General features: G+C 61.3%; 174 protein-coding genes, 1 tRNA gene and 3 pseudogenes. 91 read left to right on the forward strand and 87 right to left on the reverse strand.

Annotated features, from left to right (window positions below; all coding sequences use genetic code 11):
• The first annotated feature begins 25 nt into the window (after positions 1–25).
• From mraZ to lpxC, 16 genes are all read left to right on the forward strand, one after another.
• Positions 26–481, forward strand: coding sequence for a division/cell wall cluster transcriptional repressor MraZ (gene mraZ / locus ACK59H_RS01265; RefSeq protein ID WP_011535546.1), 456 nt, complete (start codon positions 26–28; stop codon positions 479–481).
• Positions 478–1425, forward strand: coding sequence for a 16S rRNA (cytosine(1402)-N(4))-methyltransferase RsmH (gene rsmH / locus ACK59H_RS01270; protein ID WP_060479590.1), 948 nt, complete (start codon positions 478–480; stop codon positions 1423–1425). The genes mraZ and rsmH overlap by 4 nt, the downstream gene beginning before the upstream one ends.
• A complete protein-coding gene (gene ftsL / locus ACK59H_RS01275; protein ID WP_060479591.1) occupies positions 1422–1715 on the forward strand; it encodes a cell division protein FtsL in 294 nt (97 codons plus the stop codon). Before rsmH ends, ftsL begins: the two co-directional genes overlap by 4 nt.
• On the forward strand, positions 1715–3448 hold the full coding sequence (locus ACK59H_RS01280; RefSeq protein ID WP_409264220.1) for a peptidoglycan D,D-transpeptidase FtsI family protein: 1734 nt from the start codon (positions 1715–1717) through the stop codon (positions 3446–3448). Before ftsL ends, ACK59H_RS01280 begins: the two co-directional genes overlap by 1 nt.
• On the forward strand, positions 3445–4935 hold the full coding sequence (locus tag ACK59H_RS01285; protein ID WP_186477483.1) for a UDP-N-acetylmuramoyl-L-alanyl-D-glutamate--2,6-diaminopimelate ligase: 1491 nt from the start codon (positions 3445–3447) through the stop codon (positions 4933–4935). The genes ACK59H_RS01280 and ACK59H_RS01285 overlap by 4 nt, the downstream gene beginning before the upstream one ends.
• Positions 4928–6295: a UDP-N-acetylmuramoyl-tripeptide--D-alanyl-D-alanine ligase gene (gene murF / locus ACK59H_RS01290; protein ID WP_409264181.1), complete on the forward strand. Its 1368-nt coding sequence runs from the start codon at positions 4928–4930 to the stop codon at positions 6293–6295. Before ACK59H_RS01285 ends, murF begins: the two co-directional genes overlap by 8 nt.
• The gene (gene mraY / locus ACK59H_RS01295; protein ID WP_409264182.1) at positions 6295–7377 is read left to right on the forward strand and encodes a phospho-N-acetylmuramoyl-pentapeptide-transferase; all 1083 of its coding nucleotides are present in this window, start codon (positions 6295–6297) and stop codon (positions 7375–7377) included. The genes murF and mraY overlap by 1 nt, the downstream gene beginning before the upstream one ends.
• A gap of 6 nt (positions 7378–7383) precedes the next feature.
• A complete protein-coding gene (gene murD / locus ACK59H_RS01300) occupies positions 7384–8730 on the forward strand; it encodes a UDP-N-acetylmuramoyl-L-alanine--D-glutamate ligase (protein WP_409264184.1) in 1347 nt (448 codons plus the stop codon).
• On the forward strand, positions 8727–9941 hold the full coding sequence (ftsW, locus tag ACK59H_RS01305; protein WP_060479596.1) for a putative lipid II flippase FtsW: 1215 nt from the start codon (positions 8727–8729) through the stop codon (positions 9939–9941). Before murD ends, ftsW begins: the two co-directional genes overlap by 4 nt.
• Positions 9931–11010 (forward strand): undecaprenyldiphospho-muramoylpentapeptide beta-N-acetylglucosaminyltransferase, encoded by a 1080-nt coding sequence (gene murG / locus ACK59H_RS01310; RefSeq protein WP_207937089.1) that lies wholly within the window; start codon positions 9931–9933, stop codon positions 11008–11010. The genes ftsW and murG overlap by 11 nt, the downstream gene beginning before the upstream one ends.
• Positions 11003–12451: a UDP-N-acetylmuramate--L-alanine ligase gene (gene murC / locus ACK59H_RS01315; protein WP_060479598.1), complete on the forward strand. Its 1449-nt coding sequence runs from the start codon at positions 11003–11005 to the stop codon at positions 12449–12451. Before murG ends, murC begins: the two co-directional genes overlap by 8 nt.
• The gene (locus tag ACK59H_RS01320; RefSeq protein WP_060479599.1) at positions 12448–13404 is read left to right on the forward strand and encodes a D-alanine--D-alanine ligase; all 957 of its coding nucleotides are present in this window, start codon (positions 12448–12450) and stop codon (positions 13402–13404) included. The genes murC and ACK59H_RS01320 overlap by 4 nt, the downstream gene beginning before the upstream one ends.
• A gap of 5 nt (positions 13405–13409) precedes the next feature.
• On the forward strand, positions 13410–14279 hold the full coding sequence (locus tag ACK59H_RS01325) for a cell division protein FtsQ/DivIB (protein WP_060479600.1): 870 nt from the start codon (positions 13410–13412) through the stop codon (positions 14277–14279).
• Positions 14280–14293: 14 nt separating this feature from the next.
• The gene (gene ftsA / locus ACK59H_RS01330; protein ID WP_060479601.1) at positions 14294–15556 is read left to right on the forward strand and encodes a cell division protein FtsA; all 1263 of its coding nucleotides are present in this window, start codon (positions 14294–14296) and stop codon (positions 15554–15556) included.
• A gap of 55 nt (positions 15557–15611) precedes the next feature.
• Positions 15612–16808, forward strand: coding sequence for a cell division protein FtsZ (ftsZ, locus tag ACK59H_RS01335; RefSeq protein WP_060479602.1), 1197 nt, complete (start codon positions 15612–15614; stop codon positions 16806–16808).
• 114 nt (positions 16809–16922) lie between these two features.
• The gene (gene lpxC / locus ACK59H_RS01340; protein WP_027917990.1) at positions 16923–17834 is read left to right on the forward strand and encodes a UDP-3-O-acyl-N-acetylglucosamine deacetylase; all 912 of its coding nucleotides are present in this window, start codon (positions 16923–16925) and stop codon (positions 17832–17834) included.
• A 340-nt stretch (positions 17835–18174) separates the two neighbouring features.
• On the opposite strand, the gene ACK59H_RS01345 is transcribed toward lpxC, so the two are convergent.
• The gene (locus ACK59H_RS01345) at positions 18175–18630 is read right to left on the reverse strand and encodes a DUF721 domain-containing protein (protein WP_060478125.1); all 456 of its coding nucleotides are present in this window, start codon (positions 18628–18630) and stop codon (positions 18175–18177) included.
• A gap of 274 nt (positions 18631–18904) precedes the next feature.
• Between ACK59H_RS01345 and secA the strand changes: the two genes are divergently transcribed.
• The 3 genes from secA to ACK59H_RS01360 all read left to right on the forward strand — a co-directional run bounded on the left by secA (position 18905) and on the right by ACK59H_RS01360 (position 23961).
• Positions 18905–21640, forward strand: a complete 2736-nt coding sequence (secA, locus tag ACK59H_RS01350) for a preprotein translocase subunit SecA (protein ID WP_060478123.1) — start codon at positions 18905–18907, stop codon at positions 21638–21640.
• Positions 21641–21726: 86 nt separating this feature from the next.
• Positions 21727–22944: a bifunctional glutamate N-acetyltransferase/amino-acid acetyltransferase ArgJ gene (gene argJ / locus ACK59H_RS01355; RefSeq protein WP_060478122.1), complete on the forward strand. Its 1218-nt coding sequence runs from the start codon at positions 21727–21729 to the stop codon at positions 22942–22944.
• A 72-nt stretch (positions 22945–23016) separates the two neighbouring features.
• Positions 23017–23961 carry a Nudix family hydrolase gene (locus ACK59H_RS01360; protein ID WP_060478121.1) on the forward strand — a complete coding sequence of 315 codons (945 nt, stop codon included), beginning with the start codon at positions 23017–23019 and terminating at the stop codon, positions 23959–23961.
• 32 nt (positions 23962–23993) lie between these two features.
• Here the strand turns inward: ACK59H_RS01360 and ACK59H_RS01365 are convergent, their stop codons facing one another.
• From ACK59H_RS01365 to ACK59H_RS01375, 3 genes are read right to left on the reverse strand one after another with little or no spacing between them, the layout of a single operon-like run.
• Positions 23994–24560, reverse strand: a complete 567-nt coding sequence (locus ACK59H_RS01365; RefSeq protein WP_060478120.1) for a cob(I)yrinic acid a,c-diamide adenosyltransferase — start codon at positions 24558–24560, stop codon at positions 23994–23996.
• A gap of 1 nt (position 24561) precedes the next feature.
• Positions 24562–26592 carry an ATP-binding protein gene (locus ACK59H_RS01370; RefSeq protein ID WP_060478119.1) on the reverse strand — a complete coding sequence of 677 codons (2031 nt, stop codon included), beginning with the start codon at positions 26590–26592 and terminating at the stop codon, positions 24562–24564.
• A gap of 29 nt (positions 26593–26621) precedes the next feature.
• Positions 26622–27539 (reverse strand): putative 2-dehydropantoate 2-reductase, encoded by a 918-nt coding sequence (locus tag ACK59H_RS01375; RefSeq protein WP_409264185.1) that lies wholly within the window; start codon positions 27537–27539, stop codon positions 26622–26624.
• Between the two features lie 102 nt (positions 27540–27641).
• On the opposite strand from ACK59H_RS01375, the gene ACK59H_RS01380 reads away from it, so the two are divergent.
• The 3 genes from ACK59H_RS01380 to ACK59H_RS01390 all read left to right on the forward strand — a co-directional run bounded on the left by ACK59H_RS01380 (position 27642) and on the right by ACK59H_RS01390 (position 30453).
• Entirely contained in the window at positions 27642–28127 is a 486-nt protein-coding gene (locus tag ACK59H_RS01380; RefSeq protein WP_054884610.1) for a YajQ family cyclic di-GMP-binding protein, read from the forward strand.
• A gap of 112 nt (positions 28128–28239) precedes the next feature.
• A complete protein-coding gene (locus ACK59H_RS01385; RefSeq protein ID WP_060478117.1) occupies positions 28240–29082 on the forward strand; it encodes a mechanosensitive ion channel family protein in 843 nt (280 codons plus the stop codon).
• Between the two features lie 126 nt (positions 29083–29208).
• The gene (locus ACK59H_RS01390; protein ID WP_060478116.1) at positions 29209–30453 is read left to right on the forward strand and encodes an MFS transporter; all 1245 of its coding nucleotides are present in this window, start codon (positions 29209–29211) and stop codon (positions 30451–30453) included.
• A 132-nt stretch (positions 30454–30585) separates the two neighbouring features.
• On the opposite strand, the gene ACK59H_RS01395 is transcribed toward ACK59H_RS01390, so the two are convergent.
• Together ACK59H_RS01395 and ACK59H_RS01400 are read right to left on the reverse strand one after the other, a co-directional pair.
• The gene (locus tag ACK59H_RS01395) at positions 30586–32133 is read right to left on the reverse strand and encodes an AmpG family muropeptide MFS transporter (RefSeq protein ID WP_060478115.1); all 1548 of its coding nucleotides are present in this window, start codon (positions 32131–32133) and stop codon (positions 30586–30588) included.
• Between the two features lie 43 nt (positions 32134–32176).
• The gene (locus ACK59H_RS01400) at positions 32177–32530 is read right to left on the reverse strand and encodes an MGMT family protein (protein WP_060478114.1); all 354 of its coding nucleotides are present in this window, start codon (positions 32528–32530) and stop codon (positions 32177–32179) included.
• A gap of 152 nt (positions 32531–32682) precedes the next feature.
• Between ACK59H_RS01400 and ACK59H_RS01405 the strand changes: the two genes are divergently transcribed.
• The 5 genes from ACK59H_RS01405 (at position 32683) to groL (ending at position 37275) form a co-directional block, all read left to right on the forward strand.
• On the forward strand, positions 32683–33693 hold the full coding sequence (locus ACK59H_RS01405; RefSeq protein ID WP_060478113.1) for a DUF481 domain-containing protein: 1011 nt from the start codon (positions 32683–32685) through the stop codon (positions 33691–33693).
• Between the two features lie 85 nt (positions 33694–33778).
• Positions 33779–34510 (forward strand): HugZ family protein, encoded by a 732-nt coding sequence (locus tag ACK59H_RS01410; protein ID WP_060478112.1) that lies wholly within the window; start codon positions 33779–33781, stop codon positions 34508–34510.
• Positions 34511–34577: 67 nt separating this feature from the next.
• Entirely contained in the window at positions 34578–35039 is a 462-nt protein-coding gene (locus ACK59H_RS01415) for an FxsA family protein (protein WP_060478111.1), read from the forward strand.
• Positions 35040–35291: 252 nt separating this feature from the next.
• On the forward strand, positions 35292–35585 hold the full coding sequence (locus ACK59H_RS01420; protein WP_009684394.1) for a co-chaperone GroES: 294 nt from the start codon (positions 35292–35294) through the stop codon (positions 35583–35585).
• 49 nt (positions 35586–35634) lie between these two features.
• Positions 35635–37275, forward strand: a complete 1641-nt coding sequence (gene groL, locus ACK59H_RS01425; protein ID WP_060478110.1) for a chaperonin GroEL — start codon at positions 35635–35637, stop codon at positions 37273–37275.
• A 94-nt stretch (positions 37276–37369) separates the two neighbouring features.
• Here groL and ACK59H_RS01430 read toward each other — a convergent pair whose 3' ends face one another.
• Positions 37370–38098, reverse strand: coding sequence for a phosphatase PAP2 family protein (locus tag ACK59H_RS01430; RefSeq protein WP_060478109.1), 729 nt, complete (start codon positions 38096–38098; stop codon positions 37370–37372).
• A gap of 179 nt (positions 38099–38277) precedes the next feature.
• Between ACK59H_RS01430 and colR the strand changes: the two genes are divergently transcribed.
• The 5 genes from colR to ACK59H_RS01455 all read left to right on the forward strand — a co-directional run bounded on the left by colR (position 38278) and on the right by ACK59H_RS01455 (position 41966).
• Positions 38278–38961, forward strand: a complete 684-nt coding sequence (gene colR, locus ACK59H_RS01435) for a two-component system response regulator ColR (RefSeq protein WP_060478108.1) — start codon at positions 38278–38280, stop codon at positions 38959–38961.
• On the forward strand, positions 38951–40252 hold the full coding sequence (locus tag ACK59H_RS01440) for a HAMP domain-containing sensor histidine kinase (RefSeq protein ID WP_060478107.1): 1302 nt from the start codon (positions 38951–38953) through the stop codon (positions 40250–40252). Before colR ends, ACK59H_RS01440 begins: the two co-directional genes overlap by 11 nt.
• 107 nt (positions 40253–40359) lie before the next feature.
• Positions 40360–41040 (forward strand): class I SAM-dependent methyltransferase, encoded by a 681-nt coding sequence (locus ACK59H_RS01445; RefSeq protein WP_060478106.1) that lies wholly within the window; start codon positions 40360–40362, stop codon positions 41038–41040.
• A gap of 6 nt (positions 41041–41046) precedes the next feature.
• On the forward strand, positions 41047–41745 hold the full coding sequence (locus ACK59H_RS01450; protein ID WP_060478105.1) for a lipopolysaccharide kinase InaA family protein: 699 nt from the start codon (positions 41047–41049) through the stop codon (positions 41743–41745).
• A complete protein-coding gene (locus ACK59H_RS01455) occupies positions 41745–41966 on the forward strand; it encodes a hypothetical protein (protein WP_060478104.1) in 222 nt (73 codons plus the stop codon). The genes ACK59H_RS01450 and ACK59H_RS01455 overlap by 1 nt, the downstream gene beginning before the upstream one ends.
• A 95-nt stretch (positions 41967–42061) precedes the next feature.
• On the opposite strand, the gene ACK59H_RS01460 is transcribed toward ACK59H_RS01455, so the two are convergent.
• From ACK59H_RS01460 to ACK59H_RS01500, 9 genes are all read right to left on the reverse strand, one after another.
• Positions 42062–45106 (reverse strand): multidrug efflux RND transporter permease subunit, encoded by a 3045-nt coding sequence (locus ACK59H_RS01460; RefSeq protein ID WP_060478103.1) that lies wholly within the window; start codon positions 45104–45106, stop codon positions 42062–42064.
• Between the two features lie 13 nt (positions 45107–45119).
• The gene (locus tag ACK59H_RS01465) at positions 45120–46268 is read right to left on the reverse strand and encodes an efflux RND transporter periplasmic adaptor subunit (protein ID WP_060478102.1); all 1149 of its coding nucleotides are present in this window, start codon (positions 46266–46268) and stop codon (positions 45120–45122) included.
• A 220-nt stretch (positions 46269–46488) separates the two neighbouring features.
• Positions 46489–47586 (reverse strand): DUF1513 domain-containing protein, encoded by a 1098-nt coding sequence (locus ACK59H_RS01470; protein WP_060478101.1) that lies wholly within the window; start codon positions 47584–47586, stop codon positions 46489–46491.
• A 2-nt stretch (positions 47587–47588) separates the two neighbouring features.
• Positions 47589–48653 (reverse strand): imelysin family protein, encoded by a 1065-nt coding sequence (locus ACK59H_RS01475; protein WP_060478100.1) that lies wholly within the window; start codon positions 48651–48653, stop codon positions 47589–47591.
• 19 nt (positions 48654–48672) lie between these two features.
• Positions 48673–50100, reverse strand: a complete 1428-nt coding sequence (locus tag ACK59H_RS01480) for a di-heme oxidoredictase family protein (RefSeq protein ID WP_409264186.1) — start codon at positions 50098–50100, stop codon at positions 48673–48675.
• Positions 50101–50375: 275 nt separating this feature from the next.
• Complete coding sequence (locus ACK59H_RS01485) at positions 50376–51713, reverse strand: imelysin family protein (RefSeq protein ID WP_060478098.1); 1338 nt, start codon at positions 51711–51713, stop codon at positions 50376–50378.
• Positions 51714–51869: 156 nt separating this feature from the next.
• Positions 51870–53921 carry a putative bifunctional diguanylate cyclase/phosphodiesterase gene (locus ACK59H_RS01490; protein ID WP_409264187.1) on the reverse strand — a complete coding sequence of 684 codons (2052 nt, stop codon included), beginning with the start codon at positions 53919–53921 and terminating at the stop codon, positions 51870–51872.
• A gap of 236 nt (positions 53922–54157) precedes the next feature.
• On the reverse strand, positions 54158–54754 hold the full coding sequence (locus ACK59H_RS01495) for a superoxide dismutase (RefSeq protein WP_009686825.1): 597 nt from the start codon (positions 54752–54754) through the stop codon (positions 54158–54160).
• A 229-nt stretch (positions 54755–54983) separates the two neighbouring features.
• Positions 54984–55583, reverse strand: a complete 600-nt coding sequence (locus ACK59H_RS01500; RefSeq protein ID WP_060478097.1) for a LysE/ArgO family amino acid transporter — start codon at positions 55581–55583, stop codon at positions 54984–54986.
• A 104-nt stretch (positions 55584–55687) separates the two neighbouring features.
• Between ACK59H_RS01500 and ACK59H_RS01505 the strand changes: the two genes are divergently transcribed.
• The 3 genes from ACK59H_RS01505 to ACK59H_RS01515 all read left to right on the forward strand — a co-directional run bounded on the left by ACK59H_RS01505 (position 55688) and on the right by ACK59H_RS01515 (position 58528).
• Positions 55688–56578 carry a LysR family transcriptional regulator ArgP gene (locus tag ACK59H_RS01505; RefSeq protein WP_060478096.1) on the forward strand — a complete coding sequence of 297 codons (891 nt, stop codon included), beginning with the start codon at positions 55688–55690 and terminating at the stop codon, positions 56576–56578.
• 45 nt (positions 56579–56623) lie between these two features.
• The gene (locus ACK59H_RS01510; protein ID WP_409264188.1) at positions 56624–57619 is read left to right on the forward strand and encodes an NAD-dependent epimerase/dehydratase family protein; all 996 of its coding nucleotides are present in this window, start codon (positions 56624–56626) and stop codon (positions 57617–57619) included.
• An 87-nt stretch (positions 57620–57706) separates the two neighbouring features.
• Positions 57707–58528, forward strand: coding sequence for a hypothetical protein (locus tag ACK59H_RS01515; RefSeq protein ID WP_060478094.1), 822 nt, complete (start codon positions 57707–57709; stop codon positions 58526–58528).
• A 55-nt stretch (positions 58529–58583) separates the two neighbouring features.
• On the opposite strand, the gene ACK59H_RS01520 is transcribed toward ACK59H_RS01515, so the two are convergent.
• Together ACK59H_RS01520 and ACK59H_RS01525 are read right to left on the reverse strand one after the other, a co-directional pair.
• Positions 58584–59633 carry an alkene reductase gene (locus tag ACK59H_RS01520; protein ID WP_060478093.1) on the reverse strand — a complete coding sequence of 350 codons (1050 nt, stop codon included), beginning with the start codon at positions 59631–59633 and terminating at the stop codon, positions 58584–58586.
• 17 nt (positions 59634–59650) lie between these two features.
• A complete protein-coding gene (locus tag ACK59H_RS01525) occupies positions 59651–59953 on the reverse strand; it encodes a helix-turn-helix transcriptional regulator (RefSeq protein ID WP_060478092.1) in 303 nt (100 codons plus the stop codon).
• A 152-nt stretch (positions 59954–60105) separates the two neighbouring features.
• Between ACK59H_RS01525 and ACK59H_RS01530 the strand changes: the two genes are divergently transcribed.
• Positions 60106–60690, forward strand: a complete 585-nt coding sequence (locus tag ACK59H_RS01530) for an ACP phosphodiesterase (protein WP_060478091.1) — start codon at positions 60106–60108, stop codon at positions 60688–60690.
• 81 nt (positions 60691–60771) lie between these two features.
• Here the strand turns inward: ACK59H_RS01530 and ACK59H_RS01535 are convergent, their stop codons facing one another.
• Both ACK59H_RS01535 and olsB read right to left on the reverse strand, forming a co-directional pair.
• Positions 60772–61560, reverse strand: a complete 789-nt coding sequence (locus ACK59H_RS01535; protein ID WP_060478090.1) for a lysophospholipid acyltransferase family protein — start codon at positions 61558–61560, stop codon at positions 60772–60774.
• Positions 61560–62315: an L-ornithine N(alpha)-acyltransferase gene (gene olsB, locus ACK59H_RS01540; protein WP_060478089.1), complete on the reverse strand. Its 756-nt coding sequence runs from the start codon at positions 62313–62315 to the stop codon at positions 61560–61562. Before olsB ends, ACK59H_RS01535 begins: the two co-directional genes overlap by 1 nt.
• Positions 62316–62461: 146 nt before the next feature.
• On the opposite strand from olsB, the gene ACK59H_RS01545 reads away from it, so the two are divergent.
• The 5 genes and pseudogenes from ACK59H_RS01545 to ACK59H_RS01565 all read left to right on the forward strand — a co-directional run bounded on the left by ACK59H_RS01545 (position 62462) and on the right by ACK59H_RS01565 (position 66052).
• On the forward strand, positions 62462–63349 hold the full coding sequence (locus ACK59H_RS01545; protein WP_060478088.1) for a hypothetical protein: 888 nt from the start codon (positions 62462–62464) through the stop codon (positions 63347–63349).
• A 73-nt stretch (positions 63350–63422) separates the two neighbouring features.
• Positions 63423–63622, forward strand: a pseudogene (locus ACK59H_RS01550) (amidase); the annotation flags it as partial.
• Positions 63623–63681: 59 nt separating this feature from the next.
• Complete coding sequence (locus ACK59H_RS01555; RefSeq protein ID WP_060478086.1) at positions 63682–64263, forward strand: YceI family protein; 582 nt, start codon at positions 63682–63684, stop codon at positions 64261–64263.
• Between the two features lies 1 nt (position 64264).
• Positions 64265–65422 (forward strand): phosphatidylserine/phosphatidylglycerophosphate/cardiolipin synthase family protein, encoded by a 1158-nt coding sequence (locus ACK59H_RS01560; protein WP_060478085.1) that lies wholly within the window; start codon positions 64265–64267, stop codon positions 65420–65422.
• 48 nt (positions 65423–65470) lie between these two features.
• Positions 65471–66052 carry a DJ-1/PfpI family protein gene (locus ACK59H_RS01565; protein ID WP_186477519.1) on the forward strand — a complete coding sequence of 194 codons (582 nt, stop codon included), beginning with the start codon at positions 65471–65473 and terminating at the stop codon, positions 66050–66052.
• 18 nt (positions 66053–66070) lie between these two features.
• Here the strand turns inward: ACK59H_RS01565 and ACK59H_RS01570 are convergent, their stop codons facing one another.
• Positions 66071–66469, reverse strand: coding sequence for a nuclear transport factor 2 family protein (locus ACK59H_RS01570; RefSeq protein WP_060478083.1), 399 nt, complete (start codon positions 66467–66469; stop codon positions 66071–66073).
• A gap of 115 nt (positions 66470–66584) precedes the next feature.
• Here ACK59H_RS01570 and ACK59H_RS01575 point away from each other — a divergent pair, with 115 nt between their 5' ends.
• Together ACK59H_RS01575 and ACK59H_RS01580 are read left to right on the forward strand one after the other, a co-directional pair.
• The gene (locus tag ACK59H_RS01575) at positions 66585–67175 is read left to right on the forward strand and encodes a hypothetical protein (protein WP_060478082.1); all 591 of its coding nucleotides are present in this window, start codon (positions 66585–66587) and stop codon (positions 67173–67175) included.
• Positions 67172–68044, forward strand: coding sequence for a carbon-nitrogen hydrolase family protein (locus ACK59H_RS01580; protein ID WP_060478081.1), 873 nt, complete (start codon positions 67172–67174; stop codon positions 68042–68044). Before ACK59H_RS01575 ends, ACK59H_RS01580 begins: the two co-directional genes overlap by 4 nt.
• Positions 68045–68088: 44 nt before the next feature.
• On the opposite strand, the gene ACK59H_RS01585 is transcribed toward ACK59H_RS01580, so the two are convergent.
• Complete coding sequence (locus ACK59H_RS01585) at positions 68089–69612, reverse strand: fumarate hydratase (protein WP_060478080.1); 1524 nt, start codon at positions 69610–69612, stop codon at positions 68089–68091.
• Positions 69613–69862: 250 nt separating this feature from the next.
• Here ACK59H_RS01585 and ACK59H_RS01590 point away from each other — a divergent pair, with 250 nt between their 5' ends.
• Positions 69863–70783 (forward strand): iron-sulfur-binding ferredoxin reductase, encoded by a 921-nt coding sequence (locus ACK59H_RS01590; protein WP_060478079.1) that lies wholly within the window; start codon positions 69863–69865, stop codon positions 70781–70783.
• A gap of 109 nt (positions 70784–70892) precedes the next feature.
• Here ACK59H_RS01590 and pyk read toward each other — a convergent pair whose 3' ends face one another.
• The gene (gene pyk / locus ACK59H_RS01595; RefSeq protein ID WP_207936885.1) at positions 70893–72347 is read right to left on the reverse strand and encodes a pyruvate kinase; all 1455 of its coding nucleotides are present in this window, start codon (positions 72345–72347) and stop codon (positions 70893–70895) included.
• Between the two features lie 180 nt (positions 72348–72527).
• Here pyk and ACK59H_RS01600 point away from each other — a divergent pair, with 180 nt between their 5' ends.
• From ACK59H_RS01600 to sbcB, 3 genes are all read left to right on the forward strand, one after another.
• The gene (locus tag ACK59H_RS01600; RefSeq protein WP_060478077.1) at positions 72528–72914 is read left to right on the forward strand and encodes a hypothetical protein; all 387 of its coding nucleotides are present in this window, start codon (positions 72528–72530) and stop codon (positions 72912–72914) included.
• A gap of 123 nt (positions 72915–73037) precedes the next feature.
• A complete protein-coding gene (locus ACK59H_RS01605) occupies positions 73038–73397 on the forward strand; it encodes a PilZ domain-containing protein (RefSeq protein ID WP_060478076.1) in 360 nt (119 codons plus the stop codon).
• Between the two features lie 46 nt (positions 73398–73443).
• A complete protein-coding gene (gene sbcB / locus ACK59H_RS01610) occupies positions 73444–74880 on the forward strand; it encodes an exodeoxyribonuclease I (protein WP_060478075.1) in 1437 nt (478 codons plus the stop codon).
• A gap of 68 nt (positions 74881–74948) precedes the next feature.
• On the opposite strand, the gene mvaT is transcribed toward sbcB, so the two are convergent.
• Positions 74949–75326, reverse strand: coding sequence for a histone-like nucleoid-structuring protein MvaT (mvaT, locus tag ACK59H_RS01615; RefSeq protein ID WP_060478074.1), 378 nt, complete (start codon positions 75324–75326; stop codon positions 74949–74951).
• 295 nt (positions 75327–75621) lie between these two features.
• On the opposite strand from mvaT, the gene purU reads away from it, so the two are divergent.
• Complete coding sequence (purU, locus tag ACK59H_RS01620; RefSeq protein WP_060478073.1) at positions 75622–76473, forward strand: formyltetrahydrofolate deformylase; 852 nt, start codon at positions 75622–75624, stop codon at positions 76471–76473.
• A gap of 190 nt (positions 76474–76663) precedes the next feature.
• Here purU and ACK59H_RS01625 read toward each other — a convergent pair whose 3' ends face one another.
• The 5 genes and pseudogenes from ACK59H_RS01625 to ACK59H_RS01645 all read right to left on the reverse strand — a co-directional run.
• Positions 76664–77656 (reverse strand): lysylphosphatidylglycerol synthase transmembrane domain-containing protein, encoded by a 993-nt coding sequence (locus tag ACK59H_RS01625; protein ID WP_060478072.1) that lies wholly within the window; start codon positions 77654–77656, stop codon positions 76664–76666.
• Complete coding sequence (locus ACK59H_RS01630) at positions 77653–78417, reverse strand: DUF2334 domain-containing protein (protein WP_060478071.1); 765 nt, start codon at positions 78415–78417, stop codon at positions 77653–77655. Before ACK59H_RS01630 ends, ACK59H_RS01625 begins: the two co-directional genes overlap by 4 nt.
• Positions 78410–79531, reverse strand: a complete 1122-nt coding sequence (locus tag ACK59H_RS01635; RefSeq protein ID WP_060478070.1) for a glycosyltransferase family 1 protein — start codon at positions 79529–79531, stop codon at positions 78410–78412. The genes ACK59H_RS01630 and ACK59H_RS01635 overlap by 8 nt, the downstream gene beginning before the upstream one ends.
• A 245-nt stretch (positions 79532–79776) precedes the next feature.
• Positions 79777–80541, reverse strand: coding sequence for a methyl-accepting chemotaxis protein (locus ACK59H_RS01640; protein WP_409264222.1), 765 nt, complete (start codon positions 80539–80541; stop codon positions 79777–79779).
• Positions 80542–80634: 93 nt separating this feature from the next.
• Positions 80635–81837 (reverse strand): annotated as a pseudogene (locus ACK59H_RS01645) (cache domain-containing protein); the annotation flags it as partial.
• On the opposite strand from ACK59H_RS01645, the gene ACK59H_RS01650 reads away from it, so the two are divergent.
• On the forward strand, positions 81818–83293 hold the full coding sequence (locus tag ACK59H_RS01650) for a helicase HerA-like domain-containing protein (RefSeq protein WP_060478069.1): 1476 nt from the start codon (positions 81818–81820) through the stop codon (positions 83291–83293). The pseudogene ACK59H_RS01645 and the gene ACK59H_RS01650 overlap by 20 nt on opposite strands.
• Before the next feature lie 126 nt (positions 83294–83419).
• On the opposite strand, the gene ACK59H_RS01655 is transcribed toward ACK59H_RS01650, so the two are convergent.
• Entirely contained in the window at positions 83420–84892 is a 1473-nt protein-coding gene (locus tag ACK59H_RS01655; protein ID WP_060478068.1) for an inorganic phosphate transporter, read from the reverse strand.
• A 314-nt stretch (positions 84893–85206) separates the two neighbouring features.
• The gene (locus tag ACK59H_RS01660) at positions 85207–85407 is read right to left on the reverse strand and encodes a hypothetical protein (protein ID WP_060478067.1); all 201 of its coding nucleotides are present in this window, start codon (positions 85405–85407) and stop codon (positions 85207–85209) included.
• Positions 85408–85862: 455 nt separating this feature from the next.
• Between ACK59H_RS01660 and pcaR the strand changes: the two genes are divergently transcribed.
• From pcaR to pcaC, 7 genes are all read left to right on the forward strand, one after another.
• Positions 85863–86738 carry a pca regulon transcriptional regulator PcaR gene (gene pcaR / locus ACK59H_RS01665; protein ID WP_060478066.1) on the forward strand — a complete coding sequence of 292 codons (876 nt, stop codon included), beginning with the start codon at positions 85863–85865 and terminating at the stop codon, positions 86736–86738.
• A 290-nt stretch (positions 86739–87028) separates the two neighbouring features.
• The gene (locus ACK59H_RS01670) at positions 87029–88372 is read left to right on the forward strand and encodes an MFS transporter (RefSeq protein ID WP_060478065.1); all 1344 of its coding nucleotides are present in this window, start codon (positions 87029–87031) and stop codon (positions 88370–88372) included.
• A 152-nt stretch (positions 88373–88524) separates the two neighbouring features.
• Positions 88525–89730, forward strand: coding sequence for a 3-oxoadipyl-CoA thiolase (pcaF, locus tag ACK59H_RS01675; RefSeq protein WP_186477635.1), 1206 nt, complete (start codon positions 88525–88527; stop codon positions 89728–89730).
• A 213-nt stretch (positions 89731–89943) separates the two neighbouring features.
• Complete coding sequence (locus tag ACK59H_RS01680) at positions 89944–91233, forward strand: MFS family transporter (protein WP_060478063.1); 1290 nt, start codon at positions 89944–89946, stop codon at positions 91231–91233.
• A gap of 9 nt (positions 91234–91242) precedes the next feature.
• Positions 91243–92595: a 3-carboxy-cis,cis-muconate cycloisomerase gene (locus ACK59H_RS01685; protein ID WP_060478062.1), complete on the forward strand. Its 1353-nt coding sequence runs from the start codon at positions 91243–91245 to the stop codon at positions 92593–92595.
• An 11-nt stretch (positions 92596–92606) separates the two neighbouring features.
• Complete coding sequence (pcaD, locus tag ACK59H_RS01690) at positions 92607–93398, forward strand: 3-oxoadipate enol-lactonase (protein ID WP_060478061.1); 792 nt, start codon at positions 92607–92609, stop codon at positions 93396–93398.
• A gap of 10 nt (positions 93399–93408) precedes the next feature.
• A complete protein-coding gene (gene pcaC, locus ACK59H_RS01695; protein WP_060478060.1) occupies positions 93409–93801 on the forward strand; it encodes a 4-carboxymuconolactone decarboxylase in 393 nt (130 codons plus the stop codon).
• Here pcaC and ACK59H_RS01700 read toward each other — a convergent pair.
• The 5 genes from ACK59H_RS01700 to ttgA all read right to left on the reverse strand — a co-directional run bounded on the left by ACK59H_RS01700 (position 93798) and on the right by ttgA (position 101755).
• Complete coding sequence (locus ACK59H_RS01700; protein WP_409264191.1) at positions 93798–94310, reverse strand: DUF962 domain-containing protein; 513 nt, start codon at positions 94308–94310, stop codon at positions 93798–93800. The two genes, pcaC and ACK59H_RS01700, sit on opposite strands and share 4 nt — an antisense overlap.
• 190 nt (positions 94311–94500) lie before the next feature.
• Positions 94501–95757 (reverse strand): OprD family porin, encoded by a 1257-nt coding sequence (locus ACK59H_RS01705; RefSeq protein WP_060478058.1) that lies wholly within the window; start codon positions 95755–95757, stop codon positions 94501–94503.
• A gap of 236 nt (positions 95758–95993) precedes the next feature.
• Positions 95994–97448, reverse strand: a complete 1455-nt coding sequence (locus ACK59H_RS01710) for an AdeC/AdeK/OprM family multidrug efflux complex outer membrane factor (protein ID WP_060478057.1) — start codon at positions 97446–97448, stop codon at positions 95994–95996.
• Entirely contained in the window at positions 97445–100597 is a 3153-nt protein-coding gene (gene ttgB, locus ACK59H_RS01715) for a multidrug efflux RND transporter permease subunit TtgB (protein ID WP_060478056.1), read from the reverse strand. Before ttgB ends, ACK59H_RS01710 begins: the two co-directional genes overlap by 4 nt.
• A gap of 3 nt (positions 100598–100600) precedes the next feature.
• Positions 100601–101755 (reverse strand): toluene efflux RND transporter periplasmic adaptor subunit TtgA, encoded by a 1155-nt coding sequence (gene ttgA, locus ACK59H_RS01720; protein WP_060478055.1) that lies wholly within the window; start codon positions 101753–101755, stop codon positions 100601–100603.
• 253 nt (positions 101756–102008) lie between these two features.
• Here ttgA and ACK59H_RS01725 point away from each other — a divergent pair, with 253 nt between their 5' ends.
• The gene (locus ACK59H_RS01725; protein ID WP_060478054.1) at positions 102009–102641 is read left to right on the forward strand and encodes a TetR family transcriptional regulator; all 633 of its coding nucleotides are present in this window, start codon (positions 102009–102011) and stop codon (positions 102639–102641) included.
• 66 nt (positions 102642–102707) lie between these two features.
• Here the strand turns inward: ACK59H_RS01725 and ACK59H_RS01730 are convergent, their stop codons facing one another.
• Entirely contained in the window at positions 102708–104159 is a 1452-nt protein-coding gene (locus ACK59H_RS01730; protein WP_060478053.1) for an MDR family MFS transporter, read from the reverse strand.
• 353 nt (positions 104160–104512) lie between these two features.
• Here ACK59H_RS01730 and ACK59H_RS01735 point away from each other — a divergent pair, with 353 nt between their 5' ends.
• The gene (locus tag ACK59H_RS01735; RefSeq protein WP_060478052.1) at positions 104513–105382 is read left to right on the forward strand and encodes an oxaloacetate decarboxylase; all 870 of its coding nucleotides are present in this window, start codon (positions 104513–104515) and stop codon (positions 105380–105382) included.
• Positions 105383–105401: 19 nt separating this feature from the next.
• On the opposite strand, the gene ACK59H_RS01740 is transcribed toward ACK59H_RS01735, so the two are convergent.
• The gene (locus ACK59H_RS01740; protein WP_186477538.1) at positions 105402–105575 is read right to left on the reverse strand and encodes a hypothetical protein; all 174 of its coding nucleotides are present in this window, start codon (positions 105573–105575) and stop codon (positions 105402–105404) included.
• Between the two features lie 46 nt (positions 105576–105621).
• Positions 105622–106530 carry a LysR family transcriptional regulator gene (locus ACK59H_RS01745; protein WP_409264192.1) on the reverse strand — a complete coding sequence of 303 codons (909 nt, stop codon included), beginning with the start codon at positions 106528–106530 and terminating at the stop codon, positions 105622–105624.
• Between the two features lie 103 nt (positions 106531–106633).
• Here ACK59H_RS01745 and ACK59H_RS01750 point away from each other — a divergent pair, with 103 nt between their 5' ends.
• Positions 106634–107509 carry an MBL fold metallo-hydrolase gene (locus ACK59H_RS01750; RefSeq protein ID WP_060478050.1) on the forward strand — a complete coding sequence of 292 codons (876 nt, stop codon included), beginning with the start codon at positions 106634–106636 and terminating at the stop codon, positions 107507–107509.
• A gap of 79 nt (positions 107510–107588) precedes the next feature.
• Here ACK59H_RS01750 and ACK59H_RS01755 read toward each other — a convergent pair whose 3' ends face one another.
• Positions 107589–108464, reverse strand: a complete 876-nt coding sequence (locus tag ACK59H_RS01755) for a LysR substrate-binding domain-containing protein (protein WP_060478049.1) — start codon at positions 108462–108464, stop codon at positions 107589–107591.
• Between the two features lie 111 nt (positions 108465–108575).
• Here ACK59H_RS01755 and ACK59H_RS01760 point away from each other — a divergent pair, with 111 nt between their 5' ends.
• Positions 108576–110213, forward strand: coding sequence for a 5-guanidino-2-oxopentanoate decarboxylase (locus tag ACK59H_RS01760; RefSeq protein WP_060478048.1), 1638 nt, complete (start codon positions 108576–108578; stop codon positions 110211–110213).
• Positions 110214–110215: 2 nt separating this feature from the next.
• Here the strand turns inward: ACK59H_RS01760 and ACK59H_RS01765 are convergent, their stop codons facing one another.
• Positions 110216–111136, reverse strand: coding sequence for an AraC family transcriptional regulator (locus tag ACK59H_RS01765; RefSeq protein WP_060478047.1), 921 nt, complete (start codon positions 111134–111136; stop codon positions 110216–110218).
• A 201-nt stretch (positions 111137–111337) separates the two neighbouring features.
• Between ACK59H_RS01765 and ACK59H_RS01770 the strand changes: the two genes are divergently transcribed.
• Together ACK59H_RS01770 and ACK59H_RS01775 are read left to right on the forward strand one after the other, a co-directional pair.
• A complete protein-coding gene (locus ACK59H_RS01770; protein ID WP_060478046.1) occupies positions 111338–111631 on the forward strand; it encodes an antibiotic biosynthesis monooxygenase family protein in 294 nt (97 codons plus the stop codon).
• A 12-nt stretch (positions 111632–111643) separates the two neighbouring features.
• On the forward strand, positions 111644–111910 hold the full coding sequence (locus ACK59H_RS01775) for a hypothetical protein (RefSeq protein ID WP_060478045.1): 267 nt from the start codon (positions 111644–111646) through the stop codon (positions 111908–111910).
• On the opposite strand, the gene ACK59H_RS01780 is transcribed toward ACK59H_RS01775, so the two are convergent.
• Positions 111911–112516 carry a flavin reductase family protein gene (locus tag ACK59H_RS01780; RefSeq protein ID WP_060478044.1) on the reverse strand — a complete coding sequence of 202 codons (606 nt, stop codon included), beginning with the start codon at positions 112514–112516 and terminating at the stop codon, positions 111911–111913.
• Positions 112517–112618: 102 nt separating this feature from the next.
• Entirely contained in the window at positions 112619–112942 is a 324-nt protein-coding gene (locus tag ACK59H_RS01785) for a hypothetical protein (protein ID WP_409264193.1), read from the reverse strand.
• A gap of 353 nt (positions 112943–113295) precedes the next feature.
• Here ACK59H_RS01785 and ACK59H_RS01790 point away from each other — a divergent pair, with 353 nt between their 5' ends.
• Positions 113296–114048 carry a hypothetical protein gene (locus ACK59H_RS01790; protein ID WP_060479695.1) on the forward strand — a complete coding sequence of 251 codons (753 nt, stop codon included), beginning with the start codon at positions 113296–113298 and terminating at the stop codon, positions 114046–114048.
• Between the two features lie 149 nt (positions 114049–114197).
• Here the strand turns inward: ACK59H_RS01790 and ACK59H_RS01795 are convergent, their stop codons facing one another.
• The 4 genes from ACK59H_RS01795 to bglX all read right to left on the reverse strand — a co-directional run bounded on the left by ACK59H_RS01795 (position 114198) and on the right by bglX (position 121211).
• On the reverse strand, positions 114198–115517 hold the full coding sequence (locus ACK59H_RS01795) for an MFS transporter (protein ID WP_060479694.1): 1320 nt from the start codon (positions 115515–115517) through the stop codon (positions 114198–114200).
• A 220-nt stretch (positions 115518–115737) separates the two neighbouring features.
• Positions 115738–117066: a sigma-54 dependent transcriptional regulator gene (locus tag ACK59H_RS01800; protein ID WP_060479693.1), complete on the reverse strand. Its 1329-nt coding sequence runs from the start codon at positions 117064–117066 to the stop codon at positions 115738–115740.
• A complete protein-coding gene (locus tag ACK59H_RS01805; RefSeq protein WP_060479692.1) occupies positions 117060–118817 on the reverse strand; it encodes an ATP-binding protein in 1758 nt (585 codons plus the stop codon). The genes ACK59H_RS01800 and ACK59H_RS01805 overlap by 7 nt, the downstream gene beginning before the upstream one ends.
• Before the next feature lie 102 nt (positions 118818–118919).
• Complete coding sequence (bglX, locus tag ACK59H_RS01810; RefSeq protein ID WP_409264194.1) at positions 118920–121211, reverse strand: beta-glucosidase BglX; 2292 nt, start codon at positions 121209–121211, stop codon at positions 118920–118922.
• A 187-nt stretch (positions 121212–121398) separates the two neighbouring features.
• On the opposite strand from bglX, the gene ACK59H_RS01815 reads away from it, so the two are divergent.
• On the forward strand, positions 121399–122016 hold the full coding sequence (locus tag ACK59H_RS01815) for a TPM domain-containing protein (RefSeq protein ID WP_261744902.1): 618 nt from the start codon (positions 121399–121401) through the stop codon (positions 122014–122016).
• A 77-nt stretch (positions 122017–122093) separates the two neighbouring features.
• A complete protein-coding gene (locus ACK59H_RS01820) occupies positions 122094–123308 on the forward strand; it encodes an SAM-dependent methyltransferase (RefSeq protein ID WP_350492356.1) in 1215 nt (404 codons plus the stop codon).
• A gap of 37 nt (positions 123309–123345) precedes the next feature.
• Here ACK59H_RS01820 and ACK59H_RS01825 read toward each other — a convergent pair whose 3' ends face one another.
• The 6 genes from ACK59H_RS01825 to ACK59H_RS01850 form a co-directional block, all read right to left on the reverse strand.
• A complete protein-coding gene (locus tag ACK59H_RS01825) occupies positions 123346–124356 on the reverse strand; it encodes a DUF4917 family protein (RefSeq protein WP_409264195.1) in 1011 nt (336 codons plus the stop codon).
• 162 nt (positions 124357–124518) lie between these two features.
• A tRNA-Gly gene (locus ACK59H_RS01830) sits at positions 124519–124592 on the reverse strand.
• 109 nt (positions 124593–124701) lie between these two features.
• A complete protein-coding gene (locus ACK59H_RS01835; RefSeq protein ID WP_186477551.1) occupies positions 124702–125589 on the reverse strand; it encodes an alpha/beta fold hydrolase in 888 nt (295 codons plus the stop codon).
• A gap of 332 nt (positions 125590–125921) precedes the next feature.
• Positions 125922–126614 (reverse strand): pseudouridine synthase, encoded by a 693-nt coding sequence (locus tag ACK59H_RS01840; RefSeq protein WP_261744905.1) that lies wholly within the window; start codon positions 126612–126614, stop codon positions 125922–125924.
• A gap of 26 nt (positions 126615–126640) precedes the next feature.
• Complete coding sequence (locus ACK59H_RS01845; protein WP_409264196.1) at positions 126641–126871, reverse strand: cysteine-rich CWC family protein; 231 nt, start codon at positions 126869–126871, stop codon at positions 126641–126643.
• Positions 126864–128354 carry a diguanylate cyclase gene (locus tag ACK59H_RS01850; protein WP_409264197.1) on the reverse strand — a complete coding sequence of 497 codons (1491 nt, stop codon included), beginning with the start codon at positions 128352–128354 and terminating at the stop codon, positions 126864–126866. The genes ACK59H_RS01845 and ACK59H_RS01850 overlap by 8 nt, the downstream gene beginning before the upstream one ends.
• A gap of 211 nt (positions 128355–128565) precedes the next feature.
• Between ACK59H_RS01850 and ACK59H_RS01855 the strand changes: the two genes are divergently transcribed.
• The gene (locus ACK59H_RS01855) at positions 128566–129006 is read left to right on the forward strand and encodes a hypothetical protein (protein WP_261744908.1); all 441 of its coding nucleotides are present in this window, start codon (positions 128566–128568) and stop codon (positions 129004–129006) included.
• A gap of 5 nt (positions 129007–129011) precedes the next feature.
• On the opposite strand, the gene ACK59H_RS01860 is transcribed toward ACK59H_RS01855, so the two are convergent.
• Complete coding sequence (locus ACK59H_RS01860; protein ID WP_060479683.1) at positions 129012–130121, reverse strand: enoyl-CoA hydratase/isomerase family protein; 1110 nt, start codon at positions 130119–130121, stop codon at positions 129012–129014.
• 127 nt (positions 130122–130248) lie between these two features.
• Here ACK59H_RS01860 and ung point away from each other — a divergent pair, with 127 nt between their 5' ends.
• Positions 130249–130941 carry a uracil-DNA glycosylase gene (gene ung, locus ACK59H_RS01865; protein WP_060479682.1) on the forward strand — a complete coding sequence of 231 codons (693 nt, stop codon included), beginning with the start codon at positions 130249–130251 and terminating at the stop codon, positions 130939–130941.
• Between the two features lie 27 nt (positions 130942–130968).
• Here the strand turns inward: ung and ACK59H_RS01870 are convergent, their stop codons facing one another.
• From ACK59H_RS01870 to ACK59H_RS01890, 5 genes are all read right to left on the reverse strand, one after another.
• Complete coding sequence (locus ACK59H_RS01870) at positions 130969–132000, reverse strand: AbrB family transcriptional regulator (RefSeq protein WP_409264199.1); 1032 nt, start codon at positions 131998–132000, stop codon at positions 130969–130971.
• Positions 131993–133507, reverse strand: a complete 1515-nt coding sequence (locus ACK59H_RS01875; protein ID WP_186477557.1) for a tripartite tricarboxylate transporter permease — start codon at positions 133505–133507, stop codon at positions 131993–131995. The genes ACK59H_RS01870 and ACK59H_RS01875 overlap by 8 nt, the downstream gene beginning before the upstream one ends.
• 3 nt (positions 133508–133510) lie before the next feature.
• Positions 133511–133969: a tripartite tricarboxylate transporter TctB family protein gene (locus ACK59H_RS01880; protein WP_060479679.1), complete on the reverse strand. Its 459-nt coding sequence runs from the start codon at positions 133967–133969 to the stop codon at positions 133511–133513.
• Between the two features lie 144 nt (positions 133970–134113).
• A complete protein-coding gene (locus tag ACK59H_RS01885; RefSeq protein WP_060479678.1) occupies positions 134114–135094 on the reverse strand; it encodes a tripartite tricarboxylate transporter substrate binding protein in 981 nt (326 codons plus the stop codon).
• A 31-nt stretch (positions 135095–135125) separates the two neighbouring features.
• Positions 135126–136415 carry an OprD family porin gene (locus tag ACK59H_RS01890; protein WP_060479677.1) on the reverse strand — a complete coding sequence of 430 codons (1290 nt, stop codon included), beginning with the start codon at positions 136413–136415 and terminating at the stop codon, positions 135126–135128.
• A gap of 198 nt (positions 136416–136613) precedes the next feature.
• Between ACK59H_RS01890 and ACK59H_RS01895 the strand changes: the two genes are divergently transcribed.
• Complete coding sequence (locus ACK59H_RS01895; protein ID WP_060479676.1) at positions 136614–137288, forward strand: response regulator; 675 nt, start codon at positions 136614–136616, stop codon at positions 137286–137288.
• Positions 137278–138657 carry a sensor histidine kinase gene (locus tag ACK59H_RS01900; protein WP_409264200.1) on the forward strand — a complete coding sequence of 460 codons (1380 nt, stop codon included), beginning with the start codon at positions 137278–137280 and terminating at the stop codon, positions 138655–138657. The genes ACK59H_RS01895 and ACK59H_RS01900 overlap by 11 nt, the downstream gene beginning before the upstream one ends.
• Before the next feature lie 25 nt (positions 138658–138682).
• On the opposite strand, the gene ACK59H_RS01905 is transcribed toward ACK59H_RS01900, so the two are convergent.
• Positions 138683–139489 carry an HDOD domain-containing protein gene (locus tag ACK59H_RS01905; RefSeq protein ID WP_261744910.1) on the reverse strand — a complete coding sequence of 269 codons (807 nt, stop codon included), beginning with the start codon at positions 139487–139489 and terminating at the stop codon, positions 138683–138685.
• Positions 139490–139520: 31 nt separating this feature from the next.
• Positions 139521–140462, reverse strand: coding sequence for a YgfZ/GcvT domain-containing protein (locus ACK59H_RS01910; protein WP_409264201.1), 942 nt, complete (start codon positions 140460–140462; stop codon positions 139521–139523).
• A 133-nt stretch (positions 140463–140595) separates the two neighbouring features.
• On the opposite strand from ACK59H_RS01910, the gene ACK59H_RS01915 reads away from it, so the two are divergent.
• Both ACK59H_RS01915 and ACK59H_RS01920 read left to right on the forward strand, forming a co-directional pair.
• On the forward strand, positions 140596–140850 hold the full coding sequence (locus ACK59H_RS01915) for a succinate dehydrogenase assembly factor 2 (protein ID WP_008094993.1): 255 nt from the start codon (positions 140596–140598) through the stop codon (positions 140848–140850).
• A pseudogene (locus ACK59H_RS01920) lies at positions 140834–141294 on the forward strand (protein YgfX). Before ACK59H_RS01915 ends, ACK59H_RS01920 begins: the two are co-directional and overlap by 17 nt.
• On the opposite strand, the gene nadB reads toward ACK59H_RS01920, so the two are convergent.
• Entirely contained in the window at positions 141281–142885 is a 1605-nt protein-coding gene (gene nadB, locus ACK59H_RS01925; protein ID WP_397467492.1) for an L-aspartate oxidase, read from the reverse strand. The pseudogene ACK59H_RS01920 and the gene nadB overlap by 14 nt on opposite strands.
• 435 nt (positions 142886–143320) lie before the next feature.
• Between nadB and rpoE the strand changes: the two genes are divergently transcribed.
• The 10 genes from rpoE to pdxJ all read left to right on the forward strand — a co-directional run bounded on the left by rpoE (position 143321) and on the right by pdxJ (position 153316).
• A complete protein-coding gene (gene rpoE / locus ACK59H_RS01930; protein WP_003252049.1) occupies positions 143321–143902 on the forward strand; it encodes an RNA polymerase sigma factor RpoE in 582 nt (193 codons plus the stop codon).
• 31 nt (positions 143903–143933) lie between these two features.
• Complete coding sequence (locus ACK59H_RS01935; RefSeq protein ID WP_186477565.1) at positions 143934–144524, forward strand: sigma-E factor negative regulatory protein; 591 nt, start codon at positions 143934–143936, stop codon at positions 144522–144524.
• A 12-nt stretch (positions 144525–144536) separates the two neighbouring features.
• The gene (locus tag ACK59H_RS01940; RefSeq protein ID WP_409264202.1) at positions 144537–145511 is read left to right on the forward strand and encodes a MucB/RseB C-terminal domain-containing protein; all 975 of its coding nucleotides are present in this window, start codon (positions 144537–144539) and stop codon (positions 145509–145511) included.
• Between the two features lie 238 nt (positions 145512–145749).
• Positions 145750–147135 (forward strand): DegQ family serine endoprotease, encoded by a 1386-nt coding sequence (locus ACK59H_RS01945; protein WP_397467539.1) that lies wholly within the window; start codon positions 145750–145752, stop codon positions 147133–147135.
• 184 nt (positions 147136–147319) lie between these two features.
• Positions 147320–149119: a translation elongation factor 4 gene (lepA, locus tag ACK59H_RS01950; RefSeq protein WP_060477883.1), complete on the forward strand. Its 1800-nt coding sequence runs from the start codon at positions 147320–147322 to the stop codon at positions 149117–149119.
• A gap of 5 nt (positions 149120–149124) precedes the next feature.
• On the forward strand, positions 149125–149979 hold the full coding sequence (gene lepB, locus ACK59H_RS01955) for a signal peptidase I (protein WP_060477882.1): 855 nt from the start codon (positions 149125–149127) through the stop codon (positions 149977–149979).
• 161 nt (positions 149980–150140) lie between these two features.
• Complete coding sequence (gene rnc / locus ACK59H_RS01960) at positions 150141–150830, forward strand: ribonuclease III (RefSeq protein WP_060477881.1); 690 nt, start codon at positions 150141–150143, stop codon at positions 150828–150830.
• On the forward strand, positions 150823–151725 hold the full coding sequence (era, locus tag ACK59H_RS01965) for a GTPase Era (protein ID WP_409264203.1): 903 nt from the start codon (positions 150823–150825) through the stop codon (positions 151723–151725). The genes rnc and era overlap by 8 nt, the downstream gene beginning before the upstream one ends.
• 123 nt (positions 151726–151848) lie before the next feature.
• On the forward strand, positions 151849–152532 hold the full coding sequence (gene recO, locus ACK59H_RS01970) for a DNA repair protein RecO (protein ID WP_261744915.1): 684 nt from the start codon (positions 151849–151851) through the stop codon (positions 152530–152532).
• A gap of 61 nt (positions 152533–152593) precedes the next feature.
• Positions 152594–153316, forward strand: a complete 723-nt coding sequence (pdxJ, locus tag ACK59H_RS01975) for a pyridoxine 5'-phosphate synthase (RefSeq protein WP_189658018.1) — start codon at positions 152594–152596, stop codon at positions 153314–153316.
• Positions 153317–153358: 42 nt separating this feature from the next.
• Here pdxJ and cmoB read toward each other — a convergent pair whose 3' ends face one another.
• From cmoB to ACK59H_RS02010, 7 genes are all read right to left on the reverse strand, one after another.
• Positions 153359–154315 carry a tRNA 5-methoxyuridine(34)/uridine 5-oxyacetic acid(34) synthase CmoB gene (gene cmoB / locus ACK59H_RS01980; protein ID WP_060477877.1) on the reverse strand — a complete coding sequence of 319 codons (957 nt, stop codon included), beginning with the start codon at positions 154313–154315 and terminating at the stop codon, positions 153359–153361.
• Positions 154312–155055, reverse strand: coding sequence for a carboxy-S-adenosyl-L-methionine synthase CmoA (gene cmoA, locus ACK59H_RS01985; protein WP_186477569.1), 744 nt, complete (start codon positions 155053–155055; stop codon positions 154312–154314). Before cmoA ends, cmoB begins: the two co-directional genes overlap by 4 nt.
• An 89-nt stretch (positions 155056–155144) precedes the next feature.
• Entirely contained in the window at positions 155145–155537 is a 393-nt protein-coding gene (locus tag ACK59H_RS01990; RefSeq protein WP_060477875.1) for a protease inhibitor I42 family protein, read from the reverse strand.
• Between the two features lie 167 nt (positions 155538–155704).
• Positions 155705–158125 (reverse strand): endopeptidase La, encoded by a 2421-nt coding sequence (gene lon / locus ACK59H_RS01995; RefSeq protein ID WP_409264204.1) that lies wholly within the window; start codon positions 158123–158125, stop codon positions 155705–155707.
• Positions 158126–158277: 152 nt separating this feature from the next.
• A complete protein-coding gene (locus tag ACK59H_RS02000) occupies positions 158278–160689 on the reverse strand; it encodes a glucose/quinate/shikimate family membrane-bound PQQ-dependent dehydrogenase (protein WP_060477873.1) in 2412 nt (803 codons plus the stop codon).
• A gap of 42 nt (positions 160690–160731) precedes the next feature.
• Complete coding sequence (locus tag ACK59H_RS02005) at positions 160732–162078, reverse strand: carbohydrate porin (protein WP_060477872.1); 1347 nt, start codon at positions 162076–162078, stop codon at positions 160732–160734.
• 297 nt (positions 162079–162375) lie between these two features.
• Positions 162376–164415 (reverse strand): TonB-dependent receptor, encoded by a 2040-nt coding sequence (locus ACK59H_RS02010; RefSeq protein WP_060477871.1) that lies wholly within the window; start codon positions 164413–164415, stop codon positions 162376–162378.
• A 163-nt stretch (positions 164416–164578) separates the two neighbouring features.
• Here ACK59H_RS02010 and ACK59H_RS02015 point away from each other — a divergent pair, with 163 nt between their 5' ends.
• Positions 164579–164800 (forward strand): VF530 family DNA-binding protein, encoded by a 222-nt coding sequence (locus tag ACK59H_RS02015; RefSeq protein ID WP_060477870.1) that lies wholly within the window; start codon positions 164579–164581, stop codon positions 164798–164800.
• Position 164801: 1 nt separating this feature from the next.
• Complete coding sequence (locus ACK59H_RS02020; protein WP_409264206.1) at positions 164802–165437, forward strand: Pr6Pr family membrane protein; 636 nt, start codon at positions 164802–164804, stop codon at positions 165435–165437.
• Positions 165438–165613: 176 nt separating this feature from the next.
• On the opposite strand, the gene ACK59H_RS02025 is transcribed toward ACK59H_RS02020, so the two are convergent.
• The 3 genes from ACK59H_RS02025 to ACK59H_RS02035 all read right to left on the reverse strand — a co-directional run bounded on the left by ACK59H_RS02025 (position 165614) and on the right by ACK59H_RS02035 (position 170130).
• Positions 165614–166372 carry a siderophore-interacting protein gene (locus ACK59H_RS02025; RefSeq protein ID WP_397467497.1) on the reverse strand — a complete coding sequence of 253 codons (759 nt, stop codon included), beginning with the start codon at positions 166370–166372 and terminating at the stop codon, positions 165614–165616.
• Positions 166365–166907 carry a PadR family transcriptional regulator gene (locus ACK59H_RS02030; RefSeq protein ID WP_409264207.1) on the reverse strand — a complete coding sequence of 181 codons (543 nt, stop codon included), beginning with the start codon at positions 166905–166907 and terminating at the stop codon, positions 166365–166367. Before ACK59H_RS02030 ends, ACK59H_RS02025 begins: the two co-directional genes overlap by 8 nt.
• An 85-nt stretch (positions 166908–166992) precedes the next feature.
• A complete protein-coding gene (locus ACK59H_RS02035; RefSeq protein WP_409264208.1) occupies positions 166993–170130 on the reverse strand; it encodes a transglycosylase domain-containing protein in 3138 nt (1045 codons plus the stop codon).
• A 377-nt stretch (positions 170131–170507) separates the two neighbouring features.
• On the opposite strand from ACK59H_RS02035, the gene ACK59H_RS02040 reads away from it, so the two are divergent.
• A complete protein-coding gene (locus ACK59H_RS02040) occupies positions 170508–171926 on the forward strand; it encodes an amino acid permease (RefSeq protein ID WP_409264209.1) in 1419 nt (472 codons plus the stop codon).
• Positions 171927–171977: 51 nt separating this feature from the next.
• On the opposite strand, the gene ACK59H_RS02045 is transcribed toward ACK59H_RS02040, so the two are convergent.
• A complete protein-coding gene (locus ACK59H_RS02045) occupies positions 171978–173597 on the reverse strand; it encodes an FMN-binding glutamate synthase family protein (RefSeq protein ID WP_409264210.1) in 1620 nt (539 codons plus the stop codon).
• An 88-nt stretch (positions 173598–173685) separates the two neighbouring features.
• On the opposite strand from ACK59H_RS02045, the gene ACK59H_RS02050 reads away from it, so the two are divergent.
• Positions 173686–173991 (forward strand): DUF3077 domain-containing protein, encoded by a 306-nt coding sequence (locus tag ACK59H_RS02050; protein ID WP_409264211.1) that lies wholly within the window; start codon positions 173686–173688, stop codon positions 173989–173991.
• Between the two features lie 59 nt (positions 173992–174050).
• On the opposite strand, the gene ACK59H_RS02055 is transcribed toward ACK59H_RS02050, so the two are convergent.
• Complete coding sequence (locus ACK59H_RS02055; protein WP_409264212.1) at positions 174051–178346, reverse strand: DEAD/DEAH box helicase; 4296 nt, start codon at positions 178344–178346, stop codon at positions 174051–174053.
• 91 nt (positions 178347–178437) lie between these two features.
• Between ACK59H_RS02055 and ACK59H_RS02060 the strand changes: the two genes are divergently transcribed.
• Entirely contained in the window at positions 178438–178851 is a 414-nt protein-coding gene (locus ACK59H_RS02060; RefSeq protein WP_409264213.1) for an NUDIX hydrolase, read from the forward strand.
• Here ACK59H_RS02060 and metR read toward each other — a convergent pair.
• On the reverse strand, positions 178835–179752 hold the full coding sequence (gene metR, locus ACK59H_RS02065) for a transcriptional regulator MetR (protein ID WP_060477861.1): 918 nt from the start codon (positions 179750–179752) through the stop codon (positions 178835–178837). The genes ACK59H_RS02060 and metR overlap by 17 nt on opposite strands.
• A 197-nt stretch (positions 179753–179949) precedes the next feature.
• Between metR and ACK59H_RS02070 the strand changes: the two genes are divergently transcribed.
• Positions 179950–180945 carry an alpha/beta fold hydrolase gene (locus ACK59H_RS02070; protein WP_060477860.1) on the forward strand — a complete coding sequence of 332 codons (996 nt, stop codon included), beginning with the start codon at positions 179950–179952 and terminating at the stop codon, positions 180943–180945.
• A gap of 53 nt (positions 180946–180998) precedes the next feature.
• Here ACK59H_RS02070 and ACK59H_RS02075 read toward each other — a convergent pair whose 3' ends face one another.
• From ACK59H_RS02075 to ACK59H_RS02100, 6 genes are all read right to left on the reverse strand, one after another.
• A complete protein-coding gene (locus ACK59H_RS02075; RefSeq protein ID WP_409264215.1) occupies positions 180999–182327 on the reverse strand; it encodes a sigma-54-dependent transcriptional regulator in 1329 nt (442 codons plus the stop codon).
• Positions 182324–184228, reverse strand: a complete 1905-nt coding sequence (locus tag ACK59H_RS02080; protein ID WP_060477858.1) for an ATP-binding protein — start codon at positions 184226–184228, stop codon at positions 182324–182326. Before ACK59H_RS02080 ends, ACK59H_RS02075 begins: the two co-directional genes overlap by 4 nt.
• A gap of 69 nt (positions 184229–184297) precedes the next feature.
• On the reverse strand, positions 184298–185032 hold the full coding sequence (locus ACK59H_RS02085; protein WP_060477857.1) for an amino acid ABC transporter ATP-binding protein: 735 nt from the start codon (positions 185030–185032) through the stop codon (positions 184298–184300).
• Positions 185029–185700 (reverse strand): amino acid ABC transporter permease, encoded by a 672-nt coding sequence (locus ACK59H_RS02090; RefSeq protein WP_060477856.1) that lies wholly within the window; start codon positions 185698–185700, stop codon positions 185029–185031. Before ACK59H_RS02090 ends, ACK59H_RS02085 begins: the two co-directional genes overlap by 4 nt.
• Positions 185701–186447, reverse strand: a complete 747-nt coding sequence (locus ACK59H_RS02095; protein WP_409264216.1) for an amino acid ABC transporter permease — start codon at positions 186445–186447, stop codon at positions 185701–185703.
• Between the two features lie 142 nt (positions 186448–186589).
• A complete protein-coding gene (locus tag ACK59H_RS02100; protein WP_060477854.1) occupies positions 186590–187507 on the reverse strand; it encodes a glutamate/aspartate ABC transporter substrate-binding protein in 918 nt (305 codons plus the stop codon).
• A gap of 336 nt (positions 187508–187843) precedes the next feature.
• Here ACK59H_RS02100 and ACK59H_RS02105 point away from each other — a divergent pair, with 336 nt between their 5' ends.
• Positions 187844–191977, forward strand: coding sequence for an NEL-type E3 ubiquitin ligase domain-containing protein (locus ACK59H_RS02105; protein WP_409264217.1), 4134 nt, complete (start codon positions 187844–187846; stop codon positions 191975–191977).
• A gap of 34 nt (positions 191978–192011) precedes the next feature.
• Here ACK59H_RS02105 and glpD read toward each other — a convergent pair whose 3' ends face one another.
• The 4 genes from glpD to ACK59H_RS02125 all read right to left on the reverse strand — a co-directional run bounded on the left by glpD (position 192012) and on the right by ACK59H_RS02125 (position 197038).
• Positions 192012–193541, reverse strand: a complete 1530-nt coding sequence (glpD, locus tag ACK59H_RS02110) for a glycerol-3-phosphate dehydrogenase (protein ID WP_186477587.1) — start codon at positions 193539–193541, stop codon at positions 192012–192014.
• 249 nt (positions 193542–193790) lie between these two features.
• Positions 193791–194546 (reverse strand): DNA-binding transcriptional repressor GlpR, encoded by a 756-nt coding sequence (gene glpR / locus ACK59H_RS02115; protein WP_060477851.1) that lies wholly within the window; start codon positions 194544–194546, stop codon positions 193791–193793.
• Positions 194547–194645: 99 nt separating this feature from the next.
• Positions 194646–196145: a glycerol kinase GlpK gene (gene glpK, locus ACK59H_RS02120; protein WP_397467507.1), complete on the reverse strand. Its 1500-nt coding sequence runs from the start codon at positions 196143–196145 to the stop codon at positions 194646–194648.
• A 41-nt stretch (positions 196146–196186) separates the two neighbouring features.
• On the reverse strand, positions 196187–197038 hold the full coding sequence (locus ACK59H_RS02125; RefSeq protein WP_186477588.1) for an MIP/aquaporin family protein: 852 nt from the start codon (positions 197036–197038) through the stop codon (positions 196187–196189).
• A 301-nt stretch (positions 197039–197339) separates the two neighbouring features.
• Here ACK59H_RS02125 and ybaK point away from each other — a divergent pair, with 301 nt between their 5' ends.
• Complete coding sequence (gene ybaK, locus ACK59H_RS02130) at positions 197340–197810, forward strand: Cys-tRNA(Pro) deacylase (RefSeq protein ID WP_060477848.1); 471 nt, start codon at positions 197340–197342, stop codon at positions 197808–197810.
• A gap of 37 nt (positions 197811–197847) precedes the next feature.
• Here ybaK and ACK59H_RS02135 read toward each other — a convergent pair whose 3' ends face one another.
• Together ACK59H_RS02135 and argF are read right to left on the reverse strand one after the other, a co-directional pair.
• Entirely contained in the window at positions 197848–198957 is a 1110-nt protein-coding gene (locus tag ACK59H_RS02135) for an ABC transporter ATP-binding protein (RefSeq protein ID WP_060477847.1), read from the reverse strand.
• Complete coding sequence (gene argF / locus ACK59H_RS02140) at positions 198954–199874, reverse strand: ornithine carbamoyltransferase (protein ID WP_060477846.1); 921 nt, start codon at positions 199872–199874, stop codon at positions 198954–198956. Before argF ends, ACK59H_RS02135 begins: the two co-directional genes overlap by 4 nt.
• Positions 199875–200258: 384 nt before the next feature.
• Between argF and ACK59H_RS02145 the strand changes: the two genes are divergently transcribed.
• Both ACK59H_RS02145 and ACK59H_RS02150 read left to right on the forward strand, forming a co-directional pair.
• A complete protein-coding gene (locus ACK59H_RS02145) occupies positions 200259–202367 on the forward strand; it encodes a molybdopterin oxidoreductase family protein (protein ID WP_409264218.1) in 2109 nt (702 codons plus the stop codon).
• Between the two features lie 91 nt (positions 202368–202458).
• On the forward strand, positions 202459–202688 hold a 230-nt coding region (locus ACK59H_RS02150; protein WP_409264219.1), incomplete at its 3' end, for a glutaredoxin family protein.

Below are 202688 nucleotides of genomic sequence, written 5' to 3' on the forward strand. Positions count from 1 at the left end.
GATAACATTGTGGGGGATCGCTACCGTGTTTCGCGGAGCCAACGCCGTCAGTCTCGATGCCAAGGGCCGTCTCGCCATGCCGAGCCGGTATCGTGACGAGCTCGATTCGCGGTGCAATGGTCAGCTGATCGTAACCATCGACGCAGTCGACCCCTGCTTATGTGTTTATCCCCTCGATGAGTGGGAGCAGATAGAAGCCAAGTTGCGCGCCTTGCCATCGTTACGTGAGGAAAACCGCCGCCTGCAGCGCTTGCTGATCGGCAATGCGGTTGATCTGGAGCTCGATGGCAGTGGCCGCTTTCTGGTGCCGCCCCGCCTGCGTGAGTACGCCAAGCTGGACAAGAAGGCGATGCTGGTAGGGCAACTGAACAAATTCCAGCTGTGGGATGAGGATGCCTGGAACGCGGTTTCGGCAGCCGATCTTGCAGCTATCCAACAACCGGGCGCCATGCCCGACGATTTGCGTGACCTGATCCTGTGACCATAGATAGCGGCTTCAACCACATCACCGTCCTGCTCGATGAAGCTGTCGAGGCATTGGCCCTGCGCGCCGACGGTTGCTATCTCGACGGCACCTTCGGGCGCGGCGGTCATAGCCGCCTGATCCTCAGTAAGCTCGGGCCGCAAGGGCGGCTGCTGGGCTTCGACAAAGATCCTCAAGCGATTGCCACCGGGCAAGCGCTGGCGGCCGAAGACGGCCGCTTTGTCATTGTGCAGCGCAGTTTTGCAGAGCTGGGCGCGGAAGTGGCCGAGCGCGGCCTGGCGGGCAAAGTCAGCGGCATCCTGCTGGACCTGGGCGTTTCGTCGCCTCAGTTGGATGACCCCGAGCGCGGCTTCAGCTTCCTCAATGATGGCCCGTTGGACATGCGCATGAACCCTGACCAAGGCATCAGTGCTGCTGAGTTCATTGCCACTGCGTCTGCCGAAGAAATCGCCCGTGTGTTCAAAGAATACGGCGAAGAGCGCTTTGCCGGGCGCATGGCGCGCGCTGTGGTCGAGCGTCGCGAGAAGCAGCCTTTCACCCGCACCGCTGACCTGGCTGAAGTGCTGAAGGTCGCCAACCCTGCCTGGGAAAAGGGCAAGAACCCGGCAACCCGTGCCTTCCAAGGGCTGCGCATCCACGTCAACAACGAATTGGGTGATCTGGAAGCTGGCCTGGACGCTGCGCTCGATGCCTTGGAAGTGGGCGGCCGCCTGGCGGTCATCAGCTTCCATTCTCTGGAAGACCGCATCGTCAAACTGTTCATGCGCAAGCTGGTCAAGGGCGAAGCTGATAACCTGCCGCGCAACCTGCCCGTACAGCACAAGGTATTCGAGCCAAAGATCAAGCTGATCGGCAAGGCTCAATTTGCCAGCGAAGCCGAACTCAAGGCCAACCCACGGTCGCGTAGCGCCGTGATGCGAGTGGCGGAGAAACTTCGGTGAGCCGGCTCCATGACAAGCCTTTGCCAGGCGGAAGCTTCCTGATGCTTCTGTTGTTTGTCGGCGTTCTGGTTTCGGCGATTGCCGTGTCCTACAGCGCCCACTGGAATCGCCAGTTGCTCAACACTTTGTACGGCGAGTTGAACGAGCGGGACAAAGCCCAGGCCGAGTGGGGCCGGTTGATCCTCGAGCAAAGCACCTGGACCGCTTCCAGCCGTATCGAGAACCTGGCATCCGACCAGTTGAAGATGCGCGTGCCTGCCGCTGACGAAGTGCGGATGGTATCGCCATGATGAAGCTCGAAGGCGCTCTCTACCCTTGGCGCTTCCGGGTAGTGGTGGGTTTGCTGGCACTGATGGTTGGCGCGATCTGCTGGCGCATCATCGACTTGCAGGTAGTGGACCGTGACTTCCTCAAGGGGCAGGGCGATGCGCGCAGCCTGCGACACATCCCTATCCCTGCGCATCGTGGCCTGATCACCGACCGCAACGGCGAGCCGCTGGCTGTCAGTACCCCGGTGACAACCCTATGGGCCAACCCCAAGGAGATGCAGGCATCCAAGGACCGCTGGCCGCAGCTGGCCGCAGCGCTGGGGCAGAGCGCCAAGCAACTGGAGGAGCGCCTGACCCAGCAGGCCAACAAGGAATTCATCTACCTGGTCCGGGGCCTGACCCCTGAGCAGGGCCAGCACGTGCTCGACCTTAAAGTGCCGGGTGTCTACGGGCTGGAAGAGTTCCGCCGCTTCTATCCGGCCGGTGACGTGACCGCGCACATGGTCGGCTTCACCGACCTCGACGACCACGGCCGCGAAGGCGTGGAACTGGCCTATGACGAATGGCTGGCCGGCGTACCTGGCAAGCGGCAGGTGATCAAGGACCGTCGCGGCCGTTTGATCAAGGATATCCAGGTCACCAAGAACGCCAAGGCCGGTAAGACCCTGGCATTGTCGATCGACCTGCGCCTGCAGTATCTGGCCACCCGCGAACTGCGCAATGCCATCGCCGAACAGGACGCCAAGGCCGGCAGCCTGGTGATCATGGACGTCAAGACCGGCGAAGTGCTGGCCATGGTCAACCAGCCCACCTACAACCCCAACAACCGTCGTAGCATGTTCCCGGCAGCCATGCGCAATCGCGCGATCATCGACGTGTTCGAGCCGGGCTCCACGGTCAAACCGATCTCGATGAGTGCTGCGCTTGAAAGCGGCCGCTGGAAGCCGACCGATAAGGTCGAGGTCTATCCGGGCAGCTTGCAGATTGGCCGTTACACCATCAAGGACGTTTCCAGAAGCGAGGGCCCGATCCTCGACCTGACTGGCATTCTGATCAACTCCTCCAACGTCGGCATGAGCAAGATCGCATTCGATATCGGCGGTGAAGCCATTTATCGAGTGATGTCCCAGGTCGGTCTGGGCCAATACACCGGCCTCGGCTTCCCAGGCGAGCGTGTGGGTAACCTGCCCAACCACCGTGAGTGGCGCAAGGCCGAGACCGCGACTCTGTCCTATGGCTATGGTGTCTCGGTCACTGCCTTGCAGCTGGTGCACGCTTACGCGGCGCTGGCCAACGACGGCAAGATGGTGCCGCTGTCGATTCTCAAGGTGGACAAAACGCCAGAGGCGGTGCAAGCCATACCCAAGGACACCGCCAAAACCATTCAGGGCATGCTGCAGCAGGTGATCGAAGCGCCGCGCGGCGTGTTCCGCGCTCAAGTGCCGTTCTATCACGTGGCTGGCAAGTCTGGTACGGCCCGTAAAGCGACCGTTGGCTCCAAGGGTTATACCGAGAACGCCTACCGCTCGCTGTTCGCAGGCTTCGGCCCGATGAGCGACCCGCGTTATGCCATCGTCGTGGTCATCGACGAGCCTGGCAAGGGCGGCTACTTCGGCGGCCTGGTATCGGCTCCGGTGTTCAGCAAGGTCATGTCGGGCACCCTGCGCCTGATGAACGTGCCGCCAGATAACCTGCCGCCGCCAAGTGACCCACAGCAGGTCAGTGCAGTACCCGCCAAGGGAGGGCGTGGATGATGACGATGCCATTGAGCAAACTGTTCGCCCACGCCAGCCGTGACCCGCTCATCCGTGAGCTGACCCTGGACAGCCGTCAGGTGCGCCAGGGTGATCTGTTCCTGGCTGTGCCAGGGGCCAAGGTCGATGGCCGTGAGCACATTGCCGACGCGCTGTCGCGTGGGGCCGCGGCTGTCGCTTATGAGGAGCAGGGCGCCAACGTGCTGCCGCTCACCGATGTACCGTTGATTCCGGTCAAGGGCCTGATCGGCCAGCTATCGCAGATTGCCGGGCGCTTTTACGGCGAACCGAGCCGCCAGCTGAACCTGGTAGGCGTGACCGGCACCAACGGCAAGACCAGTGTCACGCAGCTGGTGGCTCAGGCGCTCGATGCCCTGGGCCAGCGCTGCGGCCTGATCGGTACGCTGGGAACCGGTTTTTATGGCGAGCTGCAAAGCGGCAGGCTGACCACGCCTGACCCGATCGCCGTACAGTCGACGCTGTACGACCTCAAGAAGGGCGGGGCCAAGGCCGTGGCCATGGAGGTTTCTTCCCATGCCCTGGAGCAAGGCCGGGTCGCTGCGTTGGAGTTCGACATCGCGGTCATGACCAACCTGTCCCGCGACCATCTGGACTATCACGGCAGCATGCAGGCTTACGAGGCCGCCAAAGCCAAGCTGTTCGCCTGGCCAAGCCTGCGTTGTCAGGTCGTGAATCTGGATGACGATTTCGGCCGCCGCCTGGCTGAAGACTTTGCCCGCCGCCCGAGTGTGGAGCATATCGAAACCCGGCTGCTCAGCTACAGCCTTGAGAATCCAGACGCTTCGCTGTTCTGCCGCCAGGCGCAGTTCGATGATGATGGCGTGCGCGCGGTCCTCGTCACTGCCCAGGGGGAACGGGTGCTGCGTAGCCAGTTACTGGGTCGCTTCAATCTCAGCAACATGCTTGCGGCGGTGGCCACGCTGATGGCGTTGGATTTCTCGCTGGACGAGATTCTCAAGGTCACGCCACAACTGCAGGGCCCTGTTGGTCGAATGCAGCGACTGGGAGGCGGCGACAAGCCGCTGGTGGTGGTCGATTACGCGCACACCCCCGACGCCCTGGAAAAGGTCCTCGAAGCCTTGCGGCCACATGCTCACGGCAAACTGCTGTGCCTGTTTGGCTGCGGTGGTGACCGTGACCGCGGCAAGCGCCCATTGATGGCCGAGGTGGCCGAGCGCCTGGCTGACCGCGTCGTGGTCACCGACGACAACCCGCGTACCGAAGACCCGCTGCGCATCTTCGACGACATTCGCCCCGGTTTCACCACCCCTACTAGCGTCGAGTTCGTTGCTGGTCGGGGCGATGCCATCGCTCACTTGATTGCCACTGCGGCGGCCGATGACGTGATCGTCCTGGCCGGCAAAGGGCATGAGGATTACCAGGAGATCCATGGCCAGCGCCACGAGTTCTCCGACCTGATCGAAGCCGACAAGGCACTGGCAGCCTGGGAGGCTCCGCATGCTTAAGCCTATGACCCTCAGCCAGTTGACCGGTGCTTTGAATGCACGCTTGATAGGCGCCGACGCGACCTTTACAGGTGTCAGCATCGACAGCCGCAGCGTTGCTCCTGGCGAGCTTTTCGTCGCCCTGACCGGGCCACGTTTCGATGGCCATGACTACCTGGCGGACGTAACGGCCAAAGGCGCCGTGGCGGCTTTGGTCGAGCGCGAAATCGCCGGTGTCGCGCTGCCTCAGCTGCTGGTCGCCGACTGCCGCGTTGCACTTGGCCAGCTTGCAGCGCTGAACCGCGCGGCATTCGACAAGCCCGTCGTTGCTATCACCGGCTCCAGCGGCAAGACCACGGTCAAGGAAATGCTCGCCAGCATTCTGCGCACTCGCGGGTTGGTGCACGCCACCCGGGGCAACCTTAACAACGACCTAGGCGCCCCTCTGACGCTGTTGGAAATCGCGCCTGAACACAGCGCTGCGGTGATCGAGCTGGGCGCTTCGCGCATCGGCGAAATCCGCTACACCGTGGGCCTGACCCAACCGCATGTGGTGATCATCAATAATGCTGGCACTGCCCACGTGGGCGAATTCGGTGGCCCTGAAAAGATCGTCGAAGCCAAAGGCGAGATTCTAGAAGGCCTGGGCGAGGGCGGCACCGCCATCCTCAATCTGGCCGACAAGGCGTTCGAAATCTGGCGCAAGCGTGCAGGCGATCACCGTATTTTCACCTTCGCACTGGATAACCCACAGGCCGACTTCCACGCCAGCGGCATCGGCTGCGACGCCCGTGGTTGCCCGTCTTTCACCCTGCATGGCCCAGAAGGCAGCGTGCCGGTGCAACTCAACCTGCTGGGCACTCACAACGTCAGCAATGCGCTGGCCGCCGCCGCCGCTGCCCACGCCGTTGGTCTGAGCCTGAGCGGCATCGCTGCAGGGCTCAATGCCGTGCAACCGGTCAAGGGCCGCACCGTGGTGCAGATCGCGCCCAACGGGGTGCGGGTCATCGATGACAGCTACAACGCAAATCCCACCTCGATGTGCGCGGCCATTGATATACTCGCCAGCTTTTCCGGGCGCACCGTTCTGGTGCTCGGGGATATCGGCGAATTGGGTCAGTGGGCGGAGGAAGGCCACCGGCAGGTGGGCGACTATGCGCGCGGTAAGGTGGATGCCGTTTATGCAACGGGCTCCAACATGGCTCATGCGGTCAAGGCGTTCGGCGCCGATGGCCGTCATTTCGCTACTCAAGCTGAACTGATCGATGCCGTTCGCGCAGAGACTGCCAGCGACACCACAATCTTGATCAAGGGCTCGCGCAGCGCTGCGATGGAAAACGTCGTGGCGGCATTGTGCGGTGCCAGCGGGGAGAAACATTAATGCTGCTGCTGTTGGCCGAGTATCTGCAACAGTTCCATAAGGGCTTCGCAGTCTTTCAGTACCTGTCCCTGCGCGGGATTCTTGGCGTGCTGACTGCGTTGTCGCTGGCGCTGTGGCTGGGGCCGTGGATGATTCGTACCCTGCAGATTCGTCAGATCGGGCAGGCCGTTCGTAACGACGGCCCGCAATCGCACCTGTCCAAATCCGGCACCCCGACCATGGGTGGCGCTTTGATTCTGTCTGCCATCGGCATCAGCACCCTGCTGTGGGCCGACCTGTCCAATCGCTACGTGTGGACCGTGCTGATCGTCACCCTGTTGTTCGGTGCCATTGGCTGGGTCGACGACTACCGTAAGGTGATCGAAAAGAACTCCCGTGGCTTGCCGAGCCGCTGGAAGTATTTCTGGCAATCGGTGTTCGGTCTTGGCGCGGCGCTGTTCCTGTACATGACTGCGCCTACCAGCGTAGAAACCACGCTGATCGTACCGTTTCTCAAAGACGTCACCATCCCATTGGGTGTCGGCTTCGTGGTACTGACCTATTTCGTCATCGTCGGCTCCAGCAACGCGGTCAACCTGACCGATGGCCTGGATGGCCTGGCGATCATGCCGACCGTGATGGTCGGTGGCGCCTTGGGCATCTTCTGCTACCTGTCGGGTAACGTGAAGTTCGCCGAATACCTGCTGATCCCTTACGTCCCAGGTTCGGGCGAGCTGATCGTGTTCTGCGGTGCGCTGATCGGTGCCGGCCTTGGCTTTTTGTGGTTCAACACCTACCCGGCCCAGGTGTTCATGGGCGACGTGGGCGCACTGGCCCTGGGCGCAGCCTTGGGCACCATCGCGGTGATCGTGCGCCAGGAAATCGTGTTGTTCATCATGGGCGGCATCTTCGTGATGGAAACCTTGTCGGTGGTGATCCAGGTTGCATCGTTCAAGCTCACCGGCAAGCGTGTGTTCCGTATGGCCCCGATTCACCATCACTTTGAACTCAAGGGCTGGCCTGAGCCACGCGTGATCGTCCGTTTCTGGATCATCACCGTGATTCTGGTTCTGATCGGCCTCGCCACCCTGAAACTGAGGTAGAAAAGCGTGTCATTGATCGCTTCCGACCAATTCCGCATCGTTGTCGGCCTCGGCAAGAGCGGCATGTCCCTGGTTCGCTTCCTGGCGAGCCGGGGCATCGCCTTTGCGGTCGCCGACACCCGCGAACAACCGCCGGAACTGGAAACCCTGCGCCGTGATTACCCGCAGGTGGAAGTACGTTGTGGTGAACTGGACGTGGACTTCCTGTGCCGCGCCAATGAGCTGTACGTGAGCCCTGGCCTGGCCTTGGCCACCCCAGCCCTGCAGCAGGCTGCCGCACGTGGCGTGCAGCTGTCGGGTGACATCGAGCTATTCGCACGCCACGCCAACGCGCCGATCGTGGCGATCAGCGGTTCCAATGCCAAAAGCACCGTGACCACCCTGGTTGGTGACATGGCCGCCAAAGCCGGAAAGCGGGTGGCCGTAGGCGGCAACCTGGGTACCCCGGCATTGGATCTGCTCAGCGATGACGTGGAGCTTTACGTGCTGGAACTGTCGAGCTTCCAACTGGAAACCACCGACCAGCTCAACGCCGAAGTTGCCACCGTGCTGAACATCAGCGAAGACCATATGGACCGCTACAGCGGGCTGCCTGCTTATCACCTTGCCAAGCACAGGATCTTCCGCGGCGCCCGGCAGGTCGTGGTAAACCGCCAGGATGCTCTTAGCCGGCCGCTGCCGGTTGAGGGCCGTCCCTGCTTCACCTTCGGCCTCAATCAACCCGACTTCAAAGCGTTCGGCCTGCGTGAGGTCGACGGCGAGAAGTACCTGGCCTATGAATTCCAAGCGCTGCTGCCGGTGCGCGAATTGAAGATCCGCGGCGCTCACAACCAGAGCAACGCTCTGGCAGCATTGGCGCTGGGTCATGCTGCTGGCCTGCCGTTCGCACCGATGCTCGAGGCACTGCGTGAGTTCAAGGGGCTTGCCCATCGCTGCCAGTGGGTCCGTGAGCGCAATGGCGTGAACTGGTACGACGACTCCAAAGCTACCAACGTCGGTGCTGCATTGGCGGCGATCGAGGGCCTGGGCGCGGATATCGATGGCAAGCTGGTGCTGATTGCAGGTGGCGACGGCAAGGGGGCAGACTTTGCCGCCCTGCGCGAGCCTGTCGAGCGTTACTGCCGTGCCGTGGTGCTGCTGGGCCGCGATGCCGAGCGCCTGGCCCAGGCACTGGGTGAAGGCATACCGCTGGTGCGTGTTCAGACCCTGGGCGAGGCCGTTGAGCAATGCGCCCAACTGGCACAGGCAGGTGATGCCGTGCTGCTGTCGCCCGCGTGCGCCAGCCTCGACATGTTCAAGAATTTCGAAGAGCGTGGGCGCCTGTTCGCCCAGGCGGCGGAGGAGCTGGCATGATTTTCGGCATCCTCAAACCTTACCCGTCGCCGCTGATCAGCGGCCGTGGCATCGACCTGGACTTCCCGCTGCTGGCCGGTTGCCTGGCGCTGCTTGGCCTGGGCCTGGTAATGATCACCTCGGCGTCGTCCGAGGTGGCCGCCGTGCAGTCGGGGAACCCGCTCTACCATATGTTCCGTCACTTGGTTTACGTGTTCCTCGGGCTTGTAGCCTGCGGCGCGACCATGATGGTGCCGATCGCCACCTGGCAGCGCATGGGCTTCACGATGCTGCTGGGTGCCTTCGGCTTGCTGGTGCTGGTGCTGGTGCCTGGGATTGGCCGTGAGGTCAACGGCTCGATGCGCTGGATCGGTTTCAGCTTCTTCAACGTACAGCCATCGGAAATCGCCAAGGTCTTCGTGGTCATCTACCTGGCCGGGTACCTGGTGCGCCGGCAGACCGAAGTGCGCGAAACCTGGATGGGCTTCTTCAAACCTTTCATCGTGCTGTTGCCAATGGCCGCGCTGCTGCTGATGGAGCCAGACTTCGGTGCGACCGTAGTCATGATGGGCGCCGCCGCTGCCATGTTGTTCCTAGGGGGTGTGGGGCTATTCCGCTTCAGCCTGATGGTGGTCCTGGCGGTGCTCGCGGTGTTCGTGCTGGTCCAGGCGCAGCCTTACCGGATGGCACGCTTGATTACCTTCACCGACCCTTGGTCCGACCAGTTCGGGTCCGGCTACCAGCTGACCCAGGCGCTGATCGCCTTCGGCCGCGGCGAGTGGTTGGGCGTTGGCCTGGGCAACAGCGTGCAGAAGCAGTTCTATCTGCCTGAGGCGCACACCGACTTCGTGTTCTCGGTGCTGGCTGAAGAGCTGGGAGTGGTCGGCTCACTGGTAACCATCGCGCTGTTCGTCTTCGTGACGGTGCGTGCGCTGTACATCGGCCTCTGGGCCGAGAAGGCCAAACAGTTCTTCGCCGCGTACATGGCGTTCGGCCTGGCGTTCCTGTGGATCGGTCAGTTCCTGATCAACATTGGCGTGAACGTCGGCCTGCTGCCGACCAAGGGCCTGACCTTACCATTCCTCAGTTATGGGGGCTCCTCGCTGGTGATTTGCTGTGCCTGCGTGGGCTTGCTGTTGCGCATCGAATGGGAGAGCCGCACGCACCTGGGCAGCGAGGAGCACGAGTTCAAAGAAAGCGATTTTGCCGAGGAGACCAGTCATGGCCGCTGACGGCAAGCATGTGCTGATCATGGCTGGCGGTACTGGGGGCCACGTGTTTCCGGCCCTGGCCTGCGCCCGCGAGTTCCAGACGCGTGGTTACACCGTGCACTGGCTGGGCACTCCACGGGGTATCGAGAACGAACTGGTCCCGCAAGCAGGCCTGCCTTTACATCTGATCCAGGTCAGTGGCCTGCGTGGCAAAGGCAAGCTGTCGCTGCTCAAAGCGCCGTTCACCCTGGTCAAGGCCGTGCTGCAGGCAATGCGCATCGTGCGCCAGCTCAAGCCTGTCTGCGTGGTCGGCTTCGGCGGTTATGTGACCGGGCCGGGCGGTGTGGCCGCGCGGCTGTGCGGGGTGCCGTTGGTGATCCACGAGCAGAACGCCCGTGCCGGCACCACCAACCGCCTGCTGCTGCCGCTGGCTGCACGGGTGTGCGAAGCCTTCCCAGCGACCTTCGGCGCCAGCGAGAAACTGCGCACCACCGGCAATCCGGTACGCCCAGAGCTCTTCATGGATGCCCAGCGCGCGCCGCTGGCCGAGCGCCGTGCACGCCTGCTGGTCATGGGTGGCAGCCTGGGGGCCGAACCTTTGAACAAACTGTTGCCCAAGGCGCTGTCCGAAGTTCCCGCTAGCCTGCGCCCGGAAGTATTCCACCAGGCCGGCAAGCACCATGCGCCCGCCACAGCCGAGCGCTACCGCGAAGCGGGTGTTCAGGCTCAGGTCGAACCGTTCATCAAAGACATGGCCCATGCCTACGGCTGGGCCGATATCGTGGTCTGCCGGGCCGGTGCCCTGACCGTGAGCGAACTGGCAGCCGCGGGCCTGCCTTCGATGCTGGTGCCATTGCCCCACGCCATCGACGATCACCAGACCCACAATGCTCAATATCTGGCTCGGGAGGGCGCTGCCTTCCTCATGCCACAAGCGACAACTGGCGCAGCGCAACTCGCTGAACGCCTGAACGAGGTGCTGATGCAACCCGAGAAACTCAACACCATGGCTGGCACCGCACGGCGCCTGGCCAAACCTGCTGCAACCAGCACCGTAGTCGATGTCTGCCTGGAGGTGGCCCATGGTTGAAAGCCAGAAGGCCATGCCCCAGCCGAAAATGGGCCGTATCAATCGCATCCACTTCGTCGGTATCGGTGGGGTGGGCATGTGCGGCATCGCTGAAGTGCTGCTGAACCTGGGCTATCAGGTGTCCGGCTCTGACCTCAAGGCGTCGCCGGTGACCGAGCGTCTGGAATCTTTCGGCGCCCAGATATTTGTAGGCCACCGTGCCGAAAACGCCGCCACCGCCGATGTGCTGGTGGTGTCGAGCGCGATCAACCCGGCCAACCCGGAAGTCGCCACAGCCCTTGAACGACGCATCCCGGTGGTGCCGCGGGCCGAGATGCTGGCCGAACTGATGCGCTACCGCCACGGCGTGGCCGTGGCCGGTACCCATGGCAAGACCACCACTACCAGCCTGCTGGCCTCGGTGTTTGCCGCTGGCGGGCTGGACCCAACGTTCGTCATCGGTGGCCGCTTGACCGCTGCCGGCACCAACGCCCAGCTTGGCACCAGCCGTTATCTGATCGCCGAAGCTGACGAAAGCGATGCCAGTTTCCTGCATCTGCAGCCGATGGTTGCGGTAGTCACCAATATCGATGCCGACCACATGGCGACCTATGAAGGCGACTTCAATAAGTTGAAGAAGACCTTCGTCGAGTTCCTGCACAACCTGCCGTTCTATGGCTTGGCCGTGATGTGCCTGGATGACCCGGTGGTTCGCGAGATCCTGCCGCAGGTCAAGCGCCCGACCGTGACCTACGGCTTCAGCGACGAGGCTGACATCCGCGCCATCAACGTGCGCCAGCAGGGCATGCAAACTCACTTCACCGTGCTGCGTCGCGACCGCGAGCCGCTGGAGGTGTCGGTGAACATGCCCGGTAATCACAACGTGCTCAATGCCTTGGCCACCATCGCCATCGCCACTGACGAAGGGATCAACGATGAAGCCATCGTTCAGGGCCTGTCTGGCTTCCAGGGCGTAGGGCGACGCTTCCAGGTATACGGCGAGCTGCCTGTAGAAGGCGGCAGCGTGATGCTGGTCGACGACTATGGCCACCACCCGACCGAAGTCGCTGCAGTGATCAAAGCCGTGCGCGGAGGCTGGCCAAGCCGTCGCTTGGTGATCGTCTACCAGCCGCACCGTTACAGCCGTACGCGCGACCTGTACGACGATTTCGTCCAGGTGCTGGGTGACGCCAATGTGCTTTTGCTGATGGAGGTCTACCCGGCCGGCGAGGAGCCGATCCCCGGTGCCGACAGCCGCCAGCTGTGCCACAGCATCCGCCAGCGCGGCAAGCTGGACCCAATCTACATCGAACGTGGCGCGGAACTGGCGCCGCTGGTCAAACCGCTGCTGCGCGCCGGTGACATCCTGCTTTGCCAGGGTGCCGGTGATGTCGGTGGCCTGGCCCCGCAACTGATGAAAAGCCCGCTGTTTGCTGGCGCCAAGCAGGAGAAGTCGAAATGACCAGCGCTTACCAACAACTGCACAGCACCCTGGACGTGAAAGCGTTCGGGCGCGTGGCCGTGCTGTACGGTGGCAAAAGCGCCGAGCGTGAAGTGTCGCTGAAGTCCGGCGCCGCTGTTATCGACGCCTTGAGCACTGCCGGTGTCGACGTGGTTGGCATCGATGTGGGCGACGATCTGCTGGCGCGCCTGCAGAACGAGAAGATCGACCGCGCCTTCATCATCCTTCACGGCCGTGGCGGTGAAGACGGCAGCATGCAGGGGCTGCTCGAGTGCCTGGGTATCCCCTATACCGGCAGCGGCATCCTCGCTTCGGCACTGGCAATGGACAAACTTCGTACCAAGCAGGTATGGCAGAGCCTGGGTATTCCCACCCCTCGCCATGCAGTACTTGGCAGCGAAAATGATTGTATTGCTGCTGGCACGGAACTGGGCTTCCCGTTGATCGTCAAACCCGCCCATGAAGGTTCGAGCATCGGCATGGCCAAGGTGAACAGCGAGCAAGAGCTGGTCGCCGCCTGGAAGGACGCTGCCCGCTACGATTCACAGGTCCTGGTCGAGCAATGGATTCACGGCCCGGAGTTCACCATCGCTGTTCTGCGTGGCCAGGTGCTGCCGCCGATCGCACTGGGTACGCCACACGTGTTCTACGACTACGACGCCAAGTACATCGCCAATGACACCCAGTACCGCATCCCGTGCGGCCTGGACAGTGCCAAAGAGCAGGAACTGATCGACCTGACCGCGCGCGCCTGCGATGCCATCGGCATCGAAGGCTGGGGCCGGCTGGACGTGATGCAGGACGAGCAAGGCCGCTTCTGGCTGCTCGAAGTCAACACCGCACCAGGCATGACTGATCATAGCCTGGTGCCCATGGCGGCCCGCGCGGCCGGCCTGGATTTCCAGCAACTGGTGCTGGCAATCCTGGCTGAAAGCGTGGCGACGCGAGGTTAAGCATCATGCAAGGCGCAATGATACGTCAGCAGCAACCCGTTACCGGCCGCAGCAAGCCGGTGCCACGTGGTGCCAGCCGACTGGTGGCCGACGAGCCCGTATCGGCGCGCCTGCCACGGCCGAGCCTGGGTGGTCTGAAGCGTTTGTTATGGCCGATCGTGCTGGTGGCGGCTGGGTTCGGCGCCTACGAGGGTGCCATTCGCCTGATGCCCTATGCCGATCGGCCGATCACCAAGATCGATGTGCAGGGTGACCTGACCTACATCAGCCAGCAGTCGGTGCAGCAACGCATTGCACCTTACGTGGCGGCAAGCTTCTTCAGTGTCGACCTCCCGGCGATGCGCGCCGAGCTCGAGCAGATGCCCTGGATCGCCCATGCCGAAGTGCGTCGGGTGTGGCCGGACGAAGTGGTCATCCGCCTTGAAGAACAATTGCCAGTGGCGCGCTGGGGTGACGAAGCGCTGCTGAACAACCAGGGCCAAGCCTTCACTCCGCGTGAACTGGCCAATTACGAGCACTTGCCGCAGCTGGCCGGGCCGCAGCGCGCTCAACAACAAGTCATGCAGCAGTATCAGGTATTGAGCCAGATGCTGCGCCCCTTGGGCTTTTCCATCGCACGCCTGGAATTGCGCGAGCGTGGCAGCTGGTTCCTGACCACCGGTGCAAGCAGCGCCGGGCCAGGCATCGAGCTGCTGCTGGGGCGCGATCATCTGGTGGAGAAGATGCGCCGTTTCATTGCCATTTACGACAAGACACTCAAAGAGCAGATCACCAATATCGCCCGCATTGATCTGCGTTACGCCAACGGGCTTGCCGTTGGCTGGCGGGAACCGAACGCACCGACGACGGCCCAACCCGCCGTTGCGAAGAATTAGAGAGAGGCAGGACCATGGCAAACGCGCATAGCGGCAAAATGATCGTCGGGCTGGACATCGGCACATCCAAAGTGGTGGCGCTGGTGGGTGAAGTGGGCGAAGACGGGACCTTGGAAATCGTGGGCATCGGCACCCACCCGTCCCGCGGCCTGAAGAAAGGCGTGGTGGTGAACATCGAGTCGACCGTGCAGTCGATCCAGCGCGCAGTGGAAGAGGCTCAGCTGATGGCAGGCTGCCGTATCCACTCGGCGTTCGTTGGCGTGGCGGGCAACCATATCCGTAGCCTGAACTCCCACGGCATTGTCGCCATCCGCGACCGCGAGGTCAGCGTGGCCGACCTCGAGCGCGTGCTCGACGCCGCCCAGGCCGTGGCGATTCCTGCCGACCAGCGCGTGCTGCACACCCTGCCGCAGGACTACGTGATCGACAACCAGGAAGGGGTCCGCGAACCACTGGGTATGTCTGGTGTTCGTCTGGAGGCCAAGGTTCATGTGGTCACCTGCGCAGTCAACGCAGCGCAGAACATCGAAAAGTGCGTGCGCCGTTGCGGCCTTGAAATCGACGACATCATTCTCGAGCAGCTGGCCTCGGCCTACTCGGTCCTGACCGATGACGAGAAAGAGTTGGGCGTGTGCCTGGTGGACATCGGCGGCGGCACCACCGATATCGCGATCTTCACCGAGGGTGCTATCCGCCATACGGCAGTCATTCCAATCGCTGGCGACCAGGTCACCAACGATATCGCCATGGCCCTGCGTACCCCTACCCAGTACGCAGAGGAAATCAAGATCCGTTACGCCTGTGCCCTGGCCAAACTGGCAGGTGCAGGCGAAACCATCAAAGTGCCTAGCGTTGGCGATCGTCCGCCCCGCGAGCTTTCGCGCCAGGCCTTGGCCGAGGTGGTGGAGCCACGTTACGACGAACTCTTCACGCTGATCCAAGCCGAGCTGCGCCGCAGCGGTTACGAGGACCTGGTGCCGGCCGGCATCGTCCTCACCGGTGGCACCGCGAAGATGGAAGGGGCCGTGGAACTGGCCGAGGAAATTTTCCATATGCCGGTGCGCCTGGGCGTACCGCACAGCGTTCGGGGGCTGAGCGACGTGGTGCGCAACCCGATCTATTCCACCGGCGTGGGCTTGCTCACCTATGGCCTGCTCAAGCAGTCCGAGGACCTGGTCCTGGCCGGTAACAGCAACAGCAGCAGCAACAGCTATGGCGATGAACCGAAGGCCCCAGTGCTTGAGCGCTTCAAGCGGTGGGTCCAGGGCAACTTCTAAGTTTCAAAGCAGTAGTGGTAGGCGCGACAACTAGAGAACTGTAAGGAGAGGGAAAATGTTCGAGCTCGTAGACAACGTCCCGCAAAGTCCGGTCATCAAGGTGATCGGCGTAGGTGGTGGTGGTGGTAACGCCGTTAACCACATGGTCAAGAGCAGCATCGAAGGCGTCGAGTTCATCTGCGCCAACACCGATGCTCAGGCGCTGAAAAACATCGGCGCACGCACCATTCTGCAACTGGGTACCGGCGTGACCAAAGGTCTGGGTGCCGGTGCCAATCCTGAGGTCGGCCGTCAGGCTGCACTCGAGGACCGTGAGCGCATTGCCGAGGTGCTGCAGGGCACCAACATGGTGTTCATCACCACCGGCATGGGTGGCGGTACCGGTACCGGTGCGGCGCCGATCATCGCTGAAGTGGCCAAGGAAATGGGCATTCTCACCGTTGCAGTGGTGACCCGTCCGTTCCCGTTCGAAGGTCGCAAACGTATGCAGATCGCCGATGAAGGCATCCGCATGCTGGCTGAGAGCGTCGACTCGCTCATCACCATCCCTAACGAGAAGCTGCTGACCATCCTGGGCAAGGACGCCAGCCTGCTGTCCGCCTTCGCCAAGGCCGACGATGTACTGGCCGGGGCCGTTCGCGGTATCTCCGACATCATCAAGCGCCCAGGCATGATCAACGTCGACTTTGCCGACGTACGCACCGTCATGGGTGAAATGGGCATGGCGATGATGGGTACTGGTTGCGCCAGCGGCCCGAACCGTGCTCGCGAAGCCACCGAAGCGGCCATTCGCAACCCGCTGCTCGAAGACGTCAACCTGCAGGGTGCCCGCGGCATTCTGGTGAACATCACCGCAGGCCCTGACCTTTCGCTGGGTGAGTACTCCGACGTCGGTAGCATCATCGAAGCCTTCGCCTCCGACCATGCCATGGTCAAAGTCGGCACCGTGATCGACCCTGATATGCGCGATGAGCTGCATGTCACCGTCGTCGCGACCGGCCTTGGCGCACGCATCGAAAAACCGGTGAAAGTGGTCGACAACACCCTGCAAACCGCTCAGCAAGCGTACGAAGCGTCCAACCCGGCGCCAGTGCGTCCAGAGCAACCAGCGGTGAACTACCGTGACCTGGAGCGCCCGACCGTGATGCGTAACCAGGCCCACGCAGGCGCTGCGGCGGCGGCTAAACTCAACCCTCAGGATGACCTGGACTACCTCGATATCCCAGCCTTCCTGCGTCGTCAGGCCGATTGATGGAATTTATCAGGGGTATAAGGGTGATTGGTGTTCAGCAAAGGCAGGGTCTGTTATCATCCCCAGCCTTTGTTGATACCTGTTCGCATTATTTGCGCTGAAGCGGCCAATGCCATGATTAGACAACGCACCCTGAAGAATACCATCCGTGCCACGGGCGTCGGCCTGCACTCCGGGGAGAAGGTCTACCTGACCCTCAAGCCTGCGCCTGTCGACACCGGCATCGTCTTCCGTCGCGCCGACCTCGACCCAGTTGTCGAGATCCCGGCGCGTGCGGCCAACGTCGGTGAGACCACCATGTCCACCACGCTGGTCAACGGTGACGTCAAGGTCGATACGGTCGAGCACCTGCTCTCCGCCATGGCGGGCCTGGGCATCGATAACGCCTACGTCGAGCTCTCCGCCTCGGAAGTACCGATCATGGATGGCAGCGCCGGTCCTTTCGTATTCCTGATTCAGTCTGCCGGCCTGGAAGAACAGGACGCAGCCAAGAAGTTCATCCGTATCCTGCGTGAAGTGACAGTGGTGGAGGGCGACAAGAGCGCCACCTTCCTGCCATTTGACGGGTTCAAGGTGAGCTTCGAGATCGACTTCGATCACCCGGTCCTCAAGGGCCAGACCCAGAGTGCGGTCGTCGACTTTTCCAGCACGTCGTTCGTGAAGGAAGTCAGCCGCGCCCGTACTTTCGGCTTCATGCGTGACATCGAGTACCTGCGCAAGCATAACCTTGCGCTCGGTGGCAGTGTCGAGAACGCCATCGTGGTCGACGAGACCGGTGTGCTCAACGAAGACGGCCTTCGTTCGGATGACGAATTCGTCAAGCACAAGATCCTCGACGCCATTGGCGACCTTTACCTGCTGGGCAACAGCCTGATCGGCGAGTTCAAGGGCTACAAGTCCGGCCACGCGCTGAACAACCAGCTGCTGCGTAAGCTCATCGAAGAAACCGATGCCTGGGAAGTGGTTACATTCGAAGATGCCAGTACGGCACCGATCTCCTACATGCGCCCTGTTGCGGCAGTGTAAGTTCGAACACTCTCTCTAGTGTCATCAAGGCCACCTTCGGGTGGCCTTTTTTATGGTGTTTGTCTGGGGGGTGGCGGGGTGCGGATATCGAGCGCCGCCCGCGCGGCGCATCGCGAGCTGCGCTCGCTCCTACGTTTGTTTCGGGCCAGTAACGCCTGTGGCAGGTGCGCGCGACCGCCTGGTTCATACGACGCGATACCGCGCCATGCACAAAGGCGTCCGCGCGCAAATCCCACAGGATCAATTGGCCCGAAACAAGCGTAGGAGCGAGCGCAGCTCGCGATGCGCCGCGCGGGCGGCGCTCGATATCTGCGCCAGCGCGATCCCAAGACAAGCGCCCCTAGCCCTTACCCTTCGCATGTGCCGCCAGCCGTTGCAGAGCAGCGCGCAACTTGGGGTCGGCGATGCCTGCAGCGGAATCGCGGATGCTCTCGGCGGCGCTGTTCGACAGCTCGATCGTGTTGCCGCCGCGCTTGGCAGGCACCAACGGTGGCTGAACCTTGTACAGGATGCGTTGCAAGTTGCCGAACGCTTCCAAGGTTTGTAACTGGCGCTGCAAGCGCTTCTGCTGGTAGCGCAGACGAGTCGCCCAATGGCCATCGGTCACCACCAGCAGCAGCGTGCCATCACGCCATGAGGCCACATGGCAATGCTCCCTTGCAGCCGGCTGCAACTGGCTTTCCAGCAAGCGCTGCAGGTGCTCCAAACGCTCAGCCTGGTTCAGCAACAGGCGTAACGGGCGGTTCTGACGTAGCAGGGCGGCAGGCGGCTGGGCGGGTGTGGGTTTGGAAGCCATGGTGGTTTGCATCAAGTTACAAGATCGCCAGTCTAACATCCCCGTGGTCGGTGCTGGCCTTATTGACACGTTTCATCAACCTGCGGGTTGAACTCAGGGAAAATGCCCCTATCTTAGAAAAGCCCCCGCCTAAGCGCTGTGCCAGCATCGTGGCAATCGACCACTTTCCTCACCATCGTTTCCGGGTAGAATGCTCGTTCGCATGCGGCCTCAGGGCTGCACGGGCGACTCATGGGGCCGCCCTCCATCCCTACGTGTGGAAGATCCTGCCGATATGTTTGCGCCTTTGTTAAAAAAACTTTTTGGAAGCAAGAACGAGCGTGAAGTCAAACGCATGCTCAAGACGGTAACGATCGTCAATGCCTTCGAAGAGAAAATGGTGGCCCTCTCCGACGAGCAGCTGCGCGCCAAGACCGCAGAGTTCAAGGAGCGCCTGGCCAAAGGCGAGACGCTGGACCAATTGCTGCCTGAAGCCTTCGCTGTCGCCCGTGAGGCTGGTAAGCGTGTGATGGGCATGCGCCACTTCGACGTGCAGCTGATCGGCGGCATGACCTTGCACGAGGGCATGATCGCAGAAATGCGTACCGGTGAAGGCAAGACCTTGGTCGGTACCTTGGCCGTTTACCTCAACGCCTTGTCTGGCAAGGGCGTGCACGTGGTCACTGTGAACGACTACCTGGCTCGCCGAGACGCCAACTGGATGCGCCCCCTGTACGAGTTCCTCGGTCTGTCCGTGGGCATCGTATCAGCCTTCCAGCCGCCTGAAGAAAAGCGCGCAGCCTACGCAGCCGACATCACCTACGGCACCAACAACGAATTCGGCTTCGACTACCTGCGCGACAACATGGCGTTCAGCCAGGAAGAGAAGTTCCAGCGTGACCTCAACTTCGCGGTCATCGACGAAGTCGACTCGATCCTCATCGACGAAGCGCGTACCCCGCTGATCATCTCCGGCCAGGCCGAAGACAGCTCCAAGCTGTATATCGAGATCAACCGCCTGATCCCGCGCCTGACCCAGCACATCGAAGAAGTCGAAGGCCAGGTCACCCAGGAAGGCCATTACACCATCGATGAGAAGAGCCGCCAGGTCGAACTCAACGAAGCCGGTCACCAGTACATCGAAGAGATGCTGACCCAGGCCGGCCTGCTGGCCGAGGGCGAAAGCCTCTACTCGGCCCACAACCTGGGCCTGCTGACCCATGTCTACGCCGGCCTGCGTGCGCACAAGCTGTTCCACCGCAACGTCGAGTACATCGTTCAAGACGGCCAGGTGCTGCTGATCGATGAACACACGGGTCGCACCATGCCGGGCCGTCGCTTGTCCGAGGGCCTGCACCAGGCCATCGAAGCGAAGGAAAACCTGAATATTCAGGCCGAAAGCCAGACCTTGGCTTCGACCACCTTCCAGAACTACTTCCGCCTGTACAGCAAGCTGTCCGGTATGACCGGTACCGCAGACACCGAGGCTTTCGAGTTCGCCCAGATCTACTCGCTCAACGTGATGGTCATTCCGCCGAACAAGCCGCTCGCGCGTAAGGACTTCAACGACCTGGTGTACCTGACCGCCGACGAGAAGTACGCCGCGATCATCGCTGACATCAAAGAGAGCATGACCCAGGGCCGTCCGATCCTGGTGGGTACTGCCACCATCGAAACGTCCGAGCACATGTCGAACCTGCTGAAGAAGGAAGGCATCGACCACAAGGTACTGAACGCCAAGTACCACGAGAAGGAAGCCGAGATCATCGCTCAAGCCGGTGCTCCGGGTGCGCTGACCATCGCTACCAACATGGCTGGCCGTGGTACCGACATTCTGCTGGGCGGTAACTGGGAAGCCGAAGTGGCTGCCCTGGATAACCCGACCCCCGAGCAGATTGCTCAGATCAAGGCCGACTGGCAGAAGCGTCACCAGCAGGTCATTCAAGCCGGTGGCCTGCATGTGATCGCCTCCGAGCGCCATGAGTCGCGCCGTATCGACAACCAGCTGCGGGGCCGTTCCGGCCGTCAGGGCGACCCGGGTTCCAGCCGCTTCTACCTGTCGCTGGAAGACAGCCTGATGCGCATCTTCGCCTCTGACCGGGTGAAGAACTTCATGAAGGCGCTGGGTATGCAGTCCGGCGAGGCCATCGAGCACCGCATGGTCACCAATGCCATCGAAAAAGCCCAGCGCAAGGTCGAGGGCCGCAACTTCGACATTCGCAAACAGCTGCTCGAATACGATGACGTGGCCAACGAACAGCGCAAGGTGATCTACCACATGCGCAACAGCCTGCTGGCGGCGGAAAACATCGGCGATACCATCGTCGAGTTCCGCAAGGAAGTCCTGGACGCCACCATCAGCCAGCATATCCCGCCGCAGTCGCTGCCTGAGCAGTGGGATGTAGCCGGCCTGGAAGCGTCGCTGGCCAGCGACTTCGCCATCAAACTGCCGATTCAGCAGTGGTTGGACGAGGACGATCGTCTTTACGAAGAAACCCTGCGCGATAAGCTGCTGCACGAAATCACCACGGCGTACACCGAGAAGGAAGACCAGGCCGGCCTCGATGCCCTGCGTACCTTCGAGAAGCAGATCCTGTTGCGTGTGCTCGACGATCTGTGGAAAGACCACCTGTCGACCATGGACCACCTGCGTCACGGTATTCACCTGCGTGGCTATGCCCAGAAGAACCCGAAGCAGGAATACAAGCGCGAGTCGTTTACCCTGTTCCAGGAACTGCTCGAGTCGATCAAGCGCGACACCATCCGTGTGCTTTCACATGTTCAGGTGCGCCGCGAAGACCCTGCCGAAGAAGAGGCACGTCTGCGTCGCGAAGCCGAAGAACTGGCCAGCCGCATGCAGTTCCAGCACGCCGAGGCACCTGGGCTTGAAAGCGAGCAGTTGGCCGAGGAGGGCGCCGAGGTTGCGGTCGCCGCTGCCCCGGTGCGTAACGACCTCAAGCTGGGCCGCAACGAGCCGTGCTGGTGTGGCTCGGGCAAGAAGTTCAAGCATTGCCATGGTCAGATCGAGTGACCTGACCTGATTGCTGTATCGTGACAACCTGGGGGCCGCATTGCGGCCCCCTTTTTCCATATTCACCGTTTTCTAGGAGCGCTCTAATGGCTGTTGGTCTTGGTCCCTTGCCCACCCTGCACCCGGTTCCGGGTTTTGAACTGGGCATCGCTTCTGCCGGCATCAAGCGCCCTGGGCGCAAGGATGTGGTGGTCATGCGCTGTGCCGAAGGCTCCAGCGTGGCTGGCGTGTTCACCCTCAACGCCTTCTGCGCCGCGCCGGTGATCCTGTCCAAGCAACGCGTACAAGGCACTGTGCGCTACCTGCTGACCAACACCGGCAATGCCAACGCCGGTACCGGCGCACCGGGCCTGGCAGCTGCCGAGCGTACCTGTGCCAAGCTGGCCGAGCTGGCTGGGGTCCCGGCCGAATCGGTATTGCCATTCTCCACCGGTGTAATCGGTGAGCCATTGCCGGTCGAGAAGATCGAAGGCGCACTGCAGGCGGCCCTGGACGATCTGTCGGAGAACAACTGGGCAGAAGCCGCTACCGGCATCATGACGACCGATACCCTGCCCAAAGGGGCCAGTCGCCAATTCCAGCACGAAGGCGTTACCGTCACCGTCACCGGTATCAGCAAAGGCGCTGGCATGATCCGTCCGAACATGGCCACCATGCTCGGCTACATCGCTACCGACGCCAAGGTCGCCCCGGCGGTGCTCAAGGATTTGATGCTCGATGGCGCCAACAAGTCGTTCAACCGCATCACCATCGATGGCGACACCTCGACCAACGATTGCTGCATGCTGATCGCCACCGGCAAGGCCAACCTGCCGGAAGTCACCGAGGCCAGTGGTGCGTTGTTCGAAGCGCTGAAAAAGGCCGTGTTCGAAGTGTGCATGGAAGTGGCCCAGGCCATCGTGCGTGATGGCGAAGGCGCCACCAAGTTCGTCACCGTGCAGGTCAACGGTGGTGGCAACCATCAGGAGTGCCTGGATGTCGGTTACGCGGTAGCGCATTCGCCGCTGATCAAGACCGCGCTGTTCGCCTCCGACCCTAACTGGGGCCGTATTCTGGCGGCGGTGGGCCGTGCTGGCGTGCCAGCGCTGGATGTCAGCCTGATCGACGTATACCTGGGCGAGGTGTGCATCGCCAGCCAAGGCGGTCGTAGCCCGAGCTACACCGAAGCGCAGGGCGCTGCTGTGATGGCCCAGGAAGAGATCACCATCCGTATCGAGTTGGGCCGCGGCCAGTGCAGCGAAACCATCTGGACGACCGACCTGTCCCACGAGTACGTGAAGATCAACGCCGAATACCGCACCTGATTCACCTGGGGTCGCGTGGCGGCCCTACCCCCAAGCAATCGAGCCGGCATGCTGGCTGGCGGAGTGTGAAGGTTGAAACGAATTCATGTAGTAGCCGCGGTGATTCGCGGCGGTGACGGCCGCATCCTGATTGCGCGCCGCGCCGATTCTCAGCACCAGGGAGGCCTTTGGGAGTTCCCTGGCGGCAAGGTGGAGCAGGGCGAAAGCGTAGAGGCGGCGTTGGCTCGTGAGCTGCGCGAAGAATTGGGCATCGAGGTTAGCCGCTCGCGCGCGTTGATCAAGGTCAGCCACGATTACCCGGACAAGCAGGTGCTGCTGGATGTCCGTGAGGTCGATGGGTTCACCGGTGAGCCCCACGGCGCTGAAGGCCAACCTGTGGCCTGGGTTGCGCCACGGGACCTTCCTCAATACGCGTTTCCCGAGGCCAACAAGCCGATCGTCGCCGCTGCGCGCTTACCGGACCAGTACCTGATTACCCCCGATGGCCTGGAGGTGCCGCAACTGCTCAAGGGTATCCAGAAGGCCGTGGCCAGTGGCATTGGCCTGATTCAGTTACGCGCGCCAGACATGTACGACCCCAAGTACCGTGATGTAGCCGTGGACGCGGTCGGCCTTTGCGCCGGCAAGGCGCAACTGATGCTCAAAGGCCCATTGGAGTGGCTCGGCGACTTTCCGTCAGCGGGCTGGCACCTGACTGCCGCGCAACTGCGCAAGTATGCAGCTAACGGTCGCCCGTTCCCCCAGGAGCGCTGGCTGGCCGCATCTTGCCACAGCGCCGAGGAGTTGGCCTTGGCTGCGCAGATGGGCGTGGATTTCGTTACGCTTTCACCGGTTCAGGCGACCCAGACTCATCCGCAGGCTGTGCCGCTGGGCTGGGATGAAGCACAGCGGTTGATTGCTGGCTTCAACCTGCCGGTTTACCTGCTGGGCGGCGTTGGTCCGGCGCAGCGAGACCAGGCGTGGGAGGTTGGCGCACAGGGTGTGGCGGGAGTCCGCGCCTTCTGGCCAGACGCTTGAGTATTCGGGGCCGCGCAGCGGCCCCAGTCATCTCAGCCTTGAGGCTTTGGTGCAGGCTGCCACAGGACTTCGGCAATGCCTTGGCGCCGCCCGATGATCCGTGCTGCCACGAACAGCAGATCGGACAGCCTGTTGATGTAAGCCAACCCAACCCCCTGCAATGGCTCCAGCGCATTCAATTGCTGGCAGCGCCGCTCCGCACTGCGCGCCAGGCTGCGGCACACGTGGGCCTGTGCCACCAGCGCCGAACCGCTGGGGAGTATGAAGTTCTTCAGGGGCCCCAACTCTTCGTTCCACACATCGATCGCCGCCTCCAGTCGTTCGACCTCAGCCTGGTCGAGGGCCTGATAGCTGGGCATCGCCAACTCGCCCCCCAGGTCGAACAGGCGGTGCTGGCAAGGCGCCAGGACAGCGCTGACTTCTTCAAGCCCATGCTCGGCAAGCCCGGCCAGTAATAGCCCAAGCTGGCTGTTGAGGCTGTCCACCTCACCAATCGCTTCGACCCTTGGGTGGTCCTTGGGTACGCGCCGGCCGTCACCCAGGCCGGTTTCGCCTTGGTCGCCAGTACGGGTATAGATCTTCGACAGGCGATAGCCCATGTCATGCCTCCGTGTTGTTCGGCGCCGCCGATGAGGGCTGGCAGAGGGGCAGGCGCAGGGTGAAACAGGTGCCCTGGCCGGGCGAGGAATGCACTTCCATCTGCCCCTTGTGGTTGTTGGTAATGATGAAATACGAAACCGATAGGCCAAGCCCGGTCCCCTGGCCGATTTCCTTGGTGGTGAAAAATGGCTCGAAGGTGCGTTTACGCACGGTTTCAGGCATGCCGACGCCGTTGTCCTCGACCTGAATCTCGGCCCAGGGTGGATTGAGCCGAGTACGCAAGGTGATACGCCCTGGCTCGCATGGCTGAGGGCGCTGATGGATTGCCTGGGCGGCGTTCTTGAGCAGGTTCAACAGCACCTGCTCCAGCTCGTTGGCCGTGCATGGCACCGGGCCCAGATTGGGGTCGAACTGGCGGACGATGGCCTGGCCCTTGAAATCGAAGCCAATGGTCAGGTCGAAGTCGTTGCTGGCGATTTCCACTGCCTGGTCGATCAGCGCGGGTAGCTCGCATGGCACCAGTTGGCGGTTGCTGCGGCGGCTGAAACTGAGCATGTGAGTCACGATCTTCGCCGCGCGCGCCCCGGCCTGTTGGATGCCGTCTAGCAGTTGCGGCACTTCGCGGTGCTCCAGGTAGCGGTTGACGCTCGGCAAATCGATGCCCAGCTCGCTGGCCTGCTCTTGGTTGCGCGGCAGCTCGGGTGACAGGCGCCGGCGAATGTTTTGCACGTTGTGCAGGATGGCGCCGAGCGGGTTGTTGATTTCGTGAGCCATACCGGCGGCCAGGCCGCCGACCGAAAGCATTTTTTCCGACTGGACCATCATCTCTTCCAGCGACAGGCGCTGGGTGATGTCGTCGATGCGGATAACCACGCCACGGCCGCCGCCGCCCATCAGCGGGTAGAAGGTCAAGGCGTAGTGGCGCAGGTCGTCGTCCTTGGGCCAAGTGACCCGCTCGATCTTCGCCACCCGGTGCTTCTCGACGCTTTCCTTGAGCTGGGGCAGGAACGGCTTGAGCGGTTCGAACGCGATGAAGATCGGCTGGTTCAGCGCCTGGTCCAGGGGAGTGCCGGAAAGCACCGTGGCTTCGTGGTTCCATTGGGTGACGTAGAGCTGTTCGTCGAGCGCGATCAGGGCCGAAGGCATGGAGTCGATGATGCTGTTGAGGTAGTTCTGAAACCCCGTGAGCTTCTTCTCGATCTTGCTGCGTACCTGAACTTCCAGCTCCAGCTTGCGGTTGGTATGGCGCGTTTCCTCGGCCAGGCCCTGGGCCTGATCATAGGCGGTCTGGAACTCGTCGCGGGTGCGCTTGAGCTGCTGCTCGCGTGCTTCGATGCGTGAGAGCATGGTGTTGAACGCATCGGCCAGGCTGCCGATTTCATCGTCATTGCCGCGCTTGGCACGCAGGGCATAGCTTTCCTCGCGGGTGACCTGGCGGCTGAGTTCCTCGAGTTGGTTGATCGGCTGGGTGATCAGCCGTTTTATCTGCCGGGCAATGACCAGCCACAGCAAAATGCTGAACACCAGTATCGCAAGGCTCGCGCTGAGGGTGCCGGTGTAGAACGCGGTGGGCAGTTCACTGCTGGCGACCAGCAACAGGTGTGCCGGTGGGCTGGCATCGCGCGGGATGCGGATCAACTGGGTGCTGCGAAACTCCATCAGGCGCCAACCGTCGATGTTGCGGTAGCGCTTGGGCAGGACCATAGGCTCGCCGTGCTGCAGCTGCGCCAGCATCTTGCCATCGCCGCCGTAAAGGGCGGCGGCGCGAAGCGGGGTATAGCTGTCCAGCTCTTTGAGCAAAGCAGTGGCGGTTTCGCTCGAGTCGGCAGCGCGGGCAGAGAGCTGCGGGTTGGCGACCAGCTTGCCGATGGTCTGCAACGCCTGCGGCGCCATGCTGTCCTGGGTGATCCAGTACGCGGCGCTGATGAAGGCCAGATTGGCCACCAGCAGGATAGTCACCAGCAGTACCAGTAGGGCCGCCAGCAGTTTTTGCCCGACCGGGAGGTTTTCCAGGCGTTGGCGCAGGCTCATGGGTAAGGCAATGTCCCTATGGGTTGAAATCACGCGCTGGGCAAACCACGCGCTCGCAGATTATCGACCAGACGCTGATGCAGGTGTTCCAGCTGTGGCACGCGCATACCGTGGCGCGCTGCTGCTCGGCAAACGTGCCCCAGCAAGTAATGCACTTCAGTACGTCGACCAGCGCGTACGTCCTGGTACATGGAAGAGTAGTTGGCAGCCGTTGCCAGGATTACCCGCTGAACTTCTTCGTCAAGATCCCTGGCAGCCAGTGGCTGACCGCAGTGGCGCAGCAACGCGGCCAGTTCAGTGCTCAGCGCCTCGACCTCGTCCAGATGCCCGAGCAGCCCTCCGTTCTGGCAGTCGTGCAGAACGGTCAACGGGTTGATGGCACAGTTGAGCGCCAGTTTACGCCAGAGCCGACTAAGGATATCGGGCGTCCATTGAGCAGGGATGCCGGCCTCGCCAAGGTCTGTGAACCATGGCGGCGGGGTAGGATTGGCCGGGTCGCCCAGCCAGTTGAAACCGTGGCCGGCAAAGCGTACTCGCCAGTCGTCTTCGCGAAATGCGCCTTCGGTACTGGAGGCGAAAACGCAACGCGCCAGTGGCGCTCGTTCAGCGACCTCATCCTGGCTCCCCAGGCCATTTTGCAGCAATACCAGGTCTGCGCCTGCCACCAGGCGCGGCGCCAGGGCAGCGATGGCGGGGGCGGCGTCGTAGGCCTTGCAGGCCACCAGCAGGCGATGAATGGGGCCACCGGACTCGGCCGTTTCGGCCGGGATCGCGTACAGGCTGGCCCGATCCTGTTCGAGCAGGGTCAGGCCACCGGCCTGCTGGTAGGCCTGCAGGCGCTGTGCATCGCGTAGGATCAGGCGGACTGCTTTGCCTGCGCGGGCCAGCCGGCAGGCCCAGAGGCTACCGAGGCTACCGGCGCCGAGAATATGCCAGGTGCTGCTCATCTGCGTTTCGCAACCCGTTATAATGAGCCGGCATTTTAACCCCCTTACACCGACGCGCTCCATGTTCAGACTGAGCGCGCTTTCATTTTATGGAGACAACCCATGCCTTCGTTCGACGTGGTATCGGAACTGGACAAGCACGAAGTGCAGAACGCCGTCGATAACGCTATCAAGGACCTCGACCGCCGCTATGACCTCAAAGGCAAGGGCAGCTTCGAGTTCAAGGACAAGGAACAGACCGTCGTACTGACCGCCGAGGAAGAGTTCCAACTCGAAGCCATGTTGGAAATCCTGCGCCTGGCGCTGGTCAAGCGCAAGATCGACGTGAAGTGCCTGGAAACCAAAGACCCATATGCCTCGGGCAAGGAAAAGAAACAGGAAGCGAAGTTCCGCGAAGGCATCGACAAGGACCTGGCCAAGAAGATCGTCGCCACCATCAAAGACGGCAAGCTCAAGGTCCAGGCCGCCATCCAGGGCGAGCAGGTGCGCGTCACCGGCAAGAAGCGTGATGACCTGCAGGAAGCCATTGCCCTGCTGCGGACCAAGGAATTCGACATGCCGTTGCAGTTCAACAACTTCCGCGATTGATCGCGGCACCTGAAACCCTGATGGCGCAGCGTTGTCCATCGGGGTTCACGGCGGCTGCGACGTCAGCCGCCCGCTTTACTGTGTACGTGCCGTTTGGCATCAGGAGATGAATATGGATTTGAACGCCGAAGTTGACCATCTGGTACGCCAGACTCAGACCTGGGTGCCCTTGCTCATGGAATATGGCAGCCGCCTGCTGCTGGCACTGCTGACCCTGGCGGTCGGCTGGTGGATCATCAACAAGGTCAGCGCACGCCTGGGCAAATTGGTCGGCTTGCGTAATGCTGACCTCGCCTTGCAAGGCTTCATCAGCACCTTGTCGAACATCGTGCTCAAGATACTGCTGTTCGTCAGCGTGGCGTCGATGATCGGCATCGAAACCACCTCGTTCGTTGCCGCCATCGGTGCCGCTGGCCTGGCGATCGGCCTGGCCTTGCAGGGCAGCCTCGCGAACTTCGCAGGTGGCGTGCTCATCCTGATGTTCCGCCCGTTCCGCATCGGCGACTGGATCGAAGCGCAAGGCGTGGCGGGTACGGTCGACAGCATCCAGATCTTCCACACTGTGCTGCGCACCGGTGACAACAAGACGGTGATCATGCCCAACGGTGCTCTGTCCAACGGCATCATTACCAACACCAACCGCCAGCCCACGCGCAAGGTGGTGTTCGATGTGGGCGTGGACTACGAGGCTGACCTGCAGAAGGCCCGCAACGTGCTGTTGGAGCTGGCGCAGGACCCTCGTGTGCTGGCAGAACCTGCGCCTCAGGCAGTCGTCTCGACCTTGGGTGACAGTTCGATCACCGTTTCCCTGCGCCTGTGGACCAAAACCTCCGACTACTGGGACGTGATGTTCATGCTCAACGAACAGGCCCGTGACCGGTTGAAGGCCGAAGGCATCGATATCCCGTTCCCGCAGCGAGTGATTCGTGTCGTGCAGGAGACTGCCGCACAGTGACGCTAAGCCGGGGGTCGCAGCAGCGGCCCTCGGTGTTTTCATCCCCCTCCTTACACTTGTTCACAGCATGTGTTGGCCTTTTCTGGCATATAGCCTGACCCCTCTTGCCTGTTCCGATACACCATCATGAAACCACTGCTCTACATCACGCCACTGCGGGCCTTGCTGTTCGGGCTGACCCTGGCGCTGTTCGAATTGCTCACCTACCTGGCCAGCGATGCCGTGATGCCGGCAATGCCGATGGTGGTCGAGCACCTCAATGCCAGCCCCGAATACATCCCCCATGCGCTCAACCTGTATCTGCTCGGTGGCGTTGTATTGCAATGGCTGATTGGCCCGCTGGCCGACCGCTACGGCCGCCGCCCGCTGTTGCTGGCTGGCTGCGCATCGTTCGGTGTTGCTTGCCTGGCCACCTACTGGGTGGACGATATCGGCCTGTTCAATCTGCTGCGCCTGCTGCAGGGCATCGGCCTGGGTTTTGTGGTAACCGTCAGCTACCCGGCGCTCAACGAGTCGTTCAGTGAAGCGGATGCGGTGCGCATGATGGCGCTGTTGGCCAATATCGCTTTGCTTTCGCCACTGCTCGGTCCACTGGTCGGCACCCTTATGCTGCAATGGCTGGACTGGCGTTGGCTGTTCGTAGCCTTCGCCATGGGGGCCGTTGTGTGCTGGCTGCTACTGTATCGGCTGATGCCGGAAACCCTGGGTGTAGAGCGCCGCGACGGTTCGCGGCTGGCCTTTACGCCGATTCACCTGCTGCCGTTGCTTGCCGGTTACGGGCAGTTGCTGGGCAACCGCAAATTCGTCGCAGGCAGTGCCGCGCTGGGGCTGGTGGGGCTGCCGCTGATTGGCTGGATCGGCCTGTCACCGGTGTTGCTGATCCATGACGAAGGGCTGAGCACCATGGCCTACGCACTGTGGCAATTGCCGGTTTTCGGCGGGTTGATCCTGGGTAATTTGATCATCAACCGCATAGCGGACCAATACCCGCTGGCAAGCCTTGTACGCGGGGCGCTGGCGCCCTATCTGGCCGGCCTGTGTGTAATGGTGCTGGCGACCTGGTTGTGGCCGACGGTCACCAGCGTGGTTGCCGGCATGTCGCTGTATGCGTTGGGGCTGGGTGTGGCCAACGCTGTTCTGTATCGCATGACGCTGTTCGCCAGCGAACAGAGCAAAGGGTTGGTATCGGCGATGTTGGGCATGATCACCATCGCCTTGCTGGGGCTTGGTGGCGCGTTGCTGGCGATGATTGGGGCGGGAGCGAGCCTGTTGCACTTTGCCCTGGCCGCTGGCCTGGCAGGGGCCCTGGCACTGTGGCCGCTTTGGTTCGTGGTGGGTGGGCGGCCTGGGGAAGGGGCGGTCGCTCAATAGTCTTGGCTGCCTAGGCCGGCTTCTTCGCGGTTGAACCCGCTTCTACAGGCAATGCACAGTGTCTAAAGGCTTGTGCATTGGCGGTAGAAGTGGGCTTTGCGGCGAAGAGGCGTGACCGCTCGCAAAAAGCGATCAAGGCTGCTCGGTGGCCGAGTTATTCACCGCAACCTGCTTTCCCCGGCCCGCCTCCTGCCGCCAGTGCAGAGCGATCAGGATCAGCGTGGGCACCCCTAGTAGGGCGGTGATCAGGAAGAAGTCATGATAACCATACTTTTCCACCATCACCCCCGAATAACCGCCGATCAGGCGTGGCAGCAGCAGCATGATCGAGCTGAGCAGCGCGTATTGGGTGGCCGAGAACTTCAGGTTGGTGAGGCTCGAAAGGTAAGCGACGAACGCTGAGGTGGCCAAGCCGGAGCTGAAGTTGTCCAGCGAAATGGTCACTACCAGCATTTCCAGATTCGGCCCCATGTCGGCCAGCATCAGGAACAGAATGTTGGTAGCAGCCGATGCGGCACCGCCGATGAACAAAATGGGCAGGATGCCGAAGCGCACGATCAGCAAGCCACCCACCCCGGCGCCCACCAGGGTCATGATCAGGCCGAATACCTTGCTGACGCTGGCGATTTCATCCTTGGTGAAGCCCATGTCGATGTAGAACACGTTGGCCATTACCCCCATCACCGTGTCCGACATGCGATAGGTGGCGATCAGCCCCAGCAGCAACAAGGCCTGCCAGCGGTAGCGCGTGATGAAGTCGTGAACCGGCGTCAGCACCGGAGCCAGGCCGCGGCGGCCGAGGCTCGAGAGGCAGGCCCAGGTCAGCAGCACATAGAGGATCAGGCGCAGGAACGCACGGTCTTCCAGCAACAGGTCCAGAGGGGTCGCGTCCCCGGAGATCACACTCGACCACCCGGTGTTGAACATCTGTGTGAAGCTGGCCGGCACCGACACCAGTAGGATGATCAGCACGAATACCGAAGCCATCTGATGCATCAAGCCATAGCGCGCGGCCGATAACTGAGTGCGCAGTGGCACCGGTGGCTCACGCATTACCAGGGTGGTGAACAGCGCCGGCAGCATCATCACCCCGAACAGCACGTAAGTGCCCGCCCAGGCCTTGTGCAGGTAGCTGAAGCCAGTTGAGCCGAACCATTCTGCAAAGAACAATGCACCGGCTGTGGCAAGCAGGGCAGCTACCCGGTAGCCGGCCATGTAGCTGGCGGCCAGGGCAGCTTGGCGCTGATCGTCGGCGATCTCCAGCCGATAGGCGTCCACCGCGATGTCCTGGGTGGCTGAGGCGAAGGCCACCAGCACGGCCAGCGCGATGAGCCAGGACAGGTGCTGTTGCGGGTCGCACAGGCTCATGCCGATCAGGCCGATCACGATCAGCGATTGCGACAGCAACAGCCACGAACGTCGCCGCCCCAAGCCGCCGAGCAATGGCAGGCGCCATTGGTCGAGCAAGGGTGACCATACCCATTTGAAGGCGTAGGCCAGGCCGATCAGGCTGGCGTAGCCAATGGTTTCGCGGGCTACGCCCGCTTCGCGCAGCCACACCGACAGCGTGGAGAACACCAGCATGTAAGGCAGGCCAGCCGCGAAACCGAGCAGCAAAAGTACCAAAGTAGACGGGCTGGCATAGGCAGCGAGCGCAGCGCGCCAGGTTTTACGGGGCATGGGCCAATATCTGCCTCAAAATTGCGAAAACAAAGCGCGCACTCTAACCGCTGTGCTCCATCGGGCGCCAGCCATGGCGCGTCATATCCACACGATTATTGGCTAAATTGACGCCCTCCGCGCGTAGTCTGGCCCGCTGTTCATCCCCCGAGGGCGTTCCCTGCGCCAGGCTCAGGCGCCCGCCTGCGCCAAGCACGCGGTGCCAGGGCAATCGGCTATCGGCTGGCAACTGCCCAAGTGTGCGCCCCACCCAACGCGCCGCACGGCCAAGCCCCGCCAGCTCGGCAAGTTGGCCATAGCTCACGACTTTGCCCTCCGGCACTTGGCCAAGGACGGAATACAACGCCGTTCGTCGGGCTGCTGGGGACGCCAAAGTGACGTCGAATTCGTCAGACATCCCAACGGCTCTGGCCTGGAATGAAACCGGACGAGTGGTTAGGGCAAATGAGAGTTGAACTCAATGGCATTCTCCTGGGTCTGTGCTTGCTCTGGCCGCCAGCATCCGGATAATGCCCGGCTTTTTCGACAAATCGAACCCATATTGCGCTTATGTATTCTAGATCGCTGCTGTGCTTGTTGACCGCTGCCGTGTGCGCTACCCCGGCGATGGCCGATACTGTTTGGATGAAGAACGGTGACCGCCTCTCCGGCAAGATCAAGGTATTCGATGGCGGCAAGCTGCTGTTGCAAACGCCCTATGGTGGCTCCATCGCCCTGGATTGGAAGCAAGTTAAAACGCTTGAAAGCGATCAAGAGTTGTTGGTCAAGCAGGATGCCTATAACGGTGAAAAGGCCAAATCCCTGAAGGCTGCCGAACCAGGCAAGGTCACCCTGGCCAATGGCGAAGCGCCAAAAACGGTAGAGCTTGCCAGTATCGAGCAGATCATGAAGCCCAAGCCTATGGTCGAGGACCTGATCTGGAAGGGTAATGTCGACGTAGCCTTGGACTATAAGCGCGCCGAGAACGACACCGACGACTACGATATCGGTTTCAAGACCACGGCCCGCCATGGCCGCTGGCGGCACAACGCCGAAGGTGAGTACAACCGCGAGACCAAGGACGACGTCACCACCACCGACAACTGGAGCGCCGAGTACGCACTTGACCGCTTCTTGACCGAGAAGTGGTTCTGGCAGGGGCGTCTTGAATACAAGCGCGACCACGTCGAAGACCTTGCGCGCCAGCGTACGGTCGGTACTGGCCCGGGCTATCAGTTCTGGGACGACGAACTGGGCGCTTTCTCCCTGGGTTCGCTGATCAACCGAACCGACTTCGAATACCAGGATGGTGGCAAGGACAACTTCTACTCGGCAGCGGTGAAGTGGGACTACACCCGCTACCTGATCGGCAAGAATGTCCAGCTGTTCACCAATGGCGAGCTGGCCAAGCCGTTGGGCGGTGTGGCCGACTACTCGCTGGATGCCGAAGTAGGGCTGCGCTACAAGGTCACCGAATGGGCGTCGCTCAACCTCAAGGCGGAGCGGGACATCATCACCGGTACCCGCGAGAGCAACCTGGACAAGACTCGTTATACCGCAGGTTTCGGCGTGACCTGGTAAGCCTGGCCGAGCGGCGGCACCATTGGCAGTGGCGGGGATAATGCTTATCGTGTTGCATCAACCCCGCCATCAGGAGCCGCCTTCAGTGAGTACCAACGCCATCCGCCCCGCTCGGGAGCTGTTGCTCAAAGAATACCGCGGCGTGCTGTCGACCCATTCCAAGTCCATGCCGGGCTACCCGTTCGGTTCGGTGGTGCCGTACTGCCTGGATGCTCAGGGCAATCCACTGATACTCATCAGTCGCATCGCCCAGCATACGCACAACCTGCAAAACGATGCCAAGTGCTCGCTGCTGGTGGGTGAGCGTGAGGCTGAGGATGTTCAGGCCGTCGGCAGGCTGACGGTGATGGCCCAAGCGCATAAATTGAACGACGAAGCGGCAATCGAAGCAGCGGCCCAGCGCTATTACCGCTATTTCCCCGATGCTGCCGATTACCACAAGGCTCACGATTTCGACTTCTGGGTATTGCAGCCGGTACGTCACCGCTACATCGGTGGCTTCGGCGCCATCCACTGGCTCGATCAGGTCACCCTTGCCAACCCCTTTGCGGGCAAAGCCGAGGCCAGCATGGTCGAGCACATGAACAGCGACCATGCCAATGCCATTGCCCATTATGTAGAGCTCAGTGGCCTGCCACGCGGTGTACCAGCGCAATTGGTGGGCGTCGACAGCGAAGGGATGCACCTGCGCATCGGCCAGGCGGTCTACTGGCTCGCCTTCCCAACAATCTGCAACACGCCGACACAAGTGCGTGAAGCCTTGGTTTTGCTGGCGCGCGCTGACCAATGGCCGGCTGCGACTGAGGTCGAGGCTTGAAATTGCGAGCTGACGCATCCATCTGGAGGTCTTAGGGGAAGGGTTTCTTCCAACGAGGAATGCTTTGATGCGTGCTTTTCTATTGCTGTTTCTGTTGTTCCCGGTGCTTGAGCTGTTTGTCTTCGTCAAAGTCAGCGCCGCGATCGGCTTCTTTCCGGCGCTGCTATTGATCATCGCCGGCTCCGCCCTGGGTGTGCTGGTGATGCGAGTGGCTGGCTTGGCCACCGCCCTGCGTGCCCGGGAAAGCCTGCAGCGCGGCGAATTGCCCGCTGAGGACATGTTCCAGGGCTTGATGCTGGCTGTCGGTGGTGGGCTGTTGTTGCTGCCAGGTTTCATCAGTGACGTACTGGGCCTGCTGTGCCTGCTGCCGTTCACTCGCCATTTGGCAGCCCGCAAGCTGCGCGAGCGGGCCCAGGCCCAAGCCATGCGCCAGCGGGCGTTTCAGGACGACCCGTTTCAGGCGCAGCCGCGCGACGGCGGACATCGCCCGAACGTGATCGAAGGCGAATACGAGCGCCGCGACAAGTAACCAGACCCGTCACCTGCGGGGCCGCATCAGCGGCCCCGTTGTTTTATAGCCTGCTGAAAAAATTTGCATACCGAGCCTTGTAATTGAATATGGCGGCCTTATGTATGTGGTCACCGCAAGGTTACTGGTGAAAACACCAGACATGACACAGGTGGTTCGCCGTTGGCGGGCCCCTACCGGCAACGCCGGACTGCATCAACCCGCCGGTGTCGATACCGGCCGATGAAAACCACAATTTGGGAGAGATCGACAATGAAGCTTCGTCCTCTGCATGACCGCGTAGTCATCCGTCGCAGCGAAGAAGAATCGAAAACCGCTGGCGGTATCGTCCTGCCGGGTTCGGCCGCTGAAAAACCAAACCGCGGCGAAGTCGTTGCTGTTGGCACCGGTCGCGTTCTGGAAAACGGCGAAGTACGTGCACTGGCCGTCAAGGTCGGTGACAAAGTGGTATTCGGCCCTTACTCGGGCAGCAACACCGTGAAAGTCGATGGCGAAGACCTGCTGGTCATGGCTGAGAACGAAATCCTCGCCGTTATCGAAGGCTGATTTCCCCCGACTTCCCGTTACTCCAAAGATTTTCAAGGATTAAACGATCATGGCTGCTAAAGACGTAAAATTCGGCGATTCCGCTCGTAAGAAAATGCTGGTTGGTGTCAACGTTCTGGCTGACGCGGTAAAAGCGACCCTCGGCCCGAAAGGTCGTAACGTAGTGCTGGCCAAGAGCTTCGGCGCTCCGACCATCACCAAGGACGGCGTTTCCGTCGCCAAAGAAATCGAGCTCAAAGACGCCTTCGAAAACATGGGCGCTCAGCTGGTCAAGGAAGTTGCTTCCAAAGCCAACGATGCAGCCGGTGATGGCACCACCACCGCTACCGTTCTGGCTCAAGCCATCGTCAACGAAGGCCTGAAAGCCGTTGCTGCCGGCATGAACCCGATGGACCTGAAGCGCGGCATCGACAAGGCCACTGCTGCCGTTGTCGCCGAGCTGAAAAACCTGTCCAAGCCATGCGCCGACTCCAAGGCCATCGCTCAGGTAGGCACCATCTCCGCCAACTCCGACAACTCCATCGGTGAAATCATCGCCGAAGCCATGGAAAAAGTCGGCAAAGAAGGCGTGATCACCGTTGAAGAAGGCTCGGGCCTGGAAAACGAACTGTCCGTCGTAGAAGGCATGCAGTTCGACCGTGGCTACCTGTCGCCATACTTCGTCAACAAGCCAGACACCATGGTTGCCGAGCTGGAAAGCCCGCTGCTGCTGCTGGTTGACAAGAAGATCTCCAACATCCGTGAACTGCTGCCTGTTCTGGAAGCTGTTGCCAAAGCCGGCCGCCCACTGCTGATCGTTGCAGAAGACGTCGAAGGCGAAGCCCTGGCTACTCTGGTGGTCAACAACATGCGCGGCATCGTCAAGGTTGCTGCCGTCAAGGCGCCTGGCTTCGGCGACCGCCGCAAGGCCATGCTGCAGGACATCGCCGTCCTGACCGGTGGCCAGGTAATCTCCGAAGAAATCGGCCTGACCCTGGAAACCACCACCCTGGAGCACCTGGGTAACGCCAAGCGCGTCATCCTGTCCAAGGAAAACACCACCATCATCGACGGTGCTGGTGTTGACGCCGACATCGAAGCACGCGTCAAGCAGATCCGCGCCCAGATCGAAGAGACTTCTTCGGACTACGACCGTGAGAAGCTGCAAGAGCGTCTGGCCAAACTGGCTGGCGGTGTTGCCGTGATCAAAGTCGGTGCAGGCACCGAAGTTGAGATGAAAGAGAAGAAAGCCCGCGTTGAAGACGCCCTGCACGCTACTCGTGCAGCCGTCGAAGAAGGCGTGGTGCCTGGCGGTGGTGTAGCCCTGGTTCGCGCCCTGGCTGCCATTGTCGACCTCAAAGGCGACAACGAAGACCAGAACGTCGGTATCTCCCTGCTGCGTCGTGCTGTTGAAGCTCCGCTGCGCCAGATCACTGCCAACGCCGGCGACGAGCCAAGCGTGGTGGCCGACAAGGTCAAGCAAGGTTCGGGCAACTACGGCTACAACGCCGCTACCGGCGAATATGGCGACATGATCGAGATGGGTATCCTCGACCCAGCCAAGGTCACCCGTTCGGCTCTGCAAGCTGCAGCTTCGATTGGCGGTCTGATGATCACCACCGAAGCCATGGTTGCCGACCTGCCGGAAGACAAGCCAGCTGCTGGCATGCCTGACATGGGCGGTATGGGTGGCATGGGCGGCATGATGTAAGCCAGCCTTACCCCCTGCACCATGAAAGCCCCGGTTCGAGAGAACCGGGGCTTTTTTGCGTGCGTTGGGAATATGCCGCCAAGCGGCTTGTGGGTCAGGCCAGGCGCTGTTCGCTGGCAGGTACTCGAGCCGGGTTCCGGCGGTACAGCACCAGATAATACGAACCCAAGCCGATCAACCAGCAGAAAACCGCCGTCCACACGTTGTGCGACAGGAAATGCGCGCCCTGCAGCATCCTGCCCAAGCCAAGCGTGGAGCCTGCCACCAGGGCCAGGCAGAAAGCGGCGCGCGCCAGTTTTGGCTTGCGATCACGCAGCATGAAAAACAGGCCAAACAGGCAAAAACCGGTGGCCGCATGCCCACCCGGCCAGCACAGCCCCGGCTTGTCGGTGGCCGGGCGGTGTTCCAGCAGCTTGCTGTACGTTTCGGTGCCACCGAACTGAGTCAGGCTCCAAGGGCATTGCACCTGAGTCACCTTCTTCAGCGGGGTAACGAAGGCGGTCGACAGCCCAAGCGCCAATACCAGGCAACCCAGCTCGCGGCGCCAGCCGAACAGGCGTTTGAAGAAGAAGCTGCAGCCGAACGCGGCCAGCGAAATCAGCCCAAGCAGTATGACGCCCTGCTTGACCCGGTCATGCATGACGGTTTCCAGCAGGTAACTGTGACGGCCTATGAACTGCCCGGCGGCGGGGTCGAAGAACAGGTTGGCGATATCCATGTCGATCGAAGTCAGCTCCAGCAGGAGCAAAGCCACGGCGACCGCTACTGGTACGCCAAGGTACAGCCAGAGATTGATCGGGCGCGAACGCGTGCGTTGTTGCATGACGACTCCAGGGATAAAAAGACCGGGCATTGTCAGGCGGGCGCTATGCTCTGTCCGTGAAGGATCAGTGAAAAAACTGTCAAGTTCGCTGAATTTGACCAAGGGCTGGTACAGTCCCGACGATGGCCTTAAGCTGCGCCTGCCGCGCACCCGAGCGAAGCGCCGCACAGGAGAACCCGATGCGTATTCTTTTGGTTGAAGACAACCGCGATATTCTGGCCAACCTTGCCGATTACCTGGGCATGAAGGGCTACACCGTCGACTGCGCCCAGGACGGCCTGTCGGGCCTGCACCTGGCTGCAACCGAGCATTACGACCTGATCGTGCTGGACATCATGCTACCGGGGATCGATGGTTATACCCTGTGCAAGCGCCTGCGTGAGGACGCCCGCCGTGACACCCCGGTGATCATGCTGACCGCCCGAGACCAGCTGGACGATCGCCTGCAGGGTTTCCGCTCCGGTGCCGATGATTACCTGCTCAAGCCTTTTGCACTCTCCGAGCTGGCTGCACGCATCGAAGCGGTGCTGCGTCGAGCCCAGGGCGGTGGGCGGCGGACCCTGCAGGTTGCCGACTTGAGCTATGACCTCGACACCCTGGAAGTCACCCGCCAAAGTCGCCTGCTCAAGCTCAACCCGGTCGGCTTGAAGCTGTTGGCAGTGCTGATGCAGAAAAGCCCGCACGTGCTGCGCCGCGAGGTGCTCGAAGAAGCGCTTTGGGGTGATGATTGCCCAGACAGCGACAGCCTGCGTAGCCATGTGCATCAGTTGCGCCAGGTGATCGACAAACCGTTCGACAAACCGCTGTTGCATACCGTCCATGGCGTCGGCTATCGCCTCGCCGAGGGCCGTGATGGAGTTTAAGCAAAGCCTTGCCCAACGCATCATCATCGCCTTTGCGCTGATGAGCGCACTGGTGGCAGGCGCCTTCGCCTTCGGGATCGTCGCCACCGTGCACCTGGTCGAGGAACGCCTCATTTCTTCGGTGCTCGGCGGTGACCTGCAGCGTTTGCTGCGTATGGACAGCATCAGCGATTGGAGCCACCGGCCAAGGCCCGACCAGTTGTTTTACTTCAGTGGCGGGCGCGATGATTTCGAGTTGCCCAAAGACCTGCGCCACCTCGACGCAGGGTTTCATGAGGTGTTTCGCGACCAGCTTTCCTATCATGCAATGGTCGAGATCGTCGATGGTCGGCGCTATGTGCTGCTGCAGGATCAAAGTGATTTCGAAGAGCGCGAGCGTGTACTGTTCGCTGTGGTGGTGGTGGGCTTCGTACTGAGCCTGGTACTGGCGGTGGTGCTCGGCTGGCTGCTTGCGCGCCGGGTGATGGCACCCGTCATCCGCTTGGCGCGGCAAGTTCGTCATCGCGATCAGTTGCTGGGCTTGGCCCCGCCCTTGGCACCGGACTACGCCGCCGATGAAGTCGGCCAGTTGGCGGTTGCTTTCGACGATACCCTGGGCCGGCTGCGGGATGCGTTGACTCGTGAGCGCTTGTTCACCAGTGATGTCAGCCATGAACTGCGCACGCCGTTGATGGTGCTGGCCACCTCGTGCGAACTGTTGATGGAAAACCCCAATCTGGACACGCGCTCGCGCAATCAGGTGGACCGCATTGCCCGTGCCACCGAAGAGATGCGCGAGCTGGTCAAGACCTTCCTGATGCTCGCGCGTGCCCAGCGTGATCAGGGGGCCGTGGCGTCTCAGGCCACGCTGTGTGAAGTCGCCGAAGACTTGATCGGGGTGTGGCGCGACACCATCGAGCAAAAAGGGCTGACGCTGCACTTCGACGGCCAGGCCAGCGCAGGGCCATTGCTGTACAACGCCACCTTCCTGCATTCAGTGATGGGCAACTTGCTGCGCAATGCTGCCCATTACACCGACAGTGGTTACATCCGTCTGACCCTCCAGGCCAATGGTTTCAGTGTCGAAGACAGTGGTGTAGGTATCCCGGAGGAGCAGCGCGAGGCGATGTTCAAGCCCTTCGTGCGTGGCGAGGAGCGGCGCGGTGAAGGCCTTGGCCTTGGCCTGTCGCTGGTGCAGCGGATCTGCGATGACCAAGGCTGGCGAGTGACATTGACCTCCACTGCACCGCACGGCTGCCGCTTCCAGGTTGATCTGAGCCAGAGCGCGGAAAAGACCGATCCATCGCAGTAATAGGCTGAAACATCCTTAGCGGAGCATGACGCTATTTTCACATCGGTATGACCTGTTTCCAACGCCTTGCTGCCTAACGTGGGCGCATTGGAAACAGGAGCTATTCGATGCGCAGTCCGATCAAACTTGAATTTTCCGAGAAGTACGACCAGCAGCACGCCAGGGCATACTTTCTCAAGCACAAGGATGGATTAGCCCGGCGCTTCTCCCACCTGCGTGACGAGCAGTTGGCCCGCCGCGCTCTGGCGTTGGCCGCAGACCCGGGGCTGGTCCTCGATCTGCCGTGTGGCGCGGGCCGTTTCTGGCCATTGCTGGCAGAAAAGCCCAACCGGGTGATCATCGGTGCCGACAATTCCCAGGCGATGATTCAGACAGCCTGTGCCGCACAGCCGCCAGAGGTGGTTGCGCGGGTACGGCCTTTGCAGACCTCTGCATTCGCGATCGACTTGCCGGACAATTCCGTGGACAGCATCTTCTGCATGCGGCTGTTCCACCACATCGGCGAGGCGGCTCACCGCAAAACCATTCTTCGTGAGTTTCAAAGGGTTAGCCGTGACAGTGTAATCCTGTCATTGTGGGTGGACGGCAACTTCAAGGCCTGGCGGCGCAGCAAGCTTGAGCAAAAGCGCCTGGCCAGGGCCGAGCAGGGCAGTTATCAGAACCGGTTCGTGTTACCGGCAGAAACGGTTGAAGCAGAATTCAAGGCCGCCGGCTTCAGAATCCAGGAGCACCTCGACTTCCTGCCGTTCTATGCCATGTGGCGGGTCTATGTATTACGTAAGGGGTAGTGTTTGATGGCTGTAACCCAAAACGGGGATTCACGGTTCGATTATTACTGGCGCCAGCAGGGTGAATGGGTAGAGGAACCCAACCAGCGGCGTGGTGGTGAAAGTGGTGTGCAAAGGCTCGATGATGGCAATGGCAAGGTGCTGTACGCCAAACGTCAAGTTGGCCATATCTATCGCAGCCTGCTGCACCCATTCGGTAGGCCTACCGTGTTGCGCGAGCTTGATGCCCTGAACAGTTTCGAGCAATTGGGTGTGCGTGTGCCGCGCATCGTGTTCTGCGGCGCCGAGCGTGATGCTCAGCACCAATGGCGGGCGCTGCTGGTCAGCGAGGCCCTGGACGGCTTCGTCGAACTGGATACCTGGCATGCCCAAGGAGCCCGTGAACGCTACCCGCAGGTGGTTCATGAGCGCATGCTCAAGGACCTGGCCGAAAACTTGGCTCGCATGCACCTGGGGCACTGGCAGCATGGCTGCCTGTACGGCAAGCACGTTTTCGTCAAGGTGATCGGCGAGGGTGAGCAGGCTCGCGTCGAAGTCGCACTGCTGGATCTGGAGAAATGCAGACGACGCATCAGCTGTCAGCGGGCAGCAGGCAATGACCTGCGCCAACTGCGCCGCCACTCGTCGCTCAACCACACGGAATGGCAAAGGCTGCTCTACTTTTATCAGATGGCGTTTGGCAGCGCTGTCAAAGGGTTAGGGTAATGAAACTAGAAATCGCTCGAGCTTTGTTCCTGGCAGGTGGGCTGGCGGTGACCACGATGGCGGTAGCTGCCTGGGAGCAGCCGCGGCCAGTGGTTTTCAGCAAGGCTGACCAGTGCGCGGTGCCGCGTACGGTCAAGGCACAGCAAAGCCAGGCCCAACCGGACCATGACCTGCTGTTGTTTCTTTTCGGCATGCGCCAGGGGCTGCGGCCTTTCGGCTGATAGCGCTCGAGCAGACAAAGGCCTCGCACTCGCGAGGCCTTTTTTATTGTGGCTAATCACCTTGCAAAGCTTGTAGCGGGCAGTCGTGGAACAGGTCAGGCAACAACAGGCTCGGTGGCTTGGGATTTGTGTGCCAGCAAGGTGTAGATGCAGGGCAGCACGAAGAGGGTGAACAGGGTGCCGATGGACATCCCGGTGGCGATCACCGTGCCGATATCGAAGCGGCTTACTGCACCAGCGCCACTGGCCAGGATCAGCGGGACCATGCCGAAGACCATCGCTGCGGTGGTCATCAGCACCGGCCGCAGGCGAATGGCAGCCGCTTGTTCGATGGCCTCGCGTACATCCAGTGCTTTTTCATCGCGCAATTGGTTGGCGAATTCGACGATCAGGATGCCATGCTTGCTGATCAGGCCGATGAGCGTCACCAGCCCCACCTGGGTATAGATGTTCATGCTGGAGATGCCCAGGAACAAGGGTAGCAGCGCGCCACAGATCGATAACGGTACGGTCACCAGAATCACCAAGGGGGCGCGGAAGCTCTCGAATTGTGCCGCCAGCACCAAAAAGATGATCGCAAGTGCCAGGCCAAAGGTTACCCACAGCGCACTGCCTTCCTGCACGTACTGCCGCGCGGTCCCTGCATAGTCGAACGAAAACCCCTCCGGCGCTTCTTCCTGGGCGATCTGCTGCACTGTCTGCAACGCATCGCCAATACTGACGATCGGCACACCCTGGATGATCGCCGAGTTCAGTTGCTGAAACTGATTGAGCTGGCGTGGGCGGGCTCGGTCAGTGACCGTGATCAGCGTGGACAAGGGCAGCAACTGCCCTTGCTGGTTCTTCACGTAGTAATTGTCGAGCCAGCCTGGGTTGTCACGGTAAGGCCGCTCCACTTGGGCAATCACCTTGTAGCTGCGGCCCTCCAGGGTGAAGCGGTTGATTTCCGCCTCGCCCAGCAGGGTGCCCAGCGTGTTGCCCAGGGTATCCATGGACACGCCCATCTGCGCCGCCTTGGCCCGGTCGATGTCGACCAGCACCTCGGGTTTGTCGAACGCCAGATCAATGTCCAGGAAGGCGAATTTGCCCGAGGCCTGTGCACGTTGCTTGACGCGCTGGGCGACTTCCAACAGGGCTGTGTAGTCCCCGGCGGTGTTGATCACGAACTGGAACGGCAGGCCCTCACCGGTGCCCGGTAGCGACGGCAGGTTGAAACCGAATATCTGCAACCCAGCGATCTCTGAGAGCTTGGCCTGTACCTGCGGCAACAACTCCATCTGCGTGCGCTCGCGTTCGTTCCAGGGTTTGAGCAGAAAGCCACCTATACCGCTCTGCACCCCGTTGAAGCCGTTGATCTGGAACGACGAATAGTACTCTGGAAAGCCTTTGAACAATGGCGTGAACTGGTCTGTATAGGCGTTGAGGTAGTCGAGGTTGGCTGGCTGCGGGGAGCTGCTGATCATGAAGATCACACCTTGGTCTTCATTGGGCGCCAGCTCGTTCTGAGTGAATTTGAGCAGCACCGGAATCAGGCACAGGATGATTACAGCGAACACCAGCACCACCGGGCGGCTGTCCAGCGTCGCATGCAGCACACGCTGGTAACGGCGCTTGAGGCCATCGAACAGCAGGTCCAGCCGATGTGCCAGCCCGCTGGGATTGTGCTCTTTGCGCAGCAGCAGGGCGCACATCATCGGTGACAAAGTCAGGGCGACAATGCCAGAGATAATCACCGCGCCCGCCAGGGTCAGGGCGAACTCCTTGAACAGCGCACCTGTGAGCCCGGTCAAAAAGCCGATGGGGGCATAGACCGCCGCCAGGGTGATGGTCATCGATACCACCGGCATGGCAATTTCCCGTGCGCCTTGCAAGGCGGCATCGAAGGGCGACTCGCCTTGCTCCATATGCCGGTGGATGTTCTCCACCACCACGATGGCATCGTCGACGACCAGGCCGATGGCCAACACCATCGCCAGCAGCGTCAACAGGTTCAGTGAGTAGCCCATCATCTGCATGAAGAACAGTACGCCTATCATCGACAGCGGAATGGTCACCACCGGGATCAGGACCGAGCGCAGAGCGCCAAGAAACAGAAACACCACGACGATGACGATCAGCACTGCTTCGCCGAGGGTCTTGATGACTTCGTCGATGGAGGCCTGAATGAACAGCGTAGCGTCATAGGCGATCGATGCCCTCAGTGCGGTCGGCAGCTGGCTTTCGAGCTCGGGCATGATGCGCCGCACTTGCTTGATGACTTCCAGCGGGTTGGCCGCAGGGGTGGCCTTGATGCCGATATACACCGATGGCGTGCCATCAAACGAGCTGACCGTATCGTAGTTTTCCGCGCCCATCTCTACGCGCGCCACATCGCCCAGCAGCACCCGACTGTCACCAGACACCTTCAGTGGCAGCGCGGCAAAGGCTTCGGCCGATTTCAGCTCGGTATTGGCGTTGATACTGGTGACAACGTATTGGCCTTTCACCTCACCTGCCGCAGAGAGAAAGTTGTAGCGGCGCACGGCATCGGTCACGTCGCTGGCCGAAAGGCCGAACCCTGCAAGCTTCACCGGGTCCAGCCAGATGCGCATGGCGAACACCTGGTTGCCGAGGATTTCTGCCTCGGCCATGCCCGGCAGAGTGGCGAGCTTAGGCTGAATGACCCGCGACAGGTAGTCGGTGATCTGCGGGTTGCTCATTTGCTTGCTGTAGAAGCTGATGTACATCAGCGCCGATGCATCGGCCGCTTCCTTGCTCAGCACCGGGTCTTCAGCGTTCTGCGGCAGTTGGTTGCGCACCTCGTTGGCCTTGGCCAGCAGTTCGGTGAACAGGCGATCGCTGTCGGCGCCAATGCGCGCGTAGATGGATATGACCGAGAAGTTCTGCCGGCTGACGGACGTCATGTAGTCGATGCCTTCGGCACTCGCCAGGCTCTGTTGCAGCGGCTGGGTAATGTAGCCCTGAATGGTCTCGGCGTTGGCCCCGGGGTAGGCAGTGGTTACCGTGATCAGCGCGTTCTCCAGTTTCGGGTACTGGCGAATCTGCAATTTGTTCCAGGCCTGCAAGCCCAGCAGCAGGATCAGCAGGCTGACCACGCTGGCCAGTACCGGGCGGCGGATGAATGGGTCGGTGAACGCCATACCTGCCTCCTGCTCAGTCGTGGTTAGGGGCGCGCTGCTCGGGCGTGAGCGCGTTGTCTTGGGCAATACGGATGGCCGCCCCAGGGGTGAGTTTGAGTTGCCCGGCAGTCACGACCCGCTCCCCAGCCTCCAGGCCCTTGCTGACCACCACCAGGCCATCGCGGCGTTCGCCGGTCTGCACCGTACGCTGCTCGGCGCTTAGCTGTGGTTGGCCCTTGTCGTCGTTTTGCACGATGCCGTCTTTGTCCTTTTTTGGTGTGACGACGTACACCGAGTTGCCGTATAGGGTGTAGGTGATGGCGGTTTCTGGCACCACCACCTGGGGCTGCGGGTCGGGCAGCAGCACCTGCAGGTTGGCGAACATGCCCGGCAGCAATGTGTTGTCTGGGTTGGCCAGGGTCGCGCGCACCAGCAAGTTACGCGTGTTTTCGTCGACCTTGGGGTTGATCGCGCTCAGGTGTGCTGGGAATGTCTGGCCCGGATACGCCGCAACCTGTACCAGGGCCTGCTGGCCGAGGCTCAAATGGGGCAGGGCCTGCTCGGGTACGTTGAAGTCGACGTACAGGCTGGAAAGATCCTGCAGTGTGGCAATCACCGTACCGGCAGCCAGGTATTGGCCGATGTCCACCTGGCGGATGCCGATGGTGCCACTGAATGGCGCATTGATGCTCTTCTTGGTTTTCTGCGCTTTGAGCTGCTCCACCACTGCCTGATTGCGTCGATATTGAGAGGACAAGCGATCGAACTCGCCGCGGGAGATGGCGGCATCCCCCACCAATTGGCTACCGCGACCGAAATCGACCTTGGCCAGGCCCAGGTCGGCCTGGGCGGTGCCGAGCAGGGCGGTTTCCTGGTCATCGTTCAATTGCAGCAGCGGCTGCCCGGCTTTGACCCTCTGCCCGGAGTCGAAGTACAGCGCCTTGACGATGCCTTCCACCTCCAGGCTCAGCTCTACACCCTGGAGCGCTTTGAGGCTGCCCACTGCTGGCAGGCGTTCCTGCCATTGGCGCTTTTCGGCCACGGCCGCCGCAACGGTGATGGGCGGGCGAGGCGCAGAGAACGTCTGGATCTGCTGATAGATCGAGAAGCCTTTGTAGCCCCCAAGGGCCAGCACGATCAGCACCACGACGGCCAACATGATGAGCATGCGGCGACGTACCATAGGTCCGGTTCCTTGGATGCGGGTTTGTTTTGGTTATGGCACGACAACGGGCGGTCCTGCCCACGTGCGGATCATGGAAGTATTGCAGAAGGGGAGGGGATTGCCTGTATTGATCCCAACGCGGCTATAACCGCACCTACGGGGCTGCCCGCTCAACGGGTTTGTGCGGCCCCCATAGGTGCGGCCTTGGCCGCGAACAGCCAGGGCAGCCAGGCACGAATCAGACCAGGTGCAGATGGTTGTCCCAGAACCCGGACGGCAGTTCCATCGGTTGCCCTATCAGCTCGGCCTTGCGGCAATCGTAGAAGCGGCAGCGGCCCTGCCCGGAAGTGACGACGAATCCATTGTCGACCGCACCGACCCCGGCGCAATCAGGCATGGGTGCGTCGAGCTTGACCGCACCACTGTCCAAGTCCCAGACGAACAGGCGATTTGCCCGCGGCGCAGTCAGTGCCACCAGACGCAGTTCGTTGTGAATGGCAACGCTGGCGGTGTACTGGGCCATCGATTGCAGTTGCCGCTCCGGCACAGGGAACGCCTTGAACGGCTCGCCGGGGCGCTTGATCGCCAGCAGTTCTGCGGTCTCGTCGGCAGCCCCCATGAATTGCTGGCAGGCGGCGATGGTGCCATCGTCGCCCACCGCCAAGTGGCGAATGCTGTTCATCTGCTGCGCCAGGGTTTCCTTGCTCAGCAGGGTGCCGTCGCGCTGCATCAGTACCAGGCTTGGCTGCATCGCATCGAGGTTCATCTCGACCCGGCTTTCGGCCTCTGTGCGGATGCCGCCATTGGCCACGACCAGCGTTTCGCCATCAGGCAGCCATGCCACTTCATGGGGGCCGATGCCGTGGGTCGGGATTTCGCCGGTGTGCACCAGGCGCTCACCCTCGAAGCGATACACGCCCAGCACGCCACGGCCTGGGTCGGTGGTGTCGTTCTCGGTGGCGTACAGCCACTCACCACCTTTGTGGATCACCGCATGGCCGTAGAAATGCCGGTTTGCTTGCGAAGTGATGGTTTGCAGCAAGCGCCCGTCCCGTAAATCCACCAGATAACTTTCGGTGCCCGGGCGACGGGCTACGAACAGGGCGATCGGCAGTTGCGGGTGATTGATGATGGCATGGCAACGTTGGGCAACCTGGGTGCAGAACACCTGGGTACCGTCCAGGCGGAAGCCGACCGCATAGTGCTTGCCGTCACCATCGTCACGCGCCGACAGCAGCAGAGGTTCGCTGCCTTTGTTGCGCAACAGGGTCCAGCCGCCCAGGGTCAGGGCGCTGAGCAACACGCTACCGAGTTTGAGGGCCTGGCGTCGCAGCATGGTCAGTCACCGTCGTTGGCATTGAAGCCCAGCTGAATGTTCAGCGCTTTAGCCAGCTCGCCTTCGTGCAGGCGGTGAACAGCGTTCAGGGCATCGTAGATCTGGTTGAGCGTTTGCTGGCCGGCGTCGTCGGCCAGCAGTTCGCCGAGGGTCTTGTGGTTGTCGGCCAGCAGTTTGAGGGCAGTAGCGTAGGCGTCGTCGATCTTCTGCGCCAGCGCTTTCTGATCGCCGGGCAGCAGGCCGCGCAGGCCCTGATTATCGACCCCGACCCACACTGCCTGGGCCGCTTTGAGGGTTTCCTCAAGGCTGGTGAGCGAGGAGTGGCTACGCCAGGCTTCGGCTTGCAGGGGCTGGGCGATGCCCTTGCTCTGACGGCCCATTGGCGCACCCAGTTTCTTCTTCAAGGTGTCCAGGGCTGTGACCTGGGAGCGCAGCAGGTCGGCGATCGCCTCGTGGGAGTCGGCATAGCGCTGGTTGGGGAACTTGGTCATCTGCGAAAGCATGCCGTCGGTGCTGTTCCAACCTTTGAGGATTTCCTCGGCCAGGTTCTTCTGATGCTCGCCGATGGCAACCAGCAGTGGGCAGTACCGGGCCTTCTGTTCGGCCGTGGCGATGTCTGGCTTGCTGTCGAACAGGATGTATTCGTAAGCCGACAGGCCGCGCACGACCACGCTGGCTTTGCCCAAGGCATCGGCATCGACCGGCTTGTCGCCATTGACCAGCTGTTCGACCTGACGCCCCACCAGGTTTTTCTTGTCAGGCCAGAACTGTACTTGCCAGGCGCGGTTGCCCTCGGCCAGCGGCCCGACCAGCAGAGGCTGCAGCTGTGCCCAGGCTTTCTGCGCGTTGAGGAAGTCGGCGCGGGCCGTGTCCAGGCTTTCCTTGCCCTCACAGTAAGCCAGTGCACTGGCAGCCAATTGGCGGTCGGCTTCGACCCAGCGGCTGTAGGTCGGCAGGATCACCTGCTTGGCAATCGCAGCGGAGGTCACTGCCTGTGGGTCTTGCGGCGAGCAAGCACCCAAGGCGAGTGCGGCGAGGCTGGTGAACAACAGTTTGGGTCGGAACATGCCCGGCTCCTTACGCGTATTAAAGTGAGTTCAGAAAGGCCAGCAACGCGGCGCGTTGCTCGGCATTGAAGGTCAGCACATGGTCACGCGCCCGCTGGGCTTCCCCGCCATGCCAGAGCACGGCTTCGAGCAGATTGCGGGCGCGCCCGTCGTGCAGAAACTGGGTGTGGCCACTGACTGTTTCGGTCAGGCCGATCCCCCATAAGGGCGGGGTACGCCAGTCCTGGCCGTTGGCGCTGAATTCGGTACGTTCGTCAGACAGGCCTGGGCCCATGTCGTGCAGCAGCAGGTCGCTATAGGGGCGGATCACCTGGCTTGCCAGTTCCGCTTGCGCGGTATTGGCGGCGGTGGTGAACTGCGGCACGTGGCAGGCCTGGCAACCGGCCTGGAAGAATAAGTTCTTGCCCGCCAGTACGTGTGGCGCGTCAACGTCGCGACGGGCTGGGACGCCCAGATTACGGGTATAGAAGGTGACCAGGCGCAGGATATTGTCGCTGACTTCCTTCTCATCGCCCTCACCATTGCCATTGGGTGCGGCCAGGCAGTCGACCTGGGCCGCTGTACAGTCGTCCTTTGGTTGTAATGTGCTGGTCAGGCCCATGTCGCCCACGAAGGCGTGCGCGTTCTGCTGATTGACATTCGGCTGCCCCGCCTTCCAGCCGAAACGGCCCACCACAGTCTTGCCTTGGGCGTCGTCCCACACCCGGTTGGCGCGGCCGCGGATACCGTCATGGTTGCGATCATCCGGGTCCTCATTGGCCAGAATCGCCGCTTCCGGGATGGCTTCGAGCAGGCCCAGGCCGATCATCGGCGGCGCGACGCGTGCCGAGAAGCGTGTATCCGGGTGCATCGGGCCGTAGCCGAGCTGAGTGATATCCAGGCTCGGGCGGCGCAACTGCACCGTATGGCCGTCCTTGAAGGTCACGGTCTGGGTGCTGTAGCTCACTCTGACCTTGCCTTCTGGGGCCACACCTGGGATGGCCATGTCCTGCAGCTGTGTGCCGTAGACCGGTTCAGGAACCACGCCCAGGCGCTCGATCACTTTGGCCAGATAAGGCTGGTCGGGGATCGACAGGCGCACCAGCATGCCTACGGCATTGCTGTCGCCGGGCTCTGGCGGGTGGCCACGGCCATCGCGCACGTGGCAGTTCTGGCACGCCGTGGTGTTGAACAGTGGGCCCAGGCCGTCACGCGCGGTGGTGGTGGACGGCGCGATCACCCATGGGTTGCGGAAGAAGCTGTTGCCCACTGCGAAATCCAGCCGCCGCTCGGCCGAGAGATTGGCCGATGGTAGAGAGAACGCGTTGCGGTCATTGCGCAATACCGTTGCCTGGCCGCCAGACAGCGCTTCGCCGGGCTCGGCCTGGGTAAAACGCGCAGCGTCATCACAGGCGGCAAGGGCGAGGGTCAACAGCAAAAGGGCGAATCGGGACAGCGGCGAGGACATGCACAATCCTGGACGTGGACGAAAAACCGGCGTGCAAGCTTAGCAGGACGGCGATGTTTGAATAAGAGCAATTTGCAATTAGGCTGATGAAAAGAGTGTGAAACACCGATGTTTCATCAAGCGCTGTGGGCCCTCTCGCGGGTGAACTTGCTTCCTTGAGTCCACACACTGCGCATGCTCCGAGGTGATCGGCAGCGCTGGGCTTGAGCTGCCATAAGGCGGGCACATAAAAAAGGCGGCCCGAAGGCCGCCTCTGTTAGCAACGCCAGAGCTGATCAGAAGTCGTGATCGGCGGTGTCCGGGTTCAGGTTGGCAATGCCCAGTTTGCTGGCAGCTTGCTCGATAGAGCCGGTTTGCTTGACCAGCGAAGCGATGGCATCGCGCACGATCTGATTGCCGGCAGCGTTGTCGGCGGCGATCAGCTGGTCGTAGTGCTCGCCTTTGAGGGCGTGGTCGACCATCACCTGGATTTTCGCTTCGGTGGCCTGAAGGTCAGCCTTGAGGGTCGCGTCGGTCGCAGGGTCCACTTTTGCAACCAGCGAAGACAGGCTCGGGCCGGTCATCTTGGTGCCGTCGACCCGGGTGTACTCGCCCAGGTAGACGTTGCGGATACCCTTGGCATCGTAGAAGTGTGAGTAGTGGGTGTTGTCGCTGAAGCAGTCCTGCTCGTCTTCAGGCGAGTTGGCTTCCAACGAAACCTTCATGCGCTCGCCGGCCAGTTCGCCCAGCGACAGGCTGCCCATGCCGAACAGCATCTTGCGCAAGCCATCGGTCACAGGCTCTGCTTCAAGGGTGGCGCGGTAGTTGTCGGCGACGTTCGGCGCCCAGTTGCCGACCATCTCTTCAAGGTCCTTGACCAGCAGGTCGGTCACCGCCTTGAGGTAGGCACGACGGCGGTCGTTGTGCCCACCAGTGGCGCCATTGCCTTCCAGGTAATCCGTGTAAGGACGGTTGCCGGCACCAGGGCCGGTGCCGTTGAGGTCTTGGCCCCAAAGCAGGAATTCGATGGCGTGGTAGCCGGTGGCGACGTTGGCTTCCGAGCCTGCCAGCTCATTCAGGCTGGCCAGCTTCTGCGGGGTGATGTCCTTGACGTCGACCTTCTCTTCGCCCACTTGAATTTCGGTGTTGGCGATGATGTTGGCACTACCGGCTGGGTTACCCAGGGCGTGTTCGTAGCCCTGGTCGACGTAGTCGATCAGGCCTTCGTCCAGAGGCCAGGCGTTCACCTGTCCTTCCCAGTCGTCGATGATGGTGTTGCCGAAGCGGAATGCCTCGCTTTGCAGGTATGGAACGCGGGCGGCAGCCCAGGCGTCTTTGGCGGCTTTTAGCGTTTCTTCACTGGGCGTGGCCAGAAATGCATCCACGGCGCCTTGCAGGGTCTTGGCGGTACTCAGCGAGTCGCTGTAAACGGCATAGACCATTTCAGTGTAATGCTTGACCACGGCCTTGCCGGCCGCCTCGTCGACGGCCCCGGGCGCCGCAGCGGTGGTGCTGGCTGCAGCCGGTGCCTGAGCTTGCGGAGCGGCGGCCTTGTCATCCTTGCTTTCGCCGCAACCTGCGAGAGCGATGGCAATGGCCAGCAGACTGGCGGAGGCCAGAGGCATACGAATCATTATGGGTTTCCTGCGTCGTGTGGTTGGACCATGGGGTTGGGCCGTGCGCCGTGGCACGCGAAACGACAACATCATGCGAAAGATTTGCATTTGCTGTAAAGGGGTGGCCTCGCAATTCATGCAAATGCGAGTCAGAGCCCTTGGTCGAAGCAGGCGTTACAGCACCGAAACCTGATTGCGCTGTGCCTGTTTGAGATAGCTGGTCAGCTCGCGCGCGGTCAACGGCTTGCTGTAGTGGTAACCCTGACCTTCATGGCAGCCTTGGGCGATGATGTAGCTTTCCTGCTCGGCGGTTTCCACACCTTCGGCGATAACTTGCATGCCTAAGCTCTTGCCCAACTGGATGATGGCCCGAACGATGGTCGCGTCGTCATCGTCATCGAGCAGGTCCTGGACGAAGCTTTTGTCGATCTTGATCTTGTCCAGCGGCAGCGATTTGAGATAGCTGAGCGAGGAGTAGCCGGTGCCGAAGTCATCAATGGCGATCAGCGCCCCTGAGCGTCGCAGGCTAAGCAGATGCTGGGCGGCGGTGCTGATGTCCTCCATCAAGCCAGTTTCGGTAACCTCAAGCTCGAGACTGCGAGGGGGCAGGCGGTAGGCCTGCAGTAGGTTGTTGACCACCCGCGGCAGTTCATTGTGGTGCAACTGCACGGTGGACAGGTTGACGGCCATGCGCAGCTCGCTGAAGCCCATGTCGTGCCATTCGCGCAGTTGCCGGCAGGCTTGGTCGAGCACCCATTCGCCAATACCGATGATGCTGCCGTTCTGTTCGGCCAGCGGGATGAACTGGTCAGGTGGGACCATGCCAAGCTCCGGGTGCTGCCAGCGCAGCAAAGCCTCTACGCCGACCACGCGCTGGTCGCGGTAACTGATCTGCGGTTGGTAAACCAGGTACAGCTGGTTGCGTGGCAGGGCTTCGCGCAGGTCCTTTTCCAGTTCGCGGCGGCGGCGCATTTCGCTGTCGACACTGGCGATATAGAACTGATAGCGGTTGCGCGAGCGGGCCTTGGCCAGGGTCATGGTCTGCTCGGCCTTCTGCAACAGCTTTTCGGTACTGTCACCGTCTTCGGGGAACAAGGTGATGCCGATGGTGGCGCGTAGGCGGATCTGCTGCAGGTCCAGCCCGAACGGTTGTTCCAGGTCGTCGAGGATACTCTGGGCCAGTTCTGCCGCCTCGTACGGCTGTTCGATATTGGCCTGGACCATGGCGAACTGGTCGCCACCCAGGCGCGCCAGGGCGCCCAACCGGCCACTGTGGGCCCGCAGGCGGTCGGCCAGTGCCAGCAGCAACTGGTCGCCAGCCTGGTAGCTGAACTGCTCGTTGATACCTTTGAAGTCGTCCAGACCCACGCACAGTACCGCCACCCGATGCTGCAGGCGGCCGGCATCGGCCAGGATCTTGTCCAGTTGCTCCTGCAATTGTTGGCGGTTGGGCAGCCCGGTCAGAAAGTCGTACTGGGCCATGCGCTGCAAGCTGTTTTCGGCTTCATGGCGCAGATGGGTGTTGCGTTCGATCGAGGCCAGCAGCTGGTTGGCGGTGTTGACCCAAATGCCCAGCTCGTTCTTCTCGTGCCCTTTGAGCAGCGGTATCTGATGCTGGCTCGGGCGATCCGGGTTGATCTGGGTCAGGTGCTCGATGATCTTGGACAGCGGTTTGGTCAGCAGCCAGTGATAGACCAAATAAAGCACCAAGCCCATCGCCAGGGCTCGCAGTACCCCGGAAATGAAGATGATCACCGCGTTGATGAGAAACTGTTCGCCATAAGCCGCGGTATCGAGGGTGATGCTCAGGTCGCCGTAGTACTCGCTGTAGGGGCCTCGGCCGACCAGCTGAGTTGTGTAGGCGCGCTCCTGCCCGAGGATCAGGTCGGTCAGCCAGCGCATCGGCATGTCCTGGAGGGGGCGAGACTTCTCGGCCAGCATGGTTTCGTTGGGGTGGCCGATCGAGGCCATGCGCACCGACTTGTCCTGGAACAGGCCTTCCATCACTTGCATGCCCATTTCCCTGTCGAGGCTGTACACCGCCTGGGTGGAAGGGTCGCGGAACATGTCGAGGATACGTTGGGCGTCGTTGTTGACGGCTTGGCGTATCTTGTAGGTGTCATAGACGATTTGCGCGCAACTGAGGACCACGCCAACGGCCAGCGCTGAAAGGAGCACGACCCTGAGCAACTTGACCGACAAGCTGTTCCGCAATTCCAGCTTCAATGGGGTTTCCTTAATCCATGCGCATGGCGGCATTTTGCCATTAACGTTGGCAATACACTATCAGCCGACCTTGGCTAGTGTATCGGTTGCTCGATCCTGCAACTTGAGTGCGCGCGATCAAAATTCCTGACGTTTGATGTTAGCGTGCTGTGCGCGCTGAGCAAGACCCCAGGTTCATCAGCCAGGCACAAAAAAGCCCGGCACTGGGCCGGGCTTCTCGTTCAAGGCTGATGGACTCAGGCCTTGAAGGTCTTGCCTTCGAACTGCTCGGCAACGAATGCCCAGTTGACCAGGTTCCAGAAAGCCTCGACGTACTTAGGACGCAGGTTGCGATAGTCGATGTAGTAGGCGTGTTCCCAGACGTCGCAGGTCAGCAGTGGGGTGTCACCGCTGGTCAGCGGGCAGCCAGCGCCGATGGTGCTGGCCAGGGCCAGGGAACCGTCAGCTTTCTTGACCAGCCAGCCCCAGCCGGAACCGAAGGTGCCGACCGAAGTCTTGGTGAACTCTTCCTTGAACTTGTCGAAGGAACCGAATGCGGCGTTGATGGCATCAGCCAGGGCGCCAGTCGGCTGGCCGCCGCCGTTTGGCGACAGGCAGTTCCAGTAGAAGGTGTGGTTCCAGACTTGAGCGGCGTTGTTGAAGATGCCGCCCGAAGAGGCCTTGACGATCTCTTCCAGGGACTTGCCTTCGAATTCGGTGCCTGGGACCAGGTTGTTCAGGTTCACGACATAGGTGTTGTGGTGCTTGTCGTGGTGATACTCCAGGGTTTCCTTGGAGATGTGCGGCTGCAGGGCATCGTGGGCGTACGGCAGCGGCGGCAATTCAAAAGCCATGGTGGATCTCCTGATTCAGGTCTGTTTGCGGTTTGCGCAAGGCCGATCACGGGCGGCCCGATATACGTCGGCGAGTTTTTACTCTTTGCGACGCAAGGGCTGGATCATAGCACCGGCCCCGGCGCATAACCACGCAACAAAGATAGGGAATAGAGGTTCCAGAGCGGTTGGCCGCCGCCGACCGGTGGTGCTCGTCTCGGGGTTTGTGGCGCCTGTGACCATCCCCAGCTCAGTTGAAGATCAACTGAGCCGCCACGGCAAACATCATCACCGCCACCATCAAATCGAGCATGCGCCACGTGGCCGGCCGTGCCAGCCACGGGGCAAGCCACGCCGCACCGATGGCCAGGCTCGAGAACCACACCATCGAGGCGCTGGCGGCACCTGCCACATAAGCCCCAGGCACTGGCTGCTGGGCACCGAGCGAGCCAATCAGCAGTACCGTGTCGAGGTAGACGTGGGGGTTGAGCAGGGTAACGGCCAGGGCACTGAGCAAAACCGCCTTGCGCGAGCGCATGCCCTGGCCCTCCTGGTACTGCAGGCTTTGCTTGGCGCAGGCGCTGCGCAATGCCTTGGCCCCATACCACAGCAGAAACACCGCACCACCCCAGCGGGCGATGGCCAGAAGGGTAGGGTTATGGGCCAGGACCGTGGCCAGGCCGAACACCCCGGCTGCCACCAGGATGGCATCGCAAACGATGCACAGAGCGGCCACGGGCAAGTGGTGCTCGCGGCGCAGGCTTTGAGCGAGCACGAAGGCGTTTTGTGCACCGATGGCCATGATCAGGCCGAAGGCCACCAGCATGCCGTTGAGATAGCTTTGCCACATGGCGCGTGCTCCAGTTATGAACTGCTATTGAAGATGCTGGCCATTGTGGCGAGCAGCGCTGTATAAGAAAAACAAATAAAGCTGATCTCTCATTAGGAAAATCGATGTTCGACTATAAGCTGCTGGCCGCCCTGGCGGCGGTGATCGAGCAAGGCGGTTTCGAGCGCGCCGCACAGGTATTAGGTTTGTCGCAGTCGGCCATTTCGCAACGGATCAAACTGCTCGAGGCGCGGGTCGGCCAGCCGGTACTGGTGCGCGCGACCCCGCCTAGCCCGACCGAAGTGGGCCGGCAGTTGCTCAACCACGTTCAGCAGGTGCGCTTGCTTGAGCGCGACCTGCAGCGCCAGGTGCCAGCGTTGGACGAGCAGGGGTTGCCCGAGCGCTTACGCATCGCCCTCAACGCCGACAGCCTGGCGACGTGGTGGTCTGGGGCGATTGGCGCTTTCTGCGCCGAGCATCAGTTGCTCACTGACCTGGTGGTAGAAGACCAGGAGGTGGGCCTTAAGCGCATGCGTGCCGGCGAGGTGGCTGCCTGCTTGTGTGGCAGCGAGCGCCCAGTGGCGGGCGCTCGCAGCCTGCCGTTGGGTGCCATGCGTTACCGGGCGCTGGCTAGCCCTGCCTTCATGCAACGCTATTTCCCCCATGGCTTTAAGGCGCAGCGGTTGGCTCGTACACCGGCGATCGTCTATGGGCCGGACGATTTCCTGCAGCATCGTTACCTGGCGTCGCTGGGAATAGAGGACGGTTTTCTGCACCATCTGTGCCCCTCTTCGGAAGGCTTTCTGCGCATGGCCGAGGCTGGCTTAGGTTGGGGGTTGGTGCCTGAATTGCAGGCCCGTGAGCAGTTGGCCAATGGCCTGTTGGTAGAAATCTGCAGCGATACCCCCATCGATGTGCCGCTGTACTGGCATCATTGGCGCAACGGCGGGCAATTGCTCGCGCAACTGACCGAACACCTGCGGCAAACGGCACAGCATTGGCTGGTGCCCTTGTAGCGGCGGCTGACGTCTGTTGCATCTGAAATCAAGGCGGAGTCATACATGCAAATTCTGGTCACCGGGGCGAGCGGCTTCATCGGCGGGCGCTTTGCGCGCTTTGCCCTGGAGCAGGGCCTGGCTGTGCGGGTCAGCGGCCGGCGCGCCGAAGGCGTGGAGCACTTGGTCAAGCGCGGTGCGCAGTTCATACCTGGGGATTTGGCGGACCCTGAGCTTGCGCGGCGGCTGTGCCAGGGCGACGAAGCGGTGGTGCATTGCGCGGGGGCGGTGGGCAACTGGGGGCGCTACCAGGACTTCTACCAGGGCAATGTGACAGTCACGGAAAACATCGTCGAAGGCTGCCTCAAGGAACATGTTCGACGGCTGGTGCACTTGTCATCGCCATCGATCTACTTCAATGGCAAGGCGCGCCAGGGTATCCGCGAGGACCAGGTACCGCGCCGGTTCCATGATCACTATGCACAGACCAAGCACATCGCCGAGCAGAAAGTATTCGGTGCCCAGGAGTTCGGCCTGGAAGTGCTGGCGCTGCGTCCACGGTTCGTCACCGGCGCAGGTGATGCGAGCATTTTCCCGCGGTTGATGCAGATGCAGCGCAAGGGCCGGCTGGCAATCATCGGCAATGGCCTGAACAAAGTCGACTTTACCAGCGTGCACAACCTCAACGAGGCGTTGCTTAGTGCGCTCTTCGCCCAAGACCGTGCCCTGGGCCAGGCGTACAACATCAGCAACGGGCAGCCGCTGCCTTTGTGGGACGTGGTCAACTATGTGATGCGCCAGATGCAGTTGCCGCAGGTGACGCGCTATCGCGCCTACGGGCTGGCCTATAGCCTGGCGGCTTTGAACGAGGCGGCTTGCCTGCTCTGGCCAGGGCGCCCGCAGCCGACGTTGACCCGCCTGGGCATGCAGGTGATGAGCCGCGATTTCACCCTGGATATCAGCCGCGCCCGGCAGTATCTGGATTATCAACCCAACGTCAGCCTGTGGACGGCGCTGGATGAATTCTGCGCCTGGTGGAAGCATCAACCCTTGGGGCAATGAACCGGATCGGTAGATGATGGTCATCAGAGCGCCGCTTGAGCGGTTTATACTCATGTCTCTTTGCTACTACCGCGGTTGAAGCCACCTATGCGTAACGATGCCCACGACGATTTCGATGACGTACCCACTTTGCGTGCCGGTACCCCCGATGACGACGAACTGCTGCCTGCGCATGTTTCGCGCAGCCGTCAGAAGGCAGCCCGGCCAGCCAGCAGCGGAGCGCTGTGGGCGTTGCTGATCGCAGCGTTCATCGCCCTCGCCGGGCTGGGCTGGTGGAGTTTTCAGCAAATCTCGCTGATGGAGCAGCAGTTGGTGGCCACCCAGGAGAGCTTTGCGCGTATCAGCGAAGAGGCCGCCGGGCGCTTGCAGGCAATCAGCGGCAAGGTCGCTGCCAGCGAATCTTCAAGTACCAGCGGTAGTGAGGCCTTGAAGCTGCAGATCCGTCAGTTGCAGGCCAGCCTGGCCGAGCAGGGCAAGCAACAGCAAGGTGTGGCCGGGCAGGCAGGAGACCTGGGCAAGCGTCTGGAACAGGTTCTGGCCGATACTCGCGAGCAGCAAAAGGCGGTGACTGAGCTTCAGAACCAATTGCAAGCTCAACTGAAGGCGGTGAATGCCGAGTTGGCGGCGTTGAAGTCGGGGCAGGTGGACGGCGGCAAGCTTGATGGCCAGTTGAAGAGTCTGAGCGACGAAGTGGCGGCGCTTAAGAAACAGGGCAGCCAGAAAGCTGCAGTGGAAAGCCTGGAGCAAGATGTTCTGGTGCTCAAGACCCAGATGGAAAGCCGCTCAGCGTCTTCGAATGGGGCGACCGTGCAGGAATTCGATGCATTCCGCGGGCAGACCACGCGCAACCTCAATACCCTGCAGAGTCAGATTCAAAACCTGCAGCAGCAGATCAACGCTCGGCGTTGAAGTTGATTGCAGCGGGCTTACCTTGGAATGGGCCGCCAAGCGGCCCATGTCCGGGTCACAGGCGTGGGTAATCGATGTACCCCACCGGGCCCTTTGCATAGAAAGTCTCAGGATGCGCCTCGTTCAACGGCGCATCCGCTGCCAGCCGCGCCGGCAGGTCCGGGTTGGCGATAAATGGCACACCGAACGCTACCGCATCGGCTTTGCCCCCCGCCAGGGCGGCATTGGCGCTGGCCTTGTCGAAGCGCTCGTTGACGATATACGGGCCACCGAAGGCTTCCTTGATCAGCGGGCCAATGCTGTCGTCGGCTTCCTTCTCCCGCGAGCAGATGAAAGCGATGCCGCGCTTGCCCAGTTCACGTGCCACATAGGTGAAGGTCTCGGCGCGGTTGGCATCACCCATGTCATGGGCGTCGGCGCGTGGCGACAGGTGCACGCCCACGCGGCCAGCCCCCCACACACCGATGGCTGCGTCGGTGACTTCCAGCAACAACCTCGCGCGGTTTTCCAAGGAGCCACCGTAACGGTCGGTGCGCTGGTTGGTGCTGGTTTGCAGGAACTGGTCAAGCAGGTAGCCGTTGGCGCCATGGATTTCCACACCGTCGAAGCCGGCGGCCTTGGCATTCTCGGCCGCGCTGCGGTAGGCCTCGACGATATCGGCGATTTCTTCGGTTTCCAGGGCGCGCGGGGTGGGGTAGTCACTAAGTGGGCGCACCAGGCTTACGTGGCCCTTGGCCTGGATCGCGCTGGGTGCTACTGGCAGTTCGCCGTTGAGGTAGCTGGGGTGAGAGATACGGCCGACGTGCCACAGTTGCAGGAATATCCGCCCCCCTGCGCCATGGACGGCCGAGGTGACATTGTTCCAACCACGGACCTGCTCATCGTTCCAGATGCCCGGCGTGTCTGGATAACCTACGCCCATGGGTGTGACCGAGGTCGCTTCGCTGAGAATCAGCCCGGCGCTGGCGCGTTGAACATAGTATTCGGCCATCAGGGCGTTGGGAACGCGGCCGTCATCGGCCCGGCATCGAGTCAATGGGGCCATGATGATGCGGTTGGGCAACTGCACATCGCCCAGTTGGATCGGATCGAAAAGCGTTGTCATAACGGTTACCTGCCTTGTCAAAGCGCTTGGCGCAGTTGTTCGAGAAATGCCTCGATGGTGGCTTCGTTGCGTTTGAAAAAGTGCCATTGACCGACCTTCTGGCTGGTGATCAGACCCGCCCGTTGCAAGGTGGCCAAGTGGGCTGACACGGTGGACTGCGAGAGCCCGCAGCGTTGGTCGATCTGCCCGGCGCAAACACCGTTTTCGGTGCTGTGGTACTGGTCGGGAAATTGAGCAGCCGGGTCTTTCAGCCAGCTTAGGATTTCTCGCCTGACCGGATGGGCCAGCGCTTTTATGATTTCGTCGAGATCAAGTGGCATGGGGTGAGGCTCGTGCTGTAGCGGTATATCGCGATACAACGAAACGTACATCGGTATTTAGCGATATACAAATACGAAGAGGTTCTGAGCTGAGTGCAAATCGCTATATCGCGTTATAACGATATGCGGGATCAGGGTGCTAAACTGCCGGCATGAATTACTTGGCACATCTGCACCTTGGCGGCTCTGCTCCGCAGCAAATGCTCGGCAGCCTGTATGGCGACTTCGTCAAAGGCTCGCTCGAAGGGCGTTTTCCGCCTGCGCTAGAGGCAGCGATCATGCTGCACCGGCGCATTGATAGCTTCACCGACCAACACCCATTGGTATTGGCTGCGCTGGCGCGTTTTCCTTCATCGCGACGGCGCTTTGCCGGCATCGTGCTGGATGTGTTCTTCGACCATTGCCTGGCCCGACACTGGGGGGATTACGCTGAACAGCCGCTGGCGCAGTTCACTGGAGCGTTTTATCGGGTGTTGCTGGCTGAGCCTGAGTTGCCAGGGCGGCTGGCGCGGATCGCCCCCTCGATGGCGGCAGATGATTGGCTGGGTGCCTATGGCGACTTTGCCACGCTGGAGCAGGTATTCAAGGGTATTTCCCGGCGCCTGTCGCGGCCTGAAGGGATGGCTGGGGTGATGCATGAGCTGGAACGCCTGTACGAGCCACTGCTGGCGGATTTTCGTGCGTTCTACCCTCAGCTGCAGGCGTTCGCCGCGACCGGTGGTCAGCCCGGCAGTTGAGCTTGTGGTGTCGTCGCCGGCCTTTTCGCAGGTCAAGCGCCCACAAAGCCAGTGCAGCATCTGAGGGCACCACTGCCTGAATCAGGCAGCACGTGCCTGACGCCGAGGCACTGCCGGCATCTGTTCGACGCCGAACAACGCCATGTGAATCGCCTGTTGCGCCTGAAACGCCAGCGCCGCCCGTTCCTTCTGGGCACTGTCGATCGGCGTCAACAGGTGAATGCACACTTGCCCCCGCGGCTGGGCGAATAAGCGCATCAAGTGCGAAACCAGGTCGTCGTCACCAATGAAGGGTGCTATCAGGTCTGCCTTGCCATCGCGCAGGTATTGAATGGCCACTGGCTGCACCGCCACGCCCTGATCGATGGCACCGGCCAGCAGCCGGCCGTGGAAAGTGCGCAGCTGGCACCCATCGGTGGTAGTGCCCTCTGGGAAAATCAGCAGTGGCCGGGCCTGGCGCAATTGTTCGCTGATCTGTTGGCGCAGGCGCTGACTGTCGCCGCCACCGCGGCGAATGAACAGCGTGCCGGCTTTTTCTGCCAGCCAGCCGGCTACCGGCCACTGGCGGACTTCGGCCTTGGACAGAAACGAAAGTGGTAGCAGCATGCCTAGCAGTGGAATGTCGGTCCAGGACACATGATTGCTGACCCAGAGCATCGGCCGTTTTGGCCGCTCACCGATTACCCGCACCTGGAACGGCAAAGCGCCGACCAGACGCTTCATGAACCAGCAGGACAAACGCTGGCGCAGCCCGAGGGACGCCTTGAGCCCTGACCGGTCCCCCAGCGCGACGACAATGGCCATGAGCAGGCCGAGCGACAATACCAGCAGCAGGCGGGACAGGCGGAGCAGTACCCGCACCGCACCCATCAGACGGCTGCCTTGAAGTGTCGGGCGTAGCGCGGGCACAGCTCGTCGCGCTTGAGCAGAATGAAGACGTCCGCCACCTGGAAGTCCTGGTCCCAGCAAGGCTCCCCACAGATCTTGGCCCCCAGGCGCATGTAGGCCTTGAGCAACGGGGGCATTTCGGCAATGACGTTGCTCGGCAACGCCAGGCTGGGCAGTGGTTTTTTTGGCTCGGCGCGCAGGTGCTCGTTGCACAGATAACGCTCGCGCAGCCGTTGCATGACCGCATGGGCCTGGACACCCCCGTCTTGCATGGGGATGCTGGCGCAGCCCATCAGGTAGCTGTAGCGGCCTTCGTTGAGCACCTCGGCCAATTCGCCCCAGAGCACGGCTATGGTGCCGCCGTTGCGGTAGTCCGGGGCGACGCAGGTGCGACCCAGTTCGAGGATCGGGCCCTGCAATTGACGCAAACCGTGCAAGCTGAATTCTTCTTCACTGTAGAAGCGCCCCAGGCTGCTGGCCGCCTGGTGATCGAGCAAGCGGGTGGTGGCCACCAGCTGGCCGGTGCTCAGGTCGCGTACGCCGATGTGCCGGCAGTGTTCATCGTAGTCATCCATGTCCAGGCCCTGGTCGGCGCCTTTGAGTCTGGCCTTGAACTCTGCGCTGAACACCCTGAAACGCAGGGCTTGAGCCTCCTGAAGGGCTGCAGGCCCGACCAGGCGTTCGGCTTGCAGACGGCGTTCGGTGCTGTTGCCACCACGGTGAGCGATCCGAGTCATTGCGAGTCTCCATAAGCCAGCCATGAAGGGTTGCGGCCGGTCGGCTTTGTTGTGCACAGTCAGCCTAGGTAGGCGCGGTGTCACCCCGGTGAAGCTTTGGTGATGCTTGCATGACAGCCCCGTACAGCCTCTTGAAGGAGCGCCCGATGGCCTGGTTGCAACGACTCAACGACCCTTACCGCCAGCCATTGGCCGGCACCCTTGCCGAGGCCTACGCCGCGCAACTCGAGCGCCTTGGCGCGGTTGCCCCGTTCGAACTGGCGGTGCTGGGTGGGCGGGCCATGGCCACCCCGGGCCTGGCCTTTCTGATCGGTTACCAGGCCGCGCTGAGGGTGCTCTGGCCCAGTGCGCCGGCCAGCCTTGGTGCGTTGTGCGCCACCGAACAGCGCAGCGTGCGCCCGGCGGACATGCATACCCGGCTGGTCGGGTTGCGCCTGGACGGCACCAAGGACTTTGTTACCGCAGGCCTTGATGCAGAGTGGCTGTTGGTGGCTGCGCGCAGCGAAGCGTTGGGCGACGCGCCGCAGCTGAAGTTAGCGGTGGTGTATCCGGGTGAGGCCGGGGTGACGTTGGAAGCATTGCCCACCCTGCCGTTGATGCCAGAGGTAGGGCATGGACGCCTGCACTTGCAGGGTGCGTCCTGCGAATTATTGGCAGGGGACGGTTGGGACGCCTACGTCAAACCGTTCCGCTCGTTGGAAGATCTGTACGTGCTGACGGCGTTGACGGCTTGGTTATATGGGGTTGGACAGGAGTGCGACTGGCCCCGGGACTTGCGTCTGCGCCTACTTGGGCTGTTGGCTGGGTGCGCCGAGGGCAGCCGGCAATGCGCTGACAGCGTTGCTTGCCACCTCTTGCTGGGGGGCTTGTTCTCGCAGTTCCAGGCGCTGCGCGCAGCGGTCGATGAGGCACTGCTGGCGGGGCCGCAGCAATGGGCTCAGCTGTGGCAGCGTGATCAAGGGGTGCTGGGATTGGCCACGGCGGCGCGGGAACAGCGCCTGGCCAAAGCCTGGTCGGGCGCAGGGCTGTCATGAGAAGCGGGATCCTGTAGTTCTTTCAGCTGCTGGGCCGATGATGCGCCTTCTCGACCATGAGAGCCTCCTGAGAATACCGTCGGCTTATTCGGCCAAAAAAGCACTCCTCAGGTCGCTTTGTCATGGGCTTGGCTCAAGCGTATTACCTGGGGGGCCGTGAAACCATGGCTGCCCTTGAGCGGCCTGGAAGAAAATCGCCGGCAGCGGCGGGAAAGCGCCCAGGGGCCAGGCCTGCGCAGCCAGGCTGCCTGGCACGGTGCACGAGCAGGCTAGCGCTTGCTGCCATGAAAGCAGGCGGTTAAGGTTGGCGGTCAAGTTCTACGAGACCTCTCATGTTCAACCTCAGTCGCCTTCTGCCTGCTCTGCTGCTGGCCCTGTGCTTGCCCGCCCATGCCAATTGGCACCTTGATGGCGAATCATCGCGCCTGTCATTCGTCACCGGCAAAAATGGTGATACCGCCGAGGTGCATCGCTTTTTAGTGTTGCACGGCAGTGTCGACCGAAAGGGCGCGGCTGCGCTGCGCATCGAGATGGACTCGGTCAGCAGCGGGGTGCCGCTGCGTGACGAGCAGATGCGCGACCATCTTTTCGAAGTGCAGCGCTTTGCCGAGGCCAGCGTAAAGGCGCAGATCGACCTGCGGCCGATCAACGACCTGGCCGATGGCGCGCAAATCGAGTTGCGCCTGCCGCTGACCGTCACCCTGCATGGGCAGTCCCACAGCTACAACGCGCTGCTGCTGGCCACCCGCCTGGATGAGCGGCGCTTCCAGGTAGTGACCCTCGAACCATTGGTGCTGCGCGCTTCTGACTTCGGCCTGTTGCCCGGGCTGGAGAGCCTGCGCAAGTTTGCCAAGTTGAAATCCATCAACCCATTGGTACCGGTCAACGCGGTACTGATTTTCAACGCCCGCTGACATGCCAGGGCCCGTATTCCCCTGGCGCGATGGCAATCAATTCGAACTGCTGATCGACGGCCCTGCGTTCTTTCCCAGGATGCTTCAGGCGATTGCCGGTGCGCAGGCACAGGTGGACCTGGAGTTGTATCTGGTCGAGGCCGGTGCCTGCGCCGAGGCTGTGGTCCAGGCGCTGGAACAGGCGGCAGTACGCGGCGTGCGCGTGCGCTGCCTGTTCGATGACTATGGCTCTTTGGCCTTCACTGCAGCGCTGCGCCAGCGCCTGCTGGATGCCGGCGTCTATCTGCGCTGGTACAACCGCCTGCGCTGGAAGCGTGGTTTGCGCAACCTCTACCGTGACCATCGCAAACTGTTGCTGGTCGATGAGCGTTGGGCCGTGGTGGGGGGCACCGGGGTTACCGACGAATTCTGGGTGCCCGGTGAGTCAAGCAGCGCCTGGCATGAGGTGATGGTGCAAATGCATGGCCCTGTGGTGAGCGACTGGCAACAGCTGTTCGACCGCCAGTGGCAAGCCAACGAACGTCGTACCGCCTGGCGCCCGGCCGAAGGCTTTGGCCTGCCTCGCCTGCCCAAGTTGCCGGCGCAAGGGCAGGGCATGGGCCGAGTGGCCTATGCCGACGCCCGCCAGCATCAGGACATCCTGCATTCGCTGGTGCGGGCAATCAACAGTGGCAAGCAGCGAGTGTGGCTGGCCACGCCGTATTTCCTGCCGACTTGGAGCGTGCGCCGGTCCCTGCGCCGGGCTGCAGGGAAAGGGGTCGACGTGCGCTTGCTGCTGACTGGCCCGCGCACCGACCACCCTTCGGTACGCTATGCCGGGCACCGCTATTACCCGCGCTTGCTGCGAGCGGGTGTGCGTATCTACGAATACCAGCCCTGTTTCCTGCATTTGAAAATGGTGCTGATCGACGACTGGGTCAGCATTGGCTCATGCAACTTCGATCACTGGAACCTGCGCTTTAACCTGGAGGCCAACATCGAGGCGCTCGATCCGCCTTTGACGGCCGCTGTACACGCCAGCTTCGAGCGTGACTTCGCCTTGAGCCAGGCTGTCGACCTGGACCACTGGCATGCCCGGCCGCTGTGGCGCCGGGTGAAACAGCGCATATGGGGTTGGCTGGACAGGCTGGTGGTCAACCTGCTCGACCGACGGGACTGAGAGCAGCTATCGTGCACTGACGGTTTCCAGGCAATCGAAGGAGTGGGTGTGATGACGGCGAAGAAGATTCTCATGCTGGTTGGCGACTATGTGGAAGACTACGAGGCGATGGTGCCTTTCCAGGCGCTGAGCATGGTCGGCCACACCGTTCACGCGGTGTGCCCGGAGAAGGTCGCTGGGCAGACGGTGCGCACAGCGATTCATGACTTCGAAGGCGAACAGACCTACAGCGAAAAGCCAGGGCATAATTTTGCACTGAACTACGACTTCGTGCGGGCTCGAGCCGAGGGTTACGACGCGCTGCTGATTCCTGGCGGCCGTGCCCCGGAGTATCTGCGCCTGGATGAGCGGGTTCTGGAGCTGGTGCGGGCCTTCGACCAAGCCGGCAAGCCGATTGCAGCGGTGTGCCATGGTGCGCAGTTGTTGGCAGCCGCAGGTGTGCTGCAAGGGCGCGAGTGCAGTGCGTATCCGGCGTGTGCGCCGGAAGTGCGGCTGGCCGGCGGCACCTTCATCGATATCGCGGTGGACCAGGCACATGTGGATGGCAACCTGGTCACCGCGCCAGCCTGGCCCGCCCACCCGGCCTGGCTGGCGGCGTTCCTCAAAGTGCTTGGCACCCATATCGCCTGATCGGGCCGCTCGGCAGGTTCACTCTACCTGCTCGACCCAATCGTTGAGGTTGTAGTAATTGGTGATCCGGGCAATCTTGCCGCAGTGAATGTAGAAGAATGCCCCCGCTGGCAGCACGTAAGTCTGGCCCGTGGCCGCCGGCAAGCCTTCGTCGTCGGCCAGGTATTGGCCGTGGACGGTGAACTCCGCTGCTGCGCGGCTGCCGTCGGCGTTCTGCATGACCACGATGTCGGCCAGGCGCTCGCGGTAGCAGCGGTTCATCTTGTCCATGAACGCGGCGAACTTCGCTTTGCCCATTTGTCGCTCGCCCTGGTTGATGTCGTGAATTACATCTTCGCTGAGCAGTGCCAAGAACGTTGGCATGTCACCGGCATTGAAGGCGGCATAATAAGCGTGGACCAGTTCGGTAGCGGTCATGGAACAGTTCCTGTCGTGTAGGGAAAAGGCGATGTGCTGGCTTGGATGATAGGGTTTCCCCTCAAGCCCGGCTTAGCCGAGCGCGTCATCCACATCGACAAAACGACCGCCAAGCATGCAAATACGCCTGTTGCACGGCGCCGCTATCGCGCCTTACATCGATGACCTCGCTCGCCTGCGCCTGACCGTGTTTCGCGAGTTTCCCTATCTTTATGACGGCACTGCCCAGGACGAGGCCGACTACCTGGCCAGCTACACCCGTTCCGGGCGCAGCCTTATGGTGCTGGCCCTGGACGAAAGCAAGGTGGTTGGTGTTTCGACCGGCCTGCCGCTGGTGGATGTAGCCCCTGAGTTCCAAGAGCCGTTTCTGGCGTTGGGGCGCGACCCGGCAAGCGTCTACTACTTCGGTGAGTCGTTGGTGCTGCCGGAGTACCGTGGCCGTGGCCTGGGAGTGCGCTTTTTCATCGAGCGCGAATCCTATGCCCATAAACTGGCCGAATTCGACTTTTGCGCGTTTTGCGCCGTGGAGCGTCCAGGAACGCACCCGCGTCGGCCGGCGGACTATAAGCCGCTGAACGGGTTCTGGCGCAATCGCGGCTTCCTCCATGACCCAGCGCTGCGGACCCACTACGCCTGGCGCGACCTGGACGAAACCCACAGTTCGGAAAAAATCATGTCCTTCTGGACCAAGGCGCTTCCGGCTTGATCCGCCTCGCGGCGTGCCAGTACGCCATCGAACTGCATGAAACCTGGGATGCGTATGCCGAGCACCTGCAAGGGCTGTGCGCCGAGGCCGTGGAGGCCGGCGCCCAACTGCTGCTATTGCCTGAATATGCCGGGTTGGTGCTTAGCGGGCAGTTGCCGGTTGAGCAGCGGGGCGACCTGAAGGCCTCGATCGCCGGCATTCAGCCGCTGATCGAGCCCTGGCTGGCGTTGTGCGAGGGCATTGCGCGGCGTTGGGGCATCTACCTACAGCCAGGCAGCCTGCCGGTGCTCGACCTCGATGGGCAGTACCGTAACCGAGCCTGGCTGTTCGGCCCCAAGGGAGTGCTGGGCTATCAGGACAAACTCATCATGACCCGCTTTGAGCGAGAGCAGTGGGGCATTGCTGCCGGTGATGGGCTGCAGGTGTTCGACACCGCGCTTGGCCGTTTGGGCATCCTGATTTGCTATGACAATGAGTTCCCAATGTTGGCGCGCCACTTGGCTGAGGGCGGCGCTGACCTGATCCTGGCGCCGAGCTGCACCGATACCGAAGCGGGCTATCACAGAGTGCGCATAGGCGCGCAGGCTCGGGCGCTGGAAAACCAGATAGCGGTGTTACAAAGCCCGACCGTGGGCCTGGCACCGTGGTCGCCAGCACTGGATGAGAACATCGGCCGGGCTGGGCTGTTCGTTCCGCCAGATTACGGGATGCCGCAGGACGGGGTGATTGCGCTGAGTGAGGCGTTGAGCCCGGTGGGCAGCCAGTGGCTGATGTGTGAAGTGAGCCTTGAGCACGTGCGGCAGGTGCGGCAGCAAGGGCAGGTATTTACCCGCAGGGACTGGCCGGAGCAGTTTGAACGTCTGCTCTGAAACAGCAGCGGCCCCGATTTGGGGCCGCCACCGTGATATCGGGCTTACTTCACTTCAACTGCCAGGCTCTGGTCAATCTTGCTCTGCCACAGGGCAGGGCCAGTGATGTGTACCGATTCGCCGTTGCTGTCGACGGCTACGGTCACCGGCATGTCCTTGACCTCGAACTCATAGATCGCTTCCATGCCCAGCTCGGCGAAGGCCAGAACCTTCGACTTGCGAATGGCCTGAGCCACCAGGTAAGCAGCGCCACCCACGGCCATCAGGTATACGGCCTTGTTGTCCTTGATCGCCTCGATAGCGGTCGGGCCACGCTCGGACTTGCCGATCATGCCCAGCAGGCCGGTCTGCTCGAGGATCTGGCGGGTGAACTTGTCCATGCGCGTGGCAGTGGTCGGGCCGGCAGGGCCCACCACTTCGTCACCCACTGGGTCGACCGGGCCGACGTAGTAGATGAAGCGGCCTTTGAGGTCTACTGGCAGTTCTTCACCGCGGTTGAGCATCTCGACCATGCGCTTGTGGGCAGCGTCGCGGCCAGTGAGCATCTTGCCGTTGAGCAGAATGGTCTCGCCTGGTTTCCAGCTGGCGACTTCTTCGGGGGTGATGTCGTCGAGGTTGACGCGACGGGCACTTGGGCCGGCTTCCCAGACGATTTCCGGGTAAGCGTCCAGCGACGGCGCTTCAAGCTCGGCCGGGCCGTTGCCGTCGAGCACGAAGTGGGCGTGACGAGTGGCGGCGCAATTGGGGATCATGCACACCGGCAGCGAGGCGGCGTGAGTCGGGTAGTCCATGATCTTGACGTCGAGCACGGTGGTCAGGCCACCGAGGCCCTGTGCGCCGATACCCAACTGGTTGACCTTGTCGAACAGCTCCAGACGGATCTCTTCAAGGCGGTTCTGCGGGCCACGGGCTTTGAGTTCGTGGATGTCGATGGACTCCATCAACACTTCCTTGGCCATGACCGCGGCCTTCTCGGCGGTACCGCCGATGCCGATGCCCAGCATGCCTGGCGGGCACCAGCCAGCGCCCATGGTCGGCACGGTCTTGAGCACCCAGTCGACGATCGAGTCGGACGGGTTGAGCATGGCCATCTTCGACTTGTTCTCCGAGCCGCCGCCTTTGGCGGCAACGTCCACTTCGACCTTGTCGCCTGGAACGATCGAGTAGTGGATGACGGCTGGAGTGTTGTCCTTGGTGTTCTTGCGCGCACCGGCCGGGTCGGCCAGGATCGAGGCGCGAAGCACGTTTTCAGGCAGATTGTAGGCGCGACGCACACCTTCGTTGATCATGTCGTCGACGCTCATGGTGGCGCCGTCCCAGCGCACATCCATGCCCACACGGATGAACACGGTGACGATACCGGTGTCCTGGCAGATCGGGCGGTGGCCAGTGGCGCACATGCGCGAGTTGATCAGGATCTGGGCGATCGAGTCCCGTGCGGCGGGGGATTCTTCACGCAGGTAGGCTTCGTGCATCGCCTGGATGAAATCGACGGGGTGGTAGTACGAGATGAATTGCAGGGCGTCGGCGACGCTCTGAATCAGGTCGTCTTGCTTGATCACGGTCATGCAGCGCGCTCCTCTTAAAGACGGGAACATTCAAAAAGACGTTCGACGGTGCCGACCAGCGTGTCGAAGCGCCTTGCAAGGCGCGCCGGCAGGCTGGCCGACGCAAAAGGGCGCGGCAGTATAGCGCGCCTCACTGCGCGAAACACCTGCGTGTGGTCTGGACCTTGGTCGGCTGCTAACGGGCATCGTTTTTGCTGCCACCTAGCGCTTGGCTTACAGTGACCCGGTGACCGTTGGAGAATGACTTACCATGCCTGAACTTAGCGTGGGCGCAAACAGCTGGGCGGTGCCCACTGGCAGCAACCTGCTCGATGCCCTCAACGACGCGGGGCTGAACGTGCCCTATAGCTGCCGAGCCGGCAGTTGCCATGCGTGCCTGGTGCAGTGCGTGGCCGGGCAACCGCAGGATGCGTCGCCCCAGGCCCTGGCAGCGGACAAACATGCCCAGGGTTGGCGCCTGGCATGCCAGTGCCGGGTTGTCGAGAACTTGCACGTTGCGCTGTTCGACCCCCAGCAGGACGGGGTGCCAGCGCGGGTGTGCGGGCTGGACTGGTTCGGCGATGTGCTGCGTGTGCGCCTGATCCCTGAACGGGGGTTGCGGTATCAGGCTGGGCAGCATGTGGTGGTGTGGAACGGCCCTGTTGCAAGGCCTTACTCGTTGGCCAGCCTGCCGGGTGAGGACGGTTATCTGGAGTTTCATATCGACTGTCAGCGGCCAGGTGCCTTCTGCGACAAAGCCCGTGGGCTGCAACTGGGCGATAGCTTGCGCCTTGGCGAGGTTCGCGGTGGAGCACTGCACTATGACCCGGACTGGCAGGCGCGGCCGCTCTGGCTATTGGCAGCGGGCACTGGGCTGGCGCCGCTGTGGGGCATCTTGCGCGAGGCATTGCGCCAGGGGCATCAAGGTGAGATTCGGCTGCTGCACATAGCCCGCGATGGTGCTGCGCATTATCTGGCGCAGCCGCTGTTGCAATTGGAAGGTGTGAAGGTCGAGCTGGTGCTGGCGCAGCAGATGGATGAGGCGTTGGCACGCCTGAACCTGTCGTCGCGGCAAACTATAGCGCTGGTGTGTGGAGCGGCGGGGAGTGTCGAGCGGTTCGCCCGGCGGCTGTTCATTGCCGGGGTGCCGCGCGGGCAGGTGTTTGCCGATGTGTTCGTTGAGCATGCCTGAGGCAGTTGTGTTGTGAGTGCTGGCCTCATCGCGACCTGCGGTCGCTCCTACGGGGGAACGCAATTCTCCGTAGGAGCGACCGCAGGTCGCGATAGGGCCGCAAAGGCTATCAGCCGACCAGCGGATCACCCACGTGCAGGATCTTCATGCCGTTGGTGCCGCCGATGGTGTGGTAGCTGTCACCTTTGGTCAGGATCACCCAGTCACCTTGTGCCACCAGGCCGCGCTTGAGCAGCTCGTCCACGGCCGCCTGGCTGACTTTGTCGGCCGGCAGCGATGCCGGGTCGAAGGCGATCGGGTAGACACCACGGAACATGTTGGCCCGAGCCTGAGTGGCGCGGTGCGGCGACAGCGCAAAGATCGGCACGTGCGAACGCAGGCGCGACATGATCAGAGGGGTGTAGCCGCTTTCGGTCAGCGCGATGATCGCCTTCACACCCGGGAAGTGGTTGGCGGTGTAAATGGCCGCCAGGGCGATGCTTTCGTCACAGCGCTCGAAGGTGGTGTGCAGGCGGTGGCTGGACTTCTGGCTAGTCGGATGCTTCTCGGCACCCAGGCAGATACGCGCCATGGCCTGTACGGCTTCGATCGGGTAGGCACCGGCGGCGCTCTCGGCCGACAGCATCACCGCATCGGTGTTGTCCAGCACGGCGTTGGCCACGTCCGATACTTCGGCACGAGTCGGCATCGGGTTCTGGATCATCGACTCCATCATCTGGGTCGCAACGATCACCGCCTTGTTGTTGCGGCGAGCGTGCTGAATGATCTTCTTCTGGATGGCGATCAGCTCGGCGTCGCCGATTTCCACACCCAGGTCGCCACGGGCAACCATGACGGCGTCAGAGGCTGCGATCAGCTTGTCCAGGGTTTCATCGTCGGCAACGGCTTCGGCGCGTTCGATCTTGGCGACCAGCCAGGCGCTGCCACCGGATTCGTCACGCAGCTTACGGGCGTACTCCATGTCGCTGGCGTCACGGGGGAAGGATACCGCCAGGTAGTCCAGGTCCATTTCTGCGGCGAGCTTGATGTCGGCCTTGTCTTTTTCGGTCAGAGCCGGTGCGGTCAGGCCGCCACCTTTGCGGTTGATGCCTTTGTGGTCCGACAGCGGGCCGCCGATGATCACCACGCAGTGCAGAGCGTCCGCGGTGGCGGTTTCGACGCGCATGACCACACGCCCGTCGTCGAGCAGCAGTTCGTCACCAACGCCGCAGTCTTTGACCAGGTCGGGATAGTCGATACCGACGATGTCCTGGTTGCCTTCGGTCAGCGGGTGGGCGGTGGAGAAGGTGAATTTGTCACCGATCTTCAATTCGATGCGCTTGTTGGCGAATTTAGCGATGCGGATCTTCGGACCTTGCAGGTCACCCAGCAGCGCGACATGGCGGCCGTTCTTGGCGGCGATGTCACGGATCAGGCGCGCACGCGCCTTGTGCTCGTCCGGCGTGCCATGGGAGAAGTTCAGGCGTGCCACGTCCAGGCCGGCGAGGATCAGCTGTTCGATCACTTCCGGCGAGTTGCTGGCGGGGCCAAGGGTGGCGACGATTTTGGTACGGCGGATGCTCATGCACAGACTCCTATAGTGAAGCGCAGCGAAAGGCTACTCCTCAATTGCGCTGTAGTCATTGTTCCGTTGCACTACCTGCCAGCGATGCAGGGTGGCATTTGAACGGCAGGCGTATGCTTGCAAAAGGCTGTGAAGATTTGCCGGCCATGGTCGATAAACTGGCATCAAAGGAGATACCCCATGCGCGCCCTGATCTTGATTGCCCTGGCTGCCAGCACCGTCGGCTGCACCCGCTGGTCCATGGACCACCATCTGAACAATGCCTACCGCGCCTATGACCGCGGCGATTGTCAGCGAGTCATGCTGGAACTGTCGCAGGTCGACCGCACCAGCCGTGCGCGGCCGTTCATCCACCCGGAAGCCACGCTGTTGCGGGGCCAGTGCCTTGAGCGCGACAAGCTTTACCTGGACGCGGCGCAAACATATGAGTATCTGATTCAGCAATACCCAGGCAACGAATATGCGTTTCGGGCCAAGGCGCGCCTGCAAACCCTAGAAAAACTCGGGCACTATCGCGGGCCAGAGGCTGCGGTGAGTCATCCCGTCGGCACCCCCACTTGGCGTTAATACCAAGGTGTGGTTTATTTCACAGGCTAGGCTTGGCGCACTGCGCTAATCTGTAACTCAGTTGTTACAACAACCGCCAGTACCTTGCATCCCTGGCACCTTTACGGGACTGCACTCGCGAACATGTTCAACAAGCGCCATATCGAACGCCATCAGTTGACCGGTGTGCTGACGGTCTACAACCGCCACACCGACCAACCCATCGGCCAGCTGGGCAATGCCTCGGAAGACGGCATCATGCTGATCAGCTCGCTGCCGGTTCTGGTCGGCCCGGATTTCGAACTGCAGTTGCGCCTGCCTCTGCCCAACGGTGGGTTTCAGTTCATCAACTTGACTGCCAGTTGCCTGTGGTGCCGTGAAGACCAGACGCCAGGCCACTACGATTCGGGTTTCATGCTGCTGCAGGCGCCGCGCGAATACGAAGAATTCGTCCACTCACTGCGCGAGTATTTCAGTTTCCACCCTGCCAACGCTTCCGCCTGAGCCTGGCTCCGTTAAAATCGGGTCGACCGCGAAACAGGACGACCCCGTGACAACCAGCATTTTCTGGCACGACTACGAAACCACTGGCATCAACCCGCGCTGCGATCGCCCGTTGCAGGTGGCCGGTGTGCGTACCGATCTTGAGCTCAACGAGATCGACCAACCGATCAACCTCTACTGCCGCCCTTCGGACGATATCCTCCCGCACCCGGCCGCTTGTCTGGTCACTGGTATCACCCCCGAGCAACTTGCCAACCAGGGCTTGTGCGAAGCCGAGTTCATGACTCGGGTTCACCAGCAACTGATGCGTCCTGGCACCTGCGGTGCGGGTTACAACACACTTCGCTTCGACGACGAAGTGACCCGTTACAGTCTTTACCGCAATTTCTTCGACCCCTATGCCCGCGAATGGCAGGGCGGCAACAGCCGCTGGGACCTGATCGACGTGGTACGCACCGCATATGCCCTGCGCCCGGAAGGGATTGTCTGGCCGCAACAGGATGGGCGCACCAGCCTGCGTCTGGAGTTGTTGAGCCAGGCAAACGGCATCGACCACGGCCATGCCCATGAGGCGCTTTCCGACGTACGGGCGACGATTGCTCTAGCGCGCTTGATAAGGCAGAAACAACCCAAGTTATATGAATGGCTGTTCCAGTTGCGCAGTAAGCAAAAAGTCATGGAGCAGGTTCAACTATTGCAGCCGCTGGTACACATATCCGGACGCTTTTCCGCGGCGCGACACTATCTGGGTGTGGTTCTGCCATTGGCATGGCACCCGCGTAATCGCAATGCACTGATTGTGTGCGACCTGCATCAGGAAACCCTACCGTTACTAAGGGAAAGTGCCGAAGTCCTACGCGAACGTTTGTACACGCGGCATGATCAATTGCTTGAAGGGCAATTACCGGTTCCGCTCAAGTTGGTGCAGATCAACCGCTGCCCGGTTGTCGCTCCGCTGTCGGTATTGCGCCCAGCTGATCAGCAACGACTGGGCATCGATTTGGCCTTGCTGCAATCGCGTGCCGATCAGTTGATTAATCAGCGCGCACACTGGGAAGGTAAGCTTGAGCCTATCTACGGCAGTGAACATTTTGCTGCGGTAGAAGATCCTGAGCAGCAGTTGTATGAGGGTTTCATCGGTGACCGCGACCGCCGTCTGTGCGAGCAAGTTCGCACCTTGGACCCTGCTCAATTAGGCCACGGGCATTGGATGTTCGATGATCAACGCCTGCCGGAGTTATTGTTCCGTTACCGTGCCAGAAACTTCCCTGAAACCTTGAACAGCGAAGAGCGCCAGCGTTGGTATGGCTTCTGCCAGCAGCGCCTCAGCAACCCGCAGTGGGGCGCGCCCAACACGTTGGGCGATTTCGAAAAGGCCAGGCTCGCCGCCTGGGCCACCGCCGACGAGGCCGGCCGACGGGTACTCGGCGCTTGGCAGGTGCACGCCGAACTTCTGCGGGAGCGGTTTGCTATCAATGCCTGAGTGCAAAACAAAAACGCCGGCAACATGCCGGCGTTCTTGTTTGTATAAGCAGTGGATGCTGTGGATTATCAGTCCAGCAGGCTAGCCCAGCTTTCAACCACGTCGCCACCCCATTTGGCTTTCCATTCTTTCAGGGTTTTGTGGTTGCCGCCTTTGGTTTCGATCACTTCACCATTGTGCGGGTTTTTGTATTGCTTGACTTTACGTGCACGCTTGGTGGCAGTAGGTTTAGCCGAGCCGCGTGGGCCTTTGCTCAATTTGGCATCTGGGTCGAGCAGGGCAATGACGTCGCGCAGCGACTTGGAGTATTCACCCATCAGGTTGCGCAGTTTGCCTTCGAACTCCAGTTCTTTTTTCAGCTTGTCATCCTGAGACAGGTTGGCCAGGCGGGCCTGAAGTTCCTTGATGGCTTCTTCGGTAGCGCGGTACTCGTTGATCAGGGACATGGAGTGTTCCTTAATGCGTGTTCAGAAATGAGTGAGGCAATAATAGACAGCCCATAGTCTCAAGTAAACATAATATTCAACGCGCAGCAGCAATTAACGATGTGACAAAATATCTCAGGATTAAAAAAAATTTACATAGGTTGAGCAGTAACTCAACGCGGTTCGCAGTGTGAGCTCAAGCGAGGGCTTGCGGCATCTGTGCTCGGATGTGCCGACGGCCTGCGCAATGATTACTGCGTTTTTCCGGGCGTGCCGTTAGAATGAGCGCCTTTGCGAAGTTCTGGAGTCTTGATTCATGCGCACCTATCGTCTGGTGATCGCTTGCCCCGACCGTGTCGGCATCGTGGCGAAAGTCAGTAATTTCCTGGCCCTTTACAATGGCTGGATCAACGAAGCCAGCCATCACTCCGATGAGCAGAGCGGCTGGTTCTTCATGCGTCATGAAATTCGCGCCGAATCGCTGCCATTCGGTATCGAAGCTTTCCGCGAAGCTTTCACGCCAATTGCCGAAGAGTTCTCCATGACCTGGCGTATCACTGACTCGGCGCAAAAAAAGCGCGTCGTGCTGATGGCCAGCCGCGAATCGCACTGCCTGGCTGATCTGCTGCACCGCTGGCACACCGATGAGCTCGATTGCGATATCCCATGCGTGATCTCCAACCACAACGACCTGCGCAGCATGGTCGAGTGGCATGGAATCCCGTTCTTCCATGTGCCGGTCGACCCCAAGGACAAAGCCCCGGCTTTCGCCGAAGTGTCTCGCCTGGTGCAGGAGCATGCCGCTGACGTCGTGGTGCTGGCGCGCTACATGCAAATTCTGCCGCCGCAGCTGTGCCAGGATTATGCCGAGAAGGTCATCAATATCCACCACAGTTTCTTGCCATCGTTCGTAGGTGCCAAACCCTACCATCAAGCGGCCCTGCGGGGTGTCAAGCTGATCGGCGCAACCTGCCACTACGTGACCGAAGAGCTGGATGCCGGCCCGATCATCGAGCAGGATGTGGTGCGGGTTAGCCATGCCGATAGCATCGAAGACATGGTCCGCTTCGGCCGCGACGTCGAGAAGATGGTGCTGGCCCGCGGCCTGCGTTATCACTTGGAAGACCGGGTGCTGGTCCACGGCAACAAGACTGTGGTATTCGACTGATTGGTGTTGGGGGCCGCGCTGCGGCCCCTGTCAATTGGGAGCGATAAAGCAGTGGCAAGATCGCGTAATTCACCTACCGCTTCACCACCGCCTACTTTGGGCGAAGGCTGCCTGGCCCGTTATGACCCCCAGGCGCTGGGCGAAGAGGACGGCACCGAGTTCCCAGGTGCCGAACAACTATGGCGCCAGCTCAACCCGCCTGACGCCTCCAGCGCTCCAGCAGAGGGCGTGCCACCAGGCAGACGAATACCGGCCCGCCCGCCAGCAGATAAAAGTAATACGTGATCGCTCGCCAGATCAGGATTGCCGCTGCCGCTGTCGAACTGCCAACCAGGGGTGCCAGCAGGCTGGCCGAGGTCAGCTCGGCGGCACCGGCCCCCCCTGGTAACAAGCTGAATTGCCCGGCACTGAGCGAGAGCATCTGGACGAGAAAGCTGGGTATCCATGACAGTTCAGCCCCCAGCCCCTGAAGCACCAGGTACAGCACGCTGTAGCGCAGGCTCCAGTGAACGCAGGTGAGGGCGAATACCAGCGCCAGGGTGCGCTTGGGCAATTGCCAGGTCTGCGCCAGCGCGGCTATGAAATGCAGCAGCTTACGAGCCCAGCGGCGCCTGCGTCTGCCTGCCACGCCCAGGCGCTTGAGCAGGCGCCCGTTCAGGCGCATCAGCGCGCGGCGATAGCGCAACAGCGCCAAGATGATGGCCAGGGCGACGCATAGCAGTAGAGCGCTGCCCAACAACATGCTTTGCTGGCTTCGACCAAGGCGATGAAACAAGGCATAGCCAGCAATTGCCAGCATCGCGCAGAAGAAGAACAACAGGTCATTGAGTTGGTCGGCGGCGAACACTGCGCCGCTTCGGGCCGGGCCTATGCGGTTGCGGGCCAGCAGAGCCATGAGCGTGACCGGGCCGCCGCTGCCACCTGGGGTGGTGCAGATGGCGAACTCCGTTGCCATGATCACACCGAGGCTGCGGGCGTGGCTTAGCTGCTTGCGTTGCTGGCCGAGCAACAGCCGTAGGCGCATGGCATTGATGACCCAACACAGCAGAATCATCCCCAGCAGCGTCAGCAGCAAGCTCGGATCGAAAGCCATCAGCCTGGGCCACAGCTCGCTGCCCCCCAACAGCATCGGCACCAGCATGGCGCCGGCCAGTGCCAGTGCCAGCCAGCCGAAGCGGTTCATGCGACCACCTGGCGCTCCAGCCAGGTCGACTTGGTCAGCGGTTCACGGCCTTGCAGCAGTAGCTTGTCCAGGGTTCGCAACCAGTAGTCGCGGGATGAGCGGTGGCGCATGTCCACCGGGTGCAGCCCCAGACGCAAGGTGTCGGCACTGCGCCAGCGGCGGCATTGCCAATCGCTGACGATTTTCGAAAGCCCTCTGCGCCATGCACTGCGCGCGCTCCATACCAGCCCCGGCGCCTCATAGGCGGTAAAGTCTGGCAAGCGATACAGGTGCTGGGGGGTGCTGGTGTAGCGCAGCGGCAACTGGCTGAGTGCCTGGCGGGTACCTTGGCTCATCAGCCAGGCGGGGGCGACGAAGCCGGCAACCGGCCAGCCCTGGGCGTTGAACACCTCCAAGCCCTGCTCGAGGCGCTGCATCGCTTGCGCTTCGTTCAGGCCATAGAACTCACCTTCATGGGTGTACACGCGGCGCATGAAGTATTCGCCCAGGCTGCGGGGGGCGGGGCCTTCGTCGGCATGATAAAGGCCGTGCAGCGCCAGCTCGTCGCCCCGTGCCAGGCGCCGCTCGAGCAGGCGACAGAACGCGGGGGAGTGGGTAAGGAGGTTGCGGTGATGAAAATCTGGAACGACCAGCCAAGTCATTGGGACATTGCCCATCTCGTCCACGGCCTGCACGAAGGGCTGGTAGTCGGGCCAGGTTTCTGGCGCTACATCGTGCAGCACCAACATCACGCTGGTGGAATTGCTGCCGGCCTCAACCATGGGCGCGCACCTGCGGCTGGTGGCCGAGCACGGCCTGGTATTGCTCCAGCAGGCCATCAACCACGTGATCCCACGAATAATGCTGCTCCACATGCTGGCGCGCCTGGGCGCCGAGCTTGCGCACGCCTGCTTCGAACACTTCGCGCACTGCCTGGGCCATGGCCTGGGCATCGTTAGCCCGGCACAGTTGCCCACACTGATCATTGACGATTTCGCCGAAGGCTCCGGCGCGTACCGCGACCACCGGGGTGGCGCTGGCCATGGCCTCGAGTATCACCAGGCCAAAGGTTTCCTGGTCGCCGGCATGCACCAGCAGGTCGGCGCTGGCCATCAGCCGGGCTACCTCTTCTGGGGGGCGGAACTGGTCCATGACACTGACGTTGTCGGGCACATTGGCCGGCATGTTCGAGCCCACCAGCAGCAAGTGGTACGGGTGCCCCAAATGCTGCATGCATTGCAGCAGGACGGGCAGGTTCTTTTCACGGGAGCCGCGCCCGGCGTAAATCAACAGGCGGCTGGTATCGGCGATGCCCAGCTCGGCACGCAGTTGCGGGTCGCGACGGGTAGGGTGGAAGGTGTTCAAGTCTACGCCCAGGCGCTGAACGTGCACATCACGCACCCCCAGCCTGCGCAGCTTTTCGGCCATCACCAGGCTCGGCGCCAGTACCCGGTCGAAGTTGCCGTAGAGTTTGCTGACATAAGCTTCGGCATTGGGTGTGAACCAATTACCCATGCGGTTGCTTACCAGCAGGGGTAAGTCTGAGTGGTAGAAACCGATCACCGGGACGTCCAGCTTGCGCCGGGCCTCAAGCGCCGCCCAGGCGGTCAGGTAGGGGTCGCCCACTTCGATCAGGTCTGGCTGCAGCTGGCGCAGCACATTGCACCAGGGGGCCAGGCGCACGGGAAACCGGTAGCCCTTGCCGAAAGGCAGGGGTGGCGCGGGGACCTGATAAACGCCATCGGCATGAGTAGCACTGGCGCCGGGTATCAGAAGGCTGTGCTCCACGCCGGCAAGGGCGCCGAGACGGTGGTGTTTGGCATCGAGGTATGTCCGCACGCCGCCGCTGGCGGGAGCGTAGAACATGGTGATGTCGGCGATGTGCACGATCAGCATCCCTCCGGGATCGTATTCAGGTCTGTCATCTGCCGTTAAGGCCGGTGATGACGCGCCTAAAGATTGACCTGACTGAAGGATAGTTTGTTCGATCGGAGTAGGGCACCGGCTTTGCCGGTGTTGGCGGGTAATCCCGCACCTACGCGGGCCGCGCGTGCTCCGGGAAAGGGAGCGGCTCGAGCCGCGAAGCATGCAGCGCGAGAGGCTAGTGACAGTGCCCGCAAAGCAGGCACTGTGGAACACAGTCAGATGCGGAAACTGCCGACCAGATGCTTGAGGCGAGTGGCTTGTTGTTCCAGATCAGAGCAGGCGCGCAGGGTGGCCTGCAAGTTCTCGACGCCTTCCTGATTGAGCAGGTTGATCTCATTGATATCCATGTTGATCGACTCGACCACCGCCGTCTGCTCTTCGGTGGCGGTGGCTACCGATTGGTTCATGCCGTCGATTTCGCCGATGCGCACCGTCACGCTGTCCAGGCGCTCACCAGCCTGGTTGGCGATCTGCATGCTGTCCTGGCTGTGGCGCTGGCTTTGGCCCATGGTATCTACCGATTCGCGGGCACCAACCTGCAGCTCTTCGATCATGCTCTGCACCTGCTGCGCCGACTCCTGGGTGCGGTGGGCCAGGTTGCGCACCTCGTCGGCGACCACGGCGAACCCGCGCCCGGCCTCACCGGCGCGTGCAGCTTCGATGGCCGCGTTGAGCGCCAGCAGGTTGGTCTGCTGGGAAATGCTGGTGATCACCTCGAGAATCTGGCCGATGTTCACGGTCTTGCTATTAAGTGTTTCGATGTGCGCACTGGAGGTGACGATCAGGTCGGACAGGCGGTTCATCGCCGCGATGTTACGCTCCACCACCTGCTGACCTTCCTCGGCCAACAACCGTGCAGAGCTTGCATGCTGCGAGGCCTGAGCTGCATTGCCAGCGATTTCCTGAGCAGCCGCGCCCAGCTCATTGATGGCTGCGGCGACACTGTTGGTGCGGTTGGACTGTTCGTCGGAATTGGCCATCGACGAGTTCGATGCGCTGATTACCCGCAGGGCGACTTCGTTGACGTGCTCGGTAGCCGAGGACACTTCACGGATCGAGCCGTGAATACGCTCGACGAAGCGGTTGAAAGCCTTGCCCAAGATGCCGAATTCGTCATGATTGTGGATGGTCAGGCGCTTGGTCAGGTCACCTTCGCCTTCGGCGATGTCTTCCATGGCGCGGGTCATGGTATGCAGCGGCTGCATCAGAACGCGGATCAGTAGGCCGAGCAGGCCAATGATGATCACCACGGCCACCACGGTTGCGATCACTGCCGAGGTGCGGAAGGTGCTGAGCATGGCAAAGGCTTTGTCCTTGTCCAGCGACAGGCCGATATACCAGTTGGCGGCAGGCAAGCCTTTGATCGGGGTGAAGGTCAACAGGCGTGCCTGGCCGTCGCTGACCACTTCTGTCAGTGCACCCGACAGTTGCGGTGTGTGCTGCGGGAACAGGTCCGACAGCGATTTCATCACCAGATCCTTGTCGGGGTGAACCAGGATCTTGCCCTGGTCGTTGACCAGGAAGGCATAGCCCATGCCGCCGAAGTTGAGCGAGTTGATGATCTGCACCAGGCCATCGAGCGCCAGGTCCCCACCTACCACGCCGACGTTGCCTGCGACCTTGCTCAGGATGCCGATAACCATCTTGTTGGTAGTCAGGTCGATATAGGGCTCGGTCAGAATCGCCCCTTGGGCGTTCATGCCGTCCTTGTACCAGGGCCGGGTGCGCGGGTCGTAGCCATCAGGCATCTTGGCATCGGGGCGTACACTGAAGCCACCATCGACCTTGCCCAGGTAGACCGTGAGAAAACTTGAGGTCAACGCATTCTGGCCCATCAGTGTTTCGGCATTGGCAGGCTGTTGAGCAATGTTCTGCGCCAGGTTTTCAACCAGCTTGATCCGGCCATCGAACAGGTTGCGGATGTTGGTTGAAGTGGATTCGCCCATTTCAGCCAGGTAGTTCTCGAGGTCTGCGCGGATTGCATTACGCTGAAGATAGTCGTTGTACAAAGTGAACAGGCTGAAGGCAAGTATCACGATCAAAGAGGCAGCCCACAGAATCTTGTGGCTGAAACGCAGGTTTTTGTTCATGGCGTAATCGGTTCCGCTAAGGTCTTTTATCGAGCGGTCGCGCGCTAGGCGCTGACGGTGCAACACCCCGAAAATTCCTTTTTCGAAAGCTCCGGTCCTATCTAGGCGAATATCAACTGAAGGTATCGGCTGAACTAAGCTAAAGCTTGAGCGAGGATTCAAAGAGATGTCGGAAATTTCTTCCATAGTTGTAGGCTCTGATCCGGGCGGTCAACCGGTTCAGCAACCCATGCGCCTTGCCAATCGTCACGGCCTGATCGCTGGCGCCACCGGGACTGGCAAGACGGTGACCCTGCAGCACCTGGCGGAAGTGTTCAGCGACGCGGGTGTAGCGGTGTTTGCGGCAGATATCAAAGGCGACCTGTGCGGTTTGGGGGCGGTAGGCACGCCCCACGGCAAAGTGGCCGAGCGAATTGCGGGCATGCCGTGGCTGGGCTACACGGCAAAAGCCTATCCAGTGTCGCTGTGGGATGTTGCCGGGCAGTCCGGCCACCCGTTGCGCACCACCCTCAGCGAGATGGGGCCATTGTTGCTGGGTAACCTGCTGGAGCTGACCGATAGCCAGCAGGCTGCGCTGTATGCTGCTTTCAAATTCGCAGACCGTGAAGGCTTGCTGCTGCTTGACTTGAAAGACCTCAAAGCCCTGTTGGCGCACCTCAAAGACGATCCGCAATTGCTCGGCGAAGACAGCGCGTTGATGACCACCGGCTCCACGCAGGCACTGCTGCGGCGGTTGGCCACCTTGGAGCAGCAAGGCGCTGAAGCCTTGTTTGGCGAGCCGGCGCTGCAATTGGAAGACTTAATTCGGCCTGACACCGATGGCCGTGGACGCATCCATTTGCTAGACGCTAGCCGATTGGTGCATGAGGCACCGAAAGTTTATGCCACCTTCCTCTTGTGGCTGCTGGCCGAGCTTTTCGAACAGCTACCGGAGCGCGGTGATGCCGAAAAGCCGGTGCTGGCGCTGTTTTTCGATGAGGCACACCTGTTGTTCAACGGCACGCCAAAAGCGTTGCAGGACCGCCTTGAGCAGGTGGTACGGCTGATTCGCTCGAAGGGCGTGGGGGTGTATTTCGTCACTCAGTCGCCCAGTGACCTGCCCGATAGCGTATTGGCGCAATTGGGCTTGCGCATCCAGCACGGCTTGCGCGCTTTTACCGCCAAAGAGCAGAAATCGCTCAGGGCTGTGGCTGATGGCTTTCGTCCTAACCCTGCATTCGACAGCCTGGCAGTGCTGACAGAGCTGGGGATTGGCGAGGCATTGGTCGGCACGCTGGAAGACAAAGGTACGCCGGCCGTGGTTCAGCGGGTGCTGATCGCGCCACCGCAATCGAGGATAGGGCCGTTGACGGCAGCCGAGCGCAGCGCGCTGATTGCGGCTTCACCCCTGCTTGGGCGGTATGACAAGGTCATTGATCGGGAGTCGGCCTACGAAATGCTCACCCAACGTAAAGGTGAGCCGGTGGAGCCTGTGCCTGTGCCTAAGGCCGATGAAGAGAGCTTTGCCGACAAGGCGGGCGAGTTTCTGCAGAGTGCGGCGGGGCAGGCGATCAAGTCGGCGGTGCGCCAGGCGGCCAATCAACTGGGCCGGCAGTTGGTGCGCGGGCTTATGGGCTCGTTGCTGGGCAGCAAGAAACGTTAGGTTGACCGGTGCAGGCATTGTGCAAGCAACGGTTTTTTCTAACCGCGCCTGCCTATTGGCGGGTAAAGCGGTGCCATGCACCGCTTTACATGCTTTACGGCTAAGGCCGCTCCCGCAGTGCCTTTTTTAGGCCAGCGCCTTCGATGCCAGCCAGAACAGACCAGCGGCCAGGCCCATCGAAGCAGGTAGGGTCAGCACCCAGGCCAGCAGGATGGTCTTCACCGTGCCGCCTTGCAGGCCGCTCTTGTTGGCGACCATGGTGCCAGCAACGCCGGACGACAGCACATGGGTGGTCGACACTGGCAGGGCGAACACGTTGGCCATGCCGATGGCGCACGCTGCGGTGATCTGCGCCGACATGCCCTGGGCGTAGGTCATGCCCTGCTTGCCGATCTTCTCTCCGACGGTGAGCACCACACGTTTCCAGCCGACCATGGTGCCCAGGCCCAAGGCCAGGGCGACGGCCACGATCACCCAGAAGGGAGCGTATTCGGTGGTCGCGGTAAGGTCTTTGCGCAGCTTCTCGAGGTCTGCCTTTTCGCGGGCATCCAGGCCAGGCAACTTGCCGACTTTTTTCGCGGTGTCATCCAGGCACAGCAGGTAGCGGCGCACTTCAACGCGCTTGTCGGCATCCAGGGCGTGGTAGTCGGTCACGCCTTGCAGCGAGGTCTGCAGCGCAGCAATGGTCGGTTCGGTCTGCTGCGGGTTGCAGCTGAACTGCTCGGGCAGGTCGGTCGACTTGGCCTTGCCCAGTGCCAGGAACTCACCCAAGGTGGCAGCGTTGCGCTCGTAGAACTGGCTCATGTGCAGCGTGGCGTCGCGGGTCCGTTCGATCTGATAGGTGGTGCTGTTCAGATCGAGAACGAACTTGGCCGGGACGATACCGATCAGTACCAGCATGATCAGGCCGATGCCTTTCTGGCCGTCGTTGGAGCCGTGTACGAAGCTCACGCCCATGGCCGAGATGACCAGGACCAGGCGGTTCCAGAATGGCGGATGCTTCTTGTCGTCGAGCTTGCGGCGTTGTTCTGGCGTCTTGTGCATCTTCGACTGCGGGCGCCACCACTTAAGGCCAATCAGCACCAGCGCAGCGACGGCAAAACCTGCGATCGGCGAGACCACCAGCGACATGGCGATGTCGATCGCCTTCTGCCAGTTCACGCCGTCGCCCAGCGGGATGTCGTTGATCAGCGCATTTGCCAGGCCCACGCCGAGGATCGAGCCGATCAACGTATGCGAGCTGGAGGCAGGAATGCCGAAGTACCAGGTGCCGAGGTTCCAGGTGATGGCGGCGGCCAGCAACGAGAAGACCATGGCCAAGCCATGCCCTGTATTCACGTTGATCAGCAGCTCGACCGGCAGCAGGTGCACGATGGCATAGGCCACCCCGACCCCTCCGAGCAAAACGCCGAAGAAGTTGAATATGCCGGAGAAGAACACGGCAAGGTGTGGGGGCATGGCTTTGGTATAAATGACAGTGGCTACCGCGTTGGCGGTGTCATGAAAGCCATTGATGAACTCGAATGCGAGCACGAAGGTCAAGGCGAGTAGCAAGCTCACCAACACCCAGGCATCCAGTCCGCTGAATAAATCGATCATGAAGGTTGTCTGGCGGTCATAGGGGGGGCGGATTATGCCAGAAAACCTTGGCAATCGATGCACCCGCTGAAGACCGGTCACAGCAGTCTGAGCGGCTTCTTACCCCGGAAGCTCCCTTGGTCGAGTGTAGGAAAATCCCTTAAAACCCATCAAAAGGTGGAAAAATCGCCCATCTACCGAGAAAAACCATACTTAAACAAAATTCAAACGAGCGTATGAAATTTGTGTAATTCCATTTCATGCTCAGCCTTTGGATAATGATCGGCCTTGGCCAGGGTGATCCGGTGCAATGCTGCTGTTAACACCTCGGCCATTCAGGGGTGTTCGCCACGCAGCTCCTTTTCCATTTTTTCGAGTTCCTGGCTGAAGGCCTGGTCCTGAACGGTAGCGCGTTTACGCCAGGGTTTGCGATCCGGCTCCGGTTGCGCCGCATAAGTGGTGACTTCACCACCATAAACTTCCGTGTAACGTTCAGCCTGGCGCTCGAGTTCCGCGCGCAGTTCTTCTTTCGTCACAGTAGTACCTTAATGAGTGATTGTGAGTGATATTGCAAGCAAGCGTAAGTTGCCCAGGCGTTCGCCGCATGTATAGGCAGACTAAGGGCTGACGCCAGTATTCAGTCACGCAGGAGCGCATCCCAGCCGGGATCCGAACATGACAACTACTGCTTTGCCAGTAAGGCTATTTACGCAAATGCGTGCAAACTTTCAAGGCCAGTTATCGGCCGTACAAACTTTGAGCAGGCAAGGCTGTGAGAGTTCGTAAAAGTTTTTTGCGACAACAGAAATAAAACGGCCCCGCACTAGGCGAGGCCGTTGCCTGGGACTTCGACGGTGGGTACCTGACCAGTCTCTCCAAAGAAGCCACATGTGGCAGGAGAAAGGTATAAGTAAATTTGTCAGCGGTCAATTGCGATTATCGGCCGTTCGTTCGATAATCGCACGAGCTAGCGATTTATTTGAGGTGCGCGATGAACGACGAAACCACCGCCTATGACCACGCCAACCCAGAGCCTGTGCGGCCGAGCCTTACGGCGCTGGCGCCGCCTATCGTGGCGTCACCTGCCAAGCGTATCCAGGCATTTACTGGTGACCCGGATTTCATGACCTCACTGGCCCGCGGGCTGGCAGTTATCCAGGCTTTTCAGGAGCGCAAGCGCCACCTGACCATCGCGCAGATCAGCCATCGCACCGAAATCCCCAGGGCGGCCGTGCGTCGCTGCCTGCACACGCTGATCAAATTGGGCTACGCCACCACGAATGGACGGACTTATTCGCTGCTGCCCAAAGTGTTGACCTTGGGCCACGCCTACCTCTCGTCCACACCACTGGCGGTCTCGGCTCAGCCCTATCTGGACCGCATCAGTGATCAGTTGCACGAAGCAGCCAACATGGCCACTCTGGAAGGCGACGACATTCTTTATATAGCTCGTTCGGCCACGGTGGAGCGGCTGATTTCGGTGGACCTGTCGGTAGGCGGGCGTTTGCCGGCCTATTGCACATCCATGGGGCGGATTTTGCTGGCGGCGATGGACGACACCAGCCTGCGCGAATACCTCGAGCGTGCAGACCTCAAGGCCCGTACCAGCCGCACCCTGAACGACCCTGATTCATTGTTCGCCTGCATTCAGCAGGTGCGCGAGCAGGGCTGGTGTGTGGTGGATCAGGAACTCGAGCAGGGCCTGCGGTCGATCGCAGTGCCGATCTATGATGCCTCTGGCCAAGTATTGGCGGCGCTGAATGTCAGCACACACGTCGGGCGCGTTACCCGTAGCGAGCTGGAGCAGCGTTTCCTGCCCATTCTGTTGGCGGCCAGCCGTGACCTTTGCCATCAGTTGTTCGGTTGACGAAGCGATGTCGAGGTTTCCTGTTCGATAAACGCACAGTGTCGCTCCCGGTGAATTGCGCCTCCCCCAAACGCTGATTAATGTCTCTCGCAACGGTCGGCACAGCCGACCGATACAAGAAAAACATTCGAGGCGCATTCCATGACCACTGTCACTCAACTGCTGCGGCCGCACCCGTTTGCAGTTCCGTTGTATCCAGGCTGACTCAGGCCGCCCTGCATCGCTATTGAAGCCCTGTACTGTTTGCCAAGTGCACAGGCCCAACCGTGCCCACATTCTGGATAACAACAATGAACCAACCCCATGCTGTCGGGAACAATCTCGACGTCCAGTCGTTCATCAATGAACAACCCCTTTCACGCTATCAGTGGCGTGTGGTGATCCTCTGCTTCCTGATCGTTTTCCTCGATGGCCTCGATACTGCGGCCATGGGCTTCATTGCGCCCGCCTTGTCCCAGGAGTGGGGCATCGACCGCGCCAGCCTGGGCCCGGTGATGAGTGCCGCATTGATCGGCATGGTATTCGGTGCCTTGGGTTCGGGGCCGCTGGCCGACCGCTTCGGACGCAAGGGCGTGCTGGTAGGCGCGGTGCTGGTGTTCGGTGGTTTCAGTCTGGCTTCTGCCTATGCCAGCAACGTCGATCAGCTGCTGGTATTGCGCTTTCTGACGGGCCTGGGCCTGGGCGCCGGCATGCCCAATGCCACCACGCTGCTGTCCGAATACACCCCAGAGCGTCTCAAGTCGCTGCTGGTGACCAGCATGTTCTGCGGCTTCAACCTCGGCATGGCCGGTGGCGGGTTCATCTCTGCGAAGATGATCCCAGTCTACGGCTGGCATAGCCTGCTGGTGGTCGGCGGCGTGCTGCCGCTGCTGCTGGTGGTAGTGCTGATGGTGTGGCTGCCGGAGTCGGCGCGCTTTTTGGTAGTGCGTAATCGCGGTACCGACAAGGTGCGCAAGACCTTGGCGCCTATTGCCCCGTCGGTGATCGCGCAGGCCGCCAGTTTCAGCGTGCCTGAGCAGAAGGCCGTAGCTGCCCGCAACGTGTTCGCGGTGATCTTCTCCGGCACCTATGGCCTGGGCACCGTGTTGCTATGGCTGACCTACTTCATGGGGCTGGTGATCGTTTACCTGTTGACCAGCTGGTTGCCGACGCTGATGCGCGACAGCGGCGCAAGCATGGAGCAGGCCGCGTTCATCGGTGCGCTGTTCCAGTTCGGTGGTGTACTCAGCGCAGTCGCGGTGGGTTGGGCCATGGACCGATTCAACCCGCACAAGGTCATCGGCATTTTCTACCTGCTGGCGGGGGTGTTCGCCTACGCAGTGGGTCAAAGCTTGGGCAACATCACGGTGCTCGCAACCCTGGTGCTGGTTGCTGGCATGTGCGTTAACGGTGCGCAATCGGCCATGCCGTCGCTGGCAGCACGTTTCTACCCAACCCAGGCGCGCGCCACAGGCGTATCGTGGATGTTGGGGATCGGGCGCTTCGGGGCCATTCTGGGTGCCTGGAGCGGCGCCACGCTGTTGGGGCTGGGCTGGAACTTCGAGCAGGTGCTGACGGCCTTGTTGGTGCCCGCGGCACTGGCGACGGTCGGCGTGATCGTCAAAGGCCTGGTAAGCCACGCTGACGCCACTTGATCCGGCGGGGGCTGCTGACGCAGCCCCTTTGAAAGACCGATAGCAGGGCAACATTTGGTTCGATAATCGCACCAATAGTCGATTATCGAATTGTAAGCGCCCCCCCTGTCTCCTTAATCTGGACCCAACGTAGCACCCCTGGCAGGAGAAGCCTGATGCGTGAAGTATTTATCTGTGACGCCATCCGCACCCCGATCGGCCGCTTCGGCGGCGCCCTGGCCGGCGTGCGCGCCGACGACCTGGCGGCGATCCCGCTTAAGGCGCTGATCGATCGCAACCCATCGGTGCAGTGGGACCAGCTTGACGAGGTGTTCTTCGGCTGTGCCAACCAGGCCGGTGAAGACAACCGCAACGTCGCGCGTATGGCCCTGCTGCTGGCCGGCTTGCCGCAGAGCATTCCTGGGGTGACCTTGAACCGTCTATGCGCCTCTGGAATGGACGCCATCGGCACTGCCTTCCGTGCCATTGCCAGTGGCGAGATGGAGCTGGCAATCGCTGGCGGCGTCGAATCGATGTCGCGTGCGCCATTCGTCATGGGCAAAGCCGAAAGCGGCTACTCGCGCAACATGAAACTTGAGGACACCACCATCGGCTGGCGGTTTATCAACCCGTTGATGAAGAGCCAGTATGGTGTCGATTCCATGCCGCAAACCGCCGACAACGTGGCTGACGACTATCAGGTTTCCCGCGCCGACCAAGACGCGTTTGCCTTGCGCAGCCAGCAGAAAGCGGCTGCTGCTCAGGCTGCGGGCTTCTTCGACGAGGAAATCGTGCCTGTGCGTATCGCTCACAAGAAGGGCGAAACCGTCGTCGAACGCGACGAGCACCTGCGCCCTGAGACCACCTTGGAAGCACTGACCAAGCTCAAACCGGTCAATGGCCCGGACAAGACCGTCACCGCAGGCAACGCCTCGGGCGTGAACGATGGTGCCGCCGCTTTGATTCTGGCATCGGCTGAAGCCGTGAAAAAGCATGGCCTCACCCCACGTGCTCGGGTACTGGGCATGGCCAGCGCCGGTGTTGCCCCGCGGGTGATGGGCATTGGCCCGGTGCCAGCGGTGCGTAAACTGACTGAGCGCCTGGGTGTTGCGGTCAGCGACTTTGATGTGATCGAGCTCAATGAAGCGTTCGCCAGCCAGGGCCTGGCAGTGCTTCGTGAGCTGGGTGTGGCCGACGATGCGCCGCAGGTCAACCCCAATGGCGGCGCGATCGCCCTGGGCCACCCACTGGGCATGAGCGGTGCGCGCCTGGTGTTGACTGCGCTGCATCAGTTGGAGAAGAGCGGCGGCCGTAAAGGCCTGGCGACCATGTGCGTGGGCGTCGGCCAAGGGTTGGCGCTGGCCATCGAACGGGTTTGACCGGTAGCGGCCTTTTCGCGACGTTTCGATGTCCTGGTGAACACGCTTCGCAGAGGAACCACGCCTCCTGCTGTGTGGCGTGATCATCCTGACTTCAAACCGGCGTGAAGAGGCCGGTACTTTTCGGGCAGGCCCAGGGCCATCCCGCAGGCTGAACGAGGTGTTACCAGGTGTGTCTAGACTTACCTGCAACCTATCAGGAGTAAACACGCCATGACCTCAACTCATTACACCGGTGAAGAGCGCAGCAAGCGCATCTTCGCCATCGTCGGCGCCTCATCAGGCAACCTGGTGGAATGGTTCGACTTCTACGTCTATGCCTTCAGCGCAATCTACTTTGCCGCCTCGTTCTTCCCTTCCGGCGACCCGACCGTGCAACTGCTCAATACCGCCGGTGTATTCGCTGCAGGCTTTCTGATGCGCCCGATCGGCGGCTGGTTGTTCGGGCGGCTGGCCGACCGTCATGGGCGCAAGAACTCCCTGATGATCTCAGTGCTGATGATGTGCTTCGGCTCGCTCATGATCGCCTGCCTACCAACCTATGCCAGCATCGGTGCTTGGGCCCCGGCGCTGCTGTTGCTGGCGCGGTTGATCCAAGGGCTGTCGGTGGGGGGCGAGTATGGCACCACCGCCACCTACATGAGTGAGGTGGCTTTGCGTGGTCAGCGTGGCTTCTACGCATCGTTCCAGTACGTGACCCTGATTGGCGGCCAGTTGTTGGCCGTGCTGGTGGTGGTGGTCATGCAGCAGCTGCTGAGCGACGAGGAACTGCGGGCGTGGGGCTGGCGTATCCCGTTCGTGGTCGGAGCCATCGCTGCGCTTATCTCACTGATGCTGCGCCGCTCGCTGCATGAAACCAGCAGCGCCGAAACCCGCAAGGACAAGGACGCAGGTTCGATCAAGGGGTTGTTCCGCAACCACACTGCAGCCTTCATCACCGTGCTGGGCTACACCGCAGGTGGTTCGCTGATCTTCTATACCTTCACTACCTACATGCAGAAGTACCTGGTCAACACGGCAGGGATGAACGCCAAGACCGCCAGTTTCGTGATGACCGGGGCGCTGTTCCTGTACATGGTGATGCAACCGTTCTTCGGCATGCTCTCCGACCGCATCGGCCGACGAAATTCGATGTTGCTTTTCGGTGCGCTGGGAACGCTCTTTACCGTCCCGCTGCTGATGGCGCTCAAAACCGTGAGCAGCCCATTCATGGCCTTCGTGCTGATCACCCTGGCGCTGTGCATTGTCAGCTTCTACACCTCGATCAGTGGCCTGGTGAAGGCCGAGATGTTCCCGCCTCAGGTGCGTGCGCTGGGCGTGGGCCTTGCTTACGCCGTGGCCAACGCAGTGTTCGGTGGCTCGGCCGAGTACGTCGCCCTGGGCCTGAAGACCATGGGCATGGAAAACACCTTCTACTGGTATGTGACGGCCATGATGGCGATAGCCTTCCTGTTCAGCTTGCGCCTGCCGAAACAGGCGAAATACCTGCACCACGATGACTAAGGACGTTGCATGAGCAACCAACTGTTCGACGCCTATTTCACCGCCCCGGCCATGCGCGAGGTCTTCTCCGATCGCGGGCGCTTGCAGGGCATGCTCGATTTCGAGGCCGCACTGGCCCGTGCCGAAGCCGATGCCGGTTTGGTCCCGCACAGCGCCGTGGCGGCCATCGAGGCCGCCTGTCACGCTGAGCGCTATGATGTGCGTGCCCTGGCCGATGCCATTGCTACCGCTGGCAATTCGGCAATCCCATTGGTCAAGGCACTGGGCAAGGTAATCGCCAGTGGTGTGCCGGAAGCCGAGCGTTACGTGCACTTGGGCGCCACCAGCCAGGATGCGATGGATACCGGGCTGGTTCTACAGTTGCGCGATGCCCTGGAGCTGATCGAAACCGATCTTGGCAAGCTGGCCGATACGCTGGCCCGACAGGCGTTGCTGCATGCCGATACACCGCTGGTGGGCCGTACCTGGCTGCAGCATGCCACGCCTGTCACTCTGGGCATGAAGCTGGCTGGGGTGCTCGGGGCCCTGACCCGACATCGCCAACGCCTGCAGCAATTGCGCCCGCGTTTACTGGTGCTGCAGTTCGGCGGCGCTTCCGGGAGCCTGGCCGCGCTGGGCAACAAAGCCCTGCCGGTAGCTGAAGGGCTTGCCGCGCAACTCAAACTGGCGTTGCCTGAACAGCCTTGGCACACCCAGCGTGATCGCCTGGTGGAGTTCGCGTCGGTATTGGGCCTGGTGGCCGGTAGCCTGGGCAAGTTCGGTCGCGATATCAGCCTGCTGATGCAGACCGAAGCCGGTGAGGTGTTCGAGCCTTCGGCGCCGGGCAAGGGCGGGTCGTCGACCATGCCACACAAGCGCAACCCAGTGGGCGCGGCGGTGCTGATCGGCGCCGCTACGCGGGTTCCTGGCCTGCTTTCGACTTTGTATGCCGCCATGCCCCAGGAGCACGAACGCAGCCTTGGCCTGTGGCATGCGGAATGGGAAACCCTGCCGGACATCTGCTGCCTGGTCTCTGGCGCTTTGCGCCAGGCCCAGGTAATTGCCGAGGGTATGGAGGTGGATGCCGAGCGTATGCGTCGCAACCTGGACCTGACCCAAGGGCTGGTGCTGGCTGAAGCGGTCAGCATTGTCCTCGCTCAGCGCCTGGGTCGTGACCGCGCCCACCATTTGCTGGAGCAGTGCTGTCAGCGGGCAGTGGCCGAACAACGTCACCTGCGCGCGGTACTGGGTGATGAGCCGCAGGTCAGTGCCGAGCTGAGCGCCGAGGAACTCGACCGCCTGCTCGATCCTGCTCATTATCTTGGCCAGGCCCGCGTCTGGGTGGCGCGCGCCGTGGCCGAACATCAACGTTTGACTGCCTGAAGGAGATCGCTGTGGCGCATGTGCAACTGGCCGATGGCGTACTGAACTACCAACTTGACGGCCCGGCCGATGCCCCGGTGCTGGTATTGTCCAACTCGCTGGGTACCGACCTTGGCATGTGGGACAGTCAGATCCCGCTGTGGAGCGAGCATTTCCGGGTGCTGCGCTACGACACCCGCGGCCACGGTGGCTCGCAAGTCACCGAAGGGCCTTACAGCATCGAGCAGTTGGGCAAGGATGTGCTGGCACTGCTCGATGCACTGGGCATCGAGCATGCGCATTTCGTAGGCCTGTCCATGGGCGGCCTGATCGGCCAGTGGCTGGGCATTCATGCCGGCGCCCGCCTGCATAGCCTGACGCTTTGCAACACCGCAGCGAAGATCGGCAACGATGAGGTGTGGAATACACGTATCGACACCGTGCTCAAAGGCGGTCAGCAAGCGATGGTCGATCTGCGCGATGCCTCCATCGCCCGCTGGTTCACCCCGGCATTCGCCGAGCAGCAGCCACAGCAGGCCCAGCGCATCTGCCAGATGCTCGCGCAGACCAGCCCCGAGGGTTATGCGGCCAACTGTGCGGCGGTTCGCGACGCTGATTTTCGTGAGCAATTGGGCCGTATTCAGGTCGCTACGTTGATCGTTGCCGGTACCGAGGACGTGGTCACCACCCCCGAACATGGCCGCTTCATGCAGGCCGGCATCATCGGTGCCACCTATGCTGAGTTCCCAGCTGCGCACCTATCCAATGTCGAGATCGGCGAGGCGTTCAGCCGCCGGGTGCTCGACTTCCTGCTGGCTCGCTGAGGGATTGGCCATGGATGAGAAACAACGCTACGACGCCGGCATGCAGGTACGCCGTGCAGTGCTGGGTGACGCCCACGTCGACCGCAGCCTCGAGAAACTCAACGGCTTCAACGGCGAGTTTCAGGAAATGATCACCCGTCATGCCTGGGGTGATATCTGGACCCGCCCGGGCTTGCCACGGCATACCCGTAGCCTGATCACCATCGCCATGTTGATCGGCATGAACCGCAACGACGAGCTCAAGCTGCACTTGCGTGCAGCGGCCAACAACGGCGTGACCCGCGATGAGATCAAGGAAGTGCTGATGCAGAGTGCGATCTATTGCGGCATTCCAGCGGCCAATGCCACGTTCCACCTGGCCGAATCGGTGTGGGACGAGTTGGGCGTGGAATCGCGCGGCTAAGCCCCGCGCATGGCCACCGGCCCGGCATTGGCTTCTACCGCTTGCTTCAACGCCGGGCACAGACCCAGCATGAATGCTGCTTCAGCGACCACGAACAGCGGGCCTATGATCAGCCCGCTGATATCGTCGACGAATGCAGGTTTGCGGCCTTCGTAGTAATGCCCGACGAACTGAATGATCCAGCCCACCACGAAAGTCCCCAGCCCGGCACTGAGCCACACGGCGGTCGATTGCATGGCCAGTGCCTGGCCGATCCATAAGCACACCCCGAGCAGCAGGCCCATCACCAGGCCAAAGCGCACGTCCAGGCGCAGGTAGAACCACACCGAAGCCGCCGCGCCAAGCAGGGCAGGGGACAACCATATTCCCGCCAGCTCCCAGCCGGGTCGCGACATCAGGACCGTGACAGCGACCACTATCAGCGGGATGCCGACGAAGTGGGTGGCGATGTTGCGCGGGTCGCGGTGGTAGTTGGCGTATTGGCTCAGGTGTTCGACGAGGTTTTTCATTGTTGTTCCTCCCTGTGTGGCCGATATCTCGATATAGCTGAGAATAGCCTGCAGCGGCCACCATCATCAGCAGAGCGAATGGCAGCAGCGTGCTGGGAGCAATCGACGTCGCGCAATGTACCGAGCAAAAGTACAACGAACGCAGGGCCGGCAGGCCTCTGCGCGGGCAACCCGCGTAGAGGCCTGGGGTTCAGAGAAGATTCAGCGGGTAGCTTACGATCAAGCGGTTCTCGTCGAACGAGTTGGTGCTGAAGTCGCGGCGCATGGTGGAGTTGCGCCATTTCACGGACAGGTCCTTGAAGGTGCCCGACTGGATCACATAGGCCAGCTCGCTCTCGCGCGCCCATTCCTTGCCATCGGTCACCACGCCGCTGGTGACGTTATCACCCTTGATGTAGCGGTTCATCAGCGTTAGGCCGGGGATACCTACGCTGACGAAGTTGAAGTCGTGGCGCACCTGCCAGGAACGTTCCTTGGCATTGTCGAAGCTTGAGTTGTAGCTGTCGTTGGCCAGGGTGCCGCCACTGGTGCCGTTGACACGCATCCAGGCGTTGTCGCCACTGACTTTTTGCAGGCCAACGTAGAAGGTGTTGCCCTTGTAGCGGGCTGAGAGCATCGCCGACGCCGTGCGGTTGTCCAGTTGCCCTGCGCGCTCGGAGCCATCTTCCTTACCCCAGAAGTAGCCGAGGTTGGCGCCCAAGGTCCAGTCGCCAAGCGGTTGGCTGTGCACCAGGTTCAGGTATTGCTGGCGGTAGATGTCTTTGAGTTGAGCGTCCCACAGGCCGACCATGGTGCGCTTGTCGTTGAAGGTGTATTCACCACCTGCGAAGTTGAAACGATCGGATGTGACCGCCGCGCGGCCGGTCATCGACATGTCTTCCATGCTGGCGTCGTTACGCGGGCTGTTGGCGCGGAACTGGCCGCCATACAGGGTCAGCCCGTCGATCTCTTTCGAAGTGATCTGGCCACCGCGGAAGGTCTGAGGCAGCGAGCGGCCATCGTCCGAGCGCAGGATCGGCAGTACCGGCATCCATTCGCCGACCTTGAGCTCAGTTTGCGACAGCTTGGCTTTCAGGGCCACGCCCAGGCGGCCAAAGTCGTCAGCGGGACGGCCGTCATCGTGCACCGGCAGCAATTGGGTGTTGGTGGTGCCTTTGCCACCATCGAGCTTGACCGAGTACAGGCCCAGTACGTCGACCCCAAAACCGACGGTGCCCTGGGTGAAACCGGAACGTGCATCGAGGATGAAGCTCTGGGTCCATTCTTCGGCCTTGCCTTGCGGATGGGCTGGGTGGACGAAATTTCGGTTGATGTAGAAATTGCGCAGGTTGAGGCTGGCCTTGGCGTCCTCCATGAATCCACCGGTGTCGGCGGCGTAGACGGGCAGGGCGCAGGAGATGGCCAACAGGCCGGGCAGCAGCTGGCGTGCGGGTTGGGAAGTGCTCATCTGTCGTGGATCTCTTGTTGTTATGGTCGAACCGTTCTTGTGCAGGGCTGGCTGCAGCTGCGGTCTTCTTGATGAACGGATACAGCATTGCGTGGAGAATGTTGCGGGGCACTGTGGGGGTGAGGCAATTCGCCGCAAACGGTTTAGGGCGATAATCGAACGCTATGTTCCAGCTGGTTAATTTCACCCAATAAAAAGCCCAGCACGAGGCTGGGCTAGGGTGGGCTGCCAGAAAATCAGCCTTTGGGGGTAGTCGCCGAAGCCTGTTGGTTGGCTTGACCGGTTCGCTCGTACCAACCACCGCCGAGGGCTTTGTACAGGTTGACCTCGCTGGTCAGCTGCGCAAGACGATCGGTGATCAACGCCTGCTGGGCGCTGAACAGGTTGCGCTGGGCGTCGAGGAAGGTCAGGTTGCTGTCGATACCGATACGGTAACGGCGCTCGGCAAGGCGGTAGTAGTCCTGGTTGGCCTGGACCAGATCGCGCTGAGCCTGTAACTGCTCTTCGAAGGTCTTGCGTGCCGCCAGGCCGTCGGACACTTCCTGGAAGGCAGTCTGAACGGTCTTTTCGTACTTGGCGACGTTGATGTCCTTCTGGATCTTCGAGTAGTCCAGGCTCGCTTTGAGACTGCCTGCGTTGAAGATCGGCAGGTTGATCTGCGGCTGGAACAGCCAAGTGCCCTGGCCGCCGGAGAACAGGTGGCCCAGGTCAGGGCTGAGGCTGCCGGCATTGGCGGTCAGGCTGATGCTGGGGAAGAATGCAGCACGGGCTGCACCAATGTTGGCATTGGCGGCCTTGAGCAAATGCTCGGCTTCCTGGATGTCCGGGCGACGCTGGAGCAGTTCTGACGGCAGGCCCGCCGGGACTTCTGCCAATTGATCGGCATCGAGTTTCAGCGGCTGTGGCAGGTTGGCCGGAATGCTGGTTCCCAGCAGTACCGCAAGGCTGTTGGTGTCCTGAGCGATCAGGCGCTGATACTGCGAATACTTGACTCGGGCCCCTTCGACGGCGGTACGTGCCTGGCTCAGGTCGAGCGCCGACGCCACGCCGACCTCGTTGCTGCGGCGAGTCAGGTTGTAGCTTTCCTCGTAGGTTTTCAGCGTCTCCTGGGTCAGCTTGAACAGGGCCTGGTCGGCCTGCCAGGTGTAGTACGCATTGGCAACGCTGGCCACCAGGGCGATCTGCGTTGAGCGACGTGCCTGTTCACTGGACAGGTAGGTTTCCAGAGCTTGCTCGGTCAGGCTGCGTACGCGGCCGAACAGGTCAAGCTCGTAGGCGCTGACACCGAGGGTGGCCGAGTACTGGCTGGTGATGTTCGACTCGCCAGTGGTCGACATGTTGGCCGGCACACGCTGGCGGGTACCACTGGCATTGGCCGACACCGCCGGGAACAAGTCAGCGCGCTGGATGCGGTACTGGGCTCGGTAAGCGTCGATGTTCAAGGCCGCCACACGCAGGTCGCGGTTGTTTTCCAGGGAGGTCTGGATCAACTGCTGCAAGGCCGGGTCATTGAAGAATTGACGCCAGCCTTGTTCTGCAGCGGCGACGTCGGCCGACTCGGCCGGCGAATACGCCGGGCCTTGCGGCCACTGCGCAGGCACCGGGGACTCAGGGGTCTGGTAGTCAGGGATCAGCGAGCAGCCGCCGAGAATGAAAGCGGTTACCGCCAGGGACAATAAAGACTTGGTCATTGCCCAGCCTCATAACGTGGAGTTTCAGGGGTGACGTCTTTTTCCGGCTCTTTGCTGCCGAACAGTGACGACACTGTGACGAAGAATAGCGGTACCCAGAAGATGGCCAGGAGGGTCGCACTGATCATGCCGCCGATCACACCGGTACCGATGGCATGCTGGCTGCCGGCGCCTGCGCCGCTGGCGATGGTCAACGGTACCACGCCAAGGATGAACGCCAGCGAGGTCATGATGATCGGGCGCAGACGCATGCGGCATGCTTCGATAGCCGCGTCGTACAGGCTGCGACCCTGCTCGTGCAGTTCTTTGGCGAATTCCACGATCAGGATCGCGTTCTTCGCCGCAAGGCCGATGGTGGTCAGCAGGCCGACCAGGAAGTACACATCGTTGGAGAGGCCGCGCAGGCTGGTAGCGATCAGCGCACCGATGATACCCAGTGGGACCACCAGCACGACGGCGATCGGAATGGACCAGCTTTCATACAGCGCTGCCAGGCAGAGGAACACGAACAGTACTGAAAGGGCGAACAGCGCCGGCATCTGCGAGCCGGAGAGTTTTTCCTCGTAGGACATGCCGGTCCAGGAGTAGCCGACACCTGCTGGCAATTCACCGGCGATGCGTTCGACCTCGGCCATGGCTTCACCGGTGCTGTAACCCGGCGCCGGGGCACCGAGAATCTCCATCGCCTCGACGCCGTTGTAACGCGACAGTTTTGGCGAACCGTAGGTCCACTCGCCCTTGGCAAAGGAGGAGAACGGCACCATCTCGCCTGCGCCATTGCGCACGTACCACTTCTGCAAGTCTTCCGGGCTCATCCGCGAGTTGGCTTCACCCTGGATGTACACCTTCTTGACCCGGCCACGGTCGATGAAGTCGTTGACGTAACTGGCACCCAGGGCAATCGACAGGGTGTTGTTGATATCGGAGATGGTCACGCCCAAGGCGCTGGCACGTTCGTCATCGATGATCAGCTGATACTGCGGCTCATCGTTCAAGCCGTTAGGCCGCACGCCACTCAGGACCTTGCTTTGCGAAGCTTTTGCCAGGAACTGGTTACGCGCTTCCATCAGCTTGGCATGCCCGACACCACCACGGTCCTGAAGGAAAACGTCGAAGCCTGTCGCGTTACCCAGCTCCAGAACGGCAGGCGGGGCGAAGGCGAATACCATTGCATCACGGAAGGTGAAGAAGTGCTGCTGGGCGCGTTGGGCCAAGGCGAACACGCTGTTCTCCTGGGAACGTTCGCCCCAGGGCTTGAGCATGATGAAGGCCATGCCCGAGCTCTGCCCACGGCCGGCGAAGTTGAAACCGTTGACGGTAAATACCGAGGACACGGTGTCGGATTCGTCCTTGAGCAGGTATTCGCGCATCTGGTCGACCACCGCCTGAGTGCGTTCGGCACTGGAGCCTGCGGGTGTTTGCACCTGGGCAAACAGCACGCCCTGGTCTTCCTCTGGCAGGAACGCGGTAGGGATGCGCGAGAACAGCCAGATCATACCGACCACAATCAACGCGTAGGCCAGCAGGAACGGCACCTTGTTGCGCAGGATACCGCCCACGCTGCGTTCGTAGCCGTTGACGCTGCGGTCGAAGTTGCGGTTGAACCAGCCGAAGAAACCGCCTTTGGCCGTGTGGTGCTCACCCTTTTTCAGCGGCTTGAGCATGGTGGCGCAAAGGGCTGGTGTGAAGATCAACGCCACCAGCACCGAAAGGCCCATGGCCGAGACGATGGTGATGGAGAACTGCCGGTAGATGACGCCAGTAGAGCCACCGAAGAACGCCATGGGCAGCAGTACCGCCGACAGCACCAAGGCGATACCCACCAGGGCGCCCTGGATCTGCTGCATCGAACGCTTAGTTGCTTCCTTGGGCGGCAAGCCTTCCTCGGACATCACCCGCTCGACGTTCTCCACCACGACGATGGCGTCGTCCACCAACAAGCCGATGGCCAGAACCATGGCGAACATGGTCAGGGTGTTGATACTGAAGCCCGCTGCGGCAAGGATGCCGAAGGTGCCCAGCAATACCACCGGGACCGTCATGGTGGTGATGATGGTGGCGCGGAAATTCTGCAGGAACAGGTACATCACCAAGAACACCAGGACCACAGCTTCGATCAGGGTGTGAATCACGCCGCTGATCGATTCGGTGACCACTGGGGTGGTGTCATAGGGGAATACGGCCTTCACCCCAGGCGGGAAGAACGGCTCCAGATCGGCGATGGTCTGGCGCAGGGCTTTGGCGGTGTCCAGCGCGTTGGCACCGGTTGCCAGCTTGACCGCCAGGCCCGAGGCAGGCTTGCCGTTGAACTGCGCACTGACGGCGTAGTTTTCGCCACCCAGGCCAACCTGGGCGACATCACCCAGGCGTACCTGGGAACCATCGCTGTTGACCTTGAGCAGAATCTTCTCGAACTGCTCGGCAGTCTGCAGGCGGGTCTTGCCGATGATCGTCGCGTTAAGCTGGGTACCTGGCACGGCCGGCAGGCCGCCGAGCTGGCCGGAGGATACTTGCACGTTCTGTGCGGCCACTGCGGTTTTGACATCCACCGGGGTGAGCTGGAACTTGTTCAGCTTGGCCGGATCGAGCCAGATCCGCATGGCGTATTGCGCGCCGAACACCTGGAAGTCGCCCACGCCGGCAGTCCGCGAAATCGGGTCCTGCATGTTGGAGACGATGTAGTTGGCCAGGTCGTCCTTGGTCATGCTGCCATCTTCGGACACCAGGCCAATCACCATCAGGAAGTTCTTGACCGCCTTGGTGACCCGAATGCCTTGCTGCTGCACTTCCTGCGGCAGCAGTGGGGTGGCCAGGTTCAGCTTGTTCTGTACCTGCACCTGGGCGGTATCGGCGTTGGTGCCCTGCTCGAAGGTCGCGGTGATGGTCATGCTGCCGTCGGAGTTACTTTCCGACGATACATATCGCAGGTTGTCGATGCCGTTGAGCTGCTGTTCGATGACCTGCACCACGGTGTCCTGCACCGTCTGCGCCGAGGCGCCCGGGTAGGTCACGGCGATGGCGATGGCCGGCGGTGCGATGCTTGGGTACTGATTGATCGGCAGCTTCAGGATTGACAGGGCGCCGACCAGCATGATCACCAAGGCGATCACCCAGGCGAAGATCGGGCGATCGATAAAGAACTTCGACATGGTTTACTCCGCTTTGGCGTCTGCTTTCGCCGCGTTGGCCTGATCAGGGCTTTGCGGCTTCTTGACGTTGGTGGCATCGCTGACCTTGACCTCGACGCCTGGGCGTACATATTGCAGGCCTTCGGTAATCAGGCGGTCGCCGGGATTCAAGCCTTCCTCGATCAGCCAGTCGCTACCCAACGTACGGCTAGCCTTGAGCTGGCGCAGTTCCACCTTGTTTTCCTGGTTGACAACCAGTGCGGTCGGCGCGCCTTTGAGGTCACGCGTTACGCCCTGTTGTGGGGCCAGGATGGCATTGGCGTTGACCCCGGCCTTGAGCCGTGCGTGCACGAACATACCTGGCAGCAGAGTGTGATCAGGGTTGGGGAACAGCGCACGCAGGGTCACCGAGCCGGTGGTCTCATCGACTGCGACTTCAGAGAACTCCAAGCGGCCTTCCTGCTTGTAGAGGCTGCCGTCTTCAAGCACCAACTGCACCGAGGCGGCGTTGTTGCCGGCCTTTTGTAGCTGGCCGCTTTCCAGGTCGCGGCGCAGCTTGAGCAGCTCGGCGGTGGACTGGGTGACGTCCACGTAGATCGGGTCCAGCTGCTGGATGGTGGCCATGGCGTTGGTCTGGCCATTGTTCACCAGTGCGCCTTCGGTGACCGAGGACCGGCCGATCCGGCCGCTGATCGGGGCGAGGACCTTGGTGTAGCGCAGGTCGATCTGGGCACTTTTCAGCGACGCTTCGGCCTGCAATCGTTTGGCATTGGCATCGTCGAACTCTTGTTTCGACACCGCCTGCTCGCTCACCAGTTGCTTATAGCGTTCGGCCAGCGATTTGGTCGCTTGCAGATTGGCCTGAGCGTTGGCCAGGGTGGCTTCGTACACGGCAGGGTCGATCTGATAAAGCTGTTGGCCTTCTTTGACGTCGCTGCCTTCTTTGAACAGGCGCTTGAGGATGATGCCGTTGACCTGTGGGCGCACTTCGGCGATGCGGAAGGCGCTGGTGCGGCCTGGCAGTTCCGAGGTCAGGGTGAAGGGTTGCGGTTGAATGGTTACTACGCCGACCTGAGGAGCCTGCGCTGCAGGCGCGGCTTCTTCTTTCTTGCAGCCACTTAGCAGGGTTGCCAGGGCGACGGCGGAAACCAGAGCGGTAACGGCTGGCTTGAATTGCATGAGGATCCTCGGGTCGCTAGAGCAGGGAGACGCTCAAGAGTAATGGAAGAGTCTTGTCAGAAAAAAACTATCCGGTGGATAAATAGCTTACTAACGAATATACTTACATTCACGGTTGTTTGTAAATACTGCTGGTAGTACTTAGCTACTACCGTAGCCCTTGATTAGTTCATCCGTGAGGCACCCTGCAGAGGTGCCCTCGGCGGTTTACCCGTCTGCCAGTGCAGCCGGCCCCAGATGAGGTTGCACTGCCATGGTCCGTCGAACCAAAGAAGAAGCCCAGGAAACCCGCGCCCAGATCATCGAAGCCGCGGAGAAGGCTTTCTACAAGCGCGGAATCGCGCGAACCACCCTGGCCGACATCGCCGAGCTGGCGGGTGTGACCCGAGGGGCGATCTACTGGCATTTCAACAACAAGGCGGAGCTTGTGCAGGCGCTGCTCGACAGCCTGCACGAAACCCATGACCACCTGGCGCGGGCCAGTGAAAGCGAAGACGAACTGGACCCGCTTGGCTGCATGCGCAAGCTGCTGTTGCAAGTACTCACCGAACTGGTGCTGGACGCCCGTACCCGACGTATCAATGAGATCCTGCATCACAAATGCGAGTTCACCGACCAAATGTGTGAAATTCGCCAGCAGCGCCAAGGTGCGGTGCTGGATTGCCACGTAGGCATCAAGCTGGCCTTCGCCAACGCCGTGCGTCGTGGCCAGTTGCCCAGCGATCTGGATATCGAGCGCGCGGCCGTTGCCTTGTTCGCCTATATCGATGGGCTGATCGGGCGCTGGCTCCTGCTGCCGGACAGTTTCGATCTGTTGCGCGATGCGGAAAAATGGGTCGACACCGGGCTGGATATGCTGCGCTTGAGCCCGGCGCTGCGCAAATGACACTTTGTTAAGGATTGTGAGGAAGTGTTTCCCGACTGTATTAACGGGGGATTAACCCACGCACCTTCAGCGCCCACGCAACTGCCGATCAGGCAGGGCCAGTGCCGCCAGCAACCCCAGCAGCGCGATGCCCGCACTGCCCAGCAACACATGGCGGAACGTTGCCAGCAGCCTCATTTGCGTATCAGGGTCCGCCTGCCCGGCCTTGAGGCTGCCTAGCAGCGGGTTACCCAGCAACTCGAAGCCATCATGATGCAGCAGCGTCAGCAGCAGGCTGGACATGCACGCCACGCCCATGGCGCCTCCCAACGAACGGAATAGGTTGGTGGTGCTGGTGGCAACCCCGATATCCCTGCTGTCCACGGCGCTCTGTGTACCCACCAGCGACGTCGGGAACTGCAGGCCACAGGCGATGCCAGTCAGCAGCATGAACAGACCGCCGAGCATGGCCGATTGTGGTGGGGTGATGGCCATTGCGCAGATCGCCATGGGCATCAACAGTGCGCCTGCCAGAATTTGCGGTTTGAAGCGGCCGGTACGGCTGGTCATGCGACCACCGGTAAACGCGCCTATGGGCAGCCCCATTGCCAATGGCAACAGATGCAAGGCGGCGCTATCGGCACCGGCGCCGGTGATGCCCTGAAAGCGCAGCGGCATCAACATGGTCAACGAAATCGAATGAAAACTGGCGCAGAAGATCACCGCCCAGCACAGCACCGCCACCCGGTTACCGAACAGGCCCATTGGCAGTAACGGTTCCGGGCAGCGGCGCTCGTGGCCAATGAACAACGCCAGGCCGAATACTGCGCAGGCGAACAAGGCCAGCACCGAGGGCGCGGTCCAGGGTTGGCCCTGGCCGACCAGGGTGATGCCCAGCAGCAGGCTGCCCAGGCCAATAATCAATAGCGCGGCGCCTAGATAGTCGACCCGAGCTTGGCGATGCTGCACCGGCATGCCAGCCAGGGCGCGATGGATCGCCCAAAGCGCCACCAGGCCCAGCGGCAGATTGATCCAGAACACCCAGCGCCAGGACAGGTATTCGGTCAGCCAGCCGCCGAGCACTGGTCCAGCTACGCTGGCCACGGCGTACATGCTGCTGAAGTAGCCTTGGTAGCGCCCACGCTCACGCGGCGGCACGAAATCACCAATGATCGCCTGGCTCACCGACACCATGCCGCCGGCGCCTATGCCCTGCAGCACGCGCGCCATGACCAGTTGCGGCATGTTCTGGGCCAGGGCGCAGCCTATCGAGGCCAGGGTGAACAGGCTGATACCGGTGAGGATCATGCGCCGACGGCCATAGAGGTCGCCAAGCTTGCCGTAGATGGGCACGGCAATGGTCATCGCCACCATGTAGCCGGAGATGACCCAGGCCAACAAGCCGAAGTCGTCGAATTGAGCTGATATGGCCGGCATCGAGACCGCGACGATGGTCTGGTCCAGGGCGCCGAGGAAAATCGCCAGCATCAAGGCAGTCAGCACGTTGCGCAGAACGGTCGGGGGCAGGGCGGCGGTCACGGGGGCACCTTGTGTTGTAGAGCAGCGCGAATAGCCGGATTGTAACCTGAGTTAGGTAGCTTCCTATGTACTATCTGCATCGCCTATGCAAGATCGGCATTGGCGCATTCATCCAGCGCTGCATGGCCGCGTGATATCGTTGGTATGCCACAGAGGCTATAACCCGCGGCCCGCACCAGGTTGGTGCAGCAATTTGCCGCAGTGTTCGCAAGCCGCTGTCTCCACACCTTTTATTCCTCTGCCTGCATGTCGAGCATAACCGCCCAGATGGCGACGGTTGGAACAGGGCAGGTAGACCCGATTCAGGGGTCGGTAGCAACCGTTCAATTTCTACAGATATAAGCGGAGTGATCATGCCCAAGGCTTCCCACCAAGATCTGCGTTTTGCCTTCCGCGAGCTGCTCGCTTCAGGTTCCTGCTACCACACCGCTTCGGTGTTCGACCCGATGTCGGCACGTATCGCTGCCGACCTGGGTTTCGAAGTCGGCATCCTCGGTGGTTCGGTGGCCTCTTTGCAGGTGCTGGCCGCACCTGACTTTGCCTTGATTACCTTGAGTGAGTTCGTCGAGCAGGCCACGCGCATTGGCCGAGTGGCGCAGTTGCCGGTGCTCGCCGATGCCGACCACGGTTATGGCAATGCGCTCAATGTGATGCGCACGGTGGTAGAGCTCGAGCGCGCTGGCGTGGCTGCGCTGACCATTGAAGACACCCTCTTGCCCGCCCAGTTCGGGCGTAAGTCCACCGACCTGATTTCGGTTGAAGAAGGCGTGGGCAAGATTCGCGCGGCACTGGAGGCGCGTGTCGACTCGTCGCTGTCGATCATCGCCCGCACCAATGCAGGCGTGCTCAGCACCGAGGAAATCATTGTCCGCACTCAGAGCTACCAGAAGGCGGGTGCCGATGGCATCTGCATGGTCGGGGTGAAGGATTTCGAGCACCTGGAGCAGATTGCCGAGCACCTTAGCGTGCCGTTGATGCTGGTGACTTACGCCAACCCCAACCTGCGTGACGATGAACGCCTTGCGCGCCTGGGGGTGCGGATCGTGGTAGATGGCCATGCCGCCTACTTCGCAGCGATCAAGGCGACCTACGACTGCCTGCGCCTGCAGCGCGGTCAACAGAACAAGTCCGAAAACCTCAACGCTACCGAGCTTTCGCATACCTATACCCAGCCCGAGGACTACATCCGTTGGGCCAAGGAGTACATGAGCGTCGAGGAGTGATCGGCGTGGTGCCGCTCAGCTAACGCACGGCACTCAAGGTTGCGGTATGGGGCACGCAGTGCTCCTGCTCGCAACGGTGCGCTGCACTGGGCTGGCTGCGTAACAGCTCGGCGCGCCAACAGGCCGAACCGTACAACGCGGCGACAGCGATCAAGGCCATGGTCATGGCGACTCGTTTGGATTTGATGCCCATGTAACGCACCTCCTGTTTGGCGCGGCACTGACACCTTCAAGCATAGTCAATACAGATCGCTGTCCCATGGCGGTTCGTCCTTGAACCGGTGCGCCAGGAAATCCAGCATGCTGCGCAGCGTGGCAGGCATGTGCTTGCGGGAGGTGTAGACCGCATTCAGGTTCAACGCCTGTGGCTTAGCCTCGGGGATCAGGCGCAGCAATGCGCCGCTGCGCAGGGCATCGGCTGCCTGGTAGGTCGGCAGCATGGCGATGCCAGCGCCGGCCAGAGCCGCCCCCTGCAATGTCATGCTCTCGTTGGCGCTGATATTGCCTTGCACCGGGACGGCGACCTGTTGTCCTTCTACCTCGAAATGCCAAAGGCTGTGGCCGAAATAGGCGTGGGTCAGGCAATTATGCTGGCTCAGTTGCTCGACCCGCAGCGGCGTGCCGTGCTCACGCAGGTAGGCTGGTGCTGCGCAGATGACCGAGCGGCACAGGGTCAAGCGCCTGGCGATCAAGTTCGGATCCAGGTCATTGCTGGTGCGGATCGCCAGGTCAATGCGCTCATCCACCAGGTTGACCGTGCGATCGAGCATCTGCAGCTCGACCTTTACTGCAGGGTAGCGCCGCACGTAGTCAGCGATTGCCGGTGCCAGCTGGGCCTGGCCAAACGATGTACTGACGCTGATGCGCAGTGCGCCCCTGGGCGCATCGTTGGGTTGTTGCACGGCAGCTTGAAGGTCGCCGGCCAGCTCCAGCAACTGACGGCAGCGGGGCAGGGTCTGTTCACCGGCGGCCGTGAGGCTGAGCTTGCGTGTAGTGCGCTGCATCAAGCGTGCGCCTACCCAGTGCTCAAGCTCGGCCAGGTAGCGCGATACCACCGGTCGCGACAGCTGCAGGTGATCCGCTGCGGCGGACTGGCTACCCAAGTCGACGACGGTGACGAAAACGCGCATGGCGTTGAGACGGTCCATGATTTGCTCGATTTCAGAAACAAACTATGTTCGAGCATCGCATTTTTTGTGATGGATTGGGCAACTAAGCTGGCAGCCATCTTTCCTATCACAGGGCTTATCGATGTCGTTGCTTACACCTTTGCGTGGCCTTTTACTGGCATGTGTTGCCTTGGCCGGACCCGCGCTTGGCGCAATGCCTTTGCACCTGGATGTCTACAACCCAGGTGAACAGGCAATTTTTCCGGTCAGCTCGGTGATCGTTAGTGGAAATAAAGACGCCATCCTCATCGATGCCCAGTTCGGCAAGGCTCAGGCCGAGCAATTGGTGCAGCGCCTGCGTGCCAGCGGCAAGCGCCTGACCACTATCTATATCAGCCATGGCGACCCGGATTACTACTTCGGCCTGGATACCGTGACCCGAGCTTTCCCCAAAGCCAAGGTGTTGGCCTCGGCAGAAACGCTGGCTCACATCCGCCAGACCATGGATGCCAAACTTGCGTATTGGGGGCCGCTAATGGGTGCCGATAAACCGGCGCAGCTGGTGTTGCCCCAGGCACTCAAGGGCCAGCGCCTGATGCTCGAAGGCCGAGCGCTGGAGGTCGTGGGCCTGGACGGGCCGCAGCCTGAGCGCAGCTTTGTCTGGATTCCCTCGATCAAGGCAGTGGTTGGCGGTGTCGTGGTTTCGCAGAACATCCATGTGTGGATGGCTGACACCCAGACAGCCAAGTCCCATGCTGATTGGCTTGGTACGCTGGCCAGGATCCAGGCCTTGGCACCTCGTACGGTTGTGCCGGGGCACTACCTGGGCCAGAGCAACCACTCCCTCGACGCAGTGCGTTTTACGGCCGATTACATTCGTGCCTTCGATGCCGAAACCAGCGAAGCGACAAACAGTGGCGCACTCATCCAAGCGATGAAGCAACGCTACCCCAAGCTTGCCGATGAAAGTTCGCTGGAACTCAGCGCCAAGGTCGCCAAAGGTGAAATGAAGTGGTGATTGCGCGCCGCTCAGGCGCGTGCCGATGGGCAGGGGCGCAGTGACCCAGGCCAGCCAAGGTTGTTAATCCGCCTGCCGCTCATGGGCTGGCCTGCTGCTCCAGCCAGTCCATGAGTTCTACCAGCCCCGGCGGCAGGCTCTTGGCCTGGCTCGCCAGGTAATACCCTTTGCCGGTACGCACCTTGAGCGCGAACGGCATGCACAGCCTGCCGCTACGCAAGTCATCGCCGATCAGCGCCCAGTCGCCGATGGCCACACCTGTGCCTTGCGAGGCCATGGCCATCGCCATGTCCAGCGTTTCAAAATGCTGCTTGCGCCCCGGGGTGTCCAAGTCCACCCCCGCAGCCTGAAGCCATAGCCGCCAGTCATGTTCATCTCGGGAGGGGTGCAGCAACATGTGCTGCGCCAAGTCCCGGACCTCTCGCAGCGCAACTGGCCCCTCCAGCAGCGAAGGCGCGCAGACAGGCGTCAGTTGTTCGTCGAACAGCTTGCGCACTCGCAGCCCATGGTTGGGTGCATCGCCATAGACCACAGCCGCATCGAAGCCCTCACGGCGAAAGTCCACCCCATGCTGCACTGTGGTGGTCAGCTCCACTGGCACATCAGGCCTCAGCGCCTGCCACTCCATCAGCCGTGGCAGCAGCCAGCGCATCACGCAGGTTGGGGCCTTGAGCTGCAAGGTGGCATTGCGCCCGCCAACCTCGCGCACGCCCTGTTCGATCAGGCCAAAGACCTGTTGTACCCGAGGCAACCAATCCTGGCCCTCGCGGGTCAGGCTCAGGCCGCGGGCCTGGCGCTGAAACAAGGCATAACCCAGATGCTCTTCGAGCCCGGCAATCTGACGGCTGACGGCGCCCTGGGTGATGTGCAGCTGCTGTGCAGCGCGGGTGAAATTGCAATGCTGCGCCGTGACCAGAAAGGTGTAAAGCGCTGGCAGGGGAGGTAGGCGTTTCATCGCGCTGAGCCATGTGTTCAGGACATGGCTAGTATGTGTTTTTTTGCCTTGTGGCGGTAGCCATGGGTTAGGTCCAATGGCGCATATTCCAACACTATTCTGGGTGACCCCATGGCAACCTGCGGCGAAGTACTGGTCAAATTCCTTGAAGGCTATGGCGTGGACCATGTCTTTGGCATTCCTGGTGTACATACCGTCGAGCTGTACCGTGGTTTGGCAGGTTCGTCGATCCGCCACATCACCCCGCGCCACGAGCAAGGCGCTGGGTTCATGGCTGACGGCTATGCCCGAACCCGCGGCAAGCCTGGCGTTTGCTTCATCATCACCGGCCCTGGCATGACCAACATCACCACTGCCATGGGCCAGGCCTATGCCGACTCCATTCCCATGCTGGTGATCTCCAGTGTGCAATCGCGTGACCAATTGGGCGGTGGCCGCGGCAAACTGCACGAGCTGCCCAATCAGGCAGCGTTGGTGTCGGGCGTTGCGGCGTTTTCCCAGACGCTGATGAGCGCCGCTGACCTGCCTCAGGTGCTGGCGCGTGCCTTTGCTGTGTTCGACAGTGCACGCCCGCGCCCGGTGCATATCGAGATCCCCCTGGATGTGCTGGTCGAGCCGGCGGACCATTTGCTGCCCGCCCGTGCCATACGCAGCGCCCGCGCAGGCGCAGCCCCTGGCCCTGTGGCGGCCATGGCCCAGCGCCTGGCCAACGCCCGCCGGCCACTCATCCTGGCCGGTGGGGGTGCGCTGGCGGCGGGCGCGCCGTTGGCGCAGTTGGCGGAGCACCTGCAGGCGCCTGTCGCCCTGACCATCAATGCCAAAGGGTTGCTGCCGGCCAGCCATCCACTGCAGATTGGTTCGACCCAGTCACTGGTTGCTACCCGTGAGCTGGTGGAGGAGGCCGATGTGGTATTGGCGATCGGCACCGAACTTGCCGAGACCGACTACGACGTGACCTTCAAGGGCGGCTTCAAGATTCCAGGCAGCCTGCTGCGAATCGACATCGACCCCGACCAGACCGTGCGCAACTACCTACCGGAACTGGCCTTGGTCGCCGATGCCCAGTTGGCTGCCCAAGCGTTGTTAGAGGCCCTGCGGTTGCTACCAGCGCCACCCTGTGATGACGGTTGGGGCGCCGCCCGTGCCCTGCGTTTGCGCAAGGCCTTGGCGGCTGGCTGGGATCAGCCGACCTTGAGCCAGACCCGCTTGCTGACGAGCATTTTGCAGCGCCTGCCAAACGCGATCCTGGTAGGGGATTCGACCCAGCCGGTGTACACCGGCAACCTGACCCTGGACATGCAGGCACCACGCCGTTGGTTCAATGCATCGACCGGTTACGGCACGTTGGGCTATGCGTTGCCTGCTGCAATGGGCGCTTGGCTCGGCAGCGCCGAACAGCCCAACGAGCGTGCGCCTGCGGTCTGCCTGATCGGCGACGGCGGCATGCAGTTCACCTTGCCGGAACTGGCCAGCGCCGTAGAGGCCAAGGTGCCGCTGATCGTATTGCTGTGGAATAACCAAGGTTACGAGGAGATCAAAAAGTACATGGTCAACCGCTCGATCGAACCGGTGGGCGTGGATATTCACACCCCCGACTTCATCGGGGTGGCACGTGCATTGGGCGCCGACGCCGAGCAGGTTGACGATGTCATGCACCTGCAGGCTGCACTGGGCAGGGCAGTGCAGCGCCAAGGCCCGACGCTGATCCAGGTCGATCAGAACGCCTGGCACGCCGCAGTCACGGGCTGAACTCAGCTGGCGCTGGCGCGCAGCCTGGCCACGTCGCGGATCGGTGGAGCGCCGTAGAGACGGCTGTATTCGCGGCTGAACTGCGACGGGCTTTCATAGCCTACCCGATACGCGGCAACCGCCGCTTCCAGGCCGTCGTTGAGCATCAGCCGCCGCGCCTCCTGCAACCGCAGTTGCTTCTGGTACTGCAACGGGCTCATGGAGGTGACGGCCTTGAAGCGGTGATGCAAGGTCGAGATGCTCAGATGCACCTCGCGCGCCAGTTGCTCGATGCGTAGCGGCTGCTGGTAGTTCTGGTTAAGCCAGGTGATGGCCTGGCACACCCGATGGGTCTGGCTATTGGCCAAAGCGATTTCGTACAGGCGATAGCCCTGCGGCCCGCGCAGCAGGCGGTAGAGGATCTCGCGCCTAATCAGCGGCGCCAGCATGTCGATATCCCGCGGAGTGTCGAGCAGGCGCACCAGGCGCAGCAGCGCGTCGAGCAATTGCGGGTCGGTTCGCTCGACATACAGACCACGGCCTGAGGGCAGATTGGGCACCAGCATCGGCCCGCTTTCAGCGATCAGCTGGCTGATTTCGGCAGGGTCCAAGTCCATACGAATGCCAAGGCTCGGGTTTTCCGGGCTGGCGTCGAGCTTCACGCCGCTCAATGGCAGGGTTACCGATACCACCATGTAATGCAGCGGGTCGTAGGCATACTGTTCATCGCCCAGGAACAAGCTTTTGCTGCCCTGGGCCAGGATGCACAAGGCCGGTTGGGCCAGGGTCGGCACCGAGCGCACGTTTTCGGTATAGCGCACCAGGTACAGCTCGTCGATGGCTGAGGCGGGGCCATGGGGAGCTGTGGCGTGCTTGCTTATCAGCTGGGCCAGCTCCTGGCGCTGCACTTCCAGGGTTGGATCGATGGACGGGGCGGTGGTCATGATGGCTTTCCTCTGCTGACCGACGCAGCATAGGTTTGGGCAATGGCCGACGCTAGTCGGATGCTGCACGTCGATTGCCTGATCCTGCCGCGCAGCAGGATCAGGCAATCGCTGAGCAGTAATGGCCTAACGCGTCGCGCGTGCCAGCACCTAACCTTGGCAGCCTGGTTTTCCGTCCGCCTGCTTCAAGGAGATCGTGCTATGACCCAGCGCCAACCGGTCACTCACCTGGCTTTCATTCGTGCCTGCAGCGGCCGTTCCGCCGAACTTGGCGCACGCCTGCGCGACCTGCTCGAACCGTCCTTGCAGACCCCGGGCTGCCTTAGCTTTACCGTGCAGCGTTCCCAGGCCGACGCCGACCTGTGGCTGCTTAGCGGTAGCTGGCAGGACCAACAGGCAATGACGGGCTACTTCGCCTCGCCCACCTTGAATGTGTTCGGTGAACTGGTTCAAGCGCAGGTAGTCAGCAGCCTGGACTTGCATACCTTCGATTGAAAGGCGGTTAGAATGCTGCCCCTCAATCAACAGGCGCAGGGCAACATGGCACGCAGAGAATTCCCCCATTTCGAAGCAGTTTCGGCGATGGTTCCGGTTGAGGGCGGCGGCTATAACGCTGCTATCGCGGTCAAGGCCCTGGGTATGGGCGGCGCTGCGCGCTTTCACAAGGTATTGGGCGATGAAGTCTTCAAAAGCGCTATGGCGGCTGACGAAGCCGCCTGCGCCGAGCTTGCACGCCTGCAGGGCGTGAGCGAGGAAGGCGAACTGATCTGGTGATCAGGCCTGTGGGCGAGCCATCTTGAACAGGTTGCCCAGCTCGAAATAATCCGCTGGGCCACCGCCACGCAGGATCGGTTCGGCCGCGGCGGTGTCGTAGATACCGTCCTTGAGCAAGTGCTCGGCAATGTGTACCGCCACCACCTCACCCAGGATCAACCAGCTCGGCACCAGTTGCTGGTCGGCGCGTGTGAGCTGGACGATCTGGGTCACCTTGCACTCGAAAGCCACCGGCGTTTCGCCCACGCGCGGCACTTTGACGATACTCGACGGCACTGCCGTCAGGCCGCTCAGTTCGAACTCGTTGACGTCGGCAGGCACAGCCGCGCAGCTTTGATTCATTTGCTCGGCCAATGGGCGGGTCGCCAGGTTCCAGACGAATTCGCCAGTCTGCTCGATGTTGTTCAGGCTGTCTTTGCGCCCGACGCTGCAGAAACCGATGATCGGGGGGATGTAGTTGAAGGCGTTGAAGAAGCTGTAGGGCGCAAGATTCAACTGGCCATCTTGGCTCTGCGAAGAGATCCAGCCGATGGGGCGCGGACCAACGATGGCATTGAAGGGGTCGTGAGGCAGGCCGTGGCCTTTGGCGGGTTCGTAGTAGTACATCTTGCCGACATCCTGGGGAAGGGTGGCCTAGTGTGCCAAGCATTTGCTCCCCTGAAAATGATCAAGCCCGGCCGAAGCCGGGCTGGTAGCACGCAGCAGCGCTCAGCTGATGCGGTGGCCATTGGTGCGGTCGAAGCCATCTTCGGCAAAGCGCTGCGCGTTGGTGTGATCGAAACCATCTTCGGCAAAGCGTTGTGCGTTGGTGTGATCGAAACCGTCTTCGGCGAAGCGTTGTGCGTTGGTGTGATCGAAACCATCTTCGGCGAAGCGCTGCGCGTTGGTGTGATCGAAACCATCTTCGGCGTAGCTGGCAGATTGAGTCACTGCTGCAAAGGTGTGTGCACTGGTACGGTCGAACCCATCTTCAGCGAATGCGCCAGCAGCGAAAACCGAGAGGGCCAGGGTCAGGATCAGTTTGCTTTTCATGGTGGTGCTCCTTGGATGTTAGGGGATGTGGCTCGCTATGGATTTCATGCTACGCCTATTAATATGATAAAAAAGCGTAAAAATTGGCGCTTAAAGATCGAATTAGTAGATTGTTTAAAGCGTGCGCTTAGCGTCATTAGCTTCGGCGTGTGGGTAGGAGCGAATGACGTCAATCCATGGGAAACGCGGTGCTTCCCCGCCTTTCCAAAGATGAGGCCGCGGCATTAATCGAGGGTTAAAAAGGCTAGATCTGTTTTTGTAACAACATGTGAACGAGTTTTTCATCAATTGCCGACCGATTTTTCAGGCGCTGCTCAGCACCATCGCCGCACCTGAATGTGGAGCGACGAACGATGAACAAACTTGCGCCAATCACGCTGGCCTTCTGGGTGATGAAGATCTGCGCCACAACGCTTGGCGAAACAGCTGGCGATCTGCTGTCGATGACCCTTGACGTCGGTTACGCGGTCAGCTCGATGCTGCTGATAAGCGTGTTCCTGGTGACCCTGTTCGGCCAGTTGTATACGCGCCGCTACCATCCGATGCTTTATTGGCTGGTGATCCTGTCCACCAGTACAGCCGGCACCACCCTGTCCGACTTCATGGACCGCACGTTGGGCCTGGGGTACGCATCGGGCTCGGCAATCCTGATCGGCATCTTGCTCCTGACCTTCTTGATTTGGCGCCTGAGTGGCAACCCGCTAGACGTTACCCGTATCAAAAACCGCACCGGTGAAGTTTTTTACTGGGTGGCCATTCTGTTCTCAAACACTTTGGGCACCGCGTTGGGCGACTACTTGGCGGACGACTCTGGGCTGGGCTTTGCCGGTGGTGCATTGCTGATCGGCAGCGCCATCGCCTTGGTGGTGGTAGCTCGTTACTGGACGCGCCTCCCTGGTGTGCTCCTGTTCTGGGTGGCCTTCGTGTTGACCCGTCCATTCGGAGCCACCTTGGGCGACTTCTTGACCAAACCTCATGACAAGGGCGGGCTGGACTTTGGCACCATTGGTTCTTCCGCCGTGCTGGGCGGCGTGCTGGTTGTGCTAGTGCTGATGGAGTCCTGGTACCAGAAGCGTGAGCCGCGTCAGGCATTGGAAGCGTCCTGAGTGCTTGGCTGAATGCTGTTATCAATCACGCTCAAGCGCCGCCGACGCGTTCGATAGCAAGAGCGCACGGATCGACAGCTCCGCATCTGGCAACCACAAAAAAGGGGCGTCCGTTTCACGGAGCGCCCCTTTTTCAATCGCATTTCCCGTCAGTCGGTGGTAATCCGCGAATGCTGCTTGGTGTCTTTCATGGTGGCGTACACCAACAGCGAGCAAGCGATGCACGCTGTGACGTACCAATAGAAGCCGCTCTCCATGCCTACGCTCTTGAACCACAGGGCCACGTACTCAGCGGTACCGCCGAAGATCGAGACGGTCAGCGCATACGGCAGGCCAACGCCCAGGGCGCGGATTTCAGTCGGGAACAGCTCGGCTTTGACCACTGCGTTGATCGAGGTATAGCCGCTGACGATGATCAGCGCCGCCATGATCAGGAAGAACGCGCCCCACCAGGTCTGGATGGTGTGCAGGGTGCTGAGAATCGGCACGGTGAACAGGGTGCCAAGTACGCCGAAGGCGATCAGGATCGGGCGTCGGCCGATCTTGTCGGAAAGGCCGCCAATCACCGGCTGCAGGCACATGAACAGGAACAGTGTGGCTGCCGAGATGGTGGTCGAGTCACTGATGCTCATACCCACGGTATTGACCAGGTACTTCTGCATGTAGGTGGTGTAGGTGTAGAAGGCCAGTGTGCCGCCCATGGTCAGGCCGACCACGGTCAGCAGTTCCTTGGGGTGGCGCATGAGGGTGCGCATCAGGCTTTCTTTGGCCTTTTCCTTCTTGGTGAAGGAGGCGGTTTCTTCCATGCCTCGACGCAGGTACAGCGCGACCACCGCGCACAGCGCACCGATCACGAAAGGCACACGCCAGCCCCAGGCATACAATTGCTCAGTGGTCAGGGTCTGCTGCAGGATGATCAGTACCGCCAGAGCAATGAGCTGGCCGGAAATCAGCGTTACGTACTGGAAGCTGGAGAAGAAGCCACGGCGGTCCTTGCTGGCCATCTCGCTCAGGTAGGTGGCAGAGGTGCCGTACTCGCCGCCGACCGAAAGGCCCTGCATCAGGCGTGCGATAACCAGCAGGATCGGCGCGGCGACGCCGATGGTTTCATAGCCTGGGGTCAGGGCGATCACCAGGGAGCCGGCGCACATCAGCAGCACCGAAGCCATCAGCGCAGCCTTGCGGCCCTTGCGGTCTGCATACAGGCCCATCAACCAGCCACCGATTGGGCGCATCAGAAAGCCCACGGCGAAAATCGCGGCAGTATTGAGCAGTTGAGCGGTGGAGTCGCCAGCCGGGAAGAAGGCCTTGGCGAAGTACAGCGAGAATGCAGCGTAAACATACCAGTCGTACCATTCGACCATGTTGCCGATGGACCCACTGAAGATCGATTTGAGGCGGCTGGCGGTGGTTTTTTCAGCAGCGGGCGCGACGGCCGCCCCGGCTGGCAGGGAGGTGGCGTTATCCATCTGGGATACCTTCTCGTTGTTTTTGTGGAGCGCGCCGAAGCGCAGCTTGCCAAGACAATTGCAGAAGCTGTGCCAAACGGGTGCATGGCGATCCAAATGGGGGCGCGGAGCCGATGCAGGCTGGGTTTTAGGTGAGAAGTGCCGTGGGCCTTGGAGGGGCAAGCCTGTTTGAGTGAGCGGATTTCCGCTTATCGCCCTGCGCACATGAGCGAAAATCCGCTCATTGCACGAAGTCCTCACGAACAATTCCGTGACGCTGCATCTTTTCGTTCAGGGTGCGGCGCGGCAGTTGCAGCGTCTGCATCACTGCTTTGATTTCCCCTGCGTGCTGGCGCAGGGCTGCACGCAGGCACTGAGCTTCGAAAGCTTCCATCTGCTCCACCAGCGATGGGCCGGCAGGGGCGACTTCGATATTCGGCGAGCCCAGGCCCAGCGCGTGGCGCTCCGCTGCGTTGGCCAATTCCCGTACATTGCCTGGCCAATCGTGGCACAGCAGCTGCGAGAGTTGTGGACCGCTCAACGGCGGCGCCGCGCGGCCTAACCTGGCAGCGGCCGACTGTGCAAAATGCTCGAACAGCAGGGGTATGTCTTCACGCCGGTCGCGCAGCGGTGCCAAGCGCAACTCCGCGACATTCAGGCGATAGGCCAGGTCCTCGCGAAACCGTCCGGCCCGCGCCTCTTCGAGCAAGTCAGGTTTGGTGGCGGCGATGATGCGCAAGTCGACGCTGATGCTCTGGTTGGCCCCTAGCCGCTCCAGTTTCTGCTCCTGAATCACCCGCAGCAGCTTTGCCTGCTGGGCCAACGGCATGCTTTCGATTTCGTCGAGAAACACCGTGCCGCCGTTGGCGTACTCCAGTTTGCCGATGCGTTTGCCCTGCGCACCAGTGAATGCACCGCTTTCGTGGCCGAACAATTCGGCTTCGAACAGTGATTCGGGGATGGCTGCGCAGTTGAGTGCCACGAATGGTTTGTCGGCGCGCGGCCCGAAGTCGTGCAGGCAACGCGCTACCCGCTCCTTGCCGCTGCCGGTTTCACCGCGCAGCAGCACGTTGACTGGCAAGCTGGCCAGGTCCAAGACCTGCCTGCGTAGCTGCTGCAAACCTTGAGACATACCCAACAAGGTGGTTTCCAGCCGCGACTTGAGGTCGGCCTGTTCATGCAGGCGGCGGTTCTCCAGCACCAACTGACGCTTTTCCAGTGCCCGTCGCAGGCTCCCGAGCAAGTGCTGTGGGGTGAAGGGCTTTTCCAGGAAGTCATACGCACCACTGCGCATCGCCTCCACCGCCATCGGCACATCGCCGTGGCCGGTCAGCAGAATCACCGGCAGGTCCGGGTCATCCAGTTGCAGGCGCTCGAGCAGCTGCAGGCCACCCATGCCTGGCATGCGTACGTCGCTGATGACCACGCCGGCAAAGTGCGCAGGCAGTTGCGCCAGGCAGTCCTCGGCGCAAGCGAACAACTGCACGCTGAAGCCAGACAGGCTCAGCCACTGTTCGACCGCGGTGCGGATGCTGGCTTCATCATCCACGACGATCACCGAGTTCAACATACAGTCTCCAGGTCACGGGGCAGGGTCAGGCTCAGCCGGGCGCCGCCGGGCATGTTCTCTGCGTACAGCAGGCCTCCGGCCTCGACGACGATGCCATAGGAAATCGCCAGGCCCAGGCCCAAGCCTTCGCCCACCGGTTTGGTGGTGAAGAACGGATCGAAGACCTTCGCCAGGTCCGCTTGGGCAATACCACCGCCTGAATCCAACACGCTCAGGCGCCATTGATCGTGCAGGGGTTCGATGCGCACCTCAAGGCGTTTGTAGCGCTTGTCAGCCATGGCGTCGAGGGCGTTGTGCAGCAGGTTGATCAGCACCTGCTCAAGGCGGATCGCATCGCCGCGGACCCAGGCCGGACGTGCCAGGTACAGCGCTACGTCCACTTGCTCACTGCGCATGCGCGTGTCCAGCAGGTGCAGGGCCTGATCGACCACGGTTGCCAGGTCGAGGCGTTCGCGCAGGCCAACCGGGCTATTGCGGGCAAAGGTCTTCAGGTGGCCGGTCAATGCGGCCATGCGCGTGAGCATCTGCTCCAACGGCTCCAGGGCTTTGCGTGCATCGTCGTAGCGGCCATGGTCGAGCAGCAGGCGCAGGGTTTCCAGCTGCATGCGTTGCGTGGTCAGCGGTTGGTTGATCTCGTGGGCCATGGCCGCCGACATCTGCCCCAGTGCCGCCAGTTTGGCCGACTGCACCAGGCCTTCCTGAGCGGTACGCAGTTCGCGGGTGCGTTCTTCGACCTGCCGCTTGAGCGCCTCGCGGCTGCGCTGGCGCAGCCGGGCCAGGCGTAAACGCTGGCTGACGAACAGCGCGGCGAACACCAGGCTGAGCCACACGGCGGCGGCGCTCAGTGCGGCATTGCGGCCGGCAGCCTCGACCTGAGGTTTGCGCAGCAAGTGCAAGGTCCAGCCCTCACCGTCCAGCGGCAAGCTTTCCCAGAGGTATTCGACGCTACCTCCTGGGCCTTGCACGCGGCTCAAGTGGCTGTTGCTGGCGAACCGGGTCAGCTCTTGATGCGCAAGGGGCACCAGCGGCTGCTTGTCGTACTGACGGGTCTGGGCAAGCTCGGCACGATCGGCGCCGCTGAGCGGCTTGAGCTCTCGATAGCGCCAGCCATCCTGATTGGCGATGAAGGTGATGCCACGGGCGTCACTGACCAGCAGAATATCGCTACCTTGGCGCCATTCGCGTTCCAGTTCCGGGAACTCCAGCTTGACCACCATGGCGCCGAGAAAGCGCCCCTGCTCGTCGCTGACTGCGCTGGCCAGGAAGTAGCCAGGCACACCGCTGGTCACACCTACTGCATAGAAGCGGCCGCTACCATGGCTGCGGGTCTGTTGGAAATAGGGCCGAAAGCCGTAGTTGGAGCCGACGTAGCTGGTGGGCAGGCGCCAATTACTGGCGGCCACCGCCAGGCCGGTGCGGTCGAGCAGCTCTAGGGTCGAAGAGTTGGCTGCGCCGTTGATGCGCTCGAGTTTCAGGTTGAGCGCGTGCTGCATCTGCTCGCTGACCGGGCCGCGCAGGGCGTCGATCAGCTGCGGGTCCAGCGCCAGCACGGCGGGCAGGGCGCGGTAACGGTCGATCAGGGTGTGCAGGGCATTGGCATACAGCACCAGCTGCTGGCTGGCGCGGCGGGCGTCATCTTCCATGGCCTGGCGCTTGGCCTGGTGCATCGCCCAGCCGCCACTCAGGGCTGTACCTAGCACGATCAGCAGGGTAATCAGCCCCAAACGCAGGGCGCGAAAGGAAAAGGGCATGGGCGGGTCCAGGTAATGTTGATATCAGGCCCGGCCTCTACACGGCGGTTCATCGCTTGGATGAACTGGCTGCCATAGAGGTCGGAGCCGACGACGAACCTGTTACAGCAGCTCGAAGCTCTTCTGCTGCACGGCCTCTGAATCCAGCCCGATCTGGACATTGAACTCGCCAGGCTCGGCGACCCGCTGCAACTGGCCATTGTAGAACTTCAGATCATCTTCGCTGATGGGGAAGGTCAGGGTTCGCGACTCACCAGCCTTGAGCATCAGTTTCTGGAAGTTTTTCAGTTGCTTGACCGGGCGGCTCATCGATGCCGAGACATCCTGCAGGTACAGCTGCACGACGGTCTCGCCATCACGCTGGCCGGTATTTTTCACGGTGATCTTGGCTTGCAGCGTATCGCCTCGCTTGAGCTGGTTGCCAGACAGGGACAGGCCCGACAGCTCGAAACTGCTATAGCTCAAGCCGTAGCCGAATGGGTACAGCGGGCCGTTGGGCTCTTCGAAGTACTGCGATGTGAAGTTGCCTGGCTTGCCGGGAGTGAATGGCCGACCGATGCGCATGTGGTTGTAGTACATCGGAATTTGCCCTACCGAACGAGGGAAGGTGATGGCCAGCTTGCCCGATGGGTTGTAATCGCCAAACAGCACGTCGGCAATGGCGTTGCCACCTTCGGTGCCAGAGTACCAGGCTTCCAGGATGGCATCGGCCTGTTCACGCTCCCAGCCAATCGACAGGGGGCGGCCATTCATCAGCACCAATACCAGCGGCTTGCCTGTGGCCTTCAGAGCCTTTATCAGCTCGCGCTGGCTAGCCGGAATTTCCAGGCTCGTACGGCTTGACGACTCATGGGACATCCCACGCGACTCGCCAACCACAGCCACTACTACATCGGACTGCTGGGCAGCCTTGATCGCTTCGTCGATCATGACCCCCGCAGGCCGTGGGTCATCGACGATCTCCGGGGCATCGGCGTTGAGGAAATTCAGGTAGTCGACGATTGCCTTGTCGCCAATGATGTTGGCGCCTTTTGCGTATACCAGCTTGGCCTTGCCCTCCAGAGCACGCCGCAAGCCCTCGCGCACGGTGACAGAGTGCATCGGCTTGCCATCGGCGTACCAACTGCCGAGCATGTCATTCGGGGCATCTGCCAATGGGCCGACCAGAGCGACTGTACCGGTTTTTTTAAGCGGCAGAGTCTGGTTGCGGTTCTCCAGCAATACCAGGCTGCGCCGGGCCACGTCACGGGCAGCTGCGCGGTGCAGGCGGTCTTCGGTGTAATAGTCCTTGAGGTCGTTTTCGGCTTTGGCAATGCGCAGGTAAGGGTCTTTGAACAGGCCCATGTCATATTTGGCGCCGAGCACTTCGCGCACGGCCTGGTTCAGTTCGTGTTCTGTCACTTCGCCAGACTTCAGCAGCCCGGGCAGTTCTTTGCCATAAAGGGTGTCGTTCATGCTCATGTCGATGCCGGCCTTGATCGCCAGCTTGGCGGCTTCGCGACCATCTCGCGCCACACCGTGGCGGATCAGCTCCTGGATGGCGCCGTGGTCACTGATGGTCACACCTTTGAAGCCCCACTGCTTGCGCAGCAGATCGTTCATCAGCCAGGTGTTGGAAGTGGCCGGGACACCGTTGATCGAGTTAAGCGCCACCATCACCCCGCCAGCGCCCGCGTCAAGCGCGGCGCGGTAGGGTGGCAGGTAGTCGTTGTACATCTTGGGCAGGCTCATATCGACGGTGTTGTAGTCACGTCCGCCTTCCACAGCGCCATACAAGGCGAAATGCTTGACGATGGCCATGATGCTGTCAGGGTTGGCCGGGCTGCTGCCCTGGAACGAGCGCACCATGACCTGGCCAATCTTCGAGGTCAGGTAAGTGTCTTCGCCGAAGCCTTCGCTGGTGCGCCCCCAGCGCGGGTCGCGGGCGATGTCGACCATGGGGGCGAAGGTCATGTCCAGCGCATCGGCCGAAGCTTCGATGGCCGAAGTGCGGCCGACCTTGGCGATCGCGTCCATATCCCAGCTCGCCGCCAGGCCCAGGCTGATCGGGAAGATAGTGCGTTCGCCGTGGATGGTGTCGTAGGCGAAGAACATCGGAATCTTCAGGCGGCTGCGCATGGCAGCGTCCTGCATCGGCCGGTTCTCGGGGGCGGTACGCGAGTTGAAGGTGCCACCGATGCGCCCGGCTGCGATTTCTTCGCGGATCTTGTCGCGGGGCATTTCCGGGCCGATGCTGATCAGGCGCAACTGGCCGATCTTTTCGGCCTCGGTCATCTGGCTGATCAGATGGTCGATGAACGCCTGCTTGTCCTGCAGGGGAGGGGCGGTTGGAGCGGCAAGCGCCGCCTGGCTGGCAAGGGCCATGGCCAGGCCCAGCAAAGACAGTTTCATCATCGATTCCATAATCGAGGCCTTGGCCGTATCCGGAGCGGTACGCGCGTGGCCGAAGTTTTCAGGCGGCTATTGTTGTACGATTCGCCGGTAATTCATCCAGCGGCGGATTATGCCTGAAAGTATCGGTCGCGGATGAACACCCCAATGCCGGGATAAAAACTATAAAAACGCTGACGAGACCCAAGGCATGACCCTCCTCAACGAATACCAACGCCGCCAGGTGGCCGAGGCGATCGCCCTGGCAGAGCGGCGCACCGATGCGCAACTGGTGACAGTGCTGGCGCGCCGTGCCGATGACTACGCCTATCTGCCGTTGTTCTGGGCCGCTGTGCTGGCCCTTGCCACCCCGGCGCTGTTGAATTGGCTGGTGGGCTGGCCAGGCTTGCGTGGGTTGCTGGTGGCCAACGTACTGCTGTTCATCGGCTTGTGCGTGGTACTGCGCCAGCCACGGGTGGCAGCATGGCTGACGCCGACAGCCTTGCTGCGCTGGCGCGCCGCGCGCCTGGCGCACCAGCAGTTTCGGGAGCAGAACCTTGAGGGTACGGCCGGCGCCACGGGGGTGCTGATCTTTGTCGCCGAGCAGGAGCAACATGTAGAAATCCTCGTCGATCAAGGGGCAGCGCCTTACCTCGATGCCAAGGTCCGCGCAGTGTTGGTGGCGCGCCTGACTGAACAGGTGCGTCAAGGCCATACCTTGCAGGGTTTTGTCGAATGCATCGAGGCTTGTGGCGAACTGCTGGGCAAACACCTGCCGCGCACCCACCCTCGCAATGAACTACCCAACCACCTGGTGATTCTCGACTGAACTGGCGGCTAGAGGGGTGTAGAATGCGAGGCATCGCGCAATGCGCCCCTTTTTGTAACCTGAGGCACCCGTTTTCCATGTCTGCCAGTAATTGCGCGCCCGCGGCGCCCGATGCACGCGCCCAGTTTCTAGACCAGCTCGATGCTGCCCTGCGCACCCACTCATTGGTCAAGTTGGTGCTGGCGCGCCATGTCGGGGCTGACCCGACCTTGCAGCGCATCATTGCCAAGCCGCTGCAGGTCAAGGGGCAAGAGCAGCTGTCGCTGGTGTATCGACACCAGACGCGTGACATCACTCGCAACCTGCCAATCGATCAGGCCCAGGCGCTGATAGCGCAGCTGTTGCCAGAGAGCTTTCGCAATGCCCACTTGTTCGACGCTCACGGGGAAGTGCAGCTGACCTTCAGTAAAAAAGGCAAACCTATGCTCCAGCGCCACGCAGCGCAGGCGCCGCGAGAGGTGGTTGCCAATGCTGAGCATGACCGCCAGAAGAAACGCTATCTAGAGCTTTCGCGGCCTTTCCTGCGCGACCTAGGGGTGACCGATGCTCAGGGCGCCCTGATTCCGTCGATGTCGCGCAAGTGGAAGCAGATCAACAAATTCATCGAAGTGTTCGATCACGCCCTGGCCAATGCACCGGTGCCGGCGGCGCAGCCGCTGCGCGTCGCCGATTTCGGCTCTGGCAAGGGCTACCTGACCTTCGCCATGCATGACTTCCTGCGTAATACCCAGGGCCGCGATGCGCAGGTAACCGGTGTGGAATTGCGCCAGGACATGGTCGAGCTGTGTAACGCCGCCGCTCAGCGCCTGGAGCATTCGGGGCTGGAGTTCCAGTGCGGTGACGTTCGCAGCGTTGTGCCCGAGGCAATCGACGTGATGATTGCCCTGCATGCTTGCGACATCGCCACCGACTATGCCATTCACACAGGCATACGCTGCAACGCTGCGATCATCATGTGCTCACCGTGCTGCCACAAGCAAATACGCCCGCAGCTGCACAGCCCGGGGCTACTGCAACCGATGTTGCAATACGGGCTGCATCTGGGGCAGCAGGCCGAAATGCTCACCGACAGCCTGCGCGCGTTGTATCTGGAGGCTTGTGGTTATGAAACCAAGGTGTTCGAGTTTATCTCCCTTGAGCACACCAACAAGAACAAGATGATTCTTGCGGTGAAGCGTCGGCAAGTGGGTGATAACACGGCATTGTTGGAAAAGATCGGGCAGCTCAAAGCGTTTTATGGGGTGCAGGAGCATTGCCTGGAGACGTTGTTGCAGGCGGATAAGCTTCTGTGATTGCCACAACCACATCTTAGCCAGTCGCAATCAACGTTCAGCGAACCGCTGACGGCCCTTCGATCGCCAACCCTTCCATACCCAATGGATGCGTAGTCGCATCGAAGAAGTACAGCTGCGTCCCCGGCATGTTCCCGAACCGGTCGACGAAATGCTGCTTCTGGTTGAGTACAGACGCTTCGCTCAGCGGCCGGACAGCGATCGACAAGTGACTGGGCTGCGCCTGAACGATGGCTTCGAGCAAATGCTTGTCGCTGCCGTCCAGATGCTGTCCGAACAGGCACAGACCCTGTTTCTCCTGAGCCAGTTGCCCCAACCCCCAGGCCAGGTAATCGGAGTGGCGGATGGCGCGCATCTTCTCGTCGCTGCGCTCTTCGTTGACGAACAACGGCACTTCACCGGGAATGTTCACGGCGAAGCCTTCGAGTAATTCAGCACTGTCGGCGCTGCGCTGGCGCGTGCTGCCATCGGGCAGCTTTAGCAGGTGCAGGCCGCCATGCAGGTGCAAGACCCGAATGCCCTCGCTGCTGGTGCGGCGCACGTCGAAAAACCCTTCCTCGTCGAACAACGCGGCAAAGCCCTGCGGGTCATGTCGTATCGCCCAAGGCAGAATCAGGTCGTAATTGCTTGTGTAGACGCTGCGATACTCGCGCAGGGCCTGGTTGATCGATGTCAGGGTGGCGGCGGGTACCAAGGCCCAAGGCAGATGCACGGTGCGGATCGCGTGGATCAACCCTTCCTTGATCGAGTAGTAGCGGTTCAACGGCGCAGTGGAGTTGATGGCCAGCGCTGCGTTGGCGCGTACGGTGTGATTGAGAGTGCTCAACACCGGCTCGAACAGTTCGGTGCCCAGCGACTTGAACAGCGCCTGATCGCTGATCGCCAGGCCCTTCTTGCGCCCAGCGCGCTGGGCTTGTTCGTACAGTGAGAAGTAGCCGAACGGCTTCCACAGCGCACGACTGGCACCATTGCCCAGCAGCAATGCAGTGCAGGGGTGGCGCTGGTTGAGATCAGGCCAAGCGGCGAGGTGGGCGTCGAGAGTTGGCATGGGCAATCCATTCGGTGAGGCGGGAAACGGCCAGGACTTTAGCACGACATGGGCGCTGAGCGCGGGCGCCGTCGGGGGTTGGCGTAACAACGAAAAAAGGAGCTCGAGGCTCCTTTTGACAGCGATGACGTTGTTGGAACGCCATGCGAGGATAGCAATGTTTGGAGCGGGTAGAGGGAATCGAACCCTCAACTAAAGCTTGGGAAGCTTTCGTTTTGCCACTAAACTATACCCGCGTTTGCGATGCACTTTTTACCAGAACCTTCCTTGAAATAGAAGCCCGCGTTCCAAAAAAGCTGATCGGCGCCCATCTGTGCGGGTGTCGAACACAAGGCGCCGATACGCTCAAATAGCCAATGCATGCTGCCCCTGGATGTATGCGCCAGCGCGTGGGCGGGTTTCGCGCGCCGTGGGTTTGAGAAAACCTAGCAAGGCGTCGCGGGTATCATCGCAGGCTGACTTGCTTTCCATATCCAAAAAATGCCCAGCGTCGCGGATGACGCTGAACTGGCTATTGCCGACGTGTTTGCCGAATTCTCGGGCATCTTGCACCGTGGTGTACTCGTCGCGCTCGCCGTTGATGAACAGCACCGGGATGGCGATATTGCGGGCGCCGTGCAGTGCCCGTTGCAGGTCGCGCTGCAACACTTGGTTGATGTGGAAGTGCATCTGCGCATACTCGTGGCTGTCCAGGCTGCTGACGTGCCGGAAGTTGAAGCGCTTGAACAGTGACGGCAGGTACTTGCCGATGGTGTCATTGACCAGGTTGCCGACTTGGTAACGGTCGCAGGCGGCCAGATACTGGCAACCCCGTTCCAGGTAGTCGCGCATCGGCTCGTTGATAACTGGCGAAAACGAACTGACCACGGCCTTTTTCACCCTGCGTGGCTGGTGCGCCAGCGCCAGCAGGGTGCAGGCACCGCCCCAGGAGAAGGACATGACGTGGTCGCACTGGAACCGCTCTATCAGCTCCAGCAGTATCTGCGCCTCGTCCTCCTTGCTGATCAGCCGCTCTTGGCGGTTGTGCGGCTTGGACTTGCCAGCGTATGGCTGGTCGTAAAGCACTACGTTGAATTGTGGGTGCAGATTGCGCACGGTCTGGGCGAACGAAGCGGTGGTGGCCAACGACCCATTGATCAGAATGATCGTCTTTTCGGCCGCGTCCGCGCGATAGAACTCCGTGTAAACCCGATACTGACCTTGGATATCAAGTACAGCGATTTCTGGCCTCATGTCATCGACTCCTGGCGCAAAAAGGGTAATCGCGTCACCTAGGGTGCACGTTCTTTATGACAGGTAGGCATTCGCCTGAGTAAATCGGGGGGCCCTGTGTCGATCCTTGGCACACGTGTCGACGATGTTGTTCTGGTGGGCAATTGCCGTGCCCCAACGCATCGAGGCGTAGGGTGGCCGGCAAAAGGTGTCAGGAACTGCAGGCGTGACTGGTTGGTCACTCGCGGACTGACAAGGATGGAGTCAAGCAGTGAGCCAGACTTCGCGCAAGTGCTCTTCGCGCGAATTTGTGACTTCAACCGCTCAGCGGTCGCATGCCGATGTTATGGCATTCACACCGAGGCGATTTCGTCTGCAGTCAAAGCCCTGTATTGGCCGGGCTGTAAGCTCGGATCGAGGCGAATCGACCCCATGGTTTCACGGTGCAGGCCGATGACCTTGTTGTCGAAATAGCCGAACATACGTTTGACCTGGTGGTAGCGCCCTTCGACGATCGCCAGCCGGGCCAGACGTGGGCCCAGGATGTCCAATCGCGCGGGCAAGGTGGTCAAATCTTCGAAAGCGAAATAAAAACCTTCCTGGAATTTGCCCACATAGTGGTCGCCAATCTCGCTTTCGGTATGCACCAAGTACTGCTTGGGCAGCTTGGTGGCTGGCTGGGTCAGGCGCCGCGACCATTGGCCATCGTTGGTCAGAATCATCAAGCCTGTGGTGTTGAAGTCCAGACGCCCGGCGATATGCAGGCCCTCGCGCAAGGCTTCGGGCAGCAAGTCGAGCACGGTGCGATGTTGCGGGTCTTGGGTCGCACTGACGCAGCCTATAGGCTTGTGCAGCATCAGGTAGCGGGCGAGGTGGCCGCCTTGCAGCAACTGCTCGTCGACCTCGACTCGGCTGAATTCACGGACCTGCGCCTTCGGGTCGGTTACCACCTCGCCGTCCAGGCGGACACGGCGCTGCGCCAGCAACATGCGCACTTGCTGGCGGTTGTAGCAGGGCAGGTTGGCAAGGAATCGGTCGAGGCGCATGGTGACTGCGGGAAAAAGGCGGCAGTTTAGCGGTTTTCATCGCTGCGCGGGGCAGCCTTTGAGGCCAACTGATCCTCTACGGCAGCACAGCGTGGGCACAGGCAGGCTTTGTTTCGCAGTTCGGCTGGCAGAGCTTGGAGCACCGCCAGATCTATACTCACGCCGTAGCACCAACAGGCCTGGGTGGCGCTACGTGGGTCGGCCAGGCTGCAGTGGTTGAGTGCACCGCAGGCAGGGCAAAGCTGGCTTTCAGTCATGACCGCTTTCCGGTGTTTCACTGCAGACGCAGTTGCGACCGGACTGCTTGGCACGGTAGAGGGCACGGTCGGCGCGGGTCAGCAGGGCGTGCAGGGAGTCGCCAGGCTGCAAGGCGCTGACGCCGATACTGGTGGTCAGGCGCAAAGGGTTTTCTTCATAGTTGAAGGTCAGTTGCTCGGTACGGCGACGGATCTTCTGCGCCACTTCCAGCGCCTGCCTGCCTTCGGTTTCACGCAACAACACGATGAACTCCTCACCCCCCCAGCGGCAGAGTATATCGGACTGGCGCAGGCTGCTTTGCAGCACGTTGGCGAACTGACGCAGCACTTCGTCGCCTGCCAGATGACCATGGGTATCATTGAGCACTTTGAAATGATCGAGGTCGATCAACAGCGCGACCAGCGGTGCGCAATTGCGCTGAGCATCCTTGAGCGCTTGTGCAGCCAGAACATCGAAACTGCGCCGGTTGGGCAGGCCGGTGAGGCTATCGAGGGTGGCTAGCGCCTCGGTGCTTGCCCGATGCCGCCTGAGCATGCCGTTGAGCAGGCACAGTACCACCAGGGTGATCATCGCGCAGATGACCAGGTTCAGGTACAGCGAGTGACGGATGTGATCCAGGGTGCCGGTTTCACGTTTGTCCACCATCAGATACCAGCCCAGCTCAGGCAGCTGCCGTACATTGAGAAAGTGGCTGTGGCCCTCGCTGTCGTTGTATTCGTGGCTGCCTTCGGCAGGCGTCGGGCGTTGTGCAAGCAACGCTTTGAGGTCGGCATTGTCGGCCAGGGGTTGGCCGACCTTCAGGTCATGGGGCGCACCGTGGGAGCCGGTTAGGATGACCTTCCCTTGGGCGTCGGTGAAGAATACCGAGCGTTGATAGCGAAGCTGATAGTTGTCGATGAGTTTGATCACCGCGTCCACGCTCAGGCCAACCCCGGCAGCGCCGATGAAGCGCTGCTGGTAATCCAGGACGCGGTAGTTGATGAACACGGTCAGGCTATCCTGGTTCGCCATGTCCACGTCGACGTTTATTTCATAAGGCGCTTGCATCTGGCGCAGGCGGAAATACCAGGCATCGCGCCAGGTACCGGGCACCACTTGCTTAAGCACGCCCTTGGCCTGGTAATAGGTGAGGCTGCGGTCGGAGACGAAGAATGATGTGAAGATATCCTGTTTGCCCATGACCTCGCCGAGGTAGCGGGTGATGCGCTGGGTATCCTGTTCACCGGCCAGCACCCAGTCACGCAGGAAGGTGTCCTGGGCCATCATCGAGGCGATCAGCACCGGGCGTATTAGGTCTTTCTGGATTTCCGAGTAGACGGTGTCGGAGGTCAGTGGCAGTTCAGTGTTGACGATGCCGTCACGAATCGCGCTGCGCGAAGCGAAGTAGCTGATCAGCGAAGTGGCGAGAAAGCCACAGGCCAGCAACAGCAGTAGGGCCAGTATCAGCGAGCGCTGTGATAACAGGGCGGAGCGTGAAGGCATGATCTTCCCATGATGTGTGCCGAGGCGCTTATTCTAGAGAGATGAAAGGCAAATGACTGCATGTTTTTGTGGGCCCTATTCTCTTGTATCAATTTGTTGCCGAAATGGCACTGCACGCCTCCTAAGCTGTCTGTATCTGTGTCGATGAACGTATTGTGTCGACGCTCGTCAGCGCCGCTGTTCGGGCATCCCAGCGGTCCAGGAGGCCGCCATGTCCTATCGAATTCTGTTGATCGCCCTGTTAGGGTTGATGACCACTGCCTGCGCCCCCTATTACGAAAGCGGCGAGTATTACCGATCCGATTATTACACCACTGACCGCTACGCAGCGCCGGGCTATTACCGTTACGACCGTTATTATGTAGCGCCGCAGCCACGCTACTACTACCAACCTGCTCCTCGCTACTACCGCCCGGTGCCTGCGCCGCACTATCGGCCCGGTCCACCGCCGGGGTTGAACCAGTGGCATGGCAACCCGCGCTACGATTATGGCAACCGCCAGCGCAATGATTACGGGCGAGATCGCGACCGCCACGACTATCGCGATGGCAGTCAGCGCTACCAAAACGACCGCTGGCACTCCAACAACCGCGGCGACGACGGCCGCAGGCCAGCTGGGTGGCGCGGCGGTGATCGCAACTGGCAGCGCTGAGGCTGTCACGCATCGAGGTCTTGCAGTGGGTGACGCCCCTCCCACACCTTGGCGAAATGCGCCTCGACCACCGCTGCGGGCACTTGTGCAACGTCTGGCCAGTGCCAGCGCGGCTGGTTGTCCTTGTCCAATAGTCGGGCGCGCACGCCCTCGCTGAATTCCGGATGCCGGCAGCAATTGAGGCTGATGCCGTACTCCATCTGAAACACCTGAGCCAATGACAGGTGGCGTGCGCGGTGCAGTTGTTCCCACACCAGGTGCGCCGTCAGCGGGCAGCCTTGATCCAGGCGTTGCCCGGCGTCGGCCAGTACCGGATCGTTATGATGCTTGAGGCCCTGCAACGCCCGCCACGCTGCTGCGGGGTCTGCCACATCGAGCAGTGAGTCCAGCTCCTGGCGCCGAGGCAACCATTGCGCACTCGGCAACTCGGCCCAGGCGCGATGCTGCTCTGCCTTGAGTAGGCTATTGAGTTGTAGGGCGGTCTGCTCTTGCCAGTTCAGTTGGAGCAACTCTTCGATCAATGACTCTTGCTGTTGTTCGCCGAAAAAACGGTCAGCCAGACCCAGGTCCAGGGCATCTCGGGCGTTGATTGGCGCTCCTGTCAGCCCTAGGAACAGGCCGAGCTTGCCGGGCAGTCGGGCGAGGAACCAGCTGGCGCCAACGTCCGGGTACAGGCCGATGCTGATTTCTGGCATCGCCAGGCGGCTGCTGGGTGTGACGATACGTACTCCAGCGCCTTGCAGCAGGCCCATGCCGCCACCCAGCACATGGCCGTGGCCCCAGCACAGCAACGGTTTGGGGTAGGTGTGCAGCAGGTAGTCCAGACGGTATTCGGCCGCGAAGAAGCTGGCGGCCAGCGGCGGTACACCGCCGGGGTGCGCGAGACAGGCCTGGGCCAGCGCTCGCACATCGCCGCCAGCGCAGAACGCCTTCGCGCCGTTGCCCCGCAACAGCACGCAGACCACTGCAGGGTCGCGGGCCCAACGGTGCAACTGTTCGCCGAGCACTTCGATCATCGGCAGGTCGAGAGCGTTCAGCGCCTTGGGCGCATCGAGGGTGGCGATGCCGATACGGGCGCCATCGACGCCGGTTAGTACCTCGCAATGAATGGCCATGGACTACCTCGCACACGTGATCCTGCAAGTATGGCCCGGATGGCTGAGCGTGCCGGTCGTCGGTCGGATCGATTGACAAGCCCAGGTAGCTTACCTAGTGTCGCGCCATTGTTTACGGATGGCCGCCATGACTGAAGACGATCGCATCAAACTCGAACCCAGCTGGAAGGCTGCCCTACGCGCCGAGTTCGACCAGCCCTACATGCAGCAGTTGCGTGAGTTCCTGCGCCAGGAGCACGCAGCCGGCAAAGAGATCTACCCGCCGGGGCCGTTGATTTTCAACGCGCTCAATACCACCCCGCTGAGCCAAGTCAAAGTGGTGATCCTCGGCCAGGACCCGTACCACGGCCCCGGCCAAGCCCATGGCCTGTGCTTCTCGGTACAGCCGGGCGTACCGGCACCGCCGTCGCTGGTCAACATCTACAAAGAGCTACAGCGCGACCTGAACATCCCCATCCCCAATCACGGCTACCTGCAAAGCTGGGCCGAGCAGGGCGTGCTGCTGCTCAATACCACCATGACGGTCGAGCGCGCCAATGCAGCCTCGCATGCCAAGAAGGGTTGGGAGCTGTTTACCGACCGAATCATCCAGGTAGTCAGCGAGCAGTGCCCCAACGTGGTGTTCCTGCTGTGGGGGGCACATGCCCAGAGCAAGCAGAAGCTGATCGACGGCACCAAGCACCTGGTGCTCAAGTCGGTGCATCCCTCGCCACTGTCGGCATACCGCGGTTTTCTTGGTTGTGGGCACTTCAGCCGTACCAATGCCTTTCTCGAACAGCGCGGCATGGCGCCTATCAACTGGGCATTGCCGCCACTGTGAATACCGCCCGGGGCTGCCAGGCAGCCCTTACGGACGGGCCTTTACCCAATACCTGAACAATGGCTCTGCCAGAAACAGCACCAGCACCAGCCGTACCACCTGCAGCGCCGTTACCAGCGGTACCGACAGTTGCAAGGTCTCAGCCGTAAGGCTCATCTCGGCGATGCCGCCGGGCATCATTCCCAGCGTCAGTGAGCGCAGGTCAAGTTCGGTCATCATACTGAGCACCCATGCAGCGCTGCCGGCAATGGCCATGCACAGCGAAGTGGCGAGCAGTGTACGGCCAAGAAAGGACGGTGCGCGGCGGAAAAACGCCCGGTTGAAGTGGCATGCCAGCCCGCTGCCGATCAGCCACTGGCCTACCTGGCTGGCGCCATCGGGCAGGGCGATCTGCAACGTCCCTATAAGGCTTATCGAGGCGGCCACCAGCAGAGGGCCGAACAGCCAAGGGTTGGGTTGACGCAGGCGCTGCCACACAAAGCCCATGCCCACACCCAGCGGCACGATCAGCGCCAGCCAGCCCCAGCTGACACTGCCGGTGTGGTTCAGTGGCACGCCATCGCCTAGCAGAAACTTGAACAGTGCCGGCACGCACAGCACCACCGTCAGTACCCGCAGGCTCTGCGCTGCAGCCACTTGGCTGAGCACAGCACCGTTGCGCGCGCCAAGGTTGACCATTTCACCCGAACCACCGGGCATGCTGGCGAAGAACGCGGTGGCCCGGTCCTCTCCGGTGCGCCGCAGCAGCCATACGCTGATGACGCTGGACAAGGTGGTGAACAGTGCGCCGAAGCAGATCAGTGCGAAGTGGCTGGCGACTTGCTCGATCACTGCCGGGGTGAAGTGCAGGCCGATACCGATACCGATGATGCATTGGCCGCATTTGCGGCCATTGGGTATTTCCGCTAGCTGCCAAGGCGTCAGGCAGCGCACCAGAATGATCGCCAGCAACGAGCCGACCATCCAAGGCAAAGGCCAGCCGACCTTGCTGGCGGCATAACCGCCTGCAAGCCCGACCAGCCCGGTGGCAACGAACAGCGGTACAGACCGATCAGGCATCGGCCATGGCCCGGCGCTGCAGGCTGCGTTTGCGCCAGATGCGCAGCAGCGGCAGTGCCAGCATGCAGCCCACCAATACCCAAACGCCCATGCTGATCGGGCTCGACCAGAGGATGCCCAGTTCACCGTTGGAGATCGACAGGGCGCGGCGCAGGTTCTGCTCCATCAGGCCACCGAGGATGAAGCCCAGCAGAATCGGCGACAGCGGGAAGTCCAGCTTGCGCAGGATGTAGCCCATGATGCCGATGCCGACCATCAGGAACAGGTCGAAGGTGGTGGCATGCACGGCGTACACGCCGATTGCGGTAATGATTGCGATCACCGGCACCAGCGCCCAGTTCGGCACGGCCAGAATGCGAGTGAAGATGCGGATCATCGGAATGTTCAGAATCACCAGCATGATATTGGCGATGAACAACGAGGCGATCAGGCCCCAGACGATGTCTGGCTGTTGTTCGAACAGCAGCGGGCCTGGAGTGATGTTGTACAGGGTGAGCGCGCCGATCATTACCGCAGTGGTGCCCGAGCCGGGCACGCCAAGGGTCAGCATCGGTACCAGCGCACCGCAGCAGGATGCACCGATAGCGGTTTCCGGGGCCGCCAGGCCGCGGGCATCACCCTTGCCGAACTTGCCCGATTCACCGGCCAGCCGTTTTTCGGTCATGTAGGCAACAGCACTGGCCAGGGTTGCACCGGCGCCTGGCAGCACGCCCATGATGAAGCCCAGCAGGCCGCAGCGGATATTGACCACAAATACCGACGCCGCTTCCTTTAGATTGAACAGCATGCGCCCGGTGGCCTTGACCGCTTCGTGGCCATGGTGGGTTTTTTCCAGCAACAGCAGGATCTCGCTGACCGAGAACAGGCCCAGTACCAGCACCACGAACTGGATGCCATCGGCCAGGTGCACACTGTCGCCGGTAAAGCGGTAGACGCCGCTGTTGGCATCGATACCGACGGCCGACAGGAACAGTCCGATCAGTGCGGCAATGAACGTCTTCAGCGGTTTGTCACCGGCCATGCCGCCCAGGGCGACGATGGCGAACACCATCAGCACGAAGTACTCCGCCGGGCCAAAGGCGATCGCCCACTTGGCCAGCAGCGGGGCGAACAGCACCATGCCGCAAGTGGCGATGAGCGCGCCGATGAACGAGCTCCAGGCCGACAGCGACAGGGCCACGCCGGCCAAGCCCTGGCGTGCCATTGGGTAACCGTCCAGGGTGGTCATCACGGTCGAGGCTTCGCCGGGAATATTCAGCAGGATCGAGCTGATCCGGCCGCCGTACTCGCAACCCAGGTAAACGGCCGCTAGCAGGATCAAGGCAGACTCCGGCGGCAGGCCCAGGGCGAAAGCGATTGGGATCAGCAGCGCCACGCCGTTGATCGGGCCCAGGCCTGGCAGCAAGCCGACCACGGTGCCGATCAGCGTGCCCGACAGGGCGGTGACCAGGTTGTAGGGGGACAGGGCGACGCCGAAGCCCTGGCCCAGGTAGCTCAAGGTATCCATGTGTCAGTTCTCCAGTACGCTCAGCAGGCCAAGGGGCAGGGGTACGTCCATGACGCGGTCGAACAGCCAGTAGAGGAATACGCTCATGCCCACCACCACCAGGGTGCTGTGCAGCCAGCGGCCACCGTACAGGCGGGCCATGGGGATGCCGACCAGAATGGCGCTGAGGATGAAGCCCAGTACTTCGAAGGTGGCTGCGAACAGCACCAGCAGGCCGACGCAGCAGGTGATCTTGATCAGGGTTTGGCGGTCCAGCTCTGGTTCATCGTCCTTGCGCACGATGGGGGTCGGGCGGATGGCCAGGTACAGCAAGCCCAGGCTCATCAAGCCGAGCATCAGCAACGGGTAGGCCCGGGGCCCTACCGGCTCGTAGGAAAAAGCGGCCTGATAGGGCCAGGCCATCACGGCCAGGATGGCGCACAGCGCCAGCAAGACCACGGCGAAGAGGCGTTGCAGGATCATGTTGGAATCCTCGGGAATGTTCGACGCGACATAGACCCTGTGGGGCTGGGTTGACCCGCGAACCAGTGCCAAGCACTGGCCATGCATCGCGGGGAGTGCTTTACGGGTCAATCTGCTGCCACCAGGGTCGAGTTACAGCTCCAATCACTGAACCAGGCCGAATTCCTTGGCCAGTTTCTTGTACTCAGCCACTTGGTTCTTCACATAACCGTCCAGCTCCGAGCCGGTCATGGCGAACGGGAACAGCTCACGCTGGTCACGCAGCTTGGCGAAGTCTTCGGAGGCCAGCATCTTGTCGAACGATTCTTTCCACCAGGCGTATTCCTCGTCGCTCACCTTCGGGCCGAGGTAGAAACCGCGCACCACTGGCCAAACGATGTCGTAGCCCTGCTCCCTGGCAGTGGGGATATCTTTCATTTCTGGCTCGTCCAGGCGGTTTTCGGCGAACACGGCGAGGATGCGCATGTTGCCGCTCTGGATGTGCGGCATGGAGTCGGAGATGTCGGTGGAGCCAACCTGAATATGCCCACCCAGCAACGCGGTGGCGATTTCACCGCCGCCTTCAAGGGCCACGTAGCGCAGGTCTCGCGGGTTGATACCCGCTGCTTTGGCGATCAATGCGGTTTGCATCCAGTCCTGGCTGCCGACGGTGCCGCCAGAACCGATCACGACCTTGCTCGGGTCCTTTTTCAGCGCCGCGACCAAGTCGTCGAGGCTTTTATAGGGCGAGTCGCTTTTCACTGCGATAGCGCCGTAGCTGGTGCCGACGGCGGCCAGCCACTTCACCGCGTTCTCGTCAAAGCGGCCGAACTTGCCCTGGGCCAGGTTCAACAAAGAGCCACTGGACCAGGCGACCAGGGTGCCGGCGTCGGCCGGGCGCTGGGCGACCACCGCGTTGTACGCCACCGCGCCGACACCGCCAGGCATGTAGGTCACACGCATCGGCTTGCTGAGGATTTTTTCCTGCACCAGGGCGCTCTGCGCCAGCTTGCAGGTCAGGTCGAAGCCACCACCTGGGGAGGCTGGGGCAATGCACTCGGGGCGTTTGGGCTCGGCGGCCAGAGCGTTACCGGCCAGCAACAGGCAACCGGTGGCGAGGGCGAGGCGGCGCAGGGAAAAGGTCATCGTCAGTCTCCGTGAACATTGTTGTTTTGAATTACCACAGGGCTACGCTGTAGCTCACCAGCACCCGTACTTCGTCCGCATCACGGGCGAAATTGGAGCGGAAGGTGGCGTTGCGCAGGCGCACGGCAACGTTTTTCAACGGGCCGGCTTGTACCACGTACTTGATTTCGCTGTCGCGTTCCCACTCCTTGCCCTCGCCACCAGCGGCACGGCTGACGTTATCGCCGTTGATGTAGCGGGTCATGAAGCTCAGGCCTGGAATGCCCAGGGCGGCGAAGTTGTAGTCGTAGCGGGCTTGCCAGGAGCGCTCGTCGGCATTGGCGAAGTCGTTGATCTGTACGAAGTTGACCAAGTAGGGATCGGCGCCGTCGATGTAGGGGAAGGCGCTGTCGCCCGACAGCTGCTGCCAGGCGGCGCTGACTTTGTGCCCACCCAGGCTATAGCTGAACATGGTGTTGAAGGTGGTGTTGTCGATTCGCCCGGCCTTGGCCGCCCCTGCGTCGTCACTGATTGCCAGGCGTACGTCGGCGGCCAGGGCGCCCGGGCCCCAGGGCTGGGTGGCGAGCATGCCGATGAAGTGCTGGCGGTAGATGTCATCGAGCTGCGCGAAGTGGTAGCTGCCGGTGATGCGGTCGGTGAACTGGTAGTCAAGGCCCGCCAGATCGAGGTTGTCGGCGCTGAACGAACCACCGAAGCGGCCGTTCTTGTTGTTCAGGGCAAGGTCTTCCCAGTTGGTATCGTTGCGGTCCTTGGCCTTGTCCAGGCGCCCACCGGTGAAGGTCAGGCCCTTGATCTCCTGAGAAGTCAGCAGGCCGCCTTCGAAGGTTTGCGGCAGAATGCGCCCGTCATTGGGCTGCAAGGTCGGCAGTTCAGGGATGAGAGTGCCGATCTTAAGCTCGGTCTTGGAAACTTTGACCTTGCCGGTCAGCCCAAGCTTGGAGTATTCGTTGGCGGCTTTGCCGTCATCGTGGGTCGGCAGCAGGCCGGTGTCGGTGCGGTCGGGGCTGGAATCAAGCTTGATGCCCATCATACCCAGCGCATCCACGCCGAAGCCCACCGTGCCATCGGTGTAGCCGGACTCGAAGTTGAGCATGAAACCCTGGGCCCATTCGTCGCGCTTGGATTGCTGCGCACTGGTGCCGTCGCGAAAGTCGCGATTGAAATACATGTTGCGGGTTTCGAAGGTCGCCGTGCTGTCTTCCAAGAAGGCGGCCTGGCTGAGCGGAGCAACACCGGCAAGTGCAAGAGCGCTGGCGATGGCAGAGGGGCGCGGGGACAGGGAACGGCTAGGCGCGAACGCCTTCGGCTGCAATGACAGCATCGAGATGACTCCGTTTATTGTTCTTATTCGTTGCACCTTACTGGTGCTTTTTTCGGCGCATGGAGCGACCGTAGTGCGATGCTAGGCAACGAACCTTTCGCTAACCTTTCAGCGTGAAAGGTTTGTTCGAAGGGCTTCACAGGGTTGCAGACAGCGGTAAACTCCGCGCCACCGCCCCACCCGAGCAGGGAGAATCCGATGCGTGTACTGCTGGTCGAAGACCACCTGCAACTGGCCGAAAGCGTGGCCCAGGCCCTCAAGAGTCACGGCCTGACGGTGGACGTGCTGCATGATGGCGTAGCTGCCGACCTGGCCTTGGCCAGCGAGGAGTACGCCGTTGCCGTGCTCGATGTGGGCCTGCCGCGCATGGACGGTTTCGAAGTGCTGGCGCGCCTGCGCGGCCGTGGCAAGACTGTACCGGTGCTGATGCTCACAGCGCGCAGCGATGTGAAGGACCGTGTGCATGGCCTGAACCTGGGGGCGGACGATTACCTGGCAAAACCTTTCGAACTGACCGAGCTCGAGGCCCGGGTCAAGGCATTGCTGCGGCGCAGTGTGCTGGGTGGTGAACGCCAGCAACGTTGCGGGCCATTGGTTTACGATCTGGACACCCGACGCTTCAACCTCGGGGACGACATTCTGACGCTGACCTCTCGTGAGCAGAGCGTGCTCGAGGCCTTGATCGCTCGCCCCGGCCGGGTGATGAGCAAGGAGCAGTTGGCGGCGCAGGTATTTGGCCTGGATGAAGAGGCCAGCCCAGACGCCATCGAAATCTACATTCATCGCCTGCGCAAGAAGCTCGATGGCTACCCGGTCGCCATCGTCACGTTCCGGGGCCTGGGTTATTTGCTAGAGCACCGTGATGCGCAGTAATGGCAGCCTGCGCGGGCGGCTGCTGGGCAACCTTGCGCTGCTTCTAGTGGTATTGATGCTGGCCAGTGGCTTGAGCGCCTACTGGAATGGACGTGAAGCTGCCGATACCGCTTATGACCGGACCCTGCTGGCATCGGCACGTACCATTGCCGCCGGGCTTTCGCAGCGCGACGGCAGCCTCAGCGCCGATGTGCCTTATGTGGCCCTCGATACCTTCGCCTATGACAGCGCCGGGCGTATCTACTATCAGGTCCTGGACATCAATCAAAAGTTGATTTCAGGCTATGAGCACCTGCCACCGCCGCCGACCGGCACGCCGCGTACTGACGACTACCCCGCACTGGCGCGCTTCTACGATGCCACCTACCTTGGCCAGGATGTGCGCGTGGTGAGCCTGCTCAAAGCGGTGAGCGAGCCGAACATGAACGGCATGGCAGAAATTCGCGTGGCCGAGACCGAAGAGGCGAGGGTACGCATGGCGCGCAGCTTGATGGCCGATACGCTGCTGCGTCTGGGCATGCTGGCGCTGGGCGCACTGGTATTGGTGTGGTTTGCCGTGAGTGCGGCGCTGCGGCCGTTGGAGCGCCTGCGCACGGCGGTCGAGGAGCGTCAGCCTGATGACCTGCGGGCGCTGCCAGTGGTGCAGGTGCAGCATGAGCTGACGCCGCTGGTCGGTGCCCTGAACCACTTCACCGAGCGTTTGCGCGGGCAGTTCGAACGCCAGGCAAAGTTCATCGCCGAAGCTGCCCACGAACTACGTACACCGTTGGCGGCCCTCAAGGCGCGGGTCGAGCTGGGGCTGCGCTCCCAGCGGCCCGAAGAGTGGCGGCAAACCCTGGAAACCGCCGCACAGGGTACCGACCGGTTGACTCATCTGGCCAATCAGTTGCTGTCGTTGGCGCGGGTTGAAAATGGCGCCCGTGCCATTGCCGAGGGCGGGGCACAGCGTCTGGACCTGAGCCAGCTTGCCCGCGAGCTGGGGATGGCCATGGCGCCATTGGCCTATAACCGGGGTGTGGCTTTGGCGCTTGAGGCACCGGCGCCAGTGTGGCTGAAAGGAGAGCCAACTTTGCTCAATGAGTTGCTCAGCAACCTGGTGGACAACGCCCTGGCCCATACGCCGGCCAATGGCAATGTCATCATTCGTGTACTGGGCCCGGCGGTACTTGAGGTCGAAGATGACGGTCCCGGCATCCCCGAAGATGAGCGGGAACGGGTATTCGAGCGGTTCTACCGCAGAGGTGTGCAGGGCAGCGGCCTGGGCTTGGCTATCGTGGGTGAGATCTGCCGGGCTCACTTGGCGCAGATCAGCCTGCACGATGGCGAGAAGGGTGGGCTGAAGGTGCGCGTGAGCTTCATCGCTGACTGACCTTTACCGCCTGGGCAACCGCTAATCAGCGCAGCATGCTGCGTGCTTCCAGCAGCTCTGCCACTTCGAGCTCCGTGCCGAACGGCAAGCCAAGGTGCTGGTAGGCAGGCAGCGCCGCCAGGGGCCGGCTGCGCCCGCGCTGGCTCAGGCACTTGGCGATCTGCACCACGTCGATGTAGTCGACCTTGTCGGTGCGACGGTCCAGGTCCTGCACCTGGCTTGGTAGGTTCACCAACTGCTCGGGAAACTCCCACGCAGAGAGAATCTTGTCACCCAACACGGGTTGGATCTGCTCGATCACATAGTGCAGGCAGACAGGGTCGGACAGCAGTTCGTTGTGTTCTTCGGCATAAATCAGCACGGGCAGAGCGCCAATCTGGTTGACGAGCCCCCCGAGTGTCGCCTGGTCAGGCTTCAAGTGGGTGTATCTTCGGCAAATTTCATAGCTAACGCCGGCGATCTCGAGGCTATTCGCCCAAATATCTCGTAACTTCTGTTCAACGGCGGGTGAGCGAGCGTGGAAGATCTGCTCGATGACCAAGCCGATGGACAAGTTGCAGCTATAGTTGATGCCCAGACGGGTAATGGCAGTGTGCAGGTCAGTGACCTCTACCGCAGCACGCAGCAGGGGGCTGTTGACTACCTTGATCAGGCGCGCCGCCAAGGCGGCGTCGCGGCCTATGACTTTGCTCAGCGCGGCTACGCTGATTTCGCTGTCTTCGGCCGCCTCGCGAATGCTCAAGGCAACCTCGGGCAGGGTCGGCAGCACCAGGTCATCGTTCTCGATGGCAGCGAGCAACTGTGCTTGAACCATCTCGGCCAGCTTGTTCATGAACGTCTCAACGGCAAAGGGGGTGCACTGTTCAGCGCTGGATTTCCCGGTCGCGGTCCAACTCATACGGCAGGGTCAGCAGCTGCAGGCGTGGGCCTTCAAGGCCTCCCAGGTGCAAGTTGTCATCCTCTACCGCCTCCGCGGTCAGTACCGCCAATAGCTCGCACTCATTGCCAGCGCTGGCAGCCAGTACGACCTCGCCTACCGATGACCCATGGGTAGGCGAAAAGATTGGCGTGGCGGGGGCTGGAGCCTCTTGCTGAGCCAGTGCCAGCCGGTACTGGCGGCGCTTGAGCTTACCCAGATACTGCATGCGCGCGACGATTTCCTGGCCGGTGTAGCAGCCTTTCTTGAAGCTTACGCCGTCGACCGCTTGCAGGTTTATCATCTGTGGGATGAACAGTTCACGGGTCGGGCCCATGACTTGGCCGATACCGGCGCGGATCTGGCCCAGCAGCCAGTCGTTCAGGCGGCCTTCGGGCAGCGTTGCAGCCAGCCGTTGGCGAACGTCGGCAGCCTGCGCCACAGGTATCCAGAGTTCGCTGCGCTCAGGCGAGACGGTAATGGCGATAAGGCCATCATGACGCACGGTGCTACCTGGCGCTGGCGGTAGGTCAAGCCCTAATGCCTGCAATGCGCCAGCGCCACCTTGCAGGCCGAAACGCGCCCAGGCGGCGCTCTCGTCTGTGAGGGTTGCCTTGGAAAATACTGCATACTTCTTGAGGTCGGCCAGTTGAGGCTCCAGCAACTCGCTGGCCATCGCCAGCAGGTAGCCATTGCCTTCGGGCAGAATCCGGAAGCTCGACTGCATGCGCCCTTTGACCATGCACCGGGCGCCCAGGCTGGCGTACTCAAGGCTTAGATAACTGATGTTGCAGGTCAGCTGGCCCTGCAGGAACTTGCCGGCGTCGGAGCCGCGCACGGCGAGAATGCCCTCGTGGGACAGGGGGGTGAAGAAAGCGGAATCGGCCATGGGACATCGCATTGGCTAAAGACTGGCGGCCATCATAGAACGCCAGTAACAAAATAGGTAGGTGACTAGACCAACGCCCTGTGCCGCTTCCTTCAGCGCGCGGTATACTGCGCGACCATTCGAGGAGGGCCCCATGGTCGAACAAACTGAACTCAACCGGCTTTTCTGGCACAGCCGTCGCGGCATGCTGGAACTGGACGTACTGCTGGTGCCATTCACCCAGGAGGTCTATCCGACCCTGAGCGAAGCTGACCGCGAACTCTATGTGCGCCTGCTGAGCTGTGAAGATCAGGACATGTTCGGCTGGTTCATGGAGCGCACCGAATCTGAAGACCCGGAGCTGCAGCGCATGGTCCGTATCATTCTGGATCGTGTCCAGCCCAAGTGAGTATTTCGACTGCCGCTGGCAGGGCTCGCGCCTGCTGCTGGCGGCTTACCTGGGTTGCCAGGTGCTGGCCCTGCTGGCGCTGTGGCTGAGTGCATTACCTGGGTGGCTCGGGCTTTGCCTGCTGGCCGCTGTCTTCGCCCACGGCTGTTGGGCCATTCCCCATCGTATTCTGCTGACAGATCCCCGCGCCATTACCGGCTTGCGCCGCAGCGCCACGGGCTGGTGTGTGTACAGTCATGCGCAAGGCTGGCAGCCGGTTCGTTTGTGTCGCGACACTGTGGCACTGCCGGGGTTGGTAGTCTTGCGCTTTGCCAGAGCTGGGCACTGGTTCGGCCAGAGCCAGTGCATACTTGCCGATTCCCTGGCGCCTGACCTGCATCGACGTTTACGGGTGCGCTGAGGTTCAGCCGGCGCCGCTTCAACGTCAACCTCAAGCCGGAGTGAGAACGGTGTCCTTGGCCTCGGTAAGCATGCTTGGGTAGTCCAGGGTGTAATGCAAACCACGGCTCTCCTTGCGCTGCATCGCCGAGCGGATCATCAGTTCCGCCACCTGTGCCAGGTTGCGCAATTCGATCAAGTCGCGGCTGACCTTGTAATTGCTGTAGAACTCGTCGATTTCATCCAGTAACAGGCGTACGCGGTGTTCGGCGCGCTGCAGGCGCTTGCTGGTGCGTACGATGCCCACGTAGTCCCACATGAAGCGCCGCAACTCGTCCCAGTTGTGCGCGATGATCACGTCTTCGTCCGAGTCGGTCACTTGGCTGGCGTCCCAGCAGGGCAGGGCGTTGGGCATGCTGATCCGGCCAAGGTGCGCCTGGATGTCCGCTGCCGCAGCGCGGCCATACACGAAACATTCCAGTAGCGAATTACTGGCCATGCGATTGGCGCCGTGCAAGCCAGTGAAGCTGGTTTCGCCGATTGCATACAGTCCCGGTACATCGGTATGCCCGCGCTGGTCGACCACGACGCCGCCGCAGGTGTAATGCGCAGCAGGCACCACCGGGATCGGTTGGCGAGTGATGTCGATGCCAAACCCCAGGCAGCGCTCGTAAACGGTCGGGAAGTGACTTTTGATGAACTCTGCTGGCTTGTGGGTAATGTCCAGATACACACAATCGACACCCAGGCGCTTCATTTCGTGGTCGATGGCGCGCGCGACGATGTCGCGGGGGGCAAGCTCCTCGCGCGGGTCGAAGCGCGGCATGAAACGCTCGCCATTGGGCAGGCGCAACAGCGCACCTTCGCCACGCAGCGCCTCGGTGATCAAGAAGCTCTTGGCCTGCGGGTGATACAGGCAAGTGGGATGAAACTGATTGAATTCCAGGTTGGCCACCCGGCAGCCAGCCCGCCAGGCCATGGCAATGCCGTCACCGCAGGCACCGTCGGGATTGCTGGTATAGAGGTAGACTTTGGCGGCGCCGCCGGTGGCAAGCACTGTGAAGCGCGCGCCGAACGTGTCGACTTCGCCGCTGTTGCGGTTAAGTACGTAGGCACCCAAGCACCGATCGCCCGGCAGGCCCAGGCGGCGCTCGGTAATCAGGTCCACGGCGACCCGTTGTTCCAGCAGCTCGATGTTCGGGCGCTTGCGCGCTTGTTCCAGCAACGTGGTGAAGATCGCTGCGCCAGTGGCGTCGGCCGCATGGATGATGCGCCGATGGCTGTGGCCACCCTCACGGGTCAAGTGGAACTCGAAGCCGCCATCATCGACGCTGTAATGTTCGTCGCGGGTAAAAGGCACGCCTTGTTCGATCAGCCATTCAATGGCTTCGCGGCTGTGCTCGACGGTGAAGCGCACAGCGTTTTCATCGCACAACCCGCCACCGGCGTTGAGGGTATCTTCGACATGCGACTGTACGGTGTCGGTATTGTCCAGTACCGCAGCGACCCCACCCTGGGCCCAGAAGGTCGAACCATTGGCCAAGTCGCCTTTGCTCAGCACGGCAATACGCAAGTGGTCCGGAAGGTTCAGTGCCAGGCTAAGGCCGGCTGCGCCGCTGCCGATCACCAGGACATCATGTTGGAATTGTTGGCTCATGTCGGGACACTAGTAATCTTTGGAAAGGGCACGGCACAATAGCCACGTGCAGATGGCAATGTGAAACTATCGTGAATGCTGGCCGGGCTGTCTTTATAGCAGCCTGGGGTGGCGAATATCCATGCCAGTTGGGGCGTTGCAGCAATCTTTGCGGGAACTTTCCGATGCACCAGGAAATCCTAAGAAGGCTGTCCGCACGCCAGATTATGCCAAGGCGACGCGGGGCGGCAGCTCTATCCGGGCTGACACCTGCGTAATTTGAAACCTGTTTATCGACGTAGCGAGCCGTGATTACGCCGCGTCTTCCGTGCGAGCCGACCGAGGCCGCAGGAAACTTGCTTGGAGGGGAGAACTTTTGCGCAAAGCCCGAGTCTATGTTTGCAAGCCTCAACAAAGGCTGCTGCAACGCTCCTTCGAGTTCACTGAGGAGTGTTCATGCTAACCCAGGAAGAGGATCAGCAGCTTGTCGAGCGCGTGCAGCGCGGCGACAGGCGAGCGTTCGATCTGTTGGTGCTGAAGTATCAGCACAAGATTCTCGGGTTGATCGTGCGGTTCGTTCACGATACCCACGAAGCCCAGGATGTTGCGCAGGAAGCCTTTATCAAGGCCTACCGCGCGCTTGGCAATTTCCGCGGAGACAGTGCGTTTTATACCTGGCTGTACCGCATCGCCATCAACACGGCGAAGAATTACCTGGTGTCCCGTGGAAGACGGCCGCCAGACAGTGATGTGAGCTCCGAGGATGCGGAGTTTTACGACGGCGATCATGGTCTCAAGGATCTCGAGTCCCCAGAGCGCTCGTTGTTGCGGGATGAAATCGAAGGCACTGTCCATCGCACCATCCAGCAACTGCCAGAAGATTTGCGCACGGCGTTGACCCTGCGTGAATTCGATGGGTTGAGTTATGAAGACATTGCCAGCGTCATGCAATGTCCAGTGGGTACCGTGCGCTCTCGAATCTTCCGCGCTCGGGAGGCCATAGATAAAGCCCTGCAGCCGTTGTTGCAGGAAACCTGAGACAGCGGCGACAGCCAAGAGAGGAACCGTCATGAGTCGTGAAGCTTTGCAGGAATCGCTGTCCGCGGTGATGGATAACGAAGCGGACGAACTGGAATTGCGTCGGGTGTTGAACGCCGTCGACGACGCTGAAACCCGTGCCACCTGGTCGCGTTACCAGGTAGCGCGTGCAGCAATGCACAAGGAGCTGTTGCTGCCTAAACTGGATATCGCCTCGGCAGTATCTGCAGCCCTGGCCGACGAAGCCGTGCCGGCTAAGGTCAAACAGGGCCCATGGCGTACGATCGGCCGCCTGGCTGTTGCTGCTTCGGTGACCGTAGCGGTGCTGGCAGGCGTGCGGATGTACAACCAGGATGAAATCACTGGCGCGCAGCTCGCTGCCCAGCAACCTGCCCAGCAAGGCCTGACCATGCCACAAACTCAAGGTCCGGCTGTTCTGGCAGGCTACAGTGAAAGCAGTGAGCAACCGACTGGGCCTATGGCCAACGGCGTGTTGCAGAACCAGGCCGGCTGGGACCAGCGTCTGCCAGGCTATCTGCGCCAGCACGCTCAGGAATCTGCGCTCAAGGGCACTGAAACCGCTCTGCCGTACGCCCGCGCTGCCAGCCTGGAAAACCGCTAAGTAAGGAGGCCCATGCGCGCGCTACCTCTGCTGTCGCTGCTGATTGGCAGCTGCATTGCGGTGCCAGCGTTGGCGGCCAATTCCTCGCCTCAGGCGAGCGAATGGCTGAACAAGCTGGCACGGGCCGAGCAAAAGCAAAGTTATCAAGGCTCTTTCGTCTACGAGCGAAATGGTAGCTTCTCTTCCCACGATATCTGGCATCGCGTTCAGGATGGCCAAGTCAGCGAGCGGTTGCTTCAGCTCGACGGCCCCGCCGAGGAAATCGTGCGGCTAAATGGCAACGTGCAGTGCGTCAGTGGTGCCCTCACTGGCGCAGCGAGCGGGTCCAGCAGTCTGCCTGATGCTGCGCCGCACCTTCTCGACCCGCTCAAGCTCATGAGCTGGTATGACCTTGCAATGGCTGGCACGTCCCGAGTGGCCGGGCGTGACGCGGTAATTGTCACGCTGACCCCGCGAGACCAGCATCGCTATGCTTTCGAACTTCATCTGGACCGTCGCACTGGCTTGCCGCTTCGTTCATTGATGCTCAATGACAAAGGGCAGCTACTCGAGCGTTTCCAGATGACGCGTCTGGACACTCAAGACCCACCTAGCGACAAGGACCTGCAGGCCAGTGCCGCCTGCAAACTGATCCAACCCGGCACTACCACCACCACTACGGCGGTCGCGGGTTGGCGGTCGGACTGGCTGCCGCCTGGTTTCGAGCTAATCAGCAGTGCGGTGCGCCGTGATTCAGAGCGTAACAGTTCAGTCAGTAGCCTGATGTACGACGATGGCCTGGCGCGTTTTTCGGTTTTTTTGGAACGGGTGAAGGATGATGGCGGTGCCGATGTGCGGACCCAGCTCGGGCCGACCTCCGCTGTATCGCGTCGTTTGAACACCCCAAAAGGAAAAGTGCAGGTCACTGTGGTCGGCGAAATTCCGTTGGGCACCGCGGAGCGTGTAGCGCTGTCGATGCGCCCTCAGGATGCCCAGGCGCGCCAGTGATGGCGCGCGTTGTCGGGGCGGTTGCAGGGTTTTTGACGGGCGAATCGGCATGCGGCTGAAATGAAATTAAAGCATTGTCATTTGCAATCTTTCGGCAAATTTTCTATAGGTCAGGCTTCTAGGAGTCTGGCCTTTCCTGCTTTAGGCAGGGCTATTTCCAACTACCGCTCGTTGTGACGGGAGCCGTATGTCAATACCACGCTTGAAATACTACCTAACGATATTCGCCGCCGTGCTCATGCTCGGCCAGGTGCTTACTGCTCAGGCCGATGAAGCCCTGCCGGACTTCACCACCCTGGTTGAGCAAGCCTCGCCGGCAGTAGTGAACATCAGTACCAAGCAGAAGCTGCCTGACCGCGTTGCTGCCGGGCAGATGCCCGACCTCGAAGGCCTGCCACCGATGTTCCGCGAGTTCTTCGAACGTAACATGCCGCAGCAGCCTCGCTCGCCGCGCGGCGATCGTCAGCGCGAGGCCATGTCTCTGGGCTCGGGTTTCATCATCTCCAGTGATGGCTACGTACTGACCAACAACCATGTGGTTGCCGATGCCGACGAGATCATCGTGCGTCTGTCCGACCGCAGTGAGCTGCAGGCCAAGCTGATCGGCACCGACCCACGTACTGACGTAGCGTTGCTGAAGGTCGATGGCAAGAACCTGCCGACCGTCAAGCTTGGTGACTCGGAAAAGCTGAAGGTGGGTGAGTGGGTGCTGGCCATCGGTTCGCCGTTCGGTTTTGACCACTCGGTGACCAAAGGTATCGTCAGTGCCAAAGGGCGTACCCTGCCCAACGATACCTATGTGCCGTTCATCCAGACCGACGTTGCCATCAACCCGGGGAACTCCGGTGGGCCGCTGTTCAACATGAAGGGCGAAGTGGTGGGCATCAACTCGCAGATCTTCACCCGTTCCGGCGGCTTCATGGGCCTGTCGTTCGCGATTCCAATCGATGTTGCCATCGATGTGTCCAATCAGCTGAAGAAAGATGGCAAGGTCAGCCGCGGCTGGTTGGGCGTGGTGATTCAAGAGGTCAACAAGGACCTGGCTGAATCCTTCGGCCTCGACAAGCCTGCAGGTGCTCTGGTCGCCCAGGTACTGGAAAACAGCCCGGCAGCCAAAGGGGGCCTGCAGGTGGGTGATGTAATTCTGAGCATGAACGGCCAACCGATCATCATGTCGGCAGATTTGCCACACTTGGTCGGTAGCCTCAAGGATGGTGAGAAAGCCAAGCTGGAGATCATCCGCAACGGCAAGCGCCAGACCCTGGACGTGGCCGTCGGCCCGATGCCTGACGACGATGCCGATATCGGCACTGGCAGCAGTGCTGATGGCAGCGCCGAGCGTAACAGCAACCGCCTGGGCGTTTCGGTGGCAGACCTGACTGCAGAGCAGAAGAAAACCCTGGAGCTCAAAGGCGGCGTGGTCATCAAGGAAGTACAGGATGGCCCGGCTGCTTTGATCGGGCTGCGCCCAGGTGACGTCATCAGCCACCTGAACAACCAGGCAGTCACTTCGGCCAAACAGTTCACCGAAATCGCCAAGGATCTGCCGAAGAATCGCTCGGTATCGATGCGCGTCCTGCGCCAGGGCCGTGCCAGCTTCATTACCTTCAAACTCGCTGAATAAGCGGGCTTTGCGGGTGACCAGGGGGCAGCTTCGGCTGCCCTTTTTCATGAAAGTTCACAATTGCCAGGGGCAATGCTGTGTACAGTCCGATAGAGGAAACTCCCATATCCCAACAGCTTAAGGTACAATTCCCGGCTATTTTTCGGCGGGCGTCCGGCTCGCAGCCTTTTCCGAGTGTTGACCCGTGAGTGATTTGAGTCATATCCGCAATTTCTCCATCATCGCCCACATCGACCATGGCAAGTCGACGCTGGCCGACCGTTTCATTCAAATGTGCGGTGGCCTGACGGCGCGCGAAATGGAAGCCCAGGTACTGGACTCCATGGATCTGGAGCGCGAGCGCGGTATCACCATCAAGGCCCATAGCGTCACGCTCAATTACAAGGCGCAGGACGGCAAGGTCTACCAGCTCAATTTCATCGACACCCCTGGCCACGTCGACTTCACCTATGAAGTCTCGCGTTCGCTGGCCGCTTGCGAGGGTGCGCTGTTGGTGGTCGATGCAGGCCAAGGCGTCGAAGCCCAGTCGGTTGCCAACTGCTACACGGCCATCGAGCAAGGCCTGGAAGTCATGCCGGTGTTGAACAAGATGGACCTGCCCCAGGCCGACCCGGATCGCGTCAAGGACGAGATCGAGAAGATCATCGGCATCGACGCTACCGACGCCGTTGCCTGCAGTGCCAAAAGCGGCATGGGCGTGGACGAGGTGCTCGAGCGCCTGGTTCATACCATCCCCGCGCCAGAAGGCGATATCGATGCGCCGCTGCAGGCGCTGATCATCGACTCCTGGTTCGACAACTACCTTGGCGTGGTATCGCTGGTGCGTGTGCGCCACGGCCGCGTCAAGAAGGGCGACAAGATTCTGGTCAAATCCACCGGCAAGGTGCATCTGGTCGACAGCGTCGGTGTGTTCACCCCCAAGCACACCCAGACGGCCGACCTCAAAGCTGGTGAGGTGGGCTTCATCATCGGCAGCATCAAGGACATTCACGGTGCGCCGGTGGGCGATACCCTGACCTTGTCCACGACCCCTGAAGTCGAAGTGCTGCCTGGCTTTAAGCGGATCCAGCCGCAGGTCTACGCCGGCCTGTTCCCGGTCAGCTCCGACGACTTCGAGGACTTCCGCGATGCCCTGCAGAAGCTGACCCTCAATGACTCTTCGCTGCAGTACATGCCAGAAAGCTCCGATGCCCTGGGCTTCGGTTTCCGTTGCGGCTTCCTCGGCATGCTGCACATGGAAATCATCCAGGAGCGCCTGGAGCGCGAGTACGACCTGGACCTGATCACCACCGCACCAAGCGTGATCTACGAGCTTGAACTGAAAACCGGTGAAACCATCACCGTCGACAACCCGTCCAAGCTTCCAGATGTATCGGCCGTGGCTGATTTCCGCGAACCGATCGTCACCGCGACCATCCTGGTGCCGCAGGAACACCTGGGTAACGTCATCACCCTGTGCATCGAGAAGCGTGGCGTGCAGCGCGACATGCAGTTCCTCGGCAGCCAGGTGCAGGTGCGCTACGACTTGCCGATGAACGAAGTGGTGCTGGACTTCTTCGACCGCTTGAAGTCGACCAGCCGCGGCTATGCTTCGCTGGACTACCATTTTGATCGCTACCAGTCTGCCAACCTGGTCAAGCTGGACGTACTGATCAACGGCGACAAGGTCGATGCCCTGGCATTGATCGTGCACCGTGACAATGCGGCTTATAAAGGCCGTGCGTTGACTGAGAAGATGAAGGAGCTGATTCCTCGGCAGATGTTCGACGTGGCGATTCAGGCTGCCATCGGTGGCCAGATCATTGCGCGAACGACCGTCAAGGCACTCAGAAAGAACGTACTGGCCAAGTGCTACGGTGGTGACGTCAGCCGTAAGAAGAAACTGCTCGAGAAGCAGAAGGCCGGTAAGAAACGCATGAAACAGGTAGGTAACGTGGAAATTCCACAAGAAGCCTTCCTCGCCGTGCTCAGGTTGGATAGCTAGGTCCTATGTCGCTAAATTTCCCGCTGTTGCTAGTCATCGCCGTTTTCGTCTGCGGTCTGCTGGGCTTGATCGACCTGCTGTTCCTGGCCCCGCGCCGGCGAGCAGCGATCGCCAATTACCAGGGCAGCGTCACTCAGCCAGAAATGGCGGTGGTCGAGCGCCTCAACAAAGAGCCGCTGCTGGTCGAGTACGGTAAGTCGTTCTTCCCGGTGCTGTTCATCGTGCTGGTGCTGCGGTCGTTCCTGGTCGAACCGTTCCAGATCCCTTCGGGGTCGATGAAACCGACCCTGGAAGTGGGCGACTTCATCCTGGTGAACAAGTTCTCCTATGGCATTCGCTTGCCGGTGATCGACAAGAAGGTCATCGAGGTCGGTGACCCGCAACGCGGCGATGTGATGGTGTTCCGCTACCCAAGCGACCCGAATGTCAACTACATCAAGCGGGTAGTGGGCCTGCCGGGCGACACGATCCGTTACACCAGCGACAAGCGGCTGTTCGTCAACGGTCAGCCGATTGCCGAGCAGTTGGTCGGTACCGAGCCTGGAACGTTGGGCAGTGCCGAGTTGTACAAAGAGAAACTTGGCGAAGCCGAGCATCTGATCCGCAAGGAGATGACCCGTTATCGCATGCCGCCGGACCAGCAATGGACCGTGCCGGCTGGCCATTACTTCATGATGGGCGACAACCGCGACAACTCCAATGACAGCCGCTACTGGGATGACCCGAAAATCCCGAAGGAGCTGCATGGGATGGTGCCGGATCGCAACATCGTCGGCAAAGCCTTTGCCGTGTGGATGAGCTGGCCAGAACCCAAGCTCAGCCACTTGCCTAACCTGTCGCGGGTCGGGCTGATCCATTGATACCCTTCGGCGCTGTCCTAAAGACAGCGCCGAATGCATTTCTGACATAGGCTGTGATCTCAGGGAACGAGAGTTTCGCCGCTCGCCGCGACGGACCACAGCCAAACAGTCTTTCAGGATGTTGATTTGAACAACGCGTTGAACAACCTGCGGGTGGCTGCATGAGTGCTTCCCTTGCCCGTCTCGAGCGCAAGCTCGGCTACACCTTCAAGAACCAGGAGCAGATGCTGCTGGCCCTGACCCACCGCAGCTATGCCGGGCGCAATAACGAGCGCCTGGAGTTTCTCGGTGATGCCATTCTCAACTTCGTCGCTGGCGAGGCGCTGTTCGAGCGTTTCCCGCAGGCCCGTGAAGGCCAGCTGTCGCGCTTGCGCGCTCGCCTGGTCAAGGGTGAGACCCTGGCCCGTCTGGCCCGTGGCTTCGACCTGGGCGAGTATCTGCGTCTGGGTTCGGGTGAGCTCAAGAGCGGTGGCTTCCGCCGGGAGTCGATCCTCGCTGACGCCCTCGAGGCGCTGATCGGCGCCATCTACCTGGACGCAGACATGCAGACCGCACGCGAACGTGTGTTGGCCTGGCTGACCGATGAGTTCGAAGGGCTGACCTTGGTCGACACCAACAAGGACCCGAAAACCCGCCTGCAAGAGTTTCTGCAATCGCGCAGCTGTGAGCTGCCGCGTTACGAAGTGGTCGATATCCAGGGTGAACCGCACTGCCGAACCTTCTTCGTCGAATGTGAAGTCGTGCTTCTGAACAACAAAAGCCGTGGTCAGGGTGTCAGCCGGCGTATCGCCGAGCAGGTCGCCGCCGCTGCTGCCTTGATCGCCCTGGGCGTGGAGAATGGCAATGACTGAAAACAATCCGACCCGCTGCGGTTACGTGGCCATTGTCGGCCGCCCCAACGTGGGCAAGTCGACCCTGCTGAACCACATCCTGGGGCAGAAGCTGGCCATCACCTCGCGCAAGCCGCAGACCACCCGTCACAACATGCTCGGTATCAAGACCGAGGGTGAGGTACAGGCGATCTATGTCGACACCCCCGGCATGCACAAGGCCAACGACAAAGCACTGAATCGCTACATGAACCGCAACGCGTCGGCGGCTCTGAAAGACGTCGATGTGGTGATTTTCGTGGTCGATCGCACCCGTTGGACCGACGAGGACCAACTGGTGCTCGAACGTGTGCAGTACGTCACCGGCCCCCTGATCATCGCCGTCAACAAGACTGACCGCATGGAAGAGAAGGCCGAGTTGATCCCGCACCTGCAGTGGCTGCAAGAGCAGTTACCCAACGCTGAGGTGATGCCGATCTCGGCGCAGCAGGGCCACAATCTCGACGCGCTGGAAGCTCAGATCGCCAAGCACCTGCCGGAAAATGACCACTTCTTCCCGGAAGACCAGATCACCGACCGTAGCAGCCGGTTTCTTGCCGCTGAACTGGTGCGCGAAAAAATCATGCGTCAATTGGGTGCGGAGCTTCCGTACCAGATCACCGTGGAAATCGAAGAGTTCAAGCAGCAGGGGCATCTGCTGCACATCCATGCATTGATCCTGGTCGAGCGTGACGGCCAGAAGAAGATCATCATTGGTGACAAGGGCGAGCGCATCAAGCGCATAGGTTCCGAGGCGCGCAAGGACATGGAAGTGCTGTTCGACTCCAAGGTCATGCTCAACCTCTGGGTCAAAGTCAAAGGCGGCTGGTCCGACGATGAGCGCGCCCTGCGTTCGCTGGGCTACGGCGACCTGTAACCGACCCCGATAATCGGCTTACTCTGTGGGGGCGGGTTTACCTGTGAATGCGATGGCGGCTCGACCGCCGCATTCGGCGGTAAACCCGCTCCCACGGTTGTTTGTGAAGCATAGAGATGCCACATGGACCAGCCCACCCCCCAACCGGCCTACGTTCTGCACAGCCGCGCCTACAAGGAAACCAGTGCGCTGGTGGACTTTCTCACACCCCAAGGCTTGATGCGTGCAGTACTGCGCCGTGCGCGCGGTAAAGGCGGGAGCCTGGTCAGACCATTCGTCCCCCTGGAAGTGGAGCTGTACGGTAAGGGTGAGCTGAAGAACGTCAGGCGGCTGGACACCGTTGGTATTGCTGCCTGGTTGCATGGTGATGCGCTGTTCAGTGGGTTGTACCTCAATGAACTATTGATGCGCCTGCTGCCGGCTGAGGCACCGCAACCGGAGTTGTTCGAGCATTACGCCTTGACCTTGCAGGCATTGGCCCAAGGACGTCCCTTGGAGCCGCTGCTGCGCACCTTCGAGTGGCGGCTGCTGGAGGACCTGGGCTACACCTTCTCGCTCAGCCATGACCTCAACGACGACCTGATCCAAGCCGATGGTACTTACCGCCTGCGAGTCGATGCGGGCCTTGAGCGCGTGCACCTCGCCCAGCCTGGGCTGTTCAAGGGTACCGAGTTGCTGGCTCTGGCCCAGGCCGACTGGGAAGCACCGGGTGCTTTGCTTGCGGCCAAGCGATTGATGCGCCAGGCATTGGCGGTACATTTGGGGCCAAAACCGCTGGTCAGTCGGGAATTGTTTCGCAAGCGCTGAGCACGTCGTATGCTGTGTGGCTCAAACTTCAGGAGAGCCTTTCGTGACTCACAGCAACCGCATGCTCCTCGGCGTCAACATCGACCACGTGGCGACTTTGCGCCAGGCCCGCGGCACCCGCTACCCGGACCCGGTCAAGGCTGCGCTGGATGCCGAGGAAGCAGGCGCCGATGGTATTACCGTACACCTGCGTGAAGACCGCCGGCACATCCAGGAGCGCGACGTCCTGCTGCTCAAGGACGTGCTGCAAACGCGCATGAACTTCGAAATGGGCGTCACCGAAGAGATGATGGCCTTCGCCGAACAGATCCGCCCGGCGCACATCTGCCTGGTACCCGAGACCCGTCAGGAGCTGACCACCGAGGGTGGCCTGGACGTGGCCGGCCAGGAAGCTCGGATCAAGGCGGCAGTCGAACGCCTGTCGCGTACCGGCGCTGAAGTTTCACTGTTCATCGACGCCGACGAGCGGCAGATCGAGGCGTCGCGTCGGGTCGGCGCACCGGCCATCGAGCTGCATACCGGGCGCTACGCCGATGCCCATACCCCCACCGAGGTGGCCGAGGAACTGCAGCGCATCGTCGATGGCGTGGCGTTTGGCGTCGGCCAGGGGCTGATCGTCAATGCCGGCCATGGCCTGCACTACCACAACGTCGAAGCCGTGGCTGCGATCAAAGGCATCAATGAGCTCAACATCGGCCATGCGCTGGTCGCCCATGCCTTGTTCGTAGGCTTCAAAGCGGCCGTGGCCGAGATGAAGGCGCTTATCGTCGCAGCAGCGCGCTGAGCCTTCTGCGACCTCAGCAGCCCTCACGGCCCCCGCCCGAAGTTACTTGCGTGCCAACAGAGTAGCGCGACGTGGGGCCGGCAGGCCCTCGATGGTTTTGCCGTGATCATTCGGGTCGAGGAAATCGCTTAGCGACTGGTAGCGCATCCATTCGGTACTGCGCTGTTCCTCGACGCTGGTGACGCTCACGTCCACGCAGCGCACATCGCTGAAGCCTGCGCGGCGCAACCAGCGTTCCAGGGCCGGAACCGACGGCAAAAACCACACATTGCGCATCTGCGCGTAGCGATCTTCAGGCACCAGCACCTGGTTTTCGTCCCCCTCGATCACCAAGGTTTCCAGCACCAGCTCGCCGCCCTTGACCAGGCAATCCTTGAGCGCCAGCAGGTGTTCGATGGGCGAACGGCGGTGGTAGAACACGCCCATGGAAAACACCGTGTCGAAACCTTCAAGGTTTGCTGGCAGTTCTTCCAAGGCCAACGGCAGATGCCAGGCGGGCAATTCGGGCAGGTAGCGCTGCACGGCCTGGAACTGGCAGAAGAACAGCCAGTTGGGGTCGACGCCGATGACCATGTCTGCGCCTGCGCCCAGCATCCGCCACTGGTAGTAGCCGTTGCCGCAGCCGACATCGAGCACCCGCTTGCCTTTGAGATCCAGGTGCGGGCCTACCCGCGACCACTTCCAGTCCGAGCGCCATTCGGTATCGACGTGCACCCCGAACAGGTCGAATGGGCCCTTGCGCCACGGCGACAAGCCCATCAACGCCTGGCGCATCTGCGCACGGGTAGCGTCATCGCACGGGCAGTCCAGGCGTAAGCCGTCGACCAGGTCGATGACGCTTGGCTGCAGGGCTGGCAGCGCCTCGAGCGCCCCGCGCCAGCGGTCAAGGTCGCCGTGTCCTTTTTCCAGCTTGGCTTGAAGTTGAGCTTGCAGGCCTTGGGACCACGCAGCCAGAGGGGTACCCGCCAGGCGGCGGATAAGTGGAGACAGATCGATCATGGCAGGGCTATCAGCGAGGCGAAATTGAGGCATTGGAACCAGGGCACCACGTTGCCGAAGCCCGCCGCGTGCAGGCGTTCCTTATGGGCTTCGAGGGTGTCTGGCTTCATCACGTTTTCGATGGCGGTGCGCTTCTGGGCGATTTCCAGTTCGCTGTAGCCATTGGCCCGCTTGAAGTCCAAGTGCAGGTCATTGAGCAGGTCGTGCTGGTCTTCATCGGCGAAGCACAGCTTTTCAGAGAGGATCAGCGCCCCACCTGGCAGCAGCGCTTGGCGGATCTGGCCAAGCAGTGCCAGGCGTCGTTCCGGGGCGATGAATTGCAGCGTGAAGTTCATCGCCACTACCGAGGCAGGTTGCAGGGGCAGGGTGAGGATGTCGGCCTCCAGCACCTCGACCGGCAGCAGTTCCTGGAACATCGAGTCCTGGGCGGTGAGGTACTGGCGGCAACGCTCGACCATGGCGGCGGAATTGTCCACTGCGATTACCCGGCAACCGTCGCTGCGCACATGCCGTCGCAGCGACTGGGTCACGGCACCCAGGGAAGCCCCGAGGTCGTACAGCGCGGTGTGGGGCTGGGCGAAGCGGGCGGCCAGCACGCCGAGGTTCTCGACGATGGTCGGGTAACCTGGAACCGAACGCTTGATCATGTCCGGGAACACGCGCACAACGTCCTCGTTGAACACGAAGTCGGGAACTTGCTCCAGGGGTTGGGCGAATAGGCGGTCGGGCTGTTTACTCACGGTGAATCCAGGCGGCTGACGATATGCAGGGCCGGCATTCTAGCCAAACCGCAGCATCGATGCATGATTGGCTGACCAGCGCTTGGCGATCAATGCACCCGTATCGCGCAATCGAAGGTCTGCACTGGGCGTACTTCCGGGGCCCAGGGTTGTTGGTAAATCAGCACCAAGTGCCCTTCGCCGGCGGCGCGGGCCTGGTAGCGCCAGGTGGAGATGCCCGAGCTGCCAACCAGGCCGGCGTCCTCTGGGGCGCTGTATACCTCGGGGCCTAGACTCTGCAGCACGTTGGACGCAGGGTTCTGCACCAGCCAGCGGTAACCGGTGGTGGGGTTGCTGGGCAGCGTCAGCGTAAGGCTCTGGCCGACCTGCAAGCGCTTGGGGCATTCGCTTTCGGCGTCCAGTTCGACGGCATTTTTCGGCTGCTGGGCGCAGGCGGCGAGCAGGGCGAGGCTCAGGGGAACGAGCAGACGAGGTGCGGTCATGGGAGCTCCAGAGGCTGGCGATGGCCTGAGGATAACCGAAGAATGAAAGATTTTGTGCTGCCGATGCCAGGCGACCACCTTAGGCAGTGGCGACCTCATGCGAGCAACTGCCATGGCTAATTATGCCGGCCTCTTCGCGGCTTGTGCCGCGAGGAGGCCAGGACACCTCAGAACAGCACTTTGGCCACGTCTGCAAAGCGCTTGGCGAAATGCACCGTCAGGCCCTCGCGCAGGTAATCGGGCAGTTCCTCGTAGTCCCCACGATTGGGCTCGGGCAGAATCAGCTCGAAAATCTTCTGCCGCCGCGCTGCGATCACCTTCTCGCGTACGCCTCCGATAGGCAGTACCTGGCCGGTGAGGGTGAGTTCCCCAGTCATGGCTACGCCTTTCTTCGGTGCCTGATCGCGGGCAAGCGATAGCAGCGCACTGGCCATGGTGATGCCGGCACTGGGGCCATCTTTTGGCGTAGCGCCTTCAGGCACGTGCAGGTGGATGAAGGCTTCGTTGAAGAACCCTGGGTCACCGCCGAACTGCTTGAGGTTGGAGCTGACGTAACTGTAAGCAATTTCAGCAGATTCCTTCATCACATCGCCGAGCTTGCCGGTCAGCTTGAAGCCGCGGTTCAGGGTATGGATGCGCGTTGCCTCGATCGGCAAGGTGGCACCACCCATGCTGGTCCAGGCAAGGCCAGTGATCACGCCTTTGCCAGCCAGCACCTGCTCGCTGCGGAACACCGGCATGCCCAAGGCCGCCTCCAGGTCCTTGTTGCCGATCTTGAGCTTGGCATCTGGGTCTTCCAGCAGCTTGACCACCGATTTGCGTACCAGCTTGCCCAATTGTTTTTCCAGTTGGCGCACGCCGGCTTCCCGGGCATACCCTTCGATAACCGTGCGCAGGGCGCTGTCGCTGATGCTCAGGCTGGTCTTGGCGACCCCGGCCTTTTCCAGCTGCTTGGGCCACAAGTGGCGCTTGGCAATGGCCAGTTTCTCTTCGGTGATATAACCGGACAGGCGAATCACCTCCATGCGGTCGAGCAGGGGCCCGGGGATGGAGTCGAGGGTATTAGCGGTGCACACGAACAGCACCTTGGACAGGTCCAGGCGCAGGTCCAGGTAATGGTCGAGGAAATCGACGTTCTGTTCCGGGTCGAGGGTTTCCAACAGCGCCGATGCCGGGTCCCCTTGGTAGCTCTGGCCCATCTTGTCGATTTCGTCGAGCATGATGACCGGGTTCATCACCTCCACATCCTTGAGCGCCTGCACCAGTTTGCCCGGTTGCGCGCCGATGTACGTGCGACGGTGGCCCTTGATCTCGGCTTCGTCACGCATGCCACCGACGCTGAACCGATAGAACGGCCGGCCTAGGGATTCGGCAATGGATTTACCGATGCTGGTCTTGCCGACCCCTGGAGGGCCCACCAGCAGTACGATGGAGCCGCTGATTTCGCCCTTCCAGGCGCCAACGGCGAGAAACTCCAGGATGCGCTCTTTGATGTCGTCCAGCCCGGCGTGGTGCTGGTCGAGCACCTTGCGTGCGTGCTTGAGGTCGAGCTTGTCCTTGCCATAAACACCCCAGGGCAGGGCAGTGGCCCAGTCCAGGTAGTTACGGGTCACGGCGTACTCGGGCGAGCCGGTTTCGAGAATCGCCAGCTTGCCCATTTCTTCGTCGATACGCTTCTTGGCCTGTTCGGGCAGTTTCTTGCCAGCCAGGCGCTGCTCGAATTGCTCGATATCGGCGCTGCGGTCATCTTTGGTCAGGCCCAGCTCCTGCTGGATGACCTTGAGCTGCTCCTTGAGGAAAAACTCGCGCTGGTGCTCGCCAATCTGCCGGTTCACCTCGGCTGAGATTTCGTTCTGCAAGCGCGCGACTTCCACCTCTTTGCGCAGCATCGGCAAGACCTTCTCCATGCGTTTGAGCATGGGGACGCAGTCAAGGACTTCCTGCAGCTGATTGCCGGTGGCAGAGGTCAGCGCGGCGGCGAAGTCGGTGAGCGGTGACGGGTCGTTGGGGCTGAAGCGGTTGAGGTAGTTCTTCAGCTCTTCGCTGTACAGCGGATTGAGCGGCAGCAGCTCTTTGATCGCGTTGATCAGGGCCATGCCGTACGCCTTGACCTCGTCGGTGGGCTCGGCAGGCTGGCGCGGGTACTCGACCTCAACCAGGTAGGGCGGGCGGTGATGCTTGAGCCAGGTACGGATGCGCACCCGGGTCAGGCCCTGGGCCACGAACTGCAATTTGCCGTTTTCCCGGCTAGCGTGGTGCACCTTGACCAGGGTGCCGTATTCCGGCAACGCCGAAGTGTCGAAATGACGATGGTCTTCCGGCGGGGTGTCCATGAAGAACAGTGCCAGCGAGTGGTGCTCGGTCTTGGCGACCAGGTCGAGGGTTTCGGCCCAGGGCTCTTCATTGACGATCACCGGCAGCACTTGCGCCGGAAAGAACGGGCGGTTGTGAATGGGGATCACATAGACCTTGTTCGGCAACTGCTGGCCGGGCAGGGCCAGGGCGTGGCCGGTACTGGCCGGGGTGTCGGATTGGTCGATTGCGCTGTGTTCGTCAGGGTGTTCGGGGAAATCCTGCTGGTCGCTCATGGGGCACCTGCGTGAATGACTATGGTGCTTAGATGGGGCGCAGGGGGATCGGTTTCAATGGTCTAGCGAGGTGTGAAGTTGCTCGACAGCAGATGAGCTGCCCGCAAAGGGAAGAGGCCCCTACAGGGCTGTGCCTGTAGGGGCTGCATGGCTTAGTCGGGAAGTTTGTAAGCGATGATGTAATCGCCCATTTTGGTGCCGAGCGAGCCGTGGCCGCCGGCAACGATCAGCACATACTGCTTGCCGTCCTTGCCGGTGTAGGTCATCGGTGTGGCTTGGCCACCCGCTGGCAGGCGAGCCTTCCAGATTTCCTTGCCATTGTTCACGTCATAGGCACGCAGATACTGGTCCAAGGTACCGCTTAGGAAGCCGACGCCACCTGCGGTGACGATCGAGCCGCCCATGCTTGGCACGCCTACCGGCATACCGATCGGCACTGGGGTGCTATCACGGGTGGTGCCATTTTTGTGTTTCCACACGACCTTGTTGGTGAACAGGTCGATGGCGGCGACATAGCCCCAGGCTGGCGCCTGGCATGGGATGCCCAGCGGCGACATGAACGGGTGCATGGTCACCGCGTACGGAGCGCCGGTATTGGGCTGCACACCACTGGTTTCACTTTCGCGTTTGCTGCCAGCGGCCACTTGCTCGCGCGGCACCATTTTCGACACGAAGGCCATGTAGTTGGGCGAGGTGAACAGCAGCTGGCGCACTGGGTCGACCGATACGCTGCCCCAGTTGAAGACGCCGACGTTGCCTGGGTATACCAGGGTGCCCTGCTCGGATGGCGGCGTGTACTGGCCTTCATAGCGCAGTTCGCGGAACTGGATGCGGCACAGCATCTGGTCGAAGGGTGTGGCACCCCACATGGCCTGCTCGGTCAGCTCTGGGCCAAGCAGGTTGAGGTCGGAACGGGCCTGGGTTGGAGCGGTGTGGTCACCTTTGACCGCGCCTTGCGGCACCGGGATCTCGCGAATCGGCACGATCGGCGTGCCGTCGCGGCGGTCGAGCACGTACAAGCTACCTTGCTTGGTCGGCACGATGATGGCCGGCTTCACGCCTTCTTTGGTCTTCAAGTGGACCAGCGTTGGCTGGCTGCCGACGTCCATGTCCCACAGGTCGTGATGGGTGAACTGGTAGTTCCAGCGGGCTTTGCCGGTGGCAAGGTCAAGTGCGACCACGCCGGCGCTGTACTTCTCGGCGCCGGGGGTACGGTCGGCGCCCCATTGGTCAGGGGTCTGGTTGCCCAGGGGCAGGTAGACCATGCCAAGGTCTTCATCGACGCTGGCCAGCGACCACATGTTGGCCGAGTTGCGGCTGTACATCTTGCCAGGGGCCAATGGCTTGGTGTCGTCCGGGTTGTTGCTGTCCCAGTTCCACACCAGGTGGCCATCATGCACGTCGTAGGCACGGATCACACCCGAAGGCTCGTTGGTCGACTCGTTGTCGGTGACGTGGCCACCGATGATCACCAGGCTGCGGGTGACGGCTACCGGCGAAGTGGAGTAGTAGCCGCCCGCAGTGAATGGGCCGATACCGGTGGTCAGGTCAATTGCGCCCTGGTTGGCGAAGCCTTCGCAGACCTTGCCGTTGTCGGCGTTGATAGCGATCAGGCGGGCGTCGGCGGTGGGCAGGTAGAGACGGCGTGGGCAGGCTTGTGCCACGGCCTGACCGGCATCCGATACCTTCGGCACCGGGCTGCCGTCGCGGCTGACGTAACTGTTCTCGTCGTAGTACGAAACGCCGCGGCAGGTCATGTGGGCGAAGCCCTTGAAGGTGCCTACCGGGGTCTTGATCTGCGGGTCGTAGCGCCAGATCTCGGCTCCGGTATCCGGGTCCAGTGCCAACACCTTGCTGTGGGCGGTGCAGGCATACAACATGCCGTTGGCCTTGAGCGGGGTGTTTTCGTTGGTCAGCTCGACCGGGTCGTTATCGGTCGGCAGATCGCCAGTGCGGATGCGCCAGGCTTCTTCCAGACGGTAGGCATTTTGTGGGGTGATCTGGCGCAGCGGCGAATAGCGGTCACCATGCTCGGTTCGGCCGTAAGCCTGCCAGTCGCCATCCGGCATGGCCGGCGCAGCGGCGCCCATTTCACTGCTGTCGCGGCCCAGCTCGCCGAACACTTCACCTGGGTGAGTGAACTGGCTACCCAAGGCGCAAGCACCCGAAGCCAGCACGGCAACGCTGAGCAATGCGGTGTTGGCTTTGGCAGCGGGGCCGATCAGTGGGCGACGAGCCCACGGTAGCAGCAGCACCACGCCAATGGCGAACCAGATGGCCAGGCGCGGCACCAGTTGCCACCAGTCCAGGCCCACTTCGTGCAAGGCCCAGGCAGTGCTGCCCAGCAACACCAGGCCATAAAGGCCCAGGCCAAGGCGGCGGCTGGCCAGCAACAGGGCGCCCGATACGGCAAAGCCGAGACCGGCGATCAGGTAGTACAGCGATCCGCCCAGTTGGCTCAGCTTGATGCCGCCGGCCAGCAAGGCCAGGCCCATCAGCAGCAGCAGCACGCCCATCAGGCGCGGGAGCCAGCGGGTTCCTGGATTGGCACCGTCAGTGCTCATTTTAGGTTCTCCGTTATGTGAAGTTGGTCAGTTCGAATGGGGTCAGAATGTGCTTTGGATCTTGAGGCCGCCGACCAGCGCGTCGTCGACGTGCGATACCCCGCCCGGATGGCGGATGTACTGAAGGTTGGGGCGCACGGTGAGCCAATTGGCCAAGTGAATGCCGTAATAGAGCTCGGCGCTGTACTCGGTGTCTTGCACCGGCAGGTAGCCTGGGTTGTCGTAGTCGTCCAGGCCGGCCATCTGATTGGCCAGGCGGGCGTTTTTGCGGTAGGCAGGGTTGGCGTGCACGCGGGCGAGAGCAAAGCCAATGTCGTCCTTGGCGCGGGCGTCAAAGGGGCCTTTGTAAACCAGTCCTGCTTGAACATAGTTATCGATGACATTGGTTTTCTTGTCGTGCATCGTGGCGTTAGCGAACAGGCTCAGGCCGCGTGACTGGTCGGATGCCAGCGAAGTGATCTGCTGCTGCGCTCCAAGCCACACGCCATGCTTGCTCGAACTGCTGCGGTAGGCGGCGCCACTGAGGGCGGCCGGCTGGCCGTTGCTGTCCTTCAGAACATCCTGTGCCTTGGCATTACTGTAGTAGTAGCCGGCGCGATATTCCCCTTTCAGGCCTTTGACGTGCGGGCTCCACACCAGTTCGATCGGCATTACAGCACCTTGCGTGCCGCTGCCGCTGAGCTTGAAACCATTGCCTGATTCAAGGTTCGACGGGTTCTGCTCGTACACGCCAACCTGGGCATACAGCGCGGGGGTCAGGTCATAGCGCACGCGCATCGCCCACTGGCTGACCGGCCAGTTGTACCAGATGCCGCCCACCCAGTTGCCTACCTGCGAGCCACAGAAGGCCAGGTTCTGGAAGTCGCACGGGAAACTGTTGAAGTCCTCGCCTTCGCCGAAGCGGCCGACTTTAACGTCCAGGGCGCCATCGAAATACTTCTGCTTGATCCACATCTGCGTCAGCCGCCAGGTCTGGCCACGGCCCCAGACTTCCTGGGCGGAGGTAAAACCGCCGACACGAGGGTCGTTGATACGGTCGTTGCTGATGTTGTCACCATGGCGTTCGGTGACGGTCAGCTGGGCCTCGGTGTCGTTCCAGCCGAGGATCTTTTGCAGGTCCAGATGGCTGGTGAAGGTGAATTGGTCGCTGTAACGCGCTGTGCGGTCATGATCAAACCCGCCATGCAGGTTGCTGCCCATCTCGCCGGTGTAGCCGAGGGTGAAGTCGTAGCCTTGCGCTTGCAGCGCGCTGCGGGTGCCGCCCCAGTCGCCGAACATCCAGGGTGAATCCTGGGTGAATGCGTCGCTGGCATTGGCTGTGGCGGGTAGGCCTGCAGCCAGGGCGATGAACGCCAGGCTGGTGTAGCGGGGTTTGGGCAGTTGGAACATGAGATAGCGCTGTCTTTTTGATTTTTGAGAAAACGGCAAGCGCATCGAGGAGGTAACTCTTCGATGGTGATGGCTTTTAGGTATGTTGGATGAAGCGATTCAGCTGCGGCGGGAGGATATAGGGGAAGCCATAGAAAAAAAAGACAAATTGTCGCAGTTCATTGTTGCAGATCTGGTAACAAACCTCTTTGCGTTGGCCAGCGCCCATGCTGTGAATCAGCGTGCTCACCCGCGACTATCATGCAGTGTTGATCTCTGCACTCGCGAGTGAACCGCTGCTCTGTAAGCTACGTCAGGTCAGAATGTGGTTCGCAAGCCCACCTCAACGCTGCGCCCTGGTGCCGGCGCGATATCTCGCAGAATCGAGCTGGCGTAGCGCACGGTCTGGTCCGTCAGGTTCTCACCGCGCACGAAGGCCAGCCACTGGCTCTGGCCAACGTCGAAGCGATAGCCGACGCTGGCCCCAAGGGTGGTGTAGCCGGCAGTGCTGGTTTCATTCTCAGGCTTGCGGTGCTGCGATGCGGCATGTTGTACATCAATGCGAGCCTGCCAGCGCTCGAGTTCCCAAACCAGGCCACTGTTCAAGCGCAGTGGCGCAATGCGTGGCAGCGGCTGGCCATTGTCCAGGTTCTTGGCCCGGGTGTAATCGCCGGACAGCTCCAGCGCGAAACTGCCCAGGCGGTTCTCGGCCAGCTGCCAGCGGTCCTGGGCCTCGATGCCGTAGAAGCGTGCGCGCACGCCTTGATACTGGTATTCAGGGAAGCCGCTGTGATCGTGGTCGTCGTCTTCATGGTCATGGTCGTGGTCATGGCCTTCACGCACATTTCCGGTGCCGATCAGGCCTATGTAGTTGCGAAAGTGGCTGTAGAACACCCCAACGCTCCCTTTGTGGGTGCCATTGTCGAAGCGCAGCGCCAGGTCGGTGGAAATGGCCTTTTCCTTAGTCAGGCTGGGATCACCGACTTCATAGGCGCCGGTAGCCACATGGGCGCCGTTGGCGTAGAGCTCGTAGAACGTTGGCGCCCGCTCGGTGTAGCCGAGGTTGGCGGCCAGCGACCAGATTGGGTCGAGCTGGTACACCGCGCCCGATGACAGGCTAAAGGCGTTGAAGCTGCTGGCGCTGTCGGCGTCGGCGAATGTGGCGTTGCCCTTTGCGTCGGGGTCGACACGGGTATGCTCCATGCGGGCACCAAGGCTCAGTTTCAGGCGTTCGGAGGCTTGCCACTGCTCAAGCATGAACAGCGCCAGGCTGTCGGTGTCGGTGTGGGGGACAAATGCTTCCTCACCCAGGGCGGAAAACTCATTGCGGCTGACCTGGGCACCGACCACGCCTTCAAGCGGGCCAAGGGGTTGATGGCGGGCTTCTACGCGTGCCTCGTAACCTTTGTTGCGAAAGGTGGTATGGACTTCGCCTTCTTCGATTTCGCGATGTTCGTAGTCGGTGTAGCCGGCATCGACCTTTACCGAGGTGAAAGGGCCGGTCAGGTCGCGCAGTTGTGAGGTGAAGGCGTAATGGTCCTGCTTCATGTCCAGTCGCACACCAGGCTCTGCCACCGAGCCGTAGTTGCTGTCGTAGCGGCTGTAGGACAGGCCGGTATAGCCATGCTCCCAATTGTAGGAACCACCGATGGCGCCGCCGTCCTGACGGCCGTCGCTGTTCGCTAGGCGGTGACGGCTGCTTGGTGCGTCGGGGTCGCGCACCTTGGCGCTTTGCGCGTAACCGGGAATGCGCAGGTCATTGAACTGACGGCTATTGGCGTCCAGGTGCAGGGCGAACGTGCCGTTACCGGCCTCAAGCTTTCCGGCACTGCTGCGGGTGGTATCGGCGCCGCCGTAACGTAGTTCACCAGCGCCATGGATACCCTCGATAGGCGAATCGGGGATGCGGTTATCGAAGGTGTTGATTACCCCACCAATGGCGTTACCGCCATAGAGCAAGGCGGCAGGGCCGCGGATGATTTCCACGCGCTCGACCGTGACCGGGTCCAGCGGCACAGCGTGGTCATAAGAAAGCGACGAAGCATCCAACGCACCCACACCGTTGCGCAGGATACGGATGCGGTCGCCATCGAGGCCCCGAATTACCGGGCGGCTGGCACCTGGGCCAAACCAGGTTGAGGCAACGCCGGGTTGCCTGTTCAAGGTTTCGCCAAGGCTGGCGTGCTGTTGTTGCAGCAATTTGTCGCCTTCGAGCACGGAACTCGGCGCAGCCGATTCACGGTTACCCAGCGGGTTGCCGGTGATGATCTGAGGTTCAAGTTCCACTGCCTGGGTGGGAGAGGCAGCCAGGCAAAGGGCGACAGCGATGGGGGAGAGGCGAAGCGGGATGTACAGCATGGGGATGGGGCGTTCCTTGGCAGTCATGTTTTATTGTTACAATATAACATCTCTATTTCAGCACAGCCCTTTTTGCCCTGCCAGCGGTTTTTCAACACCTCTCACAGGTCCCGCCTGCCTCTACACTCGTGTAAGGTGCGCATCTTTGTAATGGAGCACTGGCATGAGTACGGCCCAACACAATGCTTTGCATGGTAAGACCCTCGAACAGATCCTCACTGAGCTGGTGGCGCACTACCAATGGAAGGGCCTGGCCGAGCGCGTTGATGTGCGCTGTTTCAAGAGCGACCCGAGCATCAAGTCGAGCCTGACCTTCCTGCGCAAGACGCCTTGGGCGCGGGAGAAGGTCGAGCAGCTGTACGTACAACTGCAGCGCCGGGGCTGATATGCCACGGCGCCCCTGGCTGACGTCGATGGCGTTGCTTGGCTGGTTTGGCCTTACGGTGCAGGTCTATCTAGTGCTGCTGGCGCGCTGGCAAGAGCAAGCCAGCTTGATTGGCGGCCTGATCAATGTGTTCGGCTATTTCACGGTGCTGACCAACACGTTGGTTGCCACGGTCCTGAGTTATGCGGCGTTCGGCCGCGAATCTGCGGCCAAGCGTTTCTTTCTGACGCCGTCTGTAAGCTCTGCGGTGGCGGCCAGCATCATCTTGGTGGCGCTCGCTTACAGCATACTGTTGCGTCACCTATGGCACCCAGAAGGCTGGCAGTGGCTGGCCGATGAGCTGCTGCACGATGTGATGCCGTTGCTGTTCACCCTTTACTGGTGGTTCGAGGTGCCCAAGGGCAGCCTGCGGCTCAAGCACCTGGGGATCTGGGCACTGTACCCTGCGGTGTATTTCGCTTATGCGCTGTGGCGGGGAAGTGAGATCGGGGCTTATCCGTACCCGTTCATCGATGTGGCAAGCCTGGGGTATGGGCCGGTGTTACTCAACGCCCTTGGGGTATTGGCGGGTTTCTGGGGGATCGGGTTGGTATTGCTGGGGTTGGATCGGTGGCGGGGAAGGGACAGGTTGGCTTGACCTGCACTGGCCAGTGCTCGGGTATACCCGCTTGCACCGGAGATACTCAGACGTTGAATCCAAGCAATACCTGTGAAAACGGGTGGAGCGGCGCCGCAGGACAACGCCGGAGGGAGCAGCCAAGCACCTTGGGTGGCGGGTTTACCCGCGAACTGGCCAATGCACGAGAGAACCCTTTACGCGTGGTCGCCACCCCCATCGGCACGCCAGTAAGCGGCGGCTTTGAGAGCATCTTCAGCGATACCTTTTTCCAGCAGCAGCGCCTTAGCCTGCCGGGTTAGCGCTTTTTCCAGCGCCACCCAGCTGTACAGCTTGCCTTCGGGCAGGCTTAAATCTCTCAGCAACGCCAAAAGGTCTTGGTCCCGCTTGACCCACATGACTTCCACCTGCGCTGCGCTGGGCAGAGGTTGGCGCTCGTGCTCATCCTCGATCTGGATCACGGCCAGCACACGGCGCCCGGCTGGCAATTCCTGCAGACGCCGGCCAATGGCCGGGATCGCTGTTTCGTCACCCACCAGCAGGTAGCTGTCAAAGATATCCGGCACCACCATCGAAGCCCGTGGCCCGGCGATGTTCAGCACCTGCCCAGGGGTTGCCTGGGCCGCCCAAGTGGAAGCGGGGCCGTCGCCGTGCAGCACGAAATCGATATCCAGCTCGTTGGCCTGCAAGTCGATCCGCCGAGGCGTGTACTCGCGCATGGTTGGCCGGGTTGCGCCATCGCCCCCCAGTTGTCGGGCGTCGATGGCCTGTTGTTGTTCGGCGTTTTCGGCGAACAGCAGCTTGATGTGGTCGTCGCTGCCCAGGCTGGTGAAACCTTGCAACTCCTCACCCCCGAGGGTGATGCGGCGCATGCGCGGAGTCAGGTCGGTGACGCGTAGTACGTGCAGGCGACGTTGACGGATTTCGTGGTTGACGCGGTGAATGGTGTCACTCATGAGGGTTCTCCCTGACCGGTTCGCCCGGCCCGCAGGCGATGGCTTTTGCAGTGTCGTTGAGCAGGTTGCGCACCCGCTCGATTTCTTCAGGCGTCCAGCGGCCACTGTGCATGTGCAGGGCGTGGCGCAGGTTGCCAACCGCTTCATGGATTTCAGGTGGGCGGTCATGGCCACGCAACGCGCGCTTGCTGACCTCGATACGCATGCGTACGCCGTCCAGGGCCACTGCCTGGTCGGCCAGCGCGCTACGCCCCGCTGCAGTAATGGCATAAAGACGTTTGCTGCCATGCACCTGGCCGCTGATCAACTCGGCTTCTTCGAGGAAGTTGAGGGTCGGGTAGATCACGCCAGGGCTTGGTGAATAGCTGCCGTCGAAGAGGTTTTCGATCTGCCGGATCAGGTCGTAGCCGTGGCCTGGTTGCTCAGCCAGCATCGACAGCATCAGCAGCTTGAGGTCACCGGGTGCGAAGACCCGCGGGCCCCGCTCACCGCGCGGGCGACGTTCAAAAAGGTCATGGGTGCCATGGTCACGCATGATGAGTTTCCTGTGTTTCGATATATCGCAAGATATTACTCAAGATATATCTAAACACAAGTCGCTAAATGCGGATAATTATCATCTAACTTTTAGATGGATCGCTGCCACGCATGGCAACCTGCGGTGGTTTGCATTCGTTGGGGTTACCCGGCTGCAGGTAAGGCATCAGGATCGGGGCCATGCCCTTGAGCACTTGCACCGGCAATGCCGAAGTGAAGGTGAAGGCCTCCGCAGTGCGCCCCGGCACGAAGGCAGTCAATGTGCCGAAGTGATTGTCGCCGAGGTAGAACACGAACGTGGCCGTACGGTTGAGCGAGCGCGAGCCAATCAGGCGGCCGCCGGCGCCAAAGCTTTCGATACGGTTGTCGCCGGTGCCGGTCTTGCCACCCATCACCAACGGTGTGCCGTCATTGAGCTTGAAACTTCCGGAGATCCGCCTTGCAGTACCTGCGTCGACCACCTGCGACATGGCACCTTTGAGTGCGCGAGCCACTTCCACTGGCAGAATCCGCACACCACGATCCGGGTCGCTGATCAGCTTGGTTTCATAGGGCGTATTGGCGGCGAAGTGCAAGGTATCGATGCGCAGCGTAGGCAGGCGCACACCGTCGTTCTGGATGATACCCACCAGCTCTGAAAGCGCCGCCGGACGGTCGCCGGAACTGCCGATCGCGGTAGCCAGTGAGGGCACGAGGTGGTCGAACGGGTAGCCGACGCGCTTCCAGCGCTGGTGTATATCCAAGAACGCCTCGATCTCGACCATGGTGCGTATACGGCTGTCACGCGCCCCCTGATGACGGCTCTTGAACAGCCAGCCATACACTTCCTGGCGCTCGAAACGGCTGGCGTTGACCATTTCGCTGAGGGTGGAGCTCGGATGCTTCAACAGGTACCCCAGCAACCATAGATCCAGTGGATGCACCTTGGCGATGTAGCCCTGGTCCGGTAGGTCGTACTTGCCGGGGCCATAGGCTTCGTACATCTCTGCCAGTTTGCCGTCGGTGAGCTTGCCCAGGGCGAGCTTGTTGTCCTTGCTATGGGCGCGCACGAAGGCGTTGAAGGTTTCCTGGCTGGCTTCCGGGAACAGGTAGCGGTGCACCGCCGCAAGGCGCTGCGGCGTGGCGCGCATGCTGTCGAGGAAGGTGTCCAGGCGCTGCTGCGATGTCTTGCGCTGGTATTTCTTCCAGAAACGCATCAGGTAGCTGGTGCCTTCCTTGTCGGCGAAGCGAGCCAGGTATTCCTGGCGGCGCGGGTCAGCGTCGTCCTTGAGCAGTGGTACGCGATTGTAGGGCTGTTGGTAGGTGACATAGCGCACCAGGTCGCGCATCAGCCGAATGAACGGCAGGTTGATCGACTCGCGCAGGGCATCCTTGAGGGTGGGGTTACGGTTGTTGTCTTCCTTACGAAAGTTGTTGAACACATGCATGCCGCCGCCGGTGAAAAACGCCTCGCCGGTGTTTGCCGAGTACTTGCGCTCCAGCGCTGCATCGAGCATGGCGTCCAGGCTTTGGTTCTTGCTGTTTTGCGCCAGCCACTCCAGTGACCATTGAGTGATGCGGTCCAGTTCGGCGACGTCCACCTTCTTCAGCTCGGCCGGGGATTTGCCGGCGTATTTGTCATGCAGTTCGGCAATGATTTCAAGGTAGGTGGTCAGCACACGCAACTTGGCGGTCGAGCCCAGCTCCAGCTTGCTGCCTTCGTTGATGTCGAAGGGTTGGTTGGTGCTGTCGGTCTGCACCCGTACCCGCGAGCCATCGGCGGTGCGCTCGAACAAGGTGAAGCTGTAACTGACTTGGTCGGTGGTCTTGGCGGTGAGCAGACGTTCGCCGATCAGGCCCATTTGTGCAGCGAACTGTGGGTCGGCGAGGTTTTTCAGGTACTGGCTGACTTGCACTTGCAGGTCGGCCTGCAGGGTGCTGGTAGCGGAAAGGTCCAGCCGGTCAAGGTCGTACAGTGGGCGGTTGAGCATTGCTGCCAGGCGGTTGCGGGCCAGGCTGATACCTTTGTTGGTGATGATTGGCACGATGGTCGGCTGCGCCACCCAGTCGCGATACACCGCCTTGCTGGCCAGCGCCGCATCGGCCAGCGGCTGATCGATGATGTGGTTGGCGGCCAGCACGCGGATATGTGAGTCGGTAAGCTCTGCCAATTCGACCCGCCCTTTGGACAGGTAATGCGAAGGGCGGCGTTGAGCAATCATCAGCGACAGCACCTGCCGCAACGCCAAGCCCCGGGCGGCCATGCTCTGCGGGTCAGTGGCGGCGGAGGTCAACGCCTGGTTGACTTGATCGAAATCGGCGCCGTACCACACCCGCAAGCCTTCGGCCATGCCGTGCACTTCGCCATGGCCGGGCACCGCCGACAGCGGCACGCTGTTGAGGTAGTCCCGCACGATCCGCTGGCGCGCCTGGCTGGTATCTGGGCCGCCCTGGTAGGCACGCACGCTCGCCGAGATCATCTGGCGGATTTTTTCCGCGCCACTGACGGTCAGGCCATCGGGCGAGTGTCGGTATTTCTCCAGTTGCGTCGCCAGGGTGCTACCACCAGCGGATTGGCCCGGCAGTGCCAGGTACTTGGCCACTTGGCTGTAGGCAGCTTTGGCAAAGCGCGGCCAATCGACAGCCGGGTTATTGCGCACATCCTTGGTATCGAGCAAGTCGCGGTTTTCGATGAACAGCAGGCTATTGACCATCACCGAAGGGATGGAGGCGAAATCCGGGTACAGATGCTGGGGGTAGTTGTACTGGTAAAGCGTGTCGCCCCGGCAGTCGGTAATGGACAGGCCGGCCTGGATCTTTTCGATATAAGGGGCGAACAGGCCGTGATTGACGTAACTCATCAGCGCGGGGGAAAAGCGTACTTGCTCGCTGATCAGATAATCGCGTTTGAGTAGGCGTGGCAAAAATTCACCCAGCCCACTGTAGCCCAGGCGTTTGTCGAAAGGCCCGTCACCCGGATAGACAATGGCATCGCTCGGCCCCGGCTGCAGCGAATAGGTGAGGGTAGTGGCCAACTTGCTGAACTCACGGGATTGCAGGTTGGAAGTGCGGAACTCGTCATACGCTGCGAAACCGATGGCAATCAGGGCTACCGGCACGATCAGGATGATCAGCCGCCACCAGAGCCTGCGCTGACGAGGTGGCTGTGGTTGTGGCGCGCTGGCTGATGGTGCATCTGTTGCTTGCGTTGTACTTGGTTCCGATTGCCACAGTGCGCCCATAGTCTTCAATCCGGCCGGGTATTTTCGTCTTGCTTGTCTGAAGCTTAGACGTTGACGGCAGCAGGTGAAGAAATTGTCGGACAAGGAAAAACTGACCGAACGCTTTGCGCCCAGGGTTTGGCTTCGGTCCTGATGGGCTGAGGCGCAGTCGGGTAAGCACTCAGGTTCCCGGAAACTCTTGCTGATTTTTTACGTTTATATAGCGAAAACGCCTATACCGAACTTCCTATACTGCCCGACCCTTCGCCCTGCCGACCGCTCTGGGCCGGCATGCAGGGTGGCCCACAAGGCCAGCCTGGCAAGCCAACACTGTGCCTATCGGCACAGCCGGTGCTGCACGAAGGTCAAATCCAATAACAAAATGAGGTTGTATTGCTATGCCATTCGGCAACCATCCTGCCCCGGCCCAGCCCGCACAGGGCGGCCCGCTCAAGCGAGAGTTGGGCGAACGCCACATCCGTCTGATGGCCCTGGGCGCCTGTATCGGCGTTGGCCTTTTCCTCGGTTCGGCCAAAGCCATCGAAATGGCCGGCCCCGCAATCATGCTTTCCTACATTATCGGCGGCCTGGCCATTTTGGTGATCATGCGCGCCCTAGGCGAGATGGCCGTACATAACCCGGTCGCCGGCTCGTTCAGCCGCTACGCCCAAGACTACCTGGGCCCGCTGGCGGGCTTTCTGACCGGCTGGAATTACTGGTTTCTGTGGCTGGTGACCTGTGTCGCGGAAATCACCGCCGTGGCCATCTACATGGGTATCTGGTTCCCTGACGTGCCACGCTGGATCTGGGCCCTATCGGCGCTGGCCAGCATGGGGGCGGTCAACCTTATCGCGGTAAAAGCATTCGGCGAGTTCGAATTCTGGTTCGCCTTGATCAAGATCGTCACCATCATCGCCATGGTCGTTGGCGGCATCGGTGTAATCGCGTTCGGCTTGGGCAACGGGGGCGTTGCCATGGGTATCTCCAACCTGTGGAGCAACGGCGGTTTCATGCCCAATGGGGTGACCGGCGTGCTGATGTCGTTGCAAATGGTGATGTTCGCTTACTTGGGCGTCGAAATGATCGGCCTGACCGCCGGGGAAGCACGCAACCCGCAAAAAACCATCCCTCAGGCCATCGGCTCGGTGTTCTGGCGCATTCTGTTGTTCTATGTTGGCGCACTGTTCGTGATCCTGTCCCTGTATCCGTGGGACGCCATCGGCAGCCAGGGCAGCCCGTTCGTCATGACTTTCGAGCGCTTAGGGATCAAGACGGCTGCCGGCATCATCAACTTCGTGGTGATCACCGCTGCGCTGTCCTCGTGCAATGGCGGTATCTTCAGCACTGGCCGCATGCTCTACAGCCTGGCTGAGAATGGCCAGGCGCCCGCCATCTTCGCCCGCACCTCGAAAAGTGGCGTGCCGCGCAATGCCTTGCTGCTGTCCATCGCCGCGCTACTGCTGGGGGTTCTGGCCAACTACCTGGTGCCGGAGAAGGTATTCGTCTGGGTGACTTCGATCGCGACCTTCGGCGCCATCTGGACCTGGGTGATGATCCTGTTGGCCCAGATCAGGTTCCGTGCAGGCCTGTCCAGCGCTGAGCAGAAGGCGCTCAAGTACCGCATGTGGCTGTGGCCACTGAGTTCCTACCTGGCCCTGGCATTTCTGGTGCTGGTGGTGGGGCTGATGGCGTACTTCGAGGATACCCGCGTGGCGCTGTACGTCGGCCCGGCATTCCTGGTACTGCTGACCGTGCTCTATTACGCATTGCGCCTGGCGCCGAAACAGGCGCGCAACGAGGCCAGCAGCGCGTGCTGATGCCCAGCCGCTAGGGCCGACGAGCGGCCCTTTCGCGCTAGCCTGGCCTTGTCAGGCAGCCACATCATCGTGCGGCTCGAAGCTGTCTGCCCTGGCTAGTTGCCACATGCGCGAGTAGAACTGCCCATCGACTTCCCCGGTCAGCAGTTCGCCCGGCTTGAGGAACACATGCATCTGCGAGAACAGCTTGATCTCGGTCGCTGACACGCGCCGCACAAGGTGCTTGGCTTCCAGCTGCGCTGGGTGCTCCAGACCCGCGGCCGCCAGCATTTCAGCCAGCGCGCGCAAGGTGTTGTGGTGGAAGTTCAGCACCCGCTGGGCTTTGTCCGGCACTACCAGGGCACGCTGACGCAGTGGGTCTTGAGTGGCCACGCCGGTCGGGCACTTGTTGGTGTGGCAACTTTGCGACTGGATGCAGCCAATGGCGAACATGAAGCCGCGTGCCGAGTTGGCCCAGTCGGCGCCGATGGCCAGCACGCTTGCAATGTCGAAGGCGCTGACGATCTTGCCGCTGGCACCGAGCTTGATCTTGTCGCGCAGGTTCAGGCCCACCAAGGTGTTGTGCACGAACAGCAGCCCTTCGCGCAGCGGCACGCCGATATGGTCGGTGAACTCGACCGGTGCGGCGCCTGTGCCACCTTCCTTGCCGTCGACGACGATGAAGTCTGGCAAAATGCCGGTTTCCAGCATGGCTTTGGCGATGCCCATGAACTCCCATGGGTGGCCGAGGCAGAACTTGAAGCCCACCGGTTTGCCGCCCGACAGTTCTCGTAGCTGAGCAATGAAGTGCATCATCTCTATCGGTGTTGAGAAAGCGCTGTGCCGTGACGGTGAGATGCAGTCCTCACCCATCAGTACCCCACGGGTTTCGGCGATTTCCTCGGTCACCTTGTGCTTGGGCAAAATCCCGCCATGGCCGGGCTTGGCGCCTTGGCTCATCTTGATTTCGATCATCCGCACCTGCGGGGTGCGAGCCTGGGCGGCAAAGCGTTGCGGGTCGAAACGGCCATCAGCGGTGCGGCAGCCAAAGTAACCGCTGCCCAGTTCCCAGACCAGGTCGCCACCGTTTTCGCGGTGATAGGGGCTGATGCTGCCCTCGCCGGTGTCGTGGTGGAAATTGCCCAGCTTCGCCCCTTTGTTCAGGGCGCGGATGGCGTTGGCACTGAGTGAGCCGAAACTCATGGCCGAAATATTGAAGATCGAAGCCGAATAGGGCTGGCTGCATTGCGGGCCGCCGATCGTGATTCGAAAGCTGGCCGGGTCGCTCAGGGGCGCCGGGCGCATGGAGTGGCCGATGAACTCAAAGCCTGCCTCGTAAACGTCGATAAGCGTGCCAAAAGGTTTGTCCGAGGGTTCGTTCTTGGCCCGTGCATATACCAGCGAGCGCTGTGCGCGGGAGAACGGCAGGGCGTCACTGTCGGCTTCGAGCAAGTACTGGCGAATTTCTGGGCGGATGGCTTCGACCAGGTAGCGAATGTTGCCCAGGATCGGGTAATTGCGAAGTACCGCGTGGCGTTGCTGCAGAAGGTCGAACACCCCGATCAGGCTAAGGGCTGCAGTGGTAAGCGTGAATGGCCATAGCCATTGATGATGGAGCAGAGGCAGGCTTGCCAGGGTGAACAGGACGCAGGCGGTGAAGAAGGCATAACGGCTCAGAAGTGACAGGCTCATACGGGGTCCTTGCTATGGCGCGGTCAGGCTCAGGGCCTGGGGCAAACTTCGACCATAGCCAAGTCCAGTCGCGCTGCACAATTAAATAGTGCGGGCGAGCGTCAATGCCGTTGCGCCGCAACGCGGCCCAACGGCCTCAGATAACACTCGATTCACTGTCGGCAAAACCACATGCTTTCAGTGTGAGCATCAAACACACCCACTATTTCGCATCGAGCCGGGCATTCCCTGCCGTGATGCTCGCGAGCAGGCATCGGAATTGATGGGCTATGTGCGAGAGCTGACCATCATCGGCCTGATGGACGTGAAACCGATGATGATCTGGGTATCCCATTACCTGAGCGCCATGGCCAAGGCATTGATGGATGATGCCGAGCTGGGCATGGCCGGATAGGTATTGGCGAAAGGTTCGCAGCGCCCGGCAGACCGAGCGCAACACGGCTGGGCTTGATCTCAAAGGTGCTGCAACCCTGCCGGCATCCGCAGCAATTTCTCCTTCCAACTCGCCTGTTCCTGCGCCGACCCTTCGACCAGATAGCTGTATCGCCCAGCTATGCGCACGGCTACAGGCACGCCATCGCGATACAGCAGCCGGTTACCGTTGACCGCCGGCACTTTCGCGCCTGGCAGCAGCGCCCCGATCAAGTTCAGCGGGTCGCTTGCACTGACCACCACCAGTGTCTGTTCCAACGGCCGCCGGCGCACTTGCCTGAGCAAGCCGACTGCCTCCGGCAATGCGAATTGCTCACCAGCTAGCCCAGCAATGAAACGTCCCCCGCGTATTTCGCCACGCGCCTCCAGCCGTTGGTAGCAGCGCAACAACTCACGCCAGGGCGGCAGCACATCGCTTTCCCTTTCCAGCAGGCGCCAACAAATCACGCCGTAACGTTGCAGCAGGGCGCGGGCGATATGTTCCGTGCGCAGGCTCTGGTCGATGCTCGCCCCGCCCCGGCGCAGCAATGCCCAGCGCCCGGCATGGGCCATGCTGCTGGAAAGCGGCGGGTGAACACGGCGGCTGCCGCGCGAGGAGCGTTTGGCCGCGGGGGTGATTAAGCTGCGCAGCCCGGCAAAGCTGTCAGCGCCGACCAGGCCTGCGCCGACTAGCTGCTGCAAGGCCGTCTCCAGTTCACTGGGCAGGAGGCGCGCTTCTTGTGTCAGTTCGTCGAAGAACAACGCGCCCTGTGCTTGCAAGGCTTGCAGTACGCGTTGCGCCCGCCCGCCGAGTGCTTCGTGGTCAGGCTCAGGGGCAAGGCTGCGCCACTGGCCCAGGTGCTCACGTGGCAGCAGCACCACAGGTGTACTGGACAAAGTATTGCTGGCCACCGTGCCGGCTATCCGGCTCCAGGCGAACTGCCCACTGCGGCAGGCATCGTCCAGCCAGTGTGGGCTGTAGTCCTTGATTCGCGCAGGCAGCAGTTCTGCTTCCCAGGCACCGGCTGCACTGGGGAAGCCCTGTAGCTGGCCGAGTATTTGCGCCACTGCCTGCGGGCCGCGCAGGCGCTCGTCGGCGGTCAGGTGTTGCCAGTCGAACAGAAAACGCATGAAGTCCTGCAGGCTGACCGGTTCGATTTCCCGGCGCAGGCGTTTGACCGTGTAGCGATGGATGCGTGCCAGCAGGTGGCGTTCACACCATTGCAGCGCGACTGCCCCTGGGCTGAAGTGGCCGCGCAGTACATAGCCTTCGGCTTCCAGGCCGGCCAGTGCCTGTTCGATCTGCGCCGCAGGCTTGCCCAAGGGCTCGCAGATCTGCGCCAGGCTCAGGGGGCCATGGCCGCTCAAGCGGGCGCGCAGCAGCTCTTTCAACGCGCTTTCAGGGTCGATGCTTTGGTCGAAGCCGGGCAGGGGCTTCAGGGCGGGCGCAAGGTGCGCTGCCGGGTACAGCGTTTGCAGCAGGCTCTGACGCTCGCGCGCGAGCCAGAGGTTTTCATCGACCAGCTGCAAAGCCCGCCCAGCCTTGGCCAGTTGCCGCAGCAGCAGTGGCCAGCTCGGGTTAGCCTGGGCTTCATTCTCGCTGACAACGCCCAGGCTCATCAGTGCCTCGTGCATTTCGTCGGCATTGCTCGGTTGGGGCCAGGCTTCAGTCTGCACCGCAACAATGGCGTCGGCGTCCAGCGCGCCCAGGTCATCGCTGTTGTGCACCTCGCTCCAGCGCCGGTTGAGCACTGCCTGAGTGCGTCGTTCCTCCAGCGGCGCGTCGTCCAGAAAGGCGTACGGCCGTGCATTCAGAATGGCTGCGGCCAGTGGCGACGGCGCTGGCAGATCACGGCACAGCAGGCGCATCTGGCCGCTTTCGATGCGCCGCAGCAGCGCCAGCCAGCCTTCGCTGTCCATGGCTTCGTGCAGGCAGTCGTCGAGCGTCTGCTCGATCAGCGGGTGGTCGGGAATCTGCCGGTCGCCGGCGATGTTTTCAAGGCAGGCAATCTGGTCAGGGAACACCGCGGCAATCAGGTCCTCACCCTTCATGCGCTGGATCTGTGGTGCGACCTTGCGCCCGCCGACGAAACGCGGCAGCGCCATGGCCACGCCAGCGTTCCAGCGCCAGCGCACGCCGAACAGCGGTGCGTCCAGCAGCGCCTGGATCAACACCTGTTCAGCGTTGCGGCTGTTCAGAAAACGCCACACCTCATCGAGCTCGAAGCTGTGGCTGGTGGACAGCGAAAGCACGATAGCGTCTTCACTGGCCGCTGCCTGCAGTTCGAAATTGAAGGTGCGGCAAAAACGCTTGCGCAACGCCAGGCCCCAGGCACGGTTGATACGGCTGCCAAAGGGCGAGTGGATGATCAGCTGGGTACCGCCGGACTCATCGAAGAAACGCTCCATCAGCAAGGTCTGCTGTGAGGGCAGGGCACCGAGTACTTCGCGGGCGCGTCCCAGGTAATCGAGCAGCTGGCTGGCGCTTGCCTCGTTCAATTCGAAGGTTTGCCTGAGCCAATCCAGCACGCCTGCTGGGTTGCCCTGGTCCAGCTCGAGCCGCTGGTCCAGTTGTGCCTGCAACCGGGCGACTGCAGCGGACAGTTCATCGCTACGGCCTGGGGCTTCACCCAGCCAGAACGGAATGGTTGGCGCCTGGCCGTGAGCGTCCTCTACCCGTACTCGTCCGGGCTCGACTCGCACAATACGGTAAGAGGCATTGCCCAACTGGAAGATGTCACCTGCGATGCTTTCCACGGCGAAATCTTCGTTGACGCTGCCAATGTTCATCGCCTGTGGCTCGAGCAGCACGGCATAGTCGGCTGTCTCGGGGATGGTCCCGCCGCTGGTCAACGCGGTTAGCTGGCTGCCCCGACGCCCGCGCAGGGTGCCACTGACCGCGTCGCGGTGCAGGTAGGCACTGCGTACGCCCAGGCGCCCGTTGTAGCCCTCGGCGAGCATGCGCAGCAGTGCCTGGTAGTGCTCGGCGTCCAGCGTGGCATAAGGCGTGGCCTGGCGCAGGCAGTCGAACAGTGCCTGTTCATGCCAGGCCTGATTGCTGACTTCGGCGATGATCTGCTGGGCCAGCACATCCAACGGCGCGCGGGGGATATGCAATTCTTCGAGCTCGCCGCGGCGGATGCAGTCGAGCAGGGCCGTGCATTCGATCAGGTCATCCCGCGAAGTGGCGAACAGTCGCCCTTTGGGGGTGCCATCGACCTGATGCCCCGAGCGCCCCACCCGCTGCAGAAAGGCGGCAATGGAGCCGGGCGACTCGATCTGACAGACCAGGTCGACTTCGCCGATGTCGATGCCCAGCTCCAGCGAGGCTGTGGCCACCAACACCTGCAACTGGCCGCCTTTCAAGCGCTGCTCGGCATCCAGGCGCATTTCCTTGGCCAGGCTGCCATGGTGTGCAGCTACAGCCTGCTTACCTAGCCGGTCGCTCAAGTGGCGGGTAATGCGTTCAGCCAGTCGGCGAGTGTTGACGAACACCAGCGTGGTGCGGTGTTGCCGGGCCAAGTCTGCCAAACGGTCGTACACCAAGCCCCAGACGTCGGTGGCCATGACCGCGCCGAGTGGCACCGGGGGCACCTCGATGGCCAGGTCACGCTGACGGGCATGGCCGACATCGATCACGGCGCAAGGGCGGTGCTGGCCGACCAGAAACTGCGCCACTCGCTCCACCGGGCGTTGCGTGGCAGACAGCCCTATCCGGCGCAGGGGGCGTGCGCAAAGGGCTTGTAGACGCTCCAGGGTCAGCGCCAGGTGAGCACCGCGTTTGTTGCCGGCCAGGGCATGGATCTCGTCGACGATGACCGTGCCTACATGGGCAAGGCCGGCGCGCCCGGAAGCCGAGCCCATCAGCACGTACAACGACTCGGGCGTGGTGACCAGAATATGCGGTGCCAGTTTGCGCATCGCCGCGCGGGCCTTCTGCGGGGTGTCGCCGGTGCGCACGGCAGTGGTGATGGCCGGCGCCTCAAGGCCCTGGTCTGCCAACGCCTGGCTGATGCCTTCGAGCGGCGCCTGCAGGTTCAGGCGGATATCATTGGACAGCGCTTTGAGCGGCGACACATAGACTACCCGGGTTTGCGCAGGCAATTCCCCGCCCTGCGTCAGGCCCTCGCGAAACAGTTCGTCGAGCACTGCCAAAAACGCGCTAAGGGTTTTGCCCGAGCCGGTCGGGGCGGCGAGCAACAGGGACTGGCCGGCATGGATCAGCGGCCAGGCACGGGCCTGGGCATCGGTGACCGTGGCGAAGTGGCGGCCGAACCAGCTGCTCACGGCCGGGTGGAACAGCTCGAGCACTGGATGCTGATGGGCAGGGAGATTCATTGGTTGGTTATGGCGGTTCAATGCCCGCTTGGCAAGGGGCCATTTGTCGTTGATGTTCTGTAGACTGTGGGTTTTTCAACGAGCTCCCCCAATGCCCAACATCATCCGCATCGCCGCTGCCCTGCTCATCGACCCGCAAGGCCGAACCCTGCTGGTGCGCAAGCGCGGCACGCAGGCCTTCATGCAACCGGGTGGCAAGATCGACGCGGGTGAGTCAGCGGTACAGGCGTTGGTGCGCGAGCTACACGAAGAGCTGGGGCTGCTAATCGAGCCGGAGCAGGCGGTGCACTTGGGGCAGTTCAGCGCCCCTGCTGCCAACGAGCCGGGGTACCAGGTGCAGGCCGAACTGTTTCGCGTTGACAGTGCCGAGGCCGTCGCCCCGGCCGCAGAAATCGAAGAAGTGCTATGGCTGGCCGCCGATCAGGCTGCAAACCTGACGCTTGCGCCGCTGACCCGCGACCTGATACTGCCCTTGTACCGCCAGGCCGTCAGCGTACCGCACTGACCCCGTCCAGGGTGGCGAACGAGGTGTCCTTGGCGGTGAGCAGAAAGTCACGCATGTAAGGCGCATCGAGCATGTCGGTGCGTACCGCCGCGTACAGCGTGGCGAACAGCCCTTTCTCGCCAAGGCGTTTACCTTTCACATAGCCCCGCGAGCTGTATTCGTGCAGCGCCCAATGTGGCATACCGCAGACGCCCCGGCCGCTGGCTACCAACTGCATCATCATCACCGTCAGTTCCGAGGTGCGAACTGCGGCCGGCTCGATGTCGGCCGGTTCCAGAAAGCGGGTGAAGATGTCCAGACGGTCACGCTCCACCGGGTAGGTAATCAGGGTCTGGTCGAGCAGGTCCTGAGGCACGATGTATGGCTTGTTGGCCAAGGGATGCTGGTTGGCCACTGCAAGCATGGCCTCGTAGGTGAACAGCGGCACGTAGGTGATACCGGCCAAGTCCAGGGGGTCGGAGGTCACCACCAGGTCGAGGTCACCCCGGGCCAGTGCGGGTAGCGGGGCGAAAGAGAAGCCAGAGGCCAGGTCCAGCTCCACTTCCGGCCAGGCGTCGCGGAACTGATCGATGGTTGGCATCAGCCACTGAAAGCAGCTGTGGCATTCGATGGCCATGTGCAGGCGCCCCGCCGTGCCGCCCGCCAGCCGGGCTATGTCACGCTCGGCGCCGCGCAGGAGCGGTAGCGTGGCATCGGCCAGTTGCAGCAAGCGTAGGCCGGCACTGGTGAAGCGGATCGGCTTGGTCTTGCGCACGAACAGCGGCAGGCCAAGGCGTTCTTCCAACTCCTTGAACTGGTGGGACAGCGCCGATTGTGTCAGGTGCAGGCGCTCGGCGGCCTCCACCAGGCTGTCAGCTTCGCGCAGGGCATGCAGGGTTTTCAGGTGGCGGATTTCCAGCACGGCTGACTCCAAGAAAATAATTTGAGCAAATGGGCGATAAGTTGAGTTTCGCTCATGTTGCCCTGGCCTGTCGACTGGGCGCCGTGCCGCACCACTGGGCAGGGTTCATCAAATTGTCACTGAACTGTGGCAGCGCACCGCATTTAAATTCATCAGACTCGCGCTCTACTGGGGATCTGCAATCTGGTAATTCATTCATGCGGGCTTTTCTGCTCTTTGTTTTTCTACTGTTCACCGCCTCGTCAAGCATTGCCGACAGCCGCTGCGACACTCATGTGCCAGTTCAACGTGCTGAAATCGGCGAGCTGAGCCTGGTGTATCAAAGTGTCGGGGCCCCGCGAGACCCGGCCTTGCTGCTGGTCATGGGCCTGGGCGGGCAACTAATCCACTGGCCCGACGACGTCGTCCAAGCGCTCTGCCGCCAAGGTTTTCGGGTCATTCGCTACGACAATCGCGATGCTGGCCTGTCACGCTGGAACCAGCTGCCGCCTTCGGCCAATCTGACGTGGGAGCTGTTGCGTTACAAGCTGGGCCTTGCGGTCGCAGCGCCCTACAGCCTGACCGACATGGCCAACGATGGCCTGCAACTGATGGAATCACTGGGCATTGGCCGTTTTCATGTGCTGGGTGTGAGCATGGGTGGGATGATCGCCCAACACATGGCTGCCATGGCGCCTGAGCGGGTACGTAGCCTGACGCTGGTGATGTCCAGCTCTGGTGCCGCTGGGCTGCCCGAACCCAGCCCGGCATTGGTTCAGTTGCTGGCGCGGCGCAGTGCACCGAATCGCCAGGTGGCGATCGAGCAGCAGGCCGACCTGTTAGCGGCATTGGGCAGCCCACAGGTGCAGGATGATCGAGCGGCGCTGTTGCAGCAGGCGGCGGTGGCGTACGACCGGGCGTTCAACCCTGAAGGCGCCCAGCGGCAGATCATGGCGATCTTGGCAGAACCTAGCCGAGTGCGGTTGCTCGAAGGGCTACGGGTGCCCACGCTGGTGGTACATGGCACCGCCGACCCGCTGTTGCCGGTAATGCATGGGGTGCATCTGGCGGCGCATATCCAGGGCAGCCAATTGCGCTTGATTCCTGGGCTTGCGCACCGCTTTCAGGAGCCGTTCAAAGCACCCTTGCTGGCGGCGGTATTACCTTATCTGCAAGCGCAGCGCCAGGATTTCAGCCATATCGCCGGGCTTTGAATCGGTGTTGCCCGTTTCGCGGGGCAACCGGCGAATCAGGCGACGCTGGCGCATCATCCAAGCCCGTACTTCTTGACCTTGTCGAACAAGGTCGTCTTGGCCATCCCCAGCTCCTGGCTGGCCTGGCTGAGGTTGCCCCCGGTGCGCTGCAAGGCATCGCTGAGCAGGTTGCGCTCGAACGCTTCGACCGCCTCTGCAAACCCAAGCCCCTGGCTGGCCCCCCCAGCGGGCCCCTTCTTGAAAGCGGGCAAGCCCAAGGCATAGCGCTCTGCCACATTGCGCAGTTCGCGTACATTACCGGGCCAGTCGTGGGCCATCAGGCGCGACAGGGTCTGGCTGTCCAGCGCCGGTGCCTCGCGGTCGAAGCGCAGCGCCGATTGCAGCAGGAAGTGTTCGAACAGTTGCAGAATGTCCTCCCGGCGCTCGCGTAGCGGCGGCAGCTCCAGGGTGACCACGTTCAGGCGGTAATACAGGTCGCTGCGGAACTGACCGGCCTGACCCAGCGCGTCGAGGTCGGACTTGGTGGCTGCAATGACCCGGCAATCCACCGCGATGCTCTGGTTCGAACCCAGGCGCTCCAAGGTGCGCTCCTGCAGCACGCGCAACAACTTGATCTGCAGGTTGATCGGCATGCTTTCCACTTCGTCCAGGAACAACGTGCCGCCATTGGCGTGTTCGATCTTGCCGATGCGGCGCTTGCCGGCGCCAGTGAATGCGTTGGCCTCGTGGCCGAAGATCTCGCTCTCGAACAGGTTTTCTGGCAGGCCACCGCAATTGAGTGCCACGAATGGCTTGCCTTGGCGTCGGCTGAAATCATGCAGGCAACGGGCGACCAATTCCTTGCCGGTGCCCGTTTCGCCCTCGATCAACACATTGGCCGAGGTATCGGCGACATTGGCGATCAGTTCGCGCAGCTGCTCCATGGCTGGCGAGCGACCGATGATGCGGCCATCCAGGCTACTCTGCTCGGCCAGCTGTCGACGCAGCGCCACCACTTCGCGGGACAGCCCGCGCTGCTCCAGCGCCCGACGCACCACATCGACCAGGCGCTCGGGCGAGAAGGGCTTTTCCATGAAGTCGTAAGCACCATTGCGCATGGCGCCCACCGCCATGTCGATGTCCCCGTGCCCGGTAATCAGCACGACCGGCAGGCTGCGATCGCGGGCCTTGAGGCGGTTGAGCAGTTCAAGGCCATCGATGCCGGGCAGGCGGATATCGCTGACGACGATGCCGGCAAAATCATCGCCGATGCGCTCCAAGGCCTGTTCGGCACTGCCGACACCCTCACAGGCGATGTCCTCCAGGGCCAATGCCTGCTGGCAGCCGAGCAGCACATGCGGGTCGTCTTCGACGATCAGAACGGTAAGGGGCGCTGGGTTCATGGTTGTTCTGCCGTTTCGCTAGGGGGTGTGGCCAGGGGGAGGGCGAGGACGAAAGCGGTGCCGCCCGTGGCGGGATGCTCGACGTTGAGGCTGCCCTTGGCGGCGGCGGCAAGGCTCGCCGACAGGGTCAACCCCAGGCCCAGGCCATGCTCGCCCGGTTTGGTGGTGAAGAAAGGTTCGAACAGGTGCTTGCGGGTTTCGGCATCGATACCGTGGCCATTATCCCGCACGCGAAGGCGGTATTTTTCGCCGAAAAGCTCCCCTTCGAGCCAAAGCTCTGGCTGGGGCTGGCTGGCCATGGCATCGAGAGCGTTGCCGATCAGGTTGACCAGGATCTGTTCCAGGCGCGTCTGATCGATAGCCAGTTGATGGTCTTCGAAATGGCTGTGCAGCTGCAACTGGCACCCGGCAATACGGTTGTGCAGCACTTGCAGGGATGCTTCTACGGCCTTGGCCAACGATGCCTGGCCGCTGTCGTCGCCGCGCCGGGCGAACGAGCGCAGGCTGGCGGTGATGCGGCCCATGCGGTCGATAAGCTCGTTCATGGTGCGCAGATTGGTGCTGGCGGTATCCAGCGCCCCGCGTTCGAGAAAACGCACCGTGTTGCCGGACAACGTACGTAGGGCTGCTAATGGTTGGTTCAGCTCATGGGCGATGCTGGTGGACATTTGCCCGATGGCGGCCAGCTTGCCGGCTTGCACCAGCTCATCCTGGGCATGGCGCAGGGTCTGTTCGGCATGCCGGCGTTCGCGGATCTGGCCCTTGAGCCGCTCGTTGCTGGCGCGCAGGTCAGCGGTGCGTTCGGTAATCCGTCGTTCCAGCTGGCTGTTGGCTTCCTGCAGAGCTTCGCGCGCCGCCAGGCGCGTGGCAATCACCTTGCGCCGTTCGTTCCAAGCGATAGCAAGAATGGTCAGCAGGGCAAAGGCGACGCCGACCAGCACCCCTTGCACCATGGATTCGCGGCGCAGATCCTGCAATGGCGTGAGCAGGGTGAACTGCCAGGGCGTATCAGCCAGGCGGCGAGTCTGGGCCAGGTAGCTCACCTCATGGGGTTTGCCTTGGGCGGTTTCAGCATTGGCCGGGAAGGTCAGTTTCTCCACGCCATCGGCCAGGGTTTCGCGCGCCAGGGGCTGCAGCTCGTTCAATGGCCACCAGTAGTATTGCAGGCTGCGCGCCAGCCGCTCTTTGGTCTGAGGGGAGAGCGGGCGCACCGACTTCAAGCGCCGCGCCGGGTCACTGGAAAGAATGATGATGCCATTCTCGTCGCTGACGAAGGCCTCCAGGCGCGCGCGTTGCCAACGCTCTTCCAGGGTATCCAGGCGTACTTTGATCACGGCTACGCCAATGATCTTGCCGTGCTCCTCAAGGCCATGGGCCAGGTAATAGCCAGCCTCGCCTGTGGTGCTGCCGATACCGTAGAAGCGGCCTGGCTCGCCGCGCACCGCATTCTGGAAATAGGCCCGGAACGACAAGTCTTCACCCAGGAACGAGTCGGCATCGCGCCAGTTGCTGCTGGCCTGGACCCGGCCGGTGGTATCGAGTACGAAGATCACCCGGCTGCGGCTGCGCCGGTTGAGGCCCTCGAGGTATTCGTTGACGGTCTGCCGGTTGGCGCCATCGGGGTCGGTGAGCAGTTGCGAGACGCTGTCTTCGAGCTCTAGCAAGCTTGGCAGGTACGTGTATTTGCTGATTTCGCTCTCGACCGTGCGCGCGTGCAGTTCCAGGGCGCGCTCGCCGTTATCGATGAGGGTGCGTATGCCGTTGCTCTCGCTGATCATGAAACCGGCCATGCCCAGGCCGACCATCAGCAGAATGATCAGGGGGGGCAGCAGCAGTTGGCGAATCAGGCGGGATTTCACGGCGGGCTTGGCAGGCGAAAGAAGCGAGGGGTCGCATTTCATCACAGTGGCCCTGTCACGGCCAGCATCCGCTGCCGGACGCGCCCGGGCAGCGGTGCTGTCGTTGCCGAATCAGTGTTGCAGGATCTTGCTGAGGAAGTGCTGAGTACGTTCGTGGCGGGCGGTTGGGTTGCCGAAGAAGTCTTCCTTCTGGCAGTCCTCGATGATGTGCCCCTTATCCATGAAGATCACCCGGTTGGCCACCTTGCGAGCGAAGCCCATTTCGTGGGTCACGCACATCATGGTCATGCCTTCGTTAGCCAGTTCCACCATCACATCCAGCACTTCGTTGACCATCTCTGGGTCCAGCGCCGAGGTCGGTTCGTCGAACAGCATGACGATTGGGTCCATCGACAGTGCACGGGCGATCGCCACACGCTGCTGCTGGCCACCGGACAACTGGCCGGGGTGTTTCTTGGCATGGGCACTGAGGCCTACGCGCTCGAGCAGCGCCAGGCCCTTCTTGGTCGCTTCTGCTTCACTGCGGCCGAGCACCTTGCGCTGGGCGATGGTCAGGTTTTCGGTGATGGTCAGATGCGGGAACAGCTCGAAGTGCTGAAACACCATGCCGACCCGCGAGCGCAGCTTGGGCAGGTTGGTCTTGGAGTCGGCGATCGAGGTGCCGTCGACCACGATGTCACCCTTCTGGAACGGTTCCAGGGCGTTCACGCACTTGATGAGGGTCGACTTGCCCGAGCCCGATGGGCCGCAAACAACCACGACTTCACCTTTCTTGACCTCGGTGCTGCAGTCGGTCAGCACCTGGAAGTCGCCGTACCACTTGTTGACGTTCTTGATGGAAATCATACGGTGATCCTTTTTTGCAGGCGCTTGACCAGCCACGAAGCGGAGAAGCTGATGACGAAGTACACGACCCCAGCGAAGATCAGGAACTCATGGGAGCGCCCGATGATGTCGCCGTTGGAGCGTGCCGAGTTGAGGAAGTCCACCAGGCCCACGGTGTAGACCAAAGAGGTGTCCTGGAACAGGATGATGCTCTGCTGCAACAGCAGGGGGGTCATCTTGCGAAAGGCCTGGGGCAGGATGATCAGGCGCATGGTCTGGCCGTAGGTCATGCCCAGGGCCTGGGCGGCACCCATCTGCCCCTTGGAGATCGACTGCACGCCAGCACGGACGATTTCGCAGAAGTAAGCGGCCTCGAACATCATGAACGCCACCACGCAAGACGTGAAGGCACCTACCGGGGTGTCCTGCCCGGTGATCCAGCGCAGTACGAACGGCACCGCCAGATAGAACCAGGTAATGACCAGCAGCAGTGGGATCGAGCGGAAGTAGTTGACGTAGGCGCCTGCCAGGCGTGACAGCAGCTTGCTCGATGACAGGCGCATCAGCGCCAGGATGGTGCCCAGCACGATGCCGCCAATGACGCCCATGACCATCAGTTGTAGCGTCATGACCATGCCATCCCACAAAGCAGGCAGGGCCGGGATGATTTCGCTGAAGTCCATTTCCATTTACTTGCCCCCCACGGAGATCAGGCCAGGCACGGCAACTTTCTTCTCGACCAGGCGCATCAGCAGCATCAAGCCCATGTTCAGGGTGAAGTAGATAAGGGTGGCCAGGGTGAAGGCCTCGAACAGGTTGGCCGAAAATTCGGCGGTCTGCTTGGTCTGCGCCAGCAGCTCCATCAGGCCGATCAGCGAGGCTACCGAAGAGTTCTTGAACACGTTCAGGAATTCGGAGGTGAGCGGCGGGATGATGATCCGGAACGCCTGTGGCAGCAGCACATTGGTGTAGATCTGTGGCAGGCTGAAGCCCATGGCGCGGGCTGCGGATTCCTGGCCACGGGGCAGGGCCTGAATGCCGGTGCGCACCTGCTCGCAAACTCGAGCGGCGGTGAACAAGCCAAGGCAGATGACCACACTGATCAGTGCCGAGGTGGTCGGGTTGAGGTCTTGCTTGAACCACTCCTGCAGGCCTTCCGGTAGCAGGTCCGGTACCAGGAAGTACCAGATGAACAGCTGCACCAGCAGCGGCACATTGCGGAACAGTTCCACATAAGCGGTGGCAATACCCGAGACCAGGCGGTTGGGCACGGTGCGCATCACGCCCAGTACCGAGCCAAGCAGCAATGCGATGATCCAGGCGGAGATGGCGATGGCGATGGTCCAGCCTAGGCCGGTGATGTACCAGTCCAGATAGATTTCGCTGCCCACGCCGGTGGACTTGAAGAACACGCCCCAGTCCCAGTTGTAATTCATCGGGATTTCCCCTCAGACGATTGTTTCACGGGCACCTTCGAGCATCCGAGGGCGGTGGGCGCCCTCGGATGAAAGGTTAGTCACTATTGCGCAGCCTGCAGAGTTGAAACCTGTGCTTGCGCACCAGGCCACGCGCTGAGGATCAGGACTTCTTCTCGTCCGCAGCTTTATCGGTAGGCTCGGCGATCAGTTTTTTCAGCTCGTCGCTCATCGGGAACTGCAGGTTCAGGCCTTTTGGCGGAATTGGCTGCTGGAACCACTTGTCGTAGCTCTTGTTGACTTCGCCCGACTTGAAGTAGGCAATGATGGCGTCATCGACAGCTTTCTTGAACGCTGGGTCATCTTTGCGCACCATGCAGCCGTAGATTTCATACGACTGGGGGGTACCGGTGATAACCCAGTCCGACGGCTTGCGCGCCTTGGCCATTTCACCGGCGAGCAGGGCGTCGTCCATCATGAAGGCTACGGCGCGGCCGCTTTCGAGCATGTTGAAGGCTTCACCGTGGTCCTTGGCGGAGATCACGTTCATCTTCATTTGCTTGTCGGCATTCATCGCTTTGAGAATGCGCTCGGAGGTAGTACCCGCGGTGGTCACCACGTTCTTGCCGGCCAGGTCCGCGAAGTCTTTGTAAGCAGGCTGACCGTCCTTGACCTTGGTCAACAGGCGGGTACCGACCTCGAAGATACCGACCGAGAAGCCGACTTGCTGCTGACGCTCGACGTTGTTGGTGGTGGAGCCGCACTCCAGGTCGACGGTGCCATTCTGCACCAGCGGGATGCGGGTCTGGGAGGTGACCAGGTTGTACTTGACCTTGATGTCCGTGCCCAGTTGCTTTTTCAGGGCATCGACGACGGCCAGTTGGATGTCATGGGAATAACCCACAGGCTCGGGCTTGCCGGCCAGGTAGGAAAACGGGATGGAGGAGTCGCGGTGGCCCAGGGTAATGGTGCCCGAATCCTTGATCTTCTTCAGGGTGCCGGTCAGCTCATCGGCCATGGCCGGCGAAGCGATCACAGCGGCCGCGATGGCGGCGCCCAGCAATTGACGAACGATACGCATCAAATTTTCCTCGACGTGTTTGTTTTTTTTATGGAGCCGTTGGCGGACTCTTTCGTTCAACGAATACAACATCAAGCGTGTGCATTCGGCTCCAAGTATAGAGCATGAGTCGTGCCAAGCTCTGGCGTCGATCATAACCCCTTGAATATTCGGCGTCTGGCCGTTTTAACAAGGCATGAACCTAACATAGCGAGTTCGGCAATCCGAACGACATGCCTGTTGCTGTTCGGTTATCCGTATGAAGTGTTCCGGCTTCATCTGCGCCAGCATTAATTAGGCCCAGACGCAGCTCCCAGGCAGGTTGAGTACGCACTCACTTTCCCAGGAACCGCACCCATGCCTGACTCTCTGATGACTCCTGACTCTGTCGACGCATTGATTGGCCAGCAATTGCCCAAGTGGCTCAAAGGCGTCGATAAAGACCTGCTCCAGGGCTTTCATCAAGCGCTGCGCAATCAACAGGCTGCAGCACAAGCGGTGAAAAACCGGCTTGAGGGCATCCCGAGCCTGGAAGTATTCGCCGCTGCTCGACTGGAGCAAGCGCTGCACGCACAGGGCCTTTCAACGGTGGACGTGCGTGGCAGCAACGTACATGTGCAGGAGGATGTAGAGCTTCCAAGTGTGTCTCCTCGCCTATTCACGCCTGTGCAGACGATACGCTCCAGGCAATCCTTACTGGCGGCTGCTTTGCACAACTTTCATGAGTCTGAAACACATCCGGCATTGAATCGAAAAGCTCACTTAAGAGACTTAGACGGTAACAAATTACCCCTGAGTTTCGAGGCGTTCGCGCGCTGTTGCCGCAAGTTGGACCTGGGCGGGGAATATCAAGCGGTGCTGCGCAAGCACCTGTTTCCCAAAAGCCGTCCCCCAGCGCCCTCGGACTACGCCCATAAAGCCGTGCAGCAAGTGCTTGAGGAAAACCTTCGCACGCAGATGGAGGTCGCTGTGCGAATGGCCAGGATCAAAGGCGAGTTGCTCGACGAGGATTATCTGCGTCTGTTGCCGGTGGTAGCGGGCGCCCCGCGGGGCCCGGCAGTCCAAAGCCTTGCTACACCCCGCCAGTTATTTCTGCTTGGCAAGCGCCTGTGCGGCGTGGTGACGCTGGAGATGCGCCACAGCGCGCAAGGGCCGCTGGATGGGATTATTGTTTGGGTGCCTCAGGATCCGTACCTACCTCTGGCACGCTACGACTCCTGGGAGGCGCTGTACAGGGCATTTGCCAAACGCCTGCGTTCAGCCTTCTATCGATCCTTCTTTGGGCGGTTCATCAGCGAGCGTGACCGCCCGGGATTCATCTCCACATTGCTGCCGTTGATCGAGGCCAGCAGTGCTCAGGTGCCCGCTGAGCTCGACGGTCGCAACTTCGCCGTGGATTCAGCACTGTTCGTCCACTTGCGCACCTTGCAAGTCGACAAGCTACTCGACGATGCAAGAGTCCTGGCAGTACCCACGGACGATGAAACCCAGCTCGAACGTGACCAGCGCATCCAGGCTGCGTTGGGCGCGGGGCTGGAGATGCTTAACCTGGCGGCCCTGTTCATTCCTGTGCTGGGCCAGGTGATGTTTGCAGTGGCCGCACTGGGGGTTGCCAGCGAGGTATACAAAGGTTACGAAGACTGGCAATTGGGCGACCGTCAGGGGGCACTGCAGCATCTTTTCAATGTTGCGCAGGGCCTGGCGACTGGCGCTGCGCTGGGCGCAGCTCAGGCGGGTATCGGGCGCTTGCTGCCGCGCGTTCCGTTCGTTGATGGGTTGACGCCTGTGCATGAGGGCGATGGCCGGATGAGGCTGGCCCATGCGCCTGAAACGGCTCATTACCTGGACGGTAACGGCCCGCTGCTGCGCCAGTTTGGCGGAAACTTCGCCACTGTGCCTGATGCCATGGCCGATGCGTTGCTTCGAGTCATCGGGCTGACACCTGAGCAGTTGCGCCAACTGCACCTTGAGTCGGCGCCAGTTCCGGCGCGACTGAACGATGCCTTTGATCGCTGGCTACTTCACGAGCGATCCCCCCAACTGCGCGGGAGCGCATTCGAGCGGGACCTCACTACTCAACAGGGTGAAGCGTCGCCTGCCGCTGGCATGCTGCTCAGGTCGTTCCCGGGGCTGTCGGTACGTTCGGCAGAAGAAGTACTGGCCAACGCTAGCGGGACGCAGCTCAAAGCGCTGCTCGACAGTGGCCGGGTGCCTTTAGCGATGGCCGAGCACGCGCGTTGGATGCTGCATGACAGCCGCTTGGACCGTGCCTTTATGGGTTTCGAGCATGAATCCGGGGTCAATGCCGACACCCAGCGCCTGGCTATTGGCATGATCGACGAGTTGGCCCCATGGCCGGCAGCCAGGCGTATCGAGCTTCGCTTAGGCGAGGTATCGGGCCGGCTCATCGCGTCGCGCGGGCATCCTCAAGCCACTGAGGTGCTGACCGTGATTCAGACCGCTCAAGGTTACCGGCTGCTAGGGGCGCCCGAGCCATCGAGCGAACAGCGGCTATGGGCGTGCCTGCTGCAGACGCTGGATGCTGCGCAAAAAGGCCTTATCGGCGACAACCAGCCGCTGAGTGCCGAAACCCTTGCTGAAAAACTGGCTGTGCAGGCCGCCAGCGATCGGCGCAAGGCTGCTCAATTGTTAGGTATGCAGCCCATCGGCGGTCGCTGGCGGCCACCGCGGCGCTTAGCCAATGGGCGGATCGGCTACCCCTTGAGCGGACGCGCAGAAAGCAGCCGGCAAGCGCTGCGGCGCGGTATCCATAGCATCTTTCCTACGCTGAGCGAGGCCCAGTTGGACGAATACTTCGAAGGCCTCGTGGTACACCATATCGGTCTGTGGGAGCACCTTGGCCAGCTTCAGCAACATCTGGCCAACCTGCGCGCGGCGCTTGAGGCTTGGCAGCGTCAACGCGTGAGTTTTCTCGACGGGGTCCGCCGGCGACGTGTCGTCACCCAGATTCGGCGCGCTTGGAGGCGCAAGTCTGTCGGGGCCTCCGATGACGATTACATCCTGCACATCGAGGGCGAACGGGTAGGCAGCCTACCTGTTCTTCCAGCCGGCATCGATTTTGGACACATCAGGCAATTGACCCTGCGGGACATGGACCTTACGCACATCGACGAAGATTTTTTGCGCCGGTTCAGTGGCTTGCGCGAGCTTAGGCTGCAAGATAATCGGCTCACCAGCCTGCCTGCCGGGCTCGAGCGCCTGACCTCGTTAAGAACCCTTAACCTGGCAGGCAATCGACTGACCTTGGACGCGTCTGGGGTCAGTCGCCTGGCCATGCTCTCAATGCTGCGCGAACTGGATCTGAGCGCAAATCCCTTGGGGAATGTGCCCGATCTTTCCCGTCTGCAGCACGTGCGGGTGCTTTCACTCCGAGCGACAGGGCTTCAAACAATACCCAGTGCACGCGAATTACCCTGGCGTGGCCTGACCGATCTTCGGGAAAACCAGATTCGCCAGGTGACGGGTCATGTGGCCAGCCTGCAAGCGCGGTTACATCGTCTAGCACTGCATGACAACCCTTTGGAGCCGGTGAGCGAATCGTTGCTCGAGAGCCTGAGCGAGCAAACCCCGACAGCGTCACGGCGTGGGTCATATCAACATGCTGATGCCGATTCGAAATGTATGAATCAGTGGCTAGGAGAGGGCTCCCAATCGGCTCGGCTGCATCGAACCGAAGTCTGGGAGCGCTTGCAGCAAGAGCCACAATCGACGGACCTGTTTCGTTTCCTGGCTGACTTTGCGGCCTCAGATGATTTTCGGCGCCACCCGCGTTACTACCGGGCAAGAGTATGGCGGGTACTCGAGTTGTGCGCCGAAAACACTGATGTTCGGGAAGCAATTTTCTGGCAAGCCGCTGGCCCCCGCAGCTGTGAGGATCAACTGCTATTTCTGCTGAGTCAGATTGAGATCCGGGGAATAATCGCGCTGAGTGGGGCAGGGGAGGGGCGAGCACAGGATGAAGCGACGTTGTTGCGTTTAGGCCGCTCGTTGTACCGCCTGGATCAAATAGACCGCATCGCCGCCCGGCATATCCAGTTTGTGGAGCAAAATCCCTATGCCCTGGTAGACGATGTAGAGGTTTACCTGGCTTATCGGATCAATTTGGCCGGCAGGCTCGACTTGCCAGGGCAACCCCTGAACATGCACTACGCAGACTACAGCGGCCTGACTGGCGCAGACATCCTCAGGGCAGGAACAGAAGTCCTCGAGGGTGAAAACATCGAGGTGCTCAGTGCTTCACTGGCGGAGCGGGAGTTTTGGCAAAGCTATGTCCGTAACCGTTACCCTGAGCGTTTCGAAGCACTGGCAGCGCCTTATCATGAGCGGCTGGCGGCCTATGAAAGCGAAGCCGATTCCACCGGCGAGCAGGTTTATTTGACCCGCGCCGATGAGCTGATGCGCCGGCTCAACGCCGATGAACGTGCGCTTTACCTGGAGCTGGCACGCGATGCCTACGGGCGTGAAGCCTGAGAAATGGGCGACCCTTGAGGTCGCCCATTGTGCTTCAAGCTGCGTGACTGCGAGCAGCGCCTTGCGCCAGGTAGGCCGCCAGAGCGCGCTGTTCGTCTTCATTGGTGAACAAACCAAGCTTGGTCCGCCGCCACAGAATATCGTCGGCGCTGACCGCCCACTCCTCGCTGCGCAGGTAGTCGACCTCCCGCGTGAACAGCCCTGCGCCAATCGCCTGGCCCAGGTCGTCGGGGCCATTTACGCCCTCGAGCAACTGCCACACACGGCTACCGTAGGTCTGCGCCCAACGCTTGGCGATCTCGACCGGCACCCAGCCGTTGCGTGCCTGCAGTTCATCCACCAGCCCCTGCACGCTGGCCATGCCCTCGCCACCTGGCAGCGGCGCGGTGGCGGTCCAGCTGCCGCGCATCTGGCTGAAGAACGGTTTGAGCTCGGCCATGGCCGACTCGGCGAGCTTGCGATAGGTTGTCAGCTTGCCGCCGAACACCGAAAGCAGAGGCGCCTGGCCGTCACCGGCGGACAGCGCCAGGGTGTAGTCCCTTGTGACTGCCGAAGGATTATCGGATTCGTCGTTGCACAGCGGGCGTACACCGGAATAGGTGTGCAGGATGTCGCTACGGCTTAGCTGATGATTGAAATGGGCGTTCACTACCTTAAGGATGTAATCGGTCTCTTGCTCGGTGATCGCTACCTTGGCCGGATCACCGCTGTATTCGCGATCGGTAGTACCGATCAAGGTGAAGCGGTCCAGGTAGGGGATACAGAAGACGATGCGCTGGTCCTCGTTCTGCAAAATGTAGGCATGCTCGCCTTCATAAAGCCGCGGCACGATGACATGGCTGCCCTGGATCAAACGGATGCCATATGGCGCATCGAGCTTAAGGTCGTCTTTGATGAAGCTGGCAACCCACGGGCCGGCCGCATTGACCAGGGCACGGGCGCGTATGGTTTGCAGGCTGCCATCGGCGTGCTGCAGCTCCACCTGCCATAAACCATTCACGCGCTCTGCACGCAGGCAGCGGGTATGGGTAAGAATGTGCGCACCGTGTTCGCGGGCGGCCATGGCGTTGAGGACTACCAGGCGGGCGTCATCCACAGCGCAATCGGCGTATTCGAAGCCGCGGGTGATCGCCGGCTTCAGTGGGTAGCCAGGGCCGAAGCGCAGGCTGCGCGAGGCACCAAGACGCTTGCGCTTGCCCAAGTTGTCGTACAGAAACAGGCCGGCACGGATCATCCATGCAGGGCGCAGATGAGGGCGATGGGGAAGCACGAAGCGCATCGGCTTGACGATATGCGGAGCTTTGGCCAGCAGCACTTCACGTTCGGCCAGCGCTTCGCGCACCAGGCGGAATTCGTAATGCTCAAGGTAGCGCAGGCCACCATGGATGAGTTTGCTACTGGCCGACGATGTATGTTGGGCCAGGTCATCCTTTTCGCACAGCATGACTTTCAGGCCGCGACCTGCGGCGTCGGCAGCGATGCCCACACCATTGATGCCACCGCCAATCACGGCGAGGTCGTAGCAGTCGGCAAGTGATGGCTGGGACGAAACGGGCTGGGACACGGCAAGGCCTCCTGAGGCTGTTCATATCGAATATGAACATATATGTTCGTTTCCGAAAATGCTAGCGCAAAAGGATGACCGTCGCCAGTCAGTCTCTATAGAAAAAACTGATCAGATGACAAGCAAATGAACATTTACGAAAATTCCGGGGGCGGAGTGAGTGATCGCCTCACTGGGATCGAGCATCACCCGTGCAGCGCCCGATCCCTTTGACGGCAGGCAGATTCCAAGGCAAGCACATGCCAGCCTTCAAACCACCTCTAGCCGGATCTTGTTCTGGTTCAGCAGTTGTGCGAGCCCCGGCGCGGGTGTCTGGTCGGTCACCAGGCAATCGACCAGACTGATCGATCCCAACCGTACCATGGCGTTGCGCCCGAACTTGCTTGAGTCGGCAGCCAGAATCACCTGGCGAGCATTGGCAATGATGGCCTGCGATACCCGCACTTCCTGGTAATCGAAATCGAGCAGGCTGCCGTCTTCATCGATGCCGCTGATACCGACCAAGGCAAAATCCACCTTGAACTGGTTGATGAAATCCACGCTGGCCTGGCCGACCACGCCGCCATCTCGGCGTACCGTGCCGCCAGCTACCAAGACTTCGAAGTCATCCTTGGCGGCGAGAATGGCAGCAACGTGCAGGTTATTGGTGATGACCTTCAAGTGGTTGTGGTTGAGCAGCGCCCTGGCAATCGATTCGGTCGTTGTACCAATATTGATGAACAGCGAAGCATGGTCGGGAATCTGCTTGGCCACGGCCTCGGCGATGCGCTGTTTTTCGTCGCGCATCTGATCGGCGCGCATGGCATAGGCGGTGTTCTCGATGCTGGAATCGTAAGCGGCACCGCCGTGATAGCGACGCAGCAGATTCAGCTCGGCCAGCTGATTGATATCGCGCCTGATGGTTTGCGGGGTGACGACGAACAACTGCGCCATTTCTTCAATACTGACATACCCGCGATCGCGTACCAGTTCGAGGATTTGTTGTTGGCGTGGGGGCAGATTCATGGGCGGTCCTTTGGGGCTGCCGGACAAATTCTGCAATGATGCCGTAGGAAGGGGACTACGACCAGTAGGCAACGGGGCCGCAGCGCGGCCCCTGATGCATCACGCCTCGTGATCTTCCCAGTCACGCGTGCGATCAACGGCTTTTCTCCAGCCGGCATACAGCTTCTCTTTCTGCGCCTCGTCCAGCTGTGGGCTGAATTCGCGCTCGATGATCGCCTTGTCGCGCAATTCATCCAAGCCACTCCAGAAACCACAAGCCAGACCGGCCAGGTAGGCCGCGCCCAGTGCGGTGGTTTCGCGCATTTTCGGGCGCTCCACGCAGGTGCCGAGGATATCGGCCTGGAACTGCATCAGGAAGTTGTTGGCCACAGCGCCACCATCCACGCGTAGCTCGGACAAGCGTGCACCGCAATCCTGCTGCATGGCATCGAGCACATCGCGGGTCTGGTAGGCGATCGACTCGAGGGCCGCGCGGATAATGTGGTCGACCTTCACACCACGGGTGAGCCCAAACAGCGCACCGCGTGCATAGGGGTCCCAATACGGGGCGCCCAGGCCAGTGAACGCCGGTACCAGATAGACGCCGTTGCTGTCCTTGACCTTACTGGCGAAGTACTCGGTGTCCAGTGCGTCATTGACGATTTTCAGCTCGTCGCGCAGCCACTGCACGGTGGAGCCACCGTTGAACACGGCGCCTTCCAGGGCGTACGCCACCTCGCCGCGTGGGCCGCAGGCGATGGTGGTGAGCAGGCCGTGGGAGGACTTCACAGCCTTGTCGCCGGTATTCATCAGCAGGAAGCAGCCGGTGCCATAGGTGTTCTTGGCCTGGCCGGGCTCTACGCACATCTGGCCAAACAGCGCCGACTGCTGGTCGCCGGCAATACCGGCAATGGCAATGCCGCTCTTGGTATGACCGTACACTTCGGAAGACGGGCGCACCTGCGGCAGCATCTGACGGGGAATGCCGAGGATCTCGAGCAGCTTGTCATCCCACTGCAAGGTGTGGATGTTGAACATCAGGGTGCGCGAGGCGTTGGTGTAGTCGGTGACATGCACCTTGCCGCCGGAAAACTTCCAGATCAGCCAGGTATCGACGGTGCCGAACAGCAGCTCGCCGCGCTCGGCGCGTTCACGCACCCCTTCGACGTTGTCGAGAATCCACTTCAGCTTGGTGCCGGAAAAGTACGGATCGGTGACCAGCCCGGTGGCATCGCGGATGTATTGCTCATGCCCATCGCGTTTGAGCTGGGCGCAGATTTCGGTGCTGCGCCGGCATTGCCATACGATAGCGTTGTAAACCGGGCGCCCGGTTTCTTTGTCCCACACCACGGTGGTTTCGCGTTGATTGGTGATACCCAGCGCGGCGACCTGGGCATGACTGATACCGGCCTGTGCCAGGGCTTCGACCATTGTCGCGCTCTGGGTTGCGAAGATTTCCATCGGGTCATGTTCGACCCAGCCGGCCTGTGGATAGTGCTGGGCGAATTCGCGCTGCGAGGTGCCGACCACATTGGCATCGCGGTCGAAGATGATGGCTCGCGAGCTGGTGGTGCCCTGGTCCAGGGCGATGATGTAGTTCTTATCCTGGGTGTCTGTCATGGTCGTAGGCCTTGCATAAAGAGGAGTTCAGGGCGTTTGCATCAGTTGGCTTGAGTATCGCCCTGGCGATTGTCGGTTGTCTCGCCACTTGGGCTTGGCACCATTGGCAGGTTGCGGGCGATAAGGCCGCGATAGGACGCGGCACCCAGGCAAGCCCCGACGATAGGTGCGAACACCGGAATCAGGAAGTACGGAATGTCCCGGCCGCCAGTGAAGGCGATTTCACCCCAGCCGGCCAGGAAGGTCATCAATTTTGGCCCGAAATCCCGGGCTGGGTTCATCGCGAAGCCGGTCAAAGGGCCCATGGCGCTGCCAATCACTGCAATCAGCAGCCCGATCAGCAGCGGTGCCATCGGCCCCCGTGGCAGGCCGTTGTTGTCATCGGTCAGAGCCATGATCACCGCCATGAGGATTGCGGTGATAACCACTTCGACCAGAAATGCCTGGCCGGTGGAGAGTGCTGGGTGTGGGTAGGTCGAGAAAACCGAGGCCAGCTCCAGGCTCTGGGCGCTGCCGCGCAACATGCTGTGGGCTTGTTCGTAATCGAAGAACAGGTTGCTGTACAGGGTATAGACCAGCGCTGCGCCGCAAAAGGCGCCGCATACCTGTGCAAGGGCGTAAAACGGGAGTTTGCGCTTGTCGAAGCCGGCGAACAGCGTGAGCGCAATGCTCACTGCAGGGTTCAGGTGCGCACCGGAAATACCAGCCGTGAAATAGATCGCCATGCTGACACCGACGCCCCAGATGATGCTGATTTCCCACAGCCCGAAGCTGGCGCCGGCGACCTTGAGTGCGGCGACGCATCCGGTACCGAAAAAGATCAACAAGGCGGTGCCGAGGAACTCGGCCAGGCATTGGCTGGACAGTGTGGGTTCGCGTAGAGCAGTCGTCATGTGTGACCTCGTTGTTTTTGTTGTGAGGCGCTAAGCGCTCGACAGCAAAGCCTGATGCCTATCCCCATTGACTTCAGGCAGATGTAAATAAGCGCACCTTAAAAGGGCACCCTTTATTCAGAAACGAAAAAATATAGACAAGAAACGCTGATGTCAAAGGTCGAAAGTGAACGGTCAGTCACGTTTTGATCGCATATTTAAAGGCTGATCCCTGATTTAGAGAGGTGCGTCAGCCATTAGCTAGCTGGAGTGTAGGAATTGCCCTAAAGTAGCCGCGACCTGTCCCAGACTGGAGCACCGCATGACCCCTGCACTCGATTTGCTGAAGAAAGTTCGCGCCGAACACCGCGTGCACAGCTATGAACACGACCCCAAGTCGGCGTCATATGGCCTTGAGGCAGCAGAGAAGCTCGGTCTGGATGCGCAACAGGTGTTCAAGACCTTGCTGGCGAGCAGCGAAAAAGGTGAGTTGTTGGTTGCGGTGGTACCTGTGGTCGGAACCCTCGATCTGAAGGCCCTAGCCCATGCGGCCGGCGTCAAGAAATGCGAAATGGCCGACCCGGCGGCAGCGCAGCGGGCGACGGGGTATCTGGTGGGTGGCATAAGCCCGCTCGGGCAGAAGAAGCGCCTGCGCACGTTCATTGATGAATCGGCGCAAAACTTTGCAACCATTCACGTCAGCGCTGGGCGCCGTGGCTTGGAGGTCGAACTGGCAGCGGCTGTGCTGGCCCAACATACCCAGGGCGCGTTCGCTGCAATCGGCAAGGGGTAGGTGCATCGGGGCCGCAACGCGGCCCTTCGTACCGGTATCAGTTCGTGGAACTGTAGCGGCGTACGCCATTTTCCTGACGAGACAACTGCGCCGAGACGCTGCCGGGTACCGCAAACAACACCAGATGCTCCGCCTTGACCGCGATCCCTACCTGTTCACCGACCTGATGGTCGATATGGCTTGGAAAGATCGCTTCGAGCTGGCTGCCAGTTGGCAACTGCAAGCGGTACAGTGTCGACGCACCCAGAAAACTCTTGCCGACGATGTTCGCCTGAAGTGCGCTGCCAGGTGCAGGAACGATGTCGTCCGGGCGCAGCAGTACGTCCACCGAACTGCCCGGCGCCATTGTGTAAGCGCGGTTGCCACGCAGCTCGCCCAGTTCGGTATTGACCGCTTCATGGCTGCTCATCTGGCCACGGATGAAGTAGCCCTGGCCGACGAAGCTGGCCACGAACGGCGTCTGAGGTTCGTGGTACAGGTTGTAGGGGGTATCCCACTGTTCCAGTCGACCTTCCTTGAATACGCCCACGTGGTCGCTCACGGCAAACGCTTCTTCCTGGTCATGGGTCACCAGTATCGCGCTGGTGCCGCGGCTCTTGAGAATATCGCGCACCTCGTGACTCAGGCGCCGGCGTAGCTCGACGTCAAGGTTGGAGAACGGCTCGTCGAGCAGCAGCAGTTGTGGTTCGGGTGCCAGGGCCCTGGCCAAAGCGACACGCTGTTGCTGGCCGCCCGACAGCTCGTGGGGGTAGCGGCCGCCGAGACCGCCCAGCTTGACCAGTTCGAGCATCTCGTCGATCACCTGCGCCTGCTTCGGGTGCTTGGCGATGCCGAAGGCGATGTTCTGCGCGACGGTCAGGTGCGGGAACAGTGCGTAATCCTGAAACACCATGCCGATCCGGCGCTTTTCAGGTGCCAGCGTGAAGCCTGCACGGGAAATCACCTCACCTGCCAGCTGGATCTCGCCTTCATGCACCGGCTCGAAGCCGGCGATGGCGCGTAGGGTGGTGGTCTTGCCGCAACCGGAGGAACCCAGCAGGCAACCGATGTCGCCTGCGTTCAGGTGCAGATTGAGGTTCTGGACGATGCGCTGCTCGCCGTAACCGCAGGCGAGGTTGCGCAGGTTGAGCAATAGGGGTTGACTCATGCGTGGTGGTAAGCCGGTTCTACAAGGAATTCGAGAAGGGCCTTTTGTGCATGCAAGCGGTTTTCAGCCTGATCCCACGCGACCGAACGAGGGTCGTCTAGCAGATCATGGCTGATTTCCTCGCCACGGTGGGCGGGCAGGCAGTGCATGAACAGGGCGTCGGGTGCCGCCAGGTCGAGCAGTGCGCGGGTGACCTGGTAAGGCGCGAAATGCGCCAGGCGCCGTGCAGTTTCCTCCTCCTGACCCATGGAAGTCCAGACATCCGTGGTCACCAGATGCGCACCTTGCACAGCTTGCCGTGGATCACGGACGACCTGCACACGGTCACCGCCCAGGGCCACGAAGCGCGGGTCAGGGTCGTAACCTTCGGGGCAGGCGATGCGCAACTGGAAATCGAACTGCTTGGCCGCTTCGATGTAGGAGTTGCACATATTGAAGCCGTCACCGATCCACGCCACGGTTTTGCCCTGGATCGAGCCGCGATGTTCGAGGAACGTCTGCATATCTGCCAACAATTGGCACGGGTGAGACTCATCAGACAAGGCGTTGATCACAGGTACCCGGGACTTGGCGGCGAATTCGGTCAGGGTGCTATGGGCGTGGGTGCGGATCATCACGGCATCGAGCATGCTCGACAGCACGATGGCGCTGTCACCGATCGGCTCGCCACGGCCCAATTGAGTGTCACGGGGCGAAAGGAAGATCGCCTGGCCACCCAGTTGGATCATGCCGGCCTCGAAGGATACGCGAGTACGAGTCGAGGATTTCTCGAAGATCATGCCTAGAACACGATTCTTCAGGGGCTCGAACAGCACGCCGCGTTTGCGCAGGTCCTTCAGCTCGATGCCTCGGCGGATCACCCCGAGCAATTCGTCGGTGGTGAAATCCAGCAGGGAGAGAAAGTGCCTAGCGCTCATGATTGACTACCTTATTTGCAACAGTATGCAGGTCGACCGTGCAGTTTTTTTTAACAACGGGGATGACCTGCGGCGTAAGCCGCACGGGGCGGACAAAATTGGGAAAGGCGCAATACTATAATTAAATGTCGCCTGAAACCAAGAGGGGAAACAGCAGCTCCATCTAAAGGATGTTGCAAGGGTTGTCGTAACCCTTTGGCCTGTGCTGTTTTTTATTTGCTACAGCAGTTTGTACACGGCTTGCTGGCAATTTGGCAAATGCCTGTCGCGAATCGTACGCCTGATGTCGTGCGATTCATGTCTTGAAGTGCGATGGTCGGAGCAAGGGCCGCGGTGCATAGTCAGGGTTTGACGACTCCTCACTACAACAATGCAGAGGCGGCCATGACCACAACCTTGCATCATCGTGCCTGTCACCTGTGTGAAGCGATCTGCGGGCTGAATATCGAGATCCGCCAGGGAGACGAAGGTCAGGCCCTGATCAGTTCGATCAAAGGCGACGCCGCCGACCCGTTCAGTCGCGGGCATATCTGCCCCAAGGCGGTAGCGCTTCAGGATATTCAGAATGATCCGGATCGCTTGCGCCAGCCCCACAGGCGGGTGGGCAACCAGTGGCTGCCGATCGGCTGGGACGAGGCATTCGCCCTGGCCGCCGACAGGCTGTGGGAAATCCAGCAGGCATACGGGCGCAACGCAGTGGCGGTGTATCAAGGCAACCCAAGTGTGCATAACTACGGGCTGATGACTCACAGTAACTATTTCCTCGGCCTGCTCAAGACACGTAATCGGTTTTCCGCCACGTCGGTCGACCAGTTGCCGCAGCATCTGACCAGCCACCTGATGTATGGCCACGGCCTGCTGTTGCCCATACCGGATATCGACCATACCGATTTCATGCTGATCCTCGGTGGCAACCCGCTGGCATCCAACGGCAGCATCATGACCGTACCGGATGTCGAAAAGCGCCTGAAGGCCTTGCGTGGCCGCGGCGGTCGTCTGGTGGTGGTCGACCCCCGGCGCAGCGAAACTGCGGCTATTGCAGACCAGCATCTATTCATTCGGCCTGGCGGCGATGCTGCCTTGCTCTGTGGTCTGCTCAACACGCTGTTCGACGAGCAACTGACGCGTGGTTCGCATTTGCCAGTAAGCGGGTTGGATCAGGTACGTGAAGCGATCTTGCCATTCACGCCGGAGGCAATGAGTGCCCACTGTGGGATCGAGGCCACCGCGATCCGCCGCTTGGCTCGGGACTTCGCATCTGCCGGCAAAGCGGTCTGCTATGGGCGCATGGGTGTTTCCACCCAAACTTTCGGCACGCTTTGCCATTGGCTGGTGCAGGTGATCAACCTGGTTACCGGCAACCTGGATCGTGAAGGCGGGGCGCTGTGTACCGAACCTGCGGTGGATCTTGTTTCGACGACCTCAGGTGGTCATTTCAACGCCTGGCAGAGCCGAGTGTCGGGCCTGCCCGAGTACGGGGGAGAATTACCGGTAGCGGCCCTGGCCGAGGAGATGCTGGTCCCAGGCGAAGGCCAGGTGCGGGCATTGGTGACGGTTGCTGGTAATCCGGTGCTGTCCACGCCCAACGGCAGGCAATTGGACGGAGCGTTGCAAGGGCTGGAGTTCATGCTCAGCATCGACCTCTACATCAACGAAACCACCCGCCATGCCGACCTGATCCTGCCTTCGACAACGGCGCTGGAAAACGATCACTACGACAGCACCTTCAACTTGCTGGCCGTACGCAATGTGACCCGCTTCAACCGCGCCATCCTGCCCAAGCCCGATGGTGCTTTGCATGACTGGGAAATTTTCGTCGGCCTTGCCCAGGCGTTCGCCAAACGTGCCGGCGTGGAGCTCAAGCCCACCATCGCGCCGGCTCAGATGATCGATGTGGCGCTTCGCAGAGGGCGTTATGGTCAAGGCAGTGTCTGGAATCTTTCGCTGCAGGCCTTGGATGAGCATCCTCACGGCCTCGATCTTGGCCCGTTGCGCGCCAACTTGGAGGGGCGCCTGGCAACTGCCAGCAAAACCGTCGAAGCGGCGCCGCAGGTGGTGCTGGATGACTTGCAGCGCTTGGCCGGGCAGGCGCCTGGGGCGCCAGCACAGTTGCTGTTGATTGGCCGTCGGCACGTACGCAGCAACAACTCATGGATGCATAACTATCATCGGCTGGTCAAAGGCAAGCCGCGTCATCAATTGCTGATGCATCCGCAGGACTTGCTGCAACGTCGACTACACGACGGCCAGCGTGTGCGGGTTCGGTCACGTACCGGTTCTCTGGAGGTCGAGGTTCAGGCTTGTGAGGACATGATGCCCGGTGTTGTCAGCTTGCCCCATGGTTTTGGCCATGGGCGAACGGGCGTGCAGCTGCAGGTCGCCCAGGCTCAAGCAGGTGTCAGTGCCAACGACCTCACAGATGAGCACCTGCGCGATCAGGTTTCCGGTAATGCGGCCCTCAATGGCGTGCCGGTGGATGTAGAGGCGGCCTGAGCCACGGTAAGGCCGAGCATGCCGCTCGGCTTTCCGTTACAATGCGTCACCGTGCCGACGATCGCGTCGGAAAGTTCAGCCGAGGTGCTACATGGATATCATCGAAACGATCAAAGAGCAGATTGCCAACAACACCATTCTGCTTTACATGAAAGGCTCGCCGAATGCCCCCCAGTGTGGCTTTTCTGCGCGTGCCTCGCAGGCTGTGATGGGTTGCGGCGAGAAGTTCGCCTACGTCGACATCCTGCAGAACCCGGAAATCCGCGCCAACCTGCCAAAATACGCCAACTGGCCGACCTTCCCGCAGCTGTGGGTAGCCGG

The organism is Pseudomonas sp. KCJK9000 (assembly GCF_046230725.1).
Classification (GTDB): domain Bacteria; phylum Pseudomonadota; class Gammaproteobacteria; order Pseudomonadales; family Pseudomonadaceae; genus Aquipseudomonas; species Aquipseudomonas promysalinigenes.

What these genes read in the sequence shown, in the direction of transcription:
- ACK59H_RS01280 (WP_409264220.1), top strand. Translation starts at nt 1,715, where the DNA reads ATGAAGCTCGAAGGCGCTCTCTACCCTTGGCGCTTCCGGGTAGTGGTG.
- ACK59H_RS01285 (WP_186477483.1), top strand. Translation starts at nt 3,445, where the DNA reads ATGATGACGATGCCATTGAGCAAACTGTTCGCCCACGCCAGCCGTGAC.
- murF (WP_409264181.1), top strand. Translation starts at nt 4,928, where the DNA reads ATGCTTAAGCCTATGACCCTCAGCCAGTTGACCGGTGCTTTGAATGCA.
- mraY (WP_409264182.1), top strand. Translation starts at nt 6,295, where the DNA reads ATGCTGCTGCTGTTGGCCGAGTATCTGCAACAGTTCCATAAGGGCTTC.
- ftsW (WP_060479596.1), top strand. Translation starts at nt 8,727, where the DNA reads ATGATTTTCGGCATCCTCAAACCTTACCCGTCGCCGCTGATCAGCGGC.
- murG (WP_207937089.1), top strand. Translation starts at nt 9,931, where the DNA reads ATGGCCGCTGACGGCAAGCATGTGCTGATCATGGCTGGCGGTACTGGG.
- murC (WP_060479598.1), top strand. Translation starts at nt 11,003, where the DNA reads ATGGTTGAAAGCCAGAAGGCCATGCCCCAGCCGAAAATGGGCCGTATC.
- ACK59H_RS01320 (WP_060479599.1), top strand. Translation starts at nt 12,448, where the DNA reads ATGACCAGCGCTTACCAACAACTGCACAGCACCCTGGACGTGAAAGCG.
- ACK59H_RS01325 (WP_060479600.1), top strand. Translation starts at nt 13,410, where the DNA reads ATGCAAGGCGCAATGATACGTCAGCAGCAACCCGTTACCGGCCGCAGC.
- ftsA (WP_060479601.1), top strand. Translation starts at nt 14,294, where the DNA reads ATGGCAAACGCGCATAGCGGCAAAATGATCGTCGGGCTGGACATCGGC.
- ftsZ (WP_060479602.1), top strand. Translation starts at nt 15,612, where the DNA reads ATGTTCGAGCTCGTAGACAACGTCCCGCAAAGTCCGGTCATCAAGGTG.
- lpxC (WP_027917990.1), top strand. Translation starts at nt 16,923, where the DNA reads ATGATTAGACAACGCACCCTGAAGAATACCATCCGTGCCACGGGCGTC.
- ACK59H_RS01345 (WP_060478125.1), bottom strand. Translation starts at nt 18,630, where the DNA reads ATGGCTTCCAAACCCACACCCGCCCAGCCGCCTGCCGCCCTGCTACGT.
- secA (WP_060478123.1), top strand. Translation starts at nt 18,905, where the DNA reads ATGTTTGCGCCTTTGTTAAAAAAACTTTTTGGAAGCAAGAACGAGCGT.
- argJ (WP_060478122.1), top strand. Translation starts at nt 21,727, where the DNA reads ATGGCTGTTGGTCTTGGTCCCTTGCCCACCCTGCACCCGGTTCCGGGT.
- ACK59H_RS01365 (WP_060478120.1), bottom strand. Translation starts at nt 24,560, where the DNA reads ATGGGCTATCGCCTGTCGAAGATCTATACCCGTACTGGCGACCAAGGC.
- ACK59H_RS01370 (WP_060478119.1), bottom strand. Translation starts at nt 26,592, where the DNA reads ATGAGCCTGCGCCAACGCCTGGAAAACCTCCCGGTCGGGCAAAAACTG.
- ACK59H_RS01375 (WP_409264185.1), bottom strand. Translation starts at nt 27,539, where the DNA reads ATGAGCAGCACCTGGCATATTCTCGGCGCCGGTAGCCTCGGTAGCCTC.
- ACK59H_RS01380 (WP_054884610.1), top strand. Translation starts at nt 27,642, where the DNA reads ATGCCTTCGTTCGACGTGGTATCGGAACTGGACAAGCACGAAGTGCAG.
- ACK59H_RS01385 (WP_060478117.1), top strand. Translation starts at nt 28,240, where the DNA reads ATGGATTTGAACGCCGAAGTTGACCATCTGGTACGCCAGACTCAGACC.
- ACK59H_RS01390 (WP_060478116.1), top strand. Translation starts at nt 29,209, where the DNA reads ATGAAACCACTGCTCTACATCACGCCACTGCGGGCCTTGCTGTTCGGG.
- ACK59H_RS01395 (WP_060478115.1), bottom strand. Translation starts at nt 32,133, where the DNA reads ATGCCCCGTAAAACCTGGCGCGCTGCGCTCGCTGCCTATGCCAGCCCG.
- ACK59H_RS01400 (WP_060478114.1), bottom strand. Translation starts at nt 32,530, where the DNA reads ATGTCTGACGAATTCGACGTCACTTTGGCGTCCCCAGCAGCCCGACGA.
- ACK59H_RS01405 (WP_060478113.1), top strand. Translation starts at nt 32,683, where the DNA reads ATGTATTCTAGATCGCTGCTGTGCTTGTTGACCGCTGCCGTGTGCGCT.
- ACK59H_RS01415 (WP_060478111.1), top strand. Translation starts at nt 34,578, where the DNA reads ATGCGTGCTTTTCTATTGCTGTTTCTGTTGTTCCCGGTGCTTGAGCTG.
- ACK59H_RS01420 (WP_009684394.1), top strand. Translation starts at nt 35,292, where the DNA reads ATGAAGCTTCGTCCTCTGCATGACCGCGTAGTCATCCGTCGCAGCGAA.
- groL (WP_060478110.1), top strand. Translation starts at nt 35,635, where the DNA reads ATGGCTGCTAAAGACGTAAAATTCGGCGATTCCGCTCGTAAGAAAATG.
- ACK59H_RS01430 (WP_060478109.1), bottom strand. Translation starts at nt 38,098, where the DNA reads ATGCAACAACGCACGCGTTCGCGCCCGATCAATCTCTGGCTGTACCTT.
- colR (WP_060478108.1), top strand. Translation starts at nt 38,278, where the DNA reads ATGCGTATTCTTTTGGTTGAAGACAACCGCGATATTCTGGCCAACCTT.
- ACK59H_RS01440 (WP_060478107.1), top strand. Translation starts at nt 38,951, where the DNA reads ATGGAGTTTAAGCAAAGCCTTGCCCAACGCATCATCATCGCCTTTGCG.
- ACK59H_RS01445 (WP_060478106.1), top strand. Translation starts at nt 40,360, where the DNA reads ATGCGCAGTCCGATCAAACTTGAATTTTCCGAGAAGTACGACCAGCAG.
- ACK59H_RS01450 (WP_060478105.1), top strand. Translation starts at nt 41,047, where the DNA reads ATGGCTGTAACCCAAAACGGGGATTCACGGTTCGATTATTACTGGCGC.
- ACK59H_RS01455 (WP_060478104.1), top strand. Translation starts at nt 41,745, where the DNA reads ATGAAACTAGAAATCGCTCGAGCTTTGTTCCTGGCAGGTGGGCTGGCG.
- ACK59H_RS01460 (WP_060478103.1), bottom strand. Translation starts at nt 45,106, where the DNA reads ATGGCGTTCACCGACCCATTCATCCGCCGCCCGGTACTGGCCAGCGTG.
- ACK59H_RS01465 (WP_060478102.1), bottom strand. Translation starts at nt 46,268, where the DNA reads ATGGTACGTCGCCGCATGCTCATCATGTTGGCCGTCGTGGTGCTGATC.
- ACK59H_RS01470 (WP_060478101.1), bottom strand. Translation starts at nt 47,586, where the DNA reads ATGCTGCGACGCCAGGCCCTCAAACTCGGTAGCGTGTTGCTCAGCGCC.
- ACK59H_RS01475 (WP_060478100.1), bottom strand. Translation starts at nt 48,653, where the DNA reads ATGTTCCGACCCAAACTGTTGTTCACCAGCCTCGCCGCACTCGCCTTG.
- ACK59H_RS01480 (WP_409264186.1), bottom strand. Translation starts at nt 50,100, where the DNA reads ATGTCCTCGCCGCTGTCCCGATTCGCCCTTTTGCTGTTGACCCTCGCC.
- ACK59H_RS01485 (WP_060478098.1), bottom strand. Translation starts at nt 51,713, where the DNA reads ATGATTCGTATGCCTCTGGCCTCCGCCAGTCTGCTGGCCATTGCCATC.
- ACK59H_RS01495 (WP_009686825.1), bottom strand. Translation starts at nt 54,754, where the DNA reads ATGGCTTTTGAATTGCCGCCGCTGCCGTACGCCCACGATGCCCTGCAG.
- ACK59H_RS01500 (WP_060478097.1), bottom strand. Translation starts at nt 55,583, where the DNA reads ATGTGGCAAAGCTATCTCAACGGCATGCTGGTGGCCTTCGGCCTGATC.
- ACK59H_RS01505 (WP_060478096.1), top strand. Translation starts at nt 55,688, where the DNA reads ATGTTCGACTATAAGCTGCTGGCCGCCCTGGCGGCGGTGATCGAGCAA.
- ACK59H_RS01510 (WP_409264188.1), top strand. Translation starts at nt 56,624, where the DNA reads ATGCAAATTCTGGTCACCGGGGCGAGCGGCTTCATCGGCGGGCGCTTT.
- ACK59H_RS01515 (WP_060478094.1), top strand. Translation starts at nt 57,707, where the DNA reads ATGCGTAACGATGCCCACGACGATTTCGATGACGTACCCACTTTGCGT.
- ACK59H_RS01520 (WP_060478093.1), bottom strand. Translation starts at nt 59,633, where the DNA reads ATGACAACGCTTTTCGATCCGATCCAACTGGGCGATGTGCAGTTGCCC.
- ACK59H_RS01525 (WP_060478092.1), bottom strand. Translation starts at nt 59,953, where the DNA reads ATGCCACTTGATCTCGACGAAATCATAAAAGCGCTGGCCCATCCGGTC.
- ACK59H_RS01530 (WP_060478091.1), top strand. Translation starts at nt 60,106, where the DNA reads ATGAATTACTTGGCACATCTGCACCTTGGCGGCTCTGCTCCGCAGCAA.
- ACK59H_RS01535 (WP_060478090.1), bottom strand. Translation starts at nt 61,560, where the DNA reads ATGGGTGCGGTGCGGGTACTGCTCCGCCTGTCCCGCCTGCTGCTGGTA.
- olsB (WP_060478089.1), bottom strand. Translation starts at nt 62,315, where the DNA reads ATGACTCGGATCGCTCACCGTGGTGGCAACAGCACCGAACGCCGTCTG.
- ACK59H_RS01545 (WP_060478088.1), top strand. Translation starts at nt 62,462, where the DNA reads ATGGCCTGGTTGCAACGACTCAACGACCCTTACCGCCAGCCATTGGCC.
- ACK59H_RS01555 (WP_060478086.1), top strand. Translation starts at nt 63,682, where the DNA reads ATGTTCAACCTCAGTCGCCTTCTGCCTGCTCTGCTGCTGGCCCTGTGC.
- ACK59H_RS01560 (WP_060478085.1), top strand. Translation starts at nt 64,265, where the DNA reads ATGCCAGGGCCCGTATTCCCCTGGCGCGATGGCAATCAATTCGAACTG.
- ACK59H_RS01570 (WP_060478083.1), bottom strand. Translation starts at nt 66,469, where the DNA reads ATGACCGCTACCGAACTGGTCCACGCTTATTATGCCGCCTTCAATGCC.
- ACK59H_RS01575 (WP_060478082.1), top strand. Translation starts at nt 66,585, where the DNA reads ATGCAAATACGCCTGTTGCACGGCGCCGCTATCGCGCCTTACATCGAT.
- ACK59H_RS01585 (WP_060478080.1), bottom strand. Translation starts at nt 69,612, where the DNA reads ATGACCGTGATCAAGCAAGACGACCTGATTCAGAGCGTCGCCGACGCC.
- ACK59H_RS01590 (WP_060478079.1), top strand. Translation starts at nt 69,863, where the DNA reads ATGCCTGAACTTAGCGTGGGCGCAAACAGCTGGGCGGTGCCCACTGGC.
- pyk (WP_207936885.1), bottom strand. Translation starts at nt 72,347, where the DNA reads ATGAGCATCCGCCGTACCAAAATCGTCGCCACCCTTGGCCCCGCCAGC.
- ACK59H_RS01600 (WP_060478077.1), top strand. Translation starts at nt 72,528, where the DNA reads ATGCGCGCCCTGATCTTGATTGCCCTGGCTGCCAGCACCGTCGGCTGC.
- ACK59H_RS01605 (WP_060478076.1), top strand. Translation starts at nt 73,038, where the DNA reads ATGTTCAACAAGCGCCATATCGAACGCCATCAGTTGACCGGTGTGCTG.
- mvaT (WP_060478074.1), bottom strand. Translation starts at nt 75,326, where the DNA reads ATGTCCCTGATCAACGAGTACCGCGCTACCGAAGAAGCCATCAAGGAA.
- purU (WP_060478073.1), top strand. Translation starts at nt 75,622, where the DNA reads ATGCGCACCTATCGTCTGGTGATCGCTTGCCCCGACCGTGTCGGCATC.
- ACK59H_RS01625 (WP_060478072.1), bottom strand. Translation starts at nt 77,656, where the DNA reads ATGAACCGCTTCGGCTGGCTGGCACTGGCACTGGCCGGCGCCATGCTG.
- ACK59H_RS01630 (WP_060478071.1), bottom strand. Translation starts at nt 78,417, where the DNA reads ATGGTTGAGGCCGGCAGCAATTCCACCAGCGTGATGTTGGTGCTGCAC.
- ACK59H_RS01635 (WP_060478070.1), bottom strand. Translation starts at nt 79,531, where the DNA reads ATGCTGATCGTGCACATCGCCGACATCACCATGTTCTACGCTCCCGCC.
- ACK59H_RS01640 (WP_409264222.1), bottom strand. Translation starts at nt 80,541, where the DNA reads ATGGCCAATTCCGACGAACAGTCCAACCGCACCAACAGTGTCGCCGCA.
- ACK59H_RS01650 (WP_060478069.1), top strand. Translation starts at nt 81,818, where the DNA reads ATGTCGGAAATTTCTTCCATAGTTGTAGGCTCTGATCCGGGCGGTCAA.
- ACK59H_RS01655 (WP_060478068.1), bottom strand. Translation starts at nt 84,892, where the DNA reads ATGATCGATTTATTCAGCGGACTGGATGCCTGGGTGTTGGTGAGCTTG.
- pcaR (WP_060478066.1), top strand. Translation starts at nt 85,863, where the DNA reads ATGAACGACGAAACCACCGCCTATGACCACGCCAACCCAGAGCCTGTG.
- ACK59H_RS01670 (WP_060478065.1), top strand. Translation starts at nt 87,029, where the DNA reads ATGAACCAACCCCATGCTGTCGGGAACAATCTCGACGTCCAGTCGTTC.
- ACK59H_RS01680 (WP_060478063.1), top strand. Translation starts at nt 89,944, where the DNA reads ATGACCTCAACTCATTACACCGGTGAAGAGCGCAGCAAGCGCATCTTC.
- ACK59H_RS01685 (WP_060478062.1), top strand. Translation starts at nt 91,243, where the DNA reads ATGAGCAACCAACTGTTCGACGCCTATTTCACCGCCCCGGCCATGCGC.
- pcaC (WP_060478060.1), top strand. Translation starts at nt 93,409, where the DNA reads ATGGATGAGAAACAACGCTACGACGCCGGCATGCAGGTACGCCGTGCA.
- ACK59H_RS01700 (WP_409264191.1), bottom strand. Translation starts at nt 94,310, where the DNA reads ATGAAAAACCTCGTCGAACACCTGAGCCAATACGCCAACTACCACCGC.
- ACK59H_RS01705 (WP_060478058.1), bottom strand. Translation starts at nt 95,757, where the DNA reads ATGAGCACTTCCCAACCCGCACGCCAGCTGCTGCCCGGCCTGTTGGCC.
- ACK59H_RS01710 (WP_060478057.1), bottom strand. Translation starts at nt 97,448, where the DNA reads ATGACCAAGTCTTTATTGTCCCTGGCGGTAACCGCTTTCATTCTCGGC.
- ttgB (WP_060478056.1), bottom strand. Translation starts at nt 100,597, where the DNA reads ATGTCGAAGTTCTTTATCGATCGCCCGATCTTCGCCTGGGTGATCGCC.
- ttgA (WP_060478055.1), bottom strand. Translation starts at nt 101,755, where the DNA reads ATGCAATTCAAGCCAGCCGTTACCGCTCTGGTTTCCGCCGTCGCCCTG.
- ACK59H_RS01725 (WP_060478054.1), top strand. Translation starts at nt 102,009, where the DNA reads ATGGTCCGTCGAACCAAAGAAGAAGCCCAGGAAACCCGCGCCCAGATC.
- ACK59H_RS01735 (WP_060478052.1), top strand. Translation starts at nt 104,513, where the DNA reads ATGCCCAAGGCTTCCCACCAAGATCTGCGTTTTGCCTTCCGCGAGCTG.
- ACK59H_RS01740 (WP_186477538.1), bottom strand. Translation starts at nt 105,575, where the DNA reads ATGGGCATCAAATCCAAACGAGTCGCCATGACCATGGCCTTGATCGCT.
- ACK59H_RS01745 (WP_409264192.1), bottom strand. Translation starts at nt 106,530, where the DNA reads ATGGACCGTCTCAACGCCATGCGCGTTTTCGTCACCGTCGTCGACTTG.
- ACK59H_RS01750 (WP_060478050.1), top strand. Translation starts at nt 106,634, where the DNA reads ATGTCGTTGCTTACACCTTTGCGTGGCCTTTTACTGGCATGTGTTGCC.
- ACK59H_RS01755 (WP_060478049.1), bottom strand. Translation starts at nt 108,464, where the DNA reads ATGAAACGCCTACCTCCCCTGCCAGCGCTTTACACCTTTCTGGTCACG.
- ACK59H_RS01760 (WP_060478048.1), top strand. Translation starts at nt 108,576, where the DNA reads ATGGCAACCTGCGGCGAAGTACTGGTCAAATTCCTTGAAGGCTATGGC.
- ACK59H_RS01765 (WP_060478047.1), bottom strand. Translation starts at nt 111,136, where the DNA reads ATGACCACCGCCCCGTCCATCGATCCAACCCTGGAAGTGCAGCGCCAG.
- ACK59H_RS01770 (WP_060478046.1), top strand. Translation starts at nt 111,338, where the DNA reads ATGACCCAGCGCCAACCGGTCACTCACCTGGCTTTCATTCGTGCCTGC.
- ACK59H_RS01775 (WP_060478045.1), top strand. Translation starts at nt 111,644, where the DNA reads ATGCTGCCCCTCAATCAACAGGCGCAGGGCAACATGGCACGCAGAGAA.
- ACK59H_RS01780 (WP_060478044.1), bottom strand. Translation starts at nt 112,516, where the DNA reads ATGTACTACTACGAACCCGCCAAAGGCCACGGCCTGCCTCACGACCCC.
- ACK59H_RS01785 (WP_409264193.1), bottom strand. Translation starts at nt 112,942, where the DNA reads ATGAAAAGCAAACTGATCCTGACCCTGGCCCTCTCGGTTTTCGCTGCT.
- ACK59H_RS01790 (WP_060479695.1), top strand. Translation starts at nt 113,296, where the DNA reads ATGAACAAACTTGCGCCAATCACGCTGGCCTTCTGGGTGATGAAGATC.
- ACK59H_RS01795 (WP_060479694.1), bottom strand. Translation starts at nt 115,517, where the DNA reads ATGGATAACGCCACCTCCCTGCCAGCCGGGGCGGCCGTCGCGCCCGCT.
- ACK59H_RS01800 (WP_060479693.1), bottom strand. Translation starts at nt 117,066, where the DNA reads ATGTTGAACTCGGTGATCGTCGTGGATGATGAAGCCAGCATCCGCACC.
- ACK59H_RS01805 (WP_060479692.1), bottom strand. Translation starts at nt 118,817, where the DNA reads ATGCCCTTTTCCTTTCGCGCCCTGCGTTTGGGGCTGATTACCCTGCTG.
- bglX (WP_409264194.1), bottom strand. Translation starts at nt 121,211, where the DNA reads ATGATGAAACTGTCTTTGCTGGGCCTGGCCATGGCCCTTGCCAGCCAG.
- ACK59H_RS01815 (WP_261744902.1), top strand. Translation starts at nt 121,399, where the DNA reads ATGACCCTCCTCAACGAATACCAACGCCGCCAGGTGGCCGAGGCGATC.
- ACK59H_RS01820 (WP_350492356.1), top strand. Translation starts at nt 122,094, where the DNA reads ATGTCTGCCAGTAATTGCGCGCCCGCGGCGCCCGATGCACGCGCCCAG.
- ACK59H_RS01825 (WP_409264195.1), bottom strand. Translation starts at nt 124,356, where the DNA reads ATGCCAACTCTCGACGCCCACCTCGCCGCTTGGCCTGATCTCAACCAG.
- ACK59H_RS01835 (WP_186477551.1), bottom strand. Translation starts at nt 125,589, where the DNA reads ATGAGGCCAGAAATCGCTGTACTTGATATCCAAGGTCAGTATCGGGTT.
- ACK59H_RS01840 (WP_261744905.1), bottom strand. Translation starts at nt 126,614, where the DNA reads ATGCGCCTCGACCGATTCCTTGCCAACCTGCCCTGCTACAACCGCCAG.
- ACK59H_RS01845 (WP_409264196.1), bottom strand. Translation starts at nt 126,871, where the DNA reads ATGACTGAAAGCCAGCTTTGCCCTGCCTGCGGTGCACTCAACCACTGC.
- ACK59H_RS01850 (WP_409264197.1), bottom strand. Translation starts at nt 128,354, where the DNA reads ATGCCTTCACGCTCCGCCCTGTTATCACAGCGCTCGCTGATACTGGCC.
- ACK59H_RS01855 (WP_261744908.1), top strand. Translation starts at nt 128,566, where the DNA reads ATGTCCTATCGAATTCTGTTGATCGCCCTGTTAGGGTTGATGACCACT.
- ACK59H_RS01860 (WP_060479683.1), bottom strand. Translation starts at nt 130,121, where the DNA reads ATGGCCATTCATTGCGAGGTACTAACCGGCGTCGATGGCGCCCGTATC.
- ung (WP_060479682.1), top strand. Translation starts at nt 130,249, where the DNA reads ATGACTGAAGACGATCGCATCAAACTCGAACCCAGCTGGAAGGCTGCC.
- ACK59H_RS01870 (WP_409264199.1), bottom strand. Translation starts at nt 132,000, where the DNA reads ATGCCTGATCGGTCTGTACCGCTGTTCGTTGCCACCGGGCTGGTCGGG.
- ACK59H_RS01875 (WP_186477557.1), bottom strand. Translation starts at nt 133,507, where the DNA reads ATGGATACCTTGAGCTACCTGGGCCAGGGCTTCGGCGTCGCCCTGTCC.
- ACK59H_RS01880 (WP_060479679.1), bottom strand. Translation starts at nt 133,969, where the DNA reads ATGATCCTGCAACGCCTCTTCGCCGTGGTCTTGCTGGCGCTGTGCGCC.
- ACK59H_RS01885 (WP_060479678.1), bottom strand. Translation starts at nt 135,094, where the DNA reads ATGACCTTTTCCCTGCGCCGCCTCGCCCTCGCCACCGGTTGCCTGTTG.
- ACK59H_RS01890 (WP_060479677.1), bottom strand. Translation starts at nt 136,415, where the DNA reads ATGCTGTCATTGCAGCCGAAGGCGTTCGCGCCTAGCCGTTCCCTGTCC.
- ACK59H_RS01895 (WP_060479676.1), top strand. Translation starts at nt 136,614, where the DNA reads ATGCGTGTACTGCTGGTCGAAGACCACCTGCAACTGGCCGAAAGCGTG.
- ACK59H_RS01900 (WP_409264200.1), top strand. Translation starts at nt 137,278, where the DNA reads ATGCGCAGTAATGGCAGCCTGCGCGGGCGGCTGCTGGGCAACCTTGCG.
- ACK59H_RS01905 (WP_261744910.1), bottom strand. Translation starts at nt 139,489, where the DNA reads ATGAACAAGCTGGCCGAGATGGTTCAAGCACAGTTGCTCGCTGCCATC.
- ACK59H_RS01910 (WP_409264201.1), bottom strand. Translation starts at nt 140,462, where the DNA reads ATGGCCGATTCCGCTTTCTTCACCCCCCTGTCCCACGAGGGCATTCTC.
- ACK59H_RS01915 (WP_008094993.1), top strand. Translation starts at nt 140,596, where the DNA reads ATGGTCGAACAAACTGAACTCAACCGGCTTTTCTGGCACAGCCGTCGC.
- nadB (WP_397467492.1), bottom strand. Translation starts at nt 142,885, where the DNA reads ATGAGCCAACAATTCCAACATGATGTCCTGGTGATCGGCAGCGGCGCA.
- rpoE (WP_003252049.1), top strand. Translation starts at nt 143,321, where the DNA reads ATGCTAACCCAGGAAGAGGATCAGCAGCTTGTCGAGCGCGTGCAGCGC.
- ACK59H_RS01935 (WP_186477565.1), top strand. Translation starts at nt 143,934, where the DNA reads ATGAGTCGTGAAGCTTTGCAGGAATCGCTGTCCGCGGTGATGGATAAC.
- ACK59H_RS01940 (WP_409264202.1), top strand. Translation starts at nt 144,537, where the DNA reads ATGCGCGCGCTACCTCTGCTGTCGCTGCTGATTGGCAGCTGCATTGCG.
- ACK59H_RS01945 (WP_397467539.1), top strand. Translation starts at nt 145,750, where the DNA reads ATGCTCGGCCAGGTGCTTACTGCTCAGGCCGATGAAGCCCTGCCGGAC.
- lepB (WP_060477882.1), top strand. Translation starts at nt 149,125, where the DNA reads ATGTCGCTAAATTTCCCGCTGTTGCTAGTCATCGCCGTTTTCGTCTGC.
- rnc (WP_060477881.1), top strand. Translation starts at nt 150,141, where the DNA reads ATGAGTGCTTCCCTTGCCCGTCTCGAGCGCAAGCTCGGCTACACCTTC.
- era (WP_409264203.1), top strand. Translation starts at nt 150,823, where the DNA reads ATGACTGAAAACAATCCGACCCGCTGCGGTTACGTGGCCATTGTCGGC.
- recO (WP_261744915.1), top strand. Translation starts at nt 151,849, where the DNA reads ATGGACCAGCCCACCCCCCAACCGGCCTACGTTCTGCACAGCCGCGCC.
- pdxJ (WP_189658018.1), top strand. Translation starts at nt 152,594, where the DNA reads ATGCTCCTCGGCGTCAACATCGACCACGTGGCGACTTTGCGCCAGGCC.
- cmoB (WP_060477877.1), bottom strand. Translation starts at nt 154,315, where the DNA reads ATGATCGATCTGTCTCCACTTATCCGCCGCCTGGCGGGTACCCCTCTG.
- ACK59H_RS01990 (WP_060477875.1), bottom strand. Translation starts at nt 155,537, where the DNA reads ATGACCGCACCTCGTCTGCTCGTTCCCCTGAGCCTCGCCCTGCTCGCC.
- lon (WP_409264204.1), bottom strand. Translation starts at nt 158,125, where the DNA reads ATGAGCGACCAGCAGGATTTCCCCGAACACCCTGACGAACACAGCGCA.
- ACK59H_RS02000 (WP_060477873.1), bottom strand. Translation starts at nt 160,689, where the DNA reads ATGAGCACTGACGGTGCCAATCCAGGAACCCGCTGGCTCCCGCGCCTG.
- ACK59H_RS02005 (WP_060477872.1), bottom strand. Translation starts at nt 162,078, where the DNA reads ATGTTCCAACTGCCCAAACCCCGCTACACCAGCCTGGCGTTCATCGCC.
- ACK59H_RS02010 (WP_060477871.1), bottom strand. Translation starts at nt 164,415, where the DNA reads ATGCTGTACATCCCGCTTCGCCTCTCCCCCATCGCTGTCGCCCTTTGC.
- ACK59H_RS02015 (WP_060477870.1), top strand. Translation starts at nt 164,579, where the DNA reads ATGAGTACGGCCCAACACAATGCTTTGCATGGTAAGACCCTCGAACAG.
- ACK59H_RS02020 (WP_409264206.1), top strand. Translation starts at nt 164,802, where the DNA reads ATGCCACGGCGCCCCTGGCTGACGTCGATGGCGTTGCTTGGCTGGTTT.
- ACK59H_RS02025 (WP_397467497.1), bottom strand. Translation starts at nt 166,372, where the DNA reads ATGAGTGACACCATTCACCGCGTCAACCACGAAATCCGTCAACGTCGC.
- ACK59H_RS02030 (WP_409264207.1), bottom strand. Translation starts at nt 166,907, where the DNA reads ATGCGTGACCATGGCACCCATGACCTTTTTGAACGTCGCCCGCGCGGT.
- ACK59H_RS02035 (WP_409264208.1), bottom strand. Translation starts at nt 170,130, where the DNA reads ATGGGCGCACTGTGGCAATCGGAACCAAGTACAACGCAAGCAACAGAT.
- ACK59H_RS02040 (WP_409264209.1), top strand. Translation starts at nt 170,508, where the DNA reads ATGCCATTCGGCAACCATCCTGCCCCGGCCCAGCCCGCACAGGGCGGC.
- ACK59H_RS02045 (WP_409264210.1), bottom strand. Translation starts at nt 173,597, where the DNA reads ATGAGCCTGTCACTTCTGAGCCGTTATGCCTTCTTCACCGCCTGCGTC.
- ACK59H_RS02055 (WP_409264212.1), bottom strand. Translation starts at nt 178,346, where the DNA reads ATGAATCTCCCTGCCCATCAGCATCCAGTGCTCGAGCTGTTCCACCCG.
- ACK59H_RS02060 (WP_409264213.1), top strand. Translation starts at nt 178,438, where the DNA reads ATGCCCAACATCATCCGCATCGCCGCTGCCCTGCTCATCGACCCGCAA.
- ACK59H_RS02070 (WP_060477860.1), top strand. Translation starts at nt 179,950, where the DNA reads ATGCGGGCTTTTCTGCTCTTTGTTTTTCTACTGTTCACCGCCTCGTCA.
- ACK59H_RS02075 (WP_409264215.1), bottom strand. Translation starts at nt 182,327, where the DNA reads ATGAACCCAGCGCCCCTTACCGTTCTGATCGTCGAAGACGACCCGCAT.
- ACK59H_RS02080 (WP_060477858.1), bottom strand. Translation starts at nt 184,228, where the DNA reads ATGAAATGCGACCCCTCGCTTCTTTCGCCTGCCAAGCCCGCCGTGAAA.
- ACK59H_RS02085 (WP_060477857.1), bottom strand. Translation starts at nt 185,032, where the DNA reads ATGATTTCCATCAAGAACGTCAACAAGTGGTACGGCGACTTCCAGGTG.
- ACK59H_RS02090 (WP_060477856.1), bottom strand. Translation starts at nt 185,700, where the DNA reads ATGGAAATGGACTTCAGCGAAATCATCCCGGCCCTGCCTGCTTTGTGG.
- ACK59H_RS02095 (WP_409264216.1), bottom strand. Translation starts at nt 186,447, where the DNA reads ATGAATTACAACTGGGACTGGGGCGTGTTCTTCAAGTCCACCGGCGTG.
- ACK59H_RS02100 (WP_060477854.1), bottom strand. Translation starts at nt 187,507, where the DNA reads ATGCGTATCGTTCGTCAATTGCTGGGCGCCGCCATCGCGGCCGCTGTG.
- ACK59H_RS02105 (WP_409264217.1), top strand. Translation starts at nt 187,844, where the DNA reads ATGCCTGACTCTCTGATGACTCCTGACTCTGTCGACGCATTGATTGGC.
- glpR (WP_060477851.1), bottom strand. Translation starts at nt 194,546, where the DNA reads ATGAATCTGCCCCCACGCCAACAACAAATCCTCGAACTGGTACGCGAT.
- glpK (WP_397467507.1), bottom strand. Translation starts at nt 196,145, where the DNA reads ATGACAGACACCCAGGATAAGAACTACATCATCGCCCTGGACCAGGGC.
- ACK59H_RS02125 (WP_186477588.1), bottom strand. Translation starts at nt 197,038, where the DNA reads ATGACGACTGCTCTACGCGAACCCACACTGTCCAGCCAATGCCTGGCC.
- ybaK (WP_060477848.1), top strand. Translation starts at nt 197,340, where the DNA reads ATGACCCCTGCACTCGATTTGCTGAAGAAAGTTCGCGCCGAACACCGC.
- ACK59H_RS02135 (WP_060477847.1), bottom strand. Translation starts at nt 198,957, where the DNA reads ATGAGTCAACCCCTATTGCTCAACCTGCGCAACCTCGCCTGCGGTTAC.
- argF (WP_060477846.1), bottom strand. Translation starts at nt 199,874, where the DNA reads ATGAGCGCTAGGCACTTTCTCTCCCTGCTGGATTTCACCACCGACGAA.
- ACK59H_RS02145 (WP_409264218.1), top strand. Translation starts at nt 200,259, where the DNA reads ATGACCACAACCTTGCATCATCGTGCCTGTCACCTGTGTGAAGCGATC.